This is a genomic window from Pantoea sp. X-Soil-YNGN-844 (genome assembly GCF_059730595.1).
Genome location: NZ_AP036007.1, coordinates 3,442,826 through 3,666,889, shown reverse-complemented (window position 1 = coordinate 3,666,889; position 224,064 = coordinate 3,442,826). Strand labels below are relative to the sequence as shown.

General features: G+C 55.1%; 226 protein-coding genes, 6 tRNA genes, 4 rRNA genes, 1 other RNA gene and 1 riboswitch (1 of these 238 running past the window's edge). Of the genes, 151 read left to right on the top strand and 86 right to left on the bottom strand.

Features of this window, described 5'->3' with window-relative positions; genetic code table 11:
* The 3 genes in view from cysG to nirB are tightly spaced (at most 45 nt apart) and all read right to left on the bottom strand, a layout consistent with a single transcriptional unit that may run on beyond the window.
* Positions 1–87 carry the 5' end (the start) of a siroheme synthase CysG gene (gene cysG / locus AC6I8C_RS17100; protein ID WP_497823111.1) on the bottom strand. The gene continues 1,278 nt to the left of window position 1, outside the view, so the window shows 87 of its 1,365 coding nt (coding positions 1–87); it begins with the start codon at positions 85–87; its stop codon lies beyond the left edge, outside the window.
* A gap of 45 nt (positions 88–132) precedes the next feature.
* On the bottom strand, positions 133–459 hold the full coding sequence (nirD, locus tag AC6I8C_RS17095) for a nitrite reductase small subunit NirD (RefSeq protein WP_497823110.1): 327 nt from the start codon (positions 457–459) through the stop codon (positions 133–135).
* A complete protein-coding gene (gene nirB, locus AC6I8C_RS17090) occupies positions 456–2,996 on the bottom strand; it encodes a nitrite reductase large subunit NirB (protein WP_497823109.1) in 2,541 nt (846 codons plus the stop codon). Before nirB ends, nirD begins: the two co-directional genes overlap by 4 nt.
* Before the next feature lie 221 nt (positions 2,997–3,217).
* Here nirB and AC6I8C_RS17085 point away from each other — a divergent pair, with 221 nt between their 5' ends.
* Entirely contained in the window at positions 3,218–4,495 is a 1,278-nt protein-coding gene (locus AC6I8C_RS17085) for a cytosine deaminase (protein WP_497823108.1), read from the top strand.
* A 35-nt stretch (positions 4,496–4,530) separates the two neighbouring features.
* On the opposite strand, the gene tsgA is transcribed toward AC6I8C_RS17085, so the two are convergent.
* Complete coding sequence (gene tsgA, locus AC6I8C_RS17080; RefSeq protein WP_033734170.1) at positions 4,531–5,709, bottom strand: MFS transporter TsgA; 1,179 nt, start codon at positions 5,707–5,709, stop codon at positions 4,531–4,533.
* 261 nt (positions 5,710–5,970) lie between these two features.
* Between tsgA and ppiA the strand changes: the two genes are divergently transcribed.
* The 5 genes from ppiA (at position 5,971) to argD (ending at position 9,315) form a co-directional block, all read left to right on the top strand.
* Complete coding sequence (gene ppiA, locus AC6I8C_RS17075; RefSeq protein WP_003852970.1) at positions 5,971–6,543, top strand: peptidylprolyl isomerase A; 573 nt, start codon at positions 5,971–5,973, stop codon at positions 6,541–6,543.
* A 99-nt stretch (positions 6,544–6,642) separates the two neighbouring features.
* Positions 6,643–6,813, top strand: coding sequence for a YhfG family protein (locus AC6I8C_RS17070; protein WP_013359270.1), 171 nt, complete (start codon positions 6,643–6,645; stop codon positions 6,811–6,813).
* Positions 6,803–7,396 carry a putative adenosine monophosphate-protein transferase Fic gene (locus AC6I8C_RS17065; protein ID WP_497823107.1) on the top strand — a complete coding sequence of 198 codons (594 nt, stop codon included), beginning with the start codon at positions 6,803–6,805 and terminating at the stop codon, positions 7,394–7,396. Before AC6I8C_RS17070 ends, AC6I8C_RS17065 begins: the two co-directional genes overlap by 11 nt.
* Positions 7,397–7,437: 41 nt before the next feature.
* Positions 7,438–8,013 carry an aminodeoxychorismate/anthranilate synthase component II gene (locus AC6I8C_RS17060; RefSeq protein WP_033784151.1) on the top strand — a complete coding sequence of 192 codons (576 nt, stop codon included), beginning with the start codon at positions 7,438–7,440 and terminating at the stop codon, positions 8,011–8,013.
* Between the two features lie 81 nt (positions 8,014–8,094).
* Complete coding sequence (gene argD, locus AC6I8C_RS17055) at positions 8,095–9,315, top strand: bifunctional acetylornithine/succinyldiaminopimelate transaminase (protein ID WP_222924915.1); 1,221 nt, start codon at positions 8,095–8,097, stop codon at positions 9,313–9,315.
* A 1-nt stretch (position 9,316) separates the two neighbouring features.
* On the opposite strand, the gene AC6I8C_RS17050 is transcribed toward argD, so the two are convergent.
* Both AC6I8C_RS17050 and crp read right to left on the bottom strand, forming a co-directional pair.
* The gene (locus tag AC6I8C_RS17050; protein ID WP_497823106.1) at positions 9,317–11,392 is read right to left on the bottom strand and encodes a YccS/YhfK family putative transporter; all 2,076 of its coding nucleotides are present in this window, start codon (positions 11,390–11,392) and stop codon (positions 9,317–9,319) included.
* 57 nt (positions 11,393–11,449) lie between these two features.
* Positions 11,450–12,082, bottom strand: a complete 633-nt coding sequence (crp, locus tag AC6I8C_RS17045; RefSeq protein ID WP_003852956.1) for a cAMP-activated global transcriptional regulator CRP — start codon at positions 12,080–12,082, stop codon at positions 11,450–11,452.
* A gap of 303 nt (positions 12,083–12,385) precedes the next feature.
* Here crp and AC6I8C_RS17040 point away from each other — a divergent pair, with 303 nt between their 5' ends.
* Positions 12,386–12,790: an OsmC family protein gene (locus tag AC6I8C_RS17040; protein WP_283546924.1), complete on the top strand. Its 405-nt coding sequence runs from the start codon at positions 12,386–12,388 to the stop codon at positions 12,788–12,790.
* A gap of 262 nt (positions 12,791–13,052) precedes the next feature.
* Here the strand turns inward: AC6I8C_RS17040 and AC6I8C_RS17035 are convergent, their stop codons facing one another.
* From AC6I8C_RS17035 to AC6I8C_RS17025, 3 genes are all read right to left on the bottom strand, one after another.
* Positions 13,053–13,922 carry a phosphoribulokinase gene (locus AC6I8C_RS17035; protein WP_497823105.1) on the bottom strand — a complete coding sequence of 290 codons (870 nt, stop codon included), beginning with the start codon at positions 13,920–13,922 and terminating at the stop codon, positions 13,053–13,055.
* Positions 13,923–13,983: 61 nt separating this feature from the next.
* Positions 13,984–14,202 carry a YheU family protein gene (locus AC6I8C_RS17030; RefSeq protein WP_013359263.1) on the bottom strand — a complete coding sequence of 73 codons (219 nt, stop codon included), beginning with the start codon at positions 14,200–14,202 and terminating at the stop codon, positions 13,984–13,986.
* Positions 14,203–14,206: 4 nt separating this feature from the next.
* Entirely contained in the window at positions 14,207–15,223 is a 1,017-nt protein-coding gene (locus tag AC6I8C_RS17025; RefSeq protein ID WP_013359262.1) for a hydrolase, read from the bottom strand.
* 58 nt (positions 15,224–15,281) lie between these two features.
* On the opposite strand from AC6I8C_RS17025, the gene AC6I8C_RS17020 reads away from it, so the two are divergent.
* On the top strand, positions 15,282–15,884 hold the full coding sequence (locus AC6I8C_RS17020; RefSeq protein WP_013359261.1) for a LysE family translocator: 603 nt from the start codon (positions 15,282–15,284) through the stop codon (positions 15,882–15,884).
* A gap of 1 nt (position 15,885) precedes the next feature.
* Here AC6I8C_RS17020 and AC6I8C_RS17015 read toward each other — a convergent pair whose 3' ends face one another.
* The gene (locus AC6I8C_RS17015; RefSeq protein WP_013359260.1) at positions 15,886–16,866 is read right to left on the bottom strand and encodes a LacI family DNA-binding transcriptional regulator; all 981 of its coding nucleotides are present in this window, start codon (positions 16,864–16,866) and stop codon (positions 15,886–15,888) included.
* Between the two features lie 236 nt (positions 16,867–17,102).
* Between AC6I8C_RS17015 and tauA the strand changes: the two genes are divergently transcribed.
* Genes tauA through tauD form a run of 4 tightly spaced genes read left to right on the top strand, consistent with a single transcriptional unit; the run spans position 17,103 to position 20,517 of the window.
* On the top strand, positions 17,103–18,080 hold the full coding sequence (gene tauA / locus AC6I8C_RS17010) for a taurine ABC transporter substrate-binding protein (protein ID WP_497823104.1): 978 nt from the start codon (positions 17,103–17,105) through the stop codon (positions 18,078–18,080).
* Positions 18,081–18,089: 9 nt separating this feature from the next.
* A complete protein-coding gene (gene tauB, locus AC6I8C_RS17005; RefSeq protein WP_497823103.1) occupies positions 18,090–18,857 on the top strand; it encodes a taurine ABC transporter ATP-binding subunit in 768 nt (255 codons plus the stop codon).
* Positions 18,854–19,681, top strand: coding sequence for a taurine ABC transporter permease TauC (gene tauC, locus AC6I8C_RS17000; protein WP_013359257.1), 828 nt, complete (start codon positions 18,854–18,856; stop codon positions 19,679–19,681). The genes tauB and tauC overlap by 4 nt, the downstream gene beginning before the upstream one ends.
* Complete coding sequence (tauD, locus tag AC6I8C_RS16995) at positions 19,678–20,517, top strand: taurine dioxygenase (protein ID WP_497823102.1); 840 nt, start codon at positions 19,678–19,680, stop codon at positions 20,515–20,517. Before tauC ends, tauD begins: the two co-directional genes overlap by 4 nt.
* Before the next feature lie 31 nt (positions 20,518–20,548).
* Here the strand turns inward: tauD and AC6I8C_RS16990 are convergent, their stop codons facing one another.
* On the bottom strand, positions 20,549–22,453 hold the full coding sequence (locus tag AC6I8C_RS16990; RefSeq protein ID WP_497823101.1) for an ABC transporter ATP-binding protein: 1,905 nt from the start codon (positions 22,451–22,453) through the stop codon (positions 20,549–20,551).
* A gap of 112 nt (positions 22,454–22,565) precedes the next feature.
* Between AC6I8C_RS16990 and kefG the strand changes: the two genes are divergently transcribed.
* The 4 genes from kefG to slyD all read left to right on the top strand — a co-directional run bounded on the left by kefG (position 22,566) and on the right by slyD (position 25,902).
* Positions 22,566–23,117, top strand: a complete 552-nt coding sequence (gene kefG, locus AC6I8C_RS16985) for a glutathione-regulated potassium-efflux system ancillary protein KefG (RefSeq protein WP_497823100.1) — start codon at positions 22,566–22,568, stop codon at positions 23,115–23,117.
* Positions 23,118–24,926: a glutathione-regulated potassium-efflux system protein KefB gene (kefB, locus tag AC6I8C_RS16980; protein ID WP_013359253.1), complete on the top strand. Its 1,809-nt coding sequence runs from the start codon at positions 23,118–23,120 to the stop codon at positions 24,924–24,926.
* Positions 24,927–24,949: 23 nt separating this feature from the next.
* Positions 24,950–25,144 carry a YheV family putative zinc ribbon protein gene (locus AC6I8C_RS16975; protein WP_010253033.1) on the top strand — a complete coding sequence of 65 codons (195 nt, stop codon included), beginning with the start codon at positions 24,950–24,952 and terminating at the stop codon, positions 25,142–25,144.
* A gap of 197 nt (positions 25,145–25,341) precedes the next feature.
* A complete protein-coding gene (slyD, locus tag AC6I8C_RS16970; protein WP_009087618.1) occupies positions 25,342–25,902 on the top strand; it encodes a peptidylprolyl isomerase in 561 nt (186 codons plus the stop codon).
* Between the two features lie 97 nt (positions 25,903–25,999).
* On the opposite strand, the gene AC6I8C_RS16965 is transcribed toward slyD, so the two are convergent.
* Positions 26,000–26,218: a SlyX family protein gene (locus AC6I8C_RS16965; protein ID WP_013359251.1), complete on the bottom strand. Its 219-nt coding sequence runs from the start codon at positions 26,216–26,218 to the stop codon at positions 26,000–26,002.
* Positions 26,219–26,487: 269 nt separating this feature from the next.
* On the opposite strand from AC6I8C_RS16965, the gene fkpA reads away from it, so the two are divergent.
* From fkpA to bfr, 11 genes are all read left to right on the top strand, one after another.
* Positions 26,488–27,333 carry an FKBP-type peptidyl-prolyl cis-trans isomerase gene (fkpA, locus tag AC6I8C_RS16960; protein WP_061063525.1) on the top strand — a complete coding sequence of 282 codons (846 nt, stop codon included), beginning with the start codon at positions 26,488–26,490 and terminating at the stop codon, positions 27,331–27,333.
* A 166-nt stretch (positions 27,334–27,499) separates the two neighbouring features.
* Positions 27,500–28,222 (top strand): helix-turn-helix transcriptional regulator, encoded by a 723-nt coding sequence (locus AC6I8C_RS16955; protein ID WP_013359249.1) that lies wholly within the window; start codon positions 27,500–27,502, stop codon positions 28,220–28,222.
* Complete coding sequence (tusD, locus tag AC6I8C_RS16950) at positions 28,222–28,608, top strand: sulfurtransferase complex subunit TusD (RefSeq protein ID WP_135907595.1); 387 nt, start codon at positions 28,222–28,224, stop codon at positions 28,606–28,608. Before AC6I8C_RS16955 ends, tusD begins: the two co-directional genes overlap by 1 nt.
* Entirely contained in the window at positions 28,608–28,967 is a 360-nt protein-coding gene (gene tusC, locus AC6I8C_RS16945; protein WP_497823099.1) for a sulfurtransferase complex subunit TusC, read from the top strand. The genes tusD and tusC overlap by 1 nt, the downstream gene beginning before the upstream one ends.
* A 9-nt stretch (positions 28,968–28,976) precedes the next feature.
* Positions 28,977–29,264 (top strand): sulfurtransferase complex subunit TusB, encoded by a 288-nt coding sequence (gene tusB, locus AC6I8C_RS16940; protein ID WP_033734132.1) that lies wholly within the window; start codon positions 28,977–28,979, stop codon positions 29,262–29,264.
* A 124-nt stretch (positions 29,265–29,388) separates the two neighbouring features.
* Positions 29,389–29,763, top strand: coding sequence for a 30S ribosomal protein S12 (gene rpsL / locus AC6I8C_RS16935; protein ID WP_003852912.1), 375 nt, complete (start codon positions 29,389–29,391; stop codon positions 29,761–29,763).
* A gap of 96 nt (positions 29,764–29,859) precedes the next feature.
* A complete protein-coding gene (gene rpsG, locus AC6I8C_RS16930; protein WP_009087603.1) occupies positions 29,860–30,330 on the top strand; it encodes a 30S ribosomal protein S7 in 471 nt (156 codons plus the stop codon).
* A gap of 90 nt (positions 30,331–30,420) precedes the next feature.
* Positions 30,421–32,535: an elongation factor G gene (gene fusA, locus AC6I8C_RS16925; protein WP_033734130.1), complete on the top strand. Its 2,115-nt coding sequence runs from the start codon at positions 30,421–30,423 to the stop codon at positions 32,533–32,535.
* Positions 32,536–32,603: 68 nt separating this feature from the next.
* Complete coding sequence (tuf, locus tag AC6I8C_RS16920; RefSeq protein WP_135907598.1) at positions 32,604–33,788, top strand: elongation factor Tu; 1,185 nt, start codon at positions 32,604–32,606, stop codon at positions 33,786–33,788.
* Between the two features lie 172 nt (positions 33,789–33,960).
* A complete protein-coding gene (bfd, locus tag AC6I8C_RS16915) occupies positions 33,961–34,155 on the top strand; it encodes a bacterioferritin-associated ferredoxin (RefSeq protein WP_033784140.1) in 195 nt (64 codons plus the stop codon).
* Between the two features lie 100 nt (positions 34,156–34,255).
* Positions 34,256–34,729: a bacterioferritin gene (gene bfr, locus AC6I8C_RS16910; RefSeq protein ID WP_013359241.1), complete on the top strand. Its 474-nt coding sequence runs from the start codon at positions 34,256–34,258 to the stop codon at positions 34,727–34,729.
* Here the strand turns inward: bfr and AC6I8C_RS16905 are convergent.
* Positions 34,716–35,483, bottom strand: coding sequence for a prepilin peptidase (locus AC6I8C_RS16905; RefSeq protein ID WP_497823098.1), 768 nt, complete (start codon positions 35,481–35,483; stop codon positions 34,716–34,718). The genes bfr and AC6I8C_RS16905 overlap by 14 nt on opposite strands.
* A gap of 393 nt (positions 35,484–35,876) precedes the next feature.
* On the opposite strand from AC6I8C_RS16905, the gene rpsJ reads away from it, so the two are divergent.
* The 32 genes from rpsJ (at position 35,877) to AC6I8C_RS16745 (ending at position 52,552) form a co-directional block, all read left to right on the top strand.
* Positions 35,877–36,188 (top strand): 30S ribosomal protein S10, encoded by a 312-nt coding sequence (gene rpsJ, locus AC6I8C_RS16900; protein WP_001181005.1) that lies wholly within the window; start codon positions 35,877–35,879, stop codon positions 36,186–36,188.
* Positions 36,189–36,220: 32 nt separating this feature from the next.
* Positions 36,221–36,850, top strand: coding sequence for a 50S ribosomal protein L3 (rplC, locus tag AC6I8C_RS16895; RefSeq protein WP_003850712.1), 630 nt, complete (start codon positions 36,221–36,223; stop codon positions 36,848–36,850).
* Between the two features lie 10 nt (positions 36,851–36,860).
* Positions 36,861–37,466 (top strand): 50S ribosomal protein L4, encoded by a 606-nt coding sequence (gene rplD / locus AC6I8C_RS16890; protein WP_003850711.1) that lies wholly within the window; start codon positions 36,861–36,863, stop codon positions 37,464–37,466.
* Complete coding sequence (gene rplW / locus AC6I8C_RS16885) at positions 37,463–37,765, top strand: 50S ribosomal protein L23 (protein WP_003850708.1); 303 nt, start codon at positions 37,463–37,465, stop codon at positions 37,763–37,765. Before rplD ends, rplW begins: the two co-directional genes overlap by 4 nt.
* A 17-nt stretch (positions 37,766–37,782) precedes the next feature.
* Entirely contained in the window at positions 37,783–38,604 is an 822-nt protein-coding gene (rplB, locus tag AC6I8C_RS16880) for a 50S ribosomal protein L2 (RefSeq protein WP_013359239.1), read from the top strand.
* Between the two features lie 16 nt (positions 38,605–38,620).
* Positions 38,621–38,899, top strand: a complete 279-nt coding sequence (rpsS, locus tag AC6I8C_RS16875; RefSeq protein WP_001138115.1) for a 30S ribosomal protein S19 — start codon at positions 38,621–38,623, stop codon at positions 38,897–38,899.
* Between the two features lie 13 nt (positions 38,900–38,912).
* A complete protein-coding gene (gene rplV, locus AC6I8C_RS16870; protein WP_008927136.1) occupies positions 38,913–39,245 on the top strand; it encodes a 50S ribosomal protein L22 in 333 nt (110 codons plus the stop codon).
* A 17-nt stretch (positions 39,246–39,262) separates the two neighbouring features.
* Complete coding sequence (gene rpsC / locus AC6I8C_RS16865) at positions 39,263–39,961, top strand: 30S ribosomal protein S3 (RefSeq protein WP_008927135.1); 699 nt, start codon at positions 39,263–39,265, stop codon at positions 39,959–39,961.
* Between the two features lie 12 nt (positions 39,962–39,973).
* Positions 39,974–40,384, top strand: coding sequence for a 50S ribosomal protein L16 (gene rplP, locus AC6I8C_RS16860; protein ID WP_008927134.1), 411 nt, complete (start codon positions 39,974–39,976; stop codon positions 40,382–40,384).
* Entirely contained in the window at positions 40,384–40,575 is a 192-nt protein-coding gene (rpmC, locus tag AC6I8C_RS16855) for a 50S ribosomal protein L29 (protein WP_003850146.1), read from the top strand. The genes rplP and rpmC overlap by 1 nt, the downstream gene beginning before the upstream one ends.
* The gene (gene rpsQ / locus AC6I8C_RS16850; RefSeq protein WP_003850147.1) at positions 40,575–40,829 is read left to right on the top strand and encodes a 30S ribosomal protein S17; all 255 of its coding nucleotides are present in this window, start codon (positions 40,575–40,577) and stop codon (positions 40,827–40,829) included. Before rpmC ends, rpsQ begins: the two co-directional genes overlap by 1 nt.
* Before the next feature lie 357 nt (positions 40,830–41,186).
* Positions 41,187–42,539, top strand: a complete 1,353-nt coding sequence (locus AC6I8C_RS16845) for an 8-oxoguanine deaminase (protein WP_497823097.1) — start codon at positions 41,187–41,189, stop codon at positions 42,537–42,539.
* Between the two features lie 248 nt (positions 42,540–42,787).
* On the top strand, positions 42,788–43,159 hold the full coding sequence (gene rplN / locus AC6I8C_RS16840; RefSeq protein ID WP_006120590.1) for a 50S ribosomal protein L14: 372 nt from the start codon (positions 42,788–42,790) through the stop codon (positions 43,157–43,159).
* Positions 43,160–43,169: 10 nt separating this feature from the next.
* Positions 43,170–43,484 (top strand): 50S ribosomal protein L24, encoded by a 315-nt coding sequence (gene rplX / locus AC6I8C_RS16835; RefSeq protein WP_003850150.1) that lies wholly within the window; start codon positions 43,170–43,172, stop codon positions 43,482–43,484.
* Between the two features lie 14 nt (positions 43,485–43,498).
* On the top strand, positions 43,499–44,038 hold the full coding sequence (gene rplE, locus AC6I8C_RS16830; RefSeq protein ID WP_003850155.1) for a 50S ribosomal protein L5: 540 nt from the start codon (positions 43,499–43,501) through the stop codon (positions 44,036–44,038).
* A gap of 14 nt (positions 44,039–44,052) precedes the next feature.
* Positions 44,053–44,358, top strand: a complete 306-nt coding sequence (gene rpsN / locus AC6I8C_RS16825) for a 30S ribosomal protein S14 (protein ID WP_008927132.1) — start codon at positions 44,053–44,055, stop codon at positions 44,356–44,358.
* Between the two features lie 32 nt (positions 44,359–44,390).
* Entirely contained in the window at positions 44,391–44,783 is a 393-nt protein-coding gene (gene rpsH, locus AC6I8C_RS16820) for a 30S ribosomal protein S8 (RefSeq protein WP_003850158.1), read from the top strand.
* Between the two features lie 13 nt (positions 44,784–44,796).
* Positions 44,797–45,330, top strand: a complete 534-nt coding sequence (gene rplF / locus AC6I8C_RS16815; protein ID WP_013359237.1) for a 50S ribosomal protein L6 — start codon at positions 44,797–44,799, stop codon at positions 45,328–45,330.
* 9 nt (positions 45,331–45,339) lie between these two features.
* On the top strand, positions 45,340–45,693 hold the full coding sequence (rplR, locus tag AC6I8C_RS16810; protein ID WP_003850163.1) for a 50S ribosomal protein L18: 354 nt from the start codon (positions 45,340–45,342) through the stop codon (positions 45,691–45,693).
* Positions 45,694–45,707: 14 nt separating this feature from the next.
* The gene (rpsE, locus tag AC6I8C_RS16805) at positions 45,708–46,208 is read left to right on the top strand and encodes a 30S ribosomal protein S5 (protein WP_003850164.1); all 501 of its coding nucleotides are present in this window, start codon (positions 45,708–45,710) and stop codon (positions 46,206–46,208) included.
* Between the two features lie 5 nt (positions 46,209–46,213).
* Positions 46,214–46,393 (top strand): 50S ribosomal protein L30, encoded by a 180-nt coding sequence (gene rpmD, locus AC6I8C_RS16800; RefSeq protein WP_003850166.1) that lies wholly within the window; start codon positions 46,214–46,216, stop codon positions 46,391–46,393.
* A gap of 3 nt (positions 46,394–46,396) precedes the next feature.
* Positions 46,397–46,831, top strand: coding sequence for a 50S ribosomal protein L15 (gene rplO, locus AC6I8C_RS16795; protein ID WP_003850168.1), 435 nt, complete (start codon positions 46,397–46,399; stop codon positions 46,829–46,831).
* A 7-nt stretch (positions 46,832–46,838) separates the two neighbouring features.
* On the top strand, positions 46,839–48,170 hold the full coding sequence (secY, locus tag AC6I8C_RS16790) for a preprotein translocase subunit SecY (protein ID WP_003850175.1): 1,332 nt from the start codon (positions 46,839–46,841) through the stop codon (positions 48,168–48,170).
* A gap of 32 nt (positions 48,171–48,202) precedes the next feature.
* On the top strand, positions 48,203–48,319 hold the full coding sequence (rpmJ, locus tag AC6I8C_RS16785) for a 50S ribosomal protein L36 (RefSeq protein ID WP_010252805.1): 117 nt from the start codon (positions 48,203–48,205) through the stop codon (positions 48,317–48,319).
* Positions 48,320–48,465: 146 nt separating this feature from the next.
* Positions 48,466–48,822, top strand: coding sequence for a 30S ribosomal protein S13 (gene rpsM, locus AC6I8C_RS16780; protein ID WP_003850176.1), 357 nt, complete (start codon positions 48,466–48,468; stop codon positions 48,820–48,822).
* Between the two features lie 16 nt (positions 48,823–48,838).
* Positions 48,839–49,228, top strand: a complete 390-nt coding sequence (gene rpsK / locus AC6I8C_RS16775) for a 30S ribosomal protein S11 (protein ID WP_004160563.1) — start codon at positions 48,839–48,841, stop codon at positions 49,226–49,228.
* Positions 49,229–49,261: 33 nt separating this feature from the next.
* On the top strand, positions 49,262–49,882 hold the full coding sequence (rpsD, locus tag AC6I8C_RS16770) for a 30S ribosomal protein S4 (protein ID WP_008927131.1): 621 nt from the start codon (positions 49,262–49,264) through the stop codon (positions 49,880–49,882).
* 25 nt (positions 49,883–49,907) lie between these two features.
* Complete coding sequence (locus tag AC6I8C_RS16765) at positions 49,908–50,897, top strand: DNA-directed RNA polymerase subunit alpha (RefSeq protein WP_497823096.1); 990 nt, start codon at positions 49,908–49,910, stop codon at positions 50,895–50,897.
* A 40-nt stretch (positions 50,898–50,937) separates the two neighbouring features.
* On the top strand, positions 50,938–51,324 hold the full coding sequence (gene rplQ / locus AC6I8C_RS16760; protein WP_003850180.1) for a 50S ribosomal protein L17: 387 nt from the start codon (positions 50,938–50,940) through the stop codon (positions 51,322–51,324).
* Between the two features lie 95 nt (positions 51,325–51,419).
* Complete coding sequence (locus tag AC6I8C_RS16755; RefSeq protein ID WP_497823095.1) at positions 51,420–51,791, top strand: DnaJ family domain-containing protein; 372 nt, start codon at positions 51,420–51,422, stop codon at positions 51,789–51,791.
* Positions 51,792–52,208: a Zn(2+)-responsive transcriptional regulator gene (zntR, locus tag AC6I8C_RS16750; protein WP_013359235.1), complete on the top strand. Its 417-nt coding sequence runs from the start codon at positions 51,792–51,794 to the stop codon at positions 52,206–52,208.
* Positions 52,209–52,267: 59 nt separating this feature from the next.
* Entirely contained in the window at positions 52,268–52,552 is a 285-nt protein-coding gene (locus AC6I8C_RS16745) for an alternative ribosome-rescue factor A (RefSeq protein ID WP_135907602.1), read from the top strand.
* Here the strand turns inward: AC6I8C_RS16745 and mscL are convergent.
* The 5 genes from mscL to def form a co-directional block, all read right to left on the bottom strand.
* Entirely contained in the window at positions 52,502–52,912 is a 411-nt protein-coding gene (mscL, locus tag AC6I8C_RS16740; protein ID WP_033734108.1) for a large-conductance mechanosensitive channel protein MscL, read from the bottom strand. The genes AC6I8C_RS16745 and mscL overlap by 51 nt on opposite strands.
* 124 nt (positions 52,913–53,036) lie before the next feature.
* Entirely contained in the window at positions 53,037–54,413 is a 1,377-nt protein-coding gene (trkA, locus tag AC6I8C_RS16735) for a Trk system potassium transporter TrkA (protein ID WP_013359233.1), read from the bottom strand.
* 18 nt (positions 54,414–54,431) lie between these two features.
* Complete coding sequence (rsmB, locus tag AC6I8C_RS16730; protein WP_497823094.1) at positions 54,432–55,733, bottom strand: 16S rRNA (cytosine(967)-C(5))-methyltransferase RsmB; 1,302 nt, start codon at positions 55,731–55,733, stop codon at positions 54,432–54,434.
* Positions 55,734–55,782: 49 nt separating this feature from the next.
* Positions 55,783–56,727, bottom strand: a complete 945-nt coding sequence (fmt, locus tag AC6I8C_RS16725) for a methionyl-tRNA formyltransferase (protein ID WP_497823093.1) — start codon at positions 56,725–56,727, stop codon at positions 55,783–55,785.
* A 20-nt stretch (positions 56,728–56,747) separates the two neighbouring features.
* On the bottom strand, positions 56,748–57,260 hold the full coding sequence (gene def / locus AC6I8C_RS16720) for a peptide deformylase (RefSeq protein WP_013359230.1): 513 nt from the start codon (positions 57,258–57,260) through the stop codon (positions 56,748–56,750).
* 115 nt (positions 57,261–57,375) lie between these two features.
* On the opposite strand from def, the gene dprA reads away from it, so the two are divergent.
* From dprA to AC6I8C_RS16690, 6 genes are read left to right on the top strand one after another with little or no spacing between them, the layout of a single operon-like run.
* A complete protein-coding gene (gene dprA / locus AC6I8C_RS16715; RefSeq protein WP_497823092.1) occupies positions 57,376–58,500 on the top strand; it encodes a DNA-protecting protein DprA in 1,125 nt (374 codons plus the stop codon).
* A complete protein-coding gene (gene smg / locus AC6I8C_RS16710) occupies positions 58,472–58,945 on the top strand; it encodes a DUF494 family protein Smg (RefSeq protein WP_013359228.1) in 474 nt (157 codons plus the stop codon). Before dprA ends, smg begins: the two co-directional genes overlap by 29 nt.
* Positions 58,946–58,969: 24 nt before the next feature.
* The gene (locus AC6I8C_RS16705) at positions 58,970–59,518 is read left to right on the top strand and encodes a DNA topoisomerase family protein (protein WP_033734101.1); all 549 of its coding nucleotides are present in this window, start codon (positions 58,970–58,972) and stop codon (positions 59,516–59,518) included.
* Positions 59,519–59,521: 3 nt separating this feature from the next.
* Positions 59,522–60,094 (top strand): L-threonylcarbamoyladenylate synthase type 1 TsaC, encoded by a 573-nt coding sequence (tsaC, locus tag AC6I8C_RS16700; RefSeq protein WP_497823091.1) that lies wholly within the window; start codon positions 59,522–59,524, stop codon positions 60,092–60,094.
* Between the two features lie 3 nt (positions 60,095–60,097).
* The gene (aroE, locus tag AC6I8C_RS16695) at positions 60,098–60,916 is read left to right on the top strand and encodes a shikimate dehydrogenase (RefSeq protein WP_497823090.1); all 819 of its coding nucleotides are present in this window, start codon (positions 60,098–60,100) and stop codon (positions 60,914–60,916) included.
* The gene (locus AC6I8C_RS16690; protein ID WP_497823089.1) at positions 60,913–61,170 is read left to right on the top strand and encodes a DUF1488 family protein; all 258 of its coding nucleotides are present in this window, start codon (positions 60,913–60,915) and stop codon (positions 61,168–61,170) included. The genes aroE and AC6I8C_RS16690 overlap by 4 nt, the downstream gene beginning before the upstream one ends.
* On the opposite strand, the gene AC6I8C_RS16685 is transcribed toward AC6I8C_RS16690, so the two are convergent.
* The gene (locus AC6I8C_RS16685) at positions 61,137–61,691 is read right to left on the bottom strand and encodes a gamma carbonic anhydrase family protein (protein ID WP_013359223.1); all 555 of its coding nucleotides are present in this window, start codon (positions 61,689–61,691) and stop codon (positions 61,137–61,139) included. The two genes, AC6I8C_RS16690 and AC6I8C_RS16685, sit on opposite strands and share 34 nt — an antisense overlap.
* A 490-nt stretch (positions 61,692–62,181) precedes the next feature.
* Between AC6I8C_RS16685 and AC6I8C_RS16680 the strand changes: the two genes are divergently transcribed.
* From AC6I8C_RS16680 to rrf (AC6I8C_RS16655), 6 genes are all read left to right on the top strand, one after another.
* A 16S ribosomal RNA gene (locus tag AC6I8C_RS16680) occupies positions 62,182–63,721 on the top strand.
* 88 nt (positions 63,722–63,809) lie between these two features.
* Positions 63,810–63,884: transfer RNA gene (locus tag AC6I8C_RS16675), tRNA-Glu, on the top strand.
* A 230-nt stretch (positions 63,885–64,114) separates the two neighbouring features.
* A 23S ribosomal RNA gene (locus AC6I8C_RS16670) occupies positions 64,115–67,022 on the top strand.
* Between the two features lie 92 nt (positions 67,023–67,114).
* Positions 67,115–67,230, top strand: a 5S ribosomal RNA gene (gene rrf / locus AC6I8C_RS16665).
* A gap of 14 nt (positions 67,231–67,244) precedes the next feature.
* Positions 67,245–67,320: transfer RNA gene (locus AC6I8C_RS16660), tRNA-Thr, on the top strand.
* A 34-nt stretch (positions 67,321–67,354) separates the two neighbouring features.
* Positions 67,355–67,470 (top strand): 5S ribosomal RNA (gene rrf / locus AC6I8C_RS16655).
* The 16S, 23S and 5S rRNA genes sit together here with 2 tRNA genes alongside, the layout of an rRNA operon.
* Positions 67,471–67,673: 203 nt before the next feature.
* Here the strand turns inward: rrf (AC6I8C_RS16655) and AC6I8C_RS16650 are convergent.
* The 14 genes from AC6I8C_RS16650 to msrP all read right to left on the bottom strand — a co-directional run bounded on the left by AC6I8C_RS16650 (position 67,674) and on the right by msrP (position 80,821).
* On the bottom strand, positions 67,674–68,435 hold the full coding sequence (locus AC6I8C_RS16650; protein WP_010699823.1) for an amino acid ABC transporter ATP-binding protein: 762 nt from the start codon (positions 68,433–68,435) through the stop codon (positions 67,674–67,676).
* Positions 68,436–68,443: 8 nt separating this feature from the next.
* Positions 68,444–69,544 carry an amino acid ABC transporter permease gene (locus tag AC6I8C_RS16645; protein ID WP_013359220.1) on the bottom strand — a complete coding sequence of 367 codons (1,101 nt, stop codon included), beginning with the start codon at positions 69,542–69,544 and terminating at the stop codon, positions 68,444–68,446.
* Positions 69,545–69,559: 15 nt separating this feature from the next.
* On the bottom strand, positions 69,560–70,738 hold the full coding sequence (locus AC6I8C_RS16640; RefSeq protein ID WP_497823088.1) for an amino acid ABC transporter permease: 1,179 nt from the start codon (positions 70,736–70,738) through the stop codon (positions 69,560–69,562).
* Between the two features lie 68 nt (positions 70,739–70,806).
* Positions 70,807–71,832: an amino acid ABC transporter substrate-binding protein gene (locus tag AC6I8C_RS16635; protein ID WP_013359218.1), complete on the bottom strand. Its 1,026-nt coding sequence runs from the start codon at positions 71,830–71,832 to the stop codon at positions 70,807–70,809.
* Positions 71,833–72,376: 544 nt separating this feature from the next.
* Positions 72,377–72,673 (bottom strand): DNA-binding transcriptional regulator Fis, encoded by a 297-nt coding sequence (gene fis, locus AC6I8C_RS16630; RefSeq protein WP_003855228.1) that lies wholly within the window; start codon positions 72,671–72,673, stop codon positions 72,377–72,379.
* Positions 72,674–72,696: 23 nt separating this feature from the next.
* Positions 72,697–73,662 carry a tRNA dihydrouridine synthase DusB gene (gene dusB / locus AC6I8C_RS16625; protein ID WP_013359217.1) on the bottom strand — a complete coding sequence of 322 codons (966 nt, stop codon included), beginning with the start codon at positions 73,660–73,662 and terminating at the stop codon, positions 72,697–72,699.
* Between the two features lie 367 nt (positions 73,663–74,029).
* Positions 74,030–74,911, bottom strand: coding sequence for a 50S ribosomal protein L11 methyltransferase (gene prmA / locus AC6I8C_RS16620; protein ID WP_033784125.1), 882 nt, complete (start codon positions 74,909–74,911; stop codon positions 74,030–74,032).
* Positions 74,912–74,927: 16 nt separating this feature from the next.
* Positions 74,928–76,373: a sodium/pantothenate symporter gene (gene panF / locus AC6I8C_RS16615; protein WP_013359215.1), complete on the bottom strand. Its 1,446-nt coding sequence runs from the start codon at positions 76,371–76,373 to the stop codon at positions 74,928–74,930.
* A complete protein-coding gene (locus tag AC6I8C_RS16610) occupies positions 76,363–76,605 on the bottom strand; it encodes a YhdT family protein (RefSeq protein ID WP_033784124.1) in 243 nt (80 codons plus the stop codon). The genes panF and AC6I8C_RS16610 overlap by 11 nt, the downstream gene beginning before the upstream one ends.
* Before the next feature lie 72 nt (positions 76,606–76,677).
* Positions 76,678–78,027: an acetyl-CoA carboxylase biotin carboxylase subunit gene (gene accC, locus AC6I8C_RS16605; RefSeq protein ID WP_013359213.1), complete on the bottom strand. Its 1,350-nt coding sequence runs from the start codon at positions 78,025–78,027 to the stop codon at positions 76,678–76,680.
* A gap of 11 nt (positions 78,028–78,038) precedes the next feature.
* The gene (gene accB, locus AC6I8C_RS16600; RefSeq protein ID WP_013359212.1) at positions 78,039–78,500 is read right to left on the bottom strand and encodes an acetyl-CoA carboxylase biotin carboxyl carrier protein; all 462 of its coding nucleotides are present in this window, start codon (positions 78,498–78,500) and stop codon (positions 78,039–78,041) included.
* A 25-nt stretch (positions 78,501–78,525) separates the two neighbouring features.
* Positions 78,526–78,978, bottom strand: a complete 453-nt coding sequence (gene aroQ, locus AC6I8C_RS16595; RefSeq protein ID WP_033734740.1) for a type II 3-dehydroquinate dehydratase — start codon at positions 78,976–78,978, stop codon at positions 78,526–78,528.
* 232 nt (positions 78,979–79,210) lie between these two features.
* On the bottom strand, positions 79,211–79,816 hold the full coding sequence (gene msrQ / locus AC6I8C_RS16590) for a protein-methionine-sulfoxide reductase heme-binding subunit MsrQ (RefSeq protein WP_497823087.1): 606 nt from the start codon (positions 79,814–79,816) through the stop codon (positions 79,211–79,213).
* Positions 79,817–80,821 (bottom strand): protein-methionine-sulfoxide reductase catalytic subunit MsrP, encoded by a 1,005-nt coding sequence (msrP, locus tag AC6I8C_RS16585; protein ID WP_135907613.1) that lies wholly within the window; start codon positions 80,819–80,821, stop codon positions 79,817–79,819.
* A gap of 284 nt (positions 80,822–81,105) precedes the next feature.
* Here msrP and csrD point away from each other — a divergent pair, with 284 nt between their 5' ends.
* The 8 genes from csrD to tldD all read left to right on the top strand — a co-directional run bounded on the left by csrD (position 81,106) and on the right by tldD (position 93,600).
* Complete coding sequence (gene csrD / locus AC6I8C_RS16580) at positions 81,106–83,055, top strand: RNase E specificity factor CsrD (protein ID WP_497823086.1); 1,950 nt, start codon at positions 81,106–81,108, stop codon at positions 83,053–83,055.
* A gap of 311 nt (positions 83,056–83,366) precedes the next feature.
* Complete coding sequence (gene mreB / locus AC6I8C_RS16575) at positions 83,367–84,410, top strand: rod shape-determining protein MreB (RefSeq protein ID WP_003855260.1); 1,044 nt, start codon at positions 83,367–83,369, stop codon at positions 84,408–84,410.
* A gap of 148 nt (positions 84,411–84,558) precedes the next feature.
* Positions 84,559–85,581 carry a rod shape-determining protein MreC gene (mreC, locus tag AC6I8C_RS16570; RefSeq protein WP_497823085.1) on the top strand — a complete coding sequence of 341 codons (1,023 nt, stop codon included), beginning with the start codon at positions 84,559–84,561 and terminating at the stop codon, positions 85,579–85,581.
* Positions 85,578–86,066, top strand: coding sequence for a rod shape-determining protein MreD (gene mreD / locus AC6I8C_RS16565; protein ID WP_013359205.1), 489 nt, complete (start codon positions 85,578–85,580; stop codon positions 86,064–86,066). The genes mreC and mreD overlap by 4 nt, the downstream gene beginning before the upstream one ends.
* A gap of 8 nt (positions 86,067–86,074) precedes the next feature.
* Complete coding sequence (locus AC6I8C_RS16560; RefSeq protein WP_497823084.1) at positions 86,075–86,668, top strand: Maf family protein; 594 nt, start codon at positions 86,075–86,077, stop codon at positions 86,666–86,668.
* Positions 86,658–88,127, top strand: a complete 1,470-nt coding sequence (gene rng / locus AC6I8C_RS16555; RefSeq protein ID WP_003855268.1) for a ribonuclease G — start codon at positions 86,658–86,660, stop codon at positions 88,125–88,127. Before AC6I8C_RS16560 ends, rng begins: the two co-directional genes overlap by 11 nt.
* A 132-nt stretch (positions 88,128–88,259) precedes the next feature.
* Entirely contained in the window at positions 88,260–92,090 is a 3,831-nt protein-coding gene (gene yhdP, locus AC6I8C_RS16550) for an AsmA2 domain-containing protein YhdP (protein WP_497823083.1), read from the top strand.
* 64 nt (positions 92,091–92,154) lie between these two features.
* Positions 92,155–93,600, top strand: coding sequence for a metalloprotease TldD (gene tldD / locus AC6I8C_RS16545; RefSeq protein ID WP_222924936.1), 1,446 nt, complete (start codon positions 92,155–92,157; stop codon positions 93,598–93,600).
* A 33-nt stretch (positions 93,601–93,633) separates the two neighbouring features.
* Here the strand turns inward: tldD and aaeR are convergent, their stop codons facing one another.
* A complete protein-coding gene (aaeR, locus tag AC6I8C_RS16540; protein ID WP_013359201.1) occupies positions 93,634–94,551 on the bottom strand; it encodes an HTH-type transcriptional activator AaeR in 918 nt (305 codons plus the stop codon).
* A gap of 232 nt (positions 94,552–94,783) precedes the next feature.
* On the opposite strand from aaeR, the gene aaeX reads away from it, so the two are divergent.
* From aaeX to AC6I8C_RS16515, 5 genes are all read left to right on the top strand, one after another.
* On the top strand, positions 94,784–94,987 hold the full coding sequence (gene aaeX / locus AC6I8C_RS16535; RefSeq protein ID WP_003855277.1) for a p-hydroxybenzoic acid efflux pump operon protein AaeX: 204 nt from the start codon (positions 94,784–94,786) through the stop codon (positions 94,985–94,987).
* Between the two features lie 7 nt (positions 94,988–94,994).
* Positions 94,995–95,927, top strand: coding sequence for a p-hydroxybenzoic acid efflux pump subunit AaeA (aaeA, locus tag AC6I8C_RS16530; RefSeq protein WP_013359200.1), 933 nt, complete (start codon positions 94,995–94,997; stop codon positions 95,925–95,927).
* 9 nt (positions 95,928–95,936) lie between these two features.
* Positions 95,937–97,889, top strand: a complete 1,953-nt coding sequence (gene aaeB / locus AC6I8C_RS16525) for a p-hydroxybenzoic acid efflux pump subunit AaeB (RefSeq protein ID WP_497823082.1) — start codon at positions 95,937–95,939, stop codon at positions 97,887–97,889.
* Between the two features lie 113 nt (positions 97,890–98,002).
* Positions 98,003–99,454: an NAD-dependent succinate-semialdehyde dehydrogenase gene (locus tag AC6I8C_RS16520; RefSeq protein WP_497823081.1), complete on the top strand. Its 1,452-nt coding sequence runs from the start codon at positions 98,003–98,005 to the stop codon at positions 99,452–99,454.
* 55 nt (positions 99,455–99,509) lie between these two features.
* A complete protein-coding gene (locus AC6I8C_RS16515; protein ID WP_013359196.1) occupies positions 99,510–99,779 on the top strand; it encodes a barstar family protein in 270 nt (89 codons plus the stop codon).
* Positions 99,780–99,844: 65 nt separating this feature from the next.
* Here AC6I8C_RS16515 and yhcN (AC6I8C_RS16510) read toward each other — a convergent pair whose 3' ends face one another.
* The 4 genes from yhcN (AC6I8C_RS16510) to argR form a co-directional block, all read right to left on the bottom strand.
* On the bottom strand, positions 99,845–100,108 hold the full coding sequence (gene yhcN, locus AC6I8C_RS16510) for a peroxide/acid stress response protein YhcN (RefSeq protein WP_013359195.1): 264 nt from the start codon (positions 100,106–100,108) through the stop codon (positions 99,845–99,847).
* A gap of 93 nt (positions 100,109–100,201) precedes the next feature.
* Complete coding sequence (locus tag AC6I8C_RS16505) at positions 100,202–100,468, bottom strand: YdgH/BhsA/McbA-like domain containing protein (protein WP_497823080.1); 267 nt, start codon at positions 100,466–100,468, stop codon at positions 100,202–100,204.
* An 82-nt stretch (positions 100,469–100,550) separates the two neighbouring features.
* Entirely contained in the window at positions 100,551–100,814 is a 264-nt protein-coding gene (yhcN, locus tag AC6I8C_RS16500) for a peroxide/acid stress response protein YhcN (RefSeq protein WP_098052264.1), read from the bottom strand.
* Positions 100,815–101,286: 472 nt separating this feature from the next.
* Positions 101,287–101,757: a transcriptional regulator ArgR gene (gene argR, locus AC6I8C_RS16495; RefSeq protein WP_013359192.1), complete on the bottom strand. Its 471-nt coding sequence runs from the start codon at positions 101,755–101,757 to the stop codon at positions 101,287–101,289.
* Positions 101,758–102,197: 440 nt separating this feature from the next.
* On the opposite strand from argR, the gene mdh reads away from it, so the two are divergent.
* Positions 102,198–103,136: a malate dehydrogenase gene (gene mdh, locus AC6I8C_RS16490; RefSeq protein ID WP_497823079.1), complete on the top strand. Its 939-nt coding sequence runs from the start codon at positions 102,198–102,200 to the stop codon at positions 103,134–103,136.
* A gap of 49 nt (positions 103,137–103,185) precedes the next feature.
* On the opposite strand, the gene mscM is transcribed toward mdh, so the two are convergent.
* From mscM to rsgA, 3 genes are all read right to left on the bottom strand, one after another.
* Positions 103,186–106,515 carry a miniconductance mechanosensitive channel MscM gene (gene mscM / locus AC6I8C_RS16485; RefSeq protein WP_497823078.1) on the bottom strand — a complete coding sequence of 1,110 codons (3,330 nt, stop codon included), beginning with the start codon at positions 106,513–106,515 and terminating at the stop codon, positions 103,186–103,188.
* A 14-nt stretch (positions 106,516–106,529) separates the two neighbouring features.
* The gene (asd, locus tag AC6I8C_RS16480) at positions 106,530–107,429 is read right to left on the bottom strand and encodes an archaetidylserine decarboxylase (protein WP_013359189.1); all 900 of its coding nucleotides are present in this window, start codon (positions 107,427–107,429) and stop codon (positions 106,530–106,532) included.
* 170 nt (positions 107,430–107,599) lie between these two features.
* A complete protein-coding gene (rsgA, locus tag AC6I8C_RS16475; RefSeq protein WP_497823077.1) occupies positions 107,600–108,649 on the bottom strand; it encodes a small ribosomal subunit biogenesis GTPase RsgA in 1,050 nt (349 codons plus the stop codon).
* A gap of 101 nt (positions 108,650–108,750) precedes the next feature.
* Between rsgA and orn the strand changes: the two genes are divergently transcribed.
* From orn to AC6I8C_RS16455, 4 genes are all read left to right on the top strand, one after another.
* Positions 108,751–109,299, top strand: coding sequence for an oligoribonuclease (orn, locus tag AC6I8C_RS16470; RefSeq protein ID WP_003855299.1), 549 nt, complete (start codon positions 108,751–108,753; stop codon positions 109,297–109,299).
* 154 nt (positions 109,300–109,453) lie between these two features.
* Positions 109,454–109,529 (top strand) — tRNA-Gly (locus tag AC6I8C_RS16465).
* 28 nt (positions 109,530–109,557) lie between these two features.
* Positions 109,558–109,633: transfer RNA gene (locus AC6I8C_RS16460), tRNA-Gly, on the top strand.
* Between the two features lie 25 nt (positions 109,634–109,658).
* Positions 109,659–109,734 (top strand) — tRNA-Gly (locus tag AC6I8C_RS16455).
* A gap of 350 nt (positions 109,735–110,084) precedes the next feature.
* Here AC6I8C_RS16455 and queG read toward each other — a convergent pair.
* Positions 110,085–111,224 (bottom strand): tRNA epoxyqueuosine(34) reductase QueG, encoded by a 1,140-nt coding sequence (queG, locus tag AC6I8C_RS16450; protein WP_497823076.1) that lies wholly within the window; start codon positions 111,222–111,224, stop codon positions 110,085–110,087.
* On the opposite strand from queG, the gene nnr reads away from it, so the two are divergent.
* From nnr to AC6I8C_RS16375, 15 genes are all read left to right on the top strand, one after another.
* Positions 111,223–112,743 (top strand): bifunctional ADP-dependent NAD(P)H-hydrate dehydratase/NAD(P)H-hydrate epimerase, encoded by a 1,521-nt coding sequence (nnr, locus tag AC6I8C_RS16445; RefSeq protein WP_497823075.1) that lies wholly within the window; start codon positions 111,223–111,225, stop codon positions 112,741–112,743. The two genes, queG and nnr, sit on opposite strands and share 2 nt — an antisense overlap.
* A complete protein-coding gene (tsaE, locus tag AC6I8C_RS16440; protein WP_033784115.1) occupies positions 112,740–113,216 on the top strand; it encodes a tRNA (adenosine(37)-N6)-threonylcarbamoyltransferase complex ATPase subunit type 1 TsaE in 477 nt (158 codons plus the stop codon). Before nnr ends, tsaE begins: the two co-directional genes overlap by 4 nt.
* On the top strand, positions 113,213–114,883 hold the full coding sequence (gene amiB, locus AC6I8C_RS16435) for an N-acetylmuramoyl-L-alanine amidase AmiB (RefSeq protein ID WP_497823074.1): 1,671 nt from the start codon (positions 113,213–113,215) through the stop codon (positions 114,881–114,883). Before tsaE ends, amiB begins: the two co-directional genes overlap by 4 nt.
* 46 nt (positions 114,884–114,929) lie before the next feature.
* A complete protein-coding gene (mutL, locus tag AC6I8C_RS16430; protein WP_497823073.1) occupies positions 114,930–116,789 on the top strand; it encodes a DNA mismatch repair endonuclease MutL in 1,860 nt (619 codons plus the stop codon).
* Positions 116,782–117,732, top strand: coding sequence for a tRNA (adenosine(37)-N6)-dimethylallyltransferase MiaA (gene miaA / locus AC6I8C_RS16425; RefSeq protein ID WP_013359182.1), 951 nt, complete (start codon positions 116,782–116,784; stop codon positions 117,730–117,732). The genes mutL and miaA overlap by 8 nt, the downstream gene beginning before the upstream one ends.
* A gap of 103 nt (positions 117,733–117,835) precedes the next feature.
* Positions 117,836–118,147, top strand: coding sequence for an RNA chaperone Hfq (hfq, locus tag AC6I8C_RS16420; protein ID WP_009087468.1), 312 nt, complete (start codon positions 117,836–117,838; stop codon positions 118,145–118,147).
* Positions 118,148–118,219: 72 nt separating this feature from the next.
* Entirely contained in the window at positions 118,220–119,500 is a 1,281-nt protein-coding gene (gene hflX / locus AC6I8C_RS16415; protein WP_013359181.1) for a ribosome rescue GTPase HflX, read from the top strand.
* A 227-nt stretch (positions 119,501–119,727) separates the two neighbouring features.
* Complete coding sequence (hflK, locus tag AC6I8C_RS16410) at positions 119,728–120,966, top strand: FtsH protease activity modulator HflK (RefSeq protein WP_013359180.1); 1,239 nt, start codon at positions 119,728–119,730, stop codon at positions 120,964–120,966.
* 3 nt (positions 120,967–120,969) lie between these two features.
* On the top strand, positions 120,970–121,974 hold the full coding sequence (gene hflC, locus AC6I8C_RS16405; protein WP_013359179.1) for a protease modulator HflC: 1,005 nt from the start codon (positions 120,970–120,972) through the stop codon (positions 121,972–121,974).
* Positions 121,975–122,030: 56 nt separating this feature from the next.
* Positions 122,031–122,231 (top strand): DUF2065 domain-containing protein, encoded by a 201-nt coding sequence (locus tag AC6I8C_RS16400; RefSeq protein WP_010256126.1) that lies wholly within the window; start codon positions 122,031–122,033, stop codon positions 122,229–122,231.
* Positions 122,232–122,396: 165 nt separating this feature from the next.
* Entirely contained in the window at positions 122,397–123,695 is a 1,299-nt protein-coding gene (locus AC6I8C_RS16395) for an adenylosuccinate synthase (protein WP_013359178.1), read from the top strand.
* A gap of 218 nt (positions 123,696–123,913) precedes the next feature.
* Positions 123,914–124,357, top strand: a complete 444-nt coding sequence (gene nsrR / locus AC6I8C_RS16390) for a nitric oxide-sensing transcriptional repressor NsrR (protein WP_013359177.1) — start codon at positions 123,914–123,916, stop codon at positions 124,355–124,357.
* Positions 124,358–124,373: 16 nt separating this feature from the next.
* A complete protein-coding gene (gene rnr / locus AC6I8C_RS16385) occupies positions 124,374–126,869 on the top strand; it encodes a ribonuclease R (protein ID WP_497823072.1) in 2,496 nt (831 codons plus the stop codon).
* Positions 126,870–126,950: 81 nt separating this feature from the next.
* Positions 126,951–127,685 carry a 23S rRNA (guanosine(2251)-2'-O)-methyltransferase RlmB gene (rlmB, locus tag AC6I8C_RS16380; RefSeq protein ID WP_497823071.1) on the top strand — a complete coding sequence of 245 codons (735 nt, stop codon included), beginning with the start codon at positions 126,951–126,953 and terminating at the stop codon, positions 127,683–127,685.
* Between the two features lie 220 nt (positions 127,686–127,905).
* Complete coding sequence (locus AC6I8C_RS16375) at positions 127,906–129,534, top strand: isovaleryl-CoA dehydrogenase (RefSeq protein ID WP_497823070.1); 1,629 nt, start codon at positions 127,906–127,908, stop codon at positions 129,532–129,534.
* On the opposite strand, the gene bsmA is transcribed toward AC6I8C_RS16375, so the two are convergent.
* On the bottom strand, positions 129,508–129,834 hold the full coding sequence (bsmA, locus tag AC6I8C_RS16370; protein WP_497823069.1) for a biofilm peroxide resistance protein BsmA: 327 nt from the start codon (positions 129,832–129,834) through the stop codon (positions 129,508–129,510). The genes AC6I8C_RS16375 and bsmA overlap by 27 nt on opposite strands.
* 56 nt (positions 129,835–129,890) lie before the next feature.
* Positions 129,891–131,822: a methyl-accepting chemotaxis protein gene (locus AC6I8C_RS16365; protein WP_497823068.1), complete on the bottom strand. Its 1,932-nt coding sequence runs from the start codon at positions 131,820–131,822 to the stop codon at positions 129,891–129,893.
* Positions 131,823–131,981: 159 nt separating this feature from the next.
* Between AC6I8C_RS16365 and yjfP the strand changes: the two genes are divergently transcribed.
* A complete protein-coding gene (gene yjfP, locus AC6I8C_RS16360) occupies positions 131,982–132,731 on the top strand; it encodes an esterase (protein WP_497823067.1) in 750 nt (249 codons plus the stop codon).
* Positions 132,732–132,780: 49 nt separating this feature from the next.
* Here the strand turns inward: yjfP and AC6I8C_RS16355 are convergent, their stop codons facing one another.
* On the bottom strand, positions 132,781–132,987 hold the full coding sequence (locus AC6I8C_RS16355) for a hypothetical protein (protein ID WP_497823066.1): 207 nt from the start codon (positions 132,985–132,987) through the stop codon (positions 132,781–132,783).
* 404 nt (positions 132,988–133,391) lie between these two features.
* Here AC6I8C_RS16355 and rpsF point away from each other — a divergent pair, with 404 nt between their 5' ends.
* The 4 genes from rpsF to rplI are packed head-to-tail and all read left to right on the top strand — an operon-like array spanning position 133,392 to position 134,832.
* Positions 133,392–133,787 carry a 30S ribosomal protein S6 gene (rpsF, locus tag AC6I8C_RS16350; protein ID WP_003855334.1) on the top strand — a complete coding sequence of 132 codons (396 nt, stop codon included), beginning with the start codon at positions 133,392–133,394 and terminating at the stop codon, positions 133,785–133,787.
* Between the two features lie 6 nt (positions 133,788–133,793).
* The gene (gene priB, locus AC6I8C_RS16345; RefSeq protein WP_013359169.1) at positions 133,794–134,111 is read left to right on the top strand and encodes a primosomal replication protein N; all 318 of its coding nucleotides are present in this window, start codon (positions 133,794–133,796) and stop codon (positions 134,109–134,111) included.
* A gap of 4 nt (positions 134,112–134,115) precedes the next feature.
* Complete coding sequence (gene rpsR / locus AC6I8C_RS16340; RefSeq protein WP_002210155.1) at positions 134,116–134,343, top strand: 30S ribosomal protein S18; 228 nt, start codon at positions 134,116–134,118, stop codon at positions 134,341–134,343.
* A 39-nt stretch (positions 134,344–134,382) separates the two neighbouring features.
* Entirely contained in the window at positions 134,383–134,832 is a 450-nt protein-coding gene (gene rplI, locus AC6I8C_RS16335) for a 50S ribosomal protein L9 (RefSeq protein ID WP_003855506.1), read from the top strand.
* An 83-nt stretch (positions 134,833–134,915) separates the two neighbouring features.
* Here rplI and AC6I8C_RS16330 read toward each other — a convergent pair whose 3' ends face one another.
* Positions 134,916–135,593: a LysM-like peptidoglycan-binding domain-containing protein gene (locus AC6I8C_RS16330; protein ID WP_497823065.1), complete on the bottom strand. Its 678-nt coding sequence runs from the start codon at positions 135,591–135,593 to the stop codon at positions 134,916–134,918.
* 220 nt (positions 135,594–135,813) lie between these two features.
* Between AC6I8C_RS16330 and bamJ the strand changes: the two genes are divergently transcribed.
* Positions 135,814–136,434: a BamJ family beta-barrel-assembly machinery protein gene (gene bamJ / locus AC6I8C_RS16325; protein WP_010256433.1), complete on the top strand. Its 621-nt coding sequence runs from the start codon at positions 135,814–135,816 to the stop codon at positions 136,432–136,434.
* 45 nt (positions 136,435–136,479) lie between these two features.
* On the opposite strand, the gene AC6I8C_RS16320 is transcribed toward bamJ, so the two are convergent.
* A complete protein-coding gene (locus AC6I8C_RS16320; protein ID WP_497823064.1) occupies positions 136,480–138,423 on the bottom strand; it encodes a bifunctional 2',3'-cyclic-nucleotide 2'-phosphodiesterase/3'-nucleotidase in 1,944 nt (647 codons plus the stop codon).
* Positions 138,424–138,716: 293 nt separating this feature from the next.
* On the opposite strand from AC6I8C_RS16320, the gene cysQ reads away from it, so the two are divergent.
* On the top strand, positions 138,717–139,460 hold the full coding sequence (cysQ, locus tag AC6I8C_RS16315) for a 3'(2'),5'-bisphosphate nucleotidase CysQ (RefSeq protein WP_150013589.1): 744 nt from the start codon (positions 138,717–138,719) through the stop codon (positions 139,458–139,460).
* Between the two features lie 66 nt (positions 139,461–139,526).
* On the opposite strand, the gene AC6I8C_RS16310 is transcribed toward cysQ, so the two are convergent.
* Positions 139,527–140,084: a YtfJ family protein gene (locus AC6I8C_RS16310; RefSeq protein ID WP_497823063.1), complete on the bottom strand. Its 558-nt coding sequence runs from the start codon at positions 140,082–140,084 to the stop codon at positions 139,527–139,529.
* 315 nt (positions 140,085–140,399) lie between these two features.
* Between AC6I8C_RS16310 and AC6I8C_RS16305 the strand changes: the two genes are divergently transcribed.
* Positions 140,400–140,606, top strand: a complete 207-nt coding sequence (locus AC6I8C_RS16305) for a DUF1107 domain-containing protein (protein WP_003855513.1) — start codon at positions 140,400–140,402, stop codon at positions 140,604–140,606.
* Positions 140,607–140,687: 81 nt separating this feature from the next.
* Here AC6I8C_RS16305 and paeA read toward each other — a convergent pair whose 3' ends face one another.
* The gene (gene paeA / locus AC6I8C_RS16300) at positions 140,688–142,010 is read right to left on the bottom strand and encodes a polyamine export protein PaeA (RefSeq protein WP_497823062.1); all 1,323 of its coding nucleotides are present in this window, start codon (positions 142,008–142,010) and stop codon (positions 140,688–140,690) included.
* Positions 142,011–142,526: 516 nt separating this feature from the next.
* Between paeA and tamA the strand changes: the two genes are divergently transcribed.
* Genes tamA through AC6I8C_RS16285 form a run of 3 tightly spaced genes read left to right on the top strand, consistent with a single transcriptional unit; the run spans position 142,527 to position 148,362 of the window.
* The gene (gene tamA / locus AC6I8C_RS16295; RefSeq protein ID WP_185948879.1) at positions 142,527–144,242 is read left to right on the top strand and encodes an autotransporter assembly complex protein TamA; all 1,716 of its coding nucleotides are present in this window, start codon (positions 142,527–142,529) and stop codon (positions 144,240–144,242) included.
* Positions 144,239–148,006 carry an autotransporter assembly complex protein TamB gene (gene tamB, locus AC6I8C_RS16290; protein WP_497823061.1) on the top strand — a complete coding sequence of 1,256 codons (3,768 nt, stop codon included), beginning with the start codon at positions 144,239–144,241 and terminating at the stop codon, positions 148,004–148,006. Before tamA ends, tamB begins: the two co-directional genes overlap by 4 nt.
* 2 nt (positions 148,007–148,008) lie before the next feature.
* A complete protein-coding gene (locus AC6I8C_RS16285; protein ID WP_150013581.1) occupies positions 148,009–148,362 on the top strand; it encodes a gamma-glutamylcyclotransferase family protein in 354 nt (117 codons plus the stop codon).
* A gap of 59 nt (positions 148,363–148,421) precedes the next feature.
* On the opposite strand, the gene ppa is transcribed toward AC6I8C_RS16285, so the two are convergent.
* From ppa to AC6I8C_RS16270, 3 genes are all read right to left on the bottom strand, one after another.
* On the bottom strand, positions 148,422–148,952 hold the full coding sequence (gene ppa / locus AC6I8C_RS16280) for an inorganic diphosphatase (protein WP_003855519.1): 531 nt from the start codon (positions 148,950–148,952) through the stop codon (positions 148,422–148,424).
* 100 nt (positions 148,953–149,052) lie between these two features.
* Positions 149,053–149,502: a DUF441 domain-containing protein gene (locus AC6I8C_RS16275; RefSeq protein WP_013359160.1), complete on the bottom strand. Its 450-nt coding sequence runs from the start codon at positions 149,500–149,502 to the stop codon at positions 149,053–149,055.
* Between the two features lie 60 nt (positions 149,503–149,562).
* On the bottom strand, positions 149,563–149,973 hold the full coding sequence (locus tag AC6I8C_RS16270; RefSeq protein WP_497823060.1) for a lysozyme inhibitor LprI family protein: 411 nt from the start codon (positions 149,971–149,973) through the stop codon (positions 149,563–149,565).
* 169 nt (positions 149,974–150,142) lie between these two features.
* Here AC6I8C_RS16270 and AC6I8C_RS16265 point away from each other — a divergent pair, with 169 nt between their 5' ends.
* On the top strand, positions 150,143–151,702 hold the full coding sequence (locus tag AC6I8C_RS16265) for a methyl-accepting chemotaxis protein (RefSeq protein ID WP_497823059.1): 1,560 nt from the start codon (positions 150,143–150,145) through the stop codon (positions 151,700–151,702).
* Between the two features lie 366 nt (positions 151,703–152,068).
* On the opposite strand, the gene fbp is transcribed toward AC6I8C_RS16265, so the two are convergent.
* Positions 152,069–153,076: a class 1 fructose-bisphosphatase gene (gene fbp, locus AC6I8C_RS16260; protein WP_013359157.1), complete on the bottom strand. Its 1,008-nt coding sequence runs from the start codon at positions 153,074–153,076 to the stop codon at positions 152,069–152,071.
* A gap of 168 nt (positions 153,077–153,244) precedes the next feature.
* On the opposite strand from fbp, the gene mpl reads away from it, so the two are divergent.
* On the top strand, positions 153,245–154,597 hold the full coding sequence (gene mpl, locus AC6I8C_RS16255; RefSeq protein WP_033784102.1) for a UDP-N-acetylmuramate:L-alanyl-gamma-D-glutamyl-meso-diaminopimelate ligase: 1,353 nt from the start codon (positions 153,245–153,247) through the stop codon (positions 154,595–154,597).
* A 352-nt stretch (positions 154,598–154,949) separates the two neighbouring features.
* Positions 154,950–155,690, top strand: coding sequence for an oligogalacturonate-specific porin KdgM family protein (locus tag AC6I8C_RS16250; RefSeq protein WP_497823058.1), 741 nt, complete (start codon positions 154,950–154,952; stop codon positions 155,688–155,690).
* Positions 155,691–155,728: 38 nt separating this feature from the next.
* Here AC6I8C_RS16250 and yjgA read toward each other — a convergent pair whose 3' ends face one another.
* A complete protein-coding gene (gene yjgA / locus AC6I8C_RS16245) occupies positions 155,729–156,274 on the bottom strand; it encodes a ribosome biogenesis factor YjgA (RefSeq protein WP_497823057.1) in 546 nt (181 codons plus the stop codon).
* 115 nt (positions 156,275–156,389) lie between these two features.
* Between yjgA and pmbA the strand changes: the two genes are divergently transcribed.
* The 11 genes from pmbA (at position 156,390) to AC6I8C_RS16190 (ending at position 166,074) form a co-directional block, all read left to right on the top strand.
* Positions 156,390–157,730 (top strand): metalloprotease PmbA, encoded by a 1,341-nt coding sequence (gene pmbA / locus AC6I8C_RS16240; RefSeq protein ID WP_013359153.1) that lies wholly within the window; start codon positions 156,390–156,392, stop codon positions 157,728–157,730.
* A 63-nt stretch (positions 157,731–157,793) separates the two neighbouring features.
* Positions 157,794–158,180 carry a cytochrome b562 gene (gene cybC / locus AC6I8C_RS16235; RefSeq protein WP_497823360.1) on the top strand — a complete coding sequence of 129 codons (387 nt, stop codon included), beginning with the start codon at positions 157,794–157,796 and terminating at the stop codon, positions 158,178–158,180.
* A 294-nt stretch (positions 158,181–158,474) separates the two neighbouring features.
* The gene (locus tag AC6I8C_RS16230; protein WP_061063460.1) at positions 158,475–158,810 is read left to right on the top strand and encodes a glycine dehydrogenase; all 336 of its coding nucleotides are present in this window, start codon (positions 158,475–158,477) and stop codon (positions 158,808–158,810) included.
* A 13-nt stretch (positions 158,811–158,823) separates the two neighbouring features.
* Entirely contained in the window at positions 158,824–159,180 is a 357-nt protein-coding gene (locus tag AC6I8C_RS16225; RefSeq protein WP_010256477.1) for an SFCGS family glycine-rich protein, read from the top strand.
* A 2-nt stretch (positions 159,181–159,182) separates the two neighbouring features.
* Positions 159,183–159,482: a DUF4312 family protein gene (locus tag AC6I8C_RS16220; protein WP_013359149.1), complete on the top strand. Its 300-nt coding sequence runs from the start codon at positions 159,183–159,185 to the stop codon at positions 159,480–159,482.
* Positions 159,483–159,609: 127 nt separating this feature from the next.
* Positions 159,610–160,386: a DUF4311 domain-containing protein gene (locus tag AC6I8C_RS16215; RefSeq protein ID WP_497823056.1), complete on the top strand. Its 777-nt coding sequence runs from the start codon at positions 159,610–159,612 to the stop codon at positions 160,384–160,386.
* A gap of 11 nt (positions 160,387–160,397) precedes the next feature.
* Entirely contained in the window at positions 160,398–161,039 is a 642-nt protein-coding gene (locus AC6I8C_RS16210; protein WP_010256482.1) for a DUF4310 family protein, read from the top strand.
* A 44-nt stretch (positions 161,040–161,083) separates the two neighbouring features.
* The gene (locus AC6I8C_RS16205) at positions 161,084–162,214 is read left to right on the top strand and encodes an amidohydrolase/deacetylase family metallohydrolase (protein ID WP_497823055.1); all 1,131 of its coding nucleotides are present in this window, start codon (positions 161,084–161,086) and stop codon (positions 162,212–162,214) included.
* The gene (locus AC6I8C_RS16200) at positions 162,198–163,319 is read left to right on the top strand and encodes a DgaE family pyridoxal phosphate-dependent ammonia lyase (RefSeq protein ID WP_497823054.1); all 1,122 of its coding nucleotides are present in this window, start codon (positions 162,198–162,200) and stop codon (positions 163,317–163,319) included. The genes AC6I8C_RS16205 and AC6I8C_RS16200 overlap by 17 nt, the downstream gene beginning before the upstream one ends.
* Positions 163,316–164,056 carry a 2-dehydro-3-deoxy-phosphogluconate aldolase gene (gene dagF / locus AC6I8C_RS16195; protein WP_497823053.1) on the top strand — a complete coding sequence of 247 codons (741 nt, stop codon included), beginning with the start codon at positions 163,316–163,318 and terminating at the stop codon, positions 164,054–164,056. The genes AC6I8C_RS16200 and dagF overlap by 4 nt, the downstream gene beginning before the upstream one ends.
* A 107-nt stretch (positions 164,057–164,163) precedes the next feature.
* Positions 164,164–166,074, top strand: a complete 1,911-nt coding sequence (locus tag AC6I8C_RS16190; protein ID WP_497823052.1) for a BglG family transcription antiterminator — start codon at positions 164,164–164,166, stop codon at positions 166,072–166,074.
* A gap of 22 nt (positions 166,075–166,096) precedes the next feature.
* On the opposite strand, the gene AC6I8C_RS16185 is transcribed toward AC6I8C_RS16190, so the two are convergent.
* Positions 166,097–166,996 (bottom strand): LysR family transcriptional regulator, encoded by a 900-nt coding sequence (locus AC6I8C_RS16185; RefSeq protein ID WP_013359142.1) that lies wholly within the window; start codon positions 166,994–166,996, stop codon positions 166,097–166,099.
* 129 nt (positions 166,997–167,125) lie between these two features.
* Between AC6I8C_RS16185 and AC6I8C_RS16180 the strand changes: the two genes are divergently transcribed.
* Positions 167,126–167,830, top strand: a complete 705-nt coding sequence (locus tag AC6I8C_RS16180; RefSeq protein ID WP_497823051.1) for a pirin family protein — start codon at positions 167,126–167,128, stop codon at positions 167,828–167,830.
* A gap of 52 nt (positions 167,831–167,882) precedes the next feature.
* On the opposite strand, the gene dolP is transcribed toward AC6I8C_RS16180, so the two are convergent.
* From dolP to AC6I8C_RS16160, 4 genes are read right to left on the bottom strand one after another with little or no spacing between them, the layout of a single operon-like run.
* The gene (dolP, locus tag AC6I8C_RS16175; RefSeq protein ID WP_013359140.1) at positions 167,883–168,455 is read right to left on the bottom strand and encodes a division/outer membrane stress-associated lipid-binding lipoprotein; all 573 of its coding nucleotides are present in this window, start codon (positions 168,453–168,455) and stop codon (positions 167,883–167,885) included.
* Between the two features lie 14 nt (positions 168,456–168,469).
* Positions 168,470–169,057 (bottom strand): DnaA initiator-associating protein DiaA, encoded by a 588-nt coding sequence (diaA, locus tag AC6I8C_RS16170; protein WP_497823050.1) that lies wholly within the window; start codon positions 169,055–169,057, stop codon positions 168,470–168,472.
* Positions 169,058–169,071: 14 nt separating this feature from the next.
* Positions 169,072–169,467 carry a YraN family protein gene (locus tag AC6I8C_RS16165; RefSeq protein ID WP_033784093.1) on the bottom strand — a complete coding sequence of 132 codons (396 nt, stop codon included), beginning with the start codon at positions 169,465–169,467 and terminating at the stop codon, positions 169,072–169,074.
* Entirely contained in the window at positions 169,425–171,455 is a 2,031-nt protein-coding gene (locus AC6I8C_RS16160; protein ID WP_497823049.1) for a penicillin-binding protein activator, read from the bottom strand. The genes AC6I8C_RS16165 and AC6I8C_RS16160 overlap by 43 nt, the downstream gene beginning before the upstream one ends.
* A 62-nt stretch (positions 171,456–171,517) precedes the next feature.
* Between AC6I8C_RS16160 and rsmI the strand changes: the two genes are divergently transcribed.
* Together rsmI and rnpB are read left to right on the top strand one after the other, a co-directional pair.
* Complete coding sequence (gene rsmI / locus AC6I8C_RS16155; RefSeq protein ID WP_419964485.1) at positions 171,518–172,384, top strand: 16S rRNA (cytidine(1402)-2'-O)-methyltransferase; 867 nt, start codon at positions 171,518–171,520, stop codon at positions 172,382–172,384.
* 33 nt (positions 172,385–172,417) lie between these two features.
* An RNA gene (rnpB, locus tag AC6I8C_RS16150) (RNase P RNA component class A) lies at positions 172,418–172,796 on the top strand.
* 363 nt (positions 172,797–173,159) lie between these two features.
* Here rnpB and AC6I8C_RS16145 read toward each other — a convergent pair.
* The 10 genes from AC6I8C_RS16145 to AC6I8C_RS16100 all read right to left on the bottom strand — a co-directional run bounded on the left by AC6I8C_RS16145 (position 173,160) and on the right by AC6I8C_RS16100 (position 179,924).
* Positions 173,160–174,134, bottom strand: a complete 975-nt coding sequence (locus AC6I8C_RS16145; protein WP_497823048.1) for a glutathione S-transferase family protein — start codon at positions 174,132–174,134, stop codon at positions 173,160–173,162.
* A gap of 76 nt (positions 174,135–174,210) precedes the next feature.
* Positions 174,211–174,621, bottom strand: coding sequence for a DoxX family protein (locus AC6I8C_RS16140; protein WP_098052311.1), 411 nt, complete (start codon positions 174,619–174,621; stop codon positions 174,211–174,213).
* A gap of 202 nt (positions 174,622–174,823) precedes the next feature.
* A complete protein-coding gene (locus AC6I8C_RS16135; RefSeq protein ID WP_013359134.1) occupies positions 174,824–175,108 on the bottom strand; it encodes a YqjK-like family protein in 285 nt (94 codons plus the stop codon).
* Positions 175,108–175,503, bottom strand: a complete 396-nt coding sequence (locus AC6I8C_RS16130; RefSeq protein ID WP_033733987.1) for a phage holin family protein — start codon at positions 175,501–175,503, stop codon at positions 175,108–175,110. The genes AC6I8C_RS16135 and AC6I8C_RS16130 overlap by 1 nt, the downstream gene beginning before the upstream one ends.
* Positions 175,504–175,505: 2 nt before the next feature.
* Positions 175,506–175,811: an ElaB/YgaM/YqjD family protein gene (locus tag AC6I8C_RS16125; RefSeq protein ID WP_090966135.1), complete on the bottom strand. Its 306-nt coding sequence runs from the start codon at positions 175,809–175,811 to the stop codon at positions 175,506–175,508.
* Positions 175,812–175,846: 35 nt separating this feature from the next.
* The gene (locus AC6I8C_RS16120; protein WP_033734732.1) at positions 175,847–176,221 is read right to left on the bottom strand and encodes a DUF1090 domain-containing protein; all 375 of its coding nucleotides are present in this window, start codon (positions 176,219–176,221) and stop codon (positions 175,847–175,849) included.
* A 190-nt stretch (positions 176,222–176,411) separates the two neighbouring features.
* A complete protein-coding gene (gene mzrA, locus AC6I8C_RS16115) occupies positions 176,412–176,759 on the bottom strand; it encodes an EnvZ/OmpR regulon moderator MzrA (RefSeq protein ID WP_013359131.1) in 348 nt (115 codons plus the stop codon).
* Positions 176,759–177,433 (bottom strand): DedA family protein, encoded by a 675-nt coding sequence (locus AC6I8C_RS16110; RefSeq protein ID WP_003850219.1) that lies wholly within the window; start codon positions 177,431–177,433, stop codon positions 176,759–176,761. The genes mzrA and AC6I8C_RS16110 overlap by 1 nt, the downstream gene beginning before the upstream one ends.
* Before the next feature lie 323 nt (positions 177,434–177,756).
* Entirely contained in the window at positions 177,757–178,533 is a 777-nt protein-coding gene (exuR, locus tag AC6I8C_RS16105; protein ID WP_013359130.1) for a transcriptional regulator ExuR, read from the bottom strand.
* 86 nt (positions 178,534–178,619) lie between these two features.
* Positions 178,620–179,924 (bottom strand): MFS transporter, encoded by a 1,305-nt coding sequence (locus AC6I8C_RS16100; RefSeq protein WP_497823047.1) that lies wholly within the window; start codon positions 179,922–179,924, stop codon positions 178,620–178,622.
* Positions 179,925–180,324: 400 nt separating this feature from the next.
* Here AC6I8C_RS16100 and uxaC point away from each other — a divergent pair, with 400 nt between their 5' ends.
* The 3 genes from uxaC to AC6I8C_RS16085 are packed head-to-tail and all read left to right on the top strand — an operon-like array spanning position 180,325 to position 184,686.
* Positions 180,325–181,740: a glucuronate isomerase gene (gene uxaC, locus AC6I8C_RS16095; RefSeq protein ID WP_497823046.1), complete on the top strand. Its 1,416-nt coding sequence runs from the start codon at positions 180,325–180,327 to the stop codon at positions 181,738–181,740.
* 2 nt (positions 181,741–181,742) lie between these two features.
* Positions 181,743–183,191 carry a tagaturonate reductase gene (locus AC6I8C_RS16090; RefSeq protein ID WP_497823045.1) on the top strand — a complete coding sequence of 483 codons (1,449 nt, stop codon included), beginning with the start codon at positions 181,743–181,745 and terminating at the stop codon, positions 183,189–183,191.
* Between the two features lie 4 nt (positions 183,192–183,195).
* Positions 183,196–184,686 carry a UxaA family hydrolase gene (locus AC6I8C_RS16085; protein ID WP_497823044.1) on the top strand — a complete coding sequence of 497 codons (1,491 nt, stop codon included), beginning with the start codon at positions 183,196–183,198 and terminating at the stop codon, positions 184,684–184,686.
* 196 nt (positions 184,687–184,882) lie between these two features.
* Here the strand turns inward: AC6I8C_RS16085 and sstT are convergent, their stop codons facing one another.
* From sstT to AC6I8C_RS16070, 3 genes are all read right to left on the bottom strand, one after another.
* On the bottom strand, positions 184,883–186,115 hold the full coding sequence (sstT, locus tag AC6I8C_RS16080) for a serine/threonine transporter SstT (protein ID WP_497823043.1): 1,233 nt from the start codon (positions 186,113–186,115) through the stop codon (positions 184,883–184,885).
* Between the two features lie 235 nt (positions 186,116–186,350).
* The gene (locus AC6I8C_RS16075) at positions 186,351–187,319 is read right to left on the bottom strand and encodes a TerC family protein (protein ID WP_013359123.1); all 969 of its coding nucleotides are present in this window, start codon (positions 187,317–187,319) and stop codon (positions 186,351–186,353) included.
* Between the two features lie 256 nt (positions 187,320–187,575).
* The gene (locus AC6I8C_RS16070) at positions 187,576–188,562 is read right to left on the bottom strand and encodes a Gfo/Idh/MocA family protein (RefSeq protein ID WP_497823042.1); all 987 of its coding nucleotides are present in this window, start codon (positions 188,560–188,562) and stop codon (positions 187,576–187,578) included.
* A 146-nt stretch (positions 188,563–188,708) separates the two neighbouring features.
* Here AC6I8C_RS16070 and AC6I8C_RS16065 point away from each other — a divergent pair, with 146 nt between their 5' ends.
* Positions 188,709–190,397, top strand: a complete 1,689-nt coding sequence (locus AC6I8C_RS16065) for a chloride channel protein (RefSeq protein ID WP_497823041.1) — start codon at positions 188,709–188,711, stop codon at positions 190,395–190,397.
* Here AC6I8C_RS16065 and AC6I8C_RS16060 read toward each other — a convergent pair.
* On the bottom strand, positions 190,394–190,897 hold the full coding sequence (locus AC6I8C_RS16060; RefSeq protein WP_013359120.1) for a M48 metallopeptidase family protein: 504 nt from the start codon (positions 190,895–190,897) through the stop codon (positions 190,394–190,396). The genes AC6I8C_RS16065 and AC6I8C_RS16060 overlap by 4 nt on opposite strands.
* A gap of 83 nt (positions 190,898–190,980) precedes the next feature.
* Here AC6I8C_RS16060 and rlmG point away from each other — a divergent pair, with 83 nt between their 5' ends.
* A complete protein-coding gene (gene rlmG, locus AC6I8C_RS16055) occupies positions 190,981–192,099 on the top strand; it encodes a 23S rRNA (guanine(1835)-N(2))-methyltransferase RlmG (protein ID WP_497823040.1) in 1,119 nt (372 codons plus the stop codon).
* On the opposite strand, the gene AC6I8C_RS16050 is transcribed toward rlmG, so the two are convergent.
* Both AC6I8C_RS16050 and AC6I8C_RS16045 read right to left on the bottom strand, forming a co-directional pair.
* Positions 192,100–194,118: an FAD-dependent oxidoreductase gene (locus tag AC6I8C_RS16050; protein WP_497823039.1), complete on the bottom strand. Its 2,019-nt coding sequence runs from the start codon at positions 194,116–194,118 to the stop codon at positions 192,100–192,102. It abuts the gene before it with no gap.
* 209 nt (positions 194,119–194,327) lie between these two features.
* Positions 194,328–195,035, bottom strand: coding sequence for a purine nucleoside phosphorylase YfiH/LACC1 family protein (locus AC6I8C_RS16045; protein WP_497823038.1), 708 nt, complete (start codon positions 195,033–195,035; stop codon positions 194,328–194,330).
* 106 nt (positions 195,036–195,141) lie between these two features.
* Between AC6I8C_RS16045 and AC6I8C_RS16040 the strand changes: the two genes are divergently transcribed.
* From AC6I8C_RS16040 to AC6I8C_RS16025, 4 genes are all read left to right on the top strand, one after another.
* The gene (locus AC6I8C_RS16040; RefSeq protein ID WP_497823359.1) at positions 195,142–195,951 is read left to right on the top strand and encodes a 5'-nucleotidase, lipoprotein e(P4) family; all 810 of its coding nucleotides are present in this window, start codon (positions 195,142–195,144) and stop codon (positions 195,949–195,951) included.
* 579 nt (positions 195,952–196,530) lie between these two features.
* Positions 196,531–197,166, top strand: a complete 636-nt coding sequence (locus AC6I8C_RS16035) for a carbonic anhydrase (protein ID WP_497823037.1) — start codon at positions 196,531–196,533, stop codon at positions 197,164–197,166.
* Positions 197,163–198,638 (top strand): SulP family inorganic anion transporter, encoded by a 1,476-nt coding sequence (locus tag AC6I8C_RS16030; protein ID WP_497823036.1) that lies wholly within the window; start codon positions 197,163–197,165, stop codon positions 198,636–198,638. The genes AC6I8C_RS16035 and AC6I8C_RS16030 overlap by 4 nt, the downstream gene beginning before the upstream one ends.
* 269 nt (positions 198,639–198,907) lie before the next feature.
* Positions 198,908–200,329, top strand: a complete 1,422-nt coding sequence (locus tag AC6I8C_RS16025) for a GGDEF domain-containing protein (RefSeq protein ID WP_497823035.1) — start codon at positions 198,908–198,910, stop codon at positions 200,327–200,329.
* A gap of 20 nt (positions 200,330–200,349) precedes the next feature.
* Here the strand turns inward: AC6I8C_RS16025 and ddlA are convergent, their stop codons facing one another.
* From ddlA to AC6I8C_RS16005, 4 genes are all read right to left on the bottom strand, one after another.
* A complete protein-coding gene (gene ddlA / locus AC6I8C_RS16020) occupies positions 200,350–201,447 on the bottom strand; it encodes a D-alanine--D-alanine ligase (protein ID WP_497823034.1) in 1,098 nt (365 codons plus the stop codon).
* A 262-nt stretch (positions 201,448–201,709) separates the two neighbouring features.
* Entirely contained in the window at positions 201,710–203,014 is a 1,305-nt protein-coding gene (yjjJ, locus tag AC6I8C_RS16015; protein WP_497823033.1) for a type II toxin-antitoxin system HipA family toxin YjjJ, read from the bottom strand.
* A 320-nt stretch (positions 203,015–203,334) separates the two neighbouring features.
* Positions 203,335–203,410: transfer RNA gene (locus tag AC6I8C_RS16010), tRNA-Ile, on the bottom strand.
* A 202-nt stretch (positions 203,411–203,612) separates the two neighbouring features.
* Positions 203,613–204,404, bottom strand: coding sequence for an SDR family NAD(P)-dependent oxidoreductase (locus AC6I8C_RS16005; RefSeq protein WP_497823032.1), 792 nt, complete (start codon positions 204,402–204,404; stop codon positions 203,613–203,615).
* Between the two features lie 138 nt (positions 204,405–204,542).
* Here AC6I8C_RS16005 and AC6I8C_RS16000 point away from each other — a divergent pair, with 138 nt between their 5' ends.
* Complete coding sequence (locus tag AC6I8C_RS16000) at positions 204,543–205,127, top strand: TetR/AcrR family transcriptional regulator (protein ID WP_497823031.1); 585 nt, start codon at positions 204,543–204,545, stop codon at positions 205,125–205,127.
* Positions 205,124–205,642: a G/U mismatch-specific DNA glycosylase gene (gene mug, locus AC6I8C_RS15995; RefSeq protein WP_497823030.1), complete on the top strand. Its 519-nt coding sequence runs from the start codon at positions 205,124–205,126 to the stop codon at positions 205,640–205,642. Before AC6I8C_RS16000 ends, mug begins: the two co-directional genes overlap by 4 nt.
* A 74-nt stretch (positions 205,643–205,716) precedes the next feature.
* Here the strand turns inward: mug and rpoD are convergent, their stop codons facing one another.
* The 3 genes from rpoD to rpsU form a co-directional block, all read right to left on the bottom strand.
* Complete coding sequence (rpoD, locus tag AC6I8C_RS15990) at positions 205,717–207,558, bottom strand: RNA polymerase sigma factor RpoD (protein ID WP_013359071.1); 1,842 nt, start codon at positions 207,556–207,558, stop codon at positions 205,717–205,719.
* 455 nt (positions 207,559–208,013) lie between these two features.
* Positions 208,014–209,759, bottom strand: a complete 1,746-nt coding sequence (gene dnaG / locus AC6I8C_RS15985; RefSeq protein WP_095706648.1) for a DNA primase — start codon at positions 209,757–209,759, stop codon at positions 208,014–208,016.
* Positions 209,760–209,877: 118 nt separating this feature from the next.
* Positions 209,878–210,093 carry a 30S ribosomal protein S21 gene (gene rpsU, locus AC6I8C_RS15980; RefSeq protein WP_001144069.1) on the bottom strand — a complete coding sequence of 72 codons (216 nt, stop codon included), beginning with the start codon at positions 210,091–210,093 and terminating at the stop codon, positions 209,878–209,880.
* 277 nt (positions 210,094–210,370) lie between these two features.
* On the opposite strand from rpsU, the gene tsaD reads away from it, so the two are divergent.
* Positions 210,371–211,384, top strand: coding sequence for a tRNA (adenosine(37)-N6)-threonylcarbamoyltransferase complex transferase subunit TsaD (tsaD, locus tag AC6I8C_RS15975; RefSeq protein WP_033733931.1), 1,014 nt, complete (start codon positions 210,371–210,373; stop codon positions 211,382–211,384).
* 28 nt (positions 211,385–211,412) lie between these two features.
* On the opposite strand, the gene plsY is transcribed toward tsaD, so the two are convergent.
* A complete protein-coding gene (gene plsY / locus AC6I8C_RS15970; RefSeq protein WP_497823029.1) occupies positions 211,413–212,018 on the bottom strand; it encodes a glycerol-3-phosphate 1-O-acyltransferase PlsY in 606 nt (201 codons plus the stop codon).
* Between the two features lie 108 nt (positions 212,019–212,126).
* Here plsY and folB point away from each other — a divergent pair, with 108 nt between their 5' ends.
* Positions 212,127–212,486 (top strand): bifunctional dihydroneopterin aldolase/7,8-dihydroneopterin epimerase, encoded by a 360-nt coding sequence (folB, locus tag AC6I8C_RS15965; protein ID WP_033733928.1) that lies wholly within the window; start codon positions 212,127–212,129, stop codon positions 212,484–212,486.
* A 191-nt stretch (positions 212,487–212,677) separates the two neighbouring features.
* Positions 212,678–213,496, top strand: a complete 819-nt coding sequence (gene bacA, locus AC6I8C_RS15960; protein WP_098052337.1) for an undecaprenyl-diphosphate phosphatase — start codon at positions 212,678–212,680, stop codon at positions 213,494–213,496.
* 15 nt (positions 213,497–213,511) lie between these two features.
* Here the strand turns inward: bacA and AC6I8C_RS15955 are convergent, their stop codons facing one another.
* Both AC6I8C_RS15955 and AC6I8C_RS15950 read right to left on the bottom strand, forming a co-directional pair.
* Entirely contained in the window at positions 213,512–214,744 is a 1,233-nt protein-coding gene (locus AC6I8C_RS15955) for a multifunctional CCA addition/repair protein (RefSeq protein WP_497823028.1), read from the bottom strand.
* A 158-nt stretch (positions 214,745–214,902) separates the two neighbouring features.
* Positions 214,903–215,523 carry a TIGR04211 family SH3 domain-containing protein gene (locus tag AC6I8C_RS15950; protein ID WP_008925741.1) on the bottom strand — a complete coding sequence of 207 codons (621 nt, stop codon included), beginning with the start codon at positions 215,521–215,523 and terminating at the stop codon, positions 214,903–214,905.
* A 272-nt stretch (positions 215,524–215,795) separates the two neighbouring features.
* On the opposite strand from AC6I8C_RS15950, the gene AC6I8C_RS15945 reads away from it, so the two are divergent.
* From AC6I8C_RS15945 to hldE, 3 genes are all read left to right on the top strand, one after another.
* The gene (locus AC6I8C_RS15945) at positions 215,796–217,106 is read left to right on the top strand and encodes a CYTH domain-containing protein (protein ID WP_497823027.1); all 1,311 of its coding nucleotides are present in this window, start codon (positions 215,796–215,798) and stop codon (positions 217,104–217,106) included.
* A gap of 33 nt (positions 217,107–217,139) precedes the next feature.
* On the top strand, positions 217,140–219,992 hold the full coding sequence (gene glnE / locus AC6I8C_RS15940; protein ID WP_497823026.1) for a bifunctional [glutamate--ammonia ligase]-adenylyl-L-tyrosine phosphorylase/[glutamate--ammonia-ligase] adenylyltransferase: 2,853 nt from the start codon (positions 217,140–217,142) through the stop codon (positions 219,990–219,992).
* 70 nt (positions 219,993–220,062) lie between these two features.
* A complete protein-coding gene (gene hldE / locus AC6I8C_RS15935; protein ID WP_110330900.1) occupies positions 220,063–221,487 on the top strand; it encodes a bifunctional D-glycero-beta-D-manno-heptose-7-phosphate kinase/D-glycero-beta-D-manno-heptose 1-phosphate adenylyltransferase HldE in 1,425 nt (474 codons plus the stop codon).
* Between the two features lie 38 nt (positions 221,488–221,525).
* On the opposite strand, the gene ubiK is transcribed toward hldE, so the two are convergent.
* A complete protein-coding gene (gene ubiK, locus AC6I8C_RS15930; RefSeq protein WP_497823025.1) occupies positions 221,526–221,915 on the bottom strand; it encodes a ubiquinone biosynthesis accessory factor UbiK in 390 nt (129 codons plus the stop codon).
* Positions 221,916–222,086: 171 nt separating this feature from the next.
* A riboswitch (FMN riboswitch) is annotated at positions 222,087–222,244 on the top strand.
* A 110-nt stretch (positions 222,245–222,354) separates the two neighbouring features.
* On the opposite strand from ubiK, the gene ribB reads away from it, so the two are divergent.
* On the top strand, positions 222,355–223,011 hold the full coding sequence (gene ribB, locus AC6I8C_RS15925) for a 3,4-dihydroxy-2-butanone-4-phosphate synthase (RefSeq protein WP_013359061.1): 657 nt from the start codon (positions 222,355–222,357) through the stop codon (positions 223,009–223,011).
* Positions 223,012–223,245: 234 nt separating this feature from the next.
* Positions 223,246–224,031 (top strand): 4,5-DOPA-extradiol-dioxygenase, encoded by a 786-nt coding sequence (gene ygiD, locus AC6I8C_RS15920; RefSeq protein ID WP_497823024.1) that lies wholly within the window; start codon positions 223,246–223,248, stop codon positions 224,029–224,031.
* Positions 224,032–224,064: the final 33 nt, after the last annotated feature.

The window sequence follows — 224,064 nt, the reverse complement described above, 5'->3', positions numbered from 1 at the left end:
GCGCGCTTTTCGCTCCGCCACGTCACCCGCGCCGACCAGCAGACAGCGTCGGCCCTGCAGGCGGCAGAACAAGGGGAAGTAGTCCATCAGAGGTCCTTAAAAAAGCCCGCTAAGGCGGGCTGTTGACAGGCGTTACAGGCAGACTTCAACCTGTCCGGCATTGACCCGCACCGGCCAGGCCGCCACGGAGCGCGTATCATCCTCCATGCAGTAGCCATCGCTGAGGCGAAAATGCTGTTTCTTCAGCGGGCTGGCCACCCACAGCGCATCCTGATGTTCGGCGATAATGCCGCGTGATAGCACGCTGGCGTCGGCAAACGGGTCGATATTGCTGATGGCATAAAGCTGCTCATCGTCGCACGGGCGGAAGATAGCCACCTGCTGACCTTTGACCAGCGCGCAGACGCCCGTGGCGGGCAGAATCTGCGTCAGCGGGCACACCGGATTCCACTGGCTCATAATTCGGTCTCCTCAATCAGGGTCACGGCAATGCGTTCTTCGGGGCGCGCCGGGCGATGCTGATCGCGCTCTGCCACCCGCTGCACAGCAGGATCGCGCTGCGGCGAGTTGATAAAGTGGGCAAAGTGCGTCAGCTGGCTCTCATCTTCCAGCGTCGCCTGCCATTCACAGCGAACGCTGGCACGCAGCGCGGCGAGCTGCTGTTCCATCTGGCTGTTAAGGCCGAGTTTGTCATCCACGATCACGCTACGCAGATAGTCGATGCCACCTTCCAGACTCTCCAGCCACAGCGAGGTGCGCTGCAGGCGATCGGCGGTGCGGATATAGAACATCATGAAGCGGTCGAGATAGCTGACCAGCGTCTGCTGATCGAGATCTGCCGCCAGCAGGTCGCCATGACGCGGTTTCATGCCGCCGTTGCCGCAGACGTAGAGGTTCCAGCCTTTTTCGGTGGCGATAATGCCGACATCTTTGCCCTGGGCCTCTGCGCATTCACGGGTGCAGCCAGAGACACCAAACTTCATCTTGTGCGGTGTACGGATGCCTTTATAGCGGTTCTCGAGCATGACGCCGAAGCCGAGGCTGTCGCCCACGCCGTAACGGCACCAGGCGCTGCCGACGCAGGTTTTCGCCATACGCAACGCCTTGGCATAAGCCTGACCGGTTTCAAATCCGGCCTCGATCAGCTGTGACCAGATAGCGGGCAGATCGTCTTTCTGCGCGCCAAACAAGCCGATGCGCTGCGAGCCGGTGATTTTGGTGTAGAGCTGGTAGCGTTCGGCGATCTCGCCAATCACTTTCAGTCCCTGTGGTGTAATTTCACCGCCGGGCGAGCGCGGGATGACCGAATAGGTGCCATCTTTCTGGATATTGCCCAGATAGAGGTCGTTGCTGTCCTGCAACGGCGCGTGCTGCGGCTTGAGTACGTATTCGTTCCAGCAGGAAGCGAGCAGGGAGCCAACCGCGGGCTTGCATATTTCACAGCCGTAACCCTGACCATAGCGGGCCAGCAGCTCATCAAAGGTTTTAATCTCTTCAACCTGAATCAGGTGATACAACTCCTGACGTGACCAGGCGAAGTGGGCACATAGGTGGTTATTGACCTCGATACCCTGACGACTGAGTTCACTGTTAAGTACCTGGGTAATCAGGGGGATACAACCGCCGCAGCCGGTGCCTGCGCGGGTACTGCTTTTCAGCGCGGCCACGGTATGACAGCCACCCTGAACCGCCCTGATGATGTCGCCTTTGCTGACGTCGAAGCAGGAGCAGATTTGCGCGCTGTCAGGCAGGGAATCGACGCCGATGGCCGGTTTGTCTCCGCTGCCCGCAGGCAGAATCAGCGCTTCCGGGTTATCCGGCAGCGGAATACCATTCAGCACCAGCTGCAGCAGGTTGCCATAATCACTGGTGTCGCCCACCAGCACCGCACCCAGCAGGGTTTTCTGATCTTCGCTGATAATCAGACGTTTGTAGACCGATTTGCTTTCATCCAGCCAGACCACGCAGCGTGCACCTGGCGTGGTGCCGCGCGCATCGCCAATGCCGCCGACATCGACACCCAGCAGCTTGAGTTTGGCGCTCATGTCCGCGCCGGTAAACGCATTATCGCGGCCCAGCAGCTGATCGCTGGCGACCTGCGCCATTTTGTAACCCGGCGCCACAAGGCCATAGACGCGATTCTGCCAGGCGGCGCACTCACCGATGGCGTAAATGGCGGGATCGCTGGTGCGGCACTGGTCATCAATGGCGATGCCGCCGCGCGGACCCAGGGTTAATCCACACTGTTTTGCCAGTTTGTCCTGCGGGCGGATGCCGGTTGAGAAGACAATGAAATCGACTTCCAGCGCACTGCCGTCGGCGAACTGCAGCGTTTTACCGCCGTGCTCATGATGCACTATCTGCTGGGTGTTTTTGCTGGTGTGGACCCGCACGCCCATCTGCTCAATCTTGCGACGCAGCTGTTCCCCGCCTTGCTGATCGAGCTGTTCTGCCATCAGTACCGGCGCAAATTCAATGACGTGGGTTTCAATACCCAGATTTTTCAGTGCGCCCGCGGCTTCCAGTCCCAGCAGGCCGCCGCCAATCACCGCACCGCGTTTGCTGCGGCGCGAGCAGGCTTCAATGGCATTGAGATCTTCGATGGTGCGGTAGACAAAGCAGTCGCTGCCTTCGGCACCGTTAATCGGCGGGATCCACGGGTAAGAACCGGTGGCAAAAATCAGCGTATCGTAGTGAACCGCGCGACCGGTGCTGGAGTGGATGAGCTTCTCATTACGGTTAATGGTGATGGCGCGCTCGCCTAGCAGCAGATTGACCTGATGTTTGTCGTAATACCCTTCACGAACCAGCGACAGCTCTTCGGCGGTGTGGTGGGAGAAGTAAGCGGACAGGTGGACACGGTCGTAGGCGACGCGGGGTTCTTCACAAAAGACGGTCAGCGAAAACTGGTCGGGTTCCGCTTTCTCAAGTAACTCTTCTATGAAGCGGTGGCCGACCATGCCGTTACCGATAACGACGACATTGTGCTTGCTCATTTTTGCCTCAAATTTGCGATATCTGCGGCTACAATAGCGCGCCCTTTCTGGCGCTTATTGATATACATCAACCACGACCCCATATACCCATTAAGAGGTATATGATTGATTTTAATTAAGTTTACCCGTCAGGGCTAACCTGCTGAATATCCTGCATTGCCGCGGGTGGTATGAATCGTGTTAGTTTTAATCACACAGGTTAATCGGATAAGGAATCAGCCATGCTGTCACCTCAGTGGATCAATAACGTGCGTTTACCCTGGCGCGAAGGATTGTGGCAAATCGAAATCGCCGACGGAAAAATAGCCCGAATTTCAGCCCAGCCGCAGCAGCCTTCTCCGGTGGAGCAATCGCTGGACGGCGAGGGCGGCTTAGCCTGCGCGCCCTTTATTGAGCCGCATATTCATCTGGATACCACCCAGACGGCGGGTGAACCGGCATGGAATCAGTCCGGAACGCTGTTTGAAGGAATTGAGCGCTGGGCCGAGCGAAAGGCGCTGCTCAGCCACGAAGATGTGAAACAGCGGGCGTTGCAGACGCTGAAGTGGCAGATCGCCAACGGCATTCAGTTTGTGCGCACCCATGTTGACGTATCTGATCCGTCACTGACGGCGCTGAAAGCGATGCTGGAGCTGAAAGCGGAGATGGCACCCTGGATCACCATCCAGATTGTGGCGTTTCCCCAGGAGGGCATTCTCTCTTATCCCAACGGCGAAGTGTTGCTGGAAGAAGCCCTGCGGCTGGGCGCGGATGTGGTCGGCGCGATTCCGCACTATGAATTCACCCGCGAATATGGCGTCGAGTCGCTGCATAAAACCTTTGCGCTGGCTGACCGCTATGATCGGCTGATCGATGTTCACTGCGATGAGATCGATGATGAACAGTCGCGCTTTGTGGAAACCGTGGCGGCGCTGGCACATCGCGACGGCAACGGCGCACGCGTGACGGCCAGTCATACCACCGCGATGCACTCTTACAATGGCGCGTACGCCTCACGGCTGTTCCGGCTGCTTAAGCTGTCGGGCATTAACTTTGTCGCCAATCCGCTGGTCAATATTCACCTGCAGGGCCGCTTCGACACCTATCCTAAGCGGCGCGGCATTACGCGGGTAAAAGAGATGCTGGAGGCAGAGATCAACGTCTGCTTTGGCCACGACGATGTGTTTGATCCCTGGTATCCGCTGGGCACCGCCAACATGCTGCAGGTGCTGCATATGGGATTACATGTCTGTCAGCTGATGGGCTATGAGCAGATTGATGCGGGTCTGGATCTGATTACGCATAACAGCGCGAAAACGATGCAGCTTGCAGGCTATGGCATTCAGAGCGGCAACGAGGCCAGTCTGATTATATTGCCAGCAGAGAGCGGTTTTGATGCGGTAAGAAGGCAGGTCCCGGTGCGCTATTCAGTGCGTCGTGGCGTGGTGGTGGCGGAGACGAAGCCTGCAGAAAGTGAGATTTACTGGCGGGAACGGGAGCGCGTAGATTTCCGACGTTAACGAGCAGGGCGGCGATCGCTCGCCGCCCTGAAGGATTAATGCGTGACGTGACCGTGAGTACGATGACGGCTGACAAAGCCGAGCAGGGCACACATCACAAATACCACGGCGTAAAGCGCATTCGCCGTCGCCAGTGCGGTATGCACACCACTTTTCTCAACGATAGGCGCCGTGACCACAAAGGTCAACATGGTGCCGACGGTGCCGCACGTCAGAATGAAGTTTACCAGCTTCGGTGACGCCACTTTGGTCTGGAGCGAGCCGAGAGTGATGATGGTGGTATAGATAGCACTTGAGCTGAAGCCCAGAATCATGATGATCCATTTCAGCATGCCGGCATCGCTGCTGCTGACGAACCAATACATCAGCACCGTAGCCAGACCCGCCAGCACCATCAGAATGCGTTGCAGATCGAAGAAGCGCAGCAGGAAGCTGAAGGCCCACATACCGACCATATACGCCGTCCAGAAGCTGCCCACCAGTTGTCCGGCGTCATTGATGTTCATGCCCATAACTTTGGTGGCATATTCCGGCACCCAGGAGATAAAACCGAGCTGGCCCAGAATGTAGCAGAGTGCCGCGACAGCCAGCAGCAGCACGCCCACACCCCATTTCTCTTTCTCAACGGTCGGGCTGTTCTCAGGCTTACGCAGCACCGGGAACTCCACAAACAGCGTCATGACGAAGATGGCGACGTAGATAACGCCGATGCAGACGTAGACCCAGTACCACGGCAGCTGACGCGCCAGCAGAATGCCTGCCAGCACCGGAAACAGCGTGCCCGCCATGCTGAAGAAGGAGTCGGTAAACAGCAGACGTGAACCACGCTGACGGCCTTCATACATGTGAGTGATCAGGAAGGTGCCGATCGACATGGTGATGCCGCTGACCACGCCCAGCACAAACATACAGAGCGAGAAGATGGTCAGATCGCGGCTGGTCATCAGCCCGATTATCGCCAGCACCATCAGGACGAAGCCGAAAATCAGCTGGCGCTTCAGTGGCACAATCACCATCAGCCAGGCGTTCAGGAAGACCGCCGCCAGGATGCCGCTGTTGAGGAAGGTGAAGGTGTTACTCATGCTGGAGATAGGGATCTGGAAATCTTTTGCGATATCGCCCATTACCATGCCGGTAACGATCACCAGCGCGCCGGTCAGCGCGTAGGAGAAGAAGCTTATCCAGGTAAGGCCAATACGATTACGGTTTGTCATGTTCTGAACCTGTTGAGAACCGAGTGCCAAAAAGTGTCAGAAAGTGTAAACGGAACTGTGATCTTAATAAACAAGCAGTGAAACTACAGATCCATATTTCATGTGTTGTGTGATTTTAATCACGTAATTACGGTTGTTTAACGTTTGCTCAGCGCTTTTGCCGCAACAGCGTAAATATAGGTAAAACGCTGGCTCATGGAATAGAGTCTCTTTACAATCAATCACGTTTTTGTGCCCGCTCTCCCAGGTAAGGAATCTTTCATGTTTAAACGTACTTTAACAGCGGCCATCACCCTGTTAGCGCTCTCTTCCGTTTCCGCCCAGGCGCTGGCCGCAAAAGGTGACACCCACGTTCTGCTCACCACCTCCGCCGGCAATATCGAACTCGAACTGAATAACCAGAAAGCGCCGGTTTCTGTGAAAAACTTTGTTGATTACGTCAACAACGGTTTTTACAACAACACCATTTTTCATCGCGTGATCCCGGGCTTCATGGTGCAGGGTGGTGGCTTCACCACGGATATGCAGCAGAAGCAGACCAACGCGCCAATTAAAAACGAAGCGGACAATGGACTGCGTAACCTGCGCGGTACCATCTCTATGGCGCGTACTGCCGATAAAGACAGTGCCACCAGCCAGTTCTTCCTCAACGTTGCGGATAATGCCTTCCTCGACCACGGCCAGCGCGATTTCGGCTATGCCGTATTTGGTAAGATTGTGAAAGGTCAGGATGTGGTTGAAAAAATTTCTCAGGTTCCGACCAAAGATGTGGGTCCATACCAGAATGTGCCATCCAAACCGGTAGTTATCCTCTCCGCTAAAGTCCTGCCTTAACGCTTTTTGTCGCCATCTGCGGATGGCGACCGCCTGCCGCTTCCGGCAAAGCCAGAATTTGCTCTTATACTTAGGGCAAAAACCTGAGCAGGAGGCGGTATGGCGAACAAACTCACCGAAAAACAGAAGGTCACTCTGTGGCAACAGCGGCGTAGCGCCAGCTATCAGGCCAGCTGTAAGCTGGAAGGCTTTGCGCCGAATGAAACCAGCCTGAACAGTGAAGATGCGGCTGCACGCCTGGCGTCACTGAGGAGGCAATATGGACTCTAATACCGCTGTGACCCAGGATCCTTACCTGTGGCAGCATGACACGGTGCTGAAAAATCTGGCCGACATTCATGACGCCGCGCAACTGCGCAAGGCGGAGCTGAGCTTCAGTGCAGCGCGTGCCGCCACGCTGGAACTGGGGCCGCGTAATCCCGGATTGCCTTACCTGCGCCAGATCCACCGCACGCTGTTCCAGGACATTTACAGCTGGGCCGGCGAACTGCGCACCATCGATATCTGGCGTGATGAGACGCCGTTCTGCCATTTTGAATATATCGAAAAGGAAGGTAACGCGCTGATGGCTGCGCTGGAAGAGGAAAAAGGACTCGCTGAGCTGCCGCGTGACGCGTTTATCCAGCGCATCGCCCATTACTACTGCGAAATTAATATGCTGCATCCTTTCCGTCATGGAAATGGCCGCGCGCAGCGGATTTTCTTTGAACAGCTGGCGCTGCATGCCGGTTATCTGCTGTCGTGGGAAGAGACGGACGCGGAGAGCTGGAAAACCGCTAATCAGGCGGGTGTAGCCGGAGACCTGACTCCGCTGGAGCAGGTGTTTGCGAAAGTGGTGAGTGAGGCGGCTTAACCGCGTAGAATAGCGGCGCGGTTTATCATTCTGGACGCGTCATGCTGCTGCTTATCGACAATTACGACTCCTTTACCTGGAATCTTTATCAATACTTCTGCGAGCTGGGCGCGCAGGTTCAGGTGGTGCGCAATGATGCCATCACCCTGGAGCAGATGGCAGCGTTACCGCTGACCCATCTGGTCATCTCCCCTGGCCCCTGCACGCCGTCAGAGTCGGGCATCTCGCTGGCGGCGATTCGGCATTTCGCCGGTAACGTGCCGGTGCTGGGTGTCTGCCTGGGCCATCAGGCGATTGCGCAGGCCTATGGCGCGAAGGTGGTGCGGGCGCGTCAGGTGATGCACGGCAAAACCTCCGCGATTCAGCACACCGGCCAGGGTGTGTTCCGAAATCTCAATAATCCCCTTACCGTTACCCGCTACCACTCGCTGATTGTGCAGCGCGATTCCCTGCCCGATGCGTTCGAGGTGACGGCCTGGACGGTGCGTGACGGCGAGCCTGACGAAATTATGGGATTCCGCCATAAAACCCTGGCGCTGGAAGGCGTGCAGTTCCATCCCGAGAGCATTCTCAGCGAGCAGGGACATCAGCTGCTGCGCAATTTCCTTGCGCAATAAGTTGCCTTTGAGTGATTTTTTATGCATATTTTGTGATTATTATTTCAATGTTGCACAATAATCATTCAAATGGGGTCACTAATGGCAGCGGAAAAAATTGCGGTCACGCGGGAGACGTTCGATAACGTTATTTTGCCTGTTTATGCACCTGCGCAGTTTGTGCCGGTAAAAGGCAAGGGCAGTCGCGTATGGGATCAACAGGGCAAAGAGTATATCGACTTCTCGGGTGGTATTGCCGTTACCGCACTTGGACACTGCCATCCTGCGCTGGTGGAAACACTGAAAAGCCAGGGCGAAACGCTGTGGCACACCAGCAATGTCTTTACCAACGAACCGGCACTGCGTCTCGCCAGTAAGCTCATTCAGGCGACCTTTGCCGATCGCGTCTTCTTCGCCAACTCCGGTGCCGAAGCGAATGAAGCTGCGTTTAAGCTGGCGCGTTACTACGCCTGCAAACGTCATAGCCCGTTCAAAAGTAAGATCATCGCGTTTCATAACGCTTTTCATGGCCGGACGCTGTTTACCGTTACGGTCGGCGGCCAGCCAAAATATTCTGATGGATTCGGCCCGAAACCGGCGGATATTGTCCACGTGCCGTTCAATGACCTGGACGCCGTGAAAGCGGTAATCGACGATCACACCTGTGCCATTGTGGTTGAACCGATTCAGGGTGAGGGCGGCGTCATGCCCGCGACGCAGGAATTTATGCAGGGACTGCGTGCACTTTGCGATCAGCATCAGGCGCTGCTGGTACTGGACGAAGTGCAGAGCGGTATGGGACGTAGCGGCAAACTGTTCGCCTATGAGCATTATGGCGTCCAGCCCGATATTCTGACCTCAGCCAAAGCGCTGGGCGGCGGTTTCCCGGTGAGCGCCATGCTGACCACTAACGAGATCGCCTCAACCATGGCACCGGGCGTGCATGGCACCACCTATGGCGGCAACCCGCTGGCCTGTGCCATTGCTGAAACCGCGCTGGATATTATTAATACGCCGGAGGTGCTGGCGGGCGTGGAGATGCGTCGTCAGCACTTTGTCACGGCGCTGCAGGCCATCGACGCGAAGTATGACCTGTTCAGTGACATTCGCGGCAAAGGTCTGCTGATTGGCGCGGCGCTGAAACCTCAGCATGCCGGCAGGTCGCGCGACATCCTGAATGCAGCTGCCGCTGAAGGGGTGATGGTGCTGGTGGCCGGCACCGACGTGATGCGCTTTGCCCCGTCGCTGATCATCGAGCCTGCTGACATTGAAGAGGGCATGAGCCGCTTCGCCACCGCCGTCGGCAAAGTGCTCAACGGCTAGCTTAGTTTTTGCGTAAGCGTCTGATTAGCCAGCGGCCATGTTGCGGTCGCTGGTTCCACGCCAGCGATGAAATGGTGTACATCACGCTCAGGTGATCGAGAATGCGCCGCACATGCTGTTCCACCACCGTGATCGGTCCCTCACTGATGTTCTCCAGGTCATCCAGCAGATTCACCTGTGAGCTTTCACCATCATATTCCAGCCGCTGCTGACACCGCTGCAGCGCAATTTCGCAGGATTGCAGATAGCGTTGAGCCAGCGAGGCGGTCAGCATCGTGTGCTCGCGCGCCAGAATCGTTATCGCATTGATATGCTCGACGATAAACTGACTGTGGGTGACCCAGAGCCGCATATCACTCAGATAGCGGGCGTTGAATGCCGGTTCCTGCATCGCCTGATTCAGTGAGTTAAACAGCGCATTGTGTGCCTGATTCACTTTCACGCGCTGATAAGCCAGTTTCTCTGACGACTGTTCATCGCCCAGCAAGAGCCGCAGCGCATCCTGATAGGTTTCCAGCGCGTCGTGGGCGTTCTGCCGCAATAAGCCGCTCTGCCACTGCGGCCACAGCCACAGCATCCCACCAAAGGCGATCAGACAACCCATCAGCGTATCCATCAGTCGCGGCAGCAGAAACTGCGCGCCATTCAGTGACAGCAGTTGCAGTGAGTAAACCGCCGTAACCGTAAAGCCAATCATCGACCAGCCATAGAACTGGCGGGTAAAGCGATAGCTGATAAAGGTGATCGCCAGCATGATCATCAGTACCAGTGACTCCGGCACCGCCAGCCGCAGCGTGGCAGCCGCAATCACCAGTCCTGCAAAGGTGCCCAGCGCCCGGTGCTGGATACGGACGCGGGTGGCGCTGTAGCCGTTCTGGCTGACGAACATAATGGTCATCAGGATCCAGTAGGGTTTAGGGATGTTGAAGAACAGCGCCAGCGCGCTGCCCAGCATCAGCATCACCGCAAAGCGACCTGCCGTGCGCAGCGCCGACGAGCGAAACGAGAGATAGCTGCGCAGCGCCGGTAACAGCGGCAGGCGGCGCTGGCGGTCTGCCATCAGATCGCGCTGGTAAAGCGGCTTCTGGGTGCGCAGCACGCGCGCAATGCGGTTGAAGTGATAAAGGCAGAAGTTACCCACCGGATTATCGGGATGCTGATGAGCAATTTTCTCCAGCGCGCCGAGCTGTTTATCCATCGCAAAGCGGTCGGGTAACTGGTGATAAAGGATGTTATCCGCCAGTACCCGCAGCCGGGCCGAGATGGTTTTGGCATTCCAACGGATCACCGCTTCAGCATGGCTCTGCTCCACCAGCTTTTGCACCTCTTCCGGGCGGTGCAGGCTGACCGAGATATGCTCCTGCAGATCGAGTGCCACCTGGAAAGCGCGCGTCAGCCGCTTATGGCTGTGATCGCGGCTGGCCGACAGCATGTGCATCTGCTGATAACAGGTGTTGATCAGATCGACCACTTTCTGCTGGTGAGCCAGCAGCGGCGGCAGCGCTTTTTCGGGATCGGTCAGCTGCGTCAGCAGGGTATATTTGGCGTCGCAGTAGTTGGCCAGCTCGCGGTAGATCAGGCTCAGGCTCTCACGCATCGGCTGCTCTTTCCACAGCCAGAACCAGAACCAGTTAAATACCCCATACCAGAGCGTGCCGCCGATATAGAGCAGCGGAGTGACATAGATGGGCATGCGGCCAATCAGGCTGAGTGTAAAGATCGCGGCAATAAGGGTGCCGGGCAGCAGACGGCCATGCAGCGGGCTAATCTCACCGGTGACGCCAAGCAGCAAAGGCATAGCGAAGAGGATCAGCGGCAGTGGAATCGCATGCAGAGTGAGCCACTGAATCAGAAAGCTGCCGAGGGCAAACAGGCTGCCGCCCACAATCAGACGTTTGAAGAAGCGTTTATGCGGGGTATCCAGACCGGCGATATTGCAGCAGGCGGGCACTAACGAGAACAGCAGACCTTTTTGCAGGTCGCCAGCCAGCCAGCCCAGTGCCACCGGCAGACAGAGCACCAGCGTTTGCCGCAAGGCGTAGTTAACTTCAGGATGGTAAATGATTCGACGCCACATCGGCCCAACACAAACAATAACGGCGTGATGTTGCCATCACGCCGTGGATGACAGGAATTAGCGGGTGCCGTAAACGACGATGGTTTTGCCGTGTGCGGAGATCAGGTTCTGATCTTCCAGCATCTTCAGAATACGGCCCACGGTTTCACGTGAACAACCCACAATCTGGCCAATTTCCTGACGAGTGATTTTAATTTGCATGCCGTCGGGATGCGTCATGGCATCTGGCTGCTTCGCCAGGTTAAGCAGAGTCTGTGCAATGCGTCCGGTGACGTCGAGGAAAGCGAGGTTACCCACTTTTTCAGACGTGACCTGCAGGCGACGCGCCATCTGCGAGGAGAGTCGCATCAGGATGTCGGGGTTAACCTGGATCAGCTGACGGAATTTCTTGTAAGAAATCTCCGCCACTTCGCACGCGCTTTTCGCACGTACCCAGGCGCTGCGCTCCTGACCTTCTTCGAACAGGCCAAGCTCACCAATAAAATCGCCCTGATTCAGGTAGGAAAGAATCATCTCTTTGCCTTCTTCATCTTTAATCAGAACCGCGACGGAACCTTTCACGATGTAGTAAAGCGTTTCTGCTTTTTCACCTTGGTGAATCAGCGTACTTTTGGATGGATACTTGTGAATATGGCAATGGGACAGGAACCATTCGAGTGTAGGGTCTGTTTGCGGTTTGCCGAGAACCATTCGCTATTATCCTCTGTTGTAATCGTGCCCAAAATACAGGGGGCAGTTTTCCCTGTCAGGCGGTGAAAGCTTCAAGCGTTTCCTTTTCAGGAAATTATTCGGGCCGCATCAGGCGCAGTGCGCATCATTCTTCCCGGCTTCGCCATCGGGTGACGAAAAATATTTTCAGCACTGTTTGTAGCACAGCTTTTGCCGACTGTCTTCTGTTGTCTCGCTTCAGCTACGGGCGGATTTCTCTGGATTGCTGTTTACCAGGTGAAAGCGTACTCTGGCGACAAAACAGCGTATTCCGGAGCAAAAATCATGCAGGCAAGAGTGAAATGGGTAGAAGGGCTGACATTCCTCGGAGAATCCTCATCCGGCCATCAGATACTGATGGATGGCAATTCGGGTGATAAAGCGCCCAGCCCAATGGAGATGGTGCTGATGGCGGCGGGTGGATGCAGCGCGATTGATGTGGTTTCAATTCTGCAAAAAGGCCGCAACGATGTGGCTGATTGTGAAGTAAAACTGACCTCAGAACGTCGTGAAGAGGCGCCGCGAATCTTTACGCACATCAACCTGCATTTTATCGTGAGTGGCAAAGCGCTCCAGGATAAAGCGGTCTCACGCGCGGTGGATCTTTCGGCTGAAAAATATTGCTCGGTGGCCATCATGCTGGGTAAAGGTGTGACGATGACGCATAGCTATGAAGTGGTTGAGCTGTAACAGTCGCAAGGGTTATCCCAGACCTGCTAACTTCACTGCCAGTGTCTGATGCAGGTTGCTTTAAGACTGTGCCGGCGCAGAGAACCGGGTCAGATCGGAAAGACGCAAAATCCGCCATCCATGGCATGCTCTTCCCGCGCCGTCCTGGCGCGGGACGCTTTCCTCTTCTGACCCGGTTCCCTGCGTGTTGAGCTTTCGTGTTGCTGTCAGATTTACCGTGCTTTGGCTTTGTTATAGGTTTGAAGAAACCATTTCTGAACTCTTACTCTATCCGTTTACCTTCCATCAGCCGTTTCACCAGCGGCCCCATGATCAGCTCCATGGCCAGACCCATTTTGCCGCCAGGCACCACCAGCGTATTGATGTGCGAGATAAACGAGCCCTGCAGCATCGCCAGCAGGTAGGGGAGGTCGATATCTTCCAGTGCCTGGAAGTGGATCACCACAAAGCTCTCATCCAGTGACGGAATGGCGCGGGCTGCGAACGGGTTGGAAGTATCGATGGTTGGAACGCGTTGAAAGTTGATATGGGTGCGTGAAAACTGGGGCGTGATGAAGTTGATGTAATCTTCCATTGAGCGCACCACGGAATCCATCACTGCTTCACGTGAATGACCGCGCTCGCCGGTGTCGCGTACCAGCTTCTGAATCCACTCCAGGTTAACAATCGGTACCACGCCCACCAGCAGATCGACCTGTTCCGCCACGTTGTGCTGCGCCGTCACCACACCGCCATGCAATCCTTCATAAAAAAGAATATCGGTGTTCTGCGGTAGCGGCTGCCAGGGCGTAAAGGTGCCGGGCACCTGGTTCCACGGCACCGCCTCATCGTAAGTGTGCAGATATTTACGCGACTGCCCCTGCCCGCTGTGACCGTACTCTTTAAAGCTCTGCTCCAGCAGACCAAAGTCATTGGCTTCCGGGCCGAAGTAGCTGACATGACGTCCCAGGTCGCGCGCCTTACGAATCGCCATATCCATTTCCGGGCGGGTAAAGCGGTGAAAGCTGTCACCTTCAAGCTCCGCCGCATGCAGGTCAAGCTGCTGAAAGATTTTGCGGAATGCCAGGCTGGTGGTAGTGGTTCCTGCGCCGCTGGAACCGGTCACCGCGATAATGGGATGACGTGCAGACATAGAAAAGCTCCCTGTGAGGTCGGACGATGAGCATTGTTATCATGAAAGGGTGCCGGGTGCATCAGCCACGAAATTCTTTGCGCGGCATGATATTGACCGATTCATGCAGTTCCGACCACACCAGCACTACTTCACCGGTTTCCAACTGGCGTCGCACATCAGCCACCTTGTCCAGCAGGCTGCGTTCATGCTCGCCATAGTCAGTGCCTTCACGCAGCACAAAGGTTTCAATCAGATTTTCAAGGGTCTCAGGAGAGACTTGTTGCCAGGGAATAATCACGAGATCAGTTATCCAGAAAAGGGGCGATCCACTGCGGGATGCGCTGTTCCAGCCACATTTCGGGCTGGCGTAATGTCCCGCCGACAAAACCGACGTGGCCGCCGTGTGGTGTCAGTTGATAAGTAATAGTGGCAGATAATTGGCTGCTGTGCGGGATCACCTCATCACTCATAAAGGGATCGTCTTTGGCGTGGATGATCAGCAGCGGTTTCTCTGCGTGCTTCAGCCAGGGCATGGCGCTGGCACGATGATAGTAATCGGCTGCATCGACAAAACCGTGGGCACGGGCGGTAATCGCATCATCAAAATCGCGCAGTCGCCGCAGTGCTTTTAGCTGCGCCAGATTGACCGGCAGCGTGTCCGGCCAGGCGTGCAGTTTACGGCGGGCATTTTTCTTCAGTTGCGCCAGCAAATAGTATTGATAGAAGCGTGAGAAGCCGCGTTCCAGTTTTACGCTACACGGCTCAAGCAGCAGCGGGGCGGAGACAATGACGCCTGCATCCACTTCGGCAGCTGCGCCCTGCTGGCCCAGCAGGCAGCCCAGCATATTGCCGCCCAGCGAAAAACCGATGGCGACGGTCGGCACCTGGCCCCAGCGGGTACGCAGCCAGTGCAGGAAAAAGCGGGCATCTTCCGTTTCGCCGGAGTGATAGATGCGATTGAGCCGGTTAGGTTCGCCGCTGCAGCCGCGAAAATGCATCACCACTGCCAGCCAGCCGCGCGCACGGCAGATGTTCATCAGGCCATGAATGTAGGGGCTGTGAAAGCTGCCCTCCAGCCCATGAAACAGCACGACGCGCGGTTTATGCTGCGCCAGTTGTGGATCTTCGCTCCAGGCGAGATCAACGAAGTCGCCATCCGGCAGATCGAGTCGCTGCCAGTGAGGAACGAACGTGACACGGCGACGTAACAGGCGCGGCAGCATCGTCTGCAGGTGCGCGTTACGCAGGCTGTCAGGCGGCGTGAATTGCTCGTTTTCCGGTCCGGTAAATTTCATGTGGTAAAAGCTTGTCTGTTCCATATCACACTGTTAGCTTCGATAAGTTTTTTCTTGCAAGGGTAAGGAGTACCCGATTGCCATGGAACTGAGTCTTTTCTTATCAATGTTGGGCTTTCTTTGGGTCGCGGCGATTACGCCCGGGCCTAATAATATGTTACTCACCGCCTCAGGCGCTAATTTTGGCTTTCTGCGCACCATTCCGCTGATGATCGGCATCATGATCGGCATGCAGGTGATGCTGCTGATGGTGGCCTTTGGCGTTGGCGGTCTGATCCTGCTCTATCCGTCGCTGCACCTGGTGCTGAAGATCGCGGGTAGCCTCTATCTGCTCTGGCTGGCGTGGAAGATAGCGACGTCCAGCTATGAAAAGCTGGAAACCGATCAGGCACCGGATGCGCCGATGCCGTTCTGGCAGGGTGGGTTGCTGCAGCTTATCAATCCTAAGGCCTGGCTGATGGCGCTGGGCGCGGTCGCCAGCTTCAGTCTGGCGGGTGATGCATATCGTCATTCAGTGATGGCGATAAGCGTCGGCATGTTTCTGGTCAATCTGGTGTCAGGCGCGATCTGGATGGCATTTGGCGCGATGATCGGCCGCATTCTGCGCAGCCGTCGCGCCTGGAAAATCTTTAACCTGGCTATGGGGCTGCTGACTGCGGCCTGCGTGCTATTAATCTGGCACTGAGTCAACTGGATGCGCGTTCAACGCGCGTCCAGGGCAGCACCTCACGGATGACCGGCGCATTCGGATTGCGGATCTTCTGCAGCAGCAGCTGCACGCTGCGCGCGCCGAGCTGATTCATCGGCTGCTCAATGGTGGTCAGCGGTGGATTCAGGCTGCGGGTAAACGGCACGCCATCAAACCCGACGACCGCCAGATCTTCCGGCACGCGCAGACCTGCTTCCAGCGCCGCATGCACGACGCCCACCGCCAGTACATCTGATACCGCAAACACTGCATCCGGCGGTTCCGGCAGCGCCATCAACTCCCTCAGCCCCTGGCTGCCTGCTTCAGGAGAGATTTCATAGGTATAAGAGACGCCGGACCACGCATACCCCAGCTCCTCAATCGCCTGTCGGTAGCCTTTTTCACGATGATGCGAGTAGAGATAGCGCATGTCGCCATTGACCAGCCCGATGCGTTTACGCCCTTTACCGGCGAGGTAATGGACGGTGTCGCGCGCGGCTTCAAGGTGATCAATGCTGACCGAGGAGGCGGGAATATCGGGATTAAATTCACAGCACTGCACCCAGGGAGCTCCGGCGATCAGCGCCTGCAAATCCTGTAAGCCGGAGGCCGCATCCATGGTAATCACGCCATCCACCACTTTGCCGGTCAGCAGACTAAGATAGGCGGCTTCGCGCTGAAGCTGCGAGGCGGAGTTACAGAGCAGGATATGATAGCCATGCAGTTCCGCTTCGGCCTCAATGCCCTGAACCACGCGTGAACAGAAGGGATTCGTGATATCCGAGATCAGCACCAGCAGCATGTTGCTTTGCGCCGTACGCAGCTGACGCGCCAGCAGATTGGGCTGATAGTCGCAGGCAGAGATTGCCGCCAGAACTTTCTCACGCGTATCGGGCTTTACACCGGGATGCGCGTTAAGAACCCGCGATACCGTGGCTTTGGAGACGCCAGCCAGCTGAGCGACTTTCTCGATCGACATCGGATACAGAGACCTTAACAGGCAATAATTGGGAACGCATATCAATAGCACAGGGATAATGTGAGCGCCTGACATTTTTGCTTACTTTAGCTATTTTCAGCATTTGCGATTTTTAACTTAGTTTTGCAGATAGTGATCTAAGAACTTATTTCTATTAGGGATAATTTTTAATTCCTTTATGAAACTATAGCGGCCGCAGACACTACCTCCACTATAAAAACGGCGGGGTAATGATCATGGCAGCAACACGTTTAACTTTTTTAGCCGCAGCGCTGGCACTGCTGGCGTTTCGGGCAGATGCGGTCAATGTCACCGTGGCGTACCAGACCTCAGCCGAACCCGCGAAAGTGGCGCAGGCTGACAACAGTTTTGCGAAAGAGAGCGGGGCCAGCGTTGACTGGCGTAAGTTTGACAGCGGTGCAGGCGTCTTACGCGCACTGGCGTCCGGCGACGTCCAGATTGGCAACATCGGTTCCAGTCCGTTAGCGGTCGCAGCAGCGCAGAAACTGCCAATTGAAGCGTTTTTACTCGCCTCTCAGCTGGGCAACTCTGAAGCGCTGGTGGTAAAAAAGACCATTACCTCTCCTAAAGATCTCGTCGGCAAACGCATCGCGGTGCCGTTCATCTCTACTACTCACTACAGCCTGCTGGCTGCACTCAAACACTGGGGCATCAAGCCGTCGCAGGTTCAGCTGGTAAACCTGCAGCCGCCAGCAATTATCGCGGCCTGGCAGCGTGGTGACATTGATGGTGCCTATGTCTGGGCGCCCGCAGTCAATGAGCTGGAGAAAGAGGGCAAGGTGTTAACCGACTCTGCGGAAGTGGGGAGCTGGGGTTCACCGACGCTGGATGTCTGGGTAGTCCGCAAAGATTTTGCCGAACAGCACCCGGAGATCGTGACCGCCTTTGCCCGCAGCGCGATCGATGCGCAGCAGGCCTACCTTAACAGTCCCGACAGCTGGCTGAAGCAGCCTGATAACCTCAGCAAACTCTCACGCCTGAGCGGCGTGCCGGAAGCGCAGGTGCCGGGTCTGGTGAAGGGCAATACCTACCTGACGGCCCAGCAGCAGGTTGAGCAGCTGGGCAAGCCGGTCAATAAGGCGATCGTCGATACCGCGCAGTTCCTGAAAGCGCAGGGCCGGGTGCCGCAGGCAGATAACGACTACAGCAGTTACGTGACCTCCCGCTTCGTCGAGCCATTAGTTAAACCGTAAGGAGGCACCATGCTGCGCATCGCTCACCTTAATGCCCGTTATGCCGGACAGCCAGTGTTGCAGGATATCAATCTGCAACTGGATAGCCAGGAACTGCTGGTCGTGCTCGGCCCCTCCGGCTGTGGCAAAACCACGCTGCTTAATCTGGTCGCCGGATTCCTGCCGGTGGAGTCGGGCAGCATCACGCTGGATAACCAGCCGGTGACCGGGCCAGCCGCGGAGCGCGGCGTGGTGTTTCAGAATGAAGGGTTACTGCCGTGGCGCAACGTGCTGGATAACGTCGCCTTTGGCCTGCAGCTGGCGGGGATGCCGCGCCAGGCACGTGAGGCCATAGCGCAGAAACTCATCAGGCAGGTCGGGCTGGAAGGGGCGGAAAAGCGCGCCATCTGGCAGTTGTCCGGCGGTCAGCGTCAACGGGTAGGTATTGCCCGTGCGCTGGCCACCGATCCGCAACTGCTGCTGCTGGATGAGCCGTTTGGCGCACTGGATGCTTTTACCCGTGAGCAGATGCAGACACTGCTGCTGACGCTGTGGCGCGACAGCGGTAAACAGATCCTGCTGATTACACACGATATAGAAGAGGCGATTTTCCTCGCCAGCGAACTGATTCTGCTGTCGCCAGGACCGGGCCGTATCGTGGAGCGGCTACGGCCCGAATTTGGCCGCCGTTTTGCTGCGGGAGAGTCGTGCCGCAGCATCAAATCCGATCCGCAGTTTATCGCCCAGCGCGAATATGTGCTGAGCCGGGTATTTGATCAGCGGGAGGCGTTTGCATGAGCGCGTTAATCCACGATAAGTCTCTGCCGGTGCGCCGTCGGCTGCGCTGGCCGTTTTCAACCGCCTTTACGCTGAGCGTGCTGAGCCTCTCTCTGCTGTTACTGCTCTGGTGGGGCGTCACCGCGCTGGGCCTGATTGCTCCGCTGTTTCTGCCGTCGCCGCAGCAGGTGTTCAGCAAGCTGCTGGTGATTGCCAGCGCGCAGGGCTTTATGGATGCCACGCTGTGGCAGCATCTGGCCGCCAGCCTGACGCGGATGCTGATCGCGCTGACGGCTGCTGCCGCTATCGGTATTCCGGTGGGGATTCTGATGGGCCTCAGCCCGGTAGCTCGCGGCCTGCTCGATCCGCTGATTGAAATTTATCGCCCGATTCCGCCACTCGCCTATCTGCCGCTGATGGTGATCTGGTTCGGCATTGGTGAGACCTCGAAAATCCTGCTGATCTACCTGGCGATCTTCGCGCCCGTGACGCTCTCTACCCTGGCCGGGGTGCGTAACACGCAGCAGGTACGGATTCGCGCCGCTCGCTCGTTGGGGGCTAACCGCTGGCAGCTGCTGCGCTGGGTGATCCTGCCGGGCGCGCTGCCGGAGATTCTGACCGGTCTGCGCATTGGTCTGGGAGTGGGCTGGTCAACGCTGGTGGCGGCGGAGCTGATTGCCGCCACGCGGGGTCTCGGTTTTATGGTGCAGTCAGCGGGAGAGTTTCTCGCCACCGATGTGGTGCTGGCGGGTATCGCAGTGATCGCCTTTATCGCTTTTAGTTTAGAACTCGGGCTCCGCGCGTTGCAGCGCCGTCTGACGCCCTGGAGTGGAGAACAGTCATGAATGAACGTATCAGTTTTACCCCGCTTGGCCCCTATATCGGCGCGCAGGTTTCAAACCTGGATGTCTCCCGGCCATTAAGTGATGCGCAGTTTGAACAGCTTTACCATGGCCTGCTGCGCCACCAGGTGCTGTTTCTGCGTGACCAGAAAATTACGCCGGAACAGCATCGTGCCCTGGCGATCCGCTTTGGCGACCTGCATATCCATCCGGTCTATCCCCACGCAGAAGGCGTTGAGGAGATTATCGTGCTGGATACGCATCAGGATAATCCGCCGGATAACGACAACTGGCACACCGACGTCACCTTTATCGACACGCCACCGGCTATCGCTTTGCTGGCCTCAAAAGTGTTACCGGAGGCGGGCGGTGATACGCTCTGGACCAGCGGCATTGCGGCCTACGAAGCGCTCTCTGAGCCTTTTAAGCAGTTGCTGGCAGGCCTGAGTGCCGAGCATGATTTCAAAAAGTCATTCCAGGAATATAAGTACTGCAAAACCAGAGAGGAGCATCAGCGCTGGCAGCAGGCGGTGGCGAAGCATCCACCGGTGCAGCATCCGGTGATCCGCACGCATCCGGTCAGCGGTAAAAAAGCGCTGTTTGTGAACGAGGGCTTTACCACGCGGATTGTGGATTTAAGCGAGAAGGAGAGCGATGCGCTGCTGGGCTTCCTGTTTGCGCATGCTACCAAACCGGAGTTTCAGGTGCGCTGGCGCTGGCAGCCAGACGATCTGGCTATCTGGGATAATCGGGTGACGCAGCATTATGCCAATGCCGACTACTATCCCGCCCGGCGCATCATGCAGCGGGCAACGGTGCTGGGCGATAAACCGCGTTAAAAAAATCTCCCCGCGAGCGGGGAGAGTTTATTTATGAAGCCATCATCTGTTCGAGCTGTTCCTGGGCTTCCAGCCACGCCATCTCAACCTCTTCCAGCGCAGATTTACTCTCCGCCTGACGCTGCAGCGCGGTGGTCAGGTCCGCTTTACGGCTCGGATCATAAATCGCACTGTCTGAGAGCTGTGTTTCGGCATCGGCCAGCTGGCTCTGCCATTTGCTCATCTGCTTTTCCAGCTTCTCGATCTCTTTGCGCAGTGGTTGCGTCTGGGTGCGCAGTTCGGCATCGCGGCGCTTCTGATCTTTACGCGCCTGGGCACTATTGCCGTTATCCTGCTTCGGTGCGGCATCCTGTTGCGCCTGCTGTTTCTGCAGATCGCTCAGCCACTGCTGATAATCTTCGAGGTCGCCCTCAAACACATCCACTTTGCCATCGTGCACCAGATAGAGATCGTCGGTGGTGGCGCGCAGCAGGTGACGGTCGTGCGACACCACCACCAGCGCACCTTCGAAGTCGATCAACGCTTCGGTCAGCGCCTGACGCATATCAAGATCCAGGTGGTTGGTAGGTTCATCGAGCAGCAGCAGGTTAGGGCGCTGCCAGACAATCAGGGCCAGCACCAGTCGCGCTTTCTCACCGCCGGAGAAGCGCTCGGTGTTTTCAGTGACTTTATCGCCACGGAAATCGAAGCCGCCCAGATAGTCGCGCAGCTGCTGTTCAAGCACCTGAGGCGCAATGCGCGACAGATGCTGCAGCGGCGACTCGTCAGCCCGCAGGTACTCCAGCTGATGCTGGGCGAAGTAACCGAGCTTGATCCCTTTCGCCAGCCCCATCTTGCCGTCCATCGCTTCCAGCTCACCCGCCAGCAGCTTGATCAGGGTCGATTTACCGGCGCCGTTACGTCCCAGCAGGCCGATGCGCGATCCCGGAACCAGGTTAAGCTTGATGGCGTCGAGAATGATACGGTCGCCATAGCCCGCGGTCACCTTCTCCATCTTCATCAGCGGATTAGGCAGGTTCTCCGGCTTGCGGAAGGTGAAGCTGAACGGATTGTCGACATGGGCCGGTGCGATCATCTCCATGCGCTCCAGCATCTTGATGCGGCTCTGCGCCTGCTTGGCTTTGGTGGCCTGCGCACGGAAGCGATCAATGTAGCTGTGTAAATGCGCCACTTTCTCCTGCTGGCTTTCATACAGCGCCTGCTGCTGAGCCAGTTTGGCGACGCGCTGCCGCTCAAAGGAGCTGTAGTTGCCGGTGTATTCGAACATCGACTCCTGTTCGATATGGATAATTTTGTCGATGACCGGATCGAGGAAGTCACGATCGTGCGAGATCAGGATCAGCGTGCCTTCATAACTCTTCAGCCAGCGCTCCAGCCAGATCACCGCATCGAGATCGAGGTGGTTGGTCGGTTCATCCAGCAGCAGCAGATCGGAACGACAAATCAGCGCCTGGGCCAGATTAAGGCGCATACGCCAGCCACCGGAGAAGTCGCTGACCGGACGCTGCAGCTGTTCCTGGCTGAAGCCCAGACCGTGCAGCAGGCTTGAGGCGCGCGCATGAATGCTCCACGCCTGCACCGCATCCAGCTTGCCATGCAGCAGCGCGATGGCATTGCCATCGTCGCGCAGATTGGCGTCCGCCAGTTCTGCTTCAAGCTGGCGGAACTGGCGATCGCCATCAATCACGTACTCCAGCGCAGCTTTATCCAGCGCGGGGGTTTCCTGATTCACCCAGGCCAGCGCCCAGTGAGAGGGGAACGTGACGGTACCGGCATCGCTGGTGATTTCACCTTTTAACAGCGACAGCAGCGTGGATTTCCCACAGCCGTTTTTACCCACCAGCCCGACCTTCTGACCGGGATTGATGGTGGCGGTGGCATTGTCGAGCAGGACGCGGATGCCGCGGCGAATTTGTAAGGCTGAGAAGACAATCATGTAAGCGCCGTATCGTCAGAATATGTTAATTTACTGGCAACATAATGAGATTTTGCTGCGTCGTGCATGGTAGCGGAAAACCGCACCAATGACGACGCTTTGGAGGGAAAGGATGTCGCAGCCACCCAGGGTTTTGCTGCTTTATGCTCATCCGGAATCACAGGATTCGGTCGCAAATCGGATCCTGCTGCAGCCGGCTCAGGCACTGGAACACGTCACCGTGCACGATCTGTACGCGGCCTATCCGGATTTTTTTATCGATATTCACTATGAACAACAGCTGCTGCGCGAACACGACGTCATCATTTTCCAGCATCCGCTCTATACCTATAGCTGTCCGGCGCTGCTGAAAGAGTGGCTGGATCGCGTTCTGTCACGCGGTTTCGCCAATGGTGTGGATGGCAATGCACTCGAAGGCAAGTACTGGCGCAGCGTGGTGACGACCGGAGAACCGGAAAGTGCTTTTAAACAGCAGGGTCTGAACCGCTATTCGCTCAATGACATTATGCGTCCTTTTGAGCTGACCGCGCAGATGTGCCGTATGCACTGGATGCCGCCGATGATCGTCTACTGGGCGCGTCGGCAGAGTCCGGAATTAATGAAAAATTATGCCCGCGCCTATGGCGACTGGCTGGCAGCACCGCTGCCGAATGGAGGGGTATAGATGGAAGGGCAAACGCTGCTGACCGCGGGGGTGATTTATCTGGTCGCGGCGGTATTGATTGTGCCGGTGGCGGCTCGCCTCGGTATTGGTGCTGTTCTGGGCTATCTGGTGGCGGGTATCGCTATCGGTCCGTGGGGTTTAGGCTTTATCAGCGACGTCGATGAGATTCTTCACTTCTCTGAGCTTGGCGTGGTTTTCCTGATGTTTATTATCGGGCTGGAGCTGAACCCGGCAAAGCTGTGGGCGCTGCGCCGCTCCATTTTTGGCGTCGGCGCGGCGCAGGTGATCTTCTCAGCGGCTATTCTGGGCGGCTTATTATGGCTGACCGACTTTAGCTGGCAGGCGGCAATTATCGGTGGGATTGGTCTGGCGATGTCTTCGACCGCCATGGCGCTGCAGCTGATGATGGATAAAGGTATGAACCGCAGCGAAGCCGGACAACTGGGCTTTTCGGTGCTGCTGTTTCAGGATATCGCGGTCATCCCGGCGCTGGCGCTGATCCCGCTGCTGGCCGGCACCGACAGCGGTCACATCGACTGGATGAAGGTCGGCATGAAAGTGCTGGCGTTTGCCGGCATGCTGGTGGGTGGGCGTTATCTGCTGCGGCCGATCTTCCGCTATATCGCCGCATCAGGTGTCCGTGAGGTCTTTACCGCGGCGTCGCTGCTGCTGGTGCTGGGTTCGGCGCTGTTTATGGATGCGCTGGGCCTGTCGATGGCGCTGGGCACCTTTATTGCCGGGATCCTGCTGGCAGAAAGTGAATACCGGCATGAGCTGGAAGTCGCTATCGATCCGTTTAAGGGGCTGCTGCTGGGCCTGTTCTTTATTTCGGTGGGCATGGCACTCAACCTCGGAGTGCTCTATACCCATATTGTGACCATCCTGCTGGGCGTGGTAACGCTGGTGGCGGTGAAAACGCTGGTGCTCTATCTGCTGGCGCGCATTTATGGCCTGCGCAGTTCCGAGCGCCAGCAGTTTGCTGGCGTACTGAGTCAGGGCGGCGAGTTTGCCTTTGTGCTCTTTTCAGCGGCCTCGTCGGCAAAGCTCTTCTCAGGCGATCAACTGCCGATGCTGCTGGTGACGGTGACGCTGTCGATGATGACCACGCCGTTGCTGATGAAGGGTATCGACCGACTGCTGGCACGCCGCTTTAATGAGCCGGACGAAAATGCAGAGAAACACTTTGTCGAAGATGATCAGCCGCAGGTAATTGTGGTGGGCTTTGGTCGCTTCGGACAGGTGATAGGTCGCCTGCTGATGGCGAACAACAAACGCATTACCGTGCTGGAACGGGACATCAGTGTGGTGAGTCTGATGCGCAAATATGGTTACAAAGTCTATTACGGTGATGCCACCGAGCTGGAGTTACTGCGTGCTGCCGGTGCAGCCAGCGCCCAGTCGATTGTGATCACCTGTAATGAGCCGGAAGATGTGATGACTATCGTGCATCTGTGTCAGCAGCATTTTCCGCAGTTGCAGATTCAGGCGCGCGCCCGGGGCCGTGTGGAAGCGCATGAGCTCCTGCAGGCAGGCGTCACCCAGTTCTCGCGTGAGACCTTCTCGAGTGCACTGGAGCTGGGCCGTAAAACATTGATGTCACTGGGGATGCATCCCCATCAGGCGCATCGCGCTCAGCAGCATTTTCGCCGGCTTGATATGCGGATGCTTCGCGAGCTGGTGCCGACGCTCTCTGAAAGCGCGGCACAGGCTTCACGTGTCCGTGAAGCGCGGCGTGAACTGGAAGATATCTTCCAGCGGGAAATGCAGCGCGAAAAGCGGCAGATCGACGGCTGGGACGATGATCAATAAACTTTTTAAACAGGCAGAAGCTAATGCGTAAACGTTTTATTGCTGGTGCGACATGCCCGCACTGCCAGGAGAAGGACACGCTGGCGATGTGGCGTGAAAACAATGTCGATGTGGTGGAGTGTGTGAAATGTGGTCATCAGATGCGTGAGGCAGATAAGCAGGCGCGCGATCAGGTTCGGACCAATGAGCAGGTTATCGGCATTTTCCATCCTGAATAGCGGAATCGGGCAGCTTTTTTCACGCTTAAACTTACAGCGGGATTGAATTCCGTTACAATTGACGCCATTAAGGCTGAAGTCGCAAGAGAAAGTGAAACCCCTCTTGCACTCAACCCCGAACCTTTCTGGTTGGTGTTATTGCACGCAAGAATAGACCAATGAGACGGGATCTCAGCTCTCAACGGTTAGGAGATATCATGAAAGTAGCAAAAGACCTGGTGGTAAGCCTGGCCTATCAGGTACGTACAGAAGACGGCGTGTTAGTTGACGAGTCACCGGTGAGTGCACCGTTAGACTACCTGCACGGTCATGGTTCCCTGATTTCTGGTCTGGAAAATGCGCTGGAAAACCACGTTGCCGGCGACAAGTTTGACGTGCATATCCCGGCAAACGATGCTTACGGTCAGTATGACGACAACCTGGTGCAGCGCGTACCTAAAGACGTCTTCATGGGCGTTGACGAACTGCAGGTTGGCATGCGCTTCCTGGCAGAGACCGATCAGGGTCCGGTACCGGTAGAAATCACCGAAGTGGAAGACGATCACGTCGTGGTTGATGGTAACCACATGCTGGCGGGTCAGAACCTGAACTTCAACGTTGAAGTGGTTGCTATCCGTGAAGCCACACCGGAAGAGCTGGCTCATGGCCACGTTCACGGTGCAGATGGCCATCATCATGACCACGATCACGGCCATGATCACGACCACGACCACGGTAAAGGCGGTTGTGGTACTGGCGGTTGCGGCTGCAGCCACTAAGTCTCAACAGACCTTTTAAGGCCACCTCCGGGTGGCCTTTCTTTTGGCTGATACTCTGGTTCGGTCCGGCTGAGCCGGGGCCAGATACTGCCCACCATCAGTAGTGTGGCGGTGGCGTCTCTTCAGACTGCGAGGCGACCATCGAGGGCGCATTCGCTTTGAGCTTGTCGGTCAAAATGCGCATCTGCTCACGCATCTTGTTCATCTCCAGCTCGTGCTGAACCACCGCGCTGTTCAGCTGCTCAATGGTCATCTCCTGAAAGGCCAGTTTGCTCTCTAACGTCTCCAGACGCTGTTCCCACTCAGATTGTTGCATGACCTCTTCCTCTGTTAAGGTGCGACTCAGGGCGTGATTCTACGACCTGAATGCCAGGAATCACCTGTTTTTTTCACGCCCGGAGGCGTTGCGCTTGAAAAAAGGCAGCGCGGCATCATCTCTGATGAAACTTCCCGATGTTATAAAGGTCGGAGGTAGACCGGGTAATTACATTGTGGGAGTGTTCGACACTGCCACGTAAAGTTATAGTGTGGGCCCTGAAGTCCGCAATGTTTCCCGAGGTTAGACGCTTCGGTTTTGGAGAATGGATGAAATCACTGTTTAAAGTCACATTGTTAGCTACCACCATGGCTGTTGCACTGAATGCATCAATGGCAATGGCAGCAGACACCGCTGCGGCGCCACAGGCTGCACCAGCCGCCGCGCCACAGTCCGCGCCTCAGGCACCTAAGAATGCGGCTTTCAAAGATGAAGACCAGCAGTCTGCCTACGCACTGGGTGCTTCACTGGGTCGCTACATGGACAACTCCCTGAAGGAGCAGGAAAAACTGGGCATCAAACTGGATAAGCAGCAGCTGATTGCTGGTGTTCAGGATGCGTTTGGTGGCAAGAGCAAACTGTCTGACGAAGAGATTGAGCAGACGCTGCAATCCTTTGAAGGCCGCGTGAAAGGCGCAGCCTCAGCGAAAATGGAAAAAGATGCGAAAGAGAATGCTGAAAAGGGCGACGCTTTCGCAACCAAATTTGCTAAAGAGAGCGGCGTGAAGAAAACCGAAAGCGGCCTGCTGTATAAAGTTGAGAAAGAAGGTACTGGCGACGCACCTAAAGACAGCGACACTGTCGTGGTGAACTACAAAGGTACGCTGATCGACGGTAATGAATTCGACAACTCTTATACCCGTGGCGAGCCGCTCTCATTCCGTCTGGATGGCGTTATCCCAGGCTGGACTGAAGGTCTGAAGCACGTGAAGAAAGGTGGCAAGATCAAGCTGGTGATCCCACCGAATCTGGCTTACGGCAAAAACGGCGTTCCGGGCATCCCGGCTAACTCCACCCTGGTCTTTGATGTTGAACTGCTTGATATCAAACCCGCGCCTAAAGCAGATGAAAAAGCACAGGCCCCTGCGCCTGCTGCTGCAGAAAAAGCGCAGTAATCTGCTGACCGCCGCCTCCGGGTGGCGGTTTCATTTTAGCTTCACGACAAACCTCTGGCATAAGCCGACGACATTTGCCAGACTAATGCCTGCCTAATTATCCCAATATTGAGTCTGCCCATAAGCCGCTGTGACAGGCTCCAGCCATTCAGGGTGATACTCTTCAATGTCTAATCCATTCAATCCGGGTGAACTGAGCGACTTCGATCTTCTGGAGCAGCGCCCGTTCGAAGAAACTGATTACGATATTCTGAAATCGTACGAGGCTGTCGTGGATGGCCTGGCGATGTTGATCGGCTCGCATTGTGAAATTGTCCTGCATTCGCTTGAAGATCTGAAGTGTTCGGCCGTGCGTATCGCCAATGGTGAACACACTGGTCGTAAAGTCGGTTCGCCGATTACCGACCTGGCCCTGCGTATGCTGCATGATATGCATGGCGCGGACAGCAACGTGTCACGTGCCTATTTCACGCGTGCCAAAAGCGGCGTGCTGATGAAGTCGGTCACCATCGCGATCCGTAACCGCCAGCAACGGGTTATTGGCCTGCTCTGCATCAACATGAACCTGGATGTGCCGTTCTCACAGATCATGTCGACTTTCATGCCGCCTGAGATGCAGCAGGTTGATTCCAACGTCAACTTCGCCAGTTCGGTCGACGATCTGGTGATGCAGACGCTGGAGTTCACCATTGAAGAGGTGAGTGCCGATCGCAACGTGTCGAACAACGCCAAGAATCGTCAGATTGTGCTGAACCTGTATGAGAAGGGAATCTTTGACATTAAAGATGCCATTAACCAGGTGGCAGATCGTCTGAACATCTCGAAGCACACCGTTTATCTTTACATCCGTCAGTTTAAAAATGGCGACTTCCAGGGACAGGATCGGTAATGCGCTATACCCTGCTGGTCACCGGCCCGGCTTATGGGACGCAACAGGCGACCAGTGCATATCTGTTCGCCCGCGCGCTGCTGACGGCGGGCCATCAGCTTGACAGCGTATTCTTCTATCGCGAAGGGGTGCTGAACGCTAATCAGCTCACCGCACCGGCCAGCGATGAGTTTGATCTGGTACGCGCGTGGCAGACATTACATCAGGAGCAGGGTGTGGCACTGAACATCTGTGTAGCGGCTGCGCTGCGGCGTGGTGTCAGCGATCAGCAGGAAGCGGCCCGACTCCAGCTGGCGGGCAGTAACCTGCAGCCGGGTTTTACCCTGAGCGGGCTGGGTGCGCTGGCAGAAGCGGCGCTGAGCTGTGAACGTATGGTGCAGTTCTGATGAATCGTGTCGCATTTGTCTTTACCCGGGCCCCGCACGGTAGCAGTGCAGGACGTGAGGGGCTGGATGCCGCGCTGGCTACGGGCGCACTCAGTGAAGATATCGGCCTGTTTTTTATTGGTGATGGCGTACTGCAGCTCAATCTGCACCAGCAGCCTGAGGCGATTAAGAGTCGTCACTATGCTGCGACCTTTGGCGTGCTGGCACTGTATGACATTGAACAGTGTTATCTCTGCCGGACATCGCTGATAGCGCGTGGATTAGCGGTTGACGCTGACCGGTTGCTGGATGTTACGCTGCTGGACGCGCCGGAGCTGCGGCAGACGCTGGCCAGCTACGATCGCATTCTGACTTTTTAAGAGACGTTAATGCTGCACACTTTAATGCACTCGCCGGCCCATTGTGACCTCGAAACCCTGCTTTTAATCGCGGGTGAGGGTGATGACCTGCTGCTGCTGCAGGATGGTGTGTTGGCTGCCTTAGCAGGCAGTCGCGCATTGGCGCAGTTGTCAGCGTGTAAAGCAACGCTATGGGTGCTTGCTGAGGATGTCCAGGCGCGCGGACTTACTGAACAAATTTCGAGCAGCGTGCAGTCAGTAGACTATACTGGCTTTGTCACGCTAACGATCAGGCATCCGCAACAAATGGTCTGGTAATCGGCTAAAACCTGGTTATTTCTTGACACCCCTTTGACTCAGCCCTAAAATTCTGCCTCCTCGTAATTCTACGAGGCGATTTATTACGTGTTTACGAAGCAAAAGCAAATCCAGGAGCTATTTAATGGCAACAGTTAACCAGCTGGTTCGCAAACCACGCGTCCGCAAAGTTGCAAAGAGCAACGTGCCGGCGCTGGAAGCTTGCCCGCAAAAACGTGGCGTTTGTACTCGTGTGTACACCACCACTCCTAAGAAACCAAACTCCGCACTGCGTAAAGTCTGCCGTGTGCGTTTGACCAACGGTTTTGAAGTTACCTCCTACATCGGCGGTGAAGGTCATAACCTGCAGGAACACTCCGTGATCCTGATCCGTGGCGGTCGTGTAAAAGACCTGCCAGGTGTGCGTTACCACACCGTTCGTGGCGCGCTGGACTGCTCAGGTGTTAAAGACCGTAAGCAGGCTCGCTCCAAGTACGGCGTGAAGAAGCCAAAGGCTTAATGGTTCTCCGTTAAGTAAGGCCAAACGTTTTAAATTAAATGTCATAATAAACTCATAGAGTTTTGGACAATCCTGAATTAACAACGGAGTATTTCCATGCCACGTCGTCGCGTCATTGGTCAGCGTAAAATTCTGCCAGATCCTAAGTTCGGATCAGAGCTGCTGGCCAAATTTGTAAATATCCTGATGGTAGATGGTAAAAAATCTACTGCAGAATCAATTGTTTATACCGCGCTTGAGACCCTGGCTCAGCGTTCAGGTAAAAACTCCCTGGAAGCCTTTGAAGTAGCGCTGGAAAACGTGCGTCCGACTGTCGAAGTTAAGTCACGTCGCGTTGGTGGTTCTACTTATCAGGTACCAGTTGAAGTCCGTCCGGTTCGTCGTAATGCCCTGGCAATGCGCTGGATCGTAGATGCTGCTCGTAAACGCGGTGATAAATCAATGGCTCTTCGCCTGGCGAACGAACTTTCTGATGCTGCAGAGAACAAAGGTACTGCAGTGAAGAAACGTGAAGACGTTCACCGTATGGCTGAAGCCAACAAGGCGTTCGCTCACTACCGCTGGTAACAGTCGCGTAGTTGTTAAACCAGCGGGCGCCCAAAGGGCCAACCCGCTGGGGTTGACTAATTTTGAACGTCCGAAAAACCGAGGAATCAAATGGCTCGTAAAACACCCATTGCTCGCTACCGTAACATCGGTATCAGTGCGCACATCGACGCCGGTAAGACTACCACTACCGAACGCGTTCTGTTCTACACCGGTGTAAACCACAAAATCGGTGAAGTACATGACGGCGCAGCAACCATGGACTGGATGGAGCAGGAACAGGAACGTGGTATTACCATCACTTCCGCTGCGACCACCTGTTACTGGTCTGGTATGGCTAAGCAGTTCGAACCACACCATATCAACATCATCGACACCCCAGGACACGTTGACTTCACCATCGAAGTAGAACGTTCTATGCGTGTGCTTGATGGCGCGGTAATGGTTTACTGTGCAGTTGGTGGCGTTCAGCCACAGTCTGAGACCGTATGGCGTCAGGCTAACAAATACAAAGTTCCACGCATTGCGTTCGTTAACAAAATGGACCGCATGGGTGCTAACTTCCTGAAAGTTGTTAACCAGATGGAAGTTCGTCTGGGCGCAACTCCAGTTCCTCTGCAGCTGGCTATTGGCGCAGAAGAGAAATTCACCGGTGTTGTTGACCTGGTGAAAATGAAAGCAATCAACTGGAACGACGAAGATCAGGGTGTGACCTTCGTTTACGAAGATATCCCAGCTGATATGCAGGAACTGGCTGAAGAATGGCGTGCGAAGCTGGTTGAAGCCGCTGCTGAAGGCTCTGATGAGCTGATGGAGAAATTCTTCGGTGGTGAAGAACTGACTGAAGAAGAGATCAAAACATCTCTGCGTAAGCGTGTTCTGAACAACGAAATCATCCTGGTAACCTGTGGTTCTGCATTTAAGAACAAAGGTGTTCAGGCGATGCTGGATGCAGTTGTTGAATATCTGCCAGCACCGACTGACGTTACCGCGATCAACGGTATGCTGGACGACGGTAAAGACACGCCGGCTGTTCGTCACTCAGACGACAACGAGCCGTTTGCTGCACTGGCGTTCAAAATCGCTACCGACCCGTTTGTGGGTAACCTGACCTTCTTCCGCGTTTACTCTGGTGTTGTTAACACAGGCGACACCGTGTTCAACCCGGTTAAGTCAAACCGTGAGCGTTTGGGCCGTATCGTTCAGATGCACGCTAACAAGCGTGAAGAGATCAAAGAAGTCCGTGCGGGTGATATCGCAGCTGCAATCGGCCTGAAAGATGTGACCACTGGTGACACCCTGTGTGACCCAGAGAACGTCATCATCCTTGAGCGCATGGAGTTCCCGGAGCCGGTAATCTCTATCGCCGTTGAACCAAAAACCAAAGCTGACCAGGAAAAAATGGGTCTTGCTCTGGGCCGTCTGGCGAAAGAAGACCCATCATTCCGCGTATGGACTGATGAAGAATCTAACCAGACCATCATTGCGGGTATGGGTGAGTTGCACCTCGACATCATCGTTGACCGCATGAAGCGTGAGTTCAACGTTGAAGCAAACGTGGGTAAACCACAGGTTGCTTACCGTGAAGCGATTCGCAACAAAGTTACCGATGTTGAAGGTAAACACGCCAAGCAGTCTGGTGGTCGTGGTCAGTACGGTCATGTTGTTATCGACATGTACCCACTGGAGCCAGGTTCGAACCCGAAAGGTTACGAATTTGTCAACGACATCAAAGGTGGTGTGATTCCTGGTGAATACATCCCTGCGGTTGACAAAGGTATCCAGGAGCAGCTGAAGTCAGGCCCTCTGGCTGGTTATCCGGTTGTGGATCTGGGCGTGCGTCTGCACTTCGGTTCTTACCATGATGTCGACTCCTCAGAACTGGCGTTTAAACTGGCCGCGTCTATTGCCTTCAAACAAGGCTTTAAACAAGCGACACCTGTTCTGCTTGAGCCTATCATGAAGGTTGAAGTTGAAACGCCAGAAGAGAACACGGGTGATGTTATCGGTGACCTTAGCCGTCGTCGTGGTATGCTCAAAGGGCAGGAATCTAACGCTACTGGTGTTCAGATTCACGCTGAAGTTCCGTTGTCTGAGATGTTCGGATACGCAACTCAGCTGCGTTCTCTGACCAAAGGTCGTGCTTCTTACTCCATGGAGTTCCTGAAGTATGACGATGCGCCGAACAACGTAGCGCAGGCCGTTATTGAAGCTCGTAGCAAATAAGCTACGGTTTAAATTTGAACTGATGCCTTCACCCAGATGGTGAAGGCACAACGTAAGGAATTATCGCCATGGCGAAAGAGCAATTTCAGCGTAACAAACTGCACGTAAACGTGGGCACCATCGGTCACGTCGACCACGGTAAAACCACCCTGACTGCAGCTATCACCACCGTACTGTCTAAAACTTACGGCGGCCAGGCTCGTGCATTCGATCAGATCGATAACGCACCAGAAGAGAAAGCTCGTGGTATCACCATCAACACTTCACACGTTGAGTATGAAACCCCGACTCGTCACTACGCACACGTTGACTGCCCAGGCCACGCCGACTATGTGAAAAACATGATCACCGGTGCTGCGCAGATGGACGGCGCGATCCTGGTTGTTGCTGCGACTGATGGCCCGATGCCACAGACCCGTGAGCACATCCTGCTGGGTCGTCAGGTTGGCGTTCCTTACATCATCGTGTTCCTGAACAAGTGCGACATGGTTGATGATGAAGAGCTGCTGGAACTGGTAGAGATGGAAGTTCGTGACCTGCTGTCAGCATATGACTTCCCAGGCGACGACACTCCAATCGTTCGTGGTTCTGCTCTGAAAGCGCTGGAAGGCGAAGCTGAGTGGGAAGCGAAAATCATCGAACTGGCTGAGCATCTGGATACCTATATCCCAGAACCACAGCGTGCGATCGACATGCCGTTCCTGCTGCCAATCGAAGACGTATTCTCAATCTCTGGCCGTGGTACTGTTGTTACCGGTCGTGTTGAGCGCGGCATCGTTAAAGTCGGCGACGAAGTTGAAATCGTGGGTATCAAAGATACTGCGAAATCAACCTGTACCGGTGTTGAGATGTTCCGTAAGCTGCTGGACCAGGGTCAGGCAGGCGAAAACTGTGGTGTTCTGCTGCGCGGTATCAAGCGTGAAGACATCCAGCGTGGCCAGGTTCTGGCTAAGCCAGGCTCAATCAAGCCACACACCCAGTTCGAGTCAGAAGTTTACGTTCTGTCTAAAGACGAAGGTGGCCGCCATACTCCGTTCTTCAAAGGCTATCGTCCACAGTTCTACTTCCGTACAACTGACGTAACCGGTTCAGTAGAGCTGCCAGAAGGCGTTGAAATGGTCATGCCAGGCGACAACATCAAAATGGTTGTTACCCTGATCCACCCAATCGCAATGGACGAAGGTCTGCGCTTCGCAATCCGCGAAGGTGGCCGTACCGTTGGCGCGGGTGTTGTTGCTAAAGTTATCGCTTAATTGTGATACCTGCTGTGGTCGTGCAAACGGCTACTGCAACACAGTGAAAAAGAGCACTTCGGTGCTCTTTTTTTTGCTCTGAAAATGGCCATAACCCTGCAAAGGGTAGGTTTGAAATAAAAACGATTCGCATTTACACTGTGTACAGAAAATGTACCCGAGTGATGAATCAATGTACGTCTGCCTGTGTAATGCCATCAGTGATAAAACCCTTCGTGAAGTTGTGCGTCGATATCAGCCCAAATCTATTCAGCAGCTGCGCCAGTTTGTTCCGGTAGGCAAACAGTGTGGCAAATGCGTTCGTGCTGCGCGTGAGATTATGGATGAAGAGATGCAGCATGCCCCGCTCTATAAAGAGATTGCCTGACTGACCCTGGATGTGTGGATACCCACAATATCTGTCGCGTTTTTTTGACTTCTTTTTAACCACATCTACGCTCTAATAAACCAGACGCGGAGGGTTAATAATGAAGGGCGATATCAAAGTTATCAGTCATCTTAATAAACTGCTTGGAAATGAACTGGTTGCCATCAACCAGTACTTTCTGCATGCGCGCATGTTTAAAAACTGGGGGCTGACGCGCCTCAACGATGTGGAGTATCACGAATCGATCGACGAGATGAAGCATGCTGACAAATACATTGAACGCATTCTCTTTCTTGAGGGCATTCCAAATCTTCAGGATTTGGGACGTCTGCGTATTGGTGAAGACGTCGAGGAGATGCTGAGTTCAGACCTGAATCTGGAGCTGGAAGGCGCTAAAGATCTGCGTGAGGCCATCTCCTATGCTGACAAGGTACATGACTATGTCAGCCGTGACATGATGATTGAAATCCTGGCTGATGAAGAGCATCACATCGACTGGATTGAAACGGAACTTGAGTTAATCCAGAAGATGGGTATCCAGAACTATCTGCAGGCTCAAATCAAAGAAGAGTGAATCGGGTCTGCAGCACGATCGTTACCCAGCCCGCAATGGCCAGGAAAGGGCCAAATGGCAGCGGGCTTTTCCCCTGAATTATCCCCCGACGCTGCAGCATTACAATTGTCGCCAGTGCCAGAAAAGTGCTACCCAGTGCAATCCAGGGTAGTGCTTGCCATCCACAACACGCGCCTAACGCCGCGAAAAGCTTGATATCACCATAACCTAATCCTTCGTAGCCCCGAACCTGCCGATAGCTCCAGGCGAGCAGCCACAATGTACAGTAGCCCGACAGGGCGCCCCATATCGCTGCTGTTTCATTTCCGGTCGCGCTGGCCTGGAGTAATCCCAGCCAGAGCAGCAGATAGCTGAGCGGGTCAGGTATACAGAAGTGGTGGCGATCAATGGCAGCCACCAGAAGCAGCAGGCTGGAGGCAGTAATGATGAAGATAGCGTCGGCAGAATCGGTGAAGCTTTGCAACACCAGCAGGCAAAGTATTGCGACCAGCCATTCAGTGACAAAGCTTTCCGCACCGAACGGATGATGACAGAAGCGGCACCGACCTTTTAGCCGTGGCCAGCTAATCAATGGCAGCGCATCGTGCCATAGCAGGTGCTGCTGACAACAATCACACCGTGAACCGGGAAAGCAGAGTGCGACAAACCACTGAGCCGGTGAGAGGGCGGGTGAGAAGCGCATACAGGCCAGCGAAAGAAAGCTTCCCAGTGCGCCTCCGCCAGCGAGTGCTGTGAATTGAGTGAACAGTGACATGATGCTGCTCCGGATGAGAGGTTAAGAGCACTTTCATCGGCTTCTTAATCTGTGTCATCCATGGATAAATAACGGCGGAAAAGTGCTCGCAACAAAATTTGTGGTTTAACCGCTCTGCGGCACTGCATTGCGACGCGTGCCGCATGAACCGGCCACTATTTAACAGGGAAAACCGCAACACGGGTTGCTTCCTGAACAGATTTACGTATAATGCGCGGGCCTGCAGATATTGCAGGCGCGATTCGAGCAGAATCGCAGACGGCTGAAATATAGGCCGCCTGACAATACTCCCAATTGGGGAGTTATATGCTGAACGATTACACTCTCCCATCAATCGTAATGGGCTCGAGTAGTAATTTTTTTCGTCTATAAAAAGTTTGGAGCTCTGGTCTCATGCAGAACCAAAGAATCCGTATCCGTCTTAAAGCGTTTGATCATCGTCTGATCGATCAATCAACCGCGGAAATCGTTGAGACCGCCAAGCGCACTGGTGCGCAGGTTCGTGGTCCAATCCCGCTGCCAACCCGCAAAGAGCGTTTTACTGTTCTGATCTCTCCGCACGTTAACAAAGATGCGCGTGATCAGTACGAAATCCGCACTCACAAGCGTCTGGTAGACATCGTTGAGCCAACTGAAAAAACGGTTGATGCTCTGATGCGTCTGGATCTGGCTGCCGGTGTTGACGTGCAGATCAGCCTGGGTTAATCAGGTCATCGAGCGATTGAGAGGTTGAAACAATGATTGGTTTAGTCGGTAAAAAAGTGGGCATGACCCGCATCTTCACTGAAGATGGCGTTTCTATCCCCGTCACCGTAATCGAAGTTGAAGCGAACCGCGTTACTCAGGTCAAAGGCCTGGAAAACGATGGTTACCAGGCAATTCAGGTTACCACCGGTGCTAAAAAAGCAAACCGTGTGACCAAACCTGAAGCTGGTCATTTTGCTAAAGCTGGCGTTGAAGCTGGCCGTGGCCTGTGGGAATTCCGCACCGCTGAAGGTGAAGAGTACTCTGTAGGTCAGAGCATCAGCGTTGAGATTTTCGCTGAAGTTAAGAAAGTTGACGTAACCGGTACCTCTAAAGGTAAAGGTTTCGCCGGTACCGTTAAGCGCTGGAACTTCCGTACCCAGGACGCTACTCACGGTAACTCCTTGTCTCACCGCGTTCCGGGTTCTATCGGTCAGAACCAGACTCCGGGCAAAGTGTTCAAAGGCAAGAAAATGGCAGGTCAGCTGGGTAATGAGCGCGTAACCGTTCAGAGTCTGGACGTAGTACGTGTTGACGCTGAGCGCAACCTGCTGCTGGTTAAAGGTGCAGTTCCCGGTGCTACCGGTAGCGACCTGATCGTTAAACCAGCTGTGAAGGCGTAAGGGGATAGCAATGGAATTAGTATTGAAAGACGCGCAGAGCGCGCTGACTGTTTCCGAAACTACCTTCGGTCGTGATTTCAACGAAGCGCTGGTTCACCAGGTTGTTGTTGCTTACGCATCTGGCGCCCGCCAGGGTACTCGCGCGCAGAAAACTCGCGCCGAAGTAACCGGTTCAGGCAAAAAGCCATGGCGTCAGAAAGGCACCGGCCGTGCGCGTGCAGGTTCTGTAAAGAGCCCAATCTGGCGTTCAGGTGGCGTGACCTTTGCTGCGAAGCCGCAGGACCACAGTCAAAAAGTTAACAAAAAGATGTACCGCGGCGCGCTGAAAAGCATCCTGTCCGAACTGGTACGTCAAGATCGTCTGATCGTTGTCGAATCATTTGCTGTAGAAGCACCGAAAACCAAGCTGCTGGTACAGAAACTGAAAGACATGGCTCTGGAAGACGTGCTGATCATCACCGGTGAACTGGATGAGAATCTGTTCCTGGCTGCGCGTAACCTGTACAAGGTTGACGTGCGTGATGCATCCGGTATCGACCCAGTTAGCCTGATCGCCTTCGACAAAGTCGTTATGACTGCTGATGCAGTTAAGCAAGTTGAGGAGATGCTGGCATGATCCGTGAAGAACGTCTGCTGAAAGTACTGCGCGCGCCGCACGTATCTGAAAAAGCATCTAGCGCGATGGAAAAAACTAATACCATCGTTCTCAAAGTTGCTAATGACGCGACCAAAGCAGAGATCGTTGCTGCTGTTGAGAAACTGTTCGAAGTAGAAGTTAAAGACGTAAACACCCTGGTAGTTAAGGGCAAAGTTAAGCGTCAAGGACAGCGTATCGGTCGTCGTAGCGACTGGAAAAAAGCTTACGTCACCCTGAAAGAAGGCCAGAATCTGGACTTCGCTGGCGGCGCTGAGTAAGTCGGAGGAGAAAGACAATGGCAGTTGTTAAATGTAAACCGACATCTCCGGGTCGTCGCCATGTAGTTAAAGTGGTAAACGCGGAGCTGCACAAGGGCAAACCATTTGCCCCGCTGGTAGAAAAAAACAGCAAATCCGGTGGCCGTAACAACAATGGTCGTATCACTACCCGTCATATCGGTGGTGGTCACAAGCAGGCTTACCGTATTGTTGACTTCAAACGCAACAAAGATGGTATCCCGGCAACCGTTGAACGTCTTGAGTACGATCCGAACCGCTCTGCGAACATCGCACTGGTTCTGTACAAAGACGGCGAGCGCCGTTACATCCTGGCCCCTAAAGGCCTGAAAGCCGGCGACCAGATCCAATCTGGCGTTGATGCTGCGATCAAAGCAGGTAACACACTGCCGATGCGTAACATCCCGGTGGGTTCAACCGTGCATAACGTAGAAATGAAACCAGGCAAAGGCGGTCAGATTGCTCGCTCAGCTGGTGCTTACGTGCAGATCGTTGCGCGTGAAGGTTCTTACGTTACCCTGCGTCTGCGTTCAGGTGAAATGCGTAAAGTCGAGTCTGACTGCCGCGCAACACTGGGCGAAGTCGGCAACGCTGAGCATATGCTGCGCGTTCTGGGTAAAGCTGGTGCAGCCCGTTGGCGTGGTGTTCGTCCGACCGTTCGTGGTACCGCGATGAACCCAGTTGATCACCCGCACGGTGGTGGTGAAGGTCGTAACTTTGGTAAGCACCCGGTAACTCCGTGGGGCGTTCAGACCAAAGGTAAGAAGACCCGTAGCAACAAGCGTACTGATAAATTTATCGTACGTCGCCGTAGCAAATAATATTAGAGGATAAGCCATGCCACGTTCTCTCAAGAAAGGTCCTTTTATTGACCTGCACTTGCTGAAGAAGGTAGAGAAAGCGGTGGAAAGCGGTGACAAGAAGCCTTTGCGCACTTGGTCCCGTCGTTCAACGATCTTTCCTAACATGATCGGTTTGACCATCGCTGTCCATAATGGTCGTCAGCACGTTCCTGTCTTTGTTTCCGACGAAATGGTTGGTCACAAACTGGGTGAATTCGCGCCGACACGTACTTATCGCGGTCACGCGGCTGATAAAAAAGCCAAGAAGAAATAAGTAGGAGGAAGAGATGGAAACTTTAGCTCAACATCGCCACGCTCGTTCTTCTGCTCAGAAGGTTCGCCTTGTTGCTGACCTGATTCGCGGTAAGAAAGTGTCGCAGGCACTGGACATTTTGACCTACACCAATAAGAAAGCGGCTGTACTGGTCAAAAAAGTTCTGGAATCTGCCATTGCTAACGCCGAACACAACGATGGCGCTGATATCGACGATCTGAAAATCACGAAAATTTTCGTTGATGAAGGTCCGACCATGAAACGCATTATGCCGCGTGCCAAAGGTCGTGCAGATCGCATCCTGAAGCGCACCAGCCACATTACTGTGGTTGTGTCCGATCGCTGAGACTCTGGAGACTAGCAATGGGTCAGAAAGTACATCCTAATGGTATTCGCCTGGGTATTGTAAAACCATGGAACTCTACCTGGTTTGCGAACACCAACGAATTCGCTGACAACCTGGACAGCGATTTTAAAGTACGTCAGTTCCTGACTAAAGAACTGGCTAAAGCATCTGTCTCTCGTATCGTTATCGAGCGTCCAGCGAAGAGCATCCGTGTGACTATTCACACCGCTCGTCCGGGCATCGTTATCGGTAAGAAAGGCGAAGATGTAGAAAAACTGCGCACGGTCGTCGCGAAAATCGCTGGCGTTCCTGCACAGATTAATATCGCCGAAGTCCGCAAGCCGGAACTGGACGCGAAACTGGTAGCTGACAGCATCACTTCACAGCTGGAGCGTCGTGTGATGTTCCGTCGTGCTATGAAGCGTGCAGTTCAGAACGCCATGCGTCTTGGCGCGAAGGGTATTAAAGTTGAAGTTAGCGGCCGTCTGGGTGGCGCTGAGATCGCACGTACCGAATGGTATCGTGAAGGTCGCGTGCCATTGCACACACTGCGTGCTGACATTGACTACAACACCTCTGAAGCGCACACCACTTATGGTGTAATCGGCGTTAAGGTATGGATCTTCAAAGGTGAGATCCTGGGTGGTATGGCTGCTGTTGAACAACCGGAACCGGCTGCTCAACCTAAAAAGCAGCAGCGTAAAGGCCGTAAGTAAGGAGAGTCGCTGATGTTACAACCAAAGCGTACGAAATTCCGTAAGGTGCACAAAGGCCGTAACCGCGGTCTGGCTGCGGGTACGGATGTCAGCTTCGGTACTTTCGGTCTGAAAGCTGTTGGCCGTGGTCGTCTGACTGCTCGTCAGATCGAAGCAGCACGTCGTGCTATGACCCGTGCAGTTAAGCGTCAAGGTAAGATCTGGATCCGAGTATTCCCGGACAAACCGATCACCGAGAAGCCGCTGGAAGTGCGTATGGGTAAAGGTAAGGGTAACGTAGAGTATTGGGTTGCCCTGATCCAGCCTGGTAAAGTCCTGTATGAAATGGACGGCGTACCAGAAGAGCTGGCCCGTGAAGCATTCAAGCTGGCAGCAGCAAAACTGCCTATCAAAACCACCTTTGTAACTAAGACGGTGATGTAATGAAAGCAACTGAGCTGCGTGAAAAAAGCGTTGAAGAGCTGAACACTGAGCTGCTTAATCTGCTGCGTGAGCAATTTAACCTGCGCATGCAGGCAGCATCTGGCCAACTGCAGCAGACTCATCTGCTGAAACAGGTTCGCCGTGATGTTGCACGCGTTAAGACTTTACTGACTGAGAAGGCGGGTTCGTAATGACCGATAAAATCCGTACTCTGCAGGGTCGTGTAGTAAGTGACAAAATGCAGAAATCTGCAGTTGTTGCTATCGAACGTTTTGTGAAACACCCGATCTACGGCAAATTCATCAAACGTACGACCAAGCTGCACATCCATGACGAGAACAATGAATGTGGAATTGGTGACGTGGTAGAAATCCGCGAATGCCGTCCACTGTCCAAGACTAAATCCTGGACCCTGGTTCGCGTAATCGAGAAAGCGGTTCTGTAATAAGAATTGTATTCTCTGAGGAAACCCTCTGCTTCGGCAGGGGGTTTTTTTTTGCCTGTAATCGGGGTTGATCCATTTGTGCCTGTGACAGAGCAGATTTGATGGTGCTCAAAAATCTAGCAGATTGTCAGGTCTAAGCTGAGACGGTTCAGGCAATGAGGCCTGAAAGCTGCGGGCCATAAAGGTCCGGGTTATCATAACTGTACAAGGAAATGTGCTGTGAAAATGGAGAGTCCTGACCGCTTACGCCGGTCATTGATAAAGCTGCCACTGTTAGCTGCGTTACCTGCGATTAGCTCTGCCAAAAGCTTGCCGCTATTATCGGGTAGCACACAATCACAACCCACAGGCAATAGCATGGAACGAACTCTGTTACTGAAGAATGCTGAATGCGTGGTCTGCATGGATGCCGACCGGCGGGAAATACGGAACGCCAGTATTCTGATTAAAGGAAATCAGATCGTTGCGGTCGGGGAAGCAGGATCGTTACCCGATAGCGCAGATGAGATTATCGATCTGCGGGGACACATTGTTATACCTGGCCTGATTAATACGCATCATCACATGTATCAGAGCCTGACCCGGGCTATTCCTGCGGTACAAAACGGCGAACTGTTCAACTGGCTTACCCACCTCTACCCACTATGGCAGAATCTGACACCTGAGATGATTCATATCTCAACGCAGATTTCGATGGCCGAGTTAATGCTCTCCGGTTGTACCACCACCAGTGACCATCTCTATGTCTACCCTAACGGCTGTAAGCTTGACGACAGCATTGAGGCTGCAGCGTTAATGGGCATGCGTTTCCATGCCAGCCGGGGCAGCATGAGCGTCGGTAAATCCCTGGGTGGCCTGCCGCCTGATTCGCTGGTTGAGAATGAAGCCGCCATCCTCAGGGACACGCAGCGTGTAATTGAGCGCTATCACGATGACAGCCACGGCTCGATGTTACGCATCGTGGTGGCACCATGTTCACCGTTCTCGGTCAGTCGTGAGCTGATGAAGCAGTCCGCTGCACTGGCACGCAGCTTCAAAGTCTCGATGCATACTCATCTGGCGGAAAACGACAGCGATATCCGCTATAGCCGCGAGAAATTCAACATGACGCCAGCGCAGTACGTTGAGGACCTCGGCTGGGTAGGGCCGGATGTCTGGCATGCACACTGCGTAAAACTGGATCAGCATGGTATGGAGCTTTTTGCACGTACCGGAACCGGCGTTGCACACTGTCCCTGTTCAAACATGCGTCTCGGTTCGGGTATAGCACCAATACGCCACATGTGTGATGCCGGTGTCCATGTCGGTATGGGCGTGGATGGGTCAGCCTCCAATGACAGCTCAGACATGATGGCAGAGGTACGTCAGGCGATGCTGTTGCAACGCGTGGGTTTCGGTCCGGATGCGATGACGGCTCGTCAGGCTCTGGAGCTGGCGACGCTGGGTGGAGCAAAAGTGCTGAATCGCGACGACGTGGGCGCCATTGCACCGGGCATGATGGCTGACTTAGCGATCTTTGACCTGAATCGCATTGGTCTTGCCGGGGCAGGGCACGATCCTGTCGCCGCCCTGGTGTTCTGTAATCCGGGGCAGGTCGCTTACAGCATCATCAACGGAAAAGTCAGGGTGCGTGACGGACAACTGGCCGGAATTGAACTGCCAGCCGTGCTGCATCAGCATAACCAACTGGCCAGAAAACTGGTTAGTTGAGCCAGAAGGGCACTTTATTAGGGAGGCGACGAAAAATAAGGCAGATTACATTTGCTACTGTTCGCACTATTCCCTAGAATACGCCCTCCCTGTCATCAGGGAAAATCAGCGGCTCGATTGAGAGCCGTTTATTTTTTCTACCCATCTGTGAGAACCGGTGTTACAATGCCGCGCCCTCAATTATGGGGCTTTCTAACGACCTGAGGTTTAGGTCCCGAAGTAGTAGTTGACATTAGCGGAGCACTAAAATGATCCAAGAACAGACTATGCTGAACGTCGCCGACAACTCCGGTGCACGTCGCGTAATGTGTATCAAGGTTCTGGGTGGCTCGCACCGTCGCTACGCAGGCGTCGGTGACATCATCAAAGTTACCATCAAGGAAGCAATTCCTCGTGGTAAAGTCAAAAAAGGTGATGTCCTGAAGGCGGTAGTGGTGCGCACCAGGAAGGGTGTTCGTCGCCCGGACGGTTCTGTCATTCGCTTCGATGGTAATGCATGCGTTATTCTGAACAATAACAGTGAGCAGCCTATCGGTACGCGTATTTTTGGGCCGGTAACTCGTGAACTTCGTACTGAAAAGTTCATGAAAATTATCTCTCTGGCACCAGAAGTACTCTAAGGAGCGAACAATGGCAGCTAAAATCCGTCGTAACGACGAAGTTATCGTGTTAACCGGTAAAGATAAAGGTAAGCGCGGTAAAGTTAAGAATGTCCTGTCTTCTGGTAAGGTCATCGTTGAAGGTATCAACCTGGTTAAAAAACATCAGAAGCCGGTTCCGGCCCTGAACCAACCAGGTGGCATCGTTGAAAAAGAAGCTGCTATTCAGGTTTCTAACGTTGCACTGTTCAACGCGGCAACTGGTAAGGCTGACCGTGTAGGCTTTAGATTCGAAGACGGCAAAAAAGTCCGTTTCTTCAAGTCTAACAGCGAAACTATCAAGTAATTTGGAGTAGTACGATGGCGAAACTGCATGATTACTACAAAGACGAAGTAGTCCAGAAACTCATGACAGAGTTTGGCTACAATTCTGTCATGCAAGTCCCTCGGGTCGAGAAGATCACCCTGAACATGGGTGTTGGTGAAGCGATCGCTGACAAGAAACTGCTGGATAACGCAGCAGCTGACCTGGCAGCAATCTCCGGTCAAAAACCGCTGGTCACCAAAGCACGCAAATCAGTTGCAGGCTTCAAAATCCGTCAGGGCTATCCGATCGGCTGTAAAGTAACTCTGCGTGGCGAGCGCATGTGGGAGTTCTTTGAGCGTCTGGTCACCATTGCAGTTCCACGTATCCGTGACTTCCGTGGCTTGTCCGCTAAGTCATTCGATGGTCGTGGCAACTACAGCATGGGTGTACGTGAGCAGATCATCTTCCCAGAAATCGACTACGACAAAGTCGATCGCGTTCGTGGTTTGGATATCACCATTACCACTACTGCGAAATCTGATGATGAAGGCCGTGCTCTGCTGGCTGCCTTTGACTTCCCGTTCCGTAAGTAAGGTAGGGTTACTTAATGGCTAAGCAATCTATGAAAGCGCGCGAAGTTAAGCGTGCAAAATTAGCAGACAAATTCTTCGCTAAACGCGCTGAACTGAAAGCGATCATCTCTGATGTGAACGCTTCCGACGAAGACCGTTGGGATGCTGTTCTGAAGCTGCAGAGTCTGCCGCGTGATTCCAGCCCTTCACGTCAGCGTAACCGCTGCCGTCAAACAGGTCGTCCGCACGGTTTCCTGCGGAAGTTTGGGTTGAGCCGTATCAAGGTCCGCGAAGCCGCCATGCGCGGTGAAATTCCGGGTCTGAAAAAGGCTAGCTGGTAATTGTCACCAATTGAATCACGGGAGTAACACAGATGAGCATGCAAGATCCGATCGCGGATATGCTGACCCGTATCCGTAACGGTCAGGCCGCGAACAAAGTTGCGGTCACCATGCCTTCCTCCAAGCTGAAATTGGCAATTGCCAACGTTCTGAAGGAAGAAGGATATATTGAAGATTTCAAAATCGAAGGCGACATCAAGCTGGAACTGGAACTTACTCTCAAGTATTTCCAGGGCAAAGCTGTTGTAGAAAGCATTCAGCGAGTAAGCCGTCCTGGCCTGCGCATCTATAAGAAAAAAGATGAGCTGCCAAAGGTAATGGCTGGTATGGGCATCGCTGTAGTTTCTACATCTAAAGGTGTCATGACTGATCGTGCAGCGCGCCAGGCAGGTCTTGGTGGCGAAATTATCTGCTACGTAGCGTAATCGGAGGATACATATGTCTCGTGTTGCTAAAGCACCTGTCGTTGTTCCTGCCGGCGTAGAGGTAAAACTCGACGGTCAGGTAATTTCGATTAAAGGTAAAAACGGCGAGCTGACTCGTACTATCAATGATGCTGTTGAAGTTAAGCATGCTGACAACGCTCTGACTTTCGCTCCGCGCGAAGGTTTCGTTGACGGCTGGGCGCAGGCGGGTACTTCTCGCGCGCTGCTGAACGCAATGGTTATCGGTGTTACCGAAGGCTTCACTAAGAAGCTGCAGCTGGTTGGTGTAGGTTATCGTGCAGCCGTTAAAGGCGACGTGGTAAACCTGTCTCTGGGCTTTTCTCATCCAGTCGATCACCAGCTGCCCGCGGGTATCACTGCAGAATGTCCAACTCAGACTGAGATCGTGCTGAAAGGCGCTGATAAACAGCTGATTGGTCAGGTTGCTGCGGACCTGCGCGCCTACCGTCGTCCTGAGCCTTACAAAGGCAAGGGTGTCCGTTACGCCGACGAAGTCGTGCGTACCAAAGAGGCTAAGAAGAAGTAAGGTAACACTATGGATAAGAAATCTGCTCGTATCCGTCGTGCGACCCGTGCACGTCGCAAGCTCAAAGAGCTGGGTGCTACTCGCCTGGTGGTACATCGTACCCCGCGTCATATTTACGCACAGGTAATCGCCCCGAACGGTTCCGAAGTTCTGGTCGCTGCTTCTACTGTAGAAAAAGCTATCACTGAACAACTGAAGTATACCGGTAATAAAGAAGCCGCAGCTGCAGTAGGTAAAGCTATCGCAGAACGCGCAATCGAAAAAGGCATCACTGGTGTTTCTTTCGACCGTTCCGGTTTCCAATATCATGGTCGCGTCCAGGCACTGGCAGATGCTGCCCGTGAAGCTGGCCTTCAGTTCTAAGGTAGAGGTCTAAGATGGCACACATCGAGAAACAAGCTGGCGAACTGCAGGAAAAACTGATCGCGGTAAACCGTGTTTCTAAAACTGTTAAAGGTGGCCGTATCTTTTCCTTCACAGCACTGACTGTGGTAGGTGATGGTAATGGTCGCGTAGGTTTTGGTTACGGTAAAGCGCGTGAAGTTCCAGCAGCGATCCAGAAAGCGATGGAGAAAGCCCGTCGCAACATGGTTAACGTCGCGCTGACCAACGGCACCCTGCAGCACCCTGTTAAAGGTGCACACACGGGTTCCCGCGTGTTCATGCAGCCGGCTTCAGAAGGTACCGGTATCATCGCCGGTGGTGCAATGCGCGCCGTTCTGGAAGTCGCTGGAGTTCATAACGTACTGGCAAAAGCCTATGGTTCTACTAACCCGATTAACGTGGTTCGTGCAACTATCGACGGCCTGGGCAATATGAAATCTCCGGAAATGGTCGCTGCTAAGCGTGGTAAATCCGTTGAAGAAATTCTGGGGTAATCACGATGGCTAAGACTATTAAAATCACTCAAACCCGTAGTTCAATCGGCCGCTTGCCTAAGCATAAAGCCACTCTGGTTGGCCTGGGTCTGCGTCGTATTGGCCACACCGTTGAGCGTGAAGACACGCCTGCAGTACGCGGTATGGTTAACGCGGTTTCCTATATGGTTAAAGTGGAGGAGTAAGAGATGCGTTTAAATACTCTGTCTCCGGCCGAAGGGTCTAAGCACGCTACCAAGCGTCTGGGTCGTGGTATCGGTTCTGGCCTCGGAAAAACCGGTGGTCGTGGTCACAAAGGTCAGAACTCACGTTCTGGCGGTGGCGTACGTCGCGGTTTCGAAGGTGGTCAGATGCCTCTGTACCGTCGTCTGCCGAAGTTCGGTTTCACCTCTCGCAAAGCAATGATCACCACAGAGATTCGTCTGTCTGATCTGGCGAAAGTTGAAGGCGGTATCGTCGACCTGAACGCGCTGAAAGCTGCCAACATTGTCGGTGTTCAGATTGAATTCGTTAAAGTAATTCTGTCTGGTGAAGTATCTACACCGGTAACGGTTCGCGGCCTGCGTGTCACCAAAGGTGCTCGTGCTGCAATCGAAGCTGCTGGCGGTAAAATCGAGGAATAAGTAGCAGATGGCTAAACAACCGGGATTAGATTTTCAAAGTGCCAAAGGCGGCTTTGGTGAGCTGAAACGCAGACTGCTGTTTGTAATCGGCGCACTCATTGTCTTCCGTATTGGCTCTTTTATTCCAATCCCTGGTATTGATGCCACTGTACTTGCCAAACTGCTTGAGCAACAGCGTGGCACCATCATTGAAATGTTTAACATGTTCTCTGGTGGTGCTCTCAGCCGTGCTTCTATTTTCGCACTGGGTATCATGCCGTATATTTCGGCATCGATCATCATCCAGTTATTAACGGTGGTTCATCCAGCGTTAGCGGAAATTAAGAAAGAAGGGGAGGCTGGCCGTCGTAAGATTAGCCAGTACACCCGATACGGTACGTTGGTATTGGCCATATTTCAGTCGATCGGTATTGCTACCGGTCTGCCGAATATGCCAGGGATGCAAGGCCTGGTTATGAATCCAGGCTTTGCTTTCTACTTTACCGCTGTTGTGAGTCTGGTCTCAGGAACAATGTTCCTGATGTGGCTGGGCGAACAGATTACTGAGCGTGGTATCGGTAACGGTATTTCGATCATTATCTTCGCAGGTATTGTTGCGGGTCTTCCGCCGGCCATTGGCCATACCATCGAGCAAGCGCGGCAAGGCGACCTGCACTTCCTTCTGTTGCTGTTGGTTGCAGTACTCGTATTCGCAGTGACCTTCTTTGTTATCTTCGTTGAACGTGGTCAGCGCCGCATTGTGGTGAACTACGCAAAACGTCAGCAGGGTCGTCGCGTTTACGCTGCACAGAGCACACATTTACCGTTGAAAGTGAATATGGCGGGCGTTATTCCAGCCATCTTTGCTTCCAGCATTATTCTGTTCCCGGCAACGATTGCATCGTGGTTTGGGGGCGGTACCGGTTGGAACTGGCTGACAACAATTTCGCTGTATTTGCAGCCAGGACAGCCGCTTTATGTGCTACTCTATGCGACTGCAATCATCTTCTTCTGTTTCTTCTATACGGCGTTGGTTTTCAACCCACGTGAAACAGCAGATAACCTGAAGAAGTCTGGTGCATTCGTACCGGGAATTCGTCCGGGAGAGCAAACGGCGAAGTATATTGATAAAGTGATGACACGACTGACCTTAATCGGCGCTCTGTATATTACTTTTATCTGCCTTATCCCGGAGTTCATGCGTGATGCGATGAAGGTTCCCTTCTACTTTGGCGGTACTTCACTGCTCATCGTAGTTGTCGTCATCATGGACTTTATGGCTCAAGTGCAAACTCTGATGATGTCCAGTCAGTATGAGTCGGCACTGAAGAAAGCTAACCTGAAAGGCTACGGCCGTTAATTCAGTTGGTTGAGAAGTTACGGAGAGTAAAAATGAAAGTTCGTGCTTCCGTCAAGAGATTATGTCGTAACTGCAAAATCATTCGTCGCGACGGTGTCGTACGTGTGATCTGCAGCGCCGAGCCAAAGCATAAACAGCGCCAAGGCTGATTTTGTCACATATTTTTCTTGCAAAGTCGGGTTGAGCTGGCTAGATTAGCCAGCCAATCTTTTGTATGTCAGTACGTTTCCATTTGAGTATCCTGAAAACGGGCTTTTCAGCATGGGACGTGCTTGTTTAATTATAGGAGTGCATAGTGGCCCGTATAGCAGGCATTAACATTCCTGATCAAAAACATACCGTTATCGCATTAACTTCGATCTTCGGTATCGGTAAAACCCGTTCAAAAGCCATCTGCGCTTCAACGGGTATTGCTGAAAATGTTAAGATCAGTGAGCTGTCTGAAGAACAAATTGATCAGCTGCGTGATGCAGTTGCGAAATTCGTTGTAGAAGGTGATCTGCGCCGTGAAATCACCCTGAGCATCAAGCGTCTTATGGACCTTGGTTGCTACCGTGGTTTGCGCCATCGTCGTGGTCTTCCGGTTCGCGGTCAGCGTACTAAGACCAACGCACGTACCCGTAAGGGTCCGCGTAAACCGATCAAGAAATAATCGGGGTGAGTAAATAATGGCAAAGGCACCAGTTCGTGCACGCAAGCGTGTAAGAAAACAAGTCTCAGATGGCGTGGCTCATGTCCATGCTTCTTTTAACAACACCATCGTTACCATTACTGATCGTCAGGGTAACGCACTGGGTTGGGCAACCGCCGGTGGTTCCGGTTTCCGCGGTTCACGTAAATCCACTCCGTTTGCTGCTCAGGTCGCTGCAGAGCGCTGTGCAGAAGCGGTAAAAGATTACGGAATTAAGAACCTGGAAGTTATGGTAAAGGGTCCGGGTCCAGGTCGCGAATCTACGATTCGTGCTTTGAACGCCGCTGGTTTCCGCATCACTAATATTACTGATGTGACTCCGATCCCTCATAACGGTTGTCGTCCGCCGAAAAAACGTCGCGTATAACGCCCGTTTTTTTAGGATAGTTGGAGAAAGAAAATGGCAAGATATTTGGGTCCTAAGCTCAAGCTGAGCCGTCGTGAGGGCACTGACTTATTCCTTAAGTCTGGCGTTCGCGCGATTGATTCCAAGTGTAAGATTGAACAAGCCCCTGGTCAGCATGGTGCGCGTAAACCGCGTCTGTCTGATTACGGCGGTCAGTTACGTGAAAAGCAGAAAGTTCGTCGTATCTACGGCGTGCTGGAGCGTCAGTTCCGTAACTATTATAAAGAAGCAGCTCGTCTGAAAGGCAACACCGGTGAAAACCTGTTGGCTCTGCTGGAAGGTCGTCTGGACAACGTAGTTTATCGTATGGGCTTTGGTGCCACTCGTGCAGAAGCACGTCAGCTGGTGAGCCATAAGTCTGTTCTGGTAAATGGCCGCGTTGTTAACATCGCTTCTTATCAGGTATCTCCGAATGATGTCGTTAGCATCCGTGAGAAAGCCAAAAAGCAATCTCGCGTGAAGGCCGCTCTGGAGCTGGCTGAGCAGCGTGAAAAGCCAACCTGGCTGGAAGTTGATGCGACTAAGATGGAAGGTGTGTTCAAGCGTATTCCTGAACGTACTGATCTGTCTGCGGACATTAACGAACACCTGATCGTCGAGCTTTACTCCAAGTAAGGCTTAGTACCAAAGAGAGGACACAATGCAGGGTTCTGTGACAGAGTTTCTAAAACCGCGCCTGGTAGATATCGAGCAAGTGAGTTCGACGCACGCCAAGGTGACCCTTGAGCCTTTAGAGCGTGGCTTTGGCCATACTCTTGGTAACGCACTGCGCCGTATTCTGCTTTCATCCATGCCGGGTTGCGCGGTGACCGAGGTTGAAATTGATGGTGTACTTCATGAGTACAGCACCAAAGAGGGCGTACAGGAAGATATCCTGGAAATCCTGCTCAACCTGAAAGGGCTGGCGGTAAGAGTTCAGGGTAAAGATGAAGTTATTCTGACCTTGAATAAATCTGGCATTGGCCCTGTGACTGCAGCCGACATTACCCATGATGGTGATGTCGAAATCGTCAAGCCTCAGCATGTCATTTGCCATCTGACCGATGAGAACGCTGCTATCAGCATGCGTATCAAAGTTCAGCGTGGACGTGGCTATGTGCCGGCTTCTGCCCGAATTCATTCGGAAGAAGAAGAGCGCCCAATCGGCCGCCTGTTAGTTGACGCTTGCTACAGCCCTGTAGACCGTATCGCCTACAATGTTGAAGCAGCGCGTGTAGAGCAGCGCACCGACCTGGACAAGCTGGTCATCGAAATGGAAACCAACGGCACAATCGATCCTGAAGAGGCGATTCGTCGTGCGGCAACCATTCTGGCAGAACAACTTGAAGCTTTCGTTGACCTACGTGATGTACGTCAGCCGGAAGTTAAAGAAGAGAAACCAGAATTCGATCCGATCCTGCTGCGCCCTGTTGACGATCTGGAATTGACTGTCCGCTCTGCTAACTGCCTTAAGGCAGAAGCTATCCACTACATCGGTGATCTGGTACAGCGTACCGAGGTTGAGCTGCTTAAAACGCCTAACCTTGGTAAAAAATCTCTTACTGAGATTAAAGATGTGCTGGCTTCGCGTGGTCTTTCTCTGGGCATGCGCCTCGAGAACTGGCCGCCAGCAAGCATTGCTGATGAATAATCAGATCACAGGTTAAGGTTTCACTGAGAAGGATAAGGTCATGCGCCATCGTAAGAGTGGTCGTCAACTGAACCGCAACAGCAGCCATCGTCAGGCTATGTTCCGCAACATGGCCGGTTCTCTGGTTCGTCATGAGATCATCAAAACGACTCTGCCGAAAGCCAAAGAACTGCGTCGCGTAGTTGAGCCGCTGATTACTCTTGCCAAGACCGACAGCGTAGCTAATCGTCGTCTGGCATTCGCCCGTACTCGTGATAACGAGATCGTGGCAAAACTGTTTAATGAGCTGGGCCCGCGTTTTGCGAGCCGTGCCGGTGGTTACACTCGTATTCTGAAGTGTGGCTTCCGTGCTGGTGACAACGCTCCGATGGCTTACATCGAGCTGGTTGATCGTCCAGAAGCTCAAGCAGAAGCAGCCGCAGAGTAATCTGTAGCAACGTAAAAAACCCGCTTCGGCGGGTTTTTTATTGCCTGAAATTTACTACCTTAGAAAGATGTCTTTCATGTTCAAAGGAGTCGATTATGTGGCTGGTTGATGAACTTGCGGAACAGCATATTAAGGCAGCGCTGGAAAAGGGTGAGCTGAGCAATCTTCCGGGCTCTGGAAAGCCATTACAGCTGGATGATGACAGTCATGTTCCTCCTGAATTAAGAGCGGGCTACCGGCTACTGAAAAACGCGGGCTTTCTGCCGCCGGAGCTGGAGTTAAGACGGGAGGCGATGGAAGTGAACGATCTTATTCGCCAGCTCGATCCCGAGGATCATCGCTATCAGGATCATTGTCATCGGCTTCAGTTGCTGGCGCTGCGATTACGCCAGGCGGGTATGAGCACGGATTTTCTGCATGGCGATTATTCGACAGCCCTTCAGAATCACTTCAGTGAGGAGGAGTAGATGTTTCGCATCGGACAGTTAGCTAAGCTTGCTGACGTCACGCCAGATACCATCCGTTTTTATGAAAAACAGCAGATGATGGATCATGACGGTCGTACGGAAGGAGGATTTCGCCTTTATACCGAGGCCGATCTTCAGCGTCTGAAATTTATCCGCTACGGTCGTAAACTTGGGTTTAGCCTTGAAGCCATCAGAGAGCTGCTTTCCATCCGGGTCGATCCTGCGCATCATACCTGTCAGGAATCGAAAGCTATCGTTGAAAAGCGGCTAAGTGAAGTGGCTCAGATGATCGCAGAATTGGAAACGATGCAGCGCTCTTTGCGACACCTCTCTGATGCGTGTTGTGGTGACAGTCACAGTAGCATTTCGTGCTCAATTCTTGAGGCACTGGAGCGGGGAGAGGCGCTGAGTAAATAAGCATCTTGTTATTTTGCTGCAAAGGAATAGAGTATCTGACCATCTCAACAGGAGGCGTTATGAGTAAATATCAGCATACTAAAGGGCAAATTCGCGATAACGCGATTCAGGCTCTGCTGCACGACCCGTTATTTCGACAACGTATTGAGCAGAAGCAAAAGGGTAAAGGCAGTTTTAAGCGGAAAGAGAAACATGGCAAGGGGACTGGATGGGAGGGCAGTGATAAGAAAGCGTCTTATCACTGCCCTTCTGCTTTTACAGTAAAAAAAACCGCCCTGGAGGCGGCTTATTCACTATACCCGGGTGTTCTGCTGTTTCAGCAGATCGCGGATTTCGGTCAGTAAGACTTCTTCGTTTGACGGTTTAGCAACCGGCTTCTCAACTTCCTTTTTCTTATACAGACGATTCATCAACTTAATCGCCATAAAGATCGCGAAAGCGATAATGACGAAATCAAAGATGGTCTGAAGAAAGATACCGTACTGCATAACAACAGCTGGCGCATCGCCTGTTGCGGGCTTAAGAACCCATGCGAATGATTTGAAATCGACTCCGCCGATCAGCAAGCCTAATGGTGGCATGATGATATTAGCGACTAATGATGAAACGATTTTACCGAATGCTGCACCGATGATGACACCCACGGCTAAATCCATTACGTTGCCGCGCATTGCGAAATCACGAAACTCTTTGATTAAACTCATACTTATCTCCTTGCCCAAGCCAACGCCATAAAGTCTAACAAACCTCACTGTTTTTGCCATCAACACAGCTAATTAAGCGGCAGTTTTGCATGCAGCATGCTGAGTTAGCCTGTAAAAGCGGCATTTACAGGAAAAACGGACTCGGCTGGAAGAGGCGTTCCACATCTGACACGAATTTCTTATCGGTCAGGAACATGATGACATGATCGCCTTGTTCAATACGCAGGTTATCATTGGCAATCATCACATCATCACCACGAACGACTGCGCCAATAATGGTCCCTGGCGGCAATTTGATGTCATCAATCGAACGACCCACAACGCGTGACGTCGACTCGTCACCATGCGCTATCGCTTCGATCGCCTCTGCTATACCGCGTCGTAACGATGAAACGCCAACGATATCCGCTTTGCGCACATGACCCAGCAGAGCAGAGATCGTGGCTTGCTGAGGGGAAATAGCGATATCGATGACGCTGCCCTGGACCAGATCGACGTAAGCGCGGCGCTGAATCAGTACCATCACTTTTTTCGCACCCATCTTTTTCGCCAGCATGGCTGACATGATGTTGGCTTCATCATCGTTGGTGACGGCGATAAACAGATCGACCTGCTCAACGTGCTCTTCAGCGAGCAGCTCCTGATCGGACGCATCGCCATAAAACACCACTGTGTCATGCAGATGTTCTGCGAGTTCCGCTGCGCGCTGGGGATTCCGTTCAATCAGCTTAACGCTGTAGTGCTTCTCAAGCCGCTGCGCCAGACCGAAACCGATGTTGCCGCCACCGACCAGCATAATCCGTTTATAAGGTTTCTCTAGCCGCTGCATTTCACTCATCACCGCACGAATGTTCTGGCTGGCAGCGATGAAGAACACTTCATCACCTGCTTCTACAATGGTTGAACCCTGAGGACGAATAGGGCGATCCTGCCGGAATATAGCGGCTACGCGCGTATCAATGTGTGGCATGTGCTCACGCATGATCGAGAGCGGATTTCCTACCAGCGGCCCGCCATAATAGGCTTTTACCACTGCCAGACTGACTTTTCCCTCAGCAAAGTTAACCACCTGCAATGCACCAGGATACTGAATCAGCCGGTAGATATTGTCGATTACCAGCTGCTCAGGTGAGATCAGATGATCGATAGGCACCGCTTCAGGTATAAACAACTTGTCTGCATCACGCAGATAGTCGGCCGCGCGGATACGGGCGATGCGATTCGGGGTATTGAAAAGCGAATAAGCAATCTGGCAGGCGATCATGTTGGTTTCATCCGAGTTGGTTACGGCAACCAGCATGTCGGCATCTTCCGCACCCGCCTCACGCAGAATTCGCGGATGGGAACCATGGCCCTGAACAACGCGCAAATCGAACTTATCCTGCAGATGACGCAGGCGCGAAGAGTCAGTATCGACCACCGTAATGTCGTTGTTTTCACCCACCAGATTCTCTGCCAGAGTTCCGCCAACCTGTCCTGCGCCCAGAATGATTATTTTCATCGCTTATCAATACTCATCTCAGTTTGTACCCGATTTCTTTATCAGCTTAGCGTAGAAGAAACCATCTCCGCCTTCGGCCTGCGGGAATACCTGCAAGCCGTTCGCCGGCGCACCCCTGAGGGATTCTGCCTGAGCATCGTGCTGGCGTTGCAGGAAAGCATCAATCTGCTGATGATTCTCTTCAGGCAGGATAGAGCAGGTGGCATAAATCAGCGTACCGCCTGGTTTCAGGTGCGGCCAGATGGCGTCAAGAATTTCACTCTGAAGCTTTGCCAGCTCAGCGATATCACGATCGCGACGCAGCCATTTAATGTCAGGATGACGGCGGATTACACCGGTCGCAGAGCAGGGCGCATCCAGCAGAATACGGTTAAACTGACGATTACCGCACCACTGTTGCGGCGTTCGTCCATCCCCCTGTTTCACCTCTGCTTTCATGCCCAACCGCTGCAGATTTTCTTCAACGCGTTTAAGACGCTGCGCATCTACGTCGACGGCCATCACTTCTGCTTCCGGCGCAATTTCAAGAATGTGGGTCGTTTTACCGCCAGGCGCCGCGCATAAATCCAGAATCTGTTCGCCATTTTGCGGTTCAAGCAGCAAAGCACAGCGCTGAGCGGATAAGTCCTGCACGGTCACCCAACCCTGATCAAAGCCGGGTAGCTGGCTGACCGGGGCAGGCGCGTCAAGCCGCAGCGCATCCGGTACGTCGTCAGCGGGTTGTGCATTTCTGTCGCTTTCGACCAGCATGGCCAGCCATGCGTCACGATTGTGGTGCTGGCGGTTAACCCGCAGCCACATCGGCGGACGCTGATTATTGGCTTCCACAATCTGCTGCCACTGTTCCGGCCAGGCATGCTGCAATCGCTTTAGCAGCCATCCCGGATGCAGATAACGCTGTGGGCCATCCTGAATGCTGGCGAGCATCTCTTCCCGCTGACGCTGAAACTGGCGTAATACACCATTTAACAAGCCTTTCAGGCTGGTACGCTTCAGGACTTCGGCGCCCGCGACGGTTTCTGCCAGTGCGGCATGGGCAGGCACGCGGGTATATTCCAGCTGATAAAGCCCGACCATGATCAGATAGTGCAGAACCCGCTGTTTGCCGGTCAGTGGGCGCTCCATCAATTTGCCAATTAGCGCTTCCAGCTGCGGCAATGTGCGCAATACGCCAAAACAGATTTCCTGCACTAACGCGCTATCTTTGTCAGAGAGTTTTTTCTGGGCGGCCGGCAGTGCGGTATTCAGGGATTCACCTTTGTCGACCACACGCTCAATAAGTTGAGCGGAAAGACTTCGCAGGTTGATAGATTTAGTCATAGGGTTTTGTCATCAAACAAAAGGCCCGGTGAGTGACCGGGCCTGGGAGTCAGTCGAGAAGGGTTCCAGGTTCAAACCATTCCCGGCGCGAGTTGAGAAGATCCTGAGCCGACATCGGTTTTTTACCGGCAGGCTGTAACTGCAGCAGATTCAGTACACCCTGAGCCGTCGCGACCTGTATGCCATGCTTATCCGCACTGATAATTTCACCCGGCGAACGATCGCTGTGCGGCAGAACGCTTGCCTGCCAGACTTTTACCGGTTGATCGTCAATGGTGAAAAAGCTCATTGGCCAGGGGTTAAAGGCGCGAATGCAACGTTCAAGCTGGTCTGCAGAAAGGGACCAGTCAAGACGCGCCTCCTCTTTACTGAGCTTCTCAGCATAGTTGGCCAGTGTTTCATCCTGCTTTTCAGGTGAAGCCTGTCCTGTGCTCAGTAACGTCAGCGTATCCAGCAGCCCCTGTGGACCAAGCTGCGCGAGCTTGTCATAGAGCGTTGCACTGGTATCTTCAGCGGTAATCGGGCAAGCCAGCTTATGCAGCATATCGCCGGTGTCTAACCCCACGTCCATCTGCATGATTGTCACGCCAGTTTCGCTATCGCCAGCCCACAGTGCGCGCTGAATAGGCGCGGCTCCGCGCCAGCGCGGCAGCAGCGAACCATGAACGTTGATACAGCCGAAACGTGGCATATCCAGTACGGCCTTTGGCAGAATCAATCCGTAGGCCACAACCACCATCACGTCTGCCTTCAGATCAGCGACCAGTTGCTGATTTTCTTCAGGTCGCAGTGACTTAGGCTGATAAACCGGAATGTCATGTGCCAGCGCCAGCGTTTTGACCGGGCCCGGCGTGAGTTTGTTACCGCGACCCGCAGGACGGTCGGGTTGGGTGAATACGCCGATAACCTGATGTTCAGAAGCAAGCAGCGCGTCAAGATGACGCGCTGCGAAGTCAGGTGTGCCGGCAAAGATGATTTTTAGCGGGGCAGACACGTTTATCCCTTCTTAAGATCTCAGGAAGCCTGCGCGTTCTGACGCGCCAGTTTCTCTAACTTAGTTTTGATTCGTTGCCGCTTCAGAGGCGACAGATAATCAATAAACAGTTTGCCTTCCAGATGATCAATCTCATGCTGGATGCAGATGGCCAGTAACTCGCTGGCTTCCAGTTCGAAACTTTTACCATCACGATCAAGTGCGCGAACCTTTACCCGCTCAGCACGTGGAACAAACGCGCGCTGTTCCGGAATAGAGAGGCACCCCTCTTCAATACCGGTTTCGCCGCTTTTTTCCAGCAGCTCAGGGTTAATCAGGACTAAACGCTCTTCACGACTTTCAGAGACATCAATCACGATAATGCGCTGATGAATATCGACCTGCGTAGCCGCAAGACCGATACCTTCTTCGGCATACATCGTCTCGAACATATCATCAACGATACGCTGAATGTCTGCGTTAACTTCTTTAACGGGCGCGGCGACTTTGCGAAGACGCTCGTCAGGGAAATGTAATACCTGCAAAACTGACATAAATATCCAGATCTGTATTCGGTTAAGAAAAGATTACTGCCTCATATTGTAGACTTTTCGAGGCCTGATTGACAGCATTGTGCGGCAGGAAGCAAGGGCGTTCAGGGAGCAGGAGATGGACAAAACAGAGCAGTATATGCGGCTGGCGGCCGTCACCGGAATGACAGGAAAACGCTGGGTTGACGTGGCGCAGCAGACAGGTGCCGGACTGGCAGACGATGATCAGCTTATCCGGCTTGGATTAGATGCCAGCCAGCGGCAGCAATATTATGAATTTAATGAAAAAAATATTGAGAAAGTCTGTTGCTGGCTGGCGCAGAGTCCGGCTCATCATCTGATTACCGCTCTGGATGCAGCTTATCCAGCCCGTCTTAAAGAAACCAATCGCTTTCCGCCGCTGCTTTATATTGATGGCGATCCTGCTGTTATCAGTACACCACAGTTAGCAATTGTAGGAAGCCGGAACAGCTCTCACTATGGCCGTTACTGGTGTGACTGGTTTACCCAGCATTTAAGCCTGGGCGGATTGACCATCACCAGCGGACTGGCGCGGGGTATTGATGGCGTTGCGCATCAGGCCGCACTTAACGTGGGCGGTAAAACGGTGGCGGTGTTAGGAAGCGGGTTGCAGCATCTTTATCCCAAAAACCATACCCGTCTTGCCGCAGAGATTGTCGATCAGGGCGGTGCTATCGTTTCTGAGTTTCCACTGACGACCATACCGCATCCGCTTAATTTTCCACGCCGTAATCGTATCATTAGCGGCCTGAGCCACGGTGTGCTGGTGGTAGAAGCCTCGCTGAAAAGTGGCTCACTGGTGACGGCCCGTTATGCGCTGGAGCAAAATCGCAATGTCTATGCCTTACCTGGCGCGCTCGGCAACCCGTTAAGCGAAGGCGTAAACTGGCTGATTCAGCAGGGCGCGCTGCTGGTGGCTCATCCCAATAACATCGCAGAAGATCTGGCAAATGCACTTAACTGGCTACCCGTGGCTCAGGCGGATGAAATTTATTCTGAGGTGAGGGACGATGCTCCATTGCCATTTGCTGATGTGTTGGCTAACGTAGGAGATGATGTTACACCTGTTGACGTTGTCGCTGAACGTGCCGGCCAATCTGTGCCAGTTATCTCAGCTCAGTTGCTGGAACTGGAGTTAGCAGGATGGATCGCAGCTGTACCCGGCGGCTATGTCCGATTGAGGAGGGCATGCCATGTTCGACGTACTGATGTACTTGTTTGAGACATATATCCACAACGAAGCAGAAATGGGTGTTGATCAGGACAGATTGACAGATGACCTGACGGATGCCGGGTTCCATCGTGAAGATGTTTACAGTGCGCTGAACTGGTTAGAAAGACTGGCTGACTATCAGGAAGGACTGGTAGAACCCATTTTACTGACAAATGATCCGCTCTCCATGCGTATTTATACCGATGAAGAGAGCAAACGTTTAGATGCTGACAGCCGTGGTTTCCTGCTGTTCCTGGAGCAGATTCAGGTGCTGAACCTGGAAACCCGTGAAATGGTCATCGAACGTATCATGGCGCTGGATACCTCAGAGTTTGATCTGGAGGATCTCAAATGGGTGGTGCTGATGGTGTTGTTCAACATCCCGGGATGTGAAAATGCCTATCAGCAGATGGAAGAACTGCTATTCGACGCCAATGAAGGTATGCTGCATTAAATTTCCTTTCATGCATTGATCGCTATGAGTAAAGCTGCACTCTTCACCGTGCGTAAACAGGATCCCTGCCCCGCTTGCGGGGCAGAACTGGTTATCCGCTCCGGTAAACACGGTCCTTTTCTGGGCTGCGCGAACTACCCGGCTTGTGACTACATTCGACCTTTAAAAGGTCAGGCCGATGGCCATGTGGTCAAAGTGCTGGAAGGACACGCCTGTCCTGAATGTGGTGCGGATAAAGTGTTGCGGCAGGGACGTTTTGGCATGTTTATCGGCTGCAGCCTCTATCCGGAATGCGGATACACAGAAACCATCGATAAACCGGATGAAACCTCGCTGGCCTGTCCACAGTGCCATGAAGGCCGGTTAGTTCAGCGGCGTTCCCGTTACGGCAAAACGTTTCACTCCTGCGATCGTTATCCGGCCTGCCAGTTTGTCGTCAATCTGACACCCGTTGCCGGAATCTGTCCTTATTGTGAGTATCCGCTGTTAGTTGAGAAAAAGACGGCGCAGGGCGTTAAGCGCTTCTGCGCCAGTAAGAGTTGTGGCAAAGCCATCGCTGAAGAGAATTCATAGACCATGGAAAATCAACACCTCGCCGATTCACTTGAGACCTGTTTAGAGCATCTGAATCGTCAGGCGGTCATCGCCTATCCCACGGAAGCCGTATTTGGTCTGGGCTGTGACCCTGACAGTGAATCTGCCGTTATGGCGTTGCTGGCGCTGAAACAGCGCCCGGTAGAGAAGGGGCTCATCCTGATTGCGGCTGATTACAGTCAGCTTGAGCCTTACATCTCGGCGCGCGAACTTTCTGTAGTCCAGCGAGAGCGGATGTCTGCCTGCTGGCCCGGCCCGGTGACTTTTGTCGTGCCTGTGCCGCCACAGACACCTCGCTGGCTTACCGGACAGTTTGATTCACTGGCCATTCGCGTCAGTGACCATCCGGATGTTCAGGCGCTATGTCGGGCGTTTGGCAAACCGCTGGTCTCGACCAGCGCAAACCTGTCAGGCCAGCCTCCCTGCCGTACGGCTGAAGAAGTGAAGCAGCAGTTTGGTGAGCCGTTCCCGGTTCTGTCGGGTAAAACGAGTGGACGAATCAATCCTTCTGAAATCCGCGATGTCATTAGCGGCGAACTCATACGTCAGGGTTAATTCATGGATAACTTCGCCGTTTTCGGTAATCCGATCAGCCACAGTAAATCGCCGCTGATCCATCAGGCTTTCGCTGAGCAGACGGGCATTGAACATCGCTATGGTCGCATCTGTGCCCCGGTTGATGGTTTTCCTCAATCGCTTTCTGCCTTTTTCGGGCAGGGAGGTCGTGGTGCCAACGTGACGTTACCTTTCAAACAGCAGGCATGGGAATTTGCCGATCAGCTCAGCGAACGTGCAGCTCTGTCAGGTGCGGTAAACACCGTTAAAAAGCTCAGTGATGGGCAGATTCTGGGAGACAACACGGATGGTATCGGCCTGTTAAGCGATCTTGAACGGCTGAATATGATCAACGCTGGCCACAATGTCTTGCTGGTGGGAGCGGGCGGGGCCGCACGCGGTGTTATTCTGCCGCTGCTTTCAGCAGGCGTGACGCTGACCGTCGTCAATCGTACAGCCGCGCGCGCTGAAGAGCTGGCGAACCTGTTTAGCGCGAGCGGGACTATCCGGGCATCTGGTTTTGAGCAGCTGACGGATCAGCGCTTTGATCTGATCATCAACGCCACTTCAAGTGGTGTGAATGGAGAAACGCCTCCTTTACCTGCAGAGGTCATCCATTCTGAAGTGCGCTGCTACGACATGTTTTACCAAAGCGGGCTGACGCCTTTTTTACGCTGGTGTCAGGCGCAAGGGAGTGATCATCTGGCCGATGGACTGGGGATGCTGGTGGGTCAGGCTGCGCATGCTTTCTACATATGGCACGGTGTGATGCCGGAAATCACGCCCGTGATTGCTCAGCTTAAGCAGGCCATGCAGCCATGAATCAGGCGATACAGTTCCCGGATGAGGAAATCTATGACGCTGAACTGAACGCGGTCTGTTTTCCAGTAATGGTCAACGGCATGCGGCTGAATTGTGCAATCAGCCGCGATTCGCTGAATTCACGTTTTGGTGAAGGAGAGGCGATGGCGCTGTTTCAGCACCATCGCTGGGATCTGGAAGATGAGGCCGAAGCGGCCATTCGTCAGGATGATGTAGATAATCAGGGCTGGATCTGGTTATCTCCCGCCAGGTAATCATCTTTCCAGCCAACATAGTTATTAGCGGAATAGCGTAAACCTTCCTTTTCACTGTCATTCAGCGGCCTGACCTGCTTTACCGGGCTACCCAGGTAGAGATAGCCGCTCTCCAGCCTTTTACCGGGCGGCACCAGACTTCCGGCACCAATCATTACCTCTTCTTCTACTATTACGCCATCCAGCAGAATCGATCCCATACCGACCAGCACGCGATCGCCAATGGTACAGCCGTGTAGCATCGCTTTATGCCCGACGGTAACGTCCTCGCCAATAATAAGAGGGAAGCCCTGTGGGTTGGCGGCTGATTTATGCGTGACGTGCAGAACACTGCCGTCCTGCACATTAGTACGGGCACCAATGCGGACCTGATTCACATCACCTCTTATCGCAACCAGCGGCCAGATGCTCACGTCATCTTCCATAATCACATCACCGACGACAACACTGCTTGGATCGACCATAACGCGCTGACCCGTTTGCGGGAAAAGATCTTTATAGGGACGTAGGGCGGAAGTCATCTTGTTCTCCTTTGTTCTGTTTTCACTGCAGCCTGATGCCATTTTAGCCAGCTGACAAGCCAATTCTGACGCGGATCGCTGGCGATCTCACCAATCTGGATCATTTATAACCGTTCAGATAAAAGATCCTAAAAAAGGGTTGTGCTCTCAAACGGGATCCCTATAATGCGCCTCCATCGACACGGAACACCGGCAACGGGAAACGGGTTGAGAGGCACAGGAGACTGCGCCGCCGGAGAAAAACTTCTGAGAAAGAAGTTGACTCTGCAGGAGGAAAGCGTAATATACGCCACCTCGCGACAGGACGCTAACGCACTGTTCGCACTGCTCTTTAACAATTTATCAGACAATCTGTGTGGGCACTCGCAGGATTGATATCAGCGTCTCCGGACGCAACAAAATATCAAGTCTCACGAGTGAACACATAATGAAATTCATTATGACGTTTTACAGATGAGCACCGCTTAACTTGTTTAAGCAAATCAAACTTAAATTGAAGAGTTTGATCATGGCTCAGATTGAACGCTGGCGGCAGGCCTAACACATGCAAGTCGGACGGTAGCACAGAGAGCTTGCTCTTGGGTGACGAGTGGCGGACGGGTGAGTAATGTCTGGGGATCTGCCCGATAGAGGGGGATAACCACTGGAAACGGTGGCTAATACCGCATAACGTCGCAAGACCAAAGAGGGGGACCTTCGGGCCTCTCACTATCGGATGAACCCAGATGGGATTAGCTAGTAGGCGGGGTAATGGCCCACCTAGGCGACGATCCCTAGCTGGTCTGAGAGGATGACCAGCCACACTGGAACTGAGACACGGTCCAGACTCCTACGGGAGGCAGCAGTGGGGAATATTGCACAATGGGCGCAAGCCTGATGCAGCCATGCCGCGTGTATGAAGAAGGCCTTCGGGTTGTAAAGTACTTTCAGCGGGGAGGAAGGCGGTGCGGTTAATAACCGCACCGATTGACGTTACCCGCAGAAGAAGCACCGGCTAACTCCGTGCCAGCAGCCGCGGTAATACGGAGGGTGCAAGCGTTAATCGGAATTACTGGGCGTAAAGCGCACGCAGGCGGTCTGTTAAGTCAGATGTGAAATCCCCGGGCTTAACCTGGGAACTGCATTTGAAACTGGCAGGCTTGAGTCTTGTAGAGGGGGGTAGAATTCCAGGTGTAGCGGTGAAATGCGTAGAGATCTGGAGGAATACCGGTGGCGAAGGCGGCCCCCTGGACAAAGACTGACGCTCAGGTGCGAAAGCGTGGGGAGCAAACAGGATTAGATACCCTGGTAGTCCACGCCGTAAACGATGTCGACTTGGAGGTTGTGCCCTTGAGGCGTGGCTTCCGGAGCTAACGCGTTAAGTCGACCGCCTGGGGAGTACGGCCGCAAGGTTAAAACTCAAATGAATTGACGGGGGCCCGCACAAGCGGTGGAGCATGTGGTTTAATTCGATGCAACGCGAAGAACCTTACCTACTCTTGACATCCACGGAATTCGGCAGAGATGCCTTAGTGCCTTCGGGAACCGTGAGACAGGTGCTGCATGGCTGTCGTCAGCTCGTGTTGTGAAATGTTGGGTTAAGTCCCGCAACGAGCGCAACCCTTATCCTTTGTTGCCAGCGATTCGGTCGGGAACTCAAAGGAGACTGCCGGTGATAAACCGGAGGAAGGTGGGGATGACGTCAAGTCATCATGGCCCTTACGAGTAGGGCTACACACGTGCTACAATGGCGCATACAAAGAGAAGCGACCTCGCGAGAGCAAGCGGACCTCACAAAGTGCGTCGTAGTCCGGATCGGAGTCTGCAACTCGACTCCGTGAAGTCGGAATCGCTAGTAATCGTGGATCAGAATGCCACGGTGAATACGTTCCCGGGCCTTGTACACACCGCCCGTCACACCATGGGAGTGGGTTGCAAAAGAAGTAGGTAGCTTAACCTTCGGGAGGGCGCTTACCACTTTGTGATTCATGACTGGGGTGAAGTCGTAACAAGGTAACCGTAGGGGAACCTGCGGTTGGATCACCTCCTTACCTGAAGATACCTTCCCGCGCAGTGTCCACACAGATTGTCTGATAAAAAGTAATGAGCAGGACGGCTGCGAAGTCGTGACACTATCGTGTCCCCTTCGTCTAGCGGTTAGGACTCCGCCCTTTCACGGCGGCAACAGGGGTTCGAATCCCCTAGGGGACGCCACCTGCTTGGTGACAGGTGAAAGGTGTCTCCATACAGTATCTCAAAACCGTTCGGGTTGCGTAAGCAGCCGGGTCGCGTTTGAGATATTTGCTCTTTAACAATCCGGAACAAGCTGAAAATTGAAACGACGTGTCGTTTTCATTCTCCGTAATAAGAATGAAAAATACGATGCGTTCGAGTCTCTCAAATGCTTGCAGCTTACAGCGTTGAAAAACGCCTGTGGGTTGTGAGGTTAAGCGACTAAGCGTACACGGTGGATGCCCAGGCAGTCAGAGGCGATGAAGGACGTGCTAATCTGCGTAAAGCGACGGTAAGGTGATATGAACCGCTACAGCCGTCGATGTCCGAATGGGGAAACCCGGTGCACTCTGTGCATCATTGCAGCATGAATACATAGTGCTGCAAGGCGAACCGGGGGAACTGAAACATCTAAGTACCCCGAGGAAAAGAAATCAACCGAGATTCCCCCAGTAGCGGCGAGCGAACGGGGAGCAGCCCAGAGCCTGAATCAGCATGTGTGTTAGTGGAAGCGTCTGGAAAGTCGCAGGGTACAGGGTGATACTCCCGTACACAAAAGCACATATGCTGTGAGCTCGATGAGTAAGGCGGGACACGTGGTATCCTGTCTGAATATGGGGGGACCATCCTCCAAGGCTAAATACTCCTGACTGACCGATAGTGAACCAGTACCGTGAGGGAAAGGCGAAAAGAACCCCGGCGAGGGGAGTGAAACAGAACCTGAAACCGTGTACGTACAAGCAGTGGGAGCCTTCTTTATGGGGGTGACTGCGTACCTTTTGTATAATGGGTCAGCGACTTATATTCTGTAGCAAGGTTAACCGTATAGGGGAGCCGCAGGGAAACCGAGTCTTAACTGGGCGTTAAGTTGCAGGGTATAGACCCGAAACCCGGTGATCTAGCCATGGGCAGGTTGAAGGTTGGGTAACACTAACTGGAGGACCGAACCGACTAATGTTGAAAAATTAGCGGATGACCTGTGGCTGGGGGTGAAAGGCCAATCAAACCGGGAGATAGCTGGTTCTCCCCGAAAGCTATTTAGGTAGCGCCTCGTGAACTCATCTCCGGGGGTAGAGCACTGTTTCGGCTAGGGGGCCATCCCGGCTTACCAACCCGATGCAAACTGCGAATACCGGAGAATGTTATCACGGGAGACACACGGCGGGTGCTAACGTCCGTCGTGAAGAGGGAAACAACCCAGACCGCCAGCTAAGGTCCCAAAGTCATGGTTAAGTGGGAAACGATGTGGGAAGGCACAGACAGCCAGGATGTTGGCTTAGAAGCAGCCATCATTTAAAGAAAGCGTAATAGCTCACTGGTCGAGTCGGCCTGCGCGGAAGATGTAACGGGGCTAAACCATGCACCGAAGCTGCGGCAGCGACACTATGTGTTGTTGGGTAGGGGAGCGTTCTGTAAGCCGTCGAAGGTGTGCTGTGAGGCATGCTGGAGGTATCAGAAGTGCGAATGCTGACATAAGTAACGATAAAGCGGGTGAAAAGCCCGCTCGCCGGAAGACCAAGGGTTCCTGTTCAACGTTAATCGGAGCAGGGTGAGTCGACCCCTAAGGCGAGGCCGAAAGGCGTAGTCGATGGGAAACAGGTTAATATTCCTGTACTCGGTGTTACTGCGAAGGGGGGACGGAGAAGGCTATATCAGCCGGGCGACGGTTGTCCCGGTTTAAGCGTGTAGGCGGAGGGTCCAGGTAAATCCGGTCCCTTATTAACGCTGAGGCGTGACGACGAGGCACTACGGTGCTGAAGTGATAAATGCCCAGCTTCCAGGAAAAGCCTCTAAGCATCAGGTAACACAGAATCGTACCCCAAACCGACACAGGTGGTCAGGTAGAGAATACCAAGGCGCTTGAGAGAACTCGGGTGAAGGAACTAGGCAAAATGGTGCCGTAACTTCGGGAGAAGGCACGCTGGCGCGTAGGTGGAGGGATTTACTCCCCGAGCCGAAGCCAGTCGAAGATACCAGCTGGCTGCAACTGTTTATTAAAAACACAGCACTGTGCAAACACGAAAGTGGACGTATACGGTGTGACGCCTGCCCGGTGCCGGAAGGTTAATTGATGGGGTTATCCGCAAGGAGAAGCTCTTGATCGAAGCCCCGGTAAACGGCGGCCGTAACTATAACGGTCCTAAGGTAGCGAAATTCCTTGTCGGGTAAGTTCCGACCTGCACGAATGGCGTAATGATGGCCAGGCTGTCTCCACCCGAGACTCAGTGAAATTGAACTCGCTGTGAAGATGCAGTGTACCCGCGGCAAGACGGAAAGACCCCGTGAACCTTTACTACAGCTTGACACTGAACATTGAGCCTTGATGTGTAGGATAGGTGGGAGGCTTTGAAGCGCGGACGCCAGTCTGCGTGGAGCCAACCTTGAAATACCACCCTTTAATGTTTGATGTTCTAACGTAGGCCCGTGATCCGGGCTGCGGACAGTGTCTGGTGGGTAGTTTGACTGGGGCGGTCTCCTCCTAAAGAGTAACGGAGGAGCACGAAGGTCAGCTAATCACGGTCGGACATCGTGAGGTTAGTGCAATGGCATAAGCTGGCTTGACTGCGAGAGTGACGGCTCGAGCAGGTGCGAAAGCAGGTCATAGTGATCCGGTGGTTCTGAATGGAAGGGCCATCGCTCAACGGATAAAAGGTACTCCGGGGATAACAGGCTGATACCGCCCAAGAGTTCATATCGACGGCGGTGTTTGGCACCTCGATGTCGGCTCATCACATCCTGGGGCTGAAGTAGGTCCCAAGGGTACGGCTGTTCGCCGTTTAAAGTGGTACGCGAGCTGGGTTTAGAACGTCGTGAGACAGTTCGGTCCCTATCTGCCGTGGGCGCTGGAGAATTGAGGGGGGTTGCTCCTAGTACGAGAGGACCGGAGTGAACGCACCACTGGTGTTCGGGTTGTCATGCCAATGGCATTGCCCGGTAGCTAAGTGCGGAAAAGATAAGTGCTGAAAGCATCTAAGCACGAAACTTGCCCCGAGATGAGTTCTCCCTGACTCCTTGAGAGTCCTGAAGGGACGTTGAAGACGACGACGTTGATAGGCCGGGTGTGTAAGCGCAGCGATGCGTTGAGCTAACCGGTACTAATGACCCGTGAGGCTTAACCTTACAACGCCAGAGGCGTTTTTGAGAGACACGATTTTCAGCTTTGTTACCGGATATTCTGCGCGGCCCCTGTGGCGGCGCGGAGACAGAATTTGCCTGGCGGCTTTAGCGCGGTGGTCCCACCTGACCCCATGCCGAACTCAGAAGTGAAACGCCGTAGCGCCGATGGTAGTGTGGGGCCTCCCCATGCGAGAGTAGGGAACTGCCAGGCATCAAATTTAGTGTGCTGATATGGCTCAGTTGGTAGAGCGCACCCTTGGTAAGGGTGAGGTCCCCAGTTCGACTCTGGGTATCAGCACCAGTTAAGACACGAGTTCGGTAAATAAAAGAATTTGCCTGGCGGCTGTAGCGCGGTGGTCCCACCTGACCCCATGCCGAACTCAGAAGTGAAACGCCGTAGCGCCGATGGTAGTGTGGGGCCTCCCCATGCGAGAGTAGGGAACTGCCAGGCATCAAATAAGAGAGAGCCCTTCGCGTATGCGAAGGGCTTTTTTCGTTGTGGCAAGCCGATAATCTGCAATAAAACCTCCTCTTATCAGCCTTCTGTCTCTTACCTTTATCATCGCATCCTGTTAGTCAGCTCAATGCACCTGCTGGTCAGTCCATAAAAAAACCCGGCACCAAGCCGGGTAGTAAAATGAACTCAGTCGGTAATCAGTGAATAACCTGCGATAAAAACGCCCGGGTACGCTCCGATTTAGGATTCGCAAAGAACTCCTGCGGTGGCGCAACTTCGACGATCTCACCCCGATCCATAAAGATCACCCGGTCAGCCACCGTTCGGGCAAAGCCCATCTCGTGGGTGACGCACAGCATGGTCATCCCATCCTCAGCCAGACCAATCATCGTATCCAGCACCTCTTTAACCATCTCCGGATCCAGCGCTGAGGTTGGTTCATCAAACAGCATAATTTTGGGTTTCATACAGAGTGAGCGAGCGATGGCGACGCGTTGCTGCTGTCCGCCGGAAAGCTGACCCGGAAACTTATGCGCATGCTCAGCTATACGCACGCGTTGCAGATAGTGCATGGCCAGTTCATCCGCTTCCTTCTTTGGAATCTTTCTCACCCAGGAAGGTGCCAGCGTGCAGTTCTGCAATACGGTCAGATGCGGGAAAAGATTGAAGTGCTGGAATACCATCCCCACTTCTGTGCGTACGCGCTCAATGTTACGTACGTCGTCATTAAGGTGGATACCGTCAACAACAATACGCCCCTGCTGATGCTCTTCCAGATGGTTGATACAGCGGATCGTGGTCGATTTGCCGGAGCCGGAAGGGCCGCACAGCACGATACGCTCTCGGGGTTTAACCTGCAGGTTGATGTCTTTCAGTACGTGAAACTGCCCGTACCATTTATTCACGTTCTCAAGCGAAATCATCAACGCGTCGGAAGAGTGTGTCATAGAGTCAGTCATGTAAAACCTCAGTGCGATGTACGCCCGGTGTGAAAGCGCTTTTCCAGATACTGGCTGTAGCGCGACATGCTAAAACAGAAAATCCAATAGACCAGTGCAGCAAAGACATAACCTTCAGTCGACATGCCCAGCCAGGTCGGATCGACCGTTGCCTGCTGGACGCTGCTGAACAGATCGAAAAGACCAATGATGATAACCAGGCTGGTATCTTTAAACAGTGCGATGATGGTGTTAACCAGGCCAGGGATGGTGAGCTTCAGTGCCTGGGGAAGAATGACCAGCATCTGCGTTTTCCAGTAGCCCAGCGCCAGCGATTCTGCAGCCTCATACTGACCTTTCGGCAATGCCTGCAGGCCACCGCGCACCACCTCCGCCACATAAGCAGACTGGAACAGGATTACACCGACCAGCGCACGTACCAGCTTGTCGATAGTCGTCCCTTCAGACATAAACAGCGGCAGCATCACCGATGACATAAACAGCACGGTAATCAGCGGAACGCCGCGCCAGAACTCGATAAAGATAATCGACAGCGTGCGGACCACCGGCATCCGTGAGCGACGGCCAAGCGCCAGCAGGATGCCCAGCGGCAGCGCACCTGCAATCCCCACCGACGCGATAATCAGCGTCAGCGTTAACCCGCCCCACTGACGAGTTTCCACACGTTCCAGTCCCAGATAGCCGCCATAGAGCAGGAACCAGACAATCACAGGATAGATGACGGCCCAGGCCGCAATGTAGCGTCCACGATAGGGCAGGCTTTTGAGAAACATCGGCACAATCGACAGCAGACCAATCACCAGCGCCAGGTTAATACGCCAGCGCAGCTCATGTGGATAAAGCCCATACATGAACTGACCGAAACGCGCATGGATAAAGACCCAACAGGCACCTTCTTTGGTGCAATCGGCACGCGTGGTGCCAATCCAGTTTGCCTGAAAGACCAGCCAGTTCAGCGCGGGCGGAATAACGTGCCAGATTACCCAGATGCAAAACAGCGTCAGTAGCGTGTTAAACCAGCTGGAAAACAGATTTTTACGAGCCCAAAGCCAGGCGCGACTGACAGGCGTCGTCGGCACGGGGGGCGTTTCATGCGTAGTGACAGACATAGTTATCCCGTTCTCTTAACGCTCAACCAGCGCAATTTTGCGGTTGTAGAAGTTCATAAGCAGCGATATCAGCAGACTGATAATCAGGTAAACGCCCATTGTGATAGCAATCGTCTCGATGGCCTGACCGGTCTGATTCAGCACCGATCCCGCGAACAGCGACACCATATCGGGATATCCGATAGCAGCGGCCAGTGAGGAGTTCTTCACGATGTTCAGATACTGGCTGGTCAGCGGCGGAATAATGACGCGCATGGCCTGGGGAATAATCACCTGACGCAACGTCACCGGATTCGGCAGACCCAGCGAGCGTGCAGCTTCGTGCTGACCATGCGGCACCGACTGAATCCCCGAGCGGATCACTTCAGCGATAAACGACGAGGTATAGATCGACAGTGCCAGGGTCAGCGCCGCCAGCTCCGGTATCATCACCGAGCCGCCACGGAAATTGAACCCGCGCAGTTGCGGCACATCCCAGTGCGTCGCTGCACCAAACCCAAGGTGCGCAAGCAAAGGAAAGAGGATCAGCATTGCAACAGCGGCGGGCCATGTACGACATAACTCACCGGTTTTCAGCTGATGCTGACGGTTAAAGCGGTACAGGCCATAGCTGACAGCCACGGCCAGCAGCAGTGCGATAACAAACGGCCAGCTGCCTGGTGCATAGGTCGGCCACGGGACGTAGAGCCCGCGATTGCTGACATAGGCTAAATCAAACGCATTCAGCGCCTGACGTGGGCCTGGCAGATTGCGTAATACAGCGAAATACCAGAAGAAGATTTGCAGCAGAGGCGGGATATTACGGAAGGTTTCGATATAGATATTCGAGAGCTTCCGCAGCAGCCAGTTATCAGAAAGGCGGGCAAGACCGACCGCGAATCCGAGAATCGACGCGAAAACAATACAGAGTGCAGAGACCAGCAACGTGTTGGTTAATCCGACCAGAAACACGCGCGCGTAGGTATCTCCCTCAGTATACTCAATCAGATGCTGAACGATGCCGAAACCGGCAGTGCGCTCAAGAAATCCAAACCCTGATGTAATGCCGCGATTAGCAAGGTTGATAATGGTGTTATGCACCAGATAACCCACCACACCAAGCACCGCGACGACGGCGATGAACTGATAAATCCAGGCGCGAACCGTGGGATTACCAAATGAAAAATCCCTTTTCACGGTTGGGCGTTGTGACATGTTGAAACCTCAGTAACGAAAGCTGGGGTAGGGCACCGCAGAATACGGTGCCCGATTGGTGAGGTCTGTTAACGTACCGGTGGTGCGTACTGAATCCCGCCCTGGTTCCACAACGCATTCTGACCGCGCGCGATCTTCAGTGCGCTGTCTTTACCGACGTTACGGTCAAAGCTTTCCTGATAGTTGCCGACCTGTTTGATGATGTTATAGGCCCACTTGTTATCCAGCTTCAGATCTTTACCAAAGTCACCCTCAGCACCCAGCAGATGCGCCATATCTGGCGTGGTCGGCTTAGCTGTCATCTGATCAACATTCTTCGAGTTGATGCCCATCTCTTCGGCATTCAGCATGGCGTAGAGCGACCATTTGACGATGGTGAACCAGTCATCATCACCACGACGCACCAAGGGTCCCAGCGGCTCTTTGGAGATCACTTCTGGCAGGACAATAAATTCATCGGGTTTGCCGAGCTTGATGCGCAGGGCATAAAGCTGAGACTGATCAGATGCCAGCGTATCGCAGCGACCGCTGTCCAGCGCCTTAGCTGACTCGTCGGAGCGGTCGAAAGTCACCGGCGTATATTGCATTTTGTTGGCTTTGAAGAAGTCTGCCACGTTCAGCTCGGTGTCTGTTCCCGCCTGGATACAGACGGTGGCACCATCCAGCTCTTTCGCACTTTTCAGACCGGCTTTCTGGTGAGTCAGGAAGCCGATGCCGTCGTAATAGTTTACGCCCGCAAACAGGAAGCCCATGCCGCCATCACGCGATGAGGTCCAGGTGGTGTTACGTGAAAGTACATCCACTTCGCCTGACTGCAGCGCGGTAAAACGCTCTTTCGCGGTCAGCGGGGTATACTTCACTTTGGTCGCATCGCCGAATACCGCGGCAGCCGCAGCACGACACACATCCACATCGATACCGGTAAACTTGCCGCCAGCATCTGCATAGGAGAAGCCCGGCAGGCCGTCACTGATACCACATTGAACAAAACCTTTTTTCTTTATCGCATCCAGTGTGGTGCCTGCGTGTGCCTGCTGAGCAATGGCAACCAGCGAGGCGGCAGCGATCAGCGTTGAGAGCATCATCTTTTTCATAAAGCATCCTGTGTGGCGGGATCATGTTGTTATGTTTGCGCACTTTGGTGTGCGTTTTTCCTGTCTGTGGCGGTCAGCCATCCACGACTCTGCAAAGCTGATGCCAGGTTTGCAGGATCCTGAATTCGTATGAAAGAACGGTTAATAATCAGAAGCACCTGGAAAGTTTCGCTAATATGGCGCACCAAAAGGAAGCAATGCGAGACGACCCGATCACATTTAGTGCAAATAGTTTCACTATATGAGAGCAATGTGAGCGCTCGCTCAGGCAGAAATGTAAGAAGAGAAGGCGTTGCTTTTTTATGCGCAGGAAGTCACATGCCCAGCAGTGACAGGCATAGGCAGCAAAGCTGGAGGCAGGACATTACTTAAATCAAATCAGATCGGAAGAAAGCGAGGGGATGAAATATCACGCCAGCGATTGCAACTATAGTTACCATACGACAGGCAACTGTTTCACTCTCCCTGCCGTTACTTTGTGCGATGACGCACAAATAAAAACGCCAGCCCGAAGGCTGGCGTGATTAACAGACAGAACTAAAAATCAGTTCATGCCGTATTTTTTCAATTTCTTACGCAGCGTACCGCGGTTGATACCCATCATCAGGGCAGCACGGGTCTGGTTGCCACGGGTATACTGCATCACCATGTCCAACAGAGGCTGCTCGACTTCAGCCAAAACCAGCTCATACAGGTCGCTCACATCCTGACCATTCAGTTGAGCAAAATAGTTCTTCAGTGCCTGTTTAACCGAATCACGTAAAGGTTTTTGAGTTACCTGATCCTGTGAGTTAACGGTAGAAACGGTCAGTACGTCAGAATTTACGCGTTGTTCGAACATAGTTCTTTCAGCTCTTTATTTCGTTACGCAAGATTTTCGAAGTATGCCTCCAACGCCTCCAGCTGTTCGCTGGCATCCTCTATGGCGTTGAATGTGCGCCGAAACTGGTCATTCGGGGCGTGCTCCTGCAGGTACCAGGAGACGTGCTTTCGCGCTATACGGTATCCCTTGCCTGAACCGTAAAAGTCGTGCAGCTCACGTATATGCGAAACAAGCAAGCGCTTGACCTCTGCCATCGGCAGCGGGGCAAGCAACTCCCCAGTGTCCAGATAATGCTGGATTTCCCGGAAGATCCACGGTCTTCCCTGAGCAGCGCGTCCTATCATCAGAGCATCGGCCCCTGTATAGTCGAGCACCGCTCTGGCTTTATGCGGGTCAGTTATGTCTCCATTCGCGATAATCGGAATGGAGACACTCTGCTTAACTGTCCGAATGCTGTCATATTCAGCTTCTCCGTTGAACAGGCAGGCACGAGTGCGACCATGTATCGTCAGAGCCTGTATACCGCAGCGTTCAGCCAATTGGGCAATCGCGACACAGTTCCTGTTTTCAGGATCCCAGCCAGTACGAATTTTCAGCGTAACCGGCACATTCACTGCATTAACCACTGCGGAGAGAATAGACTCCACCACGGCAGGATATTGCAGCAAGGCTGAACCCGCCATTTTGCGGTTAACCTTCTTGGCAGGGCATCCCATATTAATGTCGATGACCTGTGCACCAGCCTCAACATTAATGCGTGCAGCTTGCGCCATTTCACTGGGATCGCAACCGGCAATTTGCACGGCGCGAATGCCTGGCTCATCACTGTGAACCATACGTAATCGAGATTTGTCGCTAGCCCAGACTTCCGGGTTAGAAGACAGCATCTCAGAAACTGCCATGCCTGCACCCATTTCGTGACACAGCGTCCTGAACGGCCTGTCGGTAATACCGGCCATCGGTGCTGCAATCAGTCGATTTCTCAGCTGGAGGTTTCCAATACGCATGAAGTCAGAATGGCCATACTGTGTCTGCAAGGCGGCGTATATTACGCATTTTTGCAGGAAGATGAAAGGCCAAACTTTGAACAATCAGCAAGAAAGATCAATGAAATCCGGATGATGATCGGTGTTATGCATTAATAATGTTAAATAACAATGATTTAGCTATTTATGCTGAAATTGTGAGCAAAAGTTTTTCCAGAAAAGTACGTCAATTCGCCAGATAAAAAACGTCACATGCCGTGATTAACGATACAAGCATCCATTTCAAATCGGGAAAGCCCGCAACTTACGCTACGGGCTGGCTGAATATTCTGTTAAGCCGCTTTGTTACGGCGACGGCGATATCAGCGCAAACGGACAAGCGCTAAAATCAGGATTTAATCCCGGTAATCCGGCACCACTCCTCTTTGACCGCAACCGGGTCGAGTGTGAACTCGCTGGCATAGGCCTCACAGACGCTCTCCGCCTGGCTCTCTAACACGCCCGAAAGACCCAGGTGACCGCCAGACTTCGGCAGTACCCCGATCAACGGTGCCAGTTCACGCAGCGGGCCTGCCAGGATATTGGCTACCACCACATCAGCCTGCAGGTTGTCAGGTTGCTGGTGGGGCAGATAGAGCGACAGGCGATCGGAGACACCGTTGCGTTCAGCATTATCCCGGCTGGCCTGAATAGCCTGCGGATCGATATCAATGCCGATCGCCTGAGCTGCGCCCAGCTTCAGGGCGGCGATCGCCAGGATCCCGGATCCACAGCCGAAATCGATCACCGTTTTGCCTTCCAGATCCAGCCCATCAAGCCACGTCAGGCAGAGCGAGGTGGTGGGATGCGTACCGGTGCCAAATGCCAGACCGGGATCGAGCATGACGTTGACGGCATCAGGATCCGGCACATCACGCCAGCTTGGACAGATCCAGAGACGCTCGCCGAAGCGCATCGGGTGGAAGTTTTCCATCCATTCGCGCTCCCAGTCTTTATCTTCGATCTGTTCGATCCGGTGACGAAAACCGTCACCCAGCAGCGGATGCTGCGCCAGTTCGGCAGTAATCAGGGCCATATCTGTTTCTGCATCGAACAGACCGATAACGTCGGTGTCGCCCCACAGGCGCGTTTCGCCTGGCAGCGGCTCATACACCGGCGTATCGTTGGTATCCTGAAAGGTGACTGAAACCGCACCGATCTCCATCAGCGCATCGCTCAGCGTTTCCGCATGTTCACCTGAGCTGTTAATTTTGATTTGAATCCACGGCATAACGTCTCTCTTTCCGTCAATGTTGCGGCGCGTCGGCCACGTGCGGCGCGCGTCCAAACAGGTTGCCCACCAGAAATGCCAGCAGGCTTAAAAGCAGGGAGGGCACGATAGGGTGAAAACCCAGAATCTGCAGGTTAAGGCTCGCCATAAAAGCGTAGCAGCCTCCACCTGTTACCATGCCGGTGATGGCGCCTGCGGCATTGGCACGTTCCCAGTAGAGGCCCAGAACCAGCGGCCAGAGGAAAACCGCTTCCAGGCCGCCGAATGCCAGCAGGTTGAGCCAGATAATCATATCGGGCGGATTCCATGCCGCAATCAGCAGCAGGATACCCAGTGCGAAGGTAATGGTGCCAGATAACAGCCGCAGCCGTGACTCATTTTCCAGCTGCTGCGGGGCGACACGCAGATAGAGATCTTTGATCAGCGTGGCTGAAGCCTGTAACAGCTGGGCATTGATGGTCGACATAATTGCGGCCATCGGGGCTGCCAGAAACAGTCCGGCCGCTAACGGTGGCAGAACAGTGATCATCAGAGTCGGAATGACGCTATCCGGTACGGTCAGATTCGGCAGTACCGCGCGGCCCAGCGCACCGGCCAGATGCATGCCCAGCATCAACACCACCACGACAATAGTGCCCAGAATAATGGCCCGATGGACGGCCTTACTGTCTTTATAAGAGATACAGCGCACCGCCGTATGCGGCAGGCCAATCACCCCAAAGCAGACCAGCACAACGAACGAACTGAGGAAGGTTGGCGTAATAATCTCGCCCGGCCCCTGTGGCGACAGCAGAGCCGGATCGATGTCATGCAGTTTCTGCACCGCCGTGCTCAGGCCACCTGCCTGATGAATCACTGCGAACAGCAGCAGAAAAGTGCCAATCAGCATCACAATGCCCTGCATGGCGTCATTGAGCACGCTGGCACGGAATCCACCGAAAGCGGTATAGAGCGCGATGGTGCCACCAAAAATCAGCAGGCCGGTGTCATACGGGATGCCAGCGGCGGTTTCGAGCAGCCGTGCACCACCGATAAACTGCACCGTCATGGCACCGATAAAGGCAATCAGCAGACTCAGACTCGCCAGCCAGATCAGCAGCGGGCTCTGATAGCGGGCATAGAGCATATCATTCAGCGTTACCGCATTATGCTTGCGTGCCAGAATGGCAAACTTTTTCCCCAGCACACCCAGCGACAGCCAGACGGCGGGAACCTGCACCATCGCCAGCAATACCCAGCCCAGCCCATATTTGTAGGCGGCACCGGGACCCCCAATAAATGAGCTGGCGCTGATATAGGTGGTAGTGAGCGTCATCGCCAGTACGAATCCGCCCATGGAGCGGCTGCCAAGGAAATATTCAGTCAGGAAGCTGCCTTCACGCTTTTTACGGACGGCAAACACCGACAGCGCGGCAATCAGCACCAGATAAATCAGTAACGGCAGGATAATTTCACTGTTCACTTTGATCCTCCAGCGGCATGTCGCGGAAAATCACCCGCACCATCATCCAGCACAGAAAAATGAACAACAGGGGAGCAAACAGGCAGGAGAGTTCAAACCAGCGCGGCAGGCCGGTAACACCGATTTCACTGCCACCCAGCCAGGCCGAGAGCCCCCAGGCAGCGAGCCAGAGCAGTGTGAGGTAAAGCGACCAGCGCGCCTCTTTATGTGCCTGTATAAAACGAGCATCCATGATTCAACCTTAACGCCAGCGGCAAAAGAAAAAGGCCGGATTAACCGGCCTCAGACTGACTCAGCGTTGCGATTATTTCTCGTGCAAGCCGAGTTTTTTCTCCAGATAGTGGATATTGGTTCCACCGTGCTGGAAATTTTCGTCGGACATGATTTTCATCTGCAGTTCAACGTTGGTTTTGATACCGTCGATGATCAGCTCCGCCAGCGCATTTTTCATGCGAGCGATAGCCACGTCACGCGTTTCACCATAGGTGATCAGCTTGCCGATCATGGAGTCGTAATAAGGCGGTACGGTGTAGCCTGAGTAAATATGCGACTCCCAGCGCACGCCAAAACCGCCTGGCGCGTGGAAGCGGGTGATTTTACCCGGGCTTGGCAGGAAGGTGACTGGATCTTCAGCGTTGATACGGCACTCGACCGCATGTCCGCGAATGATCACATCTTCCTGTTTAATTGACAGTGGCTGACCGGCAGCAATACGCAGCTGCTCTTTGATCAGGTCGACACCGGTGATCATCTCGGTTACCGGATGTTCTACCTGAATACGGGTGTTCATCTCAATGAAGTAGAACTCACCGTTTTCGTACAGGAACTCAAAGGTACCTGCGCCGCGATAGCCAATCTCAATACAGGCCTGGGAACAGCGGTTGCCGATAAAGCGACGCTGTTCTTCTGTGATGCCTGGGCCTGGCGCTTCTTCGACGACTTTCTGGTGACGACGCTGCATGGAGCAGTCACGTTCACCCAGATAGATCGCGTTGCCCTGACCGTCAGCCAGTACCTGAATCTCGATATGGCGCGGATTCTCCAGATACTTCTCCATGTAAACCATGTCGTTGTTGAAAGCCGCTTTGGCTTCCGCTTTCGTCATGTTGATGGATTCTTCCAGATCTTTGTCGCCGCGCACTACGCGCATACCACGACCGCCGCCGCCGCCAGAGGCTTTGATGATGACCGGATAACCGATGCGCTTAGCAAAGGCACGGTTTTTTTCCATATCATCCGTCAGCGAGCCGTCAGAACCGGGTACGGTCGGGACGCCTGCTTTCTTCATCGCATTGATTGCAGAAACTTTGTCACCCATCAGGCGAATGGTGTCTGCTTTCGGGCCGATAAAGATAAAGCCGGAGCGCTCAACCTGCTCAGCAAAATCGGCATTCTCAGAGAGGAAGCCGTAGCCAGGGTGAATCGCCACCGCGCCGGTGATCTCTGCTGCAGAGATCAGCGCCGGGATGTTGAGGTAACTTTTGACTGACTGCGCCGGGCCGATGCAGACGGTTTCGTCTGCCAGCAACACGTGCTTCAGGTCACGATCCGCGCTTGAGTGTACCGCAACAGTCTTGATGCCCAGTTCTTTACAGGCACGCAGAATGCGTAGTGCGATCTCACCACGGTTAGCAATAACAATTTTATCCAGCATGATCTGCCCCGTTACTCGATGATAACCAGTGGCTCGTCAAATTCGACCGGCTGACCGCTTTCAACCAGGATAGCTTTCACCACGCCTGATTTGTCAGCTTCGATCTGGTTCATCATTTTCATAGCTTCGACGATGCACAGGGTATCGCCGGCATTCACTTTCTGGCCAACTTCCACAAAGGCTTTCGCATCCGGGCTCGGCGTACGGTAGAAGGTACCTACCATTGGTGAACGCACGATGTGACCGCTGATTTCAGCCGGTGCCGCTTCGGCAACGGCTGCAACAGGGGCAACGGCTGTCGCCAGAGCAGGCTGTTGAACCGGCGCAGCGTAAGCCTGCTGCATCATCGGGTAACCCACGTTTGCAGGTGCACGACTGATGCGAACGGACTCTTCACCTTCAGAGATTTCCAGCTCAGAAATGCCAGACTCTTCAACCAGTTCGATCAGTTTTTTAATTTTACGAATATCCATGAGTGGGGTTCCGTACTCAGTTTGATTAATTAGTTTGAGACAGGCGTTTTACTGCCGTTTGTAAAGCCCATGTGTAGCCGTCAGCGCCAAGCCCACAGATCACGCCAGCAGAAACATCAGAAAGATAGGAGTGATGACGGAAGGGCTCGCGGGCATGCACATTGGAGAGATGAACCTCGATAAACGGTATTTCTACCGCCAGCAGGGCATCACGCAGTGCGACACTGGTATGGGTAAACGCGGCAGGATTAATGATGATGTAATCCACATTGCCTTTGGCCTCATGAATGCGATCAATCAGCTGAAATTCAGCATTGGTTTGCAGGTGGCTCAACTCCACATTCAACTGGTCTGCCTGACGCGTCAAATCGTCAACGATCTGACTCAGCGTGGTATGACCATACTTCTCAGGTTCACGCGTTCCCAACAGATTCAGGTTGGGCCCGTTTAAAAGCAGAATATGTAATTTATGCGCCATCGTGCTGCCATCTCCCGCAATCATTGAGGCATCGCGTAAAATACCTTGCGAATCTTCATTTGTCACCTTTCAGGCTGAAAAAGAAGACCCGACGAGCAATAAAGCCGGGCATTATATCCGTTTCGTGTCATTTCGCAGCAAAATACTGGTCTTATCTGCGAAGATGATCGGATGTGGCCTGCGGGCCACATCTTTTATCAGAAAACAGCAGAGGAAAACAACGGGTGAAGTGCTAGCGGGGCCACCATTTGAGAAATTTTTTGTAACGCCAGGCTAACAGCAATGCAGCAAGGAGGGCATAGATAAGTGGCTGCGGGGACAAGGTTTTTACCGACCAGATATAGTGAATCGGCACCAGAATCGCCACAAGATAGACCGCGTTGTGCAGGGTTTGCCAGCGTTTACCAAGCCTGCGCTGAGCGCGCTGAAACGACGTTACCGCCAGGGCCAGTAATAGCAGCCAGCTGATAATTCCCAGTGTCAGATAGGGCCGGGAGATGAGTTCGCTGCCCAGCAGACGAAGATTATCCACGCCCAATTCCAGCAGGTAGTAGCTCAGCAGGTGGAGTGAGGCCCAGACAAACGTCCAGACGCCGAGGAGGCGCCGGGTGCGGATTAACAGCGGCTGCCTGCCGTAGCGTGCCAGTGGTGAAACCAGCAGCGTACCCAGCAGCAGCTTCAGCGCCATGCGGCCGGTAAAATGCTGAATATCTTTTGCCGGGTCCGCACTCAGACCACCCTGCATCGCGGCAAGCACCAGATAGACCAGCGGCAACAGGGCTGCCAGATGCAGGATCACCTTGAGCCACATGATCTGTTTTATCGACAGGCGGACCACTTAGTAATTCTCCCGTAAATCCATGCCGCGGTAGAGCGACGCCACCTGTTCGGCATAGCCGTTAAAGAGCAGCGTTGGCTGACGTTCGACCTTCAGACTGCCGCCTGGGCCAATAAACCGCTCTGTCGCCTGTGACCAGCGTGGATGATTAACGTGGGGGTTCACATTGGCATAAAAACCATACTCGTCGGCGGCAATCTGGTTCCAGGTGGTCGGCGGCTGTTTGTCGGTCAGCGTGATTTTGACGATCGACTTAATGCCTTTGAAGCCATATTTCCACGGCACCGTCAGACGAATCGGCGCGCCATTCTGTGGCGGCAGCGCTTTGCCATAGACACCGGTGGTCAGTATCGTCAGCGGATGCATTGCTTCATCCAGACGCAAACCTTCGACATAGGGATAATTGAGGCCACCGCCAATAAAGCGATCCTTCTGGCCTGGCATCTGCTCAGGGTCGTAGAGCGTCTGAAAGGCAACAAAGCGCGCTTTGCTGGTGGGTTCTGCCAGCGAGAGAAGTTTATTCAGCTCAAAGCCTACCCAGGGCACCACCATCGACCAGGCCTCCACGCAGCGCATGCGATAGATTCGCTGCTCCATAGCAAAGCGTTTGAAGATGTCATCCATATCCAGGGTTACGGGCTTCGCCACTTCGCCATCAATGGTCAGTTTCCAGGGCTCTGTTTTCAGTGTTCCGGCATTGGCAGCCGGATCGGCCTTATCCAGCCCGAACTCGTAGAAATTGTTGTAGCCAGAAACTTTATCCGCAGGCGTCAGCGTCAGATCGGCCTGATACTGCGCCGGTTTGGTGAAGTCGAGCGGCCGGCCTGCTGGGGCAGGTGGGCGATCGTTGCCTTTGAACCAGCTGAGGATATCGGCATTTGCCACGCCCGGCATACCCATCGCCGCAGCGCTCAGTCCCAGCGTTTTCAGCACCTGGCGGCGCTTCATATTAAATATGCTTTCCGGCGTTACGTCGGCTTCGGTCAGACAGGGTATGCGTTTCATGGGGCTTCTCCAGACAGGATGTCATCAACCAGCATGATGACTATCGCTGATATCAGCCAGTTTCGCCCTGAAAATGTGAAATTTCCTGGCTGGCCTGCGCGATGAGAATGCGCTGAAAAGTGTCGGAATCAACATCAGCAATCCTGTCCCGACGATATACTTCGGCTTCATGCGACTCGGCGCTGTCGGCAGCGGCAAATTATGCTATTTTGCTCGCGTTTTCGTCAGGCTGACGGTACAAGGTGGGGTGATCCGGTTATCACCGCAGCAATACAGGCACAGGGATGCGATTAACCACAAAATTATCTGCGTTTATTACCTTTCTAAGCCTGCTGGCGATGTCATTGATGCTGGCAGGCTGCGCATTCAGTGTTTTCTGGTTCAGTCATCAGCGGGTTGAACATCGGGCGCAGGTGCTGGCGACCGAGGTCGATCAGGCGATGTTCTCCGAAACGCCAGAACAGCTTCATAACTGGCTTACGCGCATGATGCCCATAATGAATGCCGAGCAGATTTCACTTCATAACGGCAGGCAGACTTTCCTCACACTCTCCCGACACGAAAACCAGATGCTGGAAGACGAACCCAATCGTTTTATCCAGGTCGATGTGCCTTTGATGCACCAGACCGGCTTACAGCTGCGTGTTGTGACCCTTGATCCTGCCAAAACCTGGCTGCGATCCATCACCGGTACCTCTACGCTGGGCATTCTGTTTACGGTCATGCTGGTGATGAGTCTGCTGTTGTTGATGATGCATCGCTGGCTCAGTCGTCAGTGGCGTGGCATGGAGCATCTTGAAGTACGGGCAGAGGCGATTATCAACGGCGAACGCGGGGTCGTGCCGAAACGGGATGTGGATGAGTGGCCATCCAGGGCGAGTCGCGCGATGGATGTACTGCTGGCGGATCTGCAGGAAGCGGGCGAACAGCGTCTGCGTATCGACACGCTGATCCGCACCTTTGCCGCGCAGGATGGACGCACTGGCCTTAACAACCGGCTGTTCTTTGATAATCAGCTCGCGACCCTGCTGGAAGATCAGGAAGCTGTCGGCACCCACGGTGTGGTGATGATGGTGCGCCTGCCCGATCTTGACGCGCTGAAAGATTCACTGGAGCCGGCGCAGGTTGAGGAGTACCTGTTCAATTTCGTCAACATGCTCTCTACCTTTGTGCTGCGCTATCCCGGCGCCTTGCTGGCACGCTATTTTCGCAGTGATTTTGCTGTATTACTGCCGCATCGCAGTCTTAAAGAGGCAAACAGTATTGCCGATCAGCTGATCAATGCTGTTGATTCTCTGCCGCCGATGCGCCTGGTCAATCGCGATGATTTGATCCATATCGGTATCACCGCCTGGCACAGCGGGCAGACCGTCCTGCAGGTGATAGAAAATGCCGAAATGGCCACGCGACGTGCGGCACTGCTGGGGGGTAATAACTGGACTAATGGCGAAGGAAATCCTCAGGACGCCGGGCGGGGTAGCGTGCGCTGGCGAACCCTGCTGGAGAACACGCTCAGTCGCGGCGGTCCGCGGCTGTACCATAAACCCACCGTGAATACCGAAGGCAAGGTACAGCATCGGGTCATGCTGACCCGCATCTTCGATGGTGATAAAGAGGTGCTGGCCGCAGAATATATGCCGCTGGTGCAGCAGCTCGGTATGGCTGATGGCTGGGATCGTCAGCTGGTCACGCGCATCGCGGCACTATCTGAACTCTGGCCGGAAGAGACGCTGGTGATGCCGGTGACGATAACCTCTCTCCTGCAACGTTCATTTGTCCTCTGGCTGCAGAATATGCTGCTGCAGTGCCCCAAATCACAAAGAAAACGATTTTTATTTGAACTTGCCGAGGCAGATGTCTGTCAACACATCGACCATTTAACGCCAGTATTCCGTGCACTTAAGGCTTTTGGCTGCCGGGTAGCGGTAAATCAGGCGGGTTTAACCGTCGTCAGCAGCGCCTATATACGACAGCTGCCGCTGGAACTGATCAAGCTTGATGCGGGTCTGGTGCGCAACATTGAACGACGGACCGCCAATCAGCTGTTTGTTCAGAGTCTGCTGGAGGTCTGTAAGTCCACGGGTATTCGGGTGTTTGCTACCGGTGTCCGCACTAAAGCGGAGTGGCAGACATTAGTGGCGCTAGGTGTGGCAGGCGGGCAGGGCGACTTTTTTGCCCCTTCGCTTCCGGTTAACAGTAACGTGAAGAAGTATTCCCAACGTTACCGTATTTAATGATTTGCTGTCGTAATGACAGAAATTGACGGTTTTTTTTAATGTTAAGCCGCATCTGAACCCATAACCATCGTGCCGGAAATGTTAAATTTTATGTCGGGCATGGCAAGCGGAAATCACGGCAAATGCAGCACTGATGGCGTCTGGTCGCCATTCTGCTGCTACGGATCGCGGGTTCAGATGACTTAAACGCAATCAGGCGTCTTTTTTCACCGAAGCAGAACGTTTTTCCGCCTTGTGGCAGCTTCGTGTGGTTGGTAAAGTAAGCGGATTTTATTTTCCGCCCCCAGCTTGCAGGATTATCCCTTAGTATGTTTAAAAAATTTCGTGGCATGTTTTCCAACGACTTGTCCATTGACCTGGGTACCGCGAATACCCTGATTTACGTAAAAGGACAGGGCATCGTGCTGAACGAGCCTTCCGTGGTTGCTATTCGTCAGGACCGTGCCGGTTCACCGAAAAGCGTCGCGGCCGTAGGTCATGACGCCAAACAGATGCTCGGCCGTACGCCAGGCAATATTGCCGCTATCCGTCCGATGAAAGATGGCGTTATCGCTGACTTCTTCGTGACCGAAAAGATGCTGCAACACTTCATCAAGCAGGTACACAGCAACAGCTTTATGCGTCCCAGCCCACGTGTGCTGGTCTGCGTACCCGTCGGGGCTACGCAGGTAGAACGTCGTGCGATTCGTGAATCCGCACAGGGCGCTGGCGCGCGTGAAGTCTTTCTGATTGAAGAGCCGATGGCTGCAGCCATTGGTGCAGGCCTGCCCGTTTCTGAAGCGACCGGTTCAATGGTCGTTGATATCGGTGGTGGTACTACCGAAGTGGCGGTGATCTCCCTGAACGGTGTGGTCTACTCCTCATCCGTACGTATTGGTGGCGATCGTTTCGATGAAGCTATTATTAATTATGTGCGTCGTAACTACGGTTCACTGATCGGTGAAGCAACCGCAGAACGTATTAAGCATGAGATCGGTTCAGCCTATCCGGGTGATGAAGTCCGTGAAATTGAAGTGCGTGGCCGTAACCTGGCAGAAGGTGTACCGCGCGGCTTCACGCTGAACTCCAACGAAATTCTGGAAGCGCTGCAGGAGCCGTTAACCGGCATCGTTAGCGCGGTGATGGTTGCTCTTGAGCAGTGTCCGCCTGAGCTGGCCTCCGATATCTCAGAGCGCGGTATGGTTCTGACCGGTGGTGGTGCATTACTGCGCAACCTGGATCGCCTGCTGATGGAAGAGACGGGTATTCCGGTTGTTGTTGCTGAAGACCCGCTGACCTGTGTGGCGCGCGGTGGCGGCAAGGCGCTGGAAATGATCGACATGCATGGCGGCGATTTGTTCAGCGAAGAATAATTGCCTCAACCGGCTGAGAACGCAATGATCATGCGAGGGAGTGGCATGTGAACCGGCGAAATCTGTGCCGGTACAGTGCGTTCAGCCCAGGGAAGCACGGTGTTTTGCCGTCGCTTCCTCTCCTGTTGTCGAGGATCACGCAGATTATATGAAGCCGATTTTTAGCAGGGGACCTTCCCTGCAGTTGCGTCTTTTCCTGGCGGTCATTGTGGCAATTGCCATTATCATTGCCGACAGCCGTGTGAGCTCTTTCACCCAAATACGCAACTATCTGGATACGTCGGTCAGTCCGTTTTACTTCCTGGCTAATGGGCCACGTCAGCTGCTGGATGGCGTGTCGGAGTCGCTGGCGTCGCGTCAGCAGCTGGAGCAGGAAAACAAAGCGTTACGTCGTGAGCTCTTCCTGAAAAACAGTAACCTGCTAATGCTGGGGCAATATAAGCAGGAAAACGCACGCCTGCGTGAACTGCTGGGTTCACCGCTGCGTCAGGATGAGCAAAAGATGGTGACGCAGGTGATCTCCACCGGCACCGATCCTTACACCGACCAGGTGGTGATCGACAAAGGCAGCGTTAACGGTGTCTATGAAGGTCAGCCGGTCATCAGTGATAAAGGCGTGGTCGGTCAGGTTATCGCCGTCGGACAGCTCACCAGCCGTGTTCTGCTGATCTGCGATGCCTCACATGCGCTGCCTATTCAGGTGCTGCGTAATGACATTCGTGTGATTGCCGCGGGTAACGGCTGTACTGAAGATCTCCAGCTTGAGCATCTGCCGGGTAATACGGACATTCGGGTCGGTGATGTGCTGGTGACGTCAGGTATCGGGGGGCGTTTCCCTGAGGGTTATCCGGTGGGCGTGGTCTCCTCTGTGAAAGTGGATACTCAGCGCGCTTACACGGTGATTCAGGCGCATCCGACCGCGGGTCTGCAGCGTCTGCGTTATCTGCTGCTGCTGTGGGGTGCAGATCGTAATGGCGATATGCCGCTGCCGCAGGATGAGGTTCATCGCGTTGCGAATGAGCGTCTGATGCAGATGATGCCGCAGGTCTTACCGCCTGCGGGTGAAATGGGCCCGCCTGCACCCACCGCACAGATGGGGCCGCCTGCTCCATCAACAGGTGGCAGTAGCGGACAGAGCAACTCCTCGCGTTCACGCGGGGGGCAGCCTTGAGTCGATATCGCAGCCAGGGACGTTGGGTCATCTGGCTCTCTTTCCTGGTCGCGCTAGTTCTGCAGATCATGCCATGGCCGGATGAAATTTATATGTTCCGGCCTTCATGGCTGCTGCTCATCCTTATCTACTGGGTTCTCGCACTGCCGCATCGGGTCAACGTCGGCAGCGGATTTATGCTGGGTGCTATCATGGATCTGATTGCCGGATCCACGCTGGGCGTACGTGCGCTGGCACTCAGTATCATCGCCTACCTGATAGCCTTTAAGTTCCAGTTATTCCGCAACTTAGCGTTGTGGCAGCAAGCGTTAATGGTTATGGTGCTGTCACTGGCGATGGATGTGATTGTCTTCTGGGCTGAATTCCTGGTAATCAACGTTTCATTCCGACCTGAAATTTTCTGGAGCAGTGTCGTCGACGGTATTCTCTGGCCCTGGCTATTCTTACTTATGAGAAAAATTCGTCGTCAGTTCGCTGTTCAATAAGGAAATTTATGGTAACCCTCTATCTTGCTTCCGGTTCACCGCGTCGTCGTGAGCTGTTAACTCAACTTGGCCTGACATTTGAGCGCATCGTGACTGAAGTTGAAGAACAGCGTCAGCCGAATGAAGCGGCGGAGAGCTATGTCCGCCGCCTGGCTAATGACAAAGCGCAGGCGGGCGTAAAACTGGCCGCGCAGGATCTGCCGGTGCTGGGCGCAGATACGATTGTCGTGCTGAATGGTGACGTGCTGGAAAAACCGCGCGATGCCGCCGATGCCCACGCGATGCTGCGTAAACTCTCTGGTCATACGCATCAGGTCATGACGGCAGTGGCGCTGGCCGACAGCCAGCAGGCGCTGGATTGCATCGTGACGACTGATGTGACATTCCGCACCTTAACTGAGAGCGACATCGACGACTATATCGATACCGGTGAGCCAATGGATAAAGCGGGTGCATACGGCATTCAGGGCAGGGGAGGAAACTTTGTCCACAAAATTAATGGAAGTTATCATGCAGTGGTCGGATTACCGTTGGTTGAGACAGCGGAGCTGCTCAGCCATTTCCAGTCACTGCGTGCCGTAAGGGGTCAACATGACGGCTGAATTACTGGTGAACGTCACGCCTTCTGAAACACGCGTTGCCTACATTGATGGCGGCATCCTTCAGGAAATCCATATTGAGCGTGAAGCGCGGCGCGGCATTGTTGGCAATATTTATAAAGGACGGGTAAGCCGTGTTCTGCCCGGCATGCAGGCCGCCTTTGTCGATATCGGCCTGGAAAAAGCCGCCTTTCTGCACGCTTCTGACATCATGCCGCATACGGAATGTGTGGCGGGCGACGAAAAGAAAAATTTCATCGTGCGCGATATCGCCGAGCTGGTGCGTCAGGGACAGGACCTGGTGGTTCAGGTAGTTAAAGATCCGCTTGGCACCAAAGGCGCCCGGCTGACCACCGACATTACCCTGCCTTCGCGTTACCTGGTCTTTATGCCTGGCGCATCGCATGTCGGTGTCTCTCAGCGCATCGAGAGTGAGAAAGAGCGCGATCGGCTTAAAGCGGTGGTGGCTGACTACTGTGACGACCTCGGTGGCTTTATCATTCGCACCGCCGCAGAAGGGATCGGCGAAGAGGAGCTGGCGCAGGACGCGGCTTTTCTCAAACGTCTCTGGACCAAAGTCAGCGAGCGTAAAAAGCGCAACCAGACCCGCTGTCTGCTCTATGGCGAGCTGGCCCTGGCGCAGCGTATCCTGCGTGATTTTGCGGGCGCAGCGCTGGATCGCATTCGGGTCGACTCGCGTCTGACCTGCGACATGCTGGTGGAATTTACCGGCGAATATATCCCGGAGATGGCCGGTAAACTGGAGCTCTATAACGGTAAACAGCCTATTTTTGACCTGTTTGACGTTGAAAATGAGATCCAGCGCTCGCTGGATCGCAAAGTTGAACTAAAGTCAGGCGGATATCTGATCATCGATCAGACCGAAGCGATGACGACTATCGATATTAATACCGGTGCATTTGTTGGCCATCGCAATCTCGATGAGACGATATTCAACACCAATGTTGAAGCCACTCAGGCTATTGCGCGTCAGCTGCGACTGCGTAATCTTGGCGGTATCATCATTATCGACTTCATCGACATGAGCAATGAAGACCATCGACGCCGGGTACTGCATTCACTGGAAAGCGCGCTCAGTAAAGATCGGGTCAAAACCGGAATTAATGGTTTCTCGGCGCTGGGTCTGGTGGAGATGACGCGTAAGCGTACCCGTGAAAGCATTGAGCATGTCCTGTGCCAGGATTGCCCGGTCTGCAAAGGGCGCGGCACGCTGAAAACGGTTGAAACGGTCTGCTATGAAATCATGCGTGAGATTGTGCGGGTTCATCACGCTTATGATTCTGACCGTTTCCTGGTCTATGTTTCACCAACGGTAGGTGAGGCGTTGAAAACCGACGAGTCTCATGCGCTGGCTGAAGTGGAAATCTTTGTGGGTAAGCAGGTGAAAGTTCATGTTGAAGCGCTCTACACTCAGGAGCAGTTCGACGTGGTAATGATGTAACGTCAGCCCGTAATTGGGCTGAATAAACGCCCTTGTTTGGGATAAAATGCGCATCTTTAACGCTTTTATCTGAAGACGGTCGGGTATGAGAACCAACTATCCGTCGTTTACGGAACACAAGGAGAGGCGTGAGTGAGGCAGTTGCCGAGGATTTTGTTACTGCTGGTCGCGGGAATCATCGTGATTGTCGCGCTGCTGGTCAGCGGATTGCGTCTGGTGATGCCGCATCTCGACAGCTATCGCAACAACCTTCTGCAATTCATCTCCGACAAAACGGATGTGCCGGTCAACGCCAGCCAGTTACAGGGTAAATGGGAGAATTTCGGCCCAACCCTGCAGGTTCGTGACCTCAGCGTCGATCTGCATGAAAACGGCAAACTCACGATTAAACGTATCAATCTGGCGCTCGACGTCTGGCAGTCTCTGCTGCACTGGCGCTGGCAGTTCCGCGATCTGACCTTCTGGCAGCTGCACCTCGACACGAATCGCCCCTTACTCGACAACGACAAAGAGAAAAACAGTTTCCGTCCGGCGCAGATTAACGAACTTTTCCTGCGTCAGTTTGACCACTTTGACCTGCGCGACAGCACCATTCGTTTCCGTACGCCTTCCGGCCAGCATGCTGAGCTGGCGATCCCCCGACTCACCTGGGTCAATGAAGATAACCGTCATCGCGCCGAAGGCGAAGTCAGTCTGTCGAGCTTTACCGGTCAGCACGGCGTGGTTCAGGTGCGACTCGACCTTAACGACAGTAACGGTTTACTTAATGACGGCCGTATCTGGATGCAGGCCGATGACGTCGACATGCGTCCATGGCTGGGTCGCTGGGTACGCGACAATACCCGGCTGGACAGTGCCCGCTTCAGCCTGGCGGCCTGGGTTAACTTACGTGATGGCGACATCTATGCTGGTGATCTACTGCTGCGCAAGGGCGGCGCCAGCTGGCAAGGCGAAACCGGACGACACCGCATAGAAGTCGATGGGCTGACCGCGCATCTGTCACGCTTCCAGAATGGCTGGGTGATCAATGTGCCGCAGACTCGGCTAAGCACCGACGGCGAGGCCTGGCCCGCCGGTCATTTCTCGCTGTTATGGCGTCCTGAAGATAAGCAGTTGCTGGGGCCGGATGGTCAGCAGGAGGTGCGGGTGCGCGCCACACAGCTGGTGCTGAGTCATATTGCGCCGATCGTTCCGTTATTTGCGCCGCTCTCTCCGACGCTGTTTGAAAACTGGCAGACGCTGCAGCCACAGGGCACCATCGATGGCCTGGCGCTGGATATTCCATTACAGCAGCCTGAAAAAACCCGTTTACAGGTGAAGTGGCGTGATTTCAGCTGGCAGCACTGGAAACTGTTGCCGGGCATCAGTCACCTGAGCGGAGAAGCACGCGGCAGCCTGAGCCATGGTCAGGTCAGTGTGGATATGGGCGCGGCAACCGTTCCCTATGGCGATATGTTTCAGGCTCCGTTAGAGATTAAGCGGGTGACCGGTGCGCTGCGCTGGCTTAAAGATGAACATGGCCTGACGCTGGCGGGTGAAAACCTTGACCTCGAAGCGCGCTCACTCTGGGCGCGCGGCGACTTCAGCTACCAGCAGAATAGCGGCGGTGAGCCCCGTCTGGATATTCTGGCGGGTATCCGGCTTACCGATGCAGGCGATGCCTGGCGCTACTTCCCGGTGCCGCTGATGGGTAACAGCCTGACGCACTATCTGAGTGGGGCGGTGAAGGGTGGCAGGGTGGACAACGCCACGCTGCTGTTTGCCGGTAATCCGGCGCTGTTCCCGTTCAAGCACAATGATGGCATGTTCCAGGTCTGGGTGCCGCTTCGCCAGGCGACCTATGCGTTTCAGCCCAAATGGCCGGCGCTGAGCAATCTCGATGTCGACCTCAATTTTCTGAACGACGGTCTGTGGATGAAAGCGCCAGTGGCCAGACTGGGCGAAGTAGATGCTCGCAACGTCACGGCGGTGATCCCTGACTACCTGAAAGAAAAACTGATCATCGACGGGGATATCAGTGGTGAAGGCCAGCAGATCGCTGACTATTTCGATCAGACGCCGCTTAAGCCGTCACTGGGTGCCGCGCTGGAGCAACTGGAAATTAAAGGCCGTGTCGGTGGCCATCTGAATCTGGACATTCCACTGGATGGAGAGCAGGTCCACGCCCGCGGCAATGTCGATCTCAATAACAATTCGCTGTTTATCAAACCGTTAAAAACCACCATCAACAATCTTTCTGGCCGCTTCCGTTATGACAACGGCAATCTGGCCAGTGAGGAGCTGCGGGCGAACTGGTTTGGGCAGCCGATGGGCGTCCGTTTCAGCACCCGGGAGAACCCGGATGACTTTGGCGTTAACGTCAAACTTCAGGGCGACTGGCAACCCGCGAAAATCAGCCAGGTTCCGGCAGCTGTCAGCAGGCAGCTCGGCGGGCATCTGCCGTGGCAGGGCGACGTCAATATTACGCTGCCGCATCATGGCGGGGCACGTTATGACGTGACGCTGAACGGTAATGCCAAAGAAGTAAGTAGTCACTTACCTTCACCACTCGATAAAAAAGCCGGTGAGGCGATGCCAGTTGCCATTCAGGCCAGCGGTGACCTGAACCATTTCGATCTCAGCGGCAGCGTCGATGCAAACCATCGGTTTAATAGCCGCTGGTTACTGGAGCCGACGCTGCGCGTCGATCGTGGCATCTGGCTGAATGATGCACAGAAAACGCCTGCGCTACCCGACCATGAGGGCATGGTACTGAATCTGCCCGCGCTGGATGGTGAGGCCTGGGTAGCGATGATGGCTGCAGGCGGCTCTGCGGGAGCGGGTGTGTCGGGCGGCGGGAGCGACTTCCAGACCGGTGGCGTTACACTGCCGGGTAACATCACGCTGCGCAGTCCTGCGGTTACGCTGGCCGGACAGCAATGGCATGCGGTTGAGGCGACGCTGGCACAAAATTCAGGTGGCCGGGGTCAGGTCAGCGTCAATGCGAAAGAGCTGCGCGGTGAACTGGCGATGGCCCCCAGAGCGCCATGGCAGGTGAACCTCGATTACCTCTACTACAATCCGCAATGGGAAAACGAGGCAGGCAAGGGCGGCAAAGCGTCTTCTCAGCAAACCACAAACATTAACTTCAGTCAGTGGCCCGCCTTACAGCTGCGCTGTAAAGAGTGCTGGGTACTGGGCCAGAAATATGGCCAGGTCTCCGCGATGCTGCAGCCTGAAGGAGATACGTTAGCGCTTACTAACGGAAAAGTGGATACCGGCAGCTCGCAGCTTAAAATTAACGGTGAGTGGGTTAATCGCGCGGACGACCAGCGCACCTCGCTGAAGGGCACGCTTAAGGGGCCGAATATTAATAATGCGACCAACTGGTTTGGCGTGAATACCCCGCTGCGCGATGCGCCTTTTGATATTGCTTACGACCTGCACTGGCGCTCTGCACCGTGGCAGCCCTCGGCAGAGACGCTGAGCGGCACCCTTAAGACCCACTTTGGCAAAGGCCAGATCGCGGATGTGAATACCGGCACGGCGGGAAAAATCCTGCGGCTGGTGAGCTTCGATGCGCTGCTGCGCAAGCTGCGCTTCGACTTCAGCGACACCTTTACCAACTCGTTCTATTTCGATTCGATTAACGGCACGGCCTGGATCGAAAACGGCGTCATGCGCACCGATAACCTGCTGGTGGATGGACTGGAAGCAGACATCGCCATGCAGGGCAATCTCGATTTGGTGAAACGTCAGATCGATATGGAAGCGGTGGTTGCGCCTGAGATCTCTGCCTCTGTCGGCGTAGCGACTGCCTTTGTCATTAATCCGGTGATTGGCGCGGCGGTATTTGCCGCCAGTAAAGTTCTGGGACCCCTGTGGAACAAGATATCGCTGCTGCGTTATCACATCAGTGGCCCGCTGGATAAACCGGAAATCAATGAAGTGCTGCGTAAACCGCGTGAAACAGACAACAAGTGAATTTGACGCCGTACCGGAATTACCGCAGGCTATGATTATCTGAGCACATAATGAGTGAGAAACGATGACTCTGAACCTGGTAAGTGAGCAGTTACTGACTGCTAACGGCATTAATCAGCAGGACCTATTTTCCCTGTTAGGGCAGCTTTCAGAACGTCGTCTGGATTATGCCGATCTCTATTTTCAGTCCAGCTTTCACGAATCCTGGGTGCTGGAAGACAAAATCATTAAAGATGGCTCATACCATATCGATCAGGGCGTCGGCGTGCGCGCGGTCAGCGGTGAGAAAACCGGCTTCGCCTATGCCGACCAGATTACGCTGAATGCGCTGCGTCTTTCCTCTGAAGCGGCTCGCAGCATTGTACGCGAACAGGGAAACGGCAAGGCCCATACGCTTTCTGCCGTGATGAACCGTTCGCTCTATTCGGCGGTCGATCCGCTGAGCAGCCTGACGCGTGAAGACAAAATTGCCCTGCTGCATCGCGTCGATAAAGTCGCCCGTGCGGCTGATCCGCGCGTGCAGGAAGTCAATGCCAGCCTGACCGGTGTTTACGAGCAGGTGCTGGTGGCGGCCACTGATGGCACGCTGGCGGCAGACGTTCGTCCGCTGGTTCGCCTCTCTATCAGCGTTCAGGTTGAAGATCAGGGCAAGCGTGAACGCGGTGCAAGCGGCGGCGGCGCACGTACCGGCTATGCGTTCTTCCTTGAAGATGAAAATGGTGACGTGCGTGCTGATGCATGGGCGCGTGAAGCGGTGCGAATGGCGCTGGTTAACCTCTCCGCCGTGGCGGCACCTGCTGGCGCATTGCCGGTCGTGCTGGGGGCGGGCTGGCCAGGTGTGCTATTGCATGAGGCAGTCGGTCATGGTCTGGAAGGCGACTTCAACCGCCGTGGCACTTCCGTGTTCAGCGGTAAAATCGGTCAGCAGGTTGCCTCTGAACTCTGTACCGTGGTGGATGACGGCACCCTCGAAGGTCTGCGCGGCTCACTGGCGGTCGATGATGAGGGCGTTCCCGGGCAGTACAACATGCTGATTGAGAATGGCGTGCTGAAAGGCTACATGCAGGATAAGCTGAATGCGCGACTGATGGGCGTCAGCCCGACCGGTAACGGACGCCGTGAATCCTATGCGCATTTGCCGATGCCGCGCATGACCAACACCTATATGCTGGCAGGCAAATCATCGCCGCAGGATATTATTGAAAGCGTTGAGTACGGCATCTATGCGCCGAACTTTGGTGGTGGTCAGGTGGATATCACCTCCGGCAAATTTGTCTTCTCAACCTCAGAGGCTTATCTGATTGAGAACGGCAAAATCACCAAACCGGTCAAAGGTGCCACGCTGATTGGCTCCGGCATTGAAGCGATGCAGCAGATCTCGATGGTGGGTAATGACCTGGCGCTGGATAAAGGCGTGGGCGTCTGCGGTAAAGAGGGCCAGAGCCTGCCGGTCGGTGTCGGTCAGCCAACCCTGAAGCTGGATAAACTGACCATCGGCGGTACCGCCTGATGTGACCTCAACAACCCGCCGCCCGGCGGGTTGTTAGCTTTTACGGTGCTGCTGATACTGTTCAGCCACCTGTTCAAAATAGTCGGTCAGATAATCGATGCAGACCTGCACCTTCAGCGGCAGTTTATCCTTCTCGGTGTAGAGCGCATACACCGGACGCGGATCGGACTGATAGTGCGGAAACAGAATATCGATCTCGCCTGCGGTGATCTCATCAATCACCCACATCATAGGCACGTAGGCGATGCCATTGCCCGACTTCAGCCAGCGAATCAGCGTCAGCGAATCGTTGGTCACGAAACGCCCCTGTGGCGCGAGGCGGGTGACTAAGCCTTCTGGCGCAATCAGCTCAAAATTGTTGTCGGGCCGTACGCTATATTCCAGCCAGGAAAAATTATCGATATCGCCCGGCTTCTCCGGCGTGCCGTGCTGTGCCAGATAGCTTTTTGCGGCGCACACCACCATCGGCATCGCGCCAAGACGACGCGAAAAGAGGCTGGAATCTTTTAATGCGCCCACCCGAATCACCAGATCCAGACCATCCGCAATCAAATCCGGGGCCGGAACGCCAGTAACCAGATTCACACTCAGCCCCGGATACTCCCGCAGCATATCGCTGGTCATACCGGCTAATACATTCTGCGCCATGGTCGAGGAGCTGCCAATGCGCAACACGCCAATCGGCGTATTGTTAAACGCGTAGAGCTGTTCATGCACCTGTGTCGCTTCCGCCAGCATACGGCGGCAGCCCTGATAATAGATTTTACCCGCTTCGGTCAGCCCGATACTGCGGGTACTGCGATTCAGCAGCTTAACCTGCAGTGCATCCTCCAGTTTCGCGACGATCTGGCTGATGGATGAGACGCTCAGATGAAGCTGACGCGCCGCCGCGGTAAACGAACCGAGTTCGACTACTCTGGCGAAGACAGACATACCTTTCAGTCGTTCCATTATTTACTCTGGCTTAAAAGTGATTTAGATCACATTCTGTAGAAAACTTATAGTCAGGCGCGTTATTATAAGCGCGCCGGGGTATTTCCCGGTGATTCTTCATTGCCTTAAACCCTTCGATGATACGCTATTATTAAGCCAGCTGCGGTTCGGATAGCGCTGCCAGAGGGTTTTCCTGCTACATCTGAAAAGGCAACGAAGTATCCCGGCAAGGTCGAACTAAGGATTTGTGATGAGTGTGCTTCCGGTATTTGTCATGTTTGGGCTCTCTTTTCCGCCCGTTTTCATCGAATTGATTATTTCACTGATGCTGTTCTGGTTAGTGAAACGCGTGCTGACGCCGAGCGGAATCTACGATCTTGTCTGGCATCCGGCACTTTTTAATACAGCGCTTTACTGCTGTGTGTTTTACCTTGTCTCCCGTTTATTAGTCTGAGGTTGAAGTGAAAGCACTCATAAGAAAAATCGCGCGCTACGCGATCACTATTCTGCTGGTCATCATCGCAGTGGTTATCATCTTCCGCGCCTGGGTGTTCTATACCGAATCACCCTGGACCCGTGATGCACGTTTTGCAGCTGACGTGGTGGCGATCTCGCCTGACGTCACTGGCCTGATTACTGAGGTTCCGGTACACGACAACCAGCTGGTTAAGAAGGGCGATACGTTGTTTGTGGTTGACCGCCCTCGCTATCAGAAGGCGCTCGATCAGGCACAGGCGGATGTTGAATATTACCAGGCCCTGGTGAGTGAGAAACGTCGCGAAGCCGGCCGCCGTAATCAGCTTGGTACCTCTGCAATGTCGCGCGAGGCGATTGAGCAATCTAACAACGATCTGCAAACCAGTGAGCATCAGCTGGCAAAATCGGTGGCGACGCGCGATCTGGCGAAGATCGATCTTGAGCGCACCACCGTGAAAGCGCCATCCGATGGCTGGGTCACCAACCTCAACGTCTATCAGGGCGAATTTATTACCCGTGGTTCTGTGGCGGTGGCGCTGGTTCAGCAGCACTCTTTCTATGTGCTGGCTTACCTGGAAGAGACCAAACTGCACGGCGTTGAGAAGGGCTTCCGCGCGGAAGTGACGCCACTTGGCAGCAACATTGTGCTGCGTGGCACCGTCGACAGCGTCGCGGCGGGCGTCACCAACAGCAGCAGCTCGGTCGACAGTAAAGGCATGGCAACGGTAGATTCCAATCTGGAGTGGGTCCGTCTCGCACAGCGTGTGCCGGTGCGCATCCGGCTTGATCAGCAGCCCGGCAATCGCTTCCCGGCGGGAACCACCGCGACCGTGGTGATTACCGGTCAGGCCGATCGTCAGCCTGAACAGGTTTCACCCATGATCCGACTATTCAATCGCCTGCGTGAGTTTGGTTAAGAGGGCGATATGATCGAGTTCCTGCGTTTCCCGGTAAAGCTGACCTTCGCGCTGGTGTTAGCGTTGATGGTAGGGTTTCACTTTAACCTTGAAACACCACGCTGGGCAGTCATGACCGCCGGGATCGTGGCGGGCGGCACCGCGTTTGCGGCAGGTGGCGATCCCTATTCCGGCGCACTGCGCTATCGCGGCATTTTACGTATTATCGGGACATTCATCGGTTGTATCGCTGCACTCACCATCATGATCGCCACCGTGCGTGCGCCGGTTGTGATGCTGCTGCTGTGCTGCATCTGGGCAGGGCTTTGCGTCTGGCTCTCTTCGCTGATTAAGGTAGAAAACTCCTATGCGCTGGGACTGGCGGGTTACACCGCGCTGATTATTGTGGTGACGGCTAACGCCAGCGGCGGTCTGACGCTGGTGCCGCAATATGCGGTTGAGCGCTGCAGTGAAATCGTACTCGGTATTCTGTGCGCCATTCTGGCCGACATGATCTTCTCGCCACGTTCGATTAAAAAAGTGATCGACGCGGAAGTTGATTCGCTGCTGGTGGCCCACTATCAGTTGCTGCAACTCTGCGTCGCCCATGGTGATAAGGAAGAGGTCGATAAAGCCTGGAGCGCGCTGGTGCGGCGCACCACGGCGCTGAACAGCATGCGCAGCCAGCTGATGATGGAGTCGTCACGCTGGAAGAACAGCAACCGCCGTTTGCAGATGCTTAATACCCTGTCACTGACGCTGATAACGCAGGCTGCCGAAACGTTCCTCATTCAGAATTCCCGCCCGGACTATATTCCGCCCCAGTACCGGTTGATGGTTGAAAAACCGGCCTCGACGGTTGAAGAGGTACATAAGCGGATGAAAGTGATGCGGCGGGTGATTGGCGCTACGGGCAAAACAACGCCGGTCACGCTGGCCAGTTGGGTAGGCACCGCTACCGAATATCTGCTGCTGCTTAAAGGCATCAAAAGCAACAGCCGGATAACCTCGCTGGAAGAGGAGATTCTGCAGCGCGAAGTGGTGATTCAGGCGCGTTCGGCTGAAACACATCATGCGATGATTAACGGCATCCGTACCTTCGTTGCAACCGCGCTGGGTTCGCTGTTCTGGCTCTATACGGGCTGGACGTCTGGCAGTGGCTGTATGGTCATGCTGGCCGTTATTACCGCGCTGGCGATGCGTATGCCTAATCCGCTGATGATGGCCAAGGATTTTCTCTACGGCATGACGGTCGCGGTTCCACTCGGGGCGCTCTATTTTATGTATGTTCTGCCCGCGACGCAGCAGAGCGCGCTACTGCTCTGCATCGCCATCGGCATACTGGGATTTATCGGCGGCATCTTCATACAGCGGCGTCAGCTCGGCACGCTGGGTGCGTTGATTGGTACGCTTAACGTTCTGGTCCTTGATAATCCGATGGAATTTCACATTAACGTTTTCCTCGATAATGTGCTCGGTCAGGTTATCGGCTGCTTTGTCGCGATGATGGTCATTCTGCTGATTCGGGATAAATCGAAGGCGCGTACCGGCCGCAAACTGCTGAACCGCTTTATGTATGCAGCGGTCTCGGCCATGACCACCAATCAGGCACGTCGGCGCGAAAATCATCTGCCGGCGCTCTATCAGCAACTGTTTCTGCTGCTGAACCTGTTTCCGGGCGACATCAATAAATATCGTATCGCCCTGACGCTGATCATCGGTCATCAGCGATTACGCGACGCAGAAGTGCCCGTTAACGCAGATCTCTCTGCGTATCACCGACAGCTGCGTTATACCGCTGACCGGGTGATCTCCGCCAGCAGCGACGACAAGCGCCGTTACTACTTTGAACGTCTGCTCAAAGAGCTGGATGTCTATCAGGAAAAACTGGTCCATTACGAGGCACCCGTCAGCGTAACGGAACCGGTCAAACGACTGGCGACGATGCTGGATAAGTACCAGAACACGCTCATCCAAATCTGAATCTGGCCGCTGCGACCTGCAGCGGCCTGTGCAATCCCCACCCATCACAAAATCTGTCGCTTTTGCCAACTATACTCTCCAGACGGAAGAGCAAAACTGACAGGAGCGAATCAATGAAATCACTGCAAGAGAGCGAACTGTTCCGGACCGGCTATTTAGCCGACGGCCAATGGCATCAGGCAGCTTCCACCTTTGACGTGACCAATCCGGCAACCGGTGAGGTGATTGCGCAGGTAGCAAAAGCCGGTAAGGCGGAAACGGAACAGGCGATCGCCGCCGCGGAACGCGCCTTTCCCGCCTGGCGGGCGCAGACCGCAAAAGCGCGCGCTGAAATTCTCACTCGCTGGTACCAGCTGATCATTGAGAACAAGCGCTGGCTGGGACAGCTGATGACCACTGAACAGGGTAAACCCCTGAAGGAGGCGGAGGGAGAGGTTGAATACGCCGCCAGCTTTATTCAGTGGTTCGCCGAGCAGGCGAAACGGGCGAACGGCGAGATCATTCCGCCGGCAAAACCCGGCTCCCGCATTCTGGCGACCCGCGAACCGATTGGCGTAGTGGCTGCCATTACGCCCTGGAATTTCCCGATGGCGATGCTGACCCGCAAGCTGGGTCCGGCTCTGGCGGCAGGCTGCACGGGTATTATCAAACCCGCTAATAACACGCCACTCTCCGCCTTTGCCCTGCTGGCGCTGGCGAAGCAGGCGGGCGTGCCGGATGGCGTGCTGAACGCGGTGGCGGGTGATACCCATGCCATCAGCGATGCGATCATGGCCAGCAAAGCGGTGCGTAAAATCTCGTTCACCGGCTCCACCCAGGTAGGCAAGCTGCTGATGCGTAATGCTGCTGAAACCATGAAAAAAGTGTCGATGGAATTAGGCGGAAATGCCCCATACATCGTGTTCGACGATGCCGACATTGATGCCGCCGTAAAGGGTGCGATTGCCAACAAATTCCGTAATGCGGGTCAGGTGTGCGTCAGTGTTAACCGCTTCTATATTCATAACGCTGTCTATGATGCGTTTACTCAGCAACTGGCTGCCGAAGTGAACAAGCTGAAGGTGGGCAACGGCATGGACGAAGGCGTGATTGTCGGACCATTGATTGAAGCGTCGGCGGTGGAAAAAGTTGAGCAGCACGTGAAAGACGCGGTAGCCAAAGGCGGCAAACTACTGGCAGGAGGTGAGCGCCATGCGCTGGGTGGCAACTTCTGGCAGCCTACGGTCATTACCGAGGCGCATGAAGACATGCAGCTTGCGCAGGAGGAGACCTTTGGTCCGGTAGCTGCCTGTTTCCGCTTTGATGATGAAGATGACGTCATCCGCCGCGCCAATGATACGCCATTCGGCCTTGCCGCTTACTTTTATACCCAGAATCTGCAACGGGTGTTTCGCGTTTCAGCGGCGCTGGAAAGCGGCATGATCGGCATTAACGAATGCGCCGTTTCCACGGAGCTGGCGCCGTTTGGTGGAGTGAAAGAGTCGGGTCTGGGCCGCGAAGGTTCGGTACTCGGTATGGAAGAGTATCTGGAGGTCAAAGCGCTGCACCTGGGCGGTTTGAGCTAACGGTCACGAACGGGCGGCAGAGGTCGCCCGCGGACGGAGCATGGGAGCCGTCAGCATGAAAATCGAGCGTTTTGATTTTAATGAAATAGTCGACCAGTCCCATTTCTTTCGCCAGTTCAGCGAGCGATTTGCACTGGAGGAGCGCCGCATCTGCGATCTGGATGGATTGTGGGATGTCGTGACGGGCGATCTGTTACCGATGCCGCTGGAAATTGAGTTTGTCAATCTGGGCAGGGGCCAGCGACGGCGCTATGGCGCGCTGATTCTGTTATTTGATGAAGCGGAAGAGGAGCTGGAAGGCCGGTTGCACTTTAACGTCAGATAATACATCAGATGAAAAAAGGCCCCGGCGAGCGGGGCCAAAGGGTTCGTCATAGATCTGACGAGGAATTACTTATAAAGCTGTGCAGTGATGTGATAGCTATCACCGGTGCGCGCCTCGATCACTTTATATGCGCTGGCACCCTGTTCATCTGCTTTCTGTGAAAGCTCAGCGCGGTAATCCATTGGGGATCCCCCGGTTCCACTGATGCTTACGGTGCCCGCAGGCTGCAGGTTCTGCGTCTGTTCGCTGGTGACCAGCTGTGCGGCCGATGCGCCGAACGCCATAACGGAAAGCAGACTGACTGTAGCGATGGTTGTTTTGATGTTCATGATTATCTCCTCAATACAATCAACAACCTGCGGTTACTCGTAAGGGCCGGTCGTCGATATTTGTTATGCGCCTTCAGGCGTCATCACGGTTAATTATTTATAAAGCTCAGCGGTGACATGCCAGGTATTGTCCTGGTTGTTTTCGATGATGCGGTAATGGCTTGCGCCCTGTGCATCCGCTTTCTCTGACAGCACCTGACGGATATGCGTCTGGTCGCCGTTACGTCCACCAATGCTGATGGTCTGGTTCATGGGCTGCAGACCCTGCGCCTGTTCATTTGATACCAGGCTGGCGGCGCTGGCACCTACTGAGAACAGGGACGCCAGACTAAGAGCAGCAATCGATAATTTCATTTTCATGGTCAACTCTCCTGAAGATTTTGCTTCAGCCCTCCGGAGCGCAAAAGGCGCGTCAGACAGAGAGCAGCTGGCATTGTTGGGTTTAGTTATACAGCGCGGCGGTAGCGTGATAATTGCCGTTGTTGTAAGCCTCGATCACGCGATAGGCTTTTGCGCCCTGCTGATCCGCTTTATCACTGAGCTTCTGTTTGATATCCATCGGTGAACCCGCGACGCCGCTGACACTGATGGTGCCGACAGCCTGCAGATCCTGTGCCTGTGCGGCATCGATAGATTCTGCTGCTACTGCACCGAATGAGAGCGCAGAGAGAATGCTCAGGGTAGCGATGGTAGTTTTTACGTTCATAGATATTTCCTCGTCTTCTTTTTATCTTTCTAGTTAGTGTGATTTGCATCACGAAAAGAAGTATAGAACTAATAACGAGAGAAATTAATATCCGGCTAATAATGTTTTTTTGTGATTCTTTATCCTTATGCCTACTTTTAATAACTTAACGTTATAAAAACAGCATAAAAAATAGCCTTTACGATGATTTTAATCAGAAAAACAGCGAGATAGATCACTTTAACGTTTAGTGCGAAACTATGAGGCGTATTGGACTGGAGTTTGATCTGGATCCGGGCAATGGTACCGGATCAGTGATGTAAAGCAGTGTAAAATAGTGCAGAAGGTTAAGCAGAGTAAGCGATCTGACCAGGAGCCAGGTGTATTAAAACTGGCTTATTAGTACTAAACAGCGGGGGAGTGTGCCGCAAAACGATGGGCAGAGAGAACAAACTGACGGCCCGGGGCGGGATTGCAGGCCGTCAGTCAGCGATCAGAGTTCCTGTTCAAACAGGTTGAGGATCGCGCTGTGCAGCTGCTTAACCGTAAAGTCGCGCGCACGGGTAATAAAGATCGTGTCATCGCCAGCGATCGTGCCAAGAATCCCATGTGCTTTGCCCAGCGAATCCAGCATACGTGCAATCAGCTGTGCTGCGCCCGGACTGGTATGAATCACCACCAGCGCATCGTTGTAGTCGATATCCAGTACCAGGTTTTTTAACGGGCTGGTGGTGGTCGGCACGCCCAGCTCAGCGGGCAGGCAATAGACCATTTCCATCCTGGCATTACGGGTGCGCACTGCGCCAAACTTGGTCAGCATCCGCGAGACTTTGGACTGATTGATATTTTCAAAGCCCTCATCCTGAAGCGCCTGAACAATTTCGCCCTGGGAACTGAATTTTTCTTCTTTTAATAAGGCTTTGAAAGCCTTGATCAGATCGTCTTGTTTCGATGGGTTTCGCATAGGTTACCAATAAATAGAGAGAATAACCGCGCATCCGCCCGCGGCAGAGTGGTGATTATGCATTTAAATGCATTTTTATGCAATCGGTCGATTGATGAGCAGAGTTCGGGCGGCTAGCGGGCGGCGATAATAGCAAATAAATCCGCTCAGACCAAAACCCCCGTCACAGCCCCGAAAGGCGAAGGTTGCAAAGTTGTTATATTATTGGTGGTGTAGTATCAGAAGTAGTAACAGAAAACGCACATAGCCGTTCTCTGTCTGACGACGGCAAAGTTGTCGGTCATTCAGGCGCAATGATAAGTAACTTTTGAATCCGGCGAGCAAGTGTGAAAACACGTAGAATTAACAGCGGATATTTATCATCGCCTGAGCAGTTGATTAAGGTCTGACACAGATAGAATTTCGGCCCATCTCTGCCCCACCTTAATAAGGAGTTAAGAATGAAAGTTGCCGTTCTCGGTGCCGCTGGCGGCATAGGCCAGGCGCTCGCACTTCTGCTCAAAACCCAGCTTCCCGCAGGTTCAGAACTCTCACTGTATGACATTGCGCCGGTTACGCCTGGCGTCGCCGTTGATCTCAGCCATATTCCTACTGCTGTCGCTATTGAAGGTTTTAGTGGAGAAGACGCCACGCCTGCCTTACAGGGTGCCGATGTGGTACTGATTTCTGCCGGTGTCGCACGTAAACCTGGTATGGATCGCGCTGACCTGTTTAATGTGAACGCAGGCATTGTTCGTAACCTGATTGAACAGGTTGCCACAACGGCCCCTAAAGCCTTGATTGGCGTTATTACCAATCCGGTCAATACCACCGTGGCCATTGCGGCAGAAGTGCTGAAAAAGCACGGCGTCTACGACAAAAATCGTCTGTTTGGCGTGACCACGCTGGATATCATCCGCGCCAATACTTTTGTCGCAGCGCTGAAAGGCAAGCAGCCTGACCAGGTTGAAGTCCCGGTGATTGGTGGCCACTCCGGCGTAACCATTCTGCCGCTGCTGTCACAGGTCAAAGGCGTCAGCTTCAGCGATCAGGAAGTGGCTGATTTAACCAAACGCATTCAGAACGCTGGCACAGAAGTGGTGGAAGCTAAAGCGGGTGGCGGATCGGCTACGTTGTCGATGGGCCAGGCGGCCGCGCGTTTCGGTTTGTCGCTGGTACGCGCGCTGAAGGGTGAGACGAATGTTGTAGAGTGTGCTTACGTGGAAGGTGAGGGTGAATATGCCCGCTTCTTCTCTCAGCCGCTGCTGCTCGGTAAAAATGGCATTGCTGAACGCAGGCCAATTGGCACACTCAGCGCTTACGAACAGCAGGCGCTGTCAGGCATGCTCGATACGCTGAAGAAAGATATCGCTCAGGGAGAAGAGTTCGTTAAGCAGTAACAGACGGCTCAGACCTGAAATAACGCCCGGCTTTGCCGGGCGTTTTGCATTACAGGCCGCCAGATTTATAGGCGCGGGCTGCGGGCGCACCGTTACTGGCAGGCAGCTTCTTACCAAGCGTTTCCATGCGCATCTGAAACGGTGGGAACGGCATCTCGATACCGTGTTGCTCAAATCCGAGCAGAATCAGCTGGTGCAGCTCATGACGCAGCGGCATACGGTGCCCCATCTCTGCAGCATGTACCCTGATCTCAAACAACTGAATCCCCTGCTGCAGATCGACGAGGAACGCTTCCGGCGGTGGCGTATCAAGCACATAACTGCAGCGCTCGGCCGCCTGTATCAGAATGGTGGTTACCTGTTCACTGCTGACTTTGGCCGGGGCCGGAATGGTGAGCACCACCCGCGTCACGGAATCGGACAGCGACCAGTTAATGAACTGCTCGGTGATAAAGGCCTTGTTTGGCACGATGATCTCTTTGCGGTCCCAGTCGGTGATCGTGGTCGCACGCGTGTTGATCCGGGTAATACTGCCGGTCAGGTCGCGGATCGTCACGGTATCACCAATACGAATCGGCTTTTCGAACAGGATAATCAGGCCAGAGATAAAGTTGGCAAAAATCTCCTGCAAGCCAAACCCCAGTCCCACACCCAGCGCAGCAACAAGCCACTGCAGTTTCGACCATTCAATACCAATCATCGAGAAACCAATCAGCCCGCCAATCAGCAGCAGCAGATATTTGGTCAGTGTAGTAATGGCGTAACCGGTACCCGGCGTCAGATTAAGATGCTGCAACAGTGCCAGCTCAAGCAGCGCGGGCATATTGCGCACCAGCTGAGTGGTAATGATAAACACCAGAATAGCAATCAGCACTGACCCCAGGGTGATTGGCTGAATTGACTCCACGCCCTGTACGGACGTACTGACATCCCACAGCTGAATATTCTCCAGGAAGCCGAAGGCCGAGTGAATTTCTGACCACAGCACGATCACCGAGACCAGGGCAATCAGCGTCAGGATAGAACGTACCAGCCGCAGCGACTGCGCACTGATCGCATCCAGATCAATCACCGGCTCTTCGATTTCAATCGCGTCGGTATTCAGCGCGCTTTGCTCTTTCTCTTCTTCACTGCGCGCCCGGTTAGCCAGCATATCGGCACGGCGCTGACGGGCGCGGTCAAAACCAAGACGGCGACGCTGAATCAGCATCCAGCGCCGGATAATGTGATAGATAACCAGCAGCAGGAACCAGATGGCGACTGAGGTTTCCAGTCGCGCCAGCAGCGCCTGCGCGGTCGCCAGATACCCCACGGCGGAGGCGAAGGCAGCCATCAGCGGCATGGCGATCATCAGGTTCCACAGCATCCGATTCACTATGTTCTCGCCATTTCCCTCTTTATCGAGATAGAGCGGAATACCGGACCGCTTCAGGCTGACGGTAACAATGCTGATTGCTCCGCAGATCAGGATGAAACAGAGGCGACCTAGCGACGAGGAGAACTGCCGATCTTCCAGATTGCCAAAGGCGATCAGCAGCATAATCAGCGGCACAATCAGGCCGATGCTCAGCGAGTAATAGCGCATGGCGCGCGCTACCCGGTTCTGCGGCCAGCGGAAATGCACAATGAACAGGCCATTCGGACGGGCAAAGGCGGCGCTGATCATAAATGCCCACAGCAGCGGCAGCGTGGCGGTAATGCCATCGCCAATCGCCACGGCGATAGGGTAGGGCCAGGCGTTCTGCAGGCCATAACCCAGCGCACCCCACAACACGGGCAGCGGCAGCGCCACCAGAATCGACCAGAACACGGTACGAATGGTCAGGCGGAAACGATCCTGGGTGACCTTGCCGACTTTACTGGCAGAACGTTCAAGAAAGGCATTGAAGTGGCGTCGCGAGCTGATGCTGAAACCGACCAGCAGCAGCGCACCAATAATCGGCAGCACTGAATTACGGCTGGTAAACATCATCGCCATCGCTTTGCCGAGCTGACCCAGCGTATCCAGCGATAGCAGGCGGGAAAGGTCTTTAGCCAGATCCAGCGGATAACTCAGACCGATCGGACTGACGTCAGCGGTCCAGAACAGATAGCGGTGCGTCGCGTCTTTGACTTCCGTCAGCGCATCCTGCAGCTGGGTATTGCCGACCTTGAGCTTGGTGATCTCCAGAATCAGGGTGTCACAGCCGGAGATCAGGGAGTTGAGCAGTTCACGCTGGGTGCGTAGCTGCGCATCAAGAATACGCTTCTGTTCTGCGGTGAAGGGCTGACCATCGGCCTGCCGTCCTTTGCGCAGCGTCTCCTGACGCTCCAGCAGATCTTCATAATAGAGACGCTGTACGCGAAGCTGTGCCATCTCATTATCAATTTGCTGGGACTTAGGCATCTCTGGCAGACGTGCGACCTGTGCCCGAAGCGCTTCGCCCAGCAGATTAGAGGCACCCAGCCACTGCGACTGTTCTCTCAACGTAGAGAGCGCCTGACGGACCTGAATAATCTGGTTGGTGGCCAGCCGCTGCTGCGACGCCACCAGATCCATACGCTGCGCCTGCTGATTCAGCGCAACAGAGAGTTCGCGGTTAACCCGAAACTGATCGCTGATTGCTGGTGGCAGATCGCCGCTGTTTTCCGCCAGTTGCTCGGTGCGGGCGAGAGCGACTTCCGCTTCACGTTGCCGCTGATCGTTGAGCTGGTTGCGCAGCGCCTGCAGGTAGTTATCGAGATGCGTCGCCTTACGCTGATGGGCTTCCGCCCGCATCCGCGCCAGCTCCTGACGGTTGTTGGCGGAGAGCTGGGCCAGCTCAAGTTCATCAACGAGCGCTTTATTTGCGGCGCTTTCCGCCTGACGAGCCGCCAGTTGCAGCTGGCCCTGCGGTGAACTGGTACTGACGCCCTGCAGCCGGCGTTCACTCTCCGTCATCGCCCGGCGCGCTTCGGTCTGCTGCTGCGGCAGTTGCGACAAAGAATCGCTGATTTCCCGTGCCCGATCCTGTTCCTGGCGTGCCTGACGCCCCTCTTCCAGCAGCTGGCTGCTGACCTGCAGAATCTCCTGATCCAGCTCGGCGCTGCTCATGTTGCTGCGTACGGTTTTTCCGCTGTCGCTCAGTGCGGCGATCTGCTGACGCAGTTCGCGCGCCAGACGCGGAAAGTCATCAATCACCTGCTGATATTGCGCCGCGCGCTCCAGCGAGTCATCGCGTTCAGAGAGGAAGTTCAAGGCAGCTTCAATCGTCTGGATCTGTTCCGCCTGGGATGGAGAACTTTTGGCCGATTTTATCTCTTCCAGCTGCTGTTTGAGCTGGCTGGCGTCAGGAAGGCTGGCCGCGAAGGCCGGGCTGCTGAGCCACAGGCTCAGCAGCAGGAGGAGAATCGAACGCACAGAGGACACTCAATTTAGTCGACGATGACGTCGGAAATGTCTGTCGCTACCGGCAGCGCGATCGCCAGCGGTTGGCCCAGACGGGTTTTGCTTTCTGCTTCCAGACTTTCAGCCAGTTTGACGCGGCCAGGTGCGAACAGGTTGATGACGGTAGAGCCAAGTTTAAAGCGGCCCATTTCCTGTCCTTTCAGCAGTACTACTGCGCCTTCATCATCCGCTGCCGGATAGTGCCAGCGTTTGATCACACCTTCACGCGGTGGCGTGATGGTGCCCGCCCAGACGGTTTCAATGCTGCCGACAATCGTCGCACCCACCAGAATCTGCACCATCGGTCCGATATCCGTTTCAAAATAGCAGATGACGCGCTCGTTACGGGCAAATAGGTTGGGAATATTACGTGCGGTCAGCGGGTTGACTGAATAGAGATCGCCAGGCACATAAATCATCTCACGCAGGATACCGTTGCACGGCATGTGGACGCGGTGATAATCGCGCGGAGCCAGATAGGTGGTGACGAACTCACCCTCCACAAACTGAGCGGCCATCCGCTCATCACCCGCCAGCAGAGCATCGATGGTGTAGTGATGACCTTTAGCCTGGAAAATCTGATCGCCATGAATATGGCCGAGCTGGCTGATAGCACCATCTGCTGGCAGGGCGATCAGGCTGGCATCAGCATCCACCGGACGCGCATCGTCTTTCAGCGGACGAACGAAAAAGTCATTAAACGTGCGATAACTGGCGGTATCGGGCTTGCGCGCCTCCGCCATGTCGACTTTGTAAAACCAGACAAAGATGTCAATGACCAGTTTGGTCAACCAACCACCGCGGCGACTGGCGCCCCAACCGGCAAGTTCAGTCAGCCATTTCTTCGGGAGAATATGATTCAAGCCGAGTTTTAAACGATCAAACACCTTAGCCTCCTGGCTATTTCAGGACATGGTAAAAAGGGGGCGGATTGTAGCAGTGCCCTGTTCAGATGGCGACTATACCTGATTTCCGGCACGCTGCACGGTCCGTACGCGTGATCGGAATCCACCTCGCAAAATGCAGCGGCTTATCCGCTCAGACGCGGTTATACCGATTAACTTTCACCATCAGGGAAATTTTTACGCGTTTTTACCTGCGCCATGCTCTCCAGGATACGGTGGTAGTTATCGAAACGGGAGATGTGGATTTTTCCCTGTTCGACCGCTTCACGAATCGCACAGCCGGGATCGCTGCCATGTTTACAGTCACGGAATTTGCAATAGCCCAGGAAGGGGCGGAATTCGACAAAGCCGCGCGTAACCTGTTCTGGTTCCAGATGCCACAAACCGAACTCACGCACACCGGGTGAATCAATCACATCACCGCCGTGCGGGAAGTGATACAGGCGGGATGCGGTAGTGGTGTGCTGGCCCAGGCCTGAACCGTCTGACACTTCATTGGTCAGAATCGCGACCTGCTCATCTTTGTCAAAGCCGAGCAGGGCATTCAGCAGGCTCGATTTGCCGACGCCAGACTGACCAGCAAAGATACTCACGCGGTCGGTCAAGGCCGCTTTCAGATCGTCCAGGCCGTTTTTCGCCCGGCTGGAGACCATCACCACGCGATAGCCAATATCGCGATAGATATCCATCTGCTGATCAACAAAGACGCGCGCCTCGTCATCCAGCAGATCGGTCTTGTTCAGGACCAGTAAGGGTTCGATGTCCAGCGTTTCGCTGGCAACCAGATAGCGATCAATGATGTTTAGCGACAGTTCCGGCAGGATCGCAGAGACGATGATGATTTGATCGATATTCGCCGCCATCGGCTTCACGCCGTCGTAAAAATCGGGGCGGGTTAATACGCTGGTGCGTTCATGCACCGCTTCAACAATGCCTTTGCCGCCGCTGGTGGCCGGACGCCACAGCACACGGTCGCCCGTAACCAGCGAACGGATTGTACGGCGGATATTGCAGCGGTGGGCGACGCCTGCGCTATCCTCAACATCAGCATGCATGCCAAAACGGCTCACAACGACCCCATCTGCAGCTTCACCAAACAGGTTGTCATCCGCTTCCGGACGCTCTCTGCGCTGGTTGAGACGGCGATCGTGGTTAGCGCTTACGCGACGTTGTTGGCCCTTCGACAGTTTATTTTTACTCACTCACCCTCACAGCGTTAGCCAGATTTCGCCCGGCTGGGCAAAACGTCTATGATACACCTTATTCATCGTGAATGACGACTACAGCAACCGCAGGAAACAGCATGGCTACTGGAAATGAACAGAATCTGATCTGGATTGATCTTGAGATGACCGGACTTGATCCGACGCACGATCGCATTATTGAAATTGCGACTCTGGTGACTGACGCCAACCTGAACATTCTGGCGGAAGGGCCGGTCATGGCCGTCCATCAGTCCGATGCGCAGCTGGCGCTGATGGATGAGTGGAATGTCCGCACCCACACCAACAGCGGTCTGGTTGCGCGGGTGAAGGAAAGCCAGATTGACGATCGCGCAGCCGAACTGGCGACTATTGAATTCCTGAAACAGTGGGTTCCTGCTAACACGTCGCCAATCTGTGGCAATAGCATCGGGCAGGATCGCCGCTTCCTATTTAAGTACATGCCTGAGCTGGAAGCGTATTTCCACTATCGTTATCTGGATGTCAGTACCCTGAAAGAGCTGGCTCGTCGCTGGAAACCGGAAATCCTGCCCGGCTTCAAAAAAGGCGGTACGCACCAGGCGCTGGACGATATCCGCGAGTCGGTGGCGGAGCTGGCTTACTACCGCGAACACTTTTTGCAGCTTTAATCGACCACGGGTGCGCATGAAATCACCAGGTTGCTGATTTAATCAGCAAACGCGCGAAAAGCGAAAAATTTTGCTTTCAGACGCTTGCAGCAGCAACGATTTCTCGTATAATGCGCACCCCGTACCGGTGAAGAATTTAGTATCGGTACAAGGCGCGGGAATAGCTCAGTTGGTAGAGCACGACCTTGCCAAGGTCGGGGTCGCGAGTTCGAGTCTCGTTTCCCGCTCCAGATTTAAAATGTAAGCAGCAACCTCTTTGCGGGAATAGCTCAGTTGGTAGAGCACGACCTTGCCAAGGTCGGGGTCGCGAGTTCGAGTCTCGTTTCCCGCTCCAGTTTTATAAAGCAGTACCCTTCTATGCGGGAATAGCTCAGTTGGTAGAGCACGACCTTGCCAAGGTCGGGGTCGCGAGTTCGAGTCTCGTTTCCCGCTCCAGATTTTACATCACCCCCTGTTTCAGTTCGTTATACGACTGCTTTTGGTCGCGTGATTTTAGTTGTGTTCTGAAGGTTATCCACAGCATCACCTCCCATCTTTCGTGCCTGTCAGGGCGATCTGTAAATGTGTTCTGAACAGACTTATCCACAGCTTTGTGTTTTAACCGCAGCGGTAGTCTCATTATTAAATAAACACAAATTTTTCATAAGTTGTTGATATTTATATTTATGAAGATATTTCAATTTGTTATTTCACAGTGAAATCAGCGTTGTTGCAGTTGAATGACAACAGCTTTTTATTTTTATTCACAGCATGTGGAAAACGATATCCAGCGGCTCGCTGTTCAATCATGCATCACGCGGTAAACCCTTCTCAACTGCACGAACCAGCCGTTTCTGCTGGGCGGGCTGCACTTCAACTACCAGCTGCTCGCGTTTCTGCTGCTGTTGCATCACTGCCCACTGAATATGTTCATCCAGCAGTTCACTCTCTCCCAGTCGTTGTTCCAGCACCTGAATGATCTGGGGCGACCAGGGTGCATTACCCAGCGCCACGGCAATATTGCGCAGCCAGCGTAAATGGCCAATACGGCGAATCGCTGAGCCTTCCGTGATGCGTAAAAATTTCGCTTCATCCCACTGAAACAGATCGAGCAGCTCCGGTGCATGTAACGCCGCGCGCGGTGAAAAGTCGCTTTCGTCACTGAGTTGTCCATAGCGATTCCACGGACAGATCAGCTGGCAGTCATCGCAGCCATAAATCCGGTTGCCCATCAGCGGGCGAAATTCTTCCGGGATAGCCCCTTCCAGCTCAATGGTGAGATAGGAGATACAGCGCCGGGCATCGACGACGTAAGGCTCAACGATAGCGCTGGTAGGGCAGATGGTCATGCAGGCAACGCAGCGGCCACACTGCTCCTGCTGCGGGGAGTCGACCGGCAGCGGAATGTCGATCAGCAGCTCGCCGAGGAAAAACCACGAACCGGCTTCCCGATTCAGTATCAGCGAATGTTTGCCGGTCCAGCCGAGCCCGGCTTTAGCCGCCAGCGGGCGCTCAAGCAGCGGTGCCGAATCCACAAACGGCCGGAAATTCAGCTCACCACAGTGCTGCTGGATCATTTCTCCGAGCTTTTTCAGTCGATTGCGCAATACTTTGTGGTAATCACGGCCGAGTGCATAACGGCTGACATAGCCCAGTCGGGGATTTTTCAGCGTGCTGGCAAAGGCAGCTTTGGCCGGAAGGTAGTTCATACGAACGCTGATGACGCGCAGCGTGCCGGGCAGCAACTCATGAGGACGCGCCCGCATCATGCCGTGTCGCGCCATCCATGCCATCTCACCATGATACTGCTTATCCAGCCATTCCTGCAGGCGCGGCTCTTCTGCACTGAGATCGGTATCGGTGATGCCGACCTGCTGAAAGCCGAGATCCAATCCCCACTGTTTAATCTGTTGTGCGAGTTCATGAAGATCGAGAGGGTATGACATGAGTGACCAGTATTCGAAGAAAAACAGCCGCAGTTTACCATATTCTGTCTGGCCTGCGCAGGCTGTGGCGCAGCTTGAGCAAGAGGGAGCCGATGTGCTCGGGATTACTCTGTATGAGCTGATGCAGCGTGCCGGGCAGGCCGCTTACGAGCATCTGACAGCCCACTGGCCCGAAGCCAGCCACTGGCTAATCCTGTGCGGTCACGGCAATAACGGCGGTGATGGCTATGTGCTGGCGCGACTGGGCCAGGCGGCGGGAAAAACCATAACGGTGCTGGCGTGCGAAAGCGAAAAAGCGTTGCCGGAAGAGGCGCAGCGCGCGCGGGACGCATGGCTGGACGCGGGCGGTGAAATCCATGCGGCCGATGCGGCCTGGCCAGAGCAGATTGATGTGATTGTCGATGCCCTGCTGGGAACCGGCAGCAATCGCGCACCCGAAGAGCCCTATGCCATGCTGATCCAGCGGGCAAACGCCCATGCAGCACCGACAGTCGCCATTGATATGCCCTCCGGCTTATCCGCGCGCAACGGCACCGCGCCCGGTGAGGTGATTAATGCCAGTCACACGCTGAGTATGGTCGCCCTGAAACCGGGCCAGATCACTGGCAAGGCGCGAGAATACATCGGAAAGCTCTGGTATGCCGATCTTGGTCTGGCTGCTTTTCTGGCCGGAGAAGAGGCACCTATCGCCCGTTATGATGCCAGCGCACTAACCCGCTGGCTTAAGCCACGCAGACCGACCTCGCACAAGGGCAGTCATGGCCGACTGCTGGTTGTGGGAGGCGATGCAGGTACCGCTGGCGCAGTACGCATGACGGCAGAAGCCGCGTTACGCAGCGGCAGTGGATTGGTGCGAGTACTCACTCACAAAGATAATATTATTCCGATTCTGACCGCACGGCCTGAAATTATGGTCGATGAACTGACGGATGAACGCCTGACGGAGGCACTGGAGTGGGCTGATGTCATTGCGATTGGACCCGGTCTGGGTCAGCGTGAATGGGGAAAGCAGGCACTGAAGCGGGTAGCAGGCAGTGAAAAGCCGATGCTTTGGGACGCGGATGCACTTAACCTGCTGGCAATCAGTGCTGAGAAACGTCAGAATCGCATTATTACGCCGCATCCTGGCGAAGCGGCGCGTTTGCTGAATATCGAGACCAGTGAAATTGAGAGTGACCGCTTACATGCAGCGCAGACATTGGCGCAACGTTATGGTGGCGTAGTGGTACTGAAAGGTGCCGGCACGCTGATTGCCAGCGAGCAGGGTGAAATGGCCTTTGCGGATGTGGGCAATGCCGGTATGGCGTCCGGCGGTATGGGCGATCTCCTGAGTGGAATTATCGCCTCGCTGGTGGGTCAGAAACTGACGCTGTTCGATGCGGCCTGCGCGGGTTGCGTTGCACATGGTGCAGCGGCCGATGCGGTTGCGGCAGAACGCGGTACTCGCGGTATGCTGGCCACTGATTTACTGGATCTGCTGTGGCAGTTTGTTAATCCTGAGATGAATAAAGAAGCATGAAGACCTGTGTTATCTCTTTGCCCGATGAGGCGGCTACGCTCAGTTTGGGCGCTCAGCTGGCGCGCGCCTGTGGCAGCGCGGCAGTGATTTATCTCTATGGCGATCTGGGGGCGGGTAAAACCACCTTCAGCCGCGGCTTTCTGCAGGCGCTGGGCCATCAGGGCAATGTCAAAAGTCCCACTTACACCCTCGTTGAACCTTACTCGCTGGATGACCGTACGCTCTATCACTTTGACCTCTATCGCCTTGCCGATCCCGAAGAGCTTGAGTTTATGGGCATCCGCGACTACTTCAGCGGTGAAGCCATCTGTCTGGTGGAATGGCCGCAGCAGGGTGCCGGTTTTCTGCCGCAGCCCGATCTCACCTTAACGCTACGTTATGTGGGTGAGGCGCGTGAAGCGGAACTGACGGCCCAATCCGCGTCCGGCCAGCAATGGCTTGAACACGTTGGTCAGGGCAGGGATCAGGCATGATGTCACGGATGAAAATAGCACTGGTATCACTGATGCTGCTGGTCTGTACGCCCCTGTTTGCCGCCACGCTGTCTGATATCAAAGTGGCCAATGGCGACAGTCAGGCTACCGTTACGCTGAACTTTGCCGGACAGCCGGTTTATGCCTTCTTCTCTCTGCACAACCCGAATCGTGTGGTGCTGGATGTGCGCCAGAGCGGCGTAGTGCAGGGACTGCCGCTGAATTTCAGTGGCGAAAACATCGTAAAGCGAATCCGTACCAGCACCCCAAAAGACAAACAGAGCGTGCGGCTGGTGTTTGAACTGACGCAGGCGGGTAAAACCCGGGCAGTCACCCAACGCAATGGCAACAGCTACAGCGTGGTCTTCACGATTACCGGCAAGCCGCCCGCTGTCACGCGCAGTGTGCCTGCGCCCGTCACAGCACCGACGCGCGTACCTACGCAGAGTGCCGCAGCGGCTAACCCATTCAATTCGAATCCGGTGACGTCCGTGACCAGCACCGCGAGTTCCGTACGTCCCGGCACTGCCGTCAGCCAGAATGACACTGTGATTGTGGCAATCGATGCCGGACATGGCGGTCAGGATCCCGGCGCTATCGGGCAGCGCGGACTGAAAGAGAAAAACGTCACTATCGCCATTGCCCGCAAACTGCGGGTGTTGCTCAATAACGATCCGATGTTCAAAGGCGTCCTGACGCGCGATGGCGACTATTTTATCTCGGTCATGGGACGTTCCGACGTGGCGCGTAAAGCGAATGCCAACGTGCTGGTCTCTATTCACGCTGACGCTGCGCCAAGCCATGCGGCGACCGGTGCATCGGTCTGGGTCCTGTCCAACCGTCGCGCCAACAACGAGATGGCAAACTGGCTGGAGCAGAAAGAGAAACAGTCTGAACTGCTGGGCGGCGCGGGTGATCTGCTGGCTAACAGTCAGGCCGATCCCTACCTCAGTCAGGCAGTACTGGATCTGCAGTTCGGCCACTCGCAGCGTGTCGGTTATGACATCGCGCAGAAAGTCTTGCAGCAGATGCGCAGCGTCACCTCGCTGCACAAACGTCTGCCTGAGCATGCCAGCCTGGGCGTGCTGCGTTCGCCCGATATTCCTTCTTTGCTGGTGGAAACCGGCTTTATCAGTAATTCCTCGGAGGAGCGACTGCTAGGCAGTAGCGCACACCAGGATAAGATTGCGCAGTCGATCTACAAAGGTCTGCGCACTTATTTCCTGGCGCACCCGCTACAATCCATCCCAAAGGAGGAAAACCGGCCGCTGGGCTCGTCGCCAGCGGTTAGCGTCGCCAGCAACCCGGCGACCGGGGTGACGCAATATACCGGCGCAACGCAGCGCCATACGGTAACGCGCGGTGAGACACTTTCCGGGATTGCCGCGAAGTATGGCGTCAGCATGGACACCCTGCGTGAGATGAACACCCTGAAGCGGGATGTGGTGTGGGTCGGACAGCGGCTGAAAGTGCCGGCCAGTGCAGTCGCCAGTCGCACCACGCGCGCTGCGCCACGCGGCGTTGTGCGCCACAAAGTTGTGGTGGGTGATTCATTAACCGGCATTGCCGCACACTACGGCGTCAGTCCGAAAGCGATAATGCAGACTAATAATCTGAAGTCGACCAACGTCATGTTGGGGCAGAACCTGAAAATTCCTGCATCCTGATTGTTTGCCCGGCCACTGCGCCGGGCTGCCAGCTAAAAGGAAAATCATGCCGATTCAAATTTTACCACCCCAGCTGGCTAACCAGATTGCGGCGGGTGAAGTGGTTGAGCGTCCTGCCTCCGTGGTTAAAGAGCTGGTGGAGAATAGCCTGGATGCCAGCGCGACGCGCATTGACGTTGATATTGAAAAGGGCGGCGCAAAGCTGATTCGCATTCGTGACAACGGCTGCGGCATCGTGAAAAGCGAGCTGTCGATGGCGCTCGCCCGACACGCGACCAGTAAAATAGCCTCACTGGATGACCTGGAAGCGATCATGAGCCTGGGTTTTCGCGGTGAAGCGCTGGCCAGTATCAGTTCTGTCTCCCGCCTGACACTCACCTCACGCACCGCCGATCAAACTGAAGCCTGGCAGGCCTATGCAGAAGGGCGTGATATGGTGGTAACGGTTAAACCGGCGGCACATCCCTGCGGTACCACGCTGGAAGTACTGGACCTGTTTTATAACACGCCGGCACGCCGCAAATTTATGCGCACCGAGAAAACCGAGTTCGGTCATATCGACGAGGTCATTCGCCGTATTGCCCTGGCACGTTTTGACGTGGCACTGTCGCTGAGCCACAACGGTAAAATGATGCGTCAGTATCGGGCCGTCAGCGAGGAGAGCCAGCGCGAACGGCGACTGGCTTCTATCTGCGGCACCACGTTTATGCAGCATGCGCTGCGCATCGACTGGCAGCATGACGACCTCTTGCTGCGCGGCTGGGTTGCCGACCCTGCTGGTTCGCGTCAGGTCACCGATCTGCAGTATTGTTATGTGAATGGCCGGATGATGCGCGATAAGCTGATTAACCACGCTATCCGCCAGGCGTTCCAGACCCAGCTTCAGGATGACCAGCAGCCCGCTTATGTGCTCTATCTGGAGATTGACCCGCATCAGGTTGATGTCAACGTCCATCCGGCCAAGCATGAAGTACGGTTTCATCAGTCACGCCTGGTGCATGATTTTATCTATCAGGGTGTCGTCAGCGCATTACAGGCGATGGCGGCACCGATCTTACCTGCGCTTCAGGCAGAAGAGCCCGCACCGCGCTGGCAGCCGGAAAACCGTCAGGCAGCAGGCGGTAATCATTTTGCGCAGCCTGCGGCGTCTGCCAGCGAGAAGAAATCAGCAGCATCCGGGCGTGAAACACAGCCTGCACCGGCCTGGCAGAACAAAGAGAATGTGTATCGTCAGCGTGAAGGGGCGGTTTATCAGCAGTTATTGAAAACCCCTGTCAGCACGTCATCACCGACAAAAGCCCGCGAGCCGATAGCGCGTCAGGCCGAAAGACCTTCGCCACTGGCTGCGCATGCTCAAAGTTTTGGCCGTGTACTGACCGTGTTGCACAATCACTTTGCACTGCTGGAGCAGGATCAGACATTAATGCTGATGGCGTTGCCGGTGGCGGCGCGCTGGCTGAAACAGGCGCAGCTTGAACCGGGCGAAGAGGGGCTTAAACCACAGCCATTGCTGATCCCGGTGCGCCTGAAAATCGCCCAGGAAGAACGACAGGCGGCACAAGAAAATAGCAGCCTGCTCAATCAGATGGGCATTGAACTTCAGCCTGAAGGAGACCACGTGACGTTGCGCGCGGTGCCTTTACCGTTACGAACACAAAATTTACAAATCTTGATTCCTGAGCTGTTAGGCTATCTCGCCCGGCAGCAGGAGAACTCTGCGACGCAACTGGCCCAGTGGCTGGCGCGGCGTCAGGAAACAGAGTCCTCTGACTGGAATCACTCACAGGCGATCAACCTGCTGGCTGAGCTTGAACGGCTTTGCCCTCAGCTGCTGAAATCGCCGCCTTCAGGCTTATTGCAGCCTATAGAGATTGAGAGCGCGGTCAACGCGTTGAAGCATGAGTGAACTAAACCAGGCTGGCCGGCCAAAGGCTATTTTTTTGATGGGACCCACGGCGTCTGGCAAAACGGCTTTAGCAATTGAATTGCGTAAGCAGTTACCCGTGGAACTAATCAGCGTTGATTCTGCCTTAATCTATCGTCAGATGGATATTGGCACGGCGAAACCGTCGGCTGAGGAGTTAGCAGTGGCACCCCATCGTCTGCTCGACATCCGCGACCCCGCAGAAGCCTATTCGGCAGCGGAGTTCCGGCGGGATGCTTTAGCAGAAATGGCGGATATCGTTGAAGCCGGACGAATACCGTTGCTTGTTGGTGGAACCATGCTCTACTTCAAGGCGTTACTTGAAGGATTGTCGCCGTTGCCCTCGGCCGATCCCGACGTTCGTCAGCGGATAGAGCAAACGGCGCGTGAAAAAGGCTGGGAAGCTTTACACCGCCAGCTGTGTGAGATCGACCCGGTTGCCGGCAGTCGTATTCATCCGAATGATCCGCAGAGACTTTCGCGAGCACTGGAAGTTTTTTTTATTTCGGGTAAAACTTTAACGGAACTGACAAAAACATCCGGTGAAGCGTTACCCTACGACGTGCAACAGTTTGCCATCGCCCCCGCGAGCCGCGAATTGCTGCACCAGCGCATCGCGTTGCGTTTTGAGCAGATGTTGGCGTCAGGATTTGAAGCGGAGTCTCGGGCCCTGTTTGCACGAGGTGATTTGCATACGGACATGCCTTCCATTCGTTGTGTTGGTTATCGTCAGATGTGGTCTTATTTGTCGGGCGAAATCGATTACAGCGAGATGGTTTATCGGGGAATTTGCGCAACCCGGCAGCTTGCTAAGCGACAGATGACCTGGTTACGCGGTTGGGAAAATGTTCACTGGCTTGACAGTGACGAGCCCCGGCTGGCGCGTGATACAGTGTTACAGGTTCTTAGTGCGAAGCATGGGTGATTGTGTACAATTGATGGGTTATCGTGCGCAAATTTTTACGCAGTTTTTTCAGAACCATAGGTTCTACTAGCAACAAACAACAAGCATATAAGGAAAAGATAGAATGGCTAAGGGGCAATCATTACAAGACCCGTTTTTGAACGCACTGCGTCGTGAACGTGTTCCGGTTTCGATTTATCTGGTTAACGGTATTAAGCTGCAGGGTCAGATTGAGTCATTTGATCAGTTCGTCATTTTGTTGAAAAACACGGTAAGCCAGATGGTTTATAAGCACGCCATTTCTACCGTTGTTCCTTCGCGCCCGGTTTCTCACCATAGCAATAATACCGGTGGCGGCAGCAACAATTACCATCATGGTGGCAGCAACACATCTGCGCAGCCACAGCCACAACAAGACGGTGATAACGCAGAATAACGCGTCGCCGTACATCCAGGAACGGAGAACAGAGGTTTTCCGTCCTGGTCTTTTATTTAGCGAGGTTATAGCTTGTTTGACCGTTATGATGCCGGTGAGCAGGCCGTACTGGTACACATCTGGTTCTCCCAAGACAAAGAAGTAGAAGATTTACAGGAGTTTGAAACTCTGGTCTCTTCTGCTGGCGTTGAGGCGCTGCAAGTGGTTACTGGCAGCCGTAAAGCGCCACACCCCAAGTATTTTGTCGGTGAAGGAAAAGCCGTTGAAATTGCCGATGCGGTAAAAACAACTGGAGCATCGGTCGTATTATTCGATCATGCCCTTACGCCCGCTCAGGAAAGAAACCTCGAGCGCCTGTGCGAATGCCGTGTCATTGATCGCACTGGTCTTATTCTGGATATTTTTGCCCAACGCGCGCGTACCCACGAAGGTAAATTGCAGGTTGAGCTGGCGCAGCTGCGTCACCTTGCGACACGTCTGGTACGTGGCTGGACGCACCTTGAACGTCAGAAAGGCGGGATCGGCTTGCGTGGTCCGGGTGAAACACAGTTAGAAACCGACCGCCGTCTTCTGCGCGGACGTATCAGTCAGATCCTGTCTCGTCTTGAGCGGGTTGAAAAACAGCGAGAGCAGGGACGACAGTCTCGTGCTAAAGCCGATGTGCCAACTGTTTCGCTGGTGGGTTACACCAACGCCGGCAAGTCGACCCTCTTTAACGCCATGACCTCTGCCAACGTCTTTGCCGCAGACCAGCTGTTTGCGACACTTGACCCCACACTGCGCCGTCTGAATGTTGCCGATGTCGGAGACGTGGTTCTGGCGGACACGGTCGGCTTTATTCGCCATCTTCCTCACGATCTGGTTGCCGCATTTAAAGCCACGCTGCAGGAGACACGTCAGGCGACGCTGTTACTGCACGTGATTGATGGTGCCGATCTTCGCGTTACGGAAAATATCGCCGCCGTCGATGCCGTACTGGAAGAGATTGAAGCGGACGAAATTCCGACCTTACTGGTCATGAATAAAATCGATATGCTCGACGGATTCGAACCGCGTATCGATCGCAACGAAGAGAACCTGCCCATCCGCGTCTGGCTTTCCGCCCAGACCGGTGCAGGCATTCCGTTGCTGTGGCAGGCTCTGTCCGAGCGCCTGTCAGGGGAAATTGCCCAGCACGCGTTACGTCTGCCACCGGAGGCGGGGCGACTTCGCAGCCGTTTCTATCAGTTGCAGGCGATTGAGAAAGAGTGGAATGAAGAGGACGGCAGTGTAGGCTTGCAGATACGTATGCCCATCATTGAGTGGATGCGTTTATGTAAGCAGGAACCGTCGCTGACCAGTTACATTGTTTGATATTGCCCAAACGCATTTACCTTAAAAATTGAAGATTGTCGCACTTTCGTTGCAGGCCTGAATACGCAGGATTTACCCGGGTATTTCGGATTTCAGCAAGGCGGCAACTGAGTGAATCCCCGGGCGCTTACGCAGGTAAGTGAACGGGGTGAGCGAAGGCAGCCAGTACCGCTGCAATCCGAAAGATGAAGGGTAAAAACCGTAATTACAATAAATGGAGTAGAGACATGGCGTGGAATCAGCCCGGAAATAACGGACAGGACCGCGACCCGTGGGGAAGCAGCAATAATCAAGGCGGCAACTCTGGGGGAAATAAGGGAGGACGGGAATCCGGGCCTCCTGATCTGGATGATATCTTCCGTAAGCTGAGCAAAAAGCTTGGTGGACTGGGCGGTGGCAAACAGAGCGACAACGGTCAGCGCGGCTCCGGCAGCGGTGGCAAAATTGTTGGCATCGTGGCTGTTGCTGCTGTAGTCATCTGGGCTGCAAGCGGTTTCTACACCATCAAAGAAGCGGAACGTGGCGTGGTAACGCGCTTCGGTAAGTTCAGTCACCTGGTTGAGCCCGGCCTGAACTGGAAACCGACATTTGTTGATCAGGTACGCGCGGTTAACGTTGAAGCAGTGCGTGAACTGGCGGCTTCTGGCGTGATGCTGACCTCAGATGAAAACGTCGTGCGCGTGGAAATGAACGTGCAGTATCGCGTGACCGATCCGGAACGTTATCTTTATGCCGTGACCAGCGCGGATGACAGCCTGCGTCAGGCTACCGACAGTGCGCTGCGCGGCGTGATCGGTCGTTCTACCATGGACCGCATTCTGACCGAAGGCCGTACCGTGGTGCGTAGCGACACCCAGCGTGAAATCGATGAAACAATTCGCCCTTACAACATGGGGATCGCGGTGCTGGACGTCAACTTCCAGGCTGCCCGTCCGCCGGAAGAGGTGAAGTCTGCGTTTGATGACGCGATCGCCGCACGTGAAAACCGCGAACAGTATGTTCGTGAAGCAGAAGCTTACGCCAACGAAGTTCAGCCTCGTGCTAATGGCCAGGCACAGCGTATTCTGGAAGAAGCGCGCGCTTACAAAGAGCGTACCGTTCTGGAAGCGCAGGGTGAAGTGGCGCGTTTCGCCAAGATTCTGCCGGAGTATAAAGCCGCGCCTGAAATCACCAAAGAGCGTCTCTATATCGAGACCATGGAACGTGTGCTGAGCCATACCCGCAAAGTACTGGTTAACGATCGGGGTAACAACCTGATGATGCTGCCGCTGGATCAACTGATGCGTGGCGGTCAGGCGACATCGGGTCAGAATGGTCAGAAAGGCGGTAACAGTTCTTCGCTGCCAGCCACCTCCGATCGCAACGCCAGCCGCAATGACACGTCGTCATACAGTCCGGACAATATCATGGATCAGCGTCGGGCGAATGCTCAGCGCAGCGACAGCCAGCGCGAAGGGAGAGAGTAATCGATGCGTAAGCCAATAGTATTTTTAATCATTGTCGTGCTGGTGGCGCTCTATGCGTCGCTGTTTGTGGTGCAGGAAGGGCAGCGAGGCATTGTTCTGCGCTTCGGTAAAGTCCTGCGCGACGGCGAAAACAAACCCCAGGTGTTTGAGCCGGGTCTGCATTTTAAGATCCCTTTCCTGGAAACGGTTAAAACGCTGGATGCACGCATTCAGACTATGGATAACCAGGCCGATCGCTTCGTCACCAAAGAGAAGAAAGATCTGATCGTGGACTCCTACATCAAATGGCGTATCAGCGATTTCAGTCGCTACTACCTAGCGACCGGTGGCGGTGATGTTTCTCAGGCAGAAGTGCTGCTGAAACGTAAGTTCAGTGACCGTTTGCGTTCTGAAATGGGTCGTCTGGATGTGAAGGATATCGTCACAGATTCCCGTGGTCGCCTGACCACCGATGTGCGTGACGCGCTGAATACCGGTTCTGCGGGCAGCGATGATGAAATCGCCACGCCTGCGGCTGATGATGCGATTGCCAGCGCAGCAGCCCGTGTAGAGCGTGAAACCAACAGCAGCGAGCCAGCGCCGAATCCGAACAGCATGGCAGCACTGGGTATTCAGGTTGTGGATGTGCGCATCAAGCAGATCAACCTGCCGACCGAAGTTTCAGATGCAATCTTCAACCGTATGCGTGCTGAGCGTGAAGCCGTAGCGCGTAGTCAGCGTTCACAGGGTCAGGAAGAGGCAGAAAAACTGCGTGCTCAGGCCGATTATCAGGTGACGCGTACGCTGGCTGAAGCCCAGCGTGAAGCCCTGATCACGCGCGGTGACGGTGATGCAGAAACGGCGCGGTTGTTTGCGGATTCGTTCAGCAAAGATCCTGACTTCTACGCCTTTATTCGTAGCCTCCGTGCCTATGAAAACAGCTTTAATGAAAATCAGGATGTGATGGTGTTAAGCCCGGATAGCGACTTCTTCCGATATATGAAGGCGCCCTCTAACGCGACACGTTAAGAACTGATATAACCTGTGGGCCGACAATGTTGTCGGCCTTTTTTTTGGGTAGCAAGATGAAAACAAGCATCTGGATGGCACTGGCGCTGGTATTAGTGCTGGAAGGGTTGGGACCGATGTTTATGCCACGCGCCTGGCGACGCATGATCCTGACGATGACCCGCTTACCCGACCGTCTGCTGCATCGCTTTGGCGGCGGACTGGTGGTCGCGGGCATGGTGATTTACTGCATGCTCAGCCTGCACGGCAACCTGTAAATCGGGTTTCAGACCGGCTAAATTGTGCCTCTTCGCGCCATTATCCCCAACATGTTGTAGTGATCAAAACTCAGGCAAAAAAGCGCGCAATCGTATGCTAAAAGTGCTGAAAACCATGGGATCAGATGGTAGAATCCTTTTTTAAGCAATCGGTGATTTTGAGAAATGGGTAAGAACGTCGTCGTACTGGGCACCCAATGGGGTGACGAAGGTAAAGGTAAGATTGTAGACCTTCTGACTGAGCGCGCGAATTACGTTGTGCGTTATCAAGGCGGCCACAATGCGGGCCACACGCTTGTCATCAACGGTGAAAAAACCGTCCTCCACCTGATCCCTTCTGGCATTCTGCGCGATAACGTCACCAGCATTATCGGTAACGGCGTAGTGCTTTCTCCTGAAGCCTTAATGAAAGAGATGAAAGGCCTGGAAGCGCGCGGGATCCCGGTACGTGAACGTCTGCTGATTTCTGAAGCCTGTCCGCTGATCCTGCAATATCACGTTGCGATGGATATGGCGCGTGAACGTGCCCGTGGTGCCAAAGCGATTGGTACTACTGGTCGTGGCATCGGCCCTGCTTATGAAGACAAAGTCGCCCGTCGTGCACTGCGCGTCAGCGACCTGTTCAACAAAGAAACCTTTGCTGCCAAGCTGAAAGAAGTGGTCGATTTCTACAACTTCCAGCTGGTTGAGTACTACAAAGAGCCGGCTGTGGACTTCGACAAAGTGCTGAGCGATGTGATGGAAGTCGCTGACATCCTCACTGGCATGGTGGTTGACGTTTCAGAACTGCTGGATAGCGCGCGCAAGCGTGGCGATCTGATTATGTTTGAAGGCGCGCAGGGTACGCTGCTGGATATCGATCACGGAACTTATCCGTACGTGACGTCGTCCAACACGACCGCAGGTGGCGTGGCAACCGGCTCAGGCATTGGTCCGCGCTATGTCGACTACGTGCTGGGTATTGTGAAAGCGTACTCAACCCGCGTGGGCGCAGGTCCGTTCCCGACTGAGCTGTTCGATGAAACCGGCGAATTCCTCTGTGCGCAGGGTAATGAGTTTGGTGCGACCACCGGACGTCGTCGTCGTACCGGCTGGCTGGATGCGGTCGCGGTTCGCCGCGCGGTTCAGATCAACTCCCTGTCAGGTTTCTGCATGACCAAACTGGACGTGCTGGATGGCCTGAAAGAGGTGAAAATCTGTGTGGCTTACCGTATGCCTGATGGCCGCGAAGTGACCACTACGCCACTGGCGGCAGAGAACTGGGAAGGCATTGAGCCGATCTACGAAACCCTGCCAGGCTGGAGCGAGACTACATTTGGCGTGAAGACGCTGGAAGGTTTGCCTCAGGCTGCACGCGACTACATTAAGCGTGTAGAAGAGGTTACGGGTGTGCCGATTGATATTATCTCAACCGGTCCAGACCGCAGTGAAACAATGATTCTGCGCGATCCATTCGACGCATAATCATTCAGGCCGGACGCTGTCCGGCCCTTGTTTTTCCACTCTTTGATGCCACTTTACCTCCCTTCGCTTGTCAAACCTTGTGCTGGCTTAAAAAAACGCACGGCAAATCAGACTCTGGTTTATCATCGTAGCTAATCGAATGACGATCCGATTTAATTCTGACATCAATCACAGGGCGAATAATGCAATGCCACGCCTGAAGGTTCACTGAGGTTACTGTGCAGCTCACGAGTTTTACTGATTATGGCTTACGGGCGCTGATTTATCTGGCAGCGTTGCCTGAAGGTCAGCAGACCAATATTACGGAAGTGACAAATACTTATGGTTTGTCCCGTAATCATATGGTCAAAATCATCAATCAGCTGAGCCGTGCGGGCTACGTTGCCGCAACACGTGGAAAAAATGGGGGCATTCGCCTGGGTATGCCGCCTCGTCAGATTGTTATTGGCGACGTGGTACGCAAGATGGAACCGCTACAATTAGTGGACTGCGCCTCCTGTTCCATCACACCAGCCTGCCGTCTGAAGCAGGCACTGCACGATGCAGTGCAGCGCTTTTTGCAGGAGCTGGATAGCTATACGCTGGCAGATTTGGTCGAAGGAAATACACCACTTTATGAAATCATCCTGTCCAAATCGCCGGCGGAAATAAATATTAAATGACATCGGAGGAACCGCTATGTCAAAAGATCCTTTTCAGGATAGAGAAGCTGAAAAATACGAAAACCCTATTCCAAGCCGTGAATTTATTCTGGCGCTGTTAGAAAAACGTGAAAAACCAGCCAGCCGTGAAGAGCTGGCTGAAGAGATGAATCTGCACGAAGAAGAGCACCTTGAGGCGCTGCGTCGCCGCCTTCGCGCCATGGAGCGTGATGGTCAGCTGGTGTTCACCCGCCGTCAATGCTATGCGCTGCCAGAACGTCTTGATCTCCTGCGCGGTAAAGTCATTGGTCATCGTGATGGCTACGGCTTCCTGCGGGCAGAAGGTCAGAAAGATGACCTCTACCTCTCCGCAGAACAGATGAAATTCTGTATGCACGGTGACGTGATCCTGGCGCAGCCGCTGGGTGCCGATCGCAAAGGCCGCCGCGAAGCGCGCGTGGTCCGCGTGCAGGAACCACGTAACAATCAGATCGTTGGCCGCTACTTTACCGATGCCGGTGCCGGCTTCGTGGTACCGGACGACAGTCGCCTGAGTTTTGATATCCTCATCCCGCCTGAAGAGACGATGAATGCCCGCATGGGTTCCGTGGTGGTGGTTGAGCTGGTCCAGCGTCCGAACCGCCGCACCAAAGCGATCGGTAAAGTGGCTGAGATTCTGGGCGATGATATGGGCACCAGCCTGGCAGTTGATATGGCGCTGCGGACCCATGAAATACCGCACACCTGGCCGCCAGAAGTGGAAGCTCAGGTCAGCAAGCTGAAGGAAGAAGTCCCGGAAGAGGCCAAAAAAGGCCGCGTCGATCTGCGCAAACTCCCGCTGGTCACCATTGATGGTGAAGATGCCCGTGACTTTGATGATGCGGTCTACTGCGAGAAAAAACGCGGTGGCGGATGGCGTCTGTGGGTGGCTATCGCCGATGTGAGCTATTACGTCCGTCCGGGTACGCCACTGGATGACGAAGCGCATCAGCGCGGCACCTCAGTCTACTTCCCGTCGCAGGTTGTGCCGATGCTGCCGGAAGTGCTGTCGAATGGTTTATGCTCGCTTAACCCGCAGGTCGATCGACTCTGTATGGTGTGCGAAATGACCATTTCGACCAAAGGTAAGCTCACCGGCTTTAAGCATTACGAAGCGGTGATGAACTCCCATGCGCGTCTGACCTACAACAAAGTCTGGAACATCCTGCAGGGCGATAAAGAGCTGCGTCTGCAGTATGCACCGCTGGTCAAAGATCTTGAAGAGCTGCACAACCTCTACCAGGTACTGGACGCTGCACGTGAAGAGCGCGGCGGGATCTCGTTTGAAACGGAAGAGGCGAAGTTCATCTTCAACGCCGAGCGCCGTATTGAACGGGTTGAGCGCGCGTCACGTAATGACGCCCACAAGCTGATCGAAGAGTGCATGATACTGGCGAACATTGCCTCAGCACGCTTCGTTGAGAAAAATCAGGAACCGGCACTGTTCCGCGATCACGATCGCCCGACCGATGAGAGCATTAAGAGCTTCCGTACCGTGCTCAACGAGCTGGGACTGACTCTGCCAGGCGGCAACAAACCGCAGCCTGTGGATTATGCGGCGCTGCTGAAGCAGGTTGCCGATCGTCCTGATGCAGAAATGCTGCAAACCATGCTGCTGCGTTCGATGAAGCAGGCGGTTTACGATCCGGAAAACCGCGGTCACTTTGGTCTGGCACTCTCATCGTATGCGCACTTTACTTCGCCAATTCGCCGCTACCCGGATCTGACGCTGCACCGCGCCATTAAATATCTGCTGGCAAAAGAGCAGGATGAAGGTAAAGGTCTGGTACAACGCGCCATCAAATATCTGATGCCGAAGGAGCGCAATGTCGCCAAAGATATGACGACAGCAACCGGCGGCTATCACTACGAGATGCCGGAGATGCTGCAGCTGGGTCTGCACTGTTCCCTGACCGAGCGTCGCGCCGATGAAGCAACCCGTGACGTCGCGGACTGGCTCAAGTGTGATTTCATGCAGGATCAGGTCGGCAACGTCTTCAACGGCGTCATCTCCAGCGTGACCGGATTTGGCTTCTTTGTCCGCCTGAGCGATCTGTTCATCGATGGTCTGGTGCACGTATCAACCCTCGACAACGATTACTACCGTTTTGACCCGGTAGGTCAGCGTCTGATCGGTGAATCGGGCGGCCGCACTTATCGTCTGGGTGACACCGTTGAAGTGCGTGTCGAGGCGGTCCATATGGACGAGCGTAAAATCGACTTTGCTCTTATCTCCAGCCAGCGTCAGGTGCGTGGTGAAGGTAAAACCGCGCGTGATCGGGCGAAGCGTGAAGACAACGCACCAGCAAAGCGTCGTCGTAATGTGAACAAAAAGTCCAACTTCGAGCCGGATGCTGCATTCCGGGGTGACAAGGGCAAACCTGCCGCGGCCAATACCGAGAAAAAAAGTAAAAACGTCTCGGAAAAAACCCGTAAAATCGCCGCCGCCACCCGGGCGAAGCGCGCCAGAAAAAAAGCTGAGCCTGAAGGCTGAGCGTAACAGGATGCGCGTACCCGCCCTTTCTCTCCGCAGAAAGGGCGGTCATTTATTCATTTCCAACCACTGAGCAGATCGATGAGCGAAATTATTTTTGGTATCCATGCCGTGCAGGCGCTGCTGGAACGTGACCCACAACGTTTCCAGGAAGTCTTTATCCTCAAAGGCCGCGACGATCGTCGCCTGCAACCCGTGGTCGCCGCGCTGGAAGCTCAGGGGATCGTGATTCAGCTGGCCGAGCGTAAGTGGCTCGACAGCCACGTTGAAGGCGGTGTACATCAGGGCATCGTGGCGCGGGTAAAACCGGGTCGTCAGTATCAGGAAGGCGACCTGCCGGATCTGCTGCAGAGCCTGGAGAAGCCTTTCCTGCTGGTGCTGGATGGGGTTACCGATCCGCACAACCTGGGTGCCTGCCTGCGCAGCGCCGATGCGGCGGGTGTTCATGCGATTATCGTGCCGAAAGATCGCTCTGCTCCCCTGAATGCCACGGCCAAAAAAGTGGCCAGCGGTGCAGCAGAGAATGTGCCGTTGATTCGCGTCACTAACCTTGCGCGTACACTGCGCCTGCTGCAGGAGTACAACATCTGGGTGGTCGGCACCGCAGGGGAAGCGGATCATACCGTTTTTCAGAGCAAAATGACCGGTCCGATGACGCTGGTGATGGGCGCGGAAGGCGAAGGCATGCGTCGTCTCACCCGCGAGCATTGCGATGAGCTGATCAGTATTCCGATGGCGGGCAGTGTTTCTTCACTCAACGTCTCGGTCGCAACCGGTGTCTGCCTGTTTGAAGCGGTGCGTCAGCGCAACGCCTGATCCCCGATGTGATCCTCGCCACAAATTAGTTTCTGTACCAGGCATAACTGCGTGTCATTCGTATATACCCAAAGGATTTCGGGTTGCATTGAGGCGGCAAGAGAACGAATCCCGATGAGCTTACATGAGTAAGTGATTCGGGTGAGTGAACGCAGCCAACAAAAATGCAGCTTGAAAGACGACGGGTATACTTACTGAGTGACATCCGCGAGGAGTGGTTATGACCTGGACAACACACACCGTTTTTAATCAGCCCCATCCTCTGAGCAACAGTAACCTGTTCCTGTCCGACACGCCGCTTGGCGAGGCACTGTCACGCGAAGGCGCCGGATGGGATGGGGAATGGCTGGCGTCAGTCGGCCGCCAGCTGGGCAGCGCCGAGTCGCTGGAGCTGGGCCGGCTCGCCAACGCTGAACCGCCTGAACTGCTGCGCTACGACGCCCGTGGCGTGCGCCTGGATGAGGTTCGCTTTCATCCTGCCTGGCACCTGCTGATGCAGGGCGTCTGTGCCAGTCGTCTGCACAATCTCAGCTGGCAACCGACGGTGCGTGAACAGGCCAGCGTAGCGCGCGCTGCACGCTTTATTCTGCACGCACAGGTAGATGCGGGTACGCTCTGCCCGATGACCATGACGCACGCCGCCATTCCGCTGCTGCAGGCTTATCTGCCCGCCGCGTTTGAAAGCTGGCTCGATCCGCTGCTCAGCGATCGCTACGACACGCATGCACAGCCCGGCGACCAGAAACGCGGATTGCTGATCGGGATGGGCATGACAGAAAAGCAGGGCGGCAGCGATCTGCTTACCAGCACTACCCGTGCCGAGCCGCTGGGCGCACGAGGCCCGGGTGAAGCCTGGCGGCTGACCGGCCACAAGTGGTTCTTCTCAGTGCCGCAGAGTGATGCGCATCTGGTACTGGCCCAGACGCCCGAGGGATTAAGCTGCTTTTTCCTGCCGCGCCTGTTGCCCGACGGGTCACGTAACGCCATCCAGCTTGAGCAGCTCAAAGATAAGCTGGGCAATCGCTCAAATGCCAGTTGCGAAGTGGAGTTTCGCGACGCGATCGGCTGGCTGCTGGGGGAGGAGGGCGAAGGCGTACGGCTGATCCTGAAAATGGCCGGTATGACGCGCTTTGACTGCGCGCTCGGCAGTCATGGTCAGATGCGGCGCGCCTTCTCGGTGGCGCTCTGGCATGCTCATCAGCGTCAGGTCATGGGGAAAAATCTGGTGGATCAGCCGCTGATGCGTCAGGTTCTGGCACAGCAGGCGCTGCAACTTGAGGGGCAAACTGCCCTGCTGATGCGTCTGGCTCGTGCCTGGTCACAACCGGCCAAATCGCATGAGGTCGCCTTTGCCCGCTTATTTACGCCAGCGGCAAAATATGTAATTTGCAAAGCGGGAGCGCCGTTTGTGGCGGAATCGATGGAAGTGCTGGGGGGCATCGGCTACTGCGAAGCGAGTGAGCTGCCGCGCCTCTATCGTGACATGCCGGTCAACAGCATCTGGGAAGGATCGGGCAATGTGATGTGTCTTGACGTGCTGCGCGTACTCAGCCGTCACGCAGAGGTGACAGAGATGCTGAGTCAGGAGTTTGAGGCGGTAAAAGGGAGTAATCGGCATTTCGATACGCGCTGGCGTCAGCTGCGATTGAAGCTTAAGAACGTTCCCGAAGAGCAGGCGCGCGACGTCACCCACACGCTGCTGCAGCTGGCGACAGGCGCTCAGCTACTGAAATACAGTGAGCCACCCCTGGCCGATGCGTGGTGCCAGCAGTGGCTCGACCAGCGGGGTTCACACCCGTCTGAGGCTGCAGTGACTGACCGGTTACTGGCCCGCGCCTGTGGCCGGTGAGGCACCGTACAGAATCGCGCTGGCGTACCATAAACCGGGCATTACCGTTTCGCTCAGCATCACAATCTGATAGTAAGCCGCGCCAGCCTGATTAGCCTGAGCGGCGATGGCCCGCTGGGCATCATCCGGTGAGCCATGCACGTTAACGGTAATGTTACCCAGCTTCGGCAAACCGCCACTCTGTGCCCGTGAAATCTCCTGCGCCTGTTGGGTTGGCGCAGGCGGGGCTTTTGGCGTGGTTTCAAGCGCGGAACAGCCTGCCAGCAACAGACTTATTATCAGTAAGTAAGCGTAACGCATAGCAAAACCCCTGTTCAGGACGAAACAGTAAGTGTATGTCATCGTCCTGAATGACGTCAGGATTTAAGGCTGAAAACGCTGACCAACTGGGTCAGGTGATGCCCTTTATCACTCAGGTTCTGTGCGCTGTTTTCTGCCTGTGCCACCAGTTCGCTGTTCTGATGGGTCGCCTGGCTGATCTGGTTCATCGCCAGATTCACCTGGCCGATACCCGCCGCCTGCTCCTGCGCTGCCACGTTAATCTCGCCCATCAGCGCCTGCACCTGTTCGATGTGAGTCACAATGTCGGTCATCGCATCGCGCGTCTGCTCAGACAGCTGGTGGCCCTCCGCCACGTTGCTGATGGAGGTGGCAATCAGTCCATCAATCTCCTTGGCGGCCTGCGCGGAACGCTGTGCCAGCGCACGCACTTCTGCGGCCACCACGGCAAAGCCCCGGCCCTGTTCACCGGCTCGTGCCGCTTCAACGGCCGCATTCAGTGCCAGAATATTGGTCTGGAAGGCGATCGACTCAATCACATGGGTGATATCCGCAATGCTTTGCGATGACACCTTGATGGCCGACATGGTGTTGACCGAGCGCACCACCGTCTGGCTGCCATGACTGACGATATCGCTGGCTTCGGCCACCAGTGACATCGCCTGACGCAGGCTGTCAGCAGTGTGTTCGACCGTGGCACCAAACTGCTCCATGCTGGCTGAGGTCTGTTCCACGCTGCTGGCCTGACGCCCGATCTGCTCGCTGATGTTATGGCTGCTGGCCGCGATGGTGTCCGTGCCGTCGCTGATCTCCTGCGCCGCGCCGCGCACCTGGCCGACGATTTTTTCCAGCCCATCGCCAATGCCGTTAATCGCAATAATCAACTGACCGACTTCATCACGACGGCGGGTATCCATATGGACCTGCAGATTTCCGGCGGCATACTGCTCCGCCAGATGGATCACCTGCTGCAGCGGACGGGTAATCGCCCGACGGCTGTACCAGACAAAGCCCAGCGCGAAGATCACCACCAGAATCAGTCCGGTAATCAGGAACAGGTTACGGCTGTGGGTAATCGGGGCGAGCAGGCTGGCACGGTTAACTTCACCGGTAATCACCCAGTTCCAGCCCGGCAACTGCTGCCATGCCAGCATCTGCTGTTTACCGTTGATCTCCACCTGCTGCATACCCTGCGGCTGCGTCAGCAGAGTCTGTAGTGTCGTGTCATCCCAGTCTGGCCGTTTTCCTTCATTGTGCTGATCGAACAGATACTCGCCCTGATTCTTGCCTGGCGTGCCGTTGAGCACATAGAAATGGCCGCTGTCGCCCAGCCGGCGCGCCAGGATTTTCTCGCGCATCAAAGCATACTGCTTATCAATGCCTACGCCGACAAACAGGATGGCGACGACCTTGCCACTCTCATCTTTTACCGGCTGATACTGGGTGATGTAGCGATGGCCGAACAGCGTGGCCAGGCCGCGGTAGACTTCGCCCTGGTGAACACTCTTCCAGGCGGCGCCCGTGCGGTCAAGCTGCGTACCGATGGCGCGACTGCCATCCTCTTTTTTCAGCGAGGTGGAAACACGGACAAAATCATCACCATCGCGCACAAAAATGGTCGCCACGGCGGCGGTGCGGTCGGTGAAATCGTCAACCGCGGTCTGATCGAGGTTCAGCGTTTTTAACCCGGCACGCAGCACCGGTGTCGAAAAGGCACCCACCTGCACCCGCGAGCTTTCATCCAGGCTAAAGCGCTTGGGCAGGAAACTGGTAAACAAATCGGTGTAGTGAGCCACCTCTTCGGTGAGGGTGGCGTTAAACATGGTAGTCATTTCATAGATGCCCTGCACCTGGTTGTGCATGTCATCAATGGCGAGATTTTCCAGCTGGCGCGAGGCGTTGTGGCTTTGAGTCAGTGTCAGTACCAGCAACAGCAGCGCTACGCTGAGAGACGTCAGTACAGACAGCTTAACTCCGAGACTCAGTCCGCTGAGAGAGAGACGCTTCATAAATTACCTTTGATCAAGTTAGGGGAATACACGATCAACGGCACGCTGCGGAAAAAGTTTAGCGTGGAAAAGCATAACTAAGCGCAGCGGGGAATTTCGCAAATTAACCCGCAGAACGTACACTTGAACGGCACGCCTTGCCCCTGCTCAGGAGAGACCATGATTGAACTCACCACAGAAACGCTGGCCGGTATCGAATGCCTGCACGCTACGCCTGCCGGACAGCGGCATCAGCCACTGCCGACCGTACTGTTTTATCACGGCTTCACCTCATCAAAAGAGGTCTACGCCTACTTCGCCGTTGCGCTGGCACAGGCGGGATTTCGGGCAGTTATGCCGGATGCCGAACTGCACGGCGCGCGTTATCACGGTGACGCCGAAGCACGGCTGGGCCGCTTCTGGGAGATTCTGAAGCAGAATATTGATGAGCTGCCACTGCTGGAGACTGCGCTGCGTAATGAGAATCTGATCGCTGGCGAGCGTTTCGCGGTGGCGGGTGCGTCGATGGGCGGCATGACGGCGCTGGGTGCGATGGCACGTTATCCGCAGATTCAGAGCGTCGCCTGCATGATGGGATCGGGCTATTTTATGCAGCTCAGCGAGTCGCTGTTTCCGCCGCTGGTGGCTGACACGCCAGAGCAGAAGGCGCAGTTCGCGGCCCGCATGGCCCCGCTGGCGGACTATGATCCCTGCAACCATCTGGAGGCACTGGCAAACCGTCCGCTGCTGTTGTGGCATGGCGAGGCGGATGAGGTGGTGCCCTGGGCGGAGAGCGTACGACTGGAGCGCGCACTGCGTGACAACGGGCTGGCGCAGCATCTGACCACGCTGTCGGAAAAACAGATTGGACATAAGATTACGCCATCCGCCTTAACGACGCTGATCAGCTTTTTTAAAAATCAGCTTTAAACAATGAACGGGCGGAGAAGGACTCTGCCGCCCGTAAACTTACCGGCCCTTACCAGTGTGCAGACGATTGTTCTGCTGTTCTGGCAGGCGCATTAACCGGGTTTCTTTCCGGCGTATCCAGCCGGTTAACGTAGACATAACCCGATGCCGCTTCGCTGCTGTGACTTCTCATCTGCTGCGCACAGTCAGCATAGCTGGCAAGAGCGGGTGGAGACAGGAAGAGACCCAGTAAAGTGGCGATGACGAACGTTTTCATGCCCGACTCCTCACTTCAGGGAACACACTCTGAATGACGCCACTAAGCGAACCGTCGCGTCTTTATTCAGTTTAGCGACTGAGCATATTATCGCCAGATCGTCTCTCTGAACCTCTCTGTCAGGGTTTTTGAACAAAGCGGTATTAACCCGCTGTATTCACATCATTAGCACAAAAAGCCACGGTATCTGGCACGCTGCCGGCAATTTGTTTAAATGTGCGCTTGAGTTCAGGGGCCGTCGCCAGTATGATTACGCGTCAATTTTTCAGCCGCATTCTCAGGCTGTGTCCCACAAGCGCTCGTCACAGCGAACCTTTGTGGGACACAGCCTATAACGTTCCTTGCTTCCATGGGCCGCGGTTGACCCCGACAGGAGGCTGAATAATCCGTAAGGAGCAATTTCGATGCGTCATTACGAAATCGTATTTATGGTTCATCCTGACCAGAGCGAACAGGTTCCTGGCATGATCGAGCGTTACACTGGTGCTATCACTGGTGCAGAAGGCACGATTCACCGTCTGGAAGACTGGGGCCGCCGTCAGCTGGCTTACCCGATCAACAAACTGCACAAAGCGCATTACGTTCTGATGAACGTTGAAGCGCCGCAGGAAGCGATCGATGAGCTGGAAACGAACTTCCGCTTCAACGACGCCGTTATCCGTAGCATGGTTATGCGCGTTAAAAACGCGGTAACTGAAGCATCGCCGATGGTTAAAGCGAAAGATGAGCGTCGTGATCGTCGCGAAGATTTTGCTAACGAATCCGCTGATGAGTCAGATGCTGGGGATTCTGAAGAGTAATCCATCGTGACGGTCAATCGGCTTCGCCTGTCTGGCACTGTGTGCAGGACACCGGTTCGAAGAGTTAGCCCGTCAGGAATTCCTCACTGTCAGTTCGTGCTTGAGCACCGCTCAGTGCAGGAGGAGGCCGGGTTTCACCGGCAAGCCTGGTGTCGTATGCCTGTTATTATTAGCGGCAGCGCCCATCAGGTGATTACTCAACATATAACGGTCGGCACGCAACTCACACTCGACGGTTTCATTAGTTGCCATCAGGCACGAAATGGCCAGAGCAAAGTGGTGTTCCATGCCGAGCAGATTGAATTGATAGATTCTGGAGACTAGCCTAATGGCACGTTATTTCCGTCGTCGCAAGTTCTGCCGTTTCACCGCGGAAGGCGTTGTTGAGATCGATTACAAAGACATCGCAACGTTGAAAAACTACATTACCGAAAGCGGTAAAATTGTCCCGAGCCGTATCACCGGTACTCGTGCAAAATACCAGCGTCAGTTGGCTCGCTGCATCAAGCGTGCGCGTTACCTGTCTCTGCTGCCGTACACTGATCGTCATCAGTAATCGGCAACTGTCCATTAACGACTTTAAGAGGATAAGGTAATGCAAGTTATTCTGCTTGATAAAGTAGCAAACCTTGGCACCCTGGGTGATCAGGTTAACGTTAAAGCGGGCTACGCTCGTAACTTCTTAGTACCACAGGGCAAAGCTGTTCCTGCTACTAAGAAAAACGTTGAGTTCTTCGAAGCACGCCGTGCTGAACTGGAAGCCAAACTGGCTGACGTTCAGTCTGCAGCAACTGCACGCGCTGAGAAAATTAATGCACTGGGCACGGTAACCATCACGTCTAAAGCAGGCGATGAAGGTAAACTGTTCGGTTCAATCGGTACCCGCGACATCGCTGATGCAGTGACTGCAGCAGGCGTTGAAGTGGCTAAGAGCGAAGTTCGTCTGCCGAACGGCGTTCTGCGCACTACCGGTGAGCATGAAGTAAGCTTCCAGGTTCACAGCGAAGTATTCGCTAAACTGAACGTGAAAGTTGTTGCTGGTTAATTCTGATTAACTGAGCACGACATTAACGCCGGCCCTGTGCCGGCGTTTTTGTTTTTATGCCTTTGTGCTGGCCGCGGTGCGCGTTACTGCGCGCGAATAAAGCTGCCATCGGGCTGACGGGTAAACAGCACCGGGCCGTTAGCGCCATCCACTGTCAGGCCTGTTACCACTCCCTGCGCATCCTGACGGATTTTAACCTGCTGGCCACTTTTCAGTGAGCTGAGCGGCTGATCGCTGCCTTCTACCCGCGCCATCGCAAACACATCATTTACCGGCAGACTGTTGTCACGAAACAGTTGCGCCAGCGTCTGACCGGACGCAATCGTCAGGTTACGCCATTCCCCCTGAGAATCGGCTTTTGGCGTCTGCTGAGATTGTGAAGATGAAGGCTGGCGGGTACCGCTGTTTTCATAAATATCCGCCTGCATCGGCACCTCCTTCTCAGCCGGAGGGGTAACAGGCTGCTCAACCGGATAGCGCAATGTACTGGCGGGCCAGAGAAACGCGACCAGCATTACCAGCAGAGCGGCTACGATGCCCCGACGGTGCGGCGCAGGCAGCGGGTCCATCCAGCGAATATGGTCGGTAAAATGCCAGATACGCTGAAGCCATGTCGGCAGTCGGGATGACGCGTCTGAAGCCATTCGGGGTTTCTCCTCTCCGGCAGGCTGCTGTGGCCTGCGTGCGGCCAGCCAGCTCTGCAGCCGGGATACAAGATGTTTTGCACGCATCCTGCGGCGTCGTGGGGCAATCTGGCCCATGTTTGCTCTCTTATTCAGGTGCTACAGACGGGGTGATCCCCATCGATAGTTATAGTATGGGCAATACCGGCGCGAAGTGCCTGCCAGCATTGATAAATTTGACGGCTCTATTGTTTCTCTTTCATCAGTAAAAGTCATCTGCGACGCAGGGCATTTTACGCCAGCGGCCTGCGCTGCTATGCTGCCGGTTCGAATTTATCCGAGAGTGAAAGGAACGAAGATGACTACCCCTTCTTTCGACAGCGTCGAAGCACAAGCAAGTTACGGTATTGGTTTACAGGTTGGCCAGCAGTTGCTGGAATCTGGTCTGCAGGGTCTGCAACCAGAAGCACTGCTCGCGGGTCTGCGCGACGCGCTGGAAGGGAACTCACCGGCCGTACCGGTTGACGTGGTTCATCGCGCACTGCGTGAAGTACACGAACGTGCGGAAGGCGTACGTCGTGAGCGTACCGAAGCCATGGCAGCAGAAGGTCAGGCGTTCCTGCAGGAACATGCGCAGCGTGAAGGCGTGAGCAGCACCGAATCAGGCCTGCAGTTCAGCGTGATTACTCAGGGCGAAGGTCCAATCCCATCACGTCAGGATCGCGTACGCGTTCACTACACCGGCAAACTGATCGACGGCAGCGTATTCGACAGCTCGGTTGCCCGTGGCGAACCGGCAGAATTCCCGGTCAGCGGTGTTATCCCTGGCTGGATCGAAGCACTGACCCTGATGCCGGTTGGCTCAAAATGGGAACTGGTGATCCCACAGAACCTCGCGTATGGCGAGCGCGGTGCGGGTGCCTCTATCCCACCATTCAGCACCCTGATCTTCGAAGTCGAGCTGCTGGAAATTCTGTAATACCCGGACGCTGCAACCAACCCGGTTGCAGCGTTTTCTCCCGCCTTATTTCTGCTGTAAATTCACCTGCCACAGCGCAAAGCCAATCGCATCTGTCCCCTTGGGCTGAAGCGGATATTGTGCATGCTGCTGAATAAAGCCGGTCGCCTTATCACCCGGTGCCGTTTCAAACTGAATATCGAGTGGGGTGGATGAGATAATCGGTGCCAGACGCCAGTTATTGTCCGCCTTCGGCTGCACTTCACCGTGTGCTTTGGTTTCTGCGCTGATATAAGCCGCAACCACTGCCCGGTTCTCGTCCGGCGAAGCAAAGGCAATGTACTTATCCCCGGTGCCGGCAAACTTGCCGCCGTAAGCGCGATAGTTATTAGTCGCGACCAGGAAAGTGGCCTGCGGATCGACGGGCTTACCCTGCCAGGTGAGCTGGCGGATACGTGAAGCATCCGGGTGGATCAGCTGACACTCCGCATCGTAGCGCGCAGGCTGGGTCACATCGATCTGGTAATTTACCCCATCAATGACGTCGAAGTTATAGGTGCGGAAATCCCAGTTGATTAGCGACTGCGTTTTGCTGCTGTGCGGATCGATCTGGTTAAACTGGCCCGCCGAACACTCCAGCCACTCTTTGACCTGTGCGCCCGTGACTTTCATCACCACCAGCGTATTGGGATAGAGATAAAGGTCGGCGGCGTTACGGAAGGTCAGCGCGCCTTTCTCCACTTCGGTGTAGCTCGATGGGTCGTTTTTACGTCCGCCCGCTTTAAACGGCGCAGCAGCAGAGAGCACCGGCAGTCGGCCCAGATCCGGATCGCCCTGAATAAAGTGCTCTACGTAGGCGCGCTGAGCATTATTGACGATCTGCACTGTCGGGTCGTCCTGCACCAGCGACAGATAGCTGTACATCACATCGGCGGATTTGCCGATGGGCTTTGCCACAAACTCCCGCGTCGCGCGGTGATCGTCAGCGAGCACTTTCACCAGCGCCGGATCTTCAGCCGCCAGCGATTTCTTCGCGGCGATGTCATAAATCGGCCGCGCCTGCGCTTTGCCGCTGCTTACCTGCCAGTGTCCATCCTGATTGCTCAGCACCAGATCGACCACGCCCAGATGATCGCCCCACATGCCTGGCATCACCGCCGGAATGCCGTTCAGCGTGCCGTTAGCGATGTCCGCACCCTTAATGGCGGCAAATTCCTCACTGGGGAAGACCGCATGTGCATGACCAAACAGGATGGCGTTGATGCCTTCCACCTGGCTGAGATAGTAAACCGAGTTCTCCGCCATCGTGTGATACGGCTCGCTGCTCAGGCCGGAGTGGGGGATAGCGATAATCAGATCGGCACCCTGTGCGCGCATCTCAGGCACATAACGGCGGGCCGTTTCGGTGATGTCGTCGACCCGCACCTTGCCCTGCAGATTTGCTTTATCCCACACCATGATCTGCGGCGGCACAAAGCCGATATAGCCAATTTTCAGAGTCTGCTTTTTGCCCTCGCGATCAACCACCGTGATAGATTTGATGATGTATGGGGTAAACAGCGGCTTGCCGCTCTTCACGTCAATCACGTTGGCATTCACATAGGGAAAGCGGGCGCCTGCCAGCGCTTTTTTCAGGTAGGGCAGGCCATAATTGAATTCATGATTACCGAGGTTGCCAACGCTGTAATCCAGCGTATTGAGCGCCTTATAGACCGGATGAGTCTCGCCCTCACGTAATCCTTTGGCCGCCATATAGTCACCCAGCGGGCTGCCCTGGATGATGTCACCGTTATCGACCAGCAGACTGTTCTTCACCTCCTGGCGCGCGGCGTGAATCAGCGTGGCGGTTCGCACCAGGCCAAACTTCGCGGTTGGGGTGTCTTTGTAATAGTCGAAATCCATCATGTTGCTGTGCAGATCGGTGGTTTCCAGTATCCGCAAATCTACCGTTGCGGCCTGGGTGGCGACGGAAACGCTCAGGGCCAGTAACATCATTCCGGGCTTAAACATGCTTGCTCCTGCTGCAAATTAGATTAAGGTTCTCAAAATAATGTAAAAGCATGACAGATAGTCATTTTAAATCGTGATGGATATAACGTTTTGACGCATCAGCCAGCGGCGGATTCTTATACGACGGAGGCGCAGCAGCGCAGGCGTGGCGATTGTCGGATAACTATGATATTGATATATCTATGAATTGATGGGTCAGCCTGCCTGAACATGAGCACCGCAAGCTGAACTGCTAAAATGTCACTAGCTGGGGTGAACCTATCCCGCAGCAGACAGACGCAACGAGGTGAAAAATGTTAGAGCAAATCTGCCAACTGGCACGCGAAGCGGGCGACGCGATTATGCAGGTCTATAACGGTGCCGCGCCGCTTGACGTTTCTCACAAATCGGACGATTCACCGGTGACCGCTGCGGATATCGCGGCGCACAACGTTATCATGAAGGGCCTGAAGCAGTTATCGCCTGAGATCCCGGTGCTGTCAGAAGAAGATCCCCCAGCCTGGGAGGTGCGTCAGCACTGGCAGCGTTACTGGCTGGTCGATCCGCTGGATGGCACCAAAGAGTTCATCAAACGCAACGGCGAATTTACCGTCAATATTGCACTAATCGAAGCGGGCAAGCCGGTGATGGGCGTGGTTTATGCACCGGTGCTGGGCGTAATGTACTCTGCAGCAGACGGTAAAGCGTGGAAAGAGGAGGGCGGCCAGCGTGAACAGATTCATGCCCGTGACGCGCGTCCTCCGCTGGTAGTGGTAAGCCGCTCACATGGCGATGACGCCGAGATGAAAGAGTACCTGAAACAGCTGGGTGAACATCAGACCGTCGCCACCGGCTCTTCTCTGAAATTCTGCCTGGTGGCGGAAGGGAAAGCCCAGCTCTATCCCCGTTTTGGGCCAACCAACATCTGGGATACCGGCGCGGGTCATGCCGTGGCGATGGCCGCTGGCGCCCATGTACATGACTGGCAGGGTAAAACCCTGGACTACGCGCCGCGCGAATCCTTCCTTAATCCTGGCTTCCGCGTCTCCCTGTTTTAATGCTGTCTGAATTTGCAGGCTGATGAAATCCCAGCGGTCGCTCTGTGACCGCCGGGATTTCAGCGGTTACTCTTTCAGCAGTGAGGCCAGCAGCGCCATCACCTTTGTTACTTCATCCTGCGTCAGCGATCCATCCTTCACAAAACTCACTTTGCCCTGTTTATCCAGTACCACAATAGCGGAACCGCCCGACTGTAGCTGCCAGGCATGCTGGACATTACCCTTGCTGTCGATGACAAACTGCGACCATGGATATTGCTGCTTGTTGGTCTCGACGCTGCTGCGCACAAACATGCCGGTGCCGGGAATGGCGTCATCGGTATTCACGATAGTGGTGGTCTGATAGCGATCGTGTGGCAGCTTCGCGGCTTTGATCGCCTCTATCAGTGCCGCATTCATCTCTTTAGCGGAAGAGCGACCAGCAATATGCTGGACCACACGAACTTTTCCACTGAGCTGCGCGCTATTCCAGTTTTTGTAGCTAAACTTCTCCTGCTGTAATAACAGTTCGCCTTTATCGTTGACGCCAATGGCGGGGACTCGTGATCCCAGCCTGAGGTCATGGGCCATCACGCTTGCTGGTATCAGCAAAGACAACGCCACCGCGGTCAGAATGTTTCGCATTGCTATTTCCTTAAGTGATCGGACCAGTCAGTCATTTTACTGCAATAGTAAGCAGGGATGATGCGCCTGTCATGGAAAGGTGTCAGGTTTGTTATGGACACCACAATTCCTTAACCAATGAAGGTTTATACTGTCTTGTATGACCCTGATAACAGAGTGTTCTGTAATGATGTGTCAATTCAGTAAAAAAATTCACTTTTCGGAACACCAGTCGATTTTAGTGTTCTATAGTTATCGCGAATTCGCGCTTCATGGGCTGGAACCAAATTTGGAAACGGCGAAGCGTGCTTTAAAAATGTACAGGAGTTAGTCAGTATGAAGATCTTCCAGCGCTATAATCCGCTACAAATAGCGAAATATGTAAAAACGCTGTTCAAAGGAAGGTTGTATATCAAGGACGTAGGCGCGTTCGAGTTTGATAAAGGGAAAGTCTTAATCCCGCGCGTCAAAGACAAACAGCATCTGAGCGTGATGTCAGAAATTAACCGCCAGGTCGTTCGTCTCAAGCTTGAGTTCAACTAATATCAAGGGCGCCAATGGCGCCCTTAGTGTCTGCCCGTCAGACTATTTTATTCGACAATCTGAACCTGGCCCTCGGTCATTCTACTCTTCTTCGCTTTTCGTCATGCTCAGCACCGGCGGTCGTTCGTCGATGCGGGTAACCAGCAGCTGGTCGATGCGATAGCTATCAATATCCACCACCTCGAATTTGTAACCAGCAAACTTCACAAAATCAGTACGCTTCGGAATCTTACGTAGCATATACATCATAAAGCCGCCGATGGTTTCGTAGTTGCCTGACTGCGGGAAATCATCAATGTCCAGCACGCGCATCACGTCATCAATCGGCGTACCGCCCTCAACCAGCCATGAGTTTTCATCGCGCGCCACAATCTGCTCTTCCATGCCCTGGCCTACCAGGTCGCCCATCAGCGTGGTCATCACATCATTCAGAGTAATGATGCCCACGACCAGCGCATACTCGTTCATGATCACTGCGAAATCTTCACCAGCGGTTTTAAAACTTTCCAGCGCTTCGGAGAGGGTCAGCGTGTCCGGCACAATCAGCGCAGAGCGAATCTGCAGGCCACTGTTCAGCGCCATACTCTGATTGCCCAGCACACGCAGCAGCAGTTCTTTAGAGTCGACATAACCGACGATATGATCGATATCACCGCTGCAGACAAGAAACTTAGAATGCGGATGTTCAGCGATTTTGGTCTTGAGGCTGGTCTCATCTTCATGCAGATCAAACCAGACGATATTCTCACGTGAGGTCATGGAAGAGGGAACGGTACGCGATTCCAGCTCAAACACGTTTTCAATCAGCTCATGCTCCTGCTTACGCAGCACGCCCGCCAGCGCACCCGCTTCAACGACGGCATAGATGTCATCAGAGGTGATGTCATCTTTACGCACCATCGGCAGTTTGAAAATACGGAAGAAGACGTTGGCCAGGCCGTTAAACAGAAAGACCAGCGGACGCATCACCAGCAGGCAGAAACGCATTGGGTTGATGATGCGCAGCGCGATGGTTTCCGGTGCGACCATGCCAACCCGCTTCGGCGTTAAGTCAGCGAACAGGATAAAGAGGCTGGTGACGATGGTGAAGGAGCAGATAAAGCTGAGCTGCTCTGCCAGTTCCGGCGAGACAAAACGGTTAAACAGGCCGCTGAAAACCGGTGAAAAGGCGGCGTCGCCGACAATACCGCCCAGGATGGCGACGGCGTTAAGGCCAATCTGCACCACGGTGAAGAACATGCCCGGCGTTTCCTGCATTTTAAGGACACGCTGCGCATTAACATTGCCTTCATCGGCGAGCAGTTTCATTTTGATTTTACGGGCGGCCGCCAGCGATATCTCTGACAGAGAAAAAAAGGCACTGATTACGATCAGCAACAGAATGACAAGTAAGCTATCTAACATATGAGATCCAAAGGGTTATCCACTTGTCATTTTTGGCCTGGGCAGCGTGGGTAAGCGCAAACAGAGTTGGTTTATCCGTGAATCACAGCTATCCGTGCCAAAAATGTCTGCGCCTGTTCGACAGGAAAAAGATGTCGGGGCAGAAATGAAAACAGGCGGAATGCCTGTGGTGGCAGATTATAGCAGGAGCGCTCATTGTGCCGCCAGAGGGCAAACCGCCGCATCACACCGCATCTGCGTCCAGAGCGGCCGGTTATTGACTCGGATTTATCTGAGTGAGTCATCCGGATTTGATCATTCCCCCCCTCAGGAGTTGTATCGCGATACCCATTTACCGACAATACCCTGTTATTTGACTTAGATGTCAGCGTTGCGTCGCCGTTTACCATAAAGTGCGGCTATGATGAGGGTGTTGCCGTTGCGGTAGTGCGGGCAAAGATGATTAATAAGTGCCCCGCGGAAAAGGGGCCGGCATGATTAACAGGAGTACAGGTGCCACGATTTTATGTTTATTGCATGGCTGGCCTGCTGCTTGCCGCGCCCGCCCTTGAGGCGGCGACAGTGCGATTACAGGTAGACGGCTTAACCGGGGATCTTCAGAGAAATGTCAGGGCGCGCCTGTCGACCATCGGCAGTGATGAGGTCTCTAACGATGGTCGTTTTCGCGCGCGTGTCTCTGTTGCAATAAAAGAGGGGCTGCGCGCACTCGGCTATTATGAGCCCACCATCGATTTTGAATCCCGCCCCGCGCCTGCGCAGGGTGGACGTCCGGTTTTAGTGGCCCATGTCACCCCAGGCGAACCGGTAAAAATCGGCGGCAGCACTATCGTGGTCGAAGGCGATGCGCGGAACGACGCCGATTATAAAGCCTGGGTGAAGCAGGGACGGCCCAAAGTGGGCACGCAGCTTAACCACGGCCAGTATGACCGATTCAAAAGCGGTTTCTCGAATCTTGCGCTGCGTAACGGCTATTTCGACGGCACCTTTAAAAAAAGCCAGCTCGGCGTCTCGGTAGAGCGGCGTGAAGCCTTCTGGGATATTGACTACGACAGCGGCGAGCGCTATCGCTTTGGCGACGTCACGTTCCAGGGTTCGCAGATTCGCGAAGAGTATCTGCAGAACCTGGTGCCGTTCAAAGAGGGGGATTACTACAGCTCCCGCGATTTAGCCGAACTGAATCGGCGTCTCTCCGCCACTGGCTGGTTTAATTCGGTGGTGGTCGCGCCGGAATTCAGCAAGGGACGCCAGACCAAAGTCCTGCCGCTGAATGCCGTGATGTCGCCCCGCACCGAAAATACCATTGAAACCGGTGTCGGCTACTCCACAGATGTCGGTCCGCGCCTGAAAGGCACCTGGAAAAAACCGTGGATCAACGACAGCGGCCACAGCCTGGCGGCCAGCGCCTACGTTTCTGCGCCGGAACAGCAGGTCGATCTCAGCTACAAAGTGCCGCTGCTGAAAAGCCCGCTGGAGCAGTACTACACCTTCTCTGGTGGCCTGAAGCGCACCGACCTCAACGACACTAAAGCCGATACCACGACGCTGGCGATGTCGCGCAACTGGGACAGCAGCAGCGGCTGGCAGAAGGCCGTTAACCTGCGCTGGAGCCTGGACCACTTTACGCAGGGCAGCGTGACCAACACCACGATGCTGCTCTATCCCGGCGTCAGCGTAAACCGCACCCGTTCGCGTGGCGGTCTGATGCCGACGTGGGGCGATTCACAGCGCTACTCGGTGGACGTCTCTGATACGACCTGGGGTTCAGACGTTGACTTCCTGATCCTGCAGGCGCAAAACGTCTGGATCCGCACGCTGGGCGACAGCCATCGCTTTGTGGCGCGCGGCAATCTTGGCTGGATCGAAACCAACGACTTTGACAAAGTGCCGCCGGATCTGCGCTTTTTTGCCGGGGGCGACCGCAGTATTCGCGGCTACAAATACAAAAACATTTCACCGCGTGACGACGACGGCAAACTCACTGGTGCATCCAAACTCGCCACCGGATCGCTGGAATATCAGTACAACGTCACCGGAAAATGGTGGGGCGCGGTGTTCGTTGACTCGGGTGAAGCCGTTAACGACATCAAACAGAGCAATATCAAAACCGGTGCGGGCGTCGGCGTGCGCTGGTCTTCGCCGGTTGGCCCCATCAAATTTGATATCGCCAGACCCATCGGGGATGACGAGGCACATGGATTACAATTTTACGTAGGGCTGGGGCCAGAACTATGAAGCTGTGGAAAAAGGTCCTGATCGGTATTCTGATCTTTCTGGTACTGCTGTTGGGCGGCGTGGCATTTTTAATCGGTACCACGCCGGGGCTGCATTTAGTGCTGAAGGGGGCATCGCGTTGGGTGCCCGGCCTGTCCATCAGACAGGTCGACGGCGGCTGGCGTAACCTGACGCTCAACGGTCTGCGCTACGAAATGCCAGGCGTCAGCGTCGATGCCGGGCAAATCCATCTGGCGGTGGATCTCAACTGCCTGCTGCACTCCTCTGTGTGCGTTAACGATGTCTCCCTGCGTGATATCAGCGTGGTCGTCGACAGCAAGAAGATGACACCTGCTGCGCCAGCGCCGGAAGAAGAGAGTGGCAACACCAACCTCAGTACGCCGTACCCGATTACGTTGCGTCACCTTGGCCTGCACAACATCAATGTCAAAGTGGATGACACGGCGATCTCGCTGCTCGACTTCACTACCGGCCTGCAATGGCAGGATCGCGCGCTGACACTGAATCCGACCCATATTCAAAGCCTGCTGATTGCGCTGCCGAAAGCGGCGAAAGTCGTGAATGACGAGGTGGTGGAGCCGAAGGTTCAGCAGCCTCATCCTGCGGAGAAACCGCTGGGTGAAACGCTGCAGGCGATGTTTGCCCAACCGCTGCTGCCTGCGCTGCCCGATTTCCGTCTGCCGCTGGATATTGAGGTGCAGCAGATTCTGGGTGAACAGCTGCGCATTACCGGCGACACCGATATCTCCGTCAGCCGGTTACTGCTGAAGGCCAAAACCACCGATCGTCAGATGCAACTGACCAAGCTGGAAGTGGACTCGAATCTTGGCAACCTCAACGGCAGCGGACAGGCGACGCTGGCGGATAACTGGCCGGTCGATTTCATCCTGAACGGCACGGTTAACACCGACCCGATCAAAGGCGAAAAGCTGGCGCTGAAACTGAATGGTGCAATGCGCGACGAGCTGAAGCTGGGACTGAATCTTTCCGGTCCGGTGAAAGCACAACTGGACGCCACGACGCAGCTGGCGGTAGCAGGCCTGCCGCTGTCACTGCAGTTAACCAGCCCGCAGTTACGCTGGCCGTTAACCGGCCCGGTTCAGTATCAGGCGGATGACCTGAACTATCAGTTTAAAGGCAAAGCCACCGACTATGTGATGTCACTGCAGACCGCCGTGAAGGGCGAGTCGGTACCACCAGCCAATATCTCGCTGACGGGTAAAGGCAATGTTGAGCAGTTCAGCCTGGATCGCCTGCGCGTGGCTGCATTGCAGGGCAATATTGACCTCACCGCGCTGCTGGACTGGAGCAAGGCGATCAGCTGGCGCAGTGAGCTGACGCTGGCCGGGATCAACACCGCAAAACAGTATCCTGACTGGCCAGCGCGGCTGGATGGAAAAATCACCACCCGAGGCAGTCTCTATGGCGGCAGCTGGCAGCTGAGTGTGCCGCAGCTTCAGCTGAAAGGAAACGTGAAGCAGAACGCCGTGACCGCTGACGGCTCGCTGACCGGTAACAGCTACAACCAGTGGACGGTGCCGGGCATTAAGCTGGCGCTGGGACGCAACCATCTGGACGTCAAAGGGGCGCTGGGCGACAGTCTGGATCTTGATGCCAGCATCGACGCGCCACAGCTCGACAATGCGCTGCCCGGTCTGGGTGGTGTCGTCAATGGCACCCTCAAAGCGCGTGGCACCCTGAAAGCCCCGCAGCTGCTGGCCGATCTCAATGCCCGTGGTCTGCGCTGGCAGCAGATGCAGATTAATCGCGTTACGCTGAATGGCGACGTGCGCTCCGGCGAACAGGTGGCGGGTAAACTGCAACTGCGCGTCGAGCAACTGAAGCAGGATGCGCTGAACATCAGCCTGCTGACGCTGAATGCGGACGGCAACGAGCATCAGCATCAGCTGAAGCTGAATGTGCAGGGCAAACCTGTCTCTGGCCAGCTGGCGCTGAATGGCAGCTTCGATCGCCAGACCGAACGCTGGAGAGGCTCGCTGAACGATACCCATTTTGATACGCCTGTCGGCGAGTGGCGTCTGACCCGTGCGATGGCCATCGACTATCTCAACAGCCGCCAGACGGCGACCATCGGGCCGCACTGCTGGCAGAACCCCAATGCACAGATTTGTGTACCAGAGCCGGTAGAAGCCGGACCGGCAGGCAAGGCGCATGTCGTGCTGAATCGCTTTGACCTGGCGATGGTGAAGCCGTTTATGCCGGATGCGACCCAGCTCAGCGGCCTGTTCAGCGGTGATGTGCGCGTCAACTGGACGGCCGACGGCGCGCTGCCGACCGGCACAGTGGCGCTTAAAGGCAACGGCGTGAAAGTGGTGCAGGATGTGCAGGGCAATAACCTGCCGATCGCCTTTGATACGCTGAACCTTAATGCCGCACTGCGTAACGGACGCGCCCAGCTCGACTGGCTGATCCGCATCGCCAATAACGGGCAGCTGGATGGCAATGTGCAGATCGACGATCCGCAAAACCGCCGCACGCTGGGCGGTAACGTTAACATCCGCAATGTCTCGCTGGCGATGATCAATCCGGCGCTGATGCAGGGCGAGAAGATCAAAGGCAGCCTGAACAGCAGCCTGCGTCTGGGTGGCAGCATCCAGCAGCCACAGGTGTTTGGTCAGCTTGGCCTGACGGGAGTCGATGTGGATGGCAACTTTATGCCGGTCGATCTCACTGCTGCTAACGTGAATCTGGTGTTTAACGGCATGAGCTCAACCCTGAATGGGCTGGTGCAGACCGGGCAGGGCAACATCAACCTTAGCGGTAACGCGGACTGGAGCCAGCTTGATAACTGGCGTGCGCGCATTGCGGCGCAGGGCAGCCGGGTTCGCGTGACCGTGCCGCCAATGGTGCGCATGGATGTCTCGCCGGATCTGGTGTTTGAAGCGACGCCAGCCGCCTTTAACCTTGATGGACGGGTCGACATTCCGTGGGCGCGCATCACGGTGCAGGAAGTGCCGGAAAGCGCCACCGGCGTCTCGTCGGATGAAGTGATGCTGGATGAACAGCTGAAGCCAATTGCACCGCAAACCGCCGCGATCCCGATTAACAGTAATCTGGTGATCCACGTCGGTAACGATGTGCGGCTCTCGGCATTTGGCCTGAAAGCAAAACTGAATGGCGATCTTAAACTGGTACAGGATAGGACAGGACTTGGTCTGAATGGCCAGATCAACATTCCGTCCGGTCGCTTCCACGCTTATGGTCAGGATCTGATCGTCCGTAAAGGCGAGCTGCAGTTTGCCGGTCCGCCGGATCAGCCTTACGTCAATCTGGAAGCCATCCGTAACCCGGATGCGACTGAAGATGGCGTCACCGCTGGTCTGCGCGTCACCGGCCTTGCCGATGAGCCGAAAGCGGAAGTCTTCTCCGATCCGGCGATGTCGCAGCAGGAAGCGCTTTCCTACCTGCTGCGCGGTCAGGGACTGGGCAGTGACGGCGACAGTAACGCCCTTACTTCAGCCCTTGTTGGCTTAGGGGTTGCACAAAGTGGGCAGGTTGTGGGTAAAATCGGGGAGACATTCGGTGTCAGTAATCTGGCCGTTGATACTGCGGGTGTTGGCGACAGCCAGCAGGTGCAGGTCAGTGGCTATGTACTACCGGGTCTGCAGGTAAAATACGGTGTTGGCATATTTGATTCACTGGCGACGTTAACCTTGCGTTACCGCCTGATGCCTAAGCTCTATCTGGAAGCCGTATCCGGTGTGGATCAGGCTCTCGATTTGCTCTATCAGTTTGAGTTTTAGCAATGCGAATAATTGTCTACGGCAGTTTACGGCGCAAACAGGGAAACAGTCACTGGATGACGAATGCGCAGTGGCTGGGTGATCACCAGATTGAAGGCTTTGAGCTTTACAGTCTGGGGCATTATCCCGGCGTCATAGAGGGCAATGGAGCGGTACAGTGTGAAGTGTACCGCATTGATGCCTCAACCCTTGCGGAGCTGGATGCGCTTCGCACCAAAGGGGGAGAGTACAAACGTTATCTGACTCAGACGCCGTTTGGCAGTGCATGGCTTTATGTCTATCAACGCTCAGTGGCAGGACGCCAGCGCATTATGAGTGGTGACTGGCTGAAGCGCGATGCGGAGCCAGAGGCCTGAACAAAAACACCGTCCATCTGGACGGTGTTTTTTTTTCGACTTACAAACCGGCAGCAGAATTACTTCTTCTGTGCGCGCTCGTAAGAGGAGATGATTTCGGCTTTAGCGGCTTCGGCGTTATCCCAGCCATCCACTTTCACCCATTTGCCTTTTTCCAGATCTTTGTAGTGCTCAAAGAAGTGGGTGATCTGTGCACGCAGCAGTTCTGGCAGGTCGTTCACATCTTTAATGTGATCGTACTCTTTAGAAAGCTTGGTGTGCGGAACGGCAACCAGTTTGGCATCTTCGCCAGACTCGTCAGTCATTTTCAGCACACCAACCGGACGGCAGCGGATCACTGAGCCTGGGACCAGTGGATACGGGGTCGGAACCAGTACGTCAACCGGATCGCCATCCAGAGAAAGAGTGTGGTTGATGTAGCCGTAGTTGCACGGATAGAACATGGCGGTAGACATGAAACGGTCTACAAACAGGGCACCAGACTCTTTATCAACTTCATATTTGATCGGATCAGCATTCGCTGGGATCTCAATGACAACGTAGATATCTTCTGGCAGGTCTTTACCTGCTGGCACCTGGTTCAAACTCATCTGGCATTCCTTCAGTAGTCGTATGTTGAGTGTCGGCTATTATAGCCAACTGACTCTGAAAGTATGCCCTCTTTTTGGCGTTTCGGAATGCGCCCTAACGCTACTTAGCCGCCACAAACAGCGAAACAATGCCTGCGGCAATCAGTGGTCCTACCGGCACACCGCGGAAGAAGGCTACGCCAATCACCGTACCAATCAGCAGCCCCCCGATGACCGACGGCTGCACGCTCATAAAGTTCACACCACGACCGCCCAGCCAGGCGACAAAAATCCCCACCACAATCGCCACAATCGACTTCCAGTTGGCAAACGATTTGAGCAGTGCGGAGGCGGGCAGTGAGCCGCTGGCCAGCGGCGCCATCACTGCGACGGTCAGAATAATGATCCCTAAGGTAATACCCTGTTTTTCTACATAGGGGAAAAACTGCGCCAGCGGGGTAATTTTAATCGCCAGCAGCACCAGAATGGAGATAGTAACCGCGTTGTTGTGAACGAAATAGCTCAGTACAGCAAGGGCAATCAGAATCAATGTCGAGGCGTAAGCAGCCATGGTTTCTCCCTGAAGGTTAACAGCGCACTGACGTCAGCCAGCGCAAAAGCGGGTTATGGGTCAGCAGTCATCGGGGTTGGCACAACTGCCTTTACCGAGGGACTGCAACATCAATGCCTGATTGCGTACCAGGCTCAGGCCCTGGGCACTCAGCGCTACGCTGCCCAGCGTTCCCTGCGTCGCCAGCTGACTGCGGCTCGCCTCAAGCCAGCTGTCGCGATAGCTCAGCCAGGCGCGCTGCGCGGCACGCAGTTTGTTTTTAGGTTCACCGGAGAGGGTTTTCATCAGTGTGTTGTACTGCTGATTCATCTGCTTATCCCAGATCGTTGTGGCCGCAGCATAGCACTGGTTCATCTCAAGGGTCGCAGAGGCGTCATTGAGGCAGCGATCCAGTGCGGCGTCTGAAGGCAAATCCTTCGCCATCGTCGGCGTACTGACGAACAGCAGCATCAGAAGTAATCCCGATTTCATTCTTTTCTCCGGATAGCGGGTAGGCGGCGATCAGATTGAGCGATGTTTCCGTGATGATCAAGTTGTTAACTCTAATCAGGGTTAAAGTTTCGGAGCGTTACTGCCGATACCTCTTCCGTTTTAGGGCCGCTGGAAATTTCGCCTTTTCTCTTACACGGAAATCATCAGGATGAAACAGATATCACTTCGCACGGGGTTGCTGGCATTGCTGGCATTTATGACACTGCTGCTGTTGGCGGTGAGTTTTATGGGTATCGTGGCAATTAATAAAGGGAATCGCTCGCTGGATGTGATCAACCGCATTCAGGGGATCGAGCTGAACAGTCTTTACCAGAGTAATTCAGATCTGATGCGGGCCCGCGCGAATGCGGCGCTGGCGGTACGTAAAATTGAAATTGGTATGCTGGAAGAGGGCGCGGCAGTCACAAAACTGTCGCAGGCAGATGTGGTGTCATCACAGCAAAACCTGAAGCGCTTTGTGGATGCCGGAACGGTGACGGCGCACGGGAAAATGCTGGCGGACGCGATTTCAGCCAGTTACAAAGCCTATCTTGACCAGGGCATCAAACCGATGATGGACGCGCTGGACAAGCAATACACTGACGAATATTACCAGCTGCTGGAAGGCAACCTGGCGACGCTGGCGGCAAGCTACAACAAAGCTGTCACAGACTTCAGCCAGTTCGCCGGACAGGTCACCGAAGCCCAGCTCGCACAGGCGGCCTACAACGAAACCAAAATGAAAATCCTGATCGCTGTGGCAGGCGTATTAACGCTGCTGCTGCTGGTGCTCGCCTGGCAACTGCTGCGCCGGATGCTGCTGCAGCCGCTTAATCTGGCAATTGTCCATCTTGAGCAGATTGCGGCAGGCGACCTGTCACAGGCGCTGCCACCGTCCAGCAATAATGAACTGGGGCGGCTCAATCATGCACTGAGCGGGATGCAGCAGTCACTTCGCACCTCGGTGAGTCAGGTGCGTGAAGCGAGTATGCAGATCGACATCGGCAGCCGTGAACTGGCGGCGGGTAACGTCAATCTGTCGCAGCGCACCGAAGAGTCTGCCGCTTCGCTGGAGCAGACTGCAGCCAGCATGGAGCAGCTCACGGCAACCGTGCGCCTTAACGCCACGAATGCTCAGCAGGCGAATCAGCTGGCTAGCGCGGTCTCCGAGACTGCCGATCGCGGCGCTGAGGTGGTCAGTTACGTGATGGAAAAAATGAATGAGATCACCGACAGCGCCAATCGCATCGGCGACATTCTCAGCGTGATTGACGGTATCGCCTTCCAGACCAACATTCTGGCGCTCAACGCTGCCGTAGAAGCGGCGCGAGCAGGCGAGCAGGGCCGTGGCTTTGCGGTTGTCGCAAATGAAGTGCGCACGCTGGCACAGCGCAGTGCTAATGCGGCTAAAGAGATCCGTACGCTGATTAGCGATTCACAGTCGCGGGTCAAAGAGGGCAGCGAGATGGCGACGCGCGCCGGGGAAACCATGGATGAGATTTCTGGCGAAGTGATGCGCGTAACGGCACTGATGAAAGAGATCTCGATGGCCTCCGACGAGCAGAGCCGTGGCATTGAGCAGGTCAATCTGGCGGTCACTCAGATGGATGCAACAGCGCAGCAGAACGCCGCGCTGGTCGAGCAGGCCACTGCCGCGACCCAGTCGCTGGAAGCGCAGTCCAGTCAGCTTCAGGCAACGATGGCGCAATTTAGGTTGCAGACGGCGTAAAAGCAAAAAGGGCGCGAAATCGCGCCTTCAGACAGCTCATTAATACATATCAGGGCGAACCTGACCGCAACGGATAAGCTCAGGGCGCAGGGAATATGGTCAGAGGAGGAAAGCGTCCCGCGCCAGGACAAAAACGCCGGGAGCGTTTTTGAACAACGCAAAGCGTTGGCCCGTTTACGGGCGCACCTCAGGGATGAGGTGCGTAATCGAGCGTACCATGGATGACGGCTTTTGCGTCTTTCCGATCTGACCGTGTTTCCTGCGCAACGCCCGTATTAAAGCGGTTCGAATCCGTGCATTATCAAAAAAAGCAGGGCGCGATAAACGCGGCCTGCTTTTTTATATGGCTTTTATACTACGACCAGATTAACCCTGACGGCAATCCGGGAACTCGGCCAGGAAACGCTCAACGTCGTTTACCATTGCCTCATTACCGCAGTAGAACGGGCAGCGCTGATGCAGCGTGACCGGTGGAATATCCAGAATACGCTTCTGACCGTCGCTGGCTTTACCGCCCGCCTGCTCGGCCAGGAAGGCCATCGGATTGCACTCATACAGCAGGCGCAGCTTGCCCTGTGGGTGACTGGCGGTGCTTGGGTAGAGGTAGATCCCGCCTTTCAGCAGGTTACGATGGAAATCCGCAACCAGCGATCCGATGTAACGTGAGGTATAAGGACGGTGCGTTGGCAGATCCTCTTCCTGACAGAACTTCAGATATTTCTTCACACCCTGCGGGAAACGAATGTAGTTACCTTCGTTAATTGAGTAGGTGTAACCGGTTGGTGGATAGGTCATACGTTCGTGGCTGAGGCAGAACACACCCAGTGACGGATCGTAAGTAAACGCATGCACGCCTGCACCGGTGGTGTAAACCATCATGGTGGATGAGCCGTAGACCACGTAACCGGCAGCAACCTGCTTGTTGCCTGGCTGCATGAAGTCCGCTTCAACCACTGGCGTACCCGGCTCGCTGACGCGATGATAAATAGAGAAAATGGTGCCGACGGAAACGTTAACGTCGATGTTAGAAGAACCATCCAGTGGATCCATTAACACCACGTACTTACCGTTTTCCTCACCTTCAAAGATAACGAACTCGTCTTCTTCCTCAGAAGCGATACCGGCGACGATGCCACGTGCTTTCAGTGCTGCCTTCAGTTTTTCGTTAGCGAACAGATCCAGTTTCATCTGCTGTTCACCCTGAACATTTTCCACACCACTGGCACCGAGAATATCCACTAAACCGGCTTTATTGATGTCGCGGTGGATAATTTTGGCACCCAGCTTGATAGCTGAAATCAGCGCCGTCAGTTCACCTGTGGCGTGCGGAAAGTCGTGCTGCTTCTCGACGATAAATTCGCCCAACGTTTTCATAACACATTCCCTGAATCTTCGATGGAGTGGCAGCACGCGTAACAGTCTGCCAACGGATGCGTACGCAGTTTAGCCGATTGAACTTCAAAAACCATAGTCCTAATCCGTTTCTTCCGTCTGCGAGCGGCGTTACACTGTGCGCCGAACTTTTGAGTAATGGATCATGTTATGCGCATTCACATCCTCGGGATTTGTGGCACTTTTATGGGTGGTCTGGCGGTGCTGGCTCGTTCACTGGGACATCAGGTGACCGGTTCAGACGCCAACGTTTACCCGCCAATGAGTACACTGCTCGAACAGCAAGGCATTGAATTAACGGAAGGTTATGACGCCAGTCAGCTTGATCCGGTGCCTGACTTAGTCATTATCGGCAATGCGATGACGCGAGGTAATCCTTGTGTGGAAGCGGTGCTGGAACGCAACATTCCCTACCTCTCTGGCCCTCAGTGGCTGCACGATTTCGTGCTGCGCGATCGCTGGGTGCTGGCCGTGGCGGGAACCCACGGTAAAACCACCACAGCCGGCATGGCAGCGTGGATTCTCGAGGCCTGCGGCCTTGAACCCGGCTTCATTATTGGTGGTGTGCCTGGAAACTTCGATGTCTCGGCAAAATTAGGAAAAAGTCCATTCTTCGTGATTGAAGCGGATGAGTACGACTGCGCGTTTTTTGATAAGCGTTCCAAGTTTGTCCATTACTCTCCACGAACCCTGATCCTCAACAACCTTGAGTTTGATCACGCCGATATCTTTGACGATCTGCGGGCGATCCAGAAGCAGTTCCACCATCTGGTGCGGATCGTGCCCGGCCAGGGCAAGATCCTGCTGCCGGAACATGATCCTAACCTCAAACAGGTGATGGCGATGGGCTGCTGGAGCGAGCAGGAGAGTGTTGGTGAGCACGGGCGCTGGCAGGCGAAGAAGCTGACCAACGATGCGTCTCACTGGGAAATCTGGCTCGACGGCGAGAAAGTCGGGGAAGTGAACTGGGCGCTGGTGGGCGAACACAACATGCACAACGGCCTGATGGCAATTGCTGCCGCGCGGCATGTAGGTGTGAAGCCGGAAGATGCCGGCCAGGCGCTGAACACCTTTATCAATGCACGTCGCAGGCTGGAGCTGCGTGGTGAAGTGAATAACATCAAAGTCTATGATGACTTCGCTCACCATCCGACGGCCATTCTGGCGACACTGGCTGCCCTGCGCAGTAAAGTGGGTGGCAGAGCGCGCATCCTGGCCGTGCTGGAGCCTCGCTCCAATACGATGAAGATGGGCGTCAGCAAAAACGACCTGGCGCCGTCGCTGGCGCGTGCGGATGAGGTCTTCCTGTTCCAGCCGCACCATATTCCGTGGCAGGTTTCAGATGTAGCAGAAGCGTGCATTCCGCCTGCGCACTGGAGCGCGGATATCGATACCCTGGTAGAAATGGTGGCTAAAGCCGCTCAGCCGGGCGACACGATTCTGGTGATGAGCAACGGCGGATTTGGCGGCATTCATCAGAAGCTGCTGGACAGGCTGGCCTGAAAATCAGGCGCCCGTTTCGGGCGCTTTTTTTTAAAGCGTTATTGCCGTTATTATTATTTCCTGAATAAATCCCGCATAGTTTGAATCCGATCTGCTCACTCTTCCTTCAGTTGCCATATTTTCTTTATTAGTGTCTGAAACAGAAAGGCCACACCTGCCGGTTATTTTTAGCATCGTCTCTGTTGCAGCTGAGAAATAAATAATAATCAGAAGGATTCAGATTAAAGAAAAAATTAACAGGTTTTCTTTATGTGGCATCTTATATTAATACAGTTTTTAAATATAAGTTAAATTTGGGTTAAATGAATTCAGATAATTCATTGCCCTTATTACTGAGAATAAGGACATTTTTATGGGAAAAAGTACAACACGATCATTAGCTCTGGGCGTCATGCTGTTATGCACTTCCGCAGCAGCGCTGGCAACGGCTACGGTGGATTACCGGCACGAGTACCGTCTTCGCGACCGCACGCACTATGACAAGCTGGGGCTGAGTACAACGCTGCCGGATAATATGTTTCTTGGCGTCGAAACCAAATTTAAAACCGGTGGCGCAGATCCAAAAGATAAATATTATAACGACACCGTGTTAAATGTGGTGGAAGTCACCTTTCTGAAATCCTATTACTGGGAGAACTGGACGCTATCGCCTTTTATTCAGCCGGAATTTAACTCCTCGCGCACCGAATGGAAGTTTGGTGTGGCACCCTGGTATAAAATTAATGACCGCTGGTCTGTTGGCGGATTATATCGCCTTGAACTGACCGATTATGCCCATGACGATCAATGCCGCACCGGGGGTATTGATTATTGCGATACTGACCGGCATCGCACGGCTAACCGTTTTGATCTCTACCTGCGGAATAAAACCGATCGCCTCACCACCACCTATAAGCTGGTGTATAAGCACGCGGATGCGAAACTGTTTGCTAATAAGCATGATGACTATGAACAGGAGTTACAGTTCGATTATGCGCTTGGCAACGATCGCGTCTGGGTGCCTTACGTCACCTTTGGCGATATCGGACGTTCTGCTACATCGAGCGAACGCCAGTTGCGGCTGCGCACCGGTATTCTCTATATCTATCGGTAAGTGCTGCCGGGAGGCGGGCGAGACTGCCCGCCATGACATTACTGCGCTTCGGCCAGCTCGCGCAGATACTGGAAAATCTGACGGGCAGACTTCGGCGGCTTGTTGCCCGCTTTCTCTTTCTGCGCGTTACGGATCATGCTGCGTAACTGCTGACGATCGGCATCGGGATAAAGCGCAATCACGTCGCTCATCGCCTCATCACCTTGCTCAATCAGACGATCGCGCAGCATTTCCAGTTTATGGAACAGCGCAACCTGCTGGTTGTGGCGATTCTTGAGCTTATCCAGCGCAATGCGGATAGGCTCCACATCAATGCTGCGCAGCAGTTTACCGATCAGCTGCAGCTGACGGCGGCGACCCTCTTTCCTGATGCGCTGTGCCAGTTCGATCTCGGTGCGCAGGCGCTCATCCAGCGGGATTTTATCCAGCGAGTTTTTACCCAGATCAACCAGTTCGGCTCCCAGGCGCTTTAACTCTTCTGCATCGCGTTTAATTTCACTCTTACTGACCCAGATAATCTCTTCATCTTCTTCTTCGTCATTATCTGGCACATCGTCGAGCCACTCATCGGGCTGTCTGGTCATTTCCGGGCTCCCAAAAAAAAGAGGCTAATCCTACCAGTTTATCGGGTGACTGCGAAATTGTTCTCTGACTCTGATAGACTCAAATCATTCACACATAAGATTAGACGGCAGGTCGATGAACGTATCTACTCAGGTTGCAGAACAGCGAAAAGTACTGGAGCAGGCCATTGCGCAGGCACTTGAACTGGCTAAAGCAAGCACTGACAGCGCGGAAGTGGCTGTCAGTAAGACCACCGGCATCGGGGTCAGCACCCGTTATGGCGAAGTGGAAAACGTTGAATTTAACAGCGACGGTGCGCTGGGCATCACCGTTTATCATCAGAATCGTAAAGGCAGTGCCTCATCGACCGACCTCAGCCCGGATGCGATCAAACGTACCGTGCAGGCGGCGATTGATATTGCCCGCTACACCTCGCCCGATCCGTTTGCCGGTCTGGCCGACGCAGAGCTGCTGGCCTATGATGCGCCGGATCTGGATCTTTACCATCCGTGGGAAATTGACGCTGACCGCGCCATTGAACTGGCCGCGCAGGCGGAGCAGGCGTCGCTGCGTGCCGACAAGCGAATTACCAACACCGAAGGCGGCAGTTTCAACAGCCACGTCGGCATTAAAGTGTTTGGCAACAGCCATGGAATGTTGCAGAGCTACTGCTCAAGCCGCCATTCGCTCTCCAGCTGCGTCATCGCTGAGCAGGATGGCAATATGGAGCGCGACTACGCCTATACCATTGGCCGTGCGTTTGAAGATTTGAAAAGCCCGGAGTGGGTAGGAGCCGAGTGCGCGCGCCGTACACTCTCCCGTCTGGCCCCGCGTAAACTGCCGACCATGAAAGCCCCGGTAATTTTTGCCGCTGAAGTGGCGACCGGCTTGTTTGGTCATCTGGTTGGTGCGATCAGCGGTAGCAGCGTTTACCGTAAATCGACTTTCCTGCTGGATTCAATGGGGCAGCAGATTCTGCCGGAGTGGCTCACCATCAGTGAACAGCCACACCTGCTGAAAGGGCTCGCCTCCACGCCGTTCGACAGCGAAGGAGTGCGGACTCAGGCGCGCGACATCATCAAAGATGGCGTATTGCAGACCTGGCTGCTGACCAGCTATTCCGCACGTAAACTGGGTCTGACCAGCACCGGTCATGCTGGTGGTATTCATAACTGGCGCATTGCGGGTCAGGGCCACAGCTTTGACGACCTGCTGAAGCAGATGGGAACCGGATTAGTGGTGACCGAGCTGATGGGCCAGGGCGTCAGCGCCATTACTGGTGACTACTCACGCGGTGCAGCCGGTTTCTGGGTTGAGAATGGCGTCATTCAGTACCCGGTCAGCGAAGTCACCATTGCCGGCAATCTTAAAGAGATGTGGCACAACATGGTGACCATCGGTGACGATATTGAAACCCGCAGTAATATCCAGTGCGGTTCCGTGTTACTGCCTGAGATGAAAATAGCGGGACAATAAAGATGAATTCCTGAAGCAGCCTGTTGGCTGCTTTTTTTTCATCACAATAAAAAGGAAATAATGATGCGTAAGCATGTGATTGCAATGTTGTCGGCTTCTCTGTTGTTCTCCAGCGTCAGCCTCTATGCGGCAGATCTGGAGCAGGATATGGACACGCTCAATGCGAACCTGAAAATCGTTAAGAAAACGGACAGTGCGCAGGAAATGCAGCAGGCGTTAACCAAAATGCGAACCGCGGCGCAGGATGCCAAAAAGTCGACGCCTGATAAGCTGGAAGGTCAGCCTGCTGACAGTGCGCAGCTCAAAGACTACCACGCGGGCCTTGACTCACTCATCGCACAGATTGACGTGGTCAGCGCGCTGGCGAAAGCCAACAACGTGGACGGCGCAAAGCGCGAAGCCGCTAAATTTGATGACATCCGTAATACCAACCATAAGAAATTCCGCTAATCCGACCGCCGGTCAGCCCGACCGGCGGTTTTTACCATCACTTCTGCTTATCACCGCACCGTAAACCACCGCCCGGCAGTCTGGTTGCCGCACAACTTTACCGCCTGGCAAAGCTAACGCCATCATTTTGCGCATTTTGCGACGCATATCACATTTAGCGTGCAGCCTGCGATCTGGCGCACAACCTTCACTTCAATTTCCACTTACTGCTGGAAATGTTGCCTCTCCACAGCCGGGGTGATGACCGCTAATTTATTTCTAACGCGAATTATCCGGTTTAACAGGAGTAGCAAGGTGAGCAATAACGGCGTCCCGGTGTATGAAGCGCCACCGGAGAAAGTGCAACAGCTGGCTGACAGCGTAATGACGCAGATTGCGGCGATCTATCAGCAGCATGGCATTCAGCCCAATGCGGTCCAGCAGCAGATGCTGCAATCGCATGTCGGTGCCATGGCGTCACGCTCGCTGAGCGGGGAGCCACTGCCGGAAGTGGAAGCGGAGCTGTTTGAGGATATTCCGCCTGAAACGGTCGCGCTGGCGCAGCAGGTCGTCGACCTGTTCGGCAATCTCCCCCGCGAAGAGGCCTGGCTGCTGTCAGTGCATATTGAAGTCGCGCGATCAAATAACTGAAGAGGAACACACCATGGTAACAGTAGTGATTGGCGATCGTTTAGGTAAGGGCCAGAAAGTGGCGGCGGGCATCGAGAAAGCGGGTGGTCGTGCTGTCGTGGTGCCAGGCGTGGCCGCTGACATGAAGCTGGGTGACGTGATGAAAGCAGAAAACGCCGATTTCGGCATCTCGTTCTGCGGCAGCGGCGGCGCGGGTGCTATCACCGCGCAGAACAAATATGGCTACAAAGCCAAACACGGCATGCGTTCTGTTGACGAAGGCGTCACCGCCATCAATGAAGGCGCCACCGTGCTGGGCTTCGGCTTTATGGATAAAGAAGAGTTAGGCGAGCGGCTGGTGCAGGCCTGGAACAAGAAGCACGGCAGCTGATTATGAAAGAACACTACGTTACCCAGGTGACGGTTGAGGGCAAAGGCGACACCAAAGCGAAAGCCTTTGCCGATGCCCTGAGTCGTGTGCAGAACCAGGTTCTGCGCGCGACGCAAAAAATTCTGCTGCGCATCGAACCTCAGGATGTCCGGGTGCTGCGCGCGCAGGAGAGCGTCAGAACCGAGAAGTTTCTCTTTTTCTTTCTGGCGCGCCAACGGCGGAGCTTCAGCGTGACGCTGGAGATCACCGTCAGCGTCACCGTTTTCGACACCGAGCAGGTGACGTTCACGGCGGCATCATAAAACAGAACCTGTTTACATCAGCCCGCCGTTTGCCCATTCCACTGCTGTAGCGATAGCGCGGCGGTCAGGCCGGGGCGATGCGGCGACGCGGATAGGGCGGGTAAAAACGACAACAAGGTACAACAACATGTTTTTAATCATTTTGTTTAAGTCGTTGATCATTGGGGGCCTGGTTGGCGTCGGCGTTGGCGCAGGGGCTGCACGTATGTTCCACGCGCCCACCACCCAGGGCATGGGGGCCTTTCGTACGCTGGGCGAGCTGAACTCGTGTGAAGGCGATCCGGCATCTCACTTCTCCTTTGGTCTTGGCTTCTTTTTCAATGCCTGGGCATCGTCTGTCGCAGCCGGTTCATTCACGCAGGATGTGGACCATCGCATCATTCCAAACTGGGGTGCGGCTGCCCTGATGGTGAAGAATCGTAATGTGGCGGAGACGCTGCACGATCCGAAAAAAATGGCCGTCACCTGCGGCATCATCGGCATGATCGTGGTCGCCTTCCTTAACTCTACCGCCTCTGCTGTGCCGGCTGCGCTGCAGGTGACGGCGGTCAAAGTGCTGGTGCCCGCCGCAAACCTGCTGGTGAATACCGTCATGCCGGTCATCTTCTGGCTGGCGGCGATCGATGCCGGCAAAAAGTCAGGCTTCTGGGCCACCATTTTTGGCGGTCTGGCGCAGCTGATCATGGGCAACGCCGTACCAGGTCTGGTGCTGGGGATCCTGATCGGTAAAGGCGTGGAAGAGAGCGGCTGGAACCGGGTCACCAAAGTAATGATGACCGCCATCGTGCTGCTGTTTGTGCTGAGCGGTTTCTTCCGCGGTTTCGACATGAAGCTGCTGCAGTCCTTCCAGCTCGGCATTCCAGGCTGGCTCGACATGATCCACAACTCAGTCAGCGGCAAATAAGAGGCGATGCGATGAACGAAAATAAAGGCTTCTGGTACGCCGACTGGTCTTTCCCGATCTTTGTTGGCCTGCTCTCCTCGGGCGTTTTCGCCGGGACGCACATGTATTACCTCTATGGCATCGGCGCGTTTAACGAAGTGGCGTTTGTCTCGATGCTGCGCGCAGGGATGGAAACTGGCGTCTACGGCGCGGTCGCCGCCTTCGGTGCCAGCTTCCTGTTTGCCCGAATTATCGAAGGCTCGCTGGTGGGCATTCTCGATATCGGCGGCGCGATCCAGACCGGGGTCGGGCTGGGTGTGCCGGCACTGCTGCTGGGGGCGGGCATCGTCTTTCCCGTGGCGAACTTCGCAGCTTCGCTGGCGACGGGCCTGGTGATTGGCGTGGCGATTGGCTACCTGATTATTCTGGCGCGTAAATTCACCATCAATCAGAGCGATTCGACCTACGGCGCAGACGTGATGATGGGCGCGGGTAATGCTTCCGGCCGCTTCCTGGGTCCGCTGATCATCCTGTCCGCTATGGCAGCCTCCATTCCGATTGGCCTGGGTTCGCTGCTGGGTGCGCTGCTGTTCTATCTCTGGAACAAGCCGATTACCGGCGGTGCGATCCTCGGCGCGATGATCCTGGGGGCGCTGTTCCCGATTGCTCTCTGAATCTCACCGGCAGCCCGGTAGCGGGCTGCCGTTAAGGAGAAACCATGTACGACTTGATTATCCGCGCAGCAAGACTCTGCGATGAGCAGGTGGTCGATATTGCGCTGCAGGATGGCCGCATTGCGGCTATCGGCAACGTGCAGGGCAGCGCACCGCGTGAGCGCGATCTGGCGGGCCGCTACTACGTCAGCGCTGGCTGGATAGACTCACACGTTCACTGCTATCCAAAATCACCGATTTACCATGATGAAGCGGACGCGATTGGCGTGGCGCATGGCGTCACCACGGTAGTCGATGCGGGCAGCACCGGCGCAGAACACATTGACGATTTCTACCAGCTGACGCGCGCGGCGCAGACTCAGGTCTATGCGCTGATCAATATCGCCCGCACCGGCATCGTCACTCAGAATGAGCTGGCCGATATGACGCAGATCGATGGCGAGGCGGTGCAGCAGGCCGTGGCACGACTGCCCGATTTTATTGTCGGCCTTAAGGCGCGCATCAGCAGCAGCGTGGTCGGTCAGAACGGCATTCTGCCGCTGATCAAAGCCAAAGCGATCCAGCAGGAGAGCGGCGGTCTGCCGCTGATGGTTCACATTGGCAATAATCCACCCAATCTCGACCAGATTGCGGATCTGCTGACCACGGGCGACATCATCACGCACTGCTTTAATGGCAAACCCAACCGCATTCTGACGCCGCAGGGTGAACTCAAAGCGGCGGTCAGACATGCTATCGCGCGTGGCGTAAAACTCGATGTCGGACACGGCAGCGCCAGCTTCAGCTTCGAGGTCGCCCGCGTGGCGATTGCGCAGGGCATTCTGCCCGACACCATCAGTTCTGATATCTACTGCCGCAATCGCCTGGCCGGGCCGGTTCACAACCTGGCGCATGTGATGTCGAAATTCTTTAGCGTTGGCATGACGCTGCCGCAGGTGATCGACTGTGTCACGGTTAACGCGGCCGCCGGACTGCGCCTGCTGCGCAAGGGCCAGCTGAAAGTTGGCTATGACGCCGACCTGACTGTTTTTAGCGTCAAAGTGGAAACCCGGCCCTTTATCGATTCAGAAGGTGAACAGGTCGCCGGTGAGAAGCATCTGGTTCCGCTGGCGGCCGTGGTCGCTGGTACGTGGATCGCGACAGAAGAAGGAAAAGCGCATGACCTCGGTATATGAAAAGTATGGCCTGAAGCCGGTAATAAACGCCTCTGGCCGTATGACGATCCTCGGCGTCTCTACGCCATCGAGTGACGTGATCGATACGGTAACGTACGGCCTCGACCACTACTTTGAAATGAAAGATCTGGTAGATAAGACGGGTGCTTATATCGCCGGTCTGCTGAAGGTGGAGAACGCGCTGGTGGTCTCCTGCGCCTCCGCAGGCATCGCCCAGTGCGTGGCGGCGGTGATTGTGAAAGACAATGACTGGCTGGTGGATAACCTGCACGCCGCGCCGCTGACCATCCCGCACCAGATTGTCGTGCCGAAAGGGCACAACGTGAACTATGGCGCCCCGGTCGGCAGCATGGTGGCACTGGGTGGCGGGCAACTGGTGGAAGCGGGGTACAGCAACGAGTGTTCATCCGCTCAGCTGGCGGCGGCGATCACGCCGCAGACCGCAGCAATCCTCTATGTGAAATCGCACCACTGCGTGCAGAAGAGCCATCTTGATGTAGCGCAGGCCGCGGTGGTTGCGCGTGAGCATGGTGTGCCGCTAATCGTTGATGCGGCAGCGGAAGAGGATCTGCAGTGTTACTACCAGGCGGGCGCCGATCTGGTGATCTACAGCGGTGCAAAAGCGATTGAAGGGCCGACCAGCGGGCTGGTGATTGGCAGACACCACTACGTTGAGTGGGTCAAACGCCAGACCAACGGCATTGGCCGCGCGATGAAAGTGGGTAAAGAGGGGATTCTGGGGCTGACCCAGGCAATCGAAAACTATCTGACGCAGCCAAAAATCAGCGGCGCGCAGATGGTGGAAAAAATGACGCCGTTTATTGATCAGCTCAATGGCCTGCATGGCGTGACGGCTCGCATCGTGTGGGATGCCGCCGGACGTGATATCGCCCGCGCGGAGATCGCCTTTGACGAAGCTGCGATCCAGCAGCGCACTGGCGATCTGGTGCAGGCGCTGAAAAAGGGCGACGTCGCGATCTACTTCCGTGGCTACAAAGCTAACGAGGGGATCATTGAAGCAGACGTGCGCAGCGTCAGCACTGATCAACTGAACACTATTTTCACCCGCATTCAGGCACTGTTAAACGGAGAGAAACACGCATGACGCTGACCCCCAACTTTTATCAGGATCGTCTCTGCCTTAACGTCCTGGCGGGATCAAAAGAAAACGCCCGCGCCATCTGGCAGGCAGCAGAAGGTCACGTGCTGGTCGGCGTGCTGTCAAAAAACTACGCCAGCAATGACGCCGCTATCGCTGATATGCGTGAGTATGCCGCGCTGATCGATAATGCACTCTCGGTGGGGCTGGGCGCGGGCGACCCTAATCAGTCACAGATGGTGAGTGAGATCTCCGCGGTGCTGCAACCGCAGCATGTGAACCAGGTCTTTACCGGCGTCGCCACCAGTCGTGCGCTGCTGGGCCAGTCACAGACTATAGTGAACGGTCTGATCTCGCCCACCGGCACGCCGGGTCAGGTGAAAATCTCAACCGGACCGCGCAGCGCAAAAGAGCGCGACGGGATCGTGCCTATCGAAACGGCGATTGCGATGCTGCAGGATATGGGCGGCAGCTCAGTGAAATATTTCCCGATGGGCGGTCTGCAGGCGGTGGATGAGTACCGCGCCGTGGCGGAAGCCTGTGCAAAACTCGATTTCTGGCTGGAGCCCACCGGCGGTATCGATCTGGAGAATTTCGGCGAGATCGTGCGCATTGCGCTGGAGTCCGGCGTCAGCAAAGTGATCCCGCACGTCTACAGTTCGATCATCGACAAAGCCAGCGGAGAGACCCGCATCGAAGATGTGCAGCAGCTACTGGCCATCTGTAAAACGCTACTGGCGTAGAGATCGACACGATCAGCCTGCAGCAGGCCGATCGCGCAACATGGACGTTGTGTGACGATCGCCGTAGGCTGATGCTCCCACTTTCTGTCTGCAAACAGGTAACGCTTGTGAGATTTCCCAATCAGCGCCTTGCGCAACTGTTCGATGCCCTGCAAAACGAAACGCTGCCTCAGGATGAGCTGGCGCGGCGTTTTGCCGTCTCGACCCGCACCGTGCGCACCGATATCACGGCGCTGAATGCGCTGCTGGCAGAGCATGGCGCGCAGTTTATCCTGAGCCGTGGCGCGGGCTATCAGCTGAAGATTGAGGATGCTCAGCGCTTTCAGCATCTGCAGCAGCACACCGCGTCGCCGCTGCGGGTGCCGCGCACCTCGCCAGACCGGGTTCGCTACCTGCTGACCCGCTTTCTCACTGCGGCCTATTCGCTGAAACTTGAAGAGCTGGCCGAAGAGTGGTTTGTCAGCCGCGCCACCCTGCAGAATGATATGGCAGAAGTCCGCGAATGGCTGGGGCGCTATCACCTTACTATTGAGAGCAAGCCACACTACGGCATGAAGCTGTTCGGCAGCGAAGTGGCGATTCGGACCTGCCTGACCGATCTGTTATGGCAAATCGATCAGGCGCAGCCGGAGAGTCCGCTGCTGACGATTGAAGCGCTGAACAGCGGCATGCTGGAGACGCTGCGCCCGCTGCTGCAAAACTGCTTTGCCCAGCACAATATTCGCCTCAGCGATGAGGGCGAGCGCTATCTGCGGCTTTACTGCGCCGTGGCGGTGCGTCGCATCAGTGAAGGCTATCCGCTAAACGATCCGGGAGCCGAGGAGATTGGTGATGAGGTGCGTGAAGCGGCACATCAGCTGATTAATCTGATGCGCCCGCTGGTCAGCAAACCGATTTCACCGGCGGAAGAGAACTGGCTGCGGGTCAATATTGCGGCGCGGCGTATTCAGGCGATCGCCCCCAGCGCTATTAATGCCGATGACGCTGACGCGCTGGTGGATTACCTGCTCAGCTTTATCAACACGCACTACAACTTCAATCTGCAAAACGATCAGCAGCTGCGTGCCGATCTGCTCACCCACATCAAAACCATGATTACCCGGGTGCGCTATCAGATCCACATTCCCAACCCGCTGCTCAGCAACATCAAGCAGCACTATCCGATGGCCTACGATGTCACCTTAGCGGCGGTAACCAGCTGGGGGAAATATACCCCGTATGTTATCTCCGAAAATGAGATCGGCTTTCTGGTGCTGCATATTGGCGTCGGGCTGGAGCGCCACTATGACGTCGGCTATCAGCGCCATCCGCAGGTGCTGCTGGTGTGCGACAGCGGTAACTCTACGCTGCGCATGATTGAGGCAATGCTGCTACGTAAATACCCGCAGTTACAGGTCACGGCGCGCCTGTCACAGCGCGAATATGAGGCGCGCAGCCGTATTGACGAGGATTTTGTTATCTCGACCATCCGGCTCAGTGAAAAAGAGAAACCGGTGGTGGTGATGTCACCGTTTCCCACCGGTTTTCAGCTGGAGCAGATTGGCAAGCTGGTGCTGGTTGACCGGACCCGGCCCTACATGTTGGCGAAATTTTTTGATGCCCAGCACTTCCATATTGTCGACAGGCCGATGACCCAGTCTGAACTGTTTCGTCAGCTGTGCGATCAGCTGGAACAGGAGGGCTTTGTGGATGCGGCGTTCTGTCCGTCGGTTGAAGAGCGTGAAGCGATTGTCAGCACCATGCTTGGCGAAGGGATCGCACTGCCGCACTCGCTGGGGCTGCTGGCAAAGAAAACTGTGGTCTATACCGTGCTGGCACCGCACGGCATTGCGTGGGGCGACGATACCGCCTATGTCATCTTCCTGCTGGCGATCAGCAAAAGTGAGTATGAAGAGGCAATGGCGATATACGATCTGTTTGTGACCTTCCTGCGTGAACGGGCGATGACCCGCCTGCGGGACAGCAGCGATTTCAGCAGCTTCAGGGCGGTGGCGATGGATTGCCTGAGCCGGTCTTAGCTTCGCCCTGAAACCATGATACTTAGTTTTTCTTCGCCAGCAGGCGCGGGATCTCGCGCAGACACCAGGATTTGGCTTCGCCCATGCTGTCACGTCGCCACGCCATAATAATATCGACCTCGCGAGTATACTCCGGACTCACTACCCGCAGGCGGCCTTCGGCAATATCCTGCTCGACTAATGAATAGGGCATGGTTGCCACGCCCAGGCCCGCCAGCAGCGCACGGCGCTTGTCGTCCATGCTGCTCACGGTCAGGCGCTGCTGCTTATCCAGCAACTGCACGGTCAGCACCGGACGCTCACGTGCGGTATCCGCAACCGCAATGCCACGGTATTTCACCCGCGTCACTTCAGACTGCGGTTCCGGCTCGTTATGAATCGGGTGATCCGCACTGGCGACGTAGACGCTCATCATGGTGTAGAGCTTGCGGGTATTGATTTCGGTAGAGGCGCGGAAGTGCATATCGGGGGCAATCACGATATCGGCGCGGCCCTGTTCCAGTCGTTCCCATGCGCCCGCCAGCACTTCCGTGACCAGCGAAAACTGCGTGTTGGCTTTGTCAGCCAGACGAGTCACCAGTGGAAACAGTGCATCAATGGGCACCAGCGCTTCGGTAACAATGGTCAGATGGGTTTCCCAGCCACGCGCCAACGCTTCCGCATCGGTGGTGAGCTTGTCGGCCGCTTCCAGCAGTACCCGGCCACGCTCCAGCAGCATGCGTCCCACGTTGGTAAATTTGGTACGGTGACCGGAGCGGTCAAACAGCACCACATCCAGCTCCTCTTCCAGCTTCTGCATGGTGTAGCTGAGGGCGGAAGGCACGCGCCCCAGTTCATCTGCGGCTGCTGCAAAACTGCCACGCCGATCAATCGCATCCATAACGCGTAACGATTCAAGGGTTAACGCACGCTCTTTTGCCATCCCGGTTCTCTGTCAGGAAATTTGAACATGCCGGGCAGATTAACTGGCTAACAATCCGGCGTCCAGACTTTTACCATGGGTGCATAAAGTCCGTGGCCGATCCTCGTCACCGGATGCCGGAGGTAAATAATGATAACGACACGCAGTGCGTCCGCCTGTGGTCAGGCCGATTTCGGCTGGTTACAGGGCCGCTACAGTTTCTCTTTTGGCCACTATTTTGATCCTAAACTGATGGGTTACGCGTCGCTGCGCGTACTGAACCAGGAAGTGCTGGCACCGGGTGCCGCTTTTCAGCCGCGCACTTATCCTCAGGTCGATGTGCTGAACATCGTGCTGCAGGGTGAAGCTGAATACCGCGACAGTGAAGGCAACACCATCAGCGTGCGGGAAGGGGAAGCGCTGCTGCTCTCTGCTCAGCCCGGAGTGAGTTACACCGAAATTAACCTGAGCAAAGATCGCCCGCTGACGCGCATGCAGCTCTGGCTGGCCGCCTGTCCGGAGCGCGAAAATCCGCGGATGCAGAAAATAGCCCTGACGGAAGGTCGCGTGTCTCAGTTGATTGCTTCGCCGGATGGCGTGGACGACAGCCTGCAACTGCGTCAGCAGGTGTGGATCCATCAGGTCGAGCTGGCACCGGGCGAACATTACTCGCTGTCGATACAGGGGCCACGAGCCTACCTGCAGTCGATTCACGGTTCGCTGGAGGCGATGTCTGGCACGGATCATCAGGAGAAGCTGGGCTGTGGCGATGGTGCCTTTTTGCAGGAAGAGAAGCAGTTGCAGCTGACTGCAAAAACCGCGACCCGCGCGCTGGTCATCGATATTCCGGTCTGAAAATCGGGCAATAAAAAAGGCGGCCAGGGCCGCCTTTTTGCGTTTTTATCGGTTACTTCAGCATGGTAAAGGCGGTGGTGACGTGCTTCACGCCACTGACGCGGCTGGCAACATCGGCCGCGGCCTGCGCTTCCTGTTGCGTCACCAGACCCAGCAGGAACACTTCGCCATTCTCGGTCGTCACCTTCACGTTGGAGGATTTCACCTGATCGCTGCCCAGCAGCTGCGAGCGAATTTTGGTGGTGATCCAGGTGTCTGACGACGTGGTGCCCAGCGTCACTTTCTGGCCGATGCGGATCTCGTTGTAGACCTCGGTTGCGCCATCAACGCCCATGGTGATTTGTTTGGCACGATTGGCGATCTCCTGCGAAGGCGCCTGGCCGGTCAGCAGCACTTTGCCCTGATAGGCGGTGGCGATGACGCGGGCATCGGTTTTAATCTGCTGATCTTTTGCCAGCGCGTTAGTGACGCGCAGCTCCAGGGTGCCGTCATCAACCTGCGTCCCTACCGAGCGGGGATCGGTCGCCGTTTTGGTGGCAACCGCTGCGCCGCCAGCCACAACCGCAACGCAGCCCTGCAGCAGCATGGCGGTTAACAGAATAGCTATAGCATTCAATGCTTTCATTCGTGCTCCTTCGGTCATTCCTGATGGGGAAAGAGAGTGTTATCGATCAGATCGCATAAGCAATTAACGGTGAGCATATGCATCTCCTGAATACGGGCGCTGCGGTGCGACGGAATGCGGATTTCCACATCCTGCGGACCCAGCAGTCCGGCGAGCTCTCCGCCATCATACCCGGTAAGCGCAACGATAGTCATATCGCGTGTTACCGCCGCTTCTACCGCCTTGATGATGTCGCGGGTGTTGCCCCGGGTTGAGATAGCCAGTAACACATCGCCTGCGTGTCCCAGTGCGCGTACCTGCTTGGCATAGATTTCATCATGCAGACGGTCGTTACCAATCGCGGTCAGCATCACGTTGTCGGCACTTAAGGCCAGCGCCGGTAAGCTGGGGCGTTCGGTCTCAAAACGGTTGATCATGCTGGCGGCGAAGTGCTGGGCATTGGCAGATGAAGCACCGTTACCACAGCTCAGAATTTTATTGCCATTCAGTAGCGACTGCACCAGCGTCATGGCCGCGCGCGAGATAGCATCGGGCAACGCCTCGGCTGCGGCAATCTGGGTTTGAATACTTTCGGTAAAACACGCTTTAATTCTTTCCTGCACACGACCACCTGGTTCTAAACGTCTGCATTAAAGGCATTCGGCAGCCACTCGAGCGCCGTGCCGGTAATGGCGATGATGTCGAAACGGCAATTCACTGTTTCAAAACTGCCGCCGCGTTGCGCCAGCCAGAGAGCGGCGGCGCGCAGCAGCTTTTGTTGTTTATTCCGGGTAACGCTGGCAAGTGCGCCACCATAACGCGCATCGCGCCGGTAGCGGACTTCAACAAACACCCAACAGTGCCCGTCACGCATAATCAGGTCAAGTTCACCATTGCGAAAGTGAACATTGCTGGCGACCCATATCAGGCCAGCCTGCTCCAGATAGCGCCGGGCATCTTCTTCATGCCCGGCACCAATCTGACGGCGATTTAGTTGGCCGGTGCGATTTCGCCCCGACGATACTGGTTCCATGTCAACTTCCTGTTGATCACACAATCCGTGTCGGCGCTGAGCTTGCCGGTATTACCATCCAGCGTAAAGCCAGGAGACTGACGCATCTGGTTGAAGTGATTCGCCAGCGTCCAGGCATCCATACCCATGGCATAGAGACGCACCAGCGAGTAGTCATTATTGAATGACTTCGAGGTCTGCTGCATCAGGCCAGGGTTGCTGCCGGAGAGCAGCGGAATATCGCTGAACTGCAGGCCATCCATTTCCAGACGGAAGTCCGGGCCGGCACCCGCCTGCGCGCTGCGCGAGCTGGCGTAGAGCGAGATGTTGCTGCGGCTGCCGGTGCGCATGGCAATCATAGGTTTAATCAGCTGCAGTTCATCCTGCGTGGAGACGATGTAGACCGCATCGACGCCGCCACCGCTGCTGGTGCTGACCACATCTGGCGTGCTCTGTTGCGGTGCCGGAATGGTCAGGCCCGCAATCGAAACGCCCTGCGGCTCGGCAGGTGCAGCATTCACCGGCGTACCCGATAAGCTGATGCCCGCACCGCTGTTGATGCCCTGTTTCAGCTCAGAGGTCGAGCCAAAGCGCTGTTGCATGACCGTGCTGCCACCCAGCGTCTGCCACTCCTGAGCAAAGGCGTTGGTCACGCGATCGCCCAGTCCGCTGCGCGGCACCAGCAACAGCGGCTGGCGTTTGCCCTGATCCCAGATATGGTGCGCGGCATCGCGCGCTTCGTCTTCAGGAGAAAGCGCAAAGTAGCAGATATTCGGATGGTTCTGGATCTTCTCCGGCTCGTTGAGCGCCAGCACGTTCAGTGGTGTCTGGCTGTTGGCGACCTTCTCAACGTTACTCTTCAGCAGCGGGCCGACCACGATAGTGGCGCCGTCCTGCTGTGCCTGCTGCATCACCTGCTCAATAGGCTGGCTGCTGGTGTCATAGACCTTAATCTGGGCGTTGCTGGCCGGTGCGGCTGCAGCAGGCTGAGACTGGGGCTGTGACTGAGGTGGGGTTGTGGTGTCAGCAGACTGCTGCGGTGCGCTGATGGGATCGGCAGCCGATCCCGCGGCAGCGGCAGGTTGCGTGCCGGCCGTCGCATCTGCAGCGGCAGGCTGAGCAGCAGCAGGCTGCGCGACCGGTGCGGAGACGCCGTTCTTCGCGTCGTTAAAGCCCTTCTGAATCGCATTCGCGAACACCTGCGCCTGGCCGTTCAGCGGCAGCAACAGCGCGATGATGCTGGTTGAGGCTTTGGTGTAGTTCTGCATCTGGCTCAGCTGCGTCGGCAACGTTTTGGCCGCCGGGTTCTGTGGATAGCGGGTCTGCCAGTCTTTGATGCCTGACTTCAGCATCTCCGCATCCTGCGCGTTGGCGCGCCAGACCGCGAGCAGATCGAGCCAGCCCTGCAGCACATTTTCGTCGGCATTAATCACCAGGTTGCTGGCCTCCTGCGGCGACATCTGCGTCAGTGTCTGCCAGGTGGCGTCAATGTTGGCCTGATGATCGGTGCCTTTCAGCAGCGGCTCCTGCGCAATATAGGTGCGCAGCAGTGAGAGTGAAGGGCGTCCCTGGGCGCTGGCGATCTGCAGGCTGTAATAACGCGCCAGCTGATCCTGCGACAGCGAACCGGTTTTCACCTGTGCTAACAGGGGGTCAGCCTCTTTGGTTTTCTGCTGTGAGATCAGCAATTGCGCTTTCAGCAGCAGGGATTCCTGTTGCTGCGTCTCAGAGAGCTGCTGTGGCAACTGGCTCAGTTGCTGGGTCGCCTCAGGATACTTTCCTTCCTTCAACAGGGCGCGGATTGCGAGTAATTGCCAGTCGGTCTTGCTATCATCGCTGCTTTGCTGCGCTTGCTGCAGATAGTAAGCGGAGCTGGCGGTGACTGGCCCCTGAATATTGACGGTTGAGGTTTGCGGCCCCTGACCGCTACATGCGGCTAAAATCAGCCCAGCAAGAATGACAGGCAGAAAGCGTCCTGCTTTATGACGAACGACTTTTGAAGGAAGCATACTGTATCCAGTGATGTTTTTTTCAAGATGCTCAATATTAAATCGGCAATTCGGATGAAACAATGAAACAACTCGATCGGGCAGAGATTTCTGCCAGCACGCTCTACATCGTTCCAACCCCGATTGGTAATTTGGGTGATATCACCCAGCGGGCGCTGACGGTGCTTTCGAGCGTCGATCTGGTCGCTGCGGAAGATACACGTCATACCGGGCTGTTGCTACAACATTTCGCCATCAATGCGCGACTCTTCTCACTTCATGACCACAACGAGCAGCACAAGGCTGAACTGCTGTTAACGAAGCTGCAGGAGGGTCAAAGCATAGCCTTAGTTTCCGATGCTGGCACGCCGCTGATCAACGATCCGGGCTACCATCTGGTGCGTCGCTGCCGTGAAGCGGGTATCCGCGTGGTGCCGCTGCCCGGTGCCTGTGCTGCCATTGCCGCGTTAAGTGCTGCAGGACTGCCATCCGATCGTTTCTGTTACGAAGGGTTTCTGCCCGCTAAAACCAAAGGCCGCTGCGATGCGCTGCGGGCGCTGGTGCAGGAGCCACGCACGCTGATTTTTTATGAATCGACCCACCGTCTGATCGACAGCCTGCAGGATATGGTGAGTGAGCTGGGTGCCGATCGTTACGTGGTGCTGGCGCGCGAGCTCACCAAAACCTGGGAGTCAATTTACGGTGCACCGGTTGGCGAACTGCTGGCCTGGGTGAAAGAAGATGAGAATCGCCGTAAAGGTGAAATGGTGCTGATTGTTGAAGGGCACAAGGTCGATGACGAAGACGCGTTACCGGCCGATGCGCTGCGTACGCTGGCGCTGCTGCAAAAAGAGCTGCCACTGAAGCGCGCGGCTGCGCTGACCGCTGAGATCCACAGCGTGAAGAAAAATGCCCTTTATAAGTATGCGCTGGAGCAGCAAGAGGCGTGACAAACGCCGGCGAATGTCCTATTATCCCGCGCCGAAGCTGACCAGACAGTCGCCGCTTTGTCGTCGTCCTCACTTGTGAGGAGACGGGCAGAGGGGAGGAAAGTCCGGGCTCCATAGGGCAGGGTGCCAGGTAACGCCTGGGAGGCGCAAGCCTACGACCAGTGCAACAGAGAGCAAACCGCCGATGGCCCAGAAATGGGATCAGGTAAGGGTGAAAGGGTGCGGTAAGAGCGCACCGCGCGACTGGCAACAGTTCGTGGCACGGTAAACTCCACCCGGAGCAAGGCCAAATAGGGGTTCACAAGGTACGGCCCGTACTGAACCCGGGTAGGCTGCTTGAGCCAGTGAGCGATTGCTGGCCTAGATGAATGACTGTCCACGACAGAACCCGGCTTAACGGTCAGCTTCGACTTTTTACCAGAAACCCCGCTTCGGCGGGGTTTTTGCTTTATGGGCTATGTGCGGACTGTGATGAATGACTGTCCACGACACATATTCTTATATAAGAGTACGATGGACGATTAGCTTTGAGATCGCGCATGCGCAGGAAACAGGGTCAGATCGGAAAGTCGCTTAAGCCAATCCTTGGCCGCTCGTCCCGCGCGTTTACGCACCTCATCCCTGAGGTGCGTAAACGCGCGGGACGCTTTCCTCTTCTGACCCTGTTCCCTGCGTGTTGAGTTGGTCATTGCGACCAGATTCATTCTGGTGTGAGAACGTCATCAGTCTGAAACCCCGCTTCAGCGGGGTTTTTGCTTTGTGGCGCTAACAACATTTAACCGCGGCCGTGCGGTTCATCCCAGTCAAACGCCGGGCCCAGCGAAATGACGCCGCTCGGGTTGATGGTCTTGTGGCTGCAGTAGTAGTGATGACGGATATGCGGCAGATTGACCGTCTCCGCAATGCCCGGCATCTGATAGATATCACGCAGGAAACCGCTGAGGTTTCTGTAGTCACCGATCCGGTGACGATCGCATTTGAAGTGGGTCACATAGACCGGATCAAAGCGCACCAGCGTGGTCCACAAACGCAGATCCGCTTCGGTCAGCTGATCGCCGGTGAGATAGCGATGCTGGCCCAGAATCTGCTCCAGCCGCGACAGCGAATGAAACAGCGCAGTGACGGCCTCATCGTACGCGGATTGCGACGTGGCGAAGCCCGACTTATAGACGCCGTTATTCACGGTGTCGTAGATCCAGCCATTCAGCTCATCAATCTTTTCACGCAGCGCAACGGGATAGTAGTCACCGGCACGGGCGCCCACCGCATCAAACGCACTATTGAACATGCGGATGATATCTGCCGACTCATTGCTGACGATGGTGTTCTGCTGCTTGTCCCACAATACCGGCACGGTGACACGCCCGCTGTATTGCGGATCGGCGTGCAGATAGAGCTGATAAAGGAACTCGTTCTGGTAGAGCTTATCGCCGGTCGCATCCTGAAAGGTGTCATCGAACGTCCAGCCATTCTCCAGCATCAATGGATGCACCACGGAGACATCGATCATGCTGTCCAGACCTTTCAGCTGGCGCATCAGCAGCGTGCGGTGCGCCCAGGGGCAGGCCAGCGAGACATAAAGATGATAGCGATCGCGCTCAGCGGCAAATCCCGCTTTACCTGCCGGACCGGCGCTGCCATCCGGCGTTACCCAGTTGCGAAAAGCCGACTCTGAACGCTTGAAACGTCCACCGGTAGATTTGGTGTCGTACCAGGTGTCATGCCAGACACCGTCAATTAACTGTCCCATAATGGCTCCAATGCAAACAGGGCGGAGAAATGTCCCCGCCCTGTTAAGTATATGTGGCAATACGCTTTATGTGAGATTAGCGCGTAATCGCCTGTGGTTTTCTTTTGCTGATCAGGCGATCAAGGCTGTATGCACCCGGACCGACCAGACCTAACACCAGGAAACCACCTGCGATAGAGAGGTTCTTCATGAACATCAGCTGGTTTACGCCTTCGGCGAAATTACTGTGAAACAGAAACGCGGTCAGGATGGTGAAGCCGGCAGTGAACAAGGCAGTAAAACGGGTCAGGAAACCAAACAGGATGGCCAGACCGCCGCCAAACTCCAGCAGGATAACCAGCGGCAGCATAAAGCCAGGGACGCCCATCGCTTCCATATATTGCTGAGTACCTGCATAACCGGTGATTTTGCCCCAGCCGGCCGTAATGAACAGGATTGGCATCAGGATACGAGCCACTAATAAACCAACGTCTTCGAATTTTTTCATCATTTACTCCAGCGCTATCAGGGATGCAGGGCAGACTGCCTGCAGGGTTTATGCCCGCTGAAAGCAGTTCTGCATTCATTGGGTTGATAGCTGGAGATGATAATCGCGGCGTGGAAAGGTTGTAAGCGAGATATACTGTCAGTGTTCTTCAGAAATTCTGAAGAAGAAAAGCCGGCCTTTTCAGGACCGGCTTTAAGCAGGATTAACGCGGGGGCATAGCAGACTTGATCATGCGCCAGGTGCTCCAGGCACCGAAGCCCCGCTTCGCCCAGCGCAACAGCTTGCTCGGACTGCGAATGGAGTAAACGGCCAGCGCGCTGCTGCCAATGGCCAGGTAGCGACGTAAGCTGAGGAAAGTAAACCAGCCGCGATCGTAGTGGGCGGTGCCTTCCAGCCAGTCACGCCGCGCAGCGCTTAAATCCAGCCGCTGCTGCTGCACGTGCTTAAGCAGTTCATGGATGCGTTCTTCACGTTCGCGGCGGCTCATCAGCGCTGGTCCTCAAGCAAATTACGGTCTGTTTCCAGCTCTTTGCGCGTGTGGCGCAACAGCGTGGACTGACGTGATTTGTGAAGCGTCCAGAGCCCGAAAATAACCGCCAGCAAAAACAGCGTACCGGTCGTGATGCCAATCGCCATCAGACGATATTGTGCATCGACTGCCCAGATGATCAGGACCATCAGGCTCATCAGACCAAATGCAGTGAACAACATTGTCAGGCCAATCATCAACAGCATCTGTATCAGATTCGCTTTCTCATGCTCCAGTTCCACCACTGCCAGACGAACGCGTGTCTCAACCATGCCAACCAGCGTGGTAACGATACGCTGGCCGATGTTAATGACCCCTTTAGCCGGGCCGTGGTTCTGCTGTGAGTCGGCCATGGTTAGCGACGCGAAATGAGCATGCCGAGTGCGACGCCAATCGCTGCACCGATACCCACACCATGCCATGGATTCTCACGCACGTAGCCTTCGGCTTTCTGCGCCGCTTCGCGCGTAGTCGCTGCGATGCGCTCGCTTGATTCGCCCAGACGCTCCCGTGAGCTGTCCAGCGCATCACGCGCTTTACTGCGAAGTTTATCCAGTTCGCCTTTGGATTTTTCGGTGCTGCTGCTCAGCACTTCTTCCAGGGTGTCGGCAAGGTTTTTCAGTTCAGCACGCAAATGTTCCGATGATGTGTCTTTAGACATAAAATACTCCTTTAACATCAGTTGGTTAATTCCGATTAATAGGGCTCCGCCTGTAACTTTTTCAGCTCCCGGCGCGCTTCATCCAGTTTTTGTTGTCGTTTGGCAATCTTCTCCCTGTCATGGCCCTCTTCACGCTCTTCCCTGAGTGCGTGCTCACGCTCAGCCACTTTCTGCTTCTGAGCATTAATTCTTTCCAGATGGGCGGCTTCCAGCTTTTTATCACTGCAGTCCGCCTGGACTTCGGTCAGTGCGCGCTCCAGTCCGTTAACCCGGCGCTGGTTGTTATGCTTCTGCGCCATCCCGATCTCACGCTGAATATCCTGTTCTTTCTGTTCACAAAGCGATTCTGCTGCCAGCAGTGAACCCGACAGCGAAAGCAGCGCGACGCCCAGTAATACTTGATATTTCATCGGTCCTGAACCTTCCATTGCGACCTGATTTGTCATCACGCGTCAGGCATTATGCCTGCAGGTGCTGAAAATCGACTCTCAGTTAAGCATAGACACCGATAGTAAAAAGTTCAAAGAAGACCGGGAGATAGAGAGCCTTTCAGACCGCCACACCCTGCCACGGCGGTCTGAAAGCAAAGAGAGGGTCAGATTACGCCAGAGAGAGGTGCTGAGCGTGATCGTGCTGGGCGACGATAAAGCCCTGCGGCAGAAGGCGGCGTAATACCTTCTGTGCGGCCAGGCTCTGCTCTTCACTGTCAAAATGGATGATCAGTGCGTCACCCGCAGGCGTGATGCTTTTGATACGGATCCCCTGCGCGCTTAATTGCTGATAGAGATAAAAGCCATCAGGCAGCGTTGCGCCAGCATGAGAAACCCGAATCTGCACCACCGTCTCGTGCTGCATCAGAGGAGGAACCACACAAAGCGCGGTCAGCGCAAGCGCGCCAGCAATCAACCACGGTATCCACCGTTTAGGAATAGCCTGCAGCAGTTTCATTACTCGGCTTTCCCGTTCTGATTCGCCTGACGCTTACGCCATAACACGACCAGCGACCCCACCAGGCCAAAGACCAGTAGCGCCAGTGGCAGCATCATCAGGAAGAACATCATCTCATCTTCATAACGACGGAAAATGGGGGTTTTACCCAGCGCAAAGCCGATAACGGTCAGAATGACCACCCAGAGGAAAGCACTCACCCAGTTAAAGAACTGAAAGCGGGCATTGCTGAGGCCTGATAACCCGGCGATGGTCGGCAGCAGCGTTCGCACAAAGGCGATAAAGCGGCCAATCAACAGGGCAGATAAGCCGTGACGGTGGAACATGCTGTGCGCGCGCAGATGATACTGGGCGGGAAGGTGAGAAAGCCATTTCTGTACCGTAGGCGTATTTCCCAGCCAGCGGCCCTGAATGTAGCTCACCCAACAGCCGAGGCTGGCTCCGGTGGTTAAAACCAGAATCGTTAACGGGAAACTCATGGTGCCTTTGGCAATCAGAACGCCGACCAGAATCAGCAGACTGTCACCCGGCAGAAATGCGGCAGGAAGCAGGCCATTTTCTAAAAACAAAATCATGAACAGCACGCCGTAAATGGCCCATACCAGCGTGGGGTCGGAGAGGGTTTCGTAGTCCTGTTGCCACAGGGCATGCAGCAACGCTTGCAAAATATCCATCAATCATTCCTGAACATCATTGTTAAACATGTCCCACAGGGACTTAAACGCAGACCGGCATTTCGTTATAAATTTTAGGAGCGCAGCCTGGGCGGGGTTTTCCGGATCCTTCCAGAATTGATTGTTAAATCAGCGACTTTATAAAACCCTGTCGCAAAGGGTAATAAAAGGGCGATAACTGTAACAAAAATCGCCTGTCTGAGACAGGAAAACTCTCTGGCGAACAGGAGTTTTACCTTGTGAAACGGCGTGTAAAAAGGAGCTTTACATGACCTGACACTATTGCAGATTAACTGACCATCTCAGGATGTTTTCAGGCACGTTTAGCGGGCGTTATTGGACCCATCAGGCAGGATGACCGGATTTTCACCAAACATGTAACGATCCACGTTAAATTCAAAATCATCCGCCGTCGCGTTAAACAGCATCTGTTTAGTATTTTCCAGATGTTGCCACATCGCCAGTTTGCTGGCGGCGGGATCTTTACGCATCAGCGCTTTAAGAATCTGATCGTGGTCGTCGCACCAGCTGAGAATGCTGCGCTGGTCGATGTGTTCGTGAAGTTTAAGCCAGTAGGGATTGTGCAGACGATGCAGCCACATTTTTTCAACGATAGCGGCTAAGGCACTGTTCTGGGTGGATTGCGCAATACGCACATGAAACTGCATGTCCCACTCGGAGTCGCGGAAGTGATCCTCCTGGCGGGCTTTTTCCTGTATCGCCATCAGATCGATAATGTCCTGACGCGTTACCTGGGTGGCAGCGAATTCCGCCACGTTACTCTCAATCAGCTGGCGCGCCTGAAGTAATTCAAACGGACCAAAGGTGGCAAACTCCAGCTGGCTGCTGGTGGCGGCGATACGATTCTGCTGCTGGCTGGCAATGACGTGAATGCCTGAACCTTTACGGACCTCAACATAGCCTTCCACTTCCAGCATGATGATCGCTTCGCGGACGACGGTGCGGCTCACTTCCATCTCTTCGGCAATAAGGCGCTCAGCAGGCAGTTTGTCACCCACCGGATAGATTCCGGTTTCAATGCGGCTTTTCAGCTCGCTGGCCAGCTGTTGATAGAGTCGACGGGATTCAGTGATGTCCATAGCACAATCCTGGTAGCAGACAGATAAGTTGTTATACCACTTCAGGGCGTGCGAGGAAATGGGCTGACATAAGCCAGCCCGGCAGATTAACTGCGAACAACGCTGGCCTGCGGAATAACCGCTTCACTATTCAGCTCTGAAATCGGTTTATTTTTCAGGACCGTCCAGATAACTACGGCACCCAGCAGATCAAACACCGCCAGTGCGGCAAACAGCGGGCTGAAGCCCAGCGTATCGGCCAGGGCGCCGACAACCAGCGCAAATAGGGTGCTGGCGGTCCAGGCGGCCATGCCGGTTAAGCCGTTAGCTGTCGCAACTTCGTTGCGGCCAAAAACGTCTGACGACAGGGTGATCAGCGCGCCAGAGAGGGCCTGATGCGCAAACCCGCCGACGCACAGCAGACCAATGGCGACGTAAGGACTGGTGAACAGCCCGATGGTGCCCGGCGCTATCATTAACACCGCACCCATTGTCACCACCAGCTTACGGGAGACGATCAGGTTAACGCCGAACCAGCGCTGAAACAGCGGCGGCAGATAGCCACCCAGAATGCAGCCGAAATCCGCAAACAGCATCGGCATCCAGGCGAACATCGCAATCTCTTTCAAATTGAAGCCGTAAACCTTAAACATGAACAGTGGGATCCAGGCGTTAAAGGTTCCCCACGCCGGTTCTGCCAGAAAACGCGGCAGCGCAATGCCCCAGAACTGGCGGTTACGGATAATCTGCAGGGCCGACATTTTGCGGGTGTTGCCGGTCTGATGCTGCGCTTCCTGACCGGAGAGAATATAGTCGCGCTCTTCATCGCTCAGCTTCGTCTGCTGTTTCGGGTGCTTGTAAAACACCAGCCAGCACAGTGCCCAGGTCATGCTCAGCACGCCGGTCATGATAAAGGCCATCTGCCAGCTGTGCGCCACGATCGCCCAGACCACCAGCGGCGGAGCCAGCATCGCCCCGATAGACGAACCGACATTAAAATAACCCACTGCGACGGAACGCTCTTTGGCCGGGAACCACTCACTGCTTGCCTTCAGTCCAGCCGGAATCATCGCTGCTTCAGCCGCACCGACGGCGCCACGTGCCAGAGCCAGGCCGCCCCAGCTGCCTGCCATTGCGGTTGCGGCACAGAATATTGCCCACAACACGGCAAACATGGCATAGCCGACTTTGGTGCCGAGAAGATCCAGCACATAACCTGCCACCGGTTGCATCAGCGTGTAGCAGGCTGAATAGGCCGCAATGATGTAGGAGTATTGCTGCGTGGTGATATGCAGCTCCGACATTAATGTCGGAGCCGCCACGGCGATGGTGTTACGGGTCAGATACCCCAACACTGTGCCGATCGTCACCAGCCCGATCATGTACCAGCGTAACCCTTTGATCTTACGCATCCTCTACCTCTTCCAGTTCTGTATGCGGTCTTGCCGCTGTTGTTATCTGGAGCGGGACAGCACGTGATGCAGCTCTGCTCACGCCCGCTGGTCCTGTCTCAGCAACCCTGTTATGACCTTGCCGTTATCTGAGTCACTAGTGATCTCATGATGGAGCGAGAGCCTAACTTGTTATACAACTTTAAAAGTTGAGAGCCATCACAAAAACCCTTTCTGCACTGTGGGATACTGGAAACGTGCGTAATGACAGCCATTTAGCGCGCTGCGAGCGACAGAGACGTCCATAACGGCAGTCAGGGACCGCCGTTTATGTGAGCAGGATCGCAAATAAATCCGTAACCAACTAAAATTGGTATGATAACTTTGGGCCATCAGTGGTTCAGTTGATGAGGAAGCTTGTATGTCACGTTTCATGACCGAGGATTTTTTACTGGATAGCGAATTCGCCCTTCGTCTCTATCACGACTACGCGAAGGATCAGCCGATTTTCGACTATCACTGCCACTTACCGCCGCAGCAGATTGCCGAAAATTATCGTTTTGCTAACCTTTATGACATCTGGCTGAAGGGCGATCACTACAAATGGCGGGCAATGCGCGCCAACGGTGTGGCTGAAGCGTTCTGTACCGGCAACGCCAGCGATCGTGAAAAATTTGATGCCTGGGCACGCACCGTGCCGCACACCATCGGCAACCCGCTTTATCACTGGACTCACCTGGAATTACGCCGGCCTTTCGGTATTACCGACACGCTGCTTTCTGAGAAAACTGCCGACAGCATCTGGCATCGCTGCAATGAACTGCTGGCGCAGGATAGCTTTACCACGCGCGGCATCATGCAGCAGATGAAGGTGAAGATGGTCGGCACCACCGACGATCCGCTGGATGACCTGCGCCATCACCGCGCACTGGCAGACGATGCCAGCTTCAGCGTCAAGGTGCTGCCGAGCTGGCGTCCGGATAAAGCCTTTAATATCGAAGCCGACACCTTCCTGCCGTGGATCGCGACGCTGGAGCAGCTGACCGACATCAGCGTGCAGCGTTTTGACGATCTGCGCCGCGCCCTGCACCAGCGGCTGGATCACTTTGCGGCTCACGGCTGTAAAGTCTCCGATCACGCGCTGGATGTGGTCTGTTATGCCGAGGCGGATGACGCCACGCTGGATGCAATCCTGGCGTGTCGTCGAAGCGGTGCCGCGCCGAACCCGCAGGAAACGGCCCAGTTTAAAACGGCGGTACTGGTCTGGCTGGGCAGCGAATATGCCCGCCGTGGCTGGGTACAGCAGTACCACATTGGCGCACTGCGCAATACCAACCCGCGCCAGTATCAGCTGCTGGGGCCGGATGTGGGCTTTGACTCCATCAACGACCAGCCGCTGGCGGAACCGCTGGCACGCCTGCTGGGCGCGCAGAATCTCAATAATGCACTGCCGAAAACTATCCTCTACTGCCTGAATCCGCGCGACAACGAAGTGCTGGCCACCATGGCGGGCAATTTCCAGGGCGAAGGTCAGGCGGGCAAAATGCAGTTCGGTTCAGCCTGGTGGTTCAACGATCAGCTGGACGGTATGCAGCGTCAGATGACGCAGCTGGCGCAGATTGGCCTGCTGAGCCGCTTCGTCGGGATGCTCACCGACAGCCGCAGCTTCCTCTCCTACACCCGCCACGAATATTTCCGCCGCTTGCTGTGTCAGATGATTGGCCGCTGGGTAGAGCAGGGGGAAGCACCCGCCGATGAAGCACTATTGGGTCAGATGGTGCAGAACATCTGCTTTAATAACGCCCGCGATTACTTCGGCATCGAGCTGGGAGCCTGATAATGAAAAGGCTAAACCGCCACGACTTTCCCGGTGCAGTCTATCGCGACCGGGTGATCCAGTTTGGCGAAGGCAACTTCCTGCGCGCCTTTATCGACTGGCAGATTGACTGGCTGAATGAACATCAGGGCACCGACGCCGGGATCGTAGTGGTGCGGCCGCGCAACCGTGAAGTCAGCGACAGCCTGAACCAGCAGGATGGTCTCTACACCACGCTGATCCGCGGGTTAAACGATCAGGGCGAACAGGTCAGCGCAACCCGGCTGATCCGCAGCCTGAGTCGTGAAATCCAGCCTTATCAGCAGATTGGCGAGTTTATGGCGCTGGCCCGTAATCCCGATCTGCGTATGGTCTTTTCCAACACCACTGAGGCGGGCATCGCTTTTGTCGGCACGGACCAGCTCACCGATCAGCCTGCCAGTAGCTTCCCGGGCAAACTTACGCAACTGCTGTGGGCGCGCTATTCACACTTCAATGGGGCCAGCGATCGGGGCTGGCTGGTGGTGCCGTGCGAGCTGATTGACCATAACGGCGACGCGTTGCGCGATCTGGTTCTGCGCTACGCCGATCACTGGCATCTGCCATCCGAATTCAAAACCTGGGTTCATCAGCACTGTGCCTTCTACAACACGCTAGTGGACCGCATCGTTACCGGTTTCCCGGCGGAAAGTGAGCAACTGCAACGTGAGCTGGGGTATGAAGATCGCTATCTGGTGGCGGGCGAAGTTTACTATCAGTTTGTGATTCAGGGGCCGTCGGCGCTGTTCAGCGAACTGAAGCTGGCGGCGCTGTCGCCGCAGGTCCGGCATGTGGATGATATTGCACCCTATAAAGCGCAGAAAGTGGCCATCCTCAATGGCGCGCATACCGCGATGGTGCCGGTGGCGTTTCTGGCCGGTATTGAGAGCGTGGGTGAGGCGATGGCCGATCCGGCCATTGCCGGATTTGTCGATAACCTGCTGCGTCACGAAGTGATCCCGACGCTGGATCTGCCTGCTAATGAGCTGCACGCCTTTGCCGATGCGGTTCAGCGCCGTTTCCGCAATCCGTTCATTCGTCATGCGCTGCTGTCGATTGCCCTGAATGGCATGACCAAATTCCGCACCCGTCTCCTGACGCCACTGCTTGCCGCACATCAGCAAACCGGCGAATGGCCGACACACATCACCTTTGCGCTGGCGGCGCTGATTGCTTTCTACCGCGGTGAGTCAGCTGGAAAAAGCTGGCCGTTACAGGATGAGCCGCAGTGGCTACAGCGCTACGCCGACGCCTGGAAAGCGGTTGATGCGGACCAGATGTTACCGCAACAGCTGGTGCATGCTGTGCTCAGCGACGCGCAACACTGGGGCGAAGATTTAACCCGTCAGCCCGGACTGGCTGCGGTTGTTACCCGACACCTGCAAAATATCATCGCTCACGGAATGCGTGAGGCGCTGAGCCAACTGAGATAACGCTATGCAAGATGCAATCAAAATTAATCCCCGCGACAATGTCGCCGTGGCGTTACGTGACCTGGATGCGGGCGCCACGATAGCGCTGCCGCCACTGAGCGTGGCGCTGCAACAGGCCGTGGGACGCGGGCATAAATTTGCCCTGCAGCCTATCGCGCAGGATGAGCTGGTAATCAAATATGGGCTGCCGATTGCCCATGCCACTCAGCCTGTGGCCGCCGGTGCGTTAATCCATTCGCAGAACGCGCGCACTAATCTCAGCGATCTGGATGAGTACGCGTATCAGCCCGATTTTGTGACGCTGCCACCGCAGCCGGGTGACCGGGAGGTACAGATCTACCGTCGCGCTAACGGCGAAGTCGGCATCCGCAATGAGCTGTGGATCCTGCCGACCGTTGGCTGCGTCAACGGGATTTCACGTCAGATCCTGCAGCGCTTCCTGAAAGAGACACAGGAGGCAGAAGGCATTGACGGTGCGTTCCTGTTCAGCCACACCTTCGGCTGCTCGCAGCTGGGGCAGGACCACGAAAACACCCGCACCATGCTGCAGAATATGGTGCGTCATCCCAACGCGGGCGCGGTGCTGGTGATTGGTCTGGGTTGTGAGAACAATCAGGTTGATGCCTTCCGCGATACGCTTGGCGCGTTTGAAAGCGACCGGGTCGAATTTATGGTCTGCCAGCAGCATGACGATGAGGTTGAAGCCGGGCTGGAGCGTCTGCATGCGTTGTATGAAAAAATGCGTCACGACCGGCGCGAGCCGGGCAAACTCAGCGAGCTGAAGTTTGGTCTGGAGTGTGGCGGTTCGGATGGTTTGTCTGGCATCACCGCGAACCCATTGCTGGGGCGTTTCTCGGACCAGATGATCGCCAATGGCGGCACGACCGTGCTGACCGAAGTGCCGGAAATGTTTGGCGCAGAGCGTATTCTGATGAGCCGCTGTCGCGACGAAGAGACCTTCGGCAAAACGGTGGCGATGATCAACGACTTTAAACAGTATTTTATCGATCACCAGCAGCCGATCTACGAGAACCCGTCGCCGGGCAACAAAGCGGGCGGCATTACGACGCTGGAGGAGAAGTCGCTGGGCTGTACGCAGAAAGCGGGGCAAAGCCAGGTGGTCGATGTGCTGAAGTATGGCGAGCGGTTGAAAACGCCGGGGCTGAATCTGCTGAGTGCACCGGGCAATGATGCGGTCGCTACCAGTGCGCTGGCGGGAGCCGGTTGCCACATGGTGCTGTTCAGTACCGGACGCGGCACGCCTTATGGCGGTTTTGTGCCGACAGTGAAGCTGGCCACCAACACGCCGCTGGCGGAGAAGAAGCCGCACTGGATCGACTTTAATGCCGGACGGTTGATCGAGGGGATGAGTATGGACGCAATGCTGGAGGACTTTGTCGACAGCATTGTGGCGATTGCCAGCGGTCAGCCGACCAACAACGAGAAGAACGATTTCCGCGAGCTGGCGATTTTCAAAAGTGGTGTGACGCTATAGTTTGTCAGGCAAACAATGGCGATCCTGATGTTGTTATTACCGTCGGTTAATCCTGTGCCCTTCGTGGGTGGCAGAGTCCGATCGCAAAGTCGCTTAAAGCATCCCTGCTCGCTCGGCCCGCGCCTTCCCTGGCGCGGGACGCTTTGCTCTTCGGACTCTGCCACCCACTCTTTGAGCTTTTGAGCTATCTGAAAGGTTAAGCCCGGCTGGTTTCGCGCTCCGCTTCTGCCTGACAGACCGCGGCGGTAAACAGAATATCGGTTGAGGAGTTCAGCGCGGTTTCCGCTGAATCCTGCAGGACGCCGATAATAAAGCCCACGGCCACCACCTGCATCGCCAGATCATTCGGAATGCCGAACATATTGCAGGCGACCGGGATCAGCAGCAGTGAACCGCCCGCCACGCCCGATGCACCACAGGCACAGAGTGACGCCACCAGACTCAGCAGAATCGCCGTCGGCACATCAATGCTGATCCCCAGCGTATGCACCGCCGCCAGCGTCAGCACGGTAATGGTGATCGATGCACCCGCCATACTGATGGTCGCGCCCAGCGGAATCGACACCGAATAGGTGTCCTCATCCAGAGCCAGACGTTTCGCCAGCGCCATATTCACCGGAATATTGGCGGCAGAACTGCGGGTAAAGAAGGCGGTCACGCCGCTTTCACGCAGGCAGGTGAAGACCAGCGGATAGGGGTTACGACGGATTTTCCAGAAGACCAGCAGCGGGTTCACCACCAGCGCCATCAGCACCATACAGCCCAGCAGCAGCGCCAGCAGATGGGCATATTGCCACAGCGCGCCAAAGCCGGTTGAGGCCAGAATCGACGCCACCAGACCGAAAATACCGACAGGCGCACAGCGGATGACGCAGCGCACCAGCCACGTTACCGCCTCAGAGGCATCATTGAGAAAGGCACGGGTGCTGTCACTGCTGTGACGGAACGCCAGACCCAGGCCAATCGCCCAGACCAGAATGCCGATGTAGTTCGCCTGCATCAGAGCCGTGATCGGATTCGACACCATGCTCATCAGCAGTCCACGTAACACTTCGGTGATGCCGGAAGGGGGAACGATTTCCGTGCTGCCCACCGCCAGCGTCAGCGTCTGCGGGATCAGATGGCTGAAGACCACCGCGACGACCGCCGCGAAGAAGGTGCTCAGCAGATAGAGCATAATAATTGGCCGGATATTGGTTTTCTGGCCTTGCTGGTGGTTGGCGATTGAGGCGATGACCAGCATCAGAACCAGCAATGGCGCGACCGCTTTCAGCGCACTGACAAACAGTTCACCCAGCAGACCGACCGCCAGCGCGGCATCGTGTGAAATCCAGGCGAGCGCCACACCGGCGATCAGCCCAATCATGATTTGCTTCACCAGGCTTCCGGCGAGCAGCGTGCCCAGACGTGCGGAGAGAGTTTTCTGCATAATATTTTCTATATTTTGTCGCGGATGTAGTTTCAGACGCGATGTTTTACATCGGCTAAAACGGTTTGCCCGGCGGAGTATAAGGAAATGACAGGCTGAGAAAAGAGAAAGTTCTGTCGCTGTGGCACAGGTCAGGTTTTTATTATGCTGGATAGTGGAAGTGTGACAGAGAGATGAAATGGCATGACAGGCTGCCACAAAATAAAACAGGGGCATCCGCTGCCCCTGCAGGTAATTATGGTGCGAGCTTTTTCTGGTCTCTTTTGCGGTTAACCCAGGCGTTGATCAGCAGGGTAGACGCCAGAATGGCACCGACTACACCCAGGGAGATACCGACCGGGATATGGTAAAGGTCGACAATCAGCATTTTGAAGCCGATAAACACCAGCACAATCGCCAGGCCATACTTCAGCATCGAGAAACGTTCCGCCACGTTCGCCAGCAGGAAGTACATGGCACGCAGGCCCAGGATAGCGAACAGGTTTGAGGTCAGCACGATGAACGGGTCGGTGGTCACGGCGAAGATCGCCGGGATACTGTCGACGGCAAAGATCACGTCGCTGAGTTCCACCATGATCAGCACCAGCAGCAGTGGGGTCGCAAACAGCACGCCGTTTTTGCGGGTGAAGAACTTCTCGCCGTCGAGATCGTCGGTCATGCGTAAATGTTTACGCAGCCAGCGCACCACGGGCTTGTCGCCCACCGCACCGTCATCCTCTTTCGCCAGCGCCATCTTCACGCCGGTAAACAGCAGGAAGGCACCAAACACATAGAGGATCCAGCTGAACTGCGTGACCAGCCAGCTACCCGCGAAGATCATGATGGTACGCAGTACGATAGCGCCCAATACGCCGTAGATCAGCACGCGGCGCTGCAGATTAGCCGGAATAGAGAAGTAGCTGAACAGCATCAGCCAGACGAAGACGTTATCGACCGCCAGCGCTTTTTCCAGCACGTAACCGGTCAGAAAGGCGAGCGTCTGCGTATTAGCCACTTCACGTCCCGCGCTGCCCTCCAGATACCACCAGAAGGCGGCGCTGAACAACAGTGAGACCGAAACCCAGATCAGCGACCAGACAGCCGCCTGCTTGAAAGACATGGTCTGTGCGCCACGGCGTCCCTGCAACAGCAGGTCGATAGCCAGCATGATCAGCACCACAACCGCAAAGCTGCCCCAGAGTAAAGGCGTACCCACAGTTTGCATATTCGTATCCTGTCTTAAAAAATAAAAAAACGGCTGAAGTCAGAAGACGTCAGCCGCTTATTTTTGTGTAAGCAAACCTCGCCTTCCGGCAAGGTCTCACTTACAACACAGAAATGGATTCCGGGTTGCCTGATGACCGGATGCTTGCGCAACGTAATGACGATCAATCAGCTTACAAGTTACTCCCCTTTGCAGGAGGGTAAGTTACGGTTTAACCGCACAGGAAGCAACTCCTCACAGACATATTTAGAAATATTTACACAGCCGCCCGATCGGCCGGGAAAATCACGCCGGTCTGACGGCGGATTTCAGTCAGCAGCGCGGCGGTAATGCGCGAAACCTCCAGTGCCGGATGGTCCACCTGTCGCTGCTCAACCAGCCGGGCAAAAGCGGCCGCTTCATACAGCATGGTATTGATATGCTGCGGCTGACTTAGCGCCTGCTTTTCCGCACCGCGAGGGATAAAGGTCAGCTGCTGGCACTCCGATAGCTTTTCAATCACCAGCGCGCCCGCCTCACCCTGAATCTCACTGGGCAGGCTGGAATCGCTTACCTTTGAATGCAGAATCGTCACGTCGAAATCGCCGTAGCTCAGCACCACCACACCATGCGCATCAACGCCGCTCGCCAGCAATGTCGCGGTGGCCTGCACACTATCTGGCTCGCCCCACAGCGCCACCGCCGAGGCCAGGCAGTAATACCCGATATCCATCACCGAGCCATTCGACCAGCGCGGATCAAAGGTATTGGGGTTCTCGCCGTTGAGATAGCGCGGATAACGTGAGGAGTACTGGCAGTAATTCAGCAGCGCTTTTCGCAGTTTACCCACGTCAGGCAGCGCCTGCTGCAGCCGCAGGAAATTCGGCAGGCTGGCGGTTTTAAACGCCTCAAACAGCACCACCTGATGCTCACGGGCGCAGGCGATCATCTTCTCTGCTTCGGTCAGATTCGAGGCCAGCGGTTTTTCGCAAATGACATGCTTGCCGTGCGACATAAACAGCAGCGCCTGCTCGCAGTGCAGGGCGTTAGGACTGGCAAGATAGACCGCATCGATCGCCGGGCTGGCGGCCAGGGCGTCCAGTGACGTGAAGGTCTGTTTGCAGGGATAATCGGCGATAAAGGCGTCAGCCTGCTGCTGACTACGTGAATAGACCGCGCAGAGCTTCATTGCCCCGGTTTCATGAGCGGCATCAATAAACTGGCGTGTAATCCAGTTTGTTCCCACAATGGCAAAACGAATCACGTCATCTCTCCGGCAGCGGTAAAGCGGCAGAGTAACATCTCACCGACGCGGTGCAAGCGCGCCGGGCAGGCAGGGATTGATCCTGCGATCCGCATTCCAATACTATGCGGAAGCGAGAATAAACAGGCATCAACCAGGGAGCACAGGTGAAAGCAAGTAAGCACGCATTAAACTGGACCACATTGCTGATTGCCATTCCGGTCGGGTGTGCGGCGTCGCTGGTGACGCTGGCTTTTCGTGGCGTCATTGAACTGATCAACCATCTGCTGTTTGCCCGCAGTGGCGACATTACCGAATCCCTGCATCTCTGGCCGTGGATCTTCTGGCCGCTGCTGGTGGGCGCGGGCGGCGTGCTGGCGGGCTTTTTCCTGCGTTATGCGGTTGCCATTGAGCAGCAGCAGACGGTGAAAACGGATTACCTTGAAGTGATCAACGCCCGGCTCGATGCGGTGCCGACCAAAACCTCACTGTTCCGCGCCTTGTCGTCGATTGCCAGTATCGGGAGCGGTGCGTCGATCGGTAAAGAGGGGCCGATGGTGCAGCTCTCGGCACTGTGCGGCAGCGCGATTGGCCGCCTGTTACCGTCCTCGCTTAACCTGAAAAACAGTGATGTGGTGGCGATGGCGGCCGCGGCGGGCCTCGCGTCGGTCTACCATGCGCCGCTGGCCTCCGCGATTTTCGTCGCGGAGATCGCCTTCGGCATTTCCGCGTTGCAGCGGCTGATCCCCCTGATTATCGCTTCGGCGACGGCGGTGATGACCATGTGGACGCTGGGCTTCCGCAGCGCGCTCTATCCGCTGGCGGAGGCGAGCTTCGCTATGGATCTCAGCAGCCTGCTGATGACGGTGGTGATTGGGCTGAGCGCCGGACTGGCGGGCTGGATGCTGATTAAGTGCATCGCCCGCAGCAAAGTGCTGTTCAGCCGGGTCGCCTCGCTGCCCGTGCGTCTGGGCGTGGGCGGCTTTGCGGTCGGGTTACTGGCGCTGATCTCCACCGATATCCTCGGCAACGGCTATGAAGTCATCGTCAAAGTGATGGCGGGCAACTATCTGCTGCCGGGGCTGCTGCTGTTGCTGGTGCTGAAAACCCTCGCCACCAGCCTGTCGGTAGGATCGAACGCGGTCGGCGGACTCTTTACGCCTTCGCTGCTAATTGGTGCACTGCTTGGCGTCATCATCGCCACGGTGGGTGCGGCGCTGCATCTGCCGCTGGGTAACGTGCTGCTCTATGCCGCGATTGGCATGGCGGCGGTGCTGGCGGCGGTCAGTCAGGCACCGTTGATGGCGATGCTGATGGTGCTGGAGATGACGCTCAACAGCAGCCTGCTGTTCCCGCTGATGATTGCCACCGTGCTGGCTTCAATGGTGGTCTATCGCCTGCAATCGGCCAGTACCTATCCGGTCGTGAGTCATCACTTCAGCCGTTCAGAGGCGAAATATGATTTCGATAACATGCGCATTGCCGAGCTGATTATTCCCGGTGCGGCGTTGCAGCCCGAGGAGTCCGTGGGGCAGGCGCTGGCGGTCAGCTCGCTGAAGCGTGAACGCTATGTTTATGTGATCAACGCTGCGGGTGCCTTCCTCGGCGTGGTCTCGATTCATGAGATTTCGCGCCGGGTGCTGGCGCAGGAGATCACACTCGATTCACCGGTACAGTGCGTGATGGATCAGGACTTCCCGGTGGTGTTTGAGAATCAGAGTATGCGTGAAGGGTGGGAGGCGTTTGCGGCGGTCACGCTGGAGCGACTGCCGGTGCTGAATAATCCTCAGGAGCGACGCTTTCTGGGCGCGCTGACTAAAACCAGCCTGATTCAGAAAGCGCAGGAGTTTCTTTAAGCCGCGTTACCGCGCATCGCCTGGTCAGTCATCCAGAGTCGCGCATCAAATTCGAGCTGGTGATAATCCGGCTCCATATGGCAGCAGAGCTGATAGAACGCCTTGTCGTGATCTTTCTCTTTCAGGTGCGCCAGTTCATGCACCACGATCATCCGCAGAAACGGTTCCGGCGCGAGGCGGAAAAAGGTCGAGATACGAATTTCCGCTTTCGCCTTGAGTTTGCCGCCCTGAATCCGCGAGATGGCGGTGTGCAGCCCGAGTGCGTGCTTCATCACCTTAATCTTGTTATCCCACATCACTTTGCTGATCGGTGGTGCGTTGCGCATATAGCGGTTTTTCAGCGCCTGGGTGTAGTCATAGAGCGCTTTATCACTCATCACGTCGTGCGTGTCGGGATAACGTTCCTGCAGAAACGCACCTAAGCGCTGGTGGGTAATCAGCGTCTGAACCTGCTCAAGCAGAGGGGCAGGATAGCCCTGAAGGTAGATCAGTGAGGACATTAGGGATTCCAGGCGAAAGACAGTATACTGCGCCCCCGTTTTTGGGGCGAAAATCAATCAAAGTGTACCACGCCGGAGAATTCATGAGCCAACTTGAACTGAACGATCGCACACTGATCCTGCATCGCTTCCCGCAGATGCGTGACGAAAGTCCATTACAAGCCTGGGATGCGGCTGATGAATATCTGTTACAGCAGGCGCTGCCGGAAGGACCGGTGCTGGTCTTCAACGACAGTTTCGGGGCATTAACCTGCGCCCTGAGTCCACGCACCGTCTGGCATGTCAGCGACTCCTGGCTCAGCCAGCAGGCCGCCCGTCAGAACCTTTCCTTTAATGGGCTGGATGATAGCGACGTACACTTTGTTGATAGCCTGGCTGAACTGCCAGCGGCTCCCGCGGCGGTGCTGATTAAGATACCGAAAACGCTGGCGCTGCTGGAGCATCAGCTGCGTGCCATTCGCGAAGTGGTCACACCGGATACGGTGATTCTGGCGGCGGCGCGCGCCAAAGAGATCCATAACTCGACTCTGCAGCTGTTCGAACAGATCATCGGTGAAACCAAAACCTCACTGGCGTGGAAAAAAGCGCGTCTGATTTTCAGCCAGTTCAGCAAGCCTGCACTGCGTGAGGCGACGCCGACGCTGGTCTGGCCGCTGGATGGCACCCCTTACCAGATTCACAACTACGCCAACGTCTTCTCACGTTCGTCGCTGGATATCGGCGCACGGCTGTTTGTGCAGCATCTGCCGGAAAACATTGAGGGTGAGATTGTCGATCTGGGCTGTGGCAACGGCGTGGTAGGACTGGTGGCGCTGGAGCAGAATCCGCAGGCCGAAGTGCATTTCCTTGATGAGTCTTATATGGCGGTCGCCTCCAGCAAGCTTAATGTGGAAGTGAACCGTCCTGACGATCTGTCGCGCTGCCAGTTCCTGGTGAACAACGTGCTGAGCGGCTATCCGTCGGATCGGCTGCACGCGGTGCTGTGCAATCCGCCGTTCCATCAGCAGCACGCGGTCACCGATCACCTTGCATGGCAGATGTTCCGCGATGCGAAACGCTGCCTTCAGTATGGCGGCGAGTTGCGCATTGTCGGCAACCGCCACCTCGATTATCACCACAAGCTGAAGAAGCTGTTCGGCAACTGCACGCTGATCGCCTCTAACCAGAAGTTTGTGGTGCTGCGCGCGGTGAAAATGCGCTAGTCAGACCGTTAACGCCAGCTGCGTCGCCTGCGCAATGGCGCGGCGCGCATCCAGCTCCTGCGCTACGTCTGCGCCACCTATAACCGTCACCATCTGTCCCTGTGCACGCAGTGCGGCTTCCAGTTCGCGCTGCGGCTCCTGTCCGGCACAGATAATCACGTTATCCACCGCCAGCAGCAGCATTTCGCCGTTACGCCGCAGATGCAGGCCGCTATCATCAATCGCCAGATACTCTACGCCGCCCCACATCTCCACGCCGCGTGCCTGCAGACTGGCGCGATGGATCCAGCCGGTGGTTTTTGCCAGCCCGGCACCGGGTTTCCCCGTCCGGCGCTGCAGCAGCCAGATTTGCCGTAACGCGGCAGGCGGCTCAGGTTTCACGATGCCGCCGCGCTGCGTCAGGCTGTGGTCGATGCCCCATTCGGCGTAAAACGCCGCCCGATCCTCGTCATGTGAAGGCTGTGACAGATACTCCGCCACATCAAAGCCAATCCCGCCCGCGCCGATAATCGCCACCCGTTTACCCACCGGGCGCTTATCGCGCAGCACCTCAAGATAGCTGAGCACGCAGGGGTGATCGATGCCCGGAATATCGGGCGTGCGCGGCTGGATGCCGGTTGCCAGCACCACTTCATCGGCGTCACACAGCTGATCCGCCGTGACCCGACAGCCGGTTTTAACCGTCACGCCCGCAGCCGCCAGCTGATTGCGGAAATAGCGCAGGGTTTCGCTGAACTCCGATTTGCCGGGGATCTGCCGGGCAATATTGAACTGGCCGCCAATGTCGGGCGCGGCTTCATACAGCGTCACCTGATGACCGCGCTGCGCTGCCTGCAGCGCAAACGCCATCCCGGCGGGACCGGCACCCACTACTGCCAGCCTGCGCGGTGCGGTGCTGGCGATAACCGGCATCAGCGACTCATGGCAGGCGCGTGGATTGACCAGACAGGAGGTGATCTTCCCGGCAAACACCTGGTCGAGGCAGGCCTGGTTACAGGCAATGCAGGTGTTGATGCTGTCCGGTTCGCCGCGCTGCGCTTTGCTGATAAAGGCGGGGTCGGCGAGGAAAGGGCGCGCCATCGAGACCATATCGGCGCAGCCCGACTGCAACAGCTCTTCGGCAACGGCGGGGTGGTTGATGCGATTGGTGGCGATCACCGGCACTGACACATGGGCGCGCAGACGCTGCGTCACCCAGGCAAAGGCCGCGCGTGGCACGCAGGTGGCGATGGTCGGGATGCGCGCTTCGTGCCAGCCAATGCCGGTATTGAACAGCGTGACGCCACACTGCTCCAGCTCGCCCGCCAGCAGCAGCGTCTCCTCCAGCGTGCTGCCTTCTTCGATCAGGTCGAGCATCGACAGCCGGAAGATGATGATAAAGGCGTCGCCGGTTGCGGCGCGAACCGCGCGGGTAATCGCCAGCGCGAACTGCATCCGCTGGCGGAAGTTGCCGCCCCAGCGGTCGGTTCGCTGATTGGTGTGCTTCACCAGAAACTGATTAATCAGGTAGCCTTCGGAACCCATAATTTCCACGCCATCATAGCCCGCCTGCTGGGCCAGCCGGGCGCAGCGGGCGAAGTCATCAATGGTCTGTTCAATCGCCGCCTCGCTCATCGCCTGAGGCGTGAACGGGTTAATCGGTGCCTGACGTGCCGAAGGCGCAACCAGATCGGGCTGATAGCTGTAACGGCCGGTATGCAGGATCTGCAGGGCGATTTTGCCCTGATGCTGATGCACCGCTTGCGTGATCTGCCGATGCCAGCTGCACTGCGCCTCGTCGGTGAGCATCGCGCCATGCGCGGTGGTGACACCCTGCGCATTGGGCGCAATGCCGCCGGTGACGATCAGCGCAACGCCTTCACGCGCCCGCTCGCCATAGAACGCCGCCAGCCGGGCTGCGCCATCCGGATGCTCTTCCAGACCGGTGTGCATCGACCCCATCAGAAAGCGGTTTTTCAATTGGGTAAAGCCAAGGTCCAGCGGCGTAAACAGCGCAGGATAATCAGGATTGACGGACATTGTAGTCACTCACAGTTAAGTGGTCGGATGAGTTCACTCTAGCCACTTCTGCGTTAAAAAAAAGTGAAAGAATGTCAGGGTGTGAGTGAAATCATAAACATCGGTGGGGAAGTGCTGATGAGCGGGAGCAGGGAGGTTGTGTGTTACGCAGCACCGCCATCTCCTGCATCGCTTTTGATGTTCAGCCCGGTTAACCGGCTCTGAAACCGCTAACGCCGCCGGATCCACGAATAGCGTGAGCGATAGCCGCTGCCATGGTGAGTATTAAAGCGGTAGCTTGATCCGCTCTCCGCCATGCAGTAGGTGCAGACATTCACGTTATCGATCTGCGCGGCCGGCACACCCGCGTTCACCAGCAACTGCGTCGCCAGCGCAGGCAAATCGAACCAGACGCCCTGCTGGTGGGCAGAGGCCTGAGTACGCTGCGCCAGCGGGTTGACCGGCTGGTTCCGGTGCCAGCGCAGCCCGCTGGCAAACGCCGGGTTCTGCGCTATCTCCGCCAGTTGCGGTTCAGCCAGTTCATAGCAGCAGGGCCCCATCGCCGGGCCGATGGCCACCACCAGATCCTGCGGCTCACAGCCCAGCTCGCCCAGTTTTTCCACGGCGCGGGTCAGCACGCCCGCCAGCGTGCCCTTAAGTCCGGCATGAACTGCCGCCACGATCCGTTGCTGGCGACCGGCGAACAGCACCGGCAGGCAGTCAGCGGTATAAACCGCCACCGGGCGCGTCCCGCTGCCGATCACGCCATCCGATTCGCAGCTTTTCGGCGGGATGTTCTCAATGTCGGTGACCACGGTCGCGCTGTGGCGCTGATGTCCCCAGGCGGCATCGGCGGGAGGCGGCTCACCGGCGGGCTGAAACGCATAATCGAGCCACTCCAGCGAATCGAGCAACGGCGAGCGCGGAATCACGGCCATAAGAATCTCCTGTTATAACAGCGTGCGTTGGGCTGCCCACAGCTTACGTTAACTGCTACATTTTTGAAGCTTCTCCTCAGACCTTTCTCACCTTAAGGATGAAATGATGAAAACCTCCGCAAAACTCGCTGCATCCGGACTGGTCGCGCTGCTGCTGACCGGCTGCACCTCGTCGACACATCAGACCGCGCAACAGCAACTCGGCCAGCAATCGGTGCTGGCGCTGAACTGGTTCCAGCAGTCTGGTGAATATCAGGCACTGACCTGGCAGGCGTTTAACACCGCGCGCATGGCGTTTGATCAGGCACCGTCGCTGGCCGGCAAACCCAAAGCGGTGATTGTCGATCTGGATGAAACCATGCTGGATAACAGCGCCTACAGTGCATGGCAGGCGAAGAATGGCCAGCCGTTCAGCAGCAAAACCTGGTCAGCCTGGACGCAGGCGCGTCAGGCGAAAGCGGTGCCGGGTGCAGTAGAGTTCGCACGTCATGTGACAGAGAATGGCGGTACGCTGTTCTATGTGTCGAACCGCGATCAGAAAGATTACGCCGCCACGGTCGCCAATATGCAGCAGCTCGGCTTCCCTGACGTCAGCGATAAAACGGTACGTCTGAATACCGACAGCTCCAACAAGCAGGCGCGTTTCGATGCCATCAAAAACGCGGGCTACAACGTGGTGCTCTATGTCGGCGACAACCTCAACGATTTCGGTGGCTCGACCTGGCATAAGGGTAATCAGACGCGTCGCGACTTTGTGAATCTTAACCACCAGCAGTTTGGTACGCAGTTCATCGTGCTGCCGAATCCGCTTTACGGCGACTGGGAGAGCGGAATGGCGGAAAACTACAATAAACTGACACCGGAACAGCAGCTGTCGGTGAGGGAATCACGGCTGCAGACCTGGAACGGTAAATAATTCGTCAAGAAAAAGAGCCTGCCCGTTCAGGCTCTGTTCAGAAATGGCCCTGATTTACTTACTGCCGTCACTATTCTGCTGCAAATCAAATTAATCATCTCTTGCTTCATTCTTCTCTTATTACAGGCATATTTAACTGGATGTCAGCAATTAAGCCGGTGGATTGTGCTAATAGTTAATTTTTTAATTAAGAGTATTCCTGGTAAAAAGCACACCGGTTGGTATGGCAGTGCATATCCCCTTATTTATTAATTGTATTTATTTGTCAGCGGTGACTTTAGTTTATTTTTACTTCTTTTTTAGCTAATTGATTTTAATGGCTTAATGAGGCGATTGGTTTATCTAACCTCATTTCTGCTGCTGAATTAAATTTACTTAAGCCTGACCTTTACTGACCGTTGACTGACAAAAACCGCGTTGTTAAATCGCTGTGAAATATTGCGCGTGCATTGAAATTGGTTAGCGTCTATAACCTTTTTCTGTGACTCAGTTCTTATTAACCTGGCGGCTCACGCTTTATTTGTGAGCCGATACACTTTGTGGTTAGCCAGGATGCGACATCCCGGTAGTAGAGAGAAGATGATTGTGACGACACTTAAACCCTTATTAGCGAAAAATCGCAGTTGGGCATTACAGCGCCGCCAGCGTAATCCGGATTATTTTAATAAATTCCTTCATCAGCAAAAGCCGCACTCACTCTGGATTGGCTGTTCTGACAGTCGCGTTCCGGCAGAAGTCTTAACCGGCTCCCATCCTGGCGAACTCTTTGTGCATCGCAATATCGCCAACATGGTGATCGAGGACGATGACAATTTACTGAGCGTGCTGCAATACGCACTCTTCTTTCTCGGCGTTAAACGCATTGTATTAAGCGGTCACTATGGCTGCGGCGGTGTAGAAGCCGCGCAGAATCTGCCAGGCAGCGTGCTGGAGGGGCAGGAGAGTGCGCTGGCGAGACGCATCCAGACCCTGCGTGATGATATTCAGCATGGCCTGGCAGAAATTCCCCTCTCAGACGCGGCGCCGGGCGAACAGCTCGATCGGCTGGTTGAGGCCAATGTTAAGGCGCAATTCGCCAGACTGGTGAAATCTGAACCGGTCCGGCAAATCTGGCAATCGGGCCAGGAACTGGAGGTGTTTGGTTGTGTTTACGACCTGCGCTCCGGCCATCTCAAAGAGCTGATTCATCAATCTGCAGAGGAGCCTTCATTATGAACCTCGATACCCTGCGTCGCGATATTCCTGCGGGTCTGGTGGTTTTCCTGGTCGCCTTACCGCTCTGCCTTGGCATCGCACAGGCCAGCGGATTACCCCCGTTTGCCGGTCTGCTGACCGGCGTGATTGGCGGTCTGGTGGTGACGTCGCTGAGCCCATCCCGGTTTGCCGTCAGTGGCCCGGCGGCGGGTCTGGTCACCATCGTCGTCGCCTCAATGGCCTCACTGGGCAGCTTCTCCGCCTTTCTCACCGCGCTGATTATTGCCGGGGCACTGCAATGCGTGTTTGGTTTGCTGCGCGCCGGACGGTTTATTTCGCTGGTGCCAGGTAGCGTCATCAAAGGGATGCTGGCGGCGATTGGCCTGCTGCTGATTATGCAGCAGATCCCGGTAGCGCTGGGTGCCGCTGGTGATGCAGAACTGGTGTCACTGGTGACCGGCCAGATGACCTTCTCGCTGCCCGCAATCCTGGTAGCGGGTGTCGGCCTGGCCATTTTATGTCTCTGGACGACCGCGCCGGTGAAACGGATCAAAGCGCTCGCCTGGATCCCCGGCCCGCTGATTGCGGTGCTGATCGGTTGCCTGGCTACCGTGGTGGGAGGACGACTTTTTCCTGAGATGACCCAGGGACTGGCGCGCATTTCGCTGCCCGCTTTTGACAGCGTCTCTGCGCTGGTGGCTGAGCTGGAAACGCCCGACTGGATGGCCTGGCAGAATCCACAGGTCTGGGTAGTGGCTGTGACGCTGGCACTGGTCGCCAGTCTGGAGACCCTGCTGAGTCAGGAGGCGCTGAAAAAACTGCGTCCTCAGACGCCCGCGCCATCGCCCAACAAAGAGATGTTCGCGCAGGGTATCGGTAATCTGGCGGCCGGTTTTCTGGGTGCGATGCCGATAACGGCAGTGATTGTGCGCAGCTCGGTCAACGTCAGTGCGGGCGCGCAGACGAAGCTCTCGATCTTCATTCACGGCGTGCTGCTGCTGATTTGCGGCATGTGGTTCAGTGAGATGCTGAATGCTATCCCGCTGGCCAGCCTGGCTGCCGTGCTGCTCTATACGGGTTATAAGCTGGCGACACCTAAACTGTTTGTTGAGCAGTTCCGGATGGGGGCACAGCAGTATGTGCCGTTTCTGGCCACCATCGTCGGCATTATCACGCTGGGTATGCTGGTTGGTATTGGCATCGGCATCGCCACGCAAATCCTCTACAGCATCTATAAGAGCCATCGCAACGCGCTGCAGCTTACCCGCTATGACGACCACTACGTGCTGCGTTTCCAGCAGAACCTGACCTTTATGCACAATCCAAAGCTGCAGGGATTGCTGGATGAGATCCCGGAGAATAGCGTCGTCATTGTTGATAACGATAATGCGGAGTATATCGATCCGGACGTTAAAGCGGTGCTGAAAGATTTTGGTGATAACGCCGACAAACGTGGCATCCGCCTGAGTCAGTGGCCGGTCGCGGTAAAATAGCGCTTAGCGCAACGGTAAAGTCGTTTAAAAGGCAAAAATCGGATATCTCGGATATCCGATTTTTTTATTTGCGAGGCATAATAAGTTCCCAATTTCTGCTGTCATCTGATGGGTTTAACCTCTGCAGGATAACTTTCCTGAATCATCCTACGAAATGAGGTTTTATCGCCGGATGACATTGAGGATATTCAGGATTTAATCATTCTGACACCACGCGCCTGTTCAGGCTGGCGTGGACAGCCAGCCTCTCTGCGACAAGGTCCGGATGTATGCGCATACAGCTGTTTGAAGAGCACAACGCTAAGAAGAACGCATTTTTGCTGTTTTTGATCACGCTGCTGTTTTGCTTTATCGGCGGACACCTGCGTTTCCCCCAGGAGCTGTCTCTGTTCTGGCCGGTCAACGCGATCGTCACTGGCGTTATCGTCCGTAATCCTTTTCTGCATCAGACCCGCTCTTACCTGGCCATCTTTGCCGCGATGGTGTTTAACGACACCGTATTTTCCGGCTGGGCGCTCTCTGCATTTACCCTCAACCTGGCGAATCTTCTGTTTGTGCTGGTGGCCGCCACGCTGCTGGTAAAGCATCTTCAGCACGACTCCGGCAGTGAGCGTATTACCAGTGTGCTGCGTATTTTTCCGGCCTGTCTGCTGGCCGCGCTGGCCTGTGCCAGCTGGGGAGCGCTGGCACAGCAGGCTGATTTTAATGCCGGACTGGCGGTGGCATGGGGTGACTGGTTCAGCGAGCAGTTCTCAACCGGGCTGATGCTGCTGCCCTTTTTGCTGACGCGCGACTGGTCGTCGCTGTCGCCCCGCCAGTTTCTGCAGATCCGCAAGCTGGCACCGGTCATCGCTGTGATGGTTTCGCTGATGATCGGCGCAATGATGGGCGGCGCAGGCAGCCTGACGCTGCCGGTTCCGGCGCTGGTCTGGTGCGCCATTGTGTTGCCGATGCCGCTGACCAGCCTGGTGATCCTGCTGACCGGCATTACCGAAATCATTCTGGTCTCTCATGGTGTGATGAACATTCAGGGTGACGATAATCTGTTGCCGATTAGCCATCTGACCTCTGCGCGTCTGGGTGTGGCAACCATCGCGATCAGTCCGCTGATCGTGGCTGCAAGCATGGATGCAATCCGCCAGCTTAATCAGCGTCTGGCGCTGCGCGCGAATTACGATTTCCTGACCCGCCTGCTGTCACGTTCCGGTTTATATGAAAGCCTGCGTGCGGAGCCGATTTTCCCGGACCGTAAAGTGGGCGTGATCCTGCTGGATGTCGATTACTTCAAAGCTATCAATGACAATTTTGGTCACGATGCAGGCGACAGCGTGCTGGAAGAGATCGCCCGCCGGATGCAGCGGGTAGTGGGTAAAGCGGGGCGCATCTGTCGCTTTGGTGGAGAAGAGTTTGTGGTGGTGCTGTTCGACCAGAACGCGGAAAAGCTCTATTTTCTGGCGGAGGCAATCCGGCAGAGGATGGCGAAAGAGAAGTTCTGGCTGCAGGGCAGCACGGCCACGGTGACCGTCAGCCTGGGGCTGGCCCATGGCAGTGCCGATGAGGCGACGGAGTGGCATCGCGTGATCAACCGGCTGATCTCCGCGGCGGATAAAAATCTCTATCTGTCGAAGCGCAATGGCCGTAATCAGACTTCGCCGGTTAACTACCGCACGATTACCAGCGACGTGGCATAACGCCACGTCGCCGGGTTCGGTCAGCTGACGCTGCTTTTCAGGGTGCTGGCCTGCTGGTGGCGTTCAATCGCCAGGTCGATCAGACGGCTGATCAAATCCTGATAACTGAGTCCGGCCGCCTGCCACAGTTTCGGATACATGCTGATATTGGTGAAGCCGGGCAGGGTATTCACTTCATTGACGATAATCTCGCCGTCATCGGTCAGGAATACATCGACGCGCGCCATGCCAAAGCACTCCAGCGCGGAGAAGGCTTTGATGGCAACGTCACGGATTGCATCGCTGGTTTCCGCTGCAATAGCCGCCGGAACCACCGTCTGCGCACCGCTTTCAGAGATATATTTGGTGTCATAAGAGTAGAAGGCGTCATGCACCACCACTTCGCCGCACGGGCTGGCTTCCGGCGCATCGTTGCCCAGCACCGCGCACTCAATCTCCCGGCCTTTGATACCCTGCTCAATCAGCACTTTGCGGTCAAAGGAGAAGGCCAGCGCCAGCGCAGCATCAAATTCTTCAATGCTATCCACTTTGCTGACGCCAACTGATGAACCCTGGTTGGCAGGTTTGATAAACAGCGGCAGGCCAAAGCGGGCAATGACTGCCTCTGCGTCCAGGCGGGCGCGTTGTGCCTGGGTGACGCTCAGCCATGGCGCGACGTTGAGACCGGCATCGCGTAGCAGGCGTTTGGTAAAATCTTTATCCATGCTGACCGCAGAACCCAGCACGTCAGAGCCGACAAACGGTAATGATGCCATGCGCAGCAGGCCCTGTAGGGAGCCATCTTCACCCAGCGTACCGTGCACGATAGGGAAGATAACGTCGATCTGCGACAGCGGATGGGCGTTGTGGCGGGTGATGATCTGCTGCTGCGAGTTACCCGGCACCAGCGCCACATCTTCAGCGGCGTGATTCAGCGCGATCAGCGCCGGGTTTTCAGCGTTCAGTAAGAAGTTCGACGCATCATTCAGACGCCAGTGTCCCTGTTTATCGATGCCCAGCAACACCACGTCAAACCTGGTTTTGTCGATCGCCTCAAGAATATTTTTGGCCGACTGCAACGACACCTCATGCTCAGCCGATTTGCCGCCAAACACGATCCCTACCCGCAACTTTGTCATCTGTTTTGCCCACTGAAAAAATCAAAACCACAAGATAGCATGGGGTTTGCGCGGGGGAATAGGGTGGGGGAGGGAATTGTGGGGGCGGAGGAATGGCTTTGCGATTCTGTCGGAGATAGAGGGTTAAGGCGACACTCCGGCACCGGTTGAGAGGGCTGAAGTGGTGGAGCAGGAGTGTGAACCTGACTGGCGGTCTGTAAACGCTGGTAAAACTGCTATTTTCGCAGCGCTACAGAAAATGGCTTAGTGAGGTTGAACGCATTTACCCTAATCGAGCGATACGCGAGCTGGCATCGTCTATATGGCGGCGTAATGTCTCAAGGCAAGGCGCGAAACGGGCAGAAAAGCGATCGCAACGGCAGGCTAAAGCATAGAATTTCTCCGCAAGTTCCAGCGCTTCCAGCCAGATATCTCCACTGATTACATCCGACAGTGATGCTGGCCTGAGCTCATTCACGATTGCGCCACCTGCTCTGGGAGCGAACCCCATAGGCAGAACGTCGTAGGCTGGCGCAAGGAAATAGGGGCGGCCGTGACTACTGATGAACGACAGATTTCCGTGGTGCATGTCGGTGTTACCAATTAGCATCCCGAATCCCCAGAGCCGGGCAGTACTGGCGGCAGCCTCAGGATGAACATGCCCCTGCCCGACAAGTTTATTAACCAGAACCGGCCAGATGGCACTGGCATTACCCACAAATTCAGCATCAAGTGCCCTAAGCGAGAAAATGCCGATACGACCCAAAAGTCCAGTGCGATCAAATCGGGGGATTTCGAGGAAGCGTTGACCGTTGAAATCAAATACCTCTGTCTTCACACCCAACACATCTAGTGCAAGATGTTCGGCCAGCAGAAGGTCGCGCCAGCGTTCGCTGACCGGGTTATTGTCCGTGGCCGAGAATTTAACCAGTACATGCCCTTGATCCGTAAAGGTACAGAATTTTGGCTGTTCACCACCTGCAGACGATCCGGGCGCTTCACCGGCTCCAGCCGCCAGAGCCAGTGCCGGAAATGTTGTAGCGCGCTCAACCGGAACGGGCTCTGACATCTGCAGGAATCGATCCCGTGCCTGCTCACCTATCAGCAGGTTTCCGATAGCATCATGGCCCTGTGCCAGCAGTGCCCTGACCACTTCAGAGTCGGTCCATTGCTCTGGATTCGCTGGTAAGCCTAATCCAGCGGCATACGTCGATGCATAGGCTCGTCCGAGATACCCCTGTGGCCGCATGTCGAACAGCCACCACGGCAGTCCGTCACTGTGGAGACTGACTTTGTCGTTCTGCTGCATGACAAATCCGTCCGGGCGGACCGGAATCAACTCACCAAGTGGTTTAACGCTGCCCTCATCGCTGATGCGATAGATAGGTGCAGAATTGAATCCACGCCAGGCATCACGTAAAGCGTATTGAATAGATGGACCTGCACCGATTCGGATAATTTGATCGCCAAGATTATTTAATGCACGAGATAGCGTAGGCTGGCTAATGCCTAATTTTTCAATAAGCTGCCTTGCGGTCATTGGGCCGTGGTTGAGTAACTGGCGTATCGTTTCGGAGCGATCAGGCATGATTTGAATGGCTTTATGAATAGATTAATGAATAGGTATTTTAGCAAAGAAAGGGGGGACGATCACTCTTTGTTGGGTATGGATAAGCATCCCTATCACATAGAGGTCTCAGTGAGTTTATGCTGATGAAGGAGGATTACCTGAAGTTGGAAGCGTGAAGGTTAGAAGTGTTCAGATATGCACTTCAAAGAAGCATGAAACTGCATTGTCTATCATGTCCCAGAGTCGTTATTGCGCACCATAAATCTGAATCCAACCTGTCGCCTGCATTTCCTGGAAAACAAAAAGGACCTAGGCTGTTAACGTAAGTCCTTAAAATTTGGTGGCCCCTGCTGGGCTTGAACCAGCGACCAAGCGATTATGAGTCGCCTGCTCTAACCACTGAGCTAAGGGGCCAGCGGAGCGGGGATTATAAAGTATCTCTTCAGGGCAATCCAGCACTCAGCCACCGGTTGCTGAAATAAGCAGCAGTGATTTACCTGCTGATTTCTATAACAAATCTGGCAACGTCTGAAGCTGCAGTCGCAAAACGGCACGGACAATGCTTCTCCGTGCCGTAAACGAAACCGCACTTCAGCCGCGATAAGTTAACGCTGGCTTAGTTCTGACGATAGCGGGATGCCGATTTGTCCCGTGAAAGGTGAGGAACCATTACACCACGCGCCCGATCGTAATCGTGCCACATCTGAAGATCTTCCAGTGCCGGAATAGTTACCGCCTCTTTGCTGTCGAGACCGGCAAGCGCAGCATCTACCATCTCATCCACGTCCATCAGCATCTCAGCCGGGATTTCATTGATCGACTGACCGGCACGGTCAAAGATTTCGGTGCGCGTCGCGCCGGGTAGTACGGCCTGTACCTGCACGCCGCTCTCTGCAAGTTCTCGCTGCAGGGCGCGCGTCAGAGTCAGCACGTAAGATTTAGTGGCGTTATAGGCGCCATTGAACATCTCGTGCATTAGCGACAGCACCGAAGCGATATTGATAATGATGCCATGACCGCGAGCTTTGAATGCCCGGCCCGCCGCCTGTGCCAGTCGGGTTGGCGCCAGAATATTTAACGCCAGCATGCTATTGATGCGTGTGATGTCTGCCTCCAGAAACTCGCCTTCCACGCTCATGCCAGCGTTGTTCAGCAGCAGCGTAATCTCTGGGTTGTTCGCCAGCGCCGACTCCACGCGCTTCAGGTCCTGCTCCTCCGTTAAGTCAGCCTTCATGACGGTCACCCGGATAGCGTGCTGTTGTGCAAGGGTGTCAGCCAGGGTGGAAAGTCGTGCCTGATCCCGGGCGACCAGGATCAGATCATAACCGCGTGCCGCCAGTCGTTTTGCATAAGTCGCGCCAATACCGCTGGATGCGCCGGTGATTAATGCTGTGCCTGATTGTGACATCTTTTCTTCCTCGTATGATGATCGTCATAGTGGCTATAAATATGACGATCATCATATCGGCAGTCAAGCTGGAATATGATGACCGTAATAATTACTATAATAGCCAGAAGCTACCGGGCAGAAACCGAAGGAAATAAGATGGAGAAGCAGAGCAGCAAAGCACAGACGCGGCAGCGTATTCTTGATGAGGCGGCGCGTGTGATGCGTGAAACCGGCACCGAAGGGATCGGTGTAGCGGCACTGATGAAGCGGGTCGGTCTGACGCATGGCGGTTTTTATGCGCATTTTGCGTCACGTGAGGAGCTGGTTGAGGAGGTGCTGAAACATATGTTCGCTGAAGCCGATACCTTTAAGCCCGCTCAGTCCGTGAGCCAGCCAGCGCAGCAGCTGGCAGACTTTATTGATAGCTATCTTTCCGAGGCGCATCGCAATGCACCGGCGCAGGGCTGTCCGCTGGCAGCGCTGGTGAGCGAAGTGGCGCATCTTCCCCAACCGACGCGACAGATCTTCGCTCAGGGCTTCAGTACGATGCATGCCAGTCTGACGCAGTTGCTGAGTGAGCTGGGGTGGGCAGAAGCGGATGCGCTGGCTTCAAGCATGATGGCAGAGATGATTGGCGCGCTGGCGCTGGCGCGAGCCTGTCCGGATGCGGAGCAGGCCAGCCTGCTGCTGCAACGCAGTCGTGCAGCGCTGAAGCAGCGCACGCTGGAGGTCGCAGCATGAGTGAACACGCCATTCGCGACATTATCAGTTCCGGTCTTGATGTACTGTTCTGCGGCATTAACCCAGGCCAGTCAACGGCCCATCAGGGGTTCCACTTTGCACATCCCGGTAATCGCTTCTGGAAGGTAATCTATCTGGCGGGATTTACCCGGGAACAGCTGAAACCCGAAGAGGAGCAGCGCCTGACGGAAACCGGCTGCGGTATCACGATGCTGGTTGAGCGACCCACGGTGCAGGCGAGTGAATTAGCGCCTGATGAGCTGCGGGATGGCGGCAAACGGCTGATGGAAAAGGTGCTGGACTATCAGCCGGCAGCGCTGGCGATTCTGGGTAAGGATGCGTTTCGTCGCGCCTTTAAGCAGAGCAAAGTCGAATGGGGCAAACAGCCGATCTGTATGGGGAAAACGCAGGTGTGGGTGTTGCCGAATCCCAGCGGACTGAATCGCGCATCACTGGACGAAATGGTTGAGGCGTATCGTCAGCTCTGGCTGGAACTGCATCCGGAGAGCAACTGAATCTGCGAAGGGCAGGGGAGAGGTGCTAACAGGCAGGCATAAAAAACCCCGGCGAACCGGGGTTTTTGTCGGACTTAATCGTCGAGGAAGCTACGCAGCACTTCCGAACGGCTCGGATGGCGCAGTTTACGCAGGGCTTTTGCTTCAATCTGACGAATACGCTCACGCGTAACGTCAAACTGTTTGCCTACTTCTTCCAGCGTATGGTCCGTGTTCATATCGATACCGAAACGCATGCGCAGTACTTTCGCTTCACGCGCGGTCAGGCCAGCCAGCACGTCATGGGTGGCAGAACGCAGGCTCTCTGAGGTAGCAGAATCCAGCGGCAGCTCCAGCGTGGTGTCTTCGATAAAATCGCCCAGATGTGAATCTTCATCATCACCAATCGGCGTCTCCATTGAGATCGGCTCTTTAGCGATTTTCAGCACCTTGCGGATTTTATCTTCCGGCATCAGCATACGCTCAGCCAGCTCTTCCGGCGTCGGTTCGCGGCCCATCTCCTGCAGCATCTGGCGCGAAATACGGTTGAGCTTGTTGATGGTCTCAATCATATGCACCGGAATACGGATGGTACGCGCCTGGTCAGCGATAGAACGGGTGATAGCCTGACGGATCCACCAGGTCGCATAGGTCGAGAACTTGTAACCACGGCGATATTCAAACTTATCTACCGCTTTCATCAGGCCGATGTTACCTTCCTGAATCAGGTCGAGGAACTGCAGACCGCGGTTGGTATATTTCTTGGCAATCGAAATAACCAGACGCAGGTTCGCTTCCACCATCTCTTTCTTGGCGCGACGGGCCTTAGCTTCACCGATCGACATGCGACGGTTAATGTCTTTAACCTGCTCAATAGTCAGGCCGGTCTCTTCTTCAACCTGTGCCAGTTTCTGCAGGGAACGCATTACGTCATCCTGCACTTCCAGCAGCTTCTCAGACCACGGCTTGTTCATTGCCAGTGCGGCTTTGAACCAGCTTTCGTTGGTTTCGTTGCCGGTAAACAGCGTGATGAAGTTTTTCTTCGGCATTTTGCACAGCTCAATACAGAGCTTCATGATCAGACGTTCCTGAGTACGGACACGTTCCATCATGGTGCGCATGCTGCCTACCAGGTAATCGAACTGCTTCGGTACCAGGCGGAACTGCTTGAAGACGTCGGAGAGGTTCTGGATTTCGGCAACGGCAGCAGCATGACTGCGACCTTTGCTTTTAATCACGTCGCGGGTAGTTTCATACTGCTTACGCAGGTCAGAAAACTTCTCGCGCGCCAGTTCCGGGTCGATAGAGTTATCGTCGTCGGAGCTGTCATCATCCTCTTCATCTTCTTCATCGTCGTCGTTACGATCGGCTTCAGAAAGTTCAGAACCCACGTGCGTTGCCGTCGGGGCCAGATCTTCTTCTGCGTTAGGATCGACGAAACCCGTGATCAGATCGGAGAGGCGTGATTCACCTGCTTCAACTTTGTCGTATTGATCCAGAAGATAAGTAATCGCTTCAGGGTATTCGGCTACAGAACACTGAACCTGGTTGATACCGTCTTCAATACGCTTAGCGATGTCGATTTCGCCTTCGCGTGTCAGCAGTTCAACGGTACCCATTTCACGCATATACATGCGAACCGGGTCAGTGGTGCGCCCGATTTCAGATTCAACGCTGGATAACACCTGAGCGGCAGCTTCCGCGGCATCTTCGTCAGTATCGGAGCTGTTTTCATTCAGCATCAGATCGTCGGCATCCGGGGCTTCTTCAACCACCTGAATACCCATGTCGTTAATCATCTGGATGATGTCTTCGATCTGATCTGAGTCGACGATATCTTCCGGCAGATGGTCATTGACCTCAGCATAGGTCAGATAGCCTTGCTCCTTACCACGGGTGACAAGAAGCTTGAGCTGTGACTGCGGGTTTTGCTCCATAAGACGGTATCCACACTTCTGTTAAATTAGATTGGTGTCGGTCGGCAGCGCGCCAACAATAGCAGTGAAGGCGTTTAATTCTTGCCGCTGCCTTCGTCGCGGCGTGGGCTTTGCCCAACAGTAATCGGCACTTAAGCCGCTTGTATAAATTTTGGTGGTACAGGCCTGGCTTACTCGCCATTCTGCTTCCCGGCAGTGCTCGCTCTCCTCACGTACTTCAGTACGCTCCGGGAACTGTGCGCTGGCGGTAACCAGACTGGCTTCGCCGCCGACGGCCCTTAATTCCTGTGCTCATGGCCTGGCTTACTCGCCATTCTGCTTCCCGGCAATGCTCGCTCTCCTCACGTACTTCAGTACGCTCCGGGAACTGTGCGCTGGCGGTAAACAGACTGGCTTAACGCTCCCAGCCTTAAAACAGCCACGCCGCCCTTCGTCAGAACGGGCAGCGTGCTAAATTATTTCCTGGCAAACGCCTGACTGAGTGTCCAGAGTTCACGGCGCTCATCGGCGCTTAGTCCCTGGGTGCGCTCACGCGCAATTAAAAACTCCAGGCGCTCTTCAAGAGCAGAATCGTAGATGCTGGCCAGCGAGTCCTGAAACACCGCTTCGGCTTCTTCATCTACTATCATGTGGTTCCAGATCGCCAGCGTTTCAAGCGTCTGACTAAAATTTGTTCCGCGATATAACTCTAGTAGCTGTCCGGTGGTCAATCCAGGATTCTCAGTACAACGACCCACTAACTCAATAAATAGCGGTAAACCCGGCATTTTTGACTCAGACAGCCCATCAAGCGAAGGCACCAGGGTCGCCAGCTGCGGGTTCTGAATCAGCAATGCTACCAGCACACGCATGGTGGTCCGTTTCAGCGGTGGCGCAACCGGCGCCGTTCCGCTTGCGGCCAGCTTTGGCATCAGCTTTTCAAGCTGATTGTCGTCAAGAATACCCAGCTTGTTCCCCAGCTCCTGACGCATATAAATACGTAAGGTTTCACCGGGGATCTGCGTAATCAGCGGTAAAGCCAGCGTGCTCAGACGCGCTTTTCCGTCGCGTGAGCTCAGATCAACCTGCGGCAGCAGGCTATCAAACAAAAACGAAGAGAGCGGCATCGCCTGCTCCATCCTCGCTTCGAAGGCGGCTTTACCCTCTTTACGTACCAGCGTATCTGGGTCTTCACCATCGGGTAAAAACATAAAGCGTAGCTGACGACCATCATTCATGTAAGGCAATGCGGTCTCAAGCGCACGCCATGCTGCTTCACGACCCGCCCTGTCGCCGTCGTAACAGCAGATCACGGTGTCGGTACTGCGAAACAGCAACTGAATGTGTTCAGCCGTGGTGGAGGTGCCTAATGACGCAACAGCATAATCAATGCCGTACTGCGCCAGCGCAACCACGTCCATGTATCCCTCGACCACTAACAGGCGGGCGGGTTCAGGATGGTTCTTAACTGCTTCATACAGGCCATAAAGCTGGCGGCCTTTATGGAAAATAGGGGTTTCCGGTGAGTTCAGATACTTCGGCGTATCGTTACCCAGTACGCGGCCACCAAAACCGATGACGCGTCCGCGTTTATCGCGGATCGGAAACATGACGCGGTCGCGAAACCGGTCATAGGTACGGCCTTTGTCATTGCTGACCAGCATGCCCGCTTCCATCAACGATTCGCGGTCTTCCGATTGCTTACCAAAACGCTTGAGAACATTATCCCAGCCAGCTGGTGCATAACCTATGGCGAAATGATTGATGATGTCGGCGCTCAGACCACGACGATCAAGATAGTCGCGTGCTGGCTGCGCACTGGATTGCTGCAGACCCTGCTGATAAAAACCGTTCAGGTTCTCCATCAGCTGATACAGGCTCTGGCGCTGATGGCGTTCCATCTGGCTGGGCCCGCTGCCTGCTTCGTAAGGCACGTCTAAACCGTGGGAAGTGGCCAACTCTTCAATACTTTCAACAAACTCCAGACGATCAAAGTTCATCAAAAAGTCGATAGCGTTGCCGTGTGCACCACAGCCGAAACAGTGATAGAACTGCTTTTCGCCGTTTACGGTGAAAGAGGGCGTTTTTTCATTATGGAAAGGACAGCACGCATGGAAATTCTTACCCTGCTTTTTCAGCTTAACGCGGGCATCGATAAGATCCACGATATCCGTGCGGGCAAGTAAATCATTGATAAATACGCGTGGAATTCGTCCTGCCATACGCCCCAGATTTTCAGCTCATAAACGGCAACAAGCCGCGCTTCCTTTCGGAAAGCACGGCCTTTTACTTGACTCTGTCTGCGTGAATCACGCGGTGGAGGCGGACCTCCGGAACGACTTAGTACAGACGAGTGCGGCGTGCGTTTTCGCGAGCCAGTTTCTTGGCGTGACGCTTAACTGCTGACGCTTTAGCGCGTTTACGTTCGGTAGTCGGTTTTTCATAGAACTCACGACGACGAACTTCAGCCAGAACGCCTGCTTTCTCGCATGAACGCTTGAAGCGACGCAGTGCTACGTCAAATGGCTCGTTTTCACGTACTTTAATTACCGGCATGTAACTCTCACCTCGATAAAATTCGGTTTTGCTGCTGACTGCGGCGCCAGCACATTTCAAAATGGTGCAGCATTTTACTCCAACTCATGTTGGTTTGTAAAGCACCATGGATAATTTGAAACCAACAGGAGCGTTTGCCTGTGCGGCTGCCGGTTTTTCCAGGGGCGGGAGTATAGCGCACTCTTTAGCCGACAGAAAATGACTTTTTACGCGGGATGCCCGCGCTGCACATCACATTGCTGTGATAAACTGCGCGCCGCAAGAATGAGGTGATGCAATGCGAATTCTGGGTATTGAAACGTCGTGCGATGAAACCGGCATCGCAATCTATGATGACGAGGCTGGATTACTGGCTAATCAGCTCTACAGCCAGGTAAAACTGCACGCCGATTATGGTGGTGTGGTGCCGGAACTGGCCTCACGCGATCACGTGCGTAAAACCGTGCCGCTGATTCAGGCGGCGCTGAAAGAGGCGGGGCTTGAACCGCAACAGATTGATGCCGTGGCTTACACAGCCGGTCCCGGACTGGTGGGTGCGCTGCTGGTCGGCGCCACCATTGGCCGCGCGCTGGCGTTTGCGTGGAAAGTGCCTGCCGTGCCGGTTCATCATATGGAAGGCCACCTGCTGGCGCCGATGCTGGAAGAGAATCCACCGGAATTTCCGTTTGTCGCACTGCTGGTGTCTGGCGGACATACCCAGCTGATTAGCGTCACCGGTGTCGGTGAATATGAATTGCTGGGTGAATCGATCGATGATGCAGCGGGCGAAGCCTTTGATAAGACGGCGAAGCTGCTGGGTCTGGATTATCCGGGCGGGCCGATGCTGTCGAAGATGGCGCAGCAGGGCACGGCAGGGCGTTTCACCTTCCCGCGGCCGATGACCGATCGTCCGGGCCTGGACTTCAGCTTCTCCGGCCTGAAAACCTTTGCCGCTAATACGATTCGCGCCAATCCTGATGATGCGCAGACCCGTGCTGACATCGCCCGCGCCTTTGAAGATGCGGTGGTGGATACGCTGTCGATCAAATGTAAGCGCGCGCTGGATCAGACCGGCTTTAAGCGTCTGGTGATTGCCGGTGGCGTCAGCGCTAACCGCACTCTGCGTGAGCAGATGGCGGTCATGATGCAAAAACGCGGCGGTGAAGTGTTTTACGCCCGCCCGGAGTTCTGTACCGACAACGGTGCGATGATCGCGTATGCGGGCATGGTGCGGTTAAAAGGTGGAACGCGGGGCGGGTTAAGCGTCAGTGTGCGACCGCGCTGGCCGCTGGCGGAGTTGCCCGCCATCTGACGTAAAAAAGCCGGCTTGCCGGCTTTTTTTATGGCTGAGATTTCTTTTTGCGCTTCCAGATTTTGCCTTCCTGACCGCGCCACAGCCGCTGAATATTATCGTGATGACGCAGCAGAATCAGACAGGAGAGCATGGAAACAGGAAAAGTGAACTGCGGTTTGAACCACCAGACATAGAATGGCGCGATCAGTGCACTGACAATCGCTCCCAGCGAGGAATAGCCGCTGAGTAAAACCGTGAGCAGCCAGGTACCGGTGACCAGCCCGGTTAAGTCCCAGCCAATCGGCGCAATCGCGCCAAATGCCGTTGCCACACCTTTGCCTCCGCGGAAGTGAAAGAACACCGGATAGATATGTCCGAGACAGGCGGCAATGGCGGTCAGGCCAAGATAGAACGGCGTCACGTGCATCAGATAAGCCAGCCAGACCGGCACCATCCCCTTCAGCACATCAAACACTAATACGCTGGCTGCTGCGGCTTTACCGCCCAGACGCAGTACGTTGGTGGCACCCGGATTACCGGAACCGTGTGTGCGGGGATCGGGCAGGCCAGCGAGTTTGCAAACCAGAATCGCACTGGAAATCGAACCGCAAAGATACGCGAAAATAATCATACCAAGCGCGAAAGCACTCATAACACCGTACCGTTCCCTTTAGGGTCGTTTTGATCTCATCAACCGTGGATAATACGCATAATCCGCCGGAAGTGGTATCCGGCTTAGCCAAAAACAGAGACCCTCATCATGGATATCGTATTTATAGAACAACTCACGGTGTTCACCACCATTGGCGTTTACGACTGGGAACAGGGTATACAGCAGAAGCTGGTGCTCGATGTCGAAATGGCCTGGGATAACCGTCTGGCGGCCAGCAGCGACGATGTGAACGATTGTCTCAGCTATGCCGATGTCTCCTCGGCGATTCTGACCCATCTGAACGGGGGGCGTTTTGCCCTGGTTGAGCGGGTGGCTGAAGAAATCGCGGATCTGTTGATGAACCGTTTCAATTCGCCTGGCGTACGCATAAAGGTAAGCAAACCGGGCGCTGTAGCCCAGGCGGCGCAGGTTGGCGTGCGAATTGAGCGCGGGACTATTCCTAAATAAATACGATGTGATTGCCATCACAATGAAACCAAACCAAATTACTGTCTGTCATAGCGTGGACCGTTTCGTTACAGCAGGCGAAACGGAGCGGACCTTAAGGTTTAATTCAGGCTAATTGCGGCATGATTTCAGGCGATAGCAGCGCGCTACCGCCTTTTTAATGGTTTTGAAACGGATAGAGGGAACATTTGATGGCAGATATTCATCAGCTTTGGGTAGCTGCAATCCTGGGCGTTGTGGAAGGGCTGACAGAATTTTTACCGGTCTCTTCCACAGGGCACATGATTATAGTGGGTCACCTGCTGGGCTTTGAAGGTGAAAAAGCCGAGACCTTTGAAGTTGTGATCCAGTTAGGATCGATTCTGGCTGTAGTAGTGATGTTCTGGCGCCGTCTGTTTGGCCTGATCGGCATTCACTTTGGCGAAGTCAAACATGAAGGCACCGGCACCGGACGTTTGTCACTGATCCATATCCTGCTGGGTATGGTACCGGCGGTAGTTGTGGGTCTGGTGCTGCACGATCAGATCAAAACGCTGTTCAATCCGATCAACGTGATGTACGCGCTAGTCGTGGGGGGTGTGCTGCTGCTGGCGGCAGAGTATCTCAAGCCAAAACAGCCGAAAGCTGTCGGCGTCGATGATATTACCTATCGTCAGGCCTTCATGATTGGCTGTTTCCAGTGCTTAGCGCTGTGGCCGGGCTTCTCACGTTCTGGTGCAACCATCTCCGGCGGGATGCTGATGGGTGTGAGCCGCTATGCCGCGTCAGAGTTCTCCTTCATCCTGGCGGTGCCAATGATGATGGGTGCGACCGTACTGGACATGTACAAGAGCATCGGCTTCCTGACCATGGCAGACTTTCCCATGTTCGCCGTGGGCTTCGTAACGGCATTTATCGTGGCGCTGATTGCGATTAAAGCCTTCCTTGAGCTGATCAAACGCATCTCGTTTGTCTCGTTCGCCATTTACCGCTTTATCGTGGCGGCAGCGGTTTACATGATCTTCATGTAAACCCGTGGCAGCCTGCTAGTCAGGCTGCCCGATCGCCAGACCCTGCGCGACGGCGGCAATGCGCCGTCGCGTCATCTCATCCCGCACTTCCATCCCTTTGAATCCCGCTTCGACAACCGCTTTGGTCGGCACCGCCTGCGCCAGCGCAAAAGCACGACGCAGATAGTCGCCCTGCGGATAAGGCATACTCTCCAGCCCGGCACGTCCGCGCGCATCCGCTTCGCTGGTCAGCGCCATCTGCTCAACGCGCTGTGGCTTACGCCAGGCATCAATGCGGTCAAACAGCGCTACCAGTGACGCCGCAGATTGCCGCTCAATGGTGTGCACAATGTCGTGAAACTCGGTCACGATCAGCGCCAGATCGCGAATTGCGTTGGGCACCCGCAGTCGCTGGCACAGCGCCTCGACCAGCGGAACGCCTGCCAGTCCATGACCATGGTGGCTCGGCCACAGCTCAGGGGGTGTCAGCGCTTTACCGACGTCATGAAACAGTGTGGCGAAGCGCACATCGATCTCACTGGAGAGCGCGGCGGCCATCGCCAGCGTCATCAGCGTATGCACACCGGTGTCGATCTCCGGGTGCCATTTAATCGGTGCAGGAATACCAAACAGATTATCCAGCTCAGGAAACAGTACCTGCAGCGCACCGCAGTCGCGCAGCACCTGAAAATAGACCTGCGGATTGCGTGAACTCAGCGCTTTCTCCGTCTCTTTCCACACCCGTTCGGCAGTGAGATTCGACAGCTCACCGCTTTCGGCCATCTGCTGCATCAGCTGCTGGGTTTCGGGGGCAATACGAAAGTTGAGATGGGCAAAACGCGCAGCAAAGCGCGCAACGCGCAATACCCGCAGCGGGTCTTCACTGAAGGCTTCCGAGACGTGACGCAGCAGGCGCTGGGCAATATCACGCTGGCCGTTGTAGGGATCAACCAGCTCGCCGTTTTCATCCTGTGCGATGGCATTGATGGTCAGATCGCGGCGCTGTAAGTCCTGCTCCAGCGTCACGTCGGGCGCAGACCAGGTGACAAAGCCGGTGTAGCCTTTCCCGTTTTTCCGCTCGGTCCGGGCCAGCGCATACTCTTCGCGACTGACGGGATGCAGGAAAACGGGAAAATCGCGACCGACCTGTTGATAACCCTGCTCAAGCATGGCTTCGGGCGTGGAGCCTGTTACCACCCAATCTTTGTCTGTAACCGGCAGATTCAGCAGTGCATCACGCACCGCTCCGCCAACAAGAAACGTCTTCACGCAAAACTCCAGAGAAAAAGAAATGACCTGCACGCCGGGCGTATCCCGCGCCTGAAATCAGCGGTGCATCTCATTTTATTGTTGCACAGATTCCCCGGATTGCAGACATGCCAAAAGGGGGATCCTGCGATCCCCTGCTCAAACCCGACAGAAGGGGGTCAGTTCATCCAGCGATCACTTTTCTTACGGCGCGGCAGCATGTGCGGCAGTAAGAGTCCCAGCAGCAGGCCAACACCCAGCACGCCGCCGCCATACATAAACCACTGCATGATGATGGTGCGCTGCTTGTCATCCAGCTGAACGTTGGCGGCGCTGACTTTCTTCTGGGCGACGATCAGCTCATTTTTCAGCTTCTGATTCTCGCCTTTCAGCCCGTTGATCACGCCGTCGCTGCTGGCGACTTTGTTCTGCATCTCAGCAGTACGCTGATTCCAGCTGTTGTCGATGTTATCCAGCTTGGCCGTCAGATCTTTCACCTGCTGCTCAAGCTGCGGCACCCGGGTACGCAGGCTCGGATTGGCGCTGAGCTGCGACAGGGGGATCCAGGTGGTGCGGCCTTCCGAATCACGGATCTGGCCATAATGGGTGTCATTGTTGGTCTGTAACAGCTGCACCTCTTCCCCGGCGTTCAGCTTACCGAGCAGGCGGAACTGATCGCCCGGCCCGCTGCGGACCCAGGTTGAGAGTTCATCAGAAACATAGCGTTTTTCGTCGGCATGGGCAGGTGCAAGGGTGCTGAGGGCCAGCAAAGTGAGTCCAGCGAGTGTGATTTTTTTCATTCGATTTCGTTTGGCTTAGTCTGACTTAAAATTTACCGGCACAGTCTGGAGAGGCCTCGCATAAATCTGAATGAGAACTATCCTGGTCTCATGAGAGTGCGAAAAGGTCTGCGAAAGAGCAAAGAAAGCAGAGACAGCGCGGCTTCTGTGCATTAATCTTCGCCTGATAACCCCTTGCCCTCCAGGCGGCAGCGTGAGTAACCTGCTGATAATCGCCTGAAATATGCAGGAAAAACCCTCTTAAGTGCCAGCGGCGTAGTGAATAAAAAATTATGACCATCGAAATCGAACTAAAGTTCATTGCAACTCCACAGGCAGCCGGGAAACTGGCTGAACTGCTCTCCACTCTGCCGCATCAGCATCAGGCTGCTCGCGAGCTGACCAACATCTACTTCGAAACCGACGACAACCAGCTTCGGCGCTGGGATATGGGATTACGTATCCGTGGCGTCGACCAGCGTTATGAAATGACGCTGAAAGCGGCGGGGCAGACGCTCGGCGGCCTGCATCAGCGTCCGGAATATAACGTTGAGCTCAGCGAGCCGGTGCTGGACATTGCCCGCCTGTTCGCAGAGATCTGGCCAAAGGGCACCGATGTCGCGGCGTTGCAACAGCGGTTACAGCCGCTATTCACCACCCATTTCCAGCGCGAAATCTGGCTAATCACCACTGGCAACAGTGAAATTGAAGTGGCGTTTGATCAGGGCGAGGTGACGGCGGGTGAGCTCAGCGAACCGCTGTGCGAGATCGAGCTGGAACTGAAACGTGGCGAACGTCAGGATCTGCTGGCCTTTGCGCAGCAACTGGCGGCGCTGGGTGGTCTGCGTATGGGCAGCCTGAGCAAAGCCGCCCGCGGTTATCAGCTGGCGCAGGGTAATCCGCCCCGCCAGATTGAGGCTTTCCCGCTGCTGAAAGCAGGCGCTAAAGCGACCGTTGAGCAGGGCATGATCGCTGCAATGTCGGCGGGGCTGCGTCATTGGCAATATCATGAAGAAGTCTGGCTGCGCGGCAATGCGGCGGCGCAGGATGCGGTGCGTGAAGCGCTGGATCTGCTGCGTCAGGCGTTCAGCCTGTTTGGTGCGCTGGTGCCACGCAAAGCCAGCAGTGCTCTGCGTCAGCAGCTGACCACGCTGGAAGAGACGCTGGTAAACGAAGAGCAGGAGGCGGCGACGTTCTGCTTATCTCCCCTCTCGGTTGAGACCCAACTGGCGCTGACCCACTGGCTGGCGGAGTCTCAGTGGCGTCAGTGGATCGATGCCAAAGGGGAAGCCAAGCTGCAGGGTTCGTTTAAGCGCTTCAGCGACATCATGCTGAGCCGCGTCAATGCCGATCTGAGAGAGACATTCATCACAGTCAAACAGCCCAATGAGTATCAGGACAAAGCTACCCGTCTGGCGCGTCAGCTGCTGACGGTGCATCTGCTGGCCGGATCTTACCCTGCAGAAACGGTGATGAGCTGGCTGGAACCGTGGCAGCAACTGCTGTCGGCGATTCATGAAAAGCAGTCATCCGGATTAGCCTGGCTGACGTCGCAGGCCCTGAAACAGCAGCCATTCTGGCTCACCAGCGGCGCTGGCCGCTAACGGGTAATTCGTACCGCCATCAAGGAGGGCGTTATGTTGGCAGCACTTCCCGCGTTGCTACGCGACCAGGCCGATGAGGCCGCCCGACAGCTTGGGGTTCCGCTGACTTCGCTTAGCCCGGAGCAATCCGCCGGGCTGGCTTTCAGCGATTTCGTGCTGGAAAACCTGCAACAACATCCCGACTGGTGGCAGACGATGCTCGACCAGCCGCCGCAGCCTGATGAGTGGCAGCACTACGCTGTATGGCTAAATGAGGTACTCAGCGGCATCGACAGTGAAGCGAGCCTGATGCGCGAACTGCGGCTGTTTCGCCGCCGTATGCTGGTGCGTATCGCCTGGATGCAGGCTCTGCAACACGCCACGACTGAACAGAGTCTGCAACAGCTTAGTGTCTTAGCTGAGGTGCTGATCAGCAGGGCGCGTGACTGGGTATATCAGGATTGCTGCCGTGATTTTGGTACGCCCTGTAATGCCGACGGCGACGCGCAGCCGCTGCTGATTCTGGGCATGGGCAAGCTGGGTGGCGGCGAACTCAACTTCTCCTCTGACATTGACCTTATTTTCGCCTGGCCGGAAAACGGCACCACGCGCGGCGGACGGCGTGAGCTCGACAATGCTCAGTTCTTTACCCGTATGGGCCAGCGGCTGATCAAAGTCCTGGATCAACCCACCATGGATGGCTTTGTCTATCGTGTGGATATGCGGCTGCGGCCGTTTGGCGACAGCGGTCCGCTGGTGATGAGCTTTGCCGCACTGGAGGATTACTACCAGGAGCAGGGACGCGACTGGGAGCGTTACGCCATGGTCAAGGCGCGCCTGATGGGTGATGACCACAACCGCTGGAGCCTGGAGCTGCAGCAGATGCTGCGGCCCTTCGTATACCGGCGCTACATCGACTTCAGCGTGATCCAGTCGCTGCGTAACATGAAAGGGATGATCAGCCGTGAAGTCCGGCGTCGCGGGCTGAAAAACAATATCAAACTCGGCGCGGGCGGCATCCGTGAAACCGAGTTTATCGTACAGGTGTTCCAGCTGATTCGCGGCGGACGTGAGCGCTCGCTTCAGTTGCGTTCGCTGCTGCCGACGCTTGAGGCGATCAAAACGCTGGCTCTGCTGCCTGCTGAACAGGTCGATGCGCTGCGTGACGCCTATCTGTTCCTGCGGCGGCTGGAGAATCTGCTGCAAAGCCTGGGCGACGAGCAGACCCAGACGCTGCCCGAGGATGAGCTGCATCGCGCCCGGCTGGCGTGGGCGATGGATTGTGCCGATTGGCCTGCGCTGATGACCCAACTTGATGCTCAGATGGCAGCGGTACGGACAATCTTTGATGAGCTGATTGGGGAAGATACGCCTGAGATTGGCGATCAGCGTGAGCTGGCGGAGTTTCAGGTGCTGTGGCAGGACCAGCTGGAGGATAACGAGCTGGCACCACTGGTGCCGCAGCTCAGTGACGATCAGCGGCTTACGCTGCATCAGACGCTGGAAGCGTTTCGTCAGGACATCAGCCGGCGCACAATCGGCCCGCGTGGCCGTCAGGCGCTGGATCAGCTGATGCCGCGTCTGCTGAGCGAAGTCTGCCCGCGTGAAGACGCGGCGGTCACGCTGAGCCGTCTGACGCCACTGCTGCTCGGCGTGCTGACCCGCAGCACCTATCTGGAGCTGCTGACCGAATATCACGGTGCCCTGCGTCACCTGATTCGCCTGTGTGCGGCCTCACCGATGGTAGCCAGCCAGCTGGCGCGTCACCCCCTGTTGCTGGATGAACTGCTCGATCCTGCCACGCTCTATCAGCCGACTGCCACCGACGCCTATCGTGACGAGCTGCGGCAGTATCTGCTGCGCATCCCCACTGAAGATGAAGAGCAGCAGCTGGAAGCGGTGCGGCAGTTTAAGCAGGCGCAGCATCTGCGTATTGCCGCCGCTGACATCGCGGGCACGCTGCCAGTGATGAAAGTCAGCGATCATCTCACCTGGCTGGCGGAAGCAATCATTGACTCTGTAGTGCGTCAGGCGTGGAACATGATGGTGCAGCGCTACGGTCGTCCCTCTCACCTGAGCAATGAACATGAACGCGGTTTTGCCGTATTGGGCTACGGCAAGCTGGGTGGCTGGGAGCTGGGGTACAGTTCCGATCTCGATTTAGTCTTCCTGCATGACTGTCCGGCAGACGCCGTGACCGAAGGGGATCGCAGCATCGATGGCCGTCAGTTCTATTTGCGTCTTGCTCAGCGCATTATGCATCTCTTCAGTACCCGCACGGCCTCCGGCATTCTCTACGAAGTGGACGCGCGGCTGCGTCCTTCCGGCGCGGCGGGGATGCTGGTCAGTACCTTTGAGGCGTTTGAAGAGTATCAGCGCAGTGAAGCCTGGACCTGGGAGCATCAGGCGCTGGTCCGGGCGCGCGTGGTGTTTGGCGAAGCAGCGCTGGGTGATCATTTCAACGCGATTCGTCAGACGATTCTGTCGCTGCCACGTCCTGCAGACGCGCTGCAAACCGAAGTGCGTGAGATGCGTGAAAAGATGCGCGCTCACCTCAGCAACAAACATAAAGGTCGCTGGGATATCAAAGCCGATGCGGGAGGCATCACCGATATTGAATTCATCGCCCAATATCTTGTCTTACGCTACGCCGCTGAGCAGTCTGAACTGACGCGCTGGTCTGACAATGTGCGCATTTTCGAGCTGATGGCGAAGTACCATAAAATGCCCGCCGATGAAGCGCAGGCGCTGACGCAGGCTTATGTCACGCTGCGCGACGCTCTGCACCATCGCGCCCTGCAGGAGCTGCCGGGCCACGTTGAGCCAGAGGCTTACGCAGCGGAGCGGCAGACGGTTCTGAACAGCTGGCAGCGCTGGCTGATAACGCCTGCGTCTATCCTGGCGTGATGCTGATAGCACAAATCGCAACTGTGCTATCATCCGCGCACTATTTTTAATGCAGTCTGGAGTGTCTGGAATGAAAGTGACTCTGCCCGCGTTCGGCCAAGCCTCAGTGCTGGTTGTTGGCGATGTAATGTTGGATCGTTACTGGTATGGCCCAACCAGCCGTATCTCCCCTGAAGCACCGGTTCCGGTGGTGAAAGTGGACACGGTTGAAGAGCGCCCTGGCGGCGCGGCAAACGTAGCGATGAACATTGCAGCACTCGGTGCCGCGTCCCGGCTAATCGGCCTGACCGGTGAAGATGATGCGGCGCGCGTGTTGAGCAACACGCTGAAAGACGTCAACGTTCATTGTGACTTCGTGGCGGTCAAAAGCCATCCGACCATTACCAAACTGCGCGTGCTTTCCCGCAATCAGCAGCTGATCCGCCTCGACTTTGAAGAGGGCTTTGAACAGGTCGATCCGGAGCCGATTCACCAGAAGATGCGTGAGTCACTGGCTGCTGCGGGTGCGCTGGTACTGTCCGATTATGCCAAAGGCGCGCTCTCCAGCGTGCAGACCATGATTACCCTTGCGCGCGAAGCAGGTGTGCCGGTATTAATCGATCCGAAAGGCACTGATTTTGCGCGCTACCGTGGCGCAACGCTGCTGACGCCGAACCTCTCCGAATTTGAAGCCGTGGTCGGCAAATGCAAAAACGAAGAGGAGATCGTGGCGCGCGGCACGCAGTTGATCGCGGATTTTGATCTCTCCGCGCTGCTGGTGACCCGTTCCGAAAACGGAATGACGCTGCTGCAGCCAGGCAAAGCGCCTCTGCATCTGCCAACCCAGGCGCAGGAAGTCTATGACGTGACCGGTGCCGGCGATACGGTGATTGGCGTGCTGGCGGCAGCGCTGGCAGCGGGCGACTCGCTGGAAGAAGCCTGTTTCCTGGCCAACGCGGCAGCGGGCGTGGTGGTGGGTAAACTCGGTACCTCGACGGTCAGCACCGTTGAACTGGAAAATGCGATTCATGCCCGCCCGGAACAGGGTTTTGGCATCATGACGGAAGCGCAGTTAAAAGCCGCCGTTGAGATGGCCCGCCGTCGTGGCGAAAAAGTGGTGATGACTAACGGCGTGTTCGACATTCTGCATGCGGGACATGTCTCTTATCTGGCCAACGCCCGCAAGCTCGGCGATCGACTGATCGTCGCGGTGAACAGCGATGCGTCTACTAAGCGTCTGAAAGGTGAAAGCCGTCCGGTCAATCCGCAGGAAAACCGGATGATCGTGCTCGGCGCGCTGGAAGCGGTCGACTGGGTGGTTGTCTTTGAAGAGGATACGCCGCAGCGGCTGATCGCAGGCATTCTGCCTGACCTGCTGGTCAAAGGCGGTGATTACAAGCCGGAAGATATCGCGGGCAGTAAAGAAGTCTGGGCAAATGGCGGCGACGTGCAGGTGCTGAACTTCGAAGATGGTATCTCCACTACCAACATCATCAAAACCATTCGCGGCAGCTAAGGCAGAGGGTAAGCGGGAGCCTGGCTCCCGCTTAACGCTTATTCTGACTTGTTGTCCGGAACAGGTTTCACGACATCGGCAACCGGTGGCGGTGAAACGGCGGGTGAGGTGGCTACTGAAGCAGATGGTGTAGCCGCTGCAACAGGTGTTACCGGTGCGGTTGCCGTCGGAGGCGTACCCGCTGATGAACCCTGACTTTCCAGCTGGGCCAGACGCTGCTCCAGCGCCGCCAGTTTCTCCCGCGTACGCAATAATACCTGCGTCTGCACATCAAACTCTTCACGGTTGACCAGATCCATCCGGGTCAGCTGCGCCTGAAGAACCTGACGAATTTTCTTTTCGACATCATCACCAAACTCACGAACACCTTTAGGCATCGCTTCGTGAACCTGACGGGCAAGTTGTTCAATTTTTTTCGTGTCGATCATGATGATTTCCTGGTTACGGGGAGCTGTGTCAGCGTGTTTACCAACGTAATAAGTGTTAAGTGTAATGCCAGAAATGAAAAGGATAAACCTCAAATCGGTAACGCAGGAAATGCAAAAGCAATTGCGCTATTGATGATTGCCGCCTCAAACGATCGGCGTTATAGTTGAAAGGCTTATTCTCAGGGCGGGGCGCAATTCCCCACCGGCGGTAAATCAGCTTAGGCTGAAAGCCCGCGAGCGCTTTATCTCGCTGAAAAGAGAGGTAAAGGTCAGCAGATCCGGTGTAATTCCGGGGCCGACGGTTACAGTCCGGATGGGAGAGGGTAACGACATCTGTCGGACAATTGTGTCTGCATCACGTTATTGCCACGTCTTTTTGACGTCACTCCTAAGCACGCCCTGATTCTGGTAACCCATACATTTTAAGGTTTTTATTACCATGAATCAGACGCTACTTTCTGAATTTGGCACGCCTGAACAGCGTGTAGAACGTGCTATCGCCGCCCTGCGTGAGGGACGCGGCGTGATGGTACTCGACGATGAAAATCGTGAAAACGAAGGCGATATGATCTTCGCCGCAGAAACCATGACCGTTGAACAGATGGCGCTGACTATTCGTCACGGTAGCGGCATTGTCTGCCTCTGCCTGACCGAAGCGCGTCGCCAGCAGCTTGACCTGCCCATGATGGTGGAAAACAACACCAGCTCCTTTGGCACCGGCTTCACCGTGACCATTGAAGCGGCTGAAGGCGTCACCACCGGCGTATCCGCGCAGGATCGCATCACTACCATTCGCGCGGCCATTGCCGATGATGCTAAACCTGCCGATCTGCATCGCCCTGGTCATGTCTTCCCGTTGCGCGCCAGCGAAGGCGGCGTATTGACCCGTGGCGGACATACTGAAGCGACTATCGATTTAGTCACTCTGGCCGGCTTTAAGCCTGCCGGTGTGCTGTGTGAACTGACCAACGACGACGGCACAATGGCTCATGCGCCTGAAGCGATTACGTTTGCGCGTCAGCACAACATGCCGGTAGTCACCATCGAAGATCTGATCGCCTGGCGTCGCGGACACGAAACGCGCCACGCAAGCTAACCTCTGCTGCAATAAACAGGCCCTGATCAGGGCCTGTTTCATTTTTGTCGTACCGCCATGACGCGGGCTGAACTCTCGCTTTTCCTCACTTCTTTCTGCTGAATACCTGTGCCATCTATCACATCAGATTTCATTCAAATTTCCTGGTGATCATCATCATGGTTATCCGCGTGATAACCTGGCGAATGCGCGTATCGTAGTGGCTATTAAACCACCGGATGCCGGAGAGTACGAATGAGCCAGTTACGCATGCCAGCCCTGTTTTTAGGCCATGGCAGCCCGATGAATGCCCTTGAAGAGAACCGCTATACCGCCGCGTGGCGTCACGCAGGCGACACGCTGCCACGCCCACGCGCCATTATTGCGGTTTCGGCGCACTGGTATACGCGTGGCACCGCCGTGACGGCAATGGCACAGCCGAAGACCATTCATGATTTTGGTGGCTTCCCACAGGCGCTGTTTGATACGCGCTATCCGGCACCCGGATCGCCTGAACTGGCTCAGCAGCTGGTGGAGCAGTTAGCACCCGTTGAGGTGAAGCTGGATCAGGATTGGGGACTGGACCATGGTTCCTGGGGCGTCCTGATTAAGATGTACCCGGATGCCGATATTCCGGTAGTGCAGCTCAGCATTGATGGCACTAAACCTGCAGCATGGCACTTTGAGATGGGCCAGAAACTGGCAGCACTGCGCGATCAGGGTGTAATGATTGTCGCCAGCGGCAACGTGGTGCATAACCTGCGTAAAGTGCGCTGGGATGGCAACAGTGAAGTCTATCCGTGGGCCAGCAGTTTTGAACAGTTCGTTCGCGATAACCTGGCGGTACAGAGCGATGCAGCTTCTCATCCGCTGGTTAACTTTATGGATCATCCCGGCGCGGCACTCTCTAACCCGACGCCTGAGCACTATCTGCCGCTGCTCTATGTGCTTGGCGCACGTCAGCCAGATGACGCCATCACTATTCCGGTTGGTGGCATGGAGATGGGTGCGATCAGCATGTTGTCGGTTCAGGTAGGTTAGGGCGAAGCTGACAGCCATAGAAGAGCTTATTGT

What these genes read in the sequence shown, in the direction of transcription:
- rplC (WP_003850712.1), top strand. Translation starts at nt 36,221, where the DNA reads ATGATTGGTTTAGTCGGTAAAAAAGTGGGCATGACCCGCATCTTCACT.
- tsaC (WP_497823091.1), top strand. Translation starts at nt 59,522, where the DNA reads ATGGAAAATCAACACCTCGCCGATTCACTTGAGACCTGTTTAGAGCAT.
- AC6I8C_RS17020 (WP_013359261.1), top strand. Translation starts at nt 15,282, where the DNA reads ATGGAACTGAGTCTTTTCTTATCAATGTTGGGCTTTCTTTGGGTCGCG.
- AC6I8C_RS16505 (WP_497823080.1), bottom strand. Translation starts at nt 100,468, where the DNA reads ATGAAAATGAAATTATCGATTGCTGCTCTTAGTCTGGCGTCCCTGTTC.
- argR (WP_013359192.1), bottom strand. Translation starts at nt 101,757, where the DNA reads ATGCGAAACCCATCGAAACAAGACGATCTGATCAAGGCTTTCAAAGCC.
- tauA (WP_497823104.1), top strand. Translation starts at nt 17,103, where the DNA reads ATGGCAGCAACACGTTTAACTTTTTTAGCCGCAGCGCTGGCACTGCTG.
- tusB (WP_033734132.1), top strand. Translation starts at nt 28,977, where the DNA reads ATGCTGCACACTTTAATGCACTCGCCGGCCCATTGTGACCTCGAAACC.
- AC6I8C_RS16005 (WP_497823032.1), bottom strand. Translation starts at nt 204,404, where the DNA reads ATGTCACAATCAGGCACAGCATTAATCACCGGCGCATCCAGCGGTATT.
- rpoD (WP_013359071.1), bottom strand. Translation starts at nt 207,558, where the DNA reads ATGGAGCAAAACCCGCAGTCACAGCTCAAGCTTCTTGTCACCCGTGGT.
- AC6I8C_RS16955 (WP_013359249.1), top strand. Translation starts at nt 27,500, where the DNA reads ATGTCTAATCCATTCAATCCGGGTGAACTGAGCGACTTCGATCTTCTG.
- rpsG (WP_009087603.1), top strand. Translation starts at nt 29,860, where the DNA reads ATGCCACGTCGTCGCGTCATTGGTCAGCGTAAAATTCTGCCAGATCCT.
- ddlA (WP_497823034.1), bottom strand. Translation starts at nt 201,447, where the DNA reads ATGACAAAGTTGCGGGTAGGGATCGTGTTTGGCGGCAAATCGGCTGAG.
- AC6I8C_RS17085 (WP_497823108.1), top strand. Translation starts at nt 3,218, where the DNA reads ATGCTGTCACCTCAGTGGATCAATAACGTGCGTTTACCCTGGCGCGAA.
- mdh (WP_497823079.1), top strand. Translation starts at nt 102,198, where the DNA reads ATGAAAGTTGCCGTTCTCGGTGCCGCTGGCGGCATAGGCCAGGCGCTC.
- AC6I8C_RS16025 (WP_497823035.1), top strand. Translation starts at nt 198,908, where the DNA reads ATGCGCATACAGCTGTTTGAAGAGCACAACGCTAAGAAGAACGCATTT.
- AC6I8C_RS16635 (WP_013359218.1), bottom strand. Translation starts at nt 71,832, where the DNA reads ATGAAAAAGATGATGCTCTCAACGCTGATCGCTGCCGCCTCGCTGGTT.
- AC6I8C_RS17050 (WP_497823106.1), bottom strand. Translation starts at nt 11,392, where the DNA reads ATGTGGCGTCGAATCATTTACCATCCTGAAGTTAACTACGCCTTGCGG.
- AC6I8C_RS16285 (WP_150013581.1), top strand. Translation starts at nt 148,009, where the DNA reads ATGCGAATAATTGTCTACGGCAGTTTACGGCGCAAACAGGGAAACAGT.
- rsmI (WP_419964485.1), top strand. Translation starts at nt 171,518, where the DNA reads ATGAAACAACTCGATCGGGCAGAGATTTCTGCCAGCACGCTCTACATC.
- rpsQ (WP_003850147.1), top strand. Translation starts at nt 40,575, where the DNA reads ATGACCGATAAAATCCGTACTCTGCAGGGTCGTGTAGTAAGTGACAAA.
- miaA (WP_013359182.1), top strand. Translation starts at nt 116,782, where the DNA reads ATGAGTGAACTAAACCAGGCTGGCCGGCCAAAGGCTATTTTTTTGATG.
- trkA (WP_013359233.1), bottom strand. Translation starts at nt 54,413, where the DNA reads ATGAAAATAATCATTCTGGGCGCAGGACAGGTTGGCGGAACTCTGGCA.
- tusC (WP_497823099.1), top strand. Translation starts at nt 28,608, where the DNA reads ATGAATCGTGTCGCATTTGTCTTTACCCGGGCCCCGCACGGTAGCAGT.
- ygiD (WP_497823024.1), top strand. Translation starts at nt 223,246, where the DNA reads ATGAGCCAGTTACGCATGCCAGCCCTGTTTTTAGGCCATGGCAGCCCG.
- AC6I8C_RS16160 (WP_497823049.1), bottom strand. Translation starts at nt 171,455, where the DNA reads ATGCTTCCTTCAAAAGTCGTTCGTCATAAAGCAGGACGCTTTCTGCCT.
- AC6I8C_RS16225 (WP_010256477.1), top strand. Translation starts at nt 158,824, where the DNA reads ATGGTAACAGTAGTGATTGGCGATCGTTTAGGTAAGGGCCAGAAAGTG.
- rplN (WP_006120590.1), top strand. Translation starts at nt 42,788, where the DNA reads ATGATCCAAGAACAGACTATGCTGAACGTCGCCGACAACTCCGGTGCA.
- AC6I8C_RS16210 (WP_010256482.1), top strand. Translation starts at nt 160,398, where the DNA reads ATGAACGAAAATAAAGGCTTCTGGTACGCCGACTGGTCTTTCCCGATC.
- AC6I8C_RS15945 (WP_497823027.1), top strand. Translation starts at nt 215,796, where the DNA reads ATGACCATCGAAATCGAACTAAAGTTCATTGCAACTCCACAGGCAGCC.
- rsmB (WP_497823094.1), bottom strand. Translation starts at nt 55,733, where the DNA reads ATGACTAAATCTATCAACCTGCGAAGTCTTTCCGCTCAACTTATTGAG.
- ribB (WP_013359061.1), top strand. Translation starts at nt 222,355, where the DNA reads ATGAATCAGACGCTACTTTCTGAATTTGGCACGCCTGAACAGCGTGTA.
- yhcN (WP_098052264.1), bottom strand. Translation starts at nt 100,814, where the DNA reads ATGAACGTAAAAACTACCATCGCTACCCTGAGCATTCTCTCTGCGCTC.
- rlmB (WP_497823071.1), top strand. Translation starts at nt 126,951, where the DNA reads ATGAGCGAAATTATTTTTGGTATCCATGCCGTGCAGGCGCTGCTGGAA.
- AC6I8C_RS16145 (WP_497823048.1), bottom strand. Translation starts at nt 174,134, where the DNA reads ATGGGACAGTTAATTGACGGTGTCTGGCATGACACCTGGTACGACACC.
- AC6I8C_RS16400 (WP_010256126.1), top strand. Translation starts at nt 122,031, where the DNA reads ATGAAAACAAGCATCTGGATGGCACTGGCGCTGGTATTAGTGCTGGAA.
- rplQ (WP_003850180.1), top strand. Translation starts at nt 50,938, where the DNA reads ATGCGCCATCGTAAGAGTGGTCGTCAACTGAACCGCAACAGCAGCCAT.
- rpsC (WP_008927135.1), top strand. Translation starts at nt 39,263, where the DNA reads ATGGGTCAGAAAGTACATCCTAATGGTATTCGCCTGGGTATTGTAAAA.
- AC6I8C_RS16200 (WP_497823054.1), top strand. Translation starts at nt 162,198, where the DNA reads ATGACCTCGGTATATGAAAAGTATGGCCTGAAGCCGGTAATAAACGCC.
- tauB (WP_497823103.1), top strand. Translation starts at nt 18,090, where the DNA reads ATGCTGCGCATCGCTCACCTTAATGCCCGTTATGCCGGACAGCCAGTG.
- tamA (WP_185948879.1), top strand. Translation starts at nt 142,527, where the DNA reads ATGGCTGGCCTGCTGCTTGCCGCGCCCGCCCTTGAGGCGGCGACAGTG.
- hflK (WP_013359180.1), top strand. Translation starts at nt 119,728, where the DNA reads ATGGCGTGGAATCAGCCCGGAAATAACGGACAGGACCGCGACCCGTGG.
- rplE (WP_003850155.1), top strand. Translation starts at nt 43,499, where the DNA reads ATGGCGAAACTGCATGATTACTACAAAGACGAAGTAGTCCAGAAACTC.
- hflC (WP_013359179.1), top strand. Translation starts at nt 120,970, where the DNA reads ATGCGTAAGCCAATAGTATTTTTAATCATTGTCGTGCTGGTGGCGCTC.
- tuf (WP_135907598.1), top strand. Translation starts at nt 32,604, where the DNA reads ATGGCGAAAGAGCAATTTCAGCGTAACAAACTGCACGTAAACGTGGGC.
- accB (WP_013359212.1), bottom strand. Translation starts at nt 78,500, where the DNA reads ATGGATATTCGTAAAATTAAAAAACTGATCGAACTGGTTGAAGAGTCT.
- rplW (WP_003850708.1), top strand. Translation starts at nt 37,463, where the DNA reads ATGATCCGTGAAGAACGTCTGCTGAAAGTACTGCGCGCGCCGCACGTA.
- AC6I8C_RS16090 (WP_497823045.1), top strand. Translation starts at nt 181,743, where the DNA reads ATGAAAAGGCTAAACCGCCACGACTTTCCCGGTGCAGTCTATCGCGAC.
- AC6I8C_RS16135 (WP_013359134.1), bottom strand. Translation starts at nt 175,108, where the DNA reads ATGAGCCGCCGCGAACGTGAAGAACGCATCCATGAACTGCTTAAGCAC.
- AC6I8C_RS16030 (WP_497823036.1), top strand. Translation starts at nt 197,163, where the DNA reads ATGAACCTCGATACCCTGCGTCGCGATATTCCTGCGGGTCTGGTGGTT.
- AC6I8C_RS17025 (WP_013359262.1), bottom strand. Translation starts at nt 15,223, where the DNA reads ATGGAACAGACAAGCTTTTACCACATGAAATTTACCGGACCGGAAAAC.
- AC6I8C_RS16045 (WP_497823038.1), bottom strand. Translation starts at nt 195,035, where the DNA reads ATGGCCGTGATTCCGCGCTCGCCGTTGCTCGATTCGCTGGAGTGGCTC.
- kefB (WP_013359253.1), top strand. Translation starts at nt 23,118, where the DNA reads ATGGAAGGGCAAACGCTGCTGACCGCGGGGGTGATTTATCTGGTCGCG.
- tauD (WP_497823102.1), top strand. Translation starts at nt 19,678, where the DNA reads ATGAATGAACGTATCAGTTTTACCCCGCTTGGCCCCTATATCGGCGCG.
- yhcN (WP_013359195.1), bottom strand. Translation starts at nt 100,108, where the DNA reads ATGAACATCAAAACAACCATCGCTACAGTCAGTCTGCTTTCCGTTATG.
- yjfP (WP_497823067.1), top strand. Translation starts at nt 131,982, where the DNA reads ATGATTGAACTCACCACAGAAACGCTGGCCGGTATCGAATGCCTGCAC.
- fbp (WP_013359157.1), bottom strand. Translation starts at nt 153,076, where the DNA reads ATGAAAACGTTGGGCGAATTTATCGTCGAGAAGCAGCACGACTTTCCG.
- ppiA (WP_003852970.1), top strand. Translation starts at nt 5,971, where the DNA reads ATGTTTAAACGTACTTTAACAGCGGCCATCACCCTGTTAGCGCTCTCT.
- rpsN (WP_008927132.1), top strand. Translation starts at nt 44,053, where the DNA reads ATGGCTAAGCAATCTATGAAAGCGCGCGAAGTTAAGCGTGCAAAATTA.
- AC6I8C_RS17065 (WP_497823107.1), top strand. Translation starts at nt 6,803, where the DNA reads ATGGACTCTAATACCGCTGTGACCCAGGATCCTTACCTGTGGCAGCAT.
- kefG (WP_497823100.1), top strand. Translation starts at nt 22,566, where the DNA reads ATGTCGCAGCCACCCAGGGTTTTGCTGCTTTATGCTCATCCGGAATCA.
- AC6I8C_RS16330 (WP_497823065.1), bottom strand. Translation starts at nt 135,593, where the DNA reads ATGGGCCAGATTGCCCCACGACGCCGCAGGATGCGTGCAAAACATCTT.
- tsaE (WP_033784115.1), top strand. Translation starts at nt 112,740, where the DNA reads ATGAAGACCTGTGTTATCTCTTTGCCCGATGAGGCGGCTACGCTCAGT.
- uxaC (WP_497823046.1), top strand. Translation starts at nt 180,325, where the DNA reads ATGTCACGTTTCATGACCGAGGATTTTTTACTGGATAGCGAATTCGCC.
- mreB (WP_003855260.1), top strand. Translation starts at nt 83,367, where the DNA reads ATGTTTAAAAAATTTCGTGGCATGTTTTCCAACGACTTGTCCATTGAC.
- AC6I8C_RS16610 (WP_033784124.1), bottom strand. Translation starts at nt 76,605, where the DNA reads ATGGATGCTCGTTTTATACAGGCACATAAAGAGGCGCGCTGGTCGCTT.
- dusB (WP_013359217.1), bottom strand. Translation starts at nt 73,662, where the DNA reads ATGCGTATTGGAAACCTCCAGCTGAGAAATCGACTGATTGCAGCACCG.
- AC6I8C_RS16375 (WP_497823070.1), top strand. Translation starts at nt 127,906, where the DNA reads ATGACCTGGACAACACACACCGTTTTTAATCAGCCCCATCCTCTGAGC.
- AC6I8C_RS16365 (WP_497823068.1), bottom strand. Translation starts at nt 131,822, where the DNA reads ATGAAGCGTCTCTCTCTCAGCGGACTGAGTCTCGGAGTTAAGCTGTCT.
- tsaD (WP_033733931.1), top strand. Translation starts at nt 210,371, where the DNA reads ATGCGAATTCTGGGTATTGAAACGTCGTGCGATGAAACCGGCATCGCA.
- AC6I8C_RS17035 (WP_497823105.1), bottom strand. Translation starts at nt 13,922, where the DNA reads ATGTCTGCACGTCATCCCATTATCGCGGTGACCGGTTCCAGCGGCGCA.
- aaeX (WP_003855277.1), top strand. Translation starts at nt 94,784, where the DNA reads ATGAGTGTGCTTCCGGTATTTGTCATGTTTGGGCTCTCTTTTCCGCCC.
- fkpA (WP_061063525.1), top strand. Translation starts at nt 26,488, where the DNA reads ATGAAATCACTGTTTAAAGTCACATTGTTAGCTACCACCATGGCTGTT.
- AC6I8C_RS16085 (WP_497823044.1), top strand. Translation starts at nt 183,196, where the DNA reads ATGCAAGATGCAATCAAAATTAATCCCCGCGACAATGTCGCCGTGGCG.
- AC6I8C_RS16685 (WP_013359223.1), bottom strand. Translation starts at nt 61,691, where the DNA reads ATGACTTCCGCCCTACGTCCCTATAAAGATCTTTTCCCGCAAACGGGT.
- folB (WP_033733928.1), top strand. Translation starts at nt 212,127, where the DNA reads ATGGATATCGTATTTATAGAACAACTCACGGTGTTCACCACCATTGGC.
- AC6I8C_RS16040 (WP_497823359.1), top strand. Translation starts at nt 195,142, where the DNA reads ATGAAAACCTCCGCAAAACTCGCTGCATCCGGACTGGTCGCGCTGCTG.
- rplV (WP_008927136.1), top strand. Translation starts at nt 38,913, where the DNA reads ATGGAAACTTTAGCTCAACATCGCCACGCTCGTTCTTCTGCTCAGAAG.
- AC6I8C_RS16215 (WP_497823056.1), top strand. Translation starts at nt 159,610, where the DNA reads ATGTTTTTAATCATTTTGTTTAAGTCGTTGATCATTGGGGGCCTGGTT.
- AC6I8C_RS16270 (WP_497823060.1), bottom strand. Translation starts at nt 149,973, where the DNA reads ATGAAATCGGGATTACTTCTGATGCTGCTGTTCGTCAGTACGCCGACG.
- rplR (WP_003850163.1), top strand. Translation starts at nt 45,340, where the DNA reads ATGGATAAGAAATCTGCTCGTATCCGTCGTGCGACCCGTGCACGTCGC.
- hfq (WP_009087468.1), top strand. Translation starts at nt 117,836, where the DNA reads ATGGCTAAGGGGCAATCATTACAAGACCCGTTTTTGAACGCACTGCGT.
- crp (WP_003852956.1), bottom strand. Translation starts at nt 12,082, where the DNA reads ATGGTTCTCGGCAAACCGCAAACAGACCCTACACTCGAATGGTTCCTG.
- aaeR (WP_013359201.1), bottom strand. Translation starts at nt 94,551, where the DNA reads ATGGAACGACTGAAAGGTATGTCTGTCTTCGCCAGAGTAGTCGAACTC.
- rpsL (WP_003852912.1), top strand. Translation starts at nt 29,389, where the DNA reads ATGGCAACAGTTAACCAGCTGGTTCGCAAACCACGCGTCCGCAAAGTT.
- AC6I8C_RS16130 (WP_033733987.1), bottom strand. Translation starts at nt 175,503, where the DNA reads ATGGCCGACTCACAGCAGAACCACGGCCCGGCTAAAGGGGTCATTAAC.
- AC6I8C_RS16320 (WP_497823064.1), bottom strand. Translation starts at nt 138,423, where the DNA reads ATGTTTAAGCCCGGAATGATGTTACTGGCCCTGAGCGTTTCCGTCGCC.
- exuR (WP_013359130.1), bottom strand. Translation starts at nt 178,533, where the DNA reads ATGGACATCACTGAATCCCGTCGACTCTATCAACAGCTGGCCAGCGAG.
- AC6I8C_RS16990 (WP_497823101.1), bottom strand. Translation starts at nt 22,453, where the DNA reads ATGATTGTCTTCTCAGCCTTACAAATTCGCCGCGGCATCCGCGTCCTG.
- AC6I8C_RS16110 (WP_003850219.1), bottom strand. Translation starts at nt 177,433, where the DNA reads ATGGATATTTTGCAAGCGTTGCTGCATGCCCTGTGGCAACAGGACTAC.
- rplP (WP_008927134.1), top strand. Translation starts at nt 39,974, where the DNA reads ATGTTACAACCAAAGCGTACGAAATTCCGTAAGGTGCACAAAGGCCGT.
- AC6I8C_RS16520 (WP_497823081.1), top strand. Translation starts at nt 98,003, where the DNA reads ATGAAATCACTGCAAGAGAGCGAACTGTTCCGGACCGGCTATTTAGCC.
- AC6I8C_RS17015 (WP_013359260.1), bottom strand. Translation starts at nt 16,866, where the DNA reads ATGTCGATCGAGAAAGTCGCTCAGCTGGCTGGCGTCTCCAAAGCCACG.
- def (WP_013359230.1), bottom strand. Translation starts at nt 57,260, where the DNA reads ATGTCAGTTTTGCAGGTATTACATTTCCCTGACGAGCGTCTTCGCAAA.
- tldD (WP_222924936.1), top strand. Translation starts at nt 92,155, where the DNA reads ATGACTCTGAACCTGGTAAGTGAGCAGTTACTGACTGCTAACGGCATT.
- AC6I8C_RS15950 (WP_008925741.1), bottom strand. Translation starts at nt 215,523, where the DNA reads ATGAAAAAAATCACACTCGCTGGACTCACTTTGCTGGCCCTCAGCACC.
- nirD (WP_497823110.1), bottom strand. Translation starts at nt 459, where the DNA reads ATGAGCCAGTGGAATCCGGTGTGCCCGCTGACGCAGATTCTGCCCGCC.
- AC6I8C_RS16275 (WP_013359160.1), bottom strand. Translation starts at nt 149,502, where the DNA reads ATGGCTGCTTACGCCTCGACATTGATTCTGATTGCCCTTGCTGTACTG.
- cysQ (WP_150013589.1), top strand. Translation starts at nt 138,717, where the DNA reads ATGTTAGAGCAAATCTGCCAACTGGCACGCGAAGCGGGCGACGCGATT.
- aroE (WP_497823090.1), top strand. Translation starts at nt 60,098, where the DNA reads ATGGATAACTTCGCCGTTTTCGGTAATCCGATCAGCCACAGTAAATCG.
- mreC (WP_497823085.1), top strand. Translation starts at nt 84,559, where the DNA reads ATGAAGCCGATTTTTAGCAGGGGACCTTCCCTGCAGTTGCGTCTTTTC.
- mzrA (WP_013359131.1), bottom strand. Translation starts at nt 176,759, where the DNA reads ATGAAACTGCTGCAGGCTATTCCTAAACGGTGGATACCGTGGTTGATT.
- slyD (WP_009087618.1), top strand. Translation starts at nt 25,342, where the DNA reads ATGAAAGTAGCAAAAGACCTGGTGGTAAGCCTGGCCTATCAGGTACGT.
- csrD (WP_497823086.1), top strand. Translation starts at nt 81,106, where the DNA reads ATGCGATTAACCACAAAATTATCTGCGTTTATTACCTTTCTAAGCCTG.
- sstT (WP_497823043.1), bottom strand. Translation starts at nt 186,115, where the DNA reads ATGCAGAAAACTCTCTCCGCACGTCTGGGCACGCTGCTCGCCGGAAGC.
- bamJ (WP_010256433.1), top strand. Translation starts at nt 135,814, where the DNA reads ATGACTACCCCTTCTTTCGACAGCGTCGAAGCACAAGCAAGTTACGGT.
- AC6I8C_RS16125 (WP_090966135.1), bottom strand. Translation starts at nt 175,811, where the DNA reads ATGTCTAAAGACACATCATCGGAACATTTGCGTGCTGAACTGAAAAAC.
- rplI (WP_003855506.1), top strand. Translation starts at nt 134,383, where the DNA reads ATGCAAGTTATTCTGCTTGATAAAGTAGCAAACCTTGGCACCCTGGGT.
- nirB (WP_497823109.1), bottom strand. Translation starts at nt 2,996, where the DNA reads ATGAGCAAGCACAATGTCGTCGTTATCGGTAACGGCATGGTCGGCCAC.
- argD (WP_222924915.1), top strand. Translation starts at nt 8,095, where the DNA reads ATGGCAGCGGAAAAAATTGCGGTCACGCGGGAGACGTTCGATAACGTT.
- AC6I8C_RS16975 (WP_010253033.1), top strand. Translation starts at nt 24,950, where the DNA reads ATGCGTAAACGTTTTATTGCTGGTGCGACATGCCCGCACTGCCAGGAG.
- hldE (WP_110330900.1), top strand. Translation starts at nt 220,063, where the DNA reads ATGAAAGTGACTCTGCCCGCGTTCGGCCAAGCCTCAGTGCTGGTTGTT.
- AC6I8C_RS16035 (WP_497823037.1), top strand. Translation starts at nt 196,531, where the DNA reads ATGATTGTGACGACACTTAAACCCTTATTAGCGAAAAATCGCAGTTGG.
- rnr (WP_497823072.1), top strand. Translation starts at nt 124,374, where the DNA reads ATGTCAAAAGATCCTTTTCAGGATAGAGAAGCTGAAAAATACGAAAAC.
- AC6I8C_RS16310 (WP_497823063.1), bottom strand. Translation starts at nt 140,084, where the DNA reads ATGCGAAACATTCTGACCGCGGTGGCGTTGTCTTTGCTGATACCAGCA.
- AC6I8C_RS16140 (WP_098052311.1), bottom strand. Translation starts at nt 174,621, where the DNA reads ATGAAAAAATTCGAAGACGTTGGTTTATTAGTGGCTCGTATCCTGATG.
- msrP (WP_135907613.1), bottom strand. Translation starts at nt 80,821, where the DNA reads ATGAAACGCATACCCTGTCTGACCGAAGCCGACGTAACGCCGGAAAGC.
- AC6I8C_RS16205 (WP_497823055.1), top strand. Translation starts at nt 161,084, where the DNA reads ATGTACGACTTGATTATCCGCGCAGCAAGACTCTGCGATGAGCAGGTG.
- yjjJ (WP_497823033.1), bottom strand. Translation starts at nt 203,014, where the DNA reads ATGCCTGATCGCTCCGAAACGATACGCCAGTTACTCAACCACGGCCCA.
- rplO (WP_003850168.1), top strand. Translation starts at nt 46,397, where the DNA reads ATGCGTTTAAATACTCTGTCTCCGGCCGAAGGGTCTAAGCACGCTACC.
- tamB (WP_497823061.1), top strand. Translation starts at nt 144,239, where the DNA reads ATGAAGCTGTGGAAAAAGGTCCTGATCGGTATTCTGATCTTTCTGGTA.
- rpsD (WP_008927131.1), top strand. Translation starts at nt 49,262, where the DNA reads ATGGCAAGATATTTGGGTCCTAAGCTCAAGCTGAGCCGTCGTGAGGGC.
- AC6I8C_RS16050 (WP_497823039.1), bottom strand. Translation starts at nt 194,118, where the DNA reads ATGTCCGTCAATCCTGATTATCCTGCGCTGTTTACGCCGCTGGACCTT.
- AC6I8C_RS16075 (WP_013359123.1), bottom strand. Translation starts at nt 187,319, where the DNA reads ATGCAAACTGTGGGTACGCCTTTACTCTGGGGCAGCTTTGCGGTTGTG.
- AC6I8C_RS16100 (WP_497823047.1), bottom strand. Translation starts at nt 179,924, where the DNA reads ATGCGTAAGATCAAAGGGTTACGCTGGTACATGATCGGGCTGGTGACG.
- AC6I8C_RS16395 (WP_013359178.1), top strand. Translation starts at nt 122,397, where the DNA reads ATGGGTAAGAACGTCGTCGTACTGGGCACCCAATGGGGTGACGAAGGT.
- rplX (WP_003850150.1), top strand. Translation starts at nt 43,170, where the DNA reads ATGGCAGCTAAAATCCGTCGTAACGACGAAGTTATCGTGTTAACCGGT.
- AC6I8C_RS16745 (WP_135907602.1), top strand. Translation starts at nt 52,268, where the DNA reads ATGAGTAAATATCAGCATACTAAAGGGCAAATTCGCGATAACGCGATT.
- AC6I8C_RS16515 (WP_013359196.1), top strand. Translation starts at nt 99,510, where the DNA reads ATGAAAATCGAGCGTTTTGATTTTAATGAAATAGTCGACCAGTCCCAT.
- AC6I8C_RS16120 (WP_033734732.1), bottom strand. Translation starts at nt 176,221, where the DNA reads ATGAAATATCAAGTATTACTGGGCGTCGCGCTGCTTTCGCTGTCGGGT.
- pmbA (WP_013359153.1), top strand. Translation starts at nt 156,390, where the DNA reads ATGAACGTATCTACTCAGGTTGCAGAACAGCGAAAAGTACTGGAGCAG.
- AC6I8C_RS16185 (WP_013359142.1), bottom strand. Translation starts at nt 166,996, where the DNA reads ATGGCAAAAGAGCGTGCGTTAACCCTTGAATCGTTACGCGTTATGGAT.
- AC6I8C_RS16220 (WP_013359149.1), top strand. Translation starts at nt 159,183, where the DNA reads ATGAAAGAACACTACGTTACCCAGGTGACGGTTGAGGGCAAAGGCGAC.
- rpmJ (WP_010252805.1), top strand. Translation starts at nt 48,203, where the DNA reads ATGAAAGTTCGTGCTTCCGTCAAGAGATTATGTCGTAACTGCAAAATC.
- tsgA (WP_033734170.1), bottom strand. Translation starts at nt 5,709, where the DNA reads ATGACAAACCGTAATCGTATTGGCCTTACCTGGATAAGCTTCTTCTCC.
- AC6I8C_RS16560 (WP_497823084.1), top strand. Translation starts at nt 86,075, where the DNA reads ATGGTAACCCTCTATCTTGCTTCCGGTTCACCGCGTCGTCGTGAGCTG.
- dnaG (WP_095706648.1), bottom strand. Translation starts at nt 209,759, where the DNA reads ATGGCAGGACGAATTCCACGCGTATTTATCAATGATTTACTTGCCCGC.
- fusA (WP_033734130.1), top strand. Translation starts at nt 30,421, where the DNA reads ATGGCTCGTAAAACACCCATTGCTCGCTACCGTAACATCGGTATCAGT.
- rpsE (WP_003850164.1), top strand. Translation starts at nt 45,708, where the DNA reads ATGGCACACATCGAGAAACAAGCTGGCGAACTGCAGGAAAAACTGATC.
- AC6I8C_RS16690 (WP_497823089.1), top strand. Translation starts at nt 60,913, where the DNA reads ATGAATCAGGCGATACAGTTCCCGGATGAGGAAATCTATGACGCTGAA.
- accC (WP_013359213.1), bottom strand. Translation starts at nt 78,027, where the DNA reads ATGCTGGATAAAATTGTTATTGCTAACCGTGGTGAGATCGCACTACGC.
- AC6I8C_RS16640 (WP_497823088.1), bottom strand. Translation starts at nt 70,738, where the DNA reads ATGTCACAACGCCCAACCGTGAAAAGGGATTTTTCATTTGGTAATCCC.
- rpsU (WP_001144069.1), bottom strand. Translation starts at nt 210,093, where the DNA reads ATGCCGGTAATTAAAGTACGTGAAAACGAGCCATTTGACGTAGCACTG.
- mug (WP_497823030.1), top strand. Translation starts at nt 205,124, where the DNA reads ATGAGTGAACACGCCATTCGCGACATTATCAGTTCCGGTCTTGATGTA.
- queG (WP_497823076.1), bottom strand. Translation starts at nt 111,224, where the DNA reads ATGTCATACCCTCTCGATCTTCATGAACTCGCACAACAGATTAAACAG.
- aaeB (WP_497823082.1), top strand. Translation starts at nt 95,937, where the DNA reads ATGATCGAGTTCCTGCGTTTCCCGGTAAAGCTGACCTTCGCGCTGGTG.
- AC6I8C_RS16000 (WP_497823031.1), top strand. Translation starts at nt 204,543, where the DNA reads ATGGAGAAGCAGAGCAGCAAAGCACAGACGCGGCAGCGTATTCTTGAT.
- rpsF (WP_003855334.1), top strand. Translation starts at nt 133,392, where the DNA reads ATGCGTCATTACGAAATCGTATTTATGGTTCATCCTGACCAGAGCGAA.
- tusD (WP_135907595.1), top strand. Translation starts at nt 28,222, where the DNA reads ATGCGCTATACCCTGCTGGTCACCGGCCCGGCTTATGGGACGCAACAG.
- AC6I8C_RS16250 (WP_497823058.1), top strand. Translation starts at nt 154,950, where the DNA reads ATGGGAAAAAGTACAACACGATCATTAGCTCTGGGCGTCATGCTGTTA.
- bfr (WP_013359241.1), top strand. Translation starts at nt 34,256, where the DNA reads ATGAAGGGCGATATCAAAGTTATCAGTCATCTTAATAAACTGCTTGGA.
- mpl (WP_033784102.1), top strand. Translation starts at nt 153,245, where the DNA reads ATGCGCATTCACATCCTCGGGATTTGTGGCACTTTTATGGGTGGTCTG.
- AC6I8C_RS16165 (WP_033784093.1), bottom strand. Translation starts at nt 169,467, where the DNA reads ATGGAACCAGTATCGTCGGGGCGAAATCGCACCGGCCAACTAAATCGC.
- cybC (WP_497823360.1), top strand. Translation starts at nt 157,794, where the DNA reads ATGCGTAAGCATGTGATTGCAATGTTGTCGGCTTCTCTGTTGTTCTCC.
- paeA (WP_497823062.1), bottom strand. Translation starts at nt 142,010, where the DNA reads ATGTTAGATAGCTTACTTGTCATTCTGTTGCTGATCGTAATCAGTGCC.
- rpsK (WP_004160563.1), top strand. Translation starts at nt 48,839, where the DNA reads ATGGCAAAGGCACCAGTTCGTGCACGCAAGCGTGTAAGAAAACAAGTC.
- rpsH (WP_003850158.1), top strand. Translation starts at nt 44,391, where the DNA reads ATGAGCATGCAAGATCCGATCGCGGATATGCTGACCCGTATCCGTAAC.
- secY (WP_003850175.1), top strand. Translation starts at nt 46,839, where the DNA reads ATGGCTAAACAACCGGGATTAGATTTTCAAAGTGCCAAAGGCGGCTTT.
- AC6I8C_RS17060 (WP_033784151.1), top strand. Translation starts at nt 7,438, where the DNA reads ATGCTGCTGCTTATCGACAATTACGACTCCTTTACCTGGAATCTTTAT.
- AC6I8C_RS16265 (WP_497823059.1), top strand. Translation starts at nt 150,143, where the DNA reads ATGAAACAGATATCACTTCGCACGGGGTTGCTGGCATTGCTGGCATTT.
- prmA (WP_033784125.1), bottom strand. Translation starts at nt 74,911, where the DNA reads ATGCCGTGGATTCAAATCAAAATTAACAGCTCAGGTGAACATGCGGAA.
- rpmC (WP_003850146.1), top strand. Translation starts at nt 40,384, where the DNA reads ATGAAAGCAACTGAGCTGCGTGAAAAAAGCGTTGAAGAGCTGAACACT.
- bfd (WP_033784140.1), top strand. Translation starts at nt 33,961, where the DNA reads ATGTACGTCTGCCTGTGTAATGCCATCAGTGATAAAACCCTTCGTGAA.
- AC6I8C_RS16060 (WP_013359120.1), bottom strand. Translation starts at nt 190,897, where the DNA reads ATGTCCTCACTGATCTACCTTCAGGGCTATCCTGCCCCTCTGCTTGAG.
- AC6I8C_RS16305 (WP_003855513.1), top strand. Translation starts at nt 140,400, where the DNA reads ATGAAGATCTTCCAGCGCTATAATCCGCTACAAATAGCGAAATATGTA.
- AC6I8C_RS17040 (WP_283546924.1), top strand. Translation starts at nt 12,386, where the DNA reads ATGCAGGCAAGAGTGAAATGGGTAGAAGGGCTGACATTCCTCGGAGAA.
- plsY (WP_497823029.1), bottom strand. Translation starts at nt 212,018, where the DNA reads ATGAGTGCTTTCGCGCTTGGTATGATTATTTTCGCGTATCTTTGCGGT.
- tauC (WP_013359257.1), top strand. Translation starts at nt 18,854, where the DNA reads ATGAGCGCGTTAATCCACGATAAGTCTCTGCCGGTGCGCCGTCGGCTG.
- AC6I8C_RS16355 (WP_497823066.1), bottom strand. Translation starts at nt 132,987, where the DNA reads ATGAAAACGTTCGTCATCGCCACTTTACTGGGTCTCTTCCTGTCTCCA.
- rplF (WP_013359237.1), top strand. Translation starts at nt 44,797, where the DNA reads ATGTCTCGTGTTGCTAAAGCACCTGTCGTTGTTCCTGCCGGCGTAGAG.
- dprA (WP_497823092.1), top strand. Translation starts at nt 57,376, where the DNA reads ATGGACAAAACAGAGCAGTATATGCGGCTGGCGGCCGTCACCGGAATG.
- dagF (WP_497823053.1), top strand. Translation starts at nt 163,316, where the DNA reads ATGACGCTGACCCCCAACTTTTATCAGGATCGTCTCTGCCTTAACGTC.
- rpsS (WP_001138115.1), top strand. Translation starts at nt 38,621, where the DNA reads ATGCCACGTTCTCTCAAGAAAGGTCCTTTTATTGACCTGCACTTGCTG.
- AC6I8C_RS16905 (WP_497823098.1), bottom strand. Translation starts at nt 35,483, where the DNA reads ATGTCACTGTTCACTCAATTCACAGCACTCGCTGGCGGAGGCGCACTG.
- dolP (WP_013359140.1), bottom strand. Translation starts at nt 168,455, where the DNA reads ATGAAAGCATTGAATGCTATAGCTATTCTGTTAACCGCCATGCTGCTG.
- glnE (WP_497823026.1), top strand. Translation starts at nt 217,140, where the DNA reads ATGTTGGCAGCACTTCCCGCGTTGCTACGCGACCAGGCCGATGAGGCC.
- orn (WP_003855299.1), top strand. Translation starts at nt 108,751, where the DNA reads ATGGCTACTGGAAATGAACAGAATCTGATCTGGATTGATCTTGAGATG.
- AC6I8C_RS16645 (WP_013359220.1), bottom strand. Translation starts at nt 69,544, where the DNA reads ATGTCTGTCACTACGCATGAAACGCCCCCCGTGCCGACGACGCCTGTC.
- amiB (WP_497823074.1), top strand. Translation starts at nt 113,213, where the DNA reads ATGATGTCACGGATGAAAATAGCACTGGTATCACTGATGCTGCTGGTC.
- rpsR (WP_002210155.1), top strand. Translation starts at nt 134,116, where the DNA reads ATGGCACGTTATTTCCGTCGTCGCAAGTTCTGCCGTTTCACCGCGGAA.
- AC6I8C_RS16705 (WP_033734101.1), top strand. Translation starts at nt 58,970, where the DNA reads ATGAGTAAAGCTGCACTCTTCACCGTGCGTAAACAGGATCCCTGCCCC.
- AC6I8C_RS16180 (WP_497823051.1), top strand. Translation starts at nt 167,126, where the DNA reads ATGATAACGACACGCAGTGCGTCCGCCTGTGGTCAGGCCGATTTCGGC.
- zntR (WP_013359235.1), top strand. Translation starts at nt 51,792, where the DNA reads ATGTTTCGCATCGGACAGTTAGCTAAGCTTGCTGACGTCACGCCAGAT.
- AC6I8C_RS17070 (WP_013359270.1), top strand. Translation starts at nt 6,643, where the DNA reads ATGGCGAACAAACTCACCGAAAAACAGAAGGTCACTCTGTGGCAACAG.
- AC6I8C_RS16650 (WP_010699823.1), bottom strand. Translation starts at nt 68,435, where the DNA reads ATGACTGACTCTATGACACACTCTTCCGACGCGTTGATGATTTCGCTT.
- rpmD (WP_003850166.1), top strand. Translation starts at nt 46,214, where the DNA reads ATGGCTAAGACTATTAAAATCACTCAAACCCGTAGTTCAATCGGCCGC.
- rpsJ (WP_001181005.1), top strand. Translation starts at nt 35,877, where the DNA reads ATGCAGAACCAAAGAATCCGTATCCGTCTTAAAGCGTTTGATCATCGT.
- rplB (WP_013359239.1), top strand. Translation starts at nt 37,783, where the DNA reads ATGGCAGTTGTTAAATGTAAACCGACATCTCCGGGTCGTCGCCATGTA.
- aroQ (WP_033734740.1), bottom strand. Translation starts at nt 78,978, where the DNA reads ATGGCGCATAAATTACATATTCTGCTTTTAAACGGGCCCAACCTGAAT.
- AC6I8C_RS16845 (WP_497823097.1), top strand. Translation starts at nt 41,187, where the DNA reads ATGGAACGAACTCTGTTACTGAAGAATGCTGAATGCGTGGTCTGCATG.
- rplD (WP_003850711.1), top strand. Translation starts at nt 36,861, where the DNA reads ATGGAATTAGTATTGAAAGACGCGCAGAGCGCGCTGACTGTTTCCGAA.
- rng (WP_003855268.1), top strand. Translation starts at nt 86,658, where the DNA reads ATGACGGCTGAATTACTGGTGAACGTCACGCCTTCTGAAACACGCGTT.
- bsmA (WP_497823069.1), bottom strand. Translation starts at nt 129,834, where the DNA reads ATGCGTTACGCTTACTTACTGATAATAAGTCTGTTGCTGGCAGGCTGT.
- rlmG (WP_497823040.1), top strand. Translation starts at nt 190,981, where the DNA reads ATGAGCCAACTTGAACTGAACGATCGCACACTGATCCTGCATCGCTTC.
- nnr (WP_497823075.1), top strand. Translation starts at nt 111,223, where the DNA reads ATGAGTGACCAGTATTCGAAGAAAAACAGCCGCAGTTTACCATATTCT.
- mutL (WP_497823073.1), top strand. Translation starts at nt 114,930, where the DNA reads ATGCCGATTCAAATTTTACCACCCCAGCTGGCTAACCAGATTGCGGCG.
- bacA (WP_098052337.1), top strand. Translation starts at nt 212,678, where the DNA reads ATGGCAGATATTCATCAGCTTTGGGTAGCTGCAATCCTGGGCGTTGTG.
- AC6I8C_RS16755 (WP_497823095.1), top strand. Translation starts at nt 51,420, where the DNA reads ATGTGGCTGGTTGATGAACTTGCGGAACAGCATATTAAGGCAGCGCTG.
- ubiK (WP_497823025.1), bottom strand. Translation starts at nt 221,915, where the DNA reads ATGATCGACACGAAAAAAATTGAACAACTTGCCCGTCAGGTTCACGAA.
- mscL (WP_033734108.1), bottom strand. Translation starts at nt 52,912, where the DNA reads ATGAGTTTAATCAAAGAGTTTCGTGATTTCGCAATGCGCGGCAACGTA.
- ppa (WP_003855519.1), bottom strand. Translation starts at nt 148,952, where the DNA reads ATGAGTTTGAACCAGGTGCCAGCAGGTAAAGACCTGCCAGAAGATATC.
- AC6I8C_RS16765 (WP_497823096.1), top strand. Translation starts at nt 49,908, where the DNA reads ATGCAGGGTTCTGTGACAGAGTTTCTAAAACCGCGCCTGGTAGATATC.
- yjgA (WP_497823057.1), bottom strand. Translation starts at nt 156,274, where the DNA reads ATGACCAGACAGCCCGATGAGTGGCTCGACGATGTGCCAGATAATGAC.
- smg (WP_013359228.1), top strand. Translation starts at nt 58,472, where the DNA reads ATGTTCGACGTACTGATGTACTTGTTTGAGACATATATCCACAACGAA.
- AC6I8C_RS16965 (WP_013359251.1), bottom strand. Translation starts at nt 26,218, where the DNA reads ATGCAACAATCTGAGTGGGAACAGCGTCTGGAGACGTTAGAGAGCAAA.
- fis (WP_003855228.1), bottom strand. Translation starts at nt 72,673, where the DNA reads ATGTTCGAACAACGCGTAAATTCTGACGTACTGACCGTTTCTACCGTT.